Source organism: Rhizobium sp. NZLR1b, from assembly GCF_019685155.1.
Lineage (GTDB): Bacteria > Pseudomonadota > Alphaproteobacteria > Rhizobiales > Rhizobiaceae > Rhizobium.
On sequence record NZ_JABDWC010000008.1, the window covers coordinates 1 to 230,193 of the forward strand.

The window sequence follows — 230,193 nt, forward strand, 5'->3', positions numbered from 1 at the left end:
CGCCAGCCTCCTGCTCACGCAGCACACCGATGATCTGCTCTTCTGTAAATCTCTGCTTCTTCATTCGTCCGTCCTTCGTAAGGCCGGACTCTAATCAATTCTGGAAGAAATTCGCAGTGGCAGGTCAGTGGCGTTGAACGGCCACCTCCAGGTGACGCATTGAAACCGGGGCCGCGTCAGCGTCCGCATCCCGACGCTTTGAGCGGCTCACATATTAAAGCCCCCGGCTTTGCCGGGGGATACTTACGCTTCCACCTCGCCGTAGAGCTGGCCGCATATCGTCTCAGATCTCGGTCGCCAGCTCTTGCCGTCCATATCGTATTGCAGGGCAAAGCTGTAGAGCCGGCGGTCATCAACGTCCGTTGGTCACGAAACCAGCATCAGGACCATCACCAATGTTTTTTCTGCTGAAACTTAGAACATTCACAACAGGCTCCTCGGCTACACATGGTGCGGCTCCGGAAACCAGGCGCCGCTTTCCAAGGCCAAACCAAGTCGTCTGGATTTCGTTCCCTCTATTCGTTAAATGAGATTCGTGATCGGTACGACGCACTGCTGAAGGAGCGGCCGCTTTGCAAAATGGGTCTCGGTGGAATGACGGGAGCAGTTAACGACCCCAGAAGCGTCCTGGCGGACGATCAATCCCATGATAAGACCGTGACCGCAGAAATGAGCGAACCATTGGAGAGAACCGTGACCAAAACTCCACGCCGCCCCGTCAATGCGCTTGATGCCGCGGAAGCCTTGTTCAGGCCGGCCAAAAAGGTGGCCGCCGCACCGCCCGTCGAGCGGCCGGCGCTGCCGAACGTCAAGGAACAGGTCACTCTGAAACTCGACAGCGACGTGCTCGTTTATTTTCAGGAGGATGGCCCGGGCTGGCAGGACCGCATCAACGATGTGCTCCGCGCCGCGATGAGGAACGATGGCTAAGCGGTTATGCGGCCGCTGCTGACCCCCTTCGTTCAAAGGATTTCCAGTTCCATATACCGACCGCGGTACAATTGCGGCACTGCGACGTCCTCATTGCACATACACCGGGACGACTGCGGAGGTTTCGTCGCGGTAGGGCAGGCGGATTTGGAAGCGGTGTTCTCCGCTCTGAATGGGCCAGAAGACAGGCTTGTCGGGGTCGGTGACGGCGAAGGGCTGGCCGTCGACATACCAGACGATCTGCGGCACATGCGGTTGGACATCGGCCTTCAGAGGCAGCCGGTCGAATGCCGCCGGCTGTTCCGGATTGCGCCAGATCTGACTGTTGCGAGCCGGTGTCGAGATGGCGAGACGGATCTGCGGGTTGGAGCCATCGGCGTTGGCGAGTGAATTCTTGCTCCTCTCGGCTGTTGCACTGATCGACACAGGTTTGAGGGTGGCGTCCGGACCAGGCGATCGTGCAGCCACCTTCGGTATCTCGTCGGGCTTTAACCATTCGACCAGCGTCTGGCTGCAGCTGTTGTCATTCGTCTGTCCATTGACGACGCAGACCTCCATCGGCTTGCGGTCCGGTGGCGTCGGGAAACGCGCGTCGGCGATGTCTCCCGGCTTATTGCCGTGCACCCTGTCGAGGATCGCGTGCACGAGGCGGGCGGCACTGCCGGCGCCGGTCATCCGGCTCATCGTGCCGTCATCGCCCCGTCCGATCCAAACGCCGACGATGACCTTCTCCGAATAGGCGATCGCCCAGGCGTCCCGATAGCCTTGGGAGGTGCCGGTCTTGATGGCGACGGGGAATGGATATTCCAGCGTGCCATAGCGATGGAAGCTCGGCAGCCGGGCCTGCGGATCGGAGAGGAAGGAGGTAATCAACCGGGCCGTATCGAGCGAAATGACCCTAACGGATTGCGGCTGTGGCTGCTCGCGCGCCCAGCGCAAATCCTGCATCTGGCCATCATTGGCGAGCGCCCCATAGGCCCGCATCAGCCTATCCAGGCGGGTCGGCAGCGAGCCGATTGCCATCGACAGGCCGAAATAATCGGCTGGGGTTTCCAGGTCGTGCAGACCGAGATCGCGCAAAAAGCGGAACGTCGTCTCGAGACCGATGCTGCGCAGTAGATTGGTGGCGGGAACATTGCGCGAATTGGCCAGTGCCTGGCGCGGCAGCATAGGGCCGAGGAATTCGCGATCCGCATCGCCGATGCCCGACGCGCCTTCCGGCAGATCGAGCAACATGTCGGTTGGCTTCAGTAAGCCGCGCTCGAAGGCCAGCGCATAGACGAAAGGTTTGAGGGTCGAGCCCGGCGAGCGCTGTGTCCGGGTGTAGTCGAATGCGCCGGCATGCCTGCCGTAATAGTTGGTCGAACCCACTTGGGCGAGGACTTCGCCTGTTTGGCGCGACACCACCATGGCGCCGACTTGCTGCGCGCCCGCAGAACGCCAGTGATCGAGATATTGTCGTGCGAGACCAGTAATGTCGGCCTGCAGGGTGAGGTCGATCGTCGTGTGGATCAGCGGCGTGCTGGCGGACGCAGGGGCTATCTGGCCGTTCTCGATGAGGTCATGATAGCGCAATATCAGGTGCAGGGCATCCGGGCGGCGGGGTATGTCGGGCATCCGCATCTCATCGAGCTGATGATGGGCGCTCTCTGCCTCGTCAGCCCTGATGATTTTCTGTTTCGCCAGCGCGTCCAGCATTTGATGGCCGCGGTGAATGGCCCGGCGCAAGCCCTGCGGCCGCAGCGGGTTCATCCGGGTCGGCGACTGCGGGATCGCTGATAGCAGCGCGATTTCCGCCCAGGACAAGTCTGCGACCGGCTTGTCGAAATAGAGCCGCGCCGCATGGGCGATGCCGTGGCTGCCATTGCCGTAAGGCGCCAGCCGCAAATATTGCCCCAGCATCGCATCGCGGCCGTAACGCAGGGTCAGGAGGACGCCGGTGCCGGCCTCAAGCGCCTTGTGGATGAGCGTGCGCGATTCCGGCTGCTGCATCCGCGCCACTTGCATCGCAATGGTCGAGGCGCCCGAGCGGCGGCCGACGGCATCGAGATTTTGCCAGGCTGCGCGGCCGACAGCGTAGGGATCGATGCCGATATGGTCGTAGAACCGCCTGTCTTCGAGGGCAAGCGTTGCCTTGACGACGCGGTCGGGCAATTGCTCCAGCGGCCAATAGCCATAGTCGATACGCCCACTTGCGCCGTCGGCATGGCCGATCTGAGCGAGGAACGCGCCGCCGCGATCATAAAGTATCGAGGTCGGCGCAGGCGCGATCAACTGCGCGCGCTGATTGATGAGATAGCCATAGACCAGGACGCCGGCTGCGAGAACCAGCGAGGAGAAACGGACAAGCGTTGATCGGCGGCTTCTCAAGAGTGTCATTGCCCGGCTGGCTGGCTCCTCGTCTGATATCTGTCCCGATTGTGAAGGCTCACTTCGCCACCACGATTTGCATGGCAGCACTCATTCCCCGTAAGCCCTTTTGGTACATGGTTTCGGCAAGGGCCTGGGGCTGCGTGTAGGAACCGGGGATCAAGGCGCGCGTCCGGTAGGCAAAGGTGTAGTTGCCCTTCGGCAGCCTGTCGGAAGCACAAAATACCTGATCGTCGCCATAGGAGATCCAATCGGTCGGCAGGGTCGGCGCGACTGCCGGTGTCGCCTCAGCCGGCGCGGTGGCGATGTTGGGGTTGAGCGGATCAAGCCCGGCTGCAAGCGGCAGGGTAAGGGCGACATGGGTGCGATCTTCGGAGACGACCAGTTCGATCCTTTCCTCGAGCACATCGCCGACCTTGAGCTGGATCGCACCTTTAGCATCGGGAACCAGCTTCTCCAGCGGCGCGTTGCCCGCGGGGACACGGAAAAGCGTGCGGGTAAGGGCAAATCCCCGGCTTTCGGCCTGCGCGGTGTAGCCGGCTTCGGCAGATAGATAGGTGGTTTCCACCAGCGCCAGAGCGGTCGTCGTTCCGGTATTCTGGATGGTGACGGCGCCCGGATCCAGGCTGACTTGTCGCAGCACGGGAGCATTTGCGTCAAGCGTCAGGTTTTGAAACTTTCCGTTCTGCGCCAGCGTCAGCGGCAATGGCGTCGTCGGCCTTTGCCAGGCGGCGGCAAGCGCGCGGATCGCAGCCGAAGTGGCATTGGTCGAACCCCAGCCGTCGCCTCCGCCGAGTTGCAGCAAGGCATTTTTCAAAGCCGGATAGCGCGGATCCGTTTCCGAGGTCAAAGCCGCGGCGCGCACCATTTCGGCGAGACTGCGGGTTTCGGAAGGCAGGATGATCGGACTGCCCCCATCCTCGGCTTGGCCGTCATAAACCAGCTGGCCATTGCGGGAGAGGATGCGAACGCGCGACCACATCGTGTCGGCCAAACCGCCGACAAGGCGTGGGTCGGCATCGGGCGCACCCGCTGCCGCCGCGGTCATTCTGGCAACGCTGACATTCGGCATCAACGCGGCCGAGCGGGCAAGTTCGGCAGTATAGGCCGGGTCGAGCTTGCCGCCTTCGGCCAGAGCCGTCAGAGCCTCGACCCGCTCGCGAATCTCGTCGCCGCTGAGCAGATGCGGATAATCCGAGCGTAGCGACAGTTTCAGCACGCTCGCAAGGCGATCCGACAAAGCCTTGTCGGTGGGCACGCCCACCTTGTCGGCCGCAACCAGGAAAGAATAGGCCCAGGCCGTCAGCGAGACATTGCCCTTGCTGTGCGGCCAGAAGCCGACAAGGCCATCGGCGTCGACCGCCTGGCCGATTGCCAGCACGGTGTTGTGCACATCGCCATCGATGCGTTTGTCAAGGTTTGCTGCCGCCAGGATCGGGGCGAAACTTTTGAAGGCGATGCCGGAGGAGGCGAGCGATATGCGTTGTTCGGTGGAGCCATAGGGAGATTCCACCAAAGTGTTGAGGCCGGCAACCAGCTTCACCAGTGCCGGATCGGCGGTTAGCGTCATCGCACGCTGAAACGATCCGGGGCGCACGTCTTGCTGGGGTGCCGGCAATGTTTTCGAGCCGCCCGCCGGGATTTCGACGATTTCGTAGTGCTTGGTCGGGATACGGTCGGACTTCAAAGGCAGCGTGATTTCCACGGCGTCGCTGGCATGGTCGGCGACGCGCTCGACCCCGAAACGCAGCTGCACGTCCTCCTTGCCAGGCCTTGGCTCGGGCACCTCAGCGAGAACGCCGATGTGAGCGGGCTTGTTCTGCTCCCAGGCGAAGGAGAGGTCCTTGCTGCCCTCCAGCGTCAGTCCGTCGGAAGCAATGGAAGCAGCGCCGGCGCCGCCACCACCCTCGACGATGCGGGCAATGATGCCTGCCTCGAATTGGTCGCCATACCGCAGGAAGCGGGGCAGGGCGGGTTGGGCGACTATTTCCTGCCGGATCAGCATTTCGCCGGTGCCATAGCCGAAGCGGTCGGGACCGCTGACGGCCTTGGCGCGCAGCTTGAATACGGTCAGCGAGTCCGGCAGCTTCACCTTGATCTTGGCGATGCCATCCGGGCCGATCTTCACGTCGGGAAGATAGATCGGGACCGGCGTAAAATTCTTGCGAACGGAAATATTGTTGTCCGTGCCCCATTCCTCCCGCTCGTCACCGCCCGGCACCTCATCCAGCGGAATGACGCCGAAGGCCATGTTGCGGGTGTCGCGCAGTGCCATGGTGGATTGGCGCTTGACGATAAAATTCGGCAGCGGATCCAGCGGCTGTTCCGGTGCGAGCGACAGCACGGCCTGGTCGATCATCCAGAAAGTGGCATCGCCCGCGATCGGCTGACCGCTATCGTCGGCCAGATGCAGCGTGACCTCCACTTCGTCACCAGGGCGGGCCTTCTTCGGATAATCCAAGGTGAGATTTACGGTGTTCTTCACCGGCTTCACCGTCACCGCCTTCGTCGCGGCGATCGTTACAGGCTTGCCCTGGTCGAAGGGTGCGTTCGGCGAGGGGATGCTGGTCTCCAGCCGGCCGCGCAGGATGAGGAAGTGCACGGGAATTTGCGGTGTATATTCCTTGCGGACGGGCACGGCATAATGGCCGTATCCATCGGCGATATCGACCCAATCATAGCGGAATTTTCCCTCTGGCTCTTCGACGACGGCGAGCGCGCGGGCTGTCTGGAAGGGCGACTGGATCAGCAGGTTGGCGGTTTCGCCGGGAATGTAACTGTCCTTGTCCGTGGTCACGACCGCGGTGCGCGCGGGCGCCTGTGCCCAGGTAACCGGCGTGGTGCCGCCGACGAAGAAGTCGACGCTCACCTGCTGCTGGCGGCCGATCCGGTCGCTTGCCTCGAGTTGAATAACATAGACGCCTGCGTCCTTTGCCTCGAGCGCCAGGGTCTGGATATCCCGAGTGCTGGTAATCTTGCGCTCCAGCACGGTGTCGTCCATGACCTGCGTGACGTATTTTGCCGAACCCTGGCTGAAGTCGCTCGCCTGCAGGGTCGACGTCCAGTTGCGATGGATCAGGCGTGCCGTCATCTCCAGCCCGGCGACGGGTTCGCCATTGCCGTCGACCGCCAGGATCTCAGGCTCGATGGCGCCGGGATTTGGCACATAACGCGGCACCTTCAGGCCAAGCACGAAGGGCGGGACGGCAAAAACGTTAGTGATGCTGCGCACCTGCAGATCATCGTCGCCGGTAACGGTCGCCTCGATCATATAGCGGCGGGGTTGCGCCGTCGGCTCGATCGTCGTGTCGAAGCTGATGCGCGAGGCGCCGCCGGCGTCTGTGCTGCCGTCTCGTTCGAGCGCCGGCGAGGATTTGAATTCATCGCCGCCGGAGTAACGGGAATCCGTCGAAAAAAAGAAGCCCTCGTGGCCAGGTGGTGTCCAATTGTAGGGATACTGAACGGCTCGCCAGCGGATCGGCCGATCCGCCAGCAGTCCACCGGCGAAATAGCGGGCGATCAGATCGACGTTGAAGGAGGAATCGAGCGGTACGGTTTGCGGATTGTTGAGCACGACTTCGAAAGTCGGCAGGCGATAGGCCTCTTTCTTGAAGGAGATGCTGCCGCATTGGACCGTGTTGTCGGCCGGGCTCGCGGCGCTGCTGTCGCTATCGGCACTCTCAGCAGTATCGGCCTGGTTATCGTCTGCCTGCGCATCATCGGTCGCGTTATCACTCGCCTGGCCGTCGGCATTCCCGTCCTCACCGGATGTCTGCGCCGGTTGATCCTGGTCGGTAGCCCCCGCCGTGTCGCCCGGCTCGAAATGAACTTCGTAATCCCCGGTTGCCGGCGTCTCGGCGTCGAATTTGTGGTAAAAGCCGCCGAATGCGTCCAGCCGCACCGGTACGCGCCACTCCTGTTTGTCAGGGCCGGTAATCACGATCTGGCCGCCTTGCGTCGGCAGCGTCAAGTGGCCCCCGAGATAGCTGCGGACATAGCCCTTGATATGCACGGGCTCCTCCGGACGGTAGATCGGTCGCTCGGTGAAGACGTGGCAAAGGGTGCGGCTCTGCTCGGTGCGGCTGTCCGTCGGATTGGTCGTCCAATCCAGCCAGGCGGCCGACGGCTTGGTCCAGTTGTCCGCAGCATATTGGGCAGGCGCGTGATCGGGGTCGACGACCAGGGTATCCAGCCCCTTCGTCACGATGACGCGCCGGATCTTCGCGTCGGCGCGCTGCTGCAGCTCCCAGGAAAAGAAGCCCTGTGCATCTGTCGTCCCAGTCGCCAGCGTGACGAATTTGCCGTCGCGCAAACCATCGAGGCGGATTTGCGCCCCGCTGATCGGATTACCCTTGGCAAGCGAGGTGACGGCAAATCGCACCCGGTCCTGTTCCTCCACCGCGCTCAAGGTCAGGTCGGTGACCTGCACACGAAGCCAATGCCGGGTTTGATTGTCCACCGCACGCAGGCCGACGAGATAGGTGCCGGGCTGGTCAGGCCCAGCAATCCGGGCAAAAAAGGATTTCAGATCCAGGCCGAATTTGGTGTCGACGCCGCCCTTGTGAATCGGCAGGTCCACGAACTCGGATATCGCCGGCGAACCCAGGGCCTTGACGCGCGCCTGGATCGCATCGGCTGAAATCTCATCGCTGTCGGCCCATTTCTGCGGCTCCTTGCCGGGCAAGGGCGGTGCTTCGTCGTCGTCCGTATCGAGGCCGGATTGCGGGAAAGGCCAAAAATCGCGTGACAGCGGATCGATCGCATGGATGCGCACATCGGCCCTGTCGTAGCCGCGTCCGCGCAGCGGCACGAGTTGCGGGCCAAAGCGCTCGACCACGCCCTGCGACGCATCCCAGACGAGCGAGGACTGTTCCGGCGCGAAGGCGAATTTCTGGCCGAAGCCGGTCGCCAGCGGTCTGCCGCGGTCATCCGCCAAGGCGCCGGCGGTCACATCAAGCGTATAGACCTTGTCGGTGAGAAAGCGGCCATTGATATAAAGACGGCCGTCGCTGGCTTCCGCCGTCAAATCGTCGACCGGTGGAGAAATGCGCAAGGCGTCCCGGACCGAAAACTGTTTCCCGGCCAGCGGATTGCTCGAAAAGCGGAAGATCAGGCCACGACCCGATCGATCGGCCGGCGCTGCCTCGGCGTCGAGCGGGTTGCCGTCATCATCGACTGCGGCGCTGTCATCGCTGACAGTGGCATTGGATGTGCAGCGCATGATGTCATCGCTTGTGGCGGCGTCGAAGCCCCGTCCGCAATCCGAACTGATCATGGTGAAGGGCACGGCGGTGCGCACGCGCAACTCGAAGGTCTGATCGCTGAAGTCGGGCGTGTCGGCAAGCTTCAACCGCAGAAGGGCGACGCGGCCATCGGGCACGTTGGCATGCAGCTTCACCACATAGGATTGCTGGTCGCTGCGGCTGTTGCGTTCAAGCGGCTGGACATCGAAATCCTGCGCCCCCAGCATCAAACCGCCTTCGTCGCCAATGCCCGGCGCAGGACGCAGTTCGATCGACAGAAGTCGGCTCAGCGCCGCGACATCGACGGGTTCGGCAAAGGTCAATGTGATCTGGTCAAGCTCGCTGATGGGATCATCGGTTGCAGCCGGAGCCGTGGATACCGGTACTGGCAGCAGCGGTATCAGTTCCGTCTCGCCACCAGCGGCCTTGTCATGCGCCAGCATCGTTACCTTGACGCGCGACAGCGGCTGCCACTTGTCGGCCGGCCGGAATTGCAGGGCGCGCGGGCCGAGCCACTGCCAGGCGCCGGCAGCCGCCGGTTCCATGGTCACAAAACGCTCGGGCGAGTCTTCCGGGCCGCCGGCTGCAGGGCCGGTATCCGTAGGGAAGAAGATCGTGACCGGATCATAGGCACGCAGGAACCTCTCCGGCACGATTTTAACGCCATCGGCGCGTTGCAGAACATCCAGCGTCGGCGAGGCACCTTGCTGCGCGTGACCGCTTGAAAGCAGCGTTGAAGAGGCAAGAGCGAGGGCAATGAGAAATACGATCTTTTTCATTGGTTTCACTTCGATCCCGTGGGCTTCAAACCGGCGCGCTGCAGATAATCACTGAGAATTTCAGGCGGCGGACCTGCGGGCGGTGGTGACAATCCAACTACCGATGGCCTGACAATGAGCGTCGGTGCGTCCGCCGGTGCGCGCGCTTCCAGGAGATAAGAGCCTGCGGCAAGCTGCTTCAGCTGATTGACGCCGTCGCCAAGCACTTGGCCTTTGGCATCCAGCAGCCGGCCGATGGCAAGGTCCGGATCGGAACGCAGGCCGACACCGATATTGCCGCTATTCCTAACCTCGAAGCCGAACAAGGCTGTCGCGCCGGGTGCAAGCACGACCGGGGCTCCAATGCCGTCATTCACCGGGACGACCGCTGTTGCCGTCATATCCAGGCTGCCCGACAAGGGGCCCTCATGCGTGGAATAGAGCGTCAGGACTGCCTCGCCCGCCGCAAGATAGCGGTGGAATTCCGCTCCCGTCGGAAACAGCTGCAGGTCGCGGTGACCCTCTTGCTCCAGGCCGACAATGACCGGGGCGTCGGTGCTGACGTCAAGCACCATCGGTTGGGCCGGATCGAGGCGGAAGGCCATGGCCTCGCCCTCGAGCGTCACGCTCTGCGGCAGGGTCATCGATTTTGGTTCGGGTGTCGGCCAAGGCGACTTGCCGCCCCGTTCCAGCCACAGTGCTAAGAGACCGGCACCGTGATCGACAATCAGTTGCCCGGGTCCGGACACGGAAATCCTGTCACCACGCAAGACCCGGCCGTCGGCCCCGATAAAGGTCGCCGCGCCGCCGGAGACGTTCAGGACATCTCCTTTCATGGCATCAACCGCGATTTCTTCCGATCCGACCGTGCCGAAGAACCGGCGCTTGATCTGATCACTGCTGAGCGTAACGGCTTGTCCCGGCGACAGGCTGACGCGCGCCGAGCCGGCATCACCCGTCAGGTTGACGAGCCAGATCTCTTCGGCCGACGTCGCGATGCTGCGCGACAGGGGAGCCGCGCCGGACCAGACGTTCAACAATTGCGAGGCTGAAGGAGTGGAGACGACGGCGATCCCCGGCGCCAGGTCGAGGGTGAGCCGTTTCACCCCTGGTGCCAGCTTCACCGGCCGCGCGCTGAAGGCTGGAATGGTCGCCGTCAAGGTGCCATTCAGCTGCACCGCCTCGAGTTCGGCGGCATCGATTGGCTTAAGCCGCATCTGCAGGCTGTCATCGCTTGCGGCGTTCCAGATATGCAGATCCTGATTATCGGAGAGGGCGACCGCACTGTTGAGGCTGATGCCCATGCCGCGTCCGGCCGTCAGGCCCGGCTGTCCAAAAGCCGAATCCGCGCGCCACATTCTTACTTTGCCCGGCAAAGGCGGTGCGGCTGGGATAATTGCCTGATCTCCTGGCGCAAGCGTCAGCGCGATTTCTGCTTTGGGCTGTGCTGGGTTTACCTGCGCATGGCTCGTAGTGCGGGAGACCAGCCATAAACGATCCGATTGCGGAGCAAAAAGTCCCGGCATGGCCGCCGTGAGCGGACGGTCCGCAGTTGCGCCGACAAGCAGATCCGCAGCAGCGCCGAGGTCGACGAGACCGGCCGACGGGGCATGTGCGAGAGCAACGTTCAGGGAGAGATCAAGGCCATCGATGGCCACGGGCTCCAAGGCAATGTCGCCGGGCTCGCGCATATCGCGGGTAATGCTGCGCGCGGCGATTTTGATCGGTGCTGTTCCACCATCAAGGGTCCAAACCGATGCGCGCCATTGGATATCTCCCTCAGACGCCGGCCAGGCGATCAGCGGCGTGCGGCCACGGGCAAAGGCTTGCGGCTTCCAACTGCCGTCGGCGTCTCGTTTTTCGACCGAGAGAACCAGGTCACTGGTGGACTGGGCTACGACCAGCGCAAGTTGATCCTTCGTGTTGGCCGGCAAGGGAAACGTAAAGACGGAGGCGCCGTTGACCTCGGTGGTGCCGCTCTCGGTGAGTGCTGGCTGCGGCTGCTCCTGCGGCAGGGCAAACTGAACCTCGAGATCCCCAACATCGGCCTGATCGTCGCCTGGCTCCTGCTCACCGTCCCCGGAGTCTGTGTCTTGATCGTCGGAACTATCACCCGATTGGCTGCTGGCCGTACCCGACGCTGCCGCCTGATCAAGGGCCAGCGTATAGGATCCAGCCGGCAGAAGGGTGGAGAGCGCGATGTTCCAATCATCGCTGCGCCCCGTCAGGCGTTCGACGACGGTGCCATGCTCGTCTTTCAGCACGCCTTTGATTTCGCTGCGGCCGAACGTGCCGAGGCTGACGACACGGTCCTTGTCGACATTGAAGGAAAGCTCGGCGGGAAGGTTGACGAAGCGTGCTTCGCCCGGCTGCAAATCCTGGGTGTTCAGGGTAATCTGATAATCCAGTCGGTCATCATGGGCGAGGCTCATGAGATCAATGCGATAATGCCCGGCCTTCAACGTGCCCGTGAATTGGGGAGCGGCGACAAATCGGGCGATCTGGTCCTTGTCGTCGCGAAACAGAGCGCCGATCATGCCTTCGGTCAGGTCGATGCTGACATCGGCATCGGCAAGGAGATCAAACGTCCAGCTATCGGCAACGCGTGCATCACTTTTGCTCTGAGGCTCGCGCCACTGAAATGCTTGGGCTTGATTGAAGGCCAGCGGGTGTGGTCCGTGGCCCTGCAACTGCGGTGGGTCGATGACCGGTCTTAGCCGTGCGACAAACCGCGTGTCGACGTCGCGCGGCAGGATTACCAGGCGATAGTGCCCCGGGGTGAAATCCTGACTGAGCGTGGAAAGCGGGCCTGGCGCGGTGAGCGGCCATCCCTCCGCATCCTCGAGACGCGCGGTAAGGTCTTCGCCAAGGGAATAGAGATCGAGCTGATACGTTCCTGCAGTTGCGATCTCGATCGGCACGATGGCGCCGCGTCCGCCTGAGAGGGCCCCTCGGCTGGTGCCATCGGCGACCAGGCTTGCCGCGGTCAACAGCGAGGCCGGCGTAACGGAAACGCCAAGATGGCCGGAGGAATTCTGGGCGGAGACGTCGATCTGATAGGTCCCCGCGCGCAGATAGGTTTGCAGCAGCGCATTGTGGCCACCGCCATTGTCCGAAGCTTCCCCCAGTCCCGGCAGGAATGATGTGCCAAGGCTCAGTGATGTCTGCAAACGCCCAAGGGTTTCGATGCGGTAAAGCCCGCCCTCGGCAACCTCGAGCCGGTAGGATTTCTGTGCGTTTTCGGCGAGATCGAGAAACTGGCTTCGGCCGGCAATCAACGGGGATGCGGGGGTCTGCGGTGCGATTTTCTGCGCCGCAGCAGCATCCGGCTGCCAGCTGACGACGATGGACCGGGCAGCGGCAGGGGCGGGGAAGCGCAGGGTCAACGTCCGGCCTTTTGCGTCGACGCGCTGGTTGCTGGTCGCAAAAGCGACGGATGTATTGTGCATGTCGACGGCGGCGATCGTTCCGCCGAGCGGCACGTGGATATCGATCTGCAGATCCGCTGCCGACGCCGGCCGCGACAGGGCGTTCGCATCGTCATTCGCGGCGCCTTTGGCCCGCGGCACGGGCGCCGGAATATTGGACATCGGCTGATCCGGCAAGGACTCCCGCAACGCCGAAGCATCGGTGGGCTGCCAAAGCGCCAGTGGTCGCCCCTGCAGATCGGCGGGCAGTGCCACCGCACGAGGTCCCGTCAGCAAACCGGGCGCGGCATTGGTGATGATCTGGTAGCGTGTGGCCTTTTCGGCTTCGCGGATGCCAAAGGAAATAGTGGTGCGTGCCGGAGCGGCGGGTTGGACCGGTGGGACGAGGCCCGGCGTGCCGAAGGAAAGGTCGAGGATGCCGACGGCATTGTTGTCAGGCAGCAGTCGCAGCAGATAATAGCCGGCGTCAAGATCGAAACGATCGGCATTGCGGCCATCGGCGCGCGGGGCATTGCCGACCAGAACCGGGCTGATGTCGGCAAGCAGCGCAACGCCTGATGTGCGGATCGCGATCTGGCCTGCTTGCGTCATCTCGAACAGCAGCGATGTCGGCCCGCGCAAATTGAAGCGCCGCCGCCAAGCCTGGCCCGGGCCCAAATGAGGCAAGTCGGACGCGACGATGGTGGCTTTGCCACTGCTATCCTGGCGCACCAGCAAGGCCGTGGCCGGAATTTCATCGCCGCCTTCGCCGGCAACGTCGAGACTGATGAGATTGGGTACTGAGCCTTTAAATTGGGTCTCGGTGCTGAACCGAAGCCCCCGGAGCTGGAAATGCTGGCCTTCATAACCCGAGACTTCGACAATGCTCGGCTGGCTGTCTGACGAAAGCGAAAGCGTGGCTGTCGGTTCACGGCTAGCCTTGTCGATCGCGGCACTCTGAAAAGCTGTCGCCGTGCCGGAAATCCGACCGGCCCGGAGCACCGCCGCCGCCGATTGCGGCAGCTCCAGACGGAAAGTATCGAGATCTGCCGGCGCCTCAAAACGTATCGAGCCGAAAGGCCCGATGACATTTTCGGCAATCCCTCCGGCCAGCGAGATCTGCGTGCCGGCGCGAATGTGGAATGGCTCTGCGGCGTCCGAGTTGGTCCAGACAAGCTTCTGGCCGCCATAGGCCGTCACGAGGTAGCGGCCGGGCTCGACCGCTCCCGTCAGCGCGGCCCGGGTCATGGGGAGGCCCGGCTTCAGTTCGAAGATCGACATTTTCGGCGAGAGAGCGGCAATATCGGTGCCGTTTCGCCACAAGCGCAGATCCTGAAGCGAGCGTCCAACCGCCTCGATATCGACGCGTCCGGAATCGGGAATGTCGATCCAATAGGATCTTTGTTGCAGATCGCTTAGATCGGCATGGATGGGGGTCAGCGAGGTCAAAGCGGCGTCGGGCTGTTCAAGCTCCTGATAGGCTTGTGCGGTAAGCCTGACGTCGCCGGCAGCTCCTTTGGCTCCGAACACACGGATCTTGTAGGTGCCTTTGTCGAGCAGCGCATCGATCCGGCCGTCGCTGACGCCAGCTGCGCCCATACGGTCCCCCGGGCCTGCGATCATATCGACGAGCTGCAATGCCGCACCCGCGGCGCTCTGCGTGCGGATGGTAATATGGCCGGGCGTTTCGACCATCAGCAAGGTGCTGCCCTCTCGATCGGCAGGCAGTTGATCCAATGCCAAATGCGGCTGCGACACGAGCTGGGGCGGGGCTTTTACGGGCGCGGGTTGCGACACAGCTGCAGCCGACGGTGCTGGTGCATCTTGTGTCGCCGCCGCCTGTGTCTCCGACGCGGTTGATGGCGCAGGCTCGACGACAGATGCAGGCGGCTTCTGGCTCGGAGAAGCGCTCGCTGCCACAAGCGTCGCAAGACGCGTCTGATAGCGTGTTGTCAGGCATGCCGACAGCCGGACCGGATCGGTGTCTACACAGGATTTATTGCGGTCAGCCAACCAGAGGCGTTGCTTTTGGCGTAGATCGTCCAGCCTCGTCGGGTCGCCGTTGAGATCGGTCAATGCCTGCCGATAGGAGGCCGCCAAGGCGGTGTCCTCAGCAATCAAGGCAGGGGAGGCACAAATCGCCTTTTCAATGGCCGACTGCGCCTTGCCGCAATCAAAGGATTGCGCATGGGAGACCGCTGAGAAAAGACAGCCACTGAGGGCAACAAGCAAACGCAGGCGAAAGACGAAAGCCATGGATAACTCGTTTTTTTAAGTGGCCGGCGCCCTAAAGCGCTTGGCGATCTTTCAGATCGCTCCTCGCGCTTTAGGTCTTTGTTTTTACGCATGTCGTTAGCACAAAACCGCTGCACACTTTTGCGCGACATGCCTTAGTCAATATGAACTATCCTCGATCAAGACAAGAGCCGGTTGCAGCACGCCGAGAACCGCAATGCGCTAAATGTTTGGCGGCGGGACTGTGGAGCCTTTTCCGGCTTCCTCGAAGGCATTTCTTATGCCCGTTACGGCAGTTGATGTATCGTCACGTTCGAAACGACGTTCCGTGCGATCTCGCAGAGATGCCAGTGATGCGTGAGGTAGATGACCTGTCCGACCTTTGCCATTTCGCCGAGCAGGCGGAAGACTTCTTCGGAACGAGGATTGTCGAAGCTCTCCATAATGTCGTCGGCAACGAAGGGCACGGGCGGGCGAAGCGCTGCGAATTCCTCATAGCCTGCAAGCCGAAGCGCGAGATAGAGCTGGAACTGCGTGCCCGTCGACATCGCGTCCGCAAGCTTCGAGCCGGCATCGCGTGACACGCCGATCAGTATTTCCTTGTCGCGGTCGGGCTGGGTGGTCAGGCCGGAATAGTTGCCGCCGGTGATCAGGCGGAAGGCTTCCGATGCGCGTTTCATCATCGAGCTGCGATGTTTCTCGCGATAGATATGCAGCGCCTGCTCGGCCGCGAGCGCGCCGGCACGCAGCGTCAGATGCCGCACGGCCAGTTCCTCGATCTCAAGGAAGATGGTTCGCCGCTTGGCCTCGATCCGCGCCACCGCATCGTCTCCGCCGACGGCCTCAAGCTTCTGCCGTGCCAGCGACATGTCGGAGTAGAGAAGCTTCGCCCGCTCGGTAAGATCCTCGATCCGGGCGCCAAGCTCCATTGCATCGCGCTCGACGGCGCCGGCGTCGATATCGGCAAGGCGCCGTTCGGCCTCGGCGAAACTCGCAGCCCGCAATGCCTCGGTGATCTGGCCGCGCAAGGTGGCGGCCCGCTCCTCCAGCCGGTCCCGCTCCCGAGCCTGGTTCAAAAATGTTTCGACTGAGGCAAGCGAGTCCGTCCCGAAATAGCTGGTCAGTTCGTTCTTGCGGGCATTGTGAACGGCCAGTTCCTCCTCCAGCGCCCGTCGTTTCTCCCCTTGTTGTTCGAGATCCGCTTGCCGGTCTGCCCGAAGCTGCGCCGCGCGCCGCGCTGCCTCATGGCGTTCGACGAGCGTATTGGCAGAGGCGAGCGTATCCGCCGCCGACTGGCTGAGGCCGCATTCTGCGAGAAGACCAGAAATATCTCCGCGGAATTGCTCCTGGTCACGCTCCATCGCGGCAACGCGGCTTGCGAGGTCATGCCGCTCCTTCAGGATGGCTGGCAGCGTGCCCAGCACGTCCAGTATGGCGCGGACGGCGGCCATCGAGCCGGCCTTGTCGGCAAACCAGGTTCGCGACAGCGCCTCCGCCCATTCCCGGTCCCAGGCCGCTATGGTGGCTTCCGCCTCCTGCTGGTCGCGCTCGCGTTCCCTGACATCGCGGCTGAGGTCACCGATTGCCTTCTCATGCGCCTGCCGCGCCGCCAGCTCGGCTTTGCCGGCAGCGAGCATTTCATTCGCAGCCTGCATCAGGTCGGCGACCGGCAGATGGTCGGCGTCACCACGACCGGCATCCGCAAGGTCGGCCGCAAGTGTCGCGGCATGCCTGTTCAGTTCGAGGCGAAGCGCGGCCAATGCGTCTTCGGCTCGCTGCAGATCGTCCCAGGCGGCCAGCGCCGCGGACCGCTTGGTGCTCCATGCCGCGAGTGCTGCAATGCGCGCCGTGGCTTCAGCGTCGTATTCGATCGCGCCGGGCAGCAGACCACGGATGCGCTCGGCAAGCGCATCATGTTCGGCATGCGCCTCGGCGAGCAGTTCCCTTTGCCGTTCGATCGCTGCTGCCGTTGCCGCTTCCGTCTGGCGGAGTTGGCGAAGCTCGGCCAGTTCCTGCGCCCGCGACAGCCGGCCGGCGGACAACATGTCGTCCTGGCGCATCCGATCCTCGAATGTCCGGGCCGTGGCGGCATTCAGGCTGGCAAGATGCGCCTGCCAGGCGGCATCGCGTTCATCGCGTCGCCTCGTGGCCTCGCTATCGTCGATCGAACCGCCGGCGACGAAGGCCGCGATCCGGGCTTTGGTCAGCGCCTGTTCGGTGCCGAGATCGCGCAACCGGGCCTGGTGATCGGCGATCCGCTTGTCGATCGAGGTCGCCTGGCCACGCCAGGCCTCGATCTGGCGAGGCTCCGCCGCGGGCGTCCGTTGCAGCGCCGCGGCATCGCCGGTCCAGGGTGCGAGCTGTGCAAACTGGTTCTCCTGTATTCGCTTCACCTGGACAAGTGTACGTTCTTCCAAGGTGAGCCGCACTGCCAGATCAGACCCCGTGAGCCGGCTCAGGGCGGCCTCGATGCGGCCAAGACGCGCGGGATCTGGGACCGCAGCTGCAATTTTCCAGCCGCCTTCCTCGCCCAGCCTTTCGAGATTCTCGCGCGCTCGCACCCGTTCGCGACCCGCGGCAGCCAGTTTCGCCTCGACGCCGGAGCGTCGTTCGATGAGATCGCGGACGGTGCCGATCAGCGAGGCGGGCAGCAGCAGTGCTTCGGGCGTCGCATGGCCCGGCTGTTCGAGATCGGCCAGAAGCCGGACCAGCACACCGTCCTGTTCGGCCAGCGCCCGCCGGCGCTTCGGCAGGTCGCTGTCGGCCGCGAGATGGCGAACCCGCCCCTGGTCCAGCAGGTCCATATGCGCAGTTAGCGTCAGCGCCTTGTGATCGATGGCGATCGCCTCGATCTCGTCTGTAAGCTGGCGCAGCGTGCGGTCGGCGATTTCGACAAGCGCCTGCAGCCGCGTCTCATCGCGGGAAAGCTGCGGCAGGAGCGCGAACCATTCGGACGGCGGCCGCGGCAGATCGCCCATGTCGGCCGCATCTGTGTCCAGCCGCCGGAGCTCCAGCGCCGCGGGCAGGGCGCCGAGAAGGCGCGTCAGTTCCTGATGCCGGGCCTTGGCCTCGGCCAGTTCTCGCGTGGTCGCGATATAGGCGGCATCGGCCTGCTCATGGGTCGATTTCAGCGCCGAGTAGGCGGAGGCCAATGTGTCGATGGCATTGCGCTCGGCCTTCAACGCTTCGAGCGCGCGCTTGAGTTCGGCAAGCTTCGTGCTCGACGACCGCTTCCTATAGATCACATTGGCTTCGTCGGCGGCGGAAACCAGCGAACGGCTTAAGCCTGCGAGGCCGGAACTTGCCGAGAATAACAACTCGCCAAGCTCGCCCTTGCTCTGGATGATGGCGTTGCCGCCCTCTTTCAGCGACTGGTCGTCGAGTGAGAACATCGTGCGATAGGCCTCGCGGCCGATGCCGCCGAGTGCGCCGGCCAGGAGCGCCTCGTTCACAGCTTGCCCCCGATCGTCGACGAGGCTGCCGGTCCGGAGCTTGAGCCGCGCCAGCTCGTATTCCTCGCCATCGAATTCCAGTCGGGCGCCGACCTTCATCGTGTTGTATGGATGCAGGAAATTGTAGGTGCTGCGCTCACCTATGCCGAAGAGCAGATCGAGATAGGCGGCGAAGGTGGTCGACTTGCCCGCTTCGTTCAGGCCATAGACGATGTGCAAGTCGGGCGAACCCGGACGGACCGCGCCGAAATCGATCGAGTGGTCGGTGAACTTGCCATAGCGGGTGAGGTCCAGCCGTCGGAGGCGCATCAGCTTTCCGCCCGGTCCGCGGCCTTCATCCGGGCGGCAATGTCCTCGGCGCCGTCGGTGAGAAGGCTGTCGATGAAGCGTTCGAAGCCCGCCTCGTCAAGCCCGGCGAATGCTCGGCTCTCGGGCGGCAGGTCGGCGAGCAGGTCGCGAACCACCTCCCTGATATCGTCGCGAAACCCGCTGCGGGCGATGACCTCGTCCCGCATCAACGCACCGAGTTCGACGACGGGATCGGCGGCGGAAGCATCTGCGAGGGGCAAGGGTGCTTCGAAGGCGAGTTCCAGCTTCTCGATCCAGGTCCGGCCGATCCGGTCGCCGCGCTGCTCGGCTTCCGCTTGCATGAGGTCGATGTCACGCCGAAGCTGCCAGGCAAGCTGGGTGCGGCCGGAAAGCCTCAGGCGCGCGACGAGATGCGCCGAGGCCGTGCGGTCGCGCTGTGCTGTCAGTGCCGCTTCGATCGCCATAGCCGCATCACGCCAATCATCGACACCCGTCAGATCGACATCGACCCGCTCGAACTGCGCGACGCTGGTGAGCCGCTCCTCGACCGCCACGGTCCGGTCGTCCGCCACGGTCACCAGCGATACGGTCTTGACGCCCGACTCGTTGATGTCGCGGCCCTGCGGCATACCAGGCATGATGACCGTCGCCGTGCCGGGATGCTGGCTGCGCTGGTGAAGATGGCCGAGCGCCCAGTAGTCGAATCCCGAGGCGTGAAGGTCGAGCACGTTGCAGGGCGCATAGACGTCATGTCCGGCGGATCCGGCGAGACTCGTATGCATGATGCCGATATTGACCGCGCCCGTCACCGGCGGCTTGAACTTCGGCAGAAGCGAGTCTGGCGCTTGCGGCTTGGCGAAGCTCAGGCCGTGGATCGCGACCGACAGGTTACCCTTCGTGGCCTCCACGATCTCGGCGTGGCCGCCGAAGATCTTCAGCGTATCGGGCATCACCAGTTCCTTGGCGATCTTCGACATCGCATCGTGATTGCCGCGGATCTTGAAGACGTGAATCCCCGCTCGGTGCAACCGTTCCAGCTGGCTTGCCAGGAAGCGTGCCGTCTTCATCGACGTCTGATCGCCATCATAGAGATCGCCGGCGATGACGAGCGCATCGACCTGTTCCTCAAGGCACAGGTCGACGATCGCCACCAGCGCCTGCCGGCTGGCGTCGCTCACGAGATCGGCCAGTTCCGCATTGCGAAGAGCCAGGGAACGCAGGGGAGAGTCGAGATGGAGATCGGCAGTGTGGACGAAACGATAGGCCATGAATACAGAAATGGTGTTGCGATAGGACGGTGTAGCAGCTGCCGGCTGACAGATAAACGCGCGATTGTTGTCGCTTGGCAGTAAAAGGTGAGAATGTGCAGCGAGCGTCGATGGCCATGACGGCAGTGGTCTCGTCGCGATCGCAGCCTTTTGGTCGGGCGGCGGCAAAATGGGCCGGCATTGCCGGCCCATCCACAATCACTGCTGCTCGATCGGCGTCGGCACCGCAGCCGGTGAAGCCGGCCGTCCAAGCCGATCGGCGACCAGCATCGACAGCATCATTTCGACGAGACCATTGGTGGCGCCCTTTTCGCCGCCACCGCCGACCTGAATCTGCGGCACGAGCGGCAGCCTGCCGTTTTCGATTGCTTCGGCAAACCGCATGAGGACTTGCGAGTGGAGCTGATAGTCCGGTCCACCGAAGGCCGCGACCTTCTTCTCCGTCGCCTCGGCTTCCGCCAAGCCGATGGCGCGCACCTTTTGGGCATCGGCAAAACCGGTCGCCTTGATGCGTTCGGCATCGGCAAGCGCGATGGCCTTGATCCGGTCGGCTTCGCCGAGGCCGGCGAGGCGCACCTTCTCAGCTTCGGCCTTGGCTGTGACCTGAATGGTCTCTGCCTGCTGACGGGTGCGGGCGAGTTGCGCCTTGCCTTCGTTCTCGCTGATCTCGATGGTGAGTGCTGATGTCGTGATCTTGGCCTGCTGTTCGGCCAGCGCTTCCTTCTCGCGCAATGTGCGCTCCTGGACCGCCGCGGCTTCCTGCAACTTATAGGTCTCGACCTTTTCAACGGCGATCTGACGTTCGCGCAGCTGGATCAGGATCTGCTCGATGCTGTTCTGGCCATTGTTGGCCCGCGGCGTACCGATCAGCACTTCCTGCAGTTCGAGGCTGTAGGAGGTAAACTTCTCGCGCATTTCGTCGCCGGATTTGCGCTGGATTTCGCTGCGTTCCTGCAGCAGTTCGATCAATGTCTTGGTCTGGGCGATATTCTTGAAATAGGCCGAGACCATCGGATCGAGCGTCTGTTCGACCAGCCGTTTGATATCGCCGAAACGCTGCACGACGAGGGGCGCCTTCATATAATCGATATGCACGACGACCGAGAGCGGCAGCACGGGTTCGAACGCGTCCTTGGTGATCAGCGATACTTCGGAAAGATTCTCATCCAGCCTGTGCTCGCCGAACTGTTCCTTCGTCCACTTCAGCACGAAGTTGGTGGTTGGCACGATGATGATATTGCCGGCAAAGGTATTGAACGCATATTTGCCCGGCAGAAGCGGCGTCGACCAGACACCGCGTGCGCCTGTCTCGACCAATTCGCCATGACGATAGGATTGGCCGGAAATATCGGCGCTTCGCCGGCCGGTATAGGAGACGACGACACCCACCGTGCCAACGTCGATGATCGTCTTCTCCACAAGTTCGACGGTCGCGAAGATGCGGTTGAGGAAATAACTGCCATCGGCAAGCACCTGCAATTGCCGGCCGCGATAACCGCCGGCATTGAGAAACTTCTCCGGATCCTGAAAATTATTGTGGAAGTTCGGATCCTTTGGGTTGTTGGCAACAGTCGGCGCAATGATCTCGCCATCCGGCAGCGCCGGACCGTCATGGATGGTGACGATGCCGATCAGGTCCTCGGCGTCGTGAATGACGACGGGCTCGAAGCCATTCCGCTCGCTAATCAGCGTCGACATGTCGGCAAACAGTCTTTGTTCCGACGCGTTCAGGTTGACGGCGTAGTTCGATTGTGCGGTCAGCACGATGAACTGCACGAGATTAATGGCATAGGTGCCTTCGCGCAGGATCTTGCGTTGTGGCCCCTTCTGGCCGCCCTTTGTGAGAAAGCCGCGCACATCCTGAAAATCACCGGCTTCGATATTCGAAGCAAGCGTCTGGGTCGGCGGCAACGGCTCGCCGTCACGGGCGAAGACATAGCCGATCTGGCCCTGCGGAATGGTTACGAGATTGGCGCGATGCATCGAATATTGGAACGGCATGAAGAAATGCAGGCCGCCGCGCACGACTTCCGGCTGGAAGCCGGCCTCACCGTAGAGCGCAATGAAGCCATTCTCAACGGAGCCGCGAAAACTCCATAGCTTTTCGAGAATGCCGAGCCTGTCGTTGGGGATATAGCGGATCACGCCGCTCCACCGGAACAGGATTGCCACCACGATGATCGGGACGGCGATTTCGATCGCCTTCCACCCCATCGGACCAAGATATTGCAGGTTTTCCATCTTTTCTCTCGTATGGGCGCACGGGTTCGTCCACCCGATGGCCGCCCGGTTGGTGTTGGTTGATAAGACGGGGAGATGGCGCGCCTATTTGCTCGAGGCACTACAGCGCCGCGCGTCTTTTCCGACGCGCAAAGGACGTTGTAGCACTTTGAATTGCTGCATAATTTTGTCCTTGGATCGATTCCGATCTAAGGAATTATGCAGTAAAGGTGCATCGAACGCTTGGGCTGCTCATTGTCTGGGAAAAATGACCTCGCGTCCCAAGTCCCCAATGAGGGGCGGCGTGGTCGTGAATGCTCTCACATCGGTGTCGCCTTGATAGACATGACGATGGACGACGTAATGATTGCGCCTATAGGTTTAAAGACGTCCAATGCGGAAATCGGATAAGTACTTCCGACGATTTTGGTATTTCGAGCATTCAATTCTTCTAAATTATACCTGGCTCTCGAAATCCACATAAATAAAGGGGCTTTTGGTTTCTTCGATAACTCAAGAAATCGAAATTCGGTTCCGGCTTCTCGATCCCCCGATCAGCGGCATGCGTCGCGCTTGGTCGCGCTCCAGACAGAGACCGTGCTGCCCTTGCTTGATGCGCTATGACCGATCCGCATTTGTAAAGGCGTCGAAGATCGCGCGATGTCCGGCATCGTTCGGATGGACCATATCGGCGGAGGTCAGGTCGCCATCGCCGCGCGCCTTCATGTTTTCGTAGACAGGTGCATAGAAGAGCGAGAAGCGTCGCGCCAGCTTGCGCACGACTTCGACATACCCTTCGAAACCCATGCGCGTCTGGCTCGTGAAGCCGGTGCTGCCGACTAAGAACCCGGCATCCGGGAGGTAGGGTGGGCTGCCGATCGCCAGCCGTTCCGCGTGCCCCGCCGCGATCAACTTTTCCAGCATCGTCGCGTAGTCGCGGCTGAAGTTTCGGACGTTCATTGTGTCGGGAGCGGCGGTATAACGGGCGTCGTTATAGCCGTACAAAATGAGGATCGCATCACGGTGCGGCGCATCCAGAAGCACTTTTTCGAAACGGCCGATGCCGTTGTCCGGTCGCGGTTTTCCGTCCGCCAGCTGAGATCCTTGCAGCACGGTGCCGGGGATGGCGTGGTTGCGGATCGGGAGACAGTCGACTGCCTCGGCAAACAAAGCCGGCCAGGCAAGGTGCGGCTGGCTGGCGTTGAAGCCAGCGGTGATGCTGTCGCCAAACACGCGCATGCCGGAAATTCCAAGCGATCTCAAATGCTCTCCAAAACCCACCGATCTCCCCAAATTTTCGCGCTTGACAGCCGCCGTCCTCATCCTGTTAATACGTATTAGCTGCTAATACGTATTAACAGTCAAGAGTCGGTCGGGAGAACACTGCGTGGCAAGTCCTAAGCGCTTGACTCAGCATGATATTGCCAAGCTTGCGGGCGTCAGTCAGGCAACCGTTTCGCTTGTGCTGAACGGCGCGCCGACCGCTCTTGCGCGTATCCCGCTGGAAACCCGCGAGCGCGTCCAACAGGTCATTCGCACGACTGGTTACGTTGCGGACCCGATCGCCCGACGGATGGCCAAAGGCCTCAACCGTATCCTCGGCGTCTTCACCTATGAACCGGCTTTCCCGAGCGAACAGGCAGACTTCTTCACGCCTTTCCTGCTCGGCATTGAGGAAGAGGCGCAGGCGCAGAACTACGACCTGTTGCTTCTGACCGGCGCCGGAGTCGGCAACGACCGCAAGATTTTTGCCGACGGCAACCGGTTGAGAATTGCCGACGGCTGCCTCGTGCTCGGCCGCGAATTCGACCGCGCGGAACTCAAGCGCCTGGTTTCCGGCGACTATCCCTTCGTGGCGATCGGCCGACGCGAGGACGCTGGCGGACCCGTTCCTTATGTTGGCGGCGACTACGCGACCGGCACCCGTGCGCTGGTCGAAAAGGCGAGGGCGCTCGGACATGAGAAGCTGGCCTATGTCGGCCCTAACGGATCGGCCGAATCCGTTGTCGACCGCTGGCACGGCTTTGCCGCGGCGGTTGCCGAGGGCGCCGAGTTGGTCTTGCATGTCGATGATGTCGGCAGGTCGGCCGGCGAAATTCTCGATACCATCCTTACCTGTGGCGCAACCGCCGTCTTCTTCGTCGAACTGGCGGACGCGGTGCGGGTCGAGGCGGTGGCCCGCGAGCGAGGGTTGTCGGTACCGGATGATTTTTCCGCTGTCGTGCTCGGCCGCCACGTGCGGGCCGGACGCAGCCATGTGCAGTTCACCTCCTTCAATATTCCTCGCGAAGAGATGGGGCGGCAGGCGACCGCCATGCTGGTGCGTCGCATCGAGGGGGCGATCCCGATTGAGCAAGTTCTTCTGACGTGTGAACCGGTCGAGGGCGAAACCCTCGGACCCGCAAAGAAACGGAATTGAGAACGTGAAAGAAATGCAAGCGGATATCCTGATTGTCGGCGGTGGTCTCGGTGGCGTGGCGGCTGCGCTTGGCGCCTGCCGGGCTGGCCGCAGTGTCATCATGACCGAGGAATTCGACTGGATCGGTGGTCAGTCGACCAGCCAGGGCGTGCCGTCGGACGAGCATAGCTGGGTCGAGCAGTTTGGCATCACTCGCTCGTATCGCAAGCTGCGCAACGGCATCCGCCAATATTACCGCGACAACTATCCGCTTACCGAAGGCGCGCGCGCCTGGGGCGACCTCAATCCCGGCGCCGGCTGGGTCAGCCGCATCTGCGCTGAACCGCGGGTCAGCCTGGCGGTGATGGAAGCCATGTTGATGCCCTATCGGGGTGCCGGCCGCCTGAAGTTGCTGCAGCCCTACCGTCCGGTCGGGGCCGATGTCGATGGTGATATGGTTCGTTCCGTCACCGTCCGTCACCGCGACACGGATCTGGAGATCACCATTTCCGCAGCTTATATCCTCGACGCCACCGAACTCGGCGACCTCTTGCCGATGACCGAGACGGAGTATGTGAAGGGTTTCGAGGCGCAATCCGACACCCGCGAACCGAGCGCGCCGCCTGAAGCCCAGCCGGATAACGTTCAAGCCGTGTCGGTCTGTTTCGCGGTCGATTGCGTGGATGGCGACCAGACGATCGACAAGCCGGAAAACTACGACTATTGGCGCGAATACCAGCCGCATTTCTGGGGCGGGCCGCTGCTCGGCTTCACCGCGCCGCATCCGCGCACGCTGGAATTTACGACACGCTCCTTCACGCCTAATGTTGACGATGATCCGCTGGCCGTCGATGCCGACCAGCGCAAGGGCGGTGGTGACGAAAACCTCTGGCTCTTTCGTCGCATCGCAGCCCGGCGCAACTTCCAGCCCGGTTTCTACCAGTCGGACATCTGCTTTGTGAACTGGCCGATGATCGACTACATGGACGGCACGATTATCGACGTATCGGAAGAGGAAAAAGCACGGCACCTGAAGTCGGCAGCCGACCTTTCCTATTCGGTCTTCTACTGGCTGCAGACGGAAGCGCCTCGTTTCGACGGCGGCCAGGGCTACCGCGGTCTCCGACTTCGCGGCGACATTACCGGCACGGAACATGGTCTTGCCATGGCGCCCTATATCCGCGAAAGCCGCCGCATCAAGCCGGTCACTCGCATTGTAGAGCAGGACCTGTCTTATTCGGTGCGCGGCACAAAGGGCGCGGTCAACTACCGCGATAGCGTCGGCATCGGCATGTACCGCATCGACCTTCACCCCTCGACCGGCGGCGACAACTATATCGACGTGCCGTCCTGCCCGTTCGAGATCCCGCTTGGTTCACTCCTGCCGCAGCGAATGAAGAATCTCATTGCCGCCGGCAAGAACATCGGCACCACCCACATCACCAATGGCTGCTACCGCTTGCACCCTGTCGAATGGAACATCGGCGAAGCTGCCGGCATGCTGGCAGCCCATTGCCTGGAGAAGGGGCTTACGCCGCACCAGGTTCAGGAAAACGATGAGCAACTCCACGATTTCCAGCGGGAGCTTAGGCGCGAAGGCATCGAAATGCGCTGGCCGGACGTCTCGGCATACTGATTAACCCATCTTTGGAGGAGGAACGGGAATGAACTATCACAGGACCCTGAGATCGGCCGTCGCGGCATTGGCGCTCGCCGCGCCATTCGCATGGCATGGCATCGCCAATGCCGAAGATGCGATCAACCTGCGCATGACGATCTGGAGCGCCAACGAGGCGCATCTGAAGCTCTTCAACGAGATCGCCGCGGGCTTTTCCAAGGATCATCCGAATGTGAAGGTGACTTATGAGTCGCTGCCGTTCGACACCTACACGACCGCGCTGACCACCCAGATCGCCGGCGGCAATGCGCCTGATATGGCCTGGATTTTCGAGACCGCAGCCTACGACTTCGTCAACTCCGGCGCGCTTTACCCGCTTACCGATGTGTTGAAGGCGACCAAGGGCTACAATGCCGAAGAACTGATCCCCACGGCGGCCGAACGCTGGACCAAGGATGGCAAGCTTTACGCCTATCCATTTTCAACCTCGCCGTTTGCGATGTTCGTCAACAACGACGTCATCAAGGCGGCTGGCGCCAAGACGCCGGCCGAGATGATTGCCGCCGGGCAATGGACCTGGGATAACGTGATCGCCACGGCCTCGGCCGTCGGCCAAGGGGATAAGGTGCCGGGCAAGGGCGGCTTGATCGTGCGCGACTTCAATTACCAGATCTGGCAGAATCTCGCTTCGGTCTGGAACGGCTGGGGCGCTTCGCCCTGGAGCGCCGATGGCAAGACCTGCACGATCACCGAAAAACCCATGGTCGATGCGCTGACTTTCATCCACGACGCGATCTTCAAGAAGAAGGCGATCCCGGGTCCCGGCGAAAACGTCGATTTCTTTGCCGGCAATGCGGCGATGACCATCACTCAGATCAGCCGCGCCTCGCTCCTCCCGAAGGACAAGCCGTTCTCTTGGGATCTGGTGCCGCTGCCGAAGGGGCCGGCCGGCGAATATTCGCTGATCGGTCAGGCCGGCGTCGGCGTCATGCAGGCCGGCAAGAATGCCAACACCGCCGCCGAATTCGTCGCCTATATGACCAATCCGGAAAACTCGGCCAAACTCAGCCAGTTCTTCCCCTCGGCCCGCAAGTCGCTGCTGAACGCAGATGTGCTCAAGAAGACCAACCCGCTGCTCAGCCAGGAGCAGATCGACAAGGTTGTCATCTCCGGCATCGCCACCGGCAAGGTCATTCCCGGTCATACCGGCTTTGCACAAATCCAGCAGGCGGTGCGCTCCGGGCTTGATGCCGTCTGGCGTCCGGATGCCGATATTCCCGGCACGCTCCAGAAGATCTGCGGCCAGATCGGCCCACTGCTGAAGCGCTAAGAGGTAAGGTGATGGCTGTCGCACGGGATCATATACGCTCGGAAGGCCGTGCCTCATCGCCCTTCTGGACGATCGGACGGCGCGACAGCCTCGCCGGTTTCCTTTTCATCGCCCCGCAGCTGATCGGCATCATTGGGTTCGTGCTGATCCCGCTCGGGCTTGTCTTCTGGTATTCGCTCCACGAGTGGAACGTGCTCGCCAATACCTTCACCTATACCGGCACGCAGAACTATCAGATGCTGATCGAGGACACGAACCTCCTCGAAGTGCTGGGCGCGACCGCGATCTTTTCTGCCGGGCTGGTGATCCTCAACATGGCGCTGGCGTTGCTGCTCGCGGTGCTTCTCAACCAGAAGCTCGCCGGCATCACCATCTTCCGCACGCTGTTCTTCTCGCCGGTCGTGGTGTCGCTGGTCGCGTGGACGATCGTCTGGGGTTTCCTTTTGCAGAAGAACGGTGGCATCAACGGCATGTTGCAGCTCGTCGGTATCGAAGGGCCGAACTGGCTGCGTGAGGAAACGACCGCGATGATCTCAGTGATCGTCGTGCAGGTTTTCAAGAATGTCGGCCTCAACATGATCCTGTTCCTGGCGGCCCTGCAGGGCGTGCCGAACGAACTCTACGAGGCCGCCCGCATCGACGGTGCGCCGCGCTTCAAGCAGTTCCGTCGCATCACCCTGCCGTTGATCAGCCCGACCATCCTCTTGACCTCGATCATCACCATCGTCGGGTCGCTGCAGGTTTTCGCGCAGATTGCCGTTCTGACCCAGGGTGGACCGGGAATATCGACGACGGTGCTGGTCTATTACCTCTATCAGCAGGCCTTCCAGTTCCATCTCTTCGGCTACGGCTCGACGCTGTCGATCTTGCTCTTCGTCATCGTCGCCGCCCTGACCTTTGCCCAATGGCAGATGCGCAAGAGGATTGTCTTCTATGAAAGCTGATCTCTCTCCGCGACTGAAAACGTTTGTCTACGGGCTGATGTGCGTGCTGCTAATCCCCTTCGTCTTCCCGACCTGGTGGATGGTGACATCCTCGGTGAAGCCGATCAGCGATATCTTCGCTTTTCCGCCGCGTCTCATCCCGGAGAGCTACGACTGGACGACCTACAGCAAGGTGTTCGAATTGCAGCCCTTCGTGACGCAATATTGGAACTCGGCCTATATCGCCGGGGTTGTGACGGTTGGCACCATGGTCGTCTCCTCGATGGCGGGCTACGCTTTCGCGCGCATCAGATTTCCCTTCGCCAACGCGATCTTCATGATCGTATTGCTCGGCCTTCTCATTCCGTCGGAAGTGACGATTGTGCCGCTCTTCCAGATGTTCCTGAAGGCGGGCATGGTAAACACCCACTGGCCGTTGATCCTCGTGCCGATCTTCGGAGCGCCGAGCGTTTTCGCCACCTTCGTGATGCGGCAGTTTTTCGTGACACTGCCGGCGGAGCTGGAGGAAGCGGCGCGCGTCGATGGCCTCGGCCGCTTCAAGATTTTTCGGAAGATCGCACTGCCGCTGGCAAGACCGGCGCTTGCATCGGTCGCGATATTCACCTTCCTGCATTCCTGGAACCTGTTCCTCGAACCGATCGTGTTCCTCTCAAGTGCCGACAAGTTCACCCTGCCGCAGGCGCTTACCCAATACACCGACGCCTATGGCGGTCCCATGTGGAACATCCAGCTCGCCGCCGCGACGCTGACGGCGCTTCCCGTGCTCATCGTCTTCATCATCGCGCAGAAGCAATTCGTCGAAGGGCTCGCGCATACCGGCCTCAAGGGCTGAAGAACCCGGAAATCGAATGATGGCTGAAGTTACCCTTTCCCGCGTCCGAAAGAATTATGGTGCCTTGGGCATCATCCACGACGTCACCCTCGAAATCGAAGACGGCGAGTTCGTCGTGCTTGTCGGACCCTCCGGTTGCGGCAAGTCCACTTTGCTCCGGATGATCGCCGGGTTGGAGACGATCACCGCTGGCGACGTCCGCATCGGCCGGCGCGTGGTGAACGAGCTCGATCCAAAGGATCGCGACATCGCCATGGTCTTCCAGAATTATGCGCTCTATCCGCATATGACGGTCGCGACGAATATGGGGTTTTCGCTAGAGCATCGCGGCATCAAAAAGGCCGCGATCGAGGAGCGGGTGAATTGGGCGGCCGATATCCTTGGGCTGTCGCATCTGCTCGACCGTTATCCGCGCCAGCTTTCGGGCGGGCAACGGCAGCGCGTCGCCATGGGCCGAGCGATCGTCCGCGATCCGCAGGTGTTTCTGTTCGACGAGCCGCTGTCGAACCTCGATGCCAAGCTGCGCGTCGTGATGCGCGGCGAAATCAGGAGCCTGCACCAGAAACTCAAAACCACGACCATCTACGTCACCCACGACCAGGTGGAGGCGATGACCATGGCCGACAAGATCGTCGTGCTCAACGGCGGCCGGGTTGAGCAGATCGGCGCGCCGCTCGATCTCTACGACCGGCCGGCCAACCAGTTCGTCGCGGGTTTCATCGGGTCGCCGGCCATGAATTTCCTGACCGGCACAATCACCTCGGGCGGTTTCGCGGCACCGGGTATCCTGCTGCCGCTGCCGGAGGCGGCCCAGGAATTCAGGGGCCGCAACGCGGTTTACGGCATTCGTCCCGAACATTTCGCCCTCGACGAGCAGGGCGTGCCCGCGGAAATCATCCTGGTCGAGCCGATGGGTTCGGAAACGCATGTGACGGTGAAACTCGGCGATACGACGGTCACCTGCGTTTTCCGCGAGCGCGTGTCACTCTCGCCCGGCGCGATGATCCGCGTGCGGCCTGAACTTGCCACCGTCCATCTCTTTGCGGCCGATGATGGCCAGCGGCTGAATTGAGATCCAACATGGATGCCTATCCTGAAACCAAACTCACCAAGGCGCTGCGAGGTGGCGACTTTCCGGTCATCATCTCACTTGCGCGTCATGACCTCGATCTCGCCAGGGCGGCGTTGAGGGCAGGGGCCTTTGCGCTGAAAGTGCATCTCAATGCCTACCACCGCGCGACCGGCACCACCTTCGGCAGCTTCGCGCAAGAGCGGCCCTTCTTCGAGAAGCTCGCCACGTTGGGCGTGCCGCTCCTTGTCATGGCCGGGCAGACGAATGTGCCGAGCGCGCAGGAGATGGATGCGCTCGCCGATCTCGGCTTCGAGGGCTTCAACATCTATATCAGCGACATGCAGCCCCATCTCTGGCAATCGAAGCTTCGGCCGATGCCGGCGCTCGGCGAAAGGAGCACCGAGGAGGAATTTCGCAAAATCCTCAAGATTCCGGGCGCGATGATGGAAGCCTCTATTGCTGCCTTCGCGGACTACGGCAAGCCGCTCGATGAGACCGATCTTGCCCGCTACAGAGCGATTGTCGCCAAGGCCGGCATCCCGGTCATTGCGCCGAGCCAGAAGAAATTCACGGCCGAGGATATGCCAAAGTTGAAGGCGGCCGGCATCGCTGCGGCGCTGCTCGGCGTCATCGTCACCGGCACGACGCCGGAAAGCATGGAAGCCGCTGTTCGGCCGATCGTGGAGAGCGCAAGGCGCTTGGCCGGCAGTTAATCCTTGCCGACAAGCAACCCATGCGGATCAGATGGAAATTCAGGGGCCCGCAGCCCAATCGCCGGCCCTGCTCGAGGCTTGACCCTCAGAGCACGCCTTTCCTCAGGATGAAGTTCCCATAGGGGCGCGATTCAGCGGTCTGGATGATCGCAAACGATCGCATCGCAATGGGATAGTAAGCAAACCTCTCGATAGGTTGGCTCGCGATCGAGCGCCCTTCTGCCTCACCGCATACGGTGATGACGTCCCGGTGCACTTCCAGCAACTCACCCGGCGCGTCGACGGCCTCCATGTGCATCAGCGGCGTGTCGCCGAATCTGTCCAGGGGCATCATCTTGAGGATCCCGTCAACTGCAGTCGGTGCATCGACCCCCTCCAAGATGAGAAGCTTTCCGCTGGTGGTCTGGGTCGACACCCGAAAGCCCGAGAAGTTTCGATCGACGATGGCCAATTCGTCGCCATGACCCATAGAGGCCATAACCCACAACAAGTCGGCCGTAACGAACGGCGGAACGCCTTTGAGCACGTCATTTCCCTCCCAAGAGATGATCACGAATTGGACAATATCGAGAAAAAAACGATTGCGCAAACGTTTCGATGGCGCTAGCCTGATCTTATTCGCGGATCCTTGGAGAGCCTTTTTAAGGTTGGAATTCCGCCTGGGAGGAAAATTTGAGACGCTTTCTTGTTGTGCTGCCGGCGAACGCCGGAGCGCGCTCATGACGACGATTTCCGAAGTTGCAAAGGCGGCGGGGGTTTCGGTCTCCACGGTTTCCCATGTTCTCAACAAGACGCGCTACGTGTCGCCCGAGAAGGCGAAGCTCGTCATGGAGGCCGTGGACGAGATCGGATACATCCCGAACGCTGTTGCACGCTCTCTCAAATTATCGTCGACGGGCACGGTCGGACTGGCGATTTCGGCGATTTCGAACCCTTACTTCAGCGACATCATCTGCGCGATCGAAGCCGAGTGTTCCAAGCGAGGCTTGATCGTATTTCTGTGCGATACACAGGATGATCCGGATCGAGAACTGGAACTCGTCCGGCATCTGCACCACCGCCGTGTCGACGGGATTATCCTTGCCGCTTCGGGCGATCCTAAGAAATCGCTGGACTACCTCCTTGAATGCGATGTTCCCTGTGTGCTCGTCGACAGGCTCTCCGATGATCGTTTCGATCAGGTCGGGACCGACAACACGGCGGCAATTCGCATGCTGGTCGATCACCTCGTCGCGCTCCATCACCACCGGGTTGGGATCATCCTCGGCCAGCCTGGATTTGCGACGACCGTGGAGCGCACCAGGGCTTTCCGGGAAGCTATGACGGAGAGGGGGATAGAGGTCCCACATGCCTTCATCAGCAACGGCAACCGCAGCACGGCTGACGCCGCCGCTTCGACGCACCGCTTGCTGGAACTGAAGGAGCCACCGACAGCAATCCTTGCCTCAAACAATCTAGCGATGATCGGCGCTATGAGAGCCATTCGGGAACGGGGACTGCGCGTTCCCGAAGACATTTCGGTGCTCGGGATCGATGATTTCGAATGGGCAGACTACTTCGAGCCGCGCCTGACGCTGATGGCCCAGCCTTGCGATGAGATTGGCAGGAAGGCGGCCGACTTGCTGATTGCGCGGATCGGCAACATGCACCGCCCCCGCGAGACCGTTCGACTGTCGCCGGTTTTGCGGGTGCGTGAATCGTGTGGAGAAGCAGCATGAGCCAGGTTGTTCTTTCGGCGAAAGGGGTCACCAAGCATTTTGGCGGGGTTCAAGCGCTGCGTGGCGTGGACTTCGATCTTAAAGTGGGTGAAATCCATGCCCTGCTTGGAGAGAATGGCGCGGGCAAATCGACGTTGATGAACCTGATGTCCGGTGTGCACACGCCGGACCAGGGAGAGATCTTTATCGATGGCAAACCCGCCCGATTTCACAGCCCCCGGGATGCACAGGCGGCGGGAATTGCAACGATTTTCCAGGAATTGGATCTCGTTCCGAGTCTGAGCGTCGCGGCCAATCTCTTTCTTGGCCGCGAGCTTGTCCATCCCCATGGCATGCTCGACGGAAAGGCGATGCTGCGCGAAGCGCACAAAAGGCTGGAAGCAATCGACCGATCGATCGATCCCGCTCAGCTTGTCGGCGAGCTATCTATCGGCCAACGCCAGGTCGTCGCCATTGTCAAGGCGCTGTCCTATGCATCGCGCGCTCTGATTATGGATGAGCCGACAGCGGCGTTGACTGTCGGCGAAGTCGATCGATTGTTCGATATCATGCGCGGGCTCGCATCATCAGGCGTCGGTATCGTCTATATTTCGCATCGCCTTGAGGAAGTGCCGCAGATTGCCCATCGCGTGACGGTCATGCGCGACGGCAAGGTCGCCGGCATTACCGAACCGAACGCTCCGCAAGCCCAACTGGTGCAGCTTCTCGTCGGCCGTCCGTTGAACGAGCTTTACCCGCCTCGATCGCATCGTGTCGGCGACGTGTTACTGAGGATGCGGCAGGCCTCTTTCCGCCCGCACCGGGCGTCACCCGGCTGGCAAGCTCCATCGAAGATCGACCTGGATGTTCACCGCGGTGAAATTGTCGGTTTGGCTGGCGTGATGGGTGCAGGGCGAACGGAGCTTCTTAGCGCTCTTTACGGGACAGGTGTGCCGGGCCGATGGCAGGGTGAGGTTACCATTGGCGGCAAACCGGCAAGGCTTAGATCCATCGCAGCCGCGCGCCGGGCTGGCCTCGCCTTCGTAACCGACGATCGGCGCGGCGCCGGGCTGATGCTGCGTATGTCTGTCGGCCTCAATCTGGTCATGTCGATCATTCGCCGAATATCCCCAAACGGCTTGTTGTCTGCACGTCGACAGGACGATGCGATCAAGAGCTCGTTCGGGAATTTCGACATCCGTCCCAAGAATCCCGGGATCGCGGTGGGTGCTCTTTCTGGCGGCAACCAGCAGAAGGTCGTCCTTGCCAAGGAAGTGCTGGGCAATCCCAGCTTGTTGCTTCTCGACGAGCCGACCCGCGGTGTTGACGTCGGAGCAAAGGGAGAGATTTACGCCCGCTTGCGCGAATTTGCCTCGGACGGATTGGGCATCCTTGTCGCTTCAAGCGAAATGCCTGAGCTGATTGGCCTATGCGATCGAATAGTGGTTCTACGCAATGGCTGCAGCGTTGCCGAATTTTCTGGCGGGGTGGGCGAACACGACGTTCTGGCCGCCGCCAACGGGAGGGAGGGATGATGTCCGAACAGCAAATTACGTCGAGTTCTCCGATTCAACCGGCAAAGCGCATCGATCCGCTTGCGGTGATCGTCCGCTTCCAAAGCCTGATCGGCCTTGTGCTGGTGTTTGCCGGTGGCATCATATTCTCGCCGCGTAGGCATGGGGTCATCCTGTTCATTCAACCCGACAACATCGCCAACATCGTTCGCGCAGTGTCGGAAACCGGCATCATCGCCATCGGAATGACGTTTGTGATCATAACCGCCGGGATCGATCTTTCGGTTGGGGCCGCCCTTGGTCTTGCGAGCGTCGTCACAGCAACATTGATGGTCTCCGGCGGTTTTGGACTGATTACAACGGTGCTGGCAGTGCTGCTGATGGGCACTTGTTTCGGCTTGGTCCAGGGAGCGATCTCAAGCAAGTTTCGGCTTGAAGCCTTTATCGTCACTCTTGCCGGTTTACAGGCAGCTCGCGGGCTGGCACTCGTCGTGTCGGGCAATCAGTACATCAATATATCCTATGGTGATGGCCCTGGGCTGGCTCCACCCATCTTTGCGGTTCTCGGCGGGCGATTGTTCGGCAATGTCGTTCCGGTGGCCACGATCGTCTTTTTGATTTTTGCTTGCATCGCCACGCTGGTGCTGAACACGACTAGATTCGGCCGTTACGTCTATGCCGTCGGCGGAAACGAGCGCGCCGCTCGCATTTCAGGTGTTCCGGTCTCGGCAATCAAGATCGCCGTTTACGCCATTACCGGCTTTGCATCCGCGCTGGCCGGCATCGTCCATGCCGGGCAATTCAATTTCGGGAGCGCCAATGATGGCACCGGATATGAACTGACGGCCATCGCGGCTGTCGTCATTGGTGGGACAAGCCTGTTTGGCGGGTCGGGTTCCATGGTCGGAACGATCGCCGGTACGATCATGCTTGGCGCCTTGGCCAATATTCTTCAGCTCAACAACATCACGCCGGCCATGCAGCTGCTTTCTACAGCGGCAATTATCGTTCTGGCGGCAGTCCTTCAATCCCTCGTTCGTCGCCGCGAAGGATTGGGCAGGTAGTGTGGCGGCATCTTCCGGAGGGTGGATCCGGGACCAATGTGGAGGAGAAAGTAATGACACAGAATGCACTTCGATTTTCGAGTGCCCGGCGCATGGCACTTATGGCGGGCTCATGTCTTTGTATTGCGGGCGTGGCCCAAGCTGCCGATCCGCTTGTGAAGGCTTGCGCCAAGGATGGCGAATTCGTCATCGGCTTCTCGCAGGCAAACAATGCGGAGCCCTACCGCCAGCACGTCAACGATGAACTGGAAGCAGCCGCCAAGGCAGTCCCGCAGTTCACACTGCAGATTGCCGACGGGGCAGGCAACGTCAACACGCAGACGTCGCAAGTCGACAATTTCATCACCCAAAAGGTCGACCTTCTGTTGATCTCGCCTTTCGAGGCGGCCCCGCTGACACCCGCCGTCAAACGGGTTATGGACGCGGGTATCCCGGTCATCGAACTTGATCGCAAGACGAACGGTGAAGCTGGCAAGGACTACACAGCTTTCATCGGAGGCGATAACTACAAGATTGCGCTGGCGGCCGGCGAATATACCAGCAAGACGCTTCTTCCGGATGGCGGCGAGGCCGCCGTGCTGCAGGGGCTGCCCAGTTCGACACCGGCCGTCGAACGGCTCAATGGCTTCAAAGATGGCGTGAAAGCCAATTCCAAGATCCAGATCGTGGCAGAACAGGCGGCGGACTGGCTGCCGGATAAAGCGCAAACGGCGTTCGCCGCCATGCTGCAGGCCCATCCCGATATCAAGATGGTCTATGCCAGCAACGATATGATGGCGGCGGGTGCGCTGCTTGCTGCGAAAGGTGCCGGTAAGAGCGTGAAGATCATCGGCACTGACGGCTTGCCTGGGCCTGCCGGGGGAATTGAGGCGGTCGCAAAGGGCGATTGGTCCGCGACCTTTACCTATCCTACGGGAGGGAAGGAGGCGATCGACATGGCAAAGTCGATACTGCTGGACTGCGCGTCGTCTGTTGAGCCGACGGTAACGGTCGATACCACAGCCATCACGCCCGAAAACGCGAAGCAAATGATGGGCAAGTAAAGGCGCAGGCTCAACCCGGCTGGGCGTATCTGCCTAGCCGGGTCGAGCCAATCAATTGGCTGGAGCGCGTCGAGCCCTTGCTGATCTCGATGCCATCCCCTGGTGAGCCGGTTGTGGAACGCGCAAGCCTGGAGTGCTTGGGGAAGCAGGGCATGGCTATCAGCCTGCCGCTGTGAGTCCCTCGTCTTTCGCACGGCAAAATTCGATCAACTGCTCCGAGGTCATTGGTCGCGCCAGCGCGTAACCCTGCAGCAAATGGCAACCAAGATCTTTCAGGATCTTCGCATGCTCCATTGTCTCCACGCCCTCTGCGACGATGTCGATGTTCTGTGACCGGCCAATTTCTATGATCGAGGAGACCAGACGGCGTTGAGATGGAGAGGCGATAATCGGCTTGATAATTTCCCGATCGATCTTCAATCTTCGCGGCTCAAATCTCAGTAGACTGACGATACTGGCATGTTCGGTGCCGAAATCGTCGATCTCGATTTCAATGCCGAGCTCTTTGACAGCTGGAATGATGTCATTGAGAACAGGCTGAAGATGGTCGAAGGAGATTGTCTCCAGCAACTCGAAACACAGGCGGCCCCTCGCGACGGGAAGCTCGGACAGTTCCGCAAGCAGATTTGGCTGTGCCAGTCGACGCGCTGAAATGTTTACCGAGACACGCGGGATCTGCATTCCCAAGCTGTCCCATCTTGTAAGCTCGAAGAGAGCCTTTTGCAGGATCAGCCGGTCCATGTCCCCGCTACGCCCCAGCCTTTCGGCGACATCAAGAAATTTGTCTGGGCCGAGCAGACCTTTTTTCGGGTGAACCCACCGGGCAAGTGCCTCAACGCCGGCGATAGTCAATGTGTTCGCATCGAACTGCGGTTGGAAGAATGCAACGAGTTCATCGCAATCGAGGGCGTGATGAAATTCGTCCGCCAGTTCTTTCGAAAGGATCGCCGCGCTGCGAAGCTCTTCGGTGAAAACGGCGGCACGGCCGCGGCCCGTCTTCTTTGCCTCGTATAGAGCCAGGTCGGCATTCAAAAGCAATTGGCTGAGGTCTCGCCAGCCCGCCCGTGGGGTCTCCCAGGCGACACCGACGCTGGCGCCGACGACACACTCCACGCCATCAATAAAGATTGTCTGCTCGAGAGAATCGACAATCAGACTGGCTAATGCCTTTGCTTTAGGCTCGGGATTGGCATTCCAGCTGGCGAAGATGAACTCATCTCCGCCGATCCGAGCAGCGACCTCGTTTGGGCCGGCCAACCCCGCAAGGCGCGAAGCTGTTGCTTGCAAGACTGTGTCACCGCCAGCATGCCCTTTCGTGTCGTTAATCTCTTTAAATCGATCCAGGTCGATATGGATGAGTATCAGACAATCTTCTGGATCAGGTCGCGGCGGCTGCGAGATGATCTGGTCGACAAATCGTCGATTGGGAAGTCCCGTGAGGGCGTCATGCAACGACAGGTACTCCAGCCTTTGCCGTGCTCGAACGAGCTTTTTCTTGTGAAGGCGAAGCTTTTCAATCGTTCTTTGGCGTGATTTGGTCAGAAAACCGACCCAGATAATCGGCGCAACGACACATAACGACAACAAGCTCGCATAGAGCTCAAAAATGCCGATCCCGCTATTTTGGCCCCATCCGCCCTTAGGCGCCGCGACCAGGGTCCATCGTCCATAAGCCATATCGACGGACGCCTTAACCGGTTTCTTCGAAAAAGTTTGCAGGCTGCCGAGGAACACTTTTTTAGGTAAATCCGGCTCCGGCACGGTACTGATGGCAATCTCAAGGTCGGTCGATTCAAGGCCGCTTTCTCGGTAGAGCTTTGGTATATCTATCAGCCCAGACAGCAGACCCCAAAAGACCTGGCTCGTTCCGTCAGTGACATAAATTGGCCATCTGACAACGAAAGCGGTTCCACCTTGGACAAGGTCCACAGGGCCGGTCAGAACGATATTGTGGGTGTTGCGCGCCAGCATTGCGCTATCGCGTTGCTTCTCATTCGTTCGGTAATCGAGCCCGATGGCCTTTTCGTTGCCTTTTTCTGGATAAACCCATTTGACCACCATGCCGGGGGCCGCGGCGAAGCTGCGCAGTTGTGAATCGGGCTGCAGGATCTGCGCGGCAAGCTTGGAAAATTGGCTCTGGTCCATCGCCGGGTCGACCGCAATTCCAGCTGCCAGCCCTTGCAACAGCTTCACATTGCTATTGAGGTTCGTTTGAAGTCGAGATGATATGGTGGCGAGCTCACCGGCAACAATCGAGCGTTCATCGGCGAGCGATCGCTCGAGCCGCCAGTTCGTTGCAACAGAGACGACGATGATTGCAATAATTGCAGCAAATATTGCGGGAGCAAATGCGCCAGTTCGGTTTACAGCGCCCGCGAGGCTGCGCACCATGTTTGGATTTCTTCGAAACTTCATCAGGTTGCCGGTGTAGATGACAGGCCTCTACCCTTGCACAGTTTGTTTAAAGCAACGCTAAACCGCGCACACCTCGGAGCTATTGGTTTTCTTTGGCCATGATAATCTCCTGCTTCGACGCGATATCTCGGCAAGCCGAGCTCGATCCACACACAAAATCTATGGCCAACAAACCTTCGTCAGCGCCGGAGAGACTCTGGCGTGATGGGTCCACTTGATGCGGAATTCAAGCCAACGATCGGAAAAGCTCTGACAGCGACATGAAAGATGCGACCCACGTCACTTCGTGCGCAACACAACTACCCACGGTGTGAAGAGCAGCGGGTGCGTCGCATCTGCGACCCCGTTGCGTTAACGGTCAAACTGCTGCAAATGTCACCTCACTCAACGTAGGGTGGATTCATGCCGTTTCAGATTAAGCGTCTTATTCCAGAACATCTCAGCAGCGCCGCCGCCGTACTGGTAAGTGCCTATGCTCGACCTCCGTGGAACGAGGATTGGTCGCTTGAAGCGGCGGTTGAGAATGTGAAGACTGTGCTTGAAACGCCCAAATCGATTGCCCTTGCGGCCATCGAGGGAGGCAAGGTGCTAGGGGTAGCGTTGGGCATACGACAGCGGCGCCACTCCGGTCCGGTCATTTACCTGGACGAGCTTTCGGTACTGCCTGAAGCGCAGGGCGCGGGGATAGGGACAGCGCTGCTTTCGGCAATTTACGAAACAGCAATGGCCGAAGGTTGTAATAGCGTCTGGCTGGTCTCACAGCGAGAGGGTGCGTTGTCGAAATTTTATCAGCGCTGCGGGTTCGCCATTGGCGGCGATCTTGGGCTCTACTCGAAATCGGGAACTTAGCGTAGGGGGCGGTAAGGGTCTGCCACAGATGGCGCCATGCTGGCGCGGCCGAGGTCGCTGGCTTCGGGCGATCGCTCCGGTGTGCCTGTGGGAGGGAGGTTTCGGCGCAGGTCGTGATGGGACATGGATGGTCGTGGTCGCCCGCCACGGCAGGCAGATGGCCCGGACATGCCGCCGGCTATCCGGATTCCGGTGCCGCCAGCGCCTCGATACGTACGTTTTCGTACGCGAGGTTGAAAACGGAAATCCGTAGATTAGGATCGGCTGATGTAATTGGGGAGGAATACGGATGACCCAGCATTCGGGAATTACGAAGCCGGCGCTGCAGCCCGATGACGTGGCCATGCTGAAAGCTGTGCTCAGGCAATGGTGTCAGGAAAAATCATATGACATTGGCAGTCCGGCAGCGCAGCATGTTGCAAGGGAGCTTGTCTCCTGGTTCGAATGCGGCATTCGCGACCAGCAAAAGCTCAGCGGCCTGATGCGGCACATGTATCTGGAGTTGAAATTTTTTTCGATTTTCACGCATGCGCCTTGTGTAGGTTCGCGGCCAGCCATGCAATCCGGCCAGTTGGTGGCTGGATAAGAGCGGCGCAGTGCTTCGATTGGACTGGATTCCTTCGGCCTAAGCTTTCCAGATCGGCAGATCGCCCTCAGAGAGATCATCGATGACCTTCAGCCTCTGCGACAGCGCCCTAGGTGTTTGATCGTCCGCTTCCCAGGATCCGCGCTTCGATTGAATCCATCGCGAATGCCGATGACGATTGCTGGAAAACTATCACCAGCGGCGTTCGCATGAATAGAGTCCGTCTGACCGCCGGAACCAATCGGCACCGCGCGTGTTTAATTCTCGGTCGCGCGGCAATCATTCCCGCAAAGATTTGATGACCTGGCAGTCCGGTGGCGATCGCCGTTTCGTCCAACATTCAGGGGAATTCATATGGAAAACGCAGGTATCGGCTGGATTGCAGCAATCATCATTGGCGGTTTGGCAGGATGGCTCGCCGAAATGTTCATGAAGAGCAACATGGGCGTCCTGATGAACGTCTTGCTTGGCATCGTCGGCGCGATCGTCGCCAACTTCATTCTCTCGCTCTTCGGCGTCGTCCTCGGCGGATGGCTGGGATATCTCATCGCGGGCTTCGTTGGAGCCTGCATCCTCATCGCGATCGCGCGCATGGTTAGACGGACGGCCTGATCGGAGAGGCTCTCCGTCGATCTTGAGCGACGGGCGGTCCGGCCCATATCCATGGTCTATCGCCGGAAAAACGATTGCCATGCAGCGAGTGATCGCTCGCTTGGCTGCTTGGACGGCAGAGAGCGCTCCCCTAATGGGTCGAGCGCTCTCTGGCGCTTCTGTTCACGTGTCTTCTTACTTATCGATGCGCAGCATCCGGATCTTTCGACAGAACTTCGATCCGCTGCAGATCGCGCTCGCTCATCGCAATCAGTCCCATCCGCAATCTCCCAAGCGTCAATCAGACCCGGGGAGTGTGACATTCCAACTTTGCAGAAACAGGACACTTCAACTTTGCGGCTACAAAACAATGTGGCGTAATGCAGGTTATGGAACAAAAATAATTATTTTATTACAATTACATAGGCTCAAATATTCGTATTTTGCGGCCGCACGTTTGTGATGGAAGTTTCGTTTTCTGCGAGTTGGAATTCTACACTGCCTGCGTTGGATTCTGCGCCCGACGATCGACAATTTGATCGGGTGGTAGCCCGAATATGCGCTGGCGCTCGTTTTGTATCGACACGTCCGGAGACGTCTTGACGCGCGACCTTGGCGCCTGCGCCGTGTCCGAGTTCACAACATATCTCAACAATAAAGTGCAAACCGCAACTCCGAACCGCAGCATAATGCATCGGCCCCAGCCGACTTGCCGGTTTGCTGAGCTTTCTCCAATAATCGAATGACGAGGCACTTTAATGTATAAAAAGATAATCGCGTTGGCCGCCGTGACTTTATCGGCAGTGCCGGCTTTTGCCGCCGATCTCGTGGTTCAAGATCCCGCATATGTTCAACAGGAACAGACCCAGTCGGCCTTCGACTGGTCGGGGTTCTATCTTGGACTGCAAGGCGGATATACCGCGACACATGCAAGCTACCTCAGCGGTTCCGAGCAGGATCTCGATGGCGGGTCCACGGGTATTTATGGCGGATATAATTTCCAGCACGGCCCTTTCATCTTCGGTATCGAAAATGACTTCAACTACAACTGGAAGGATGGGAGTGACGTTTCCCTTAAATGGGACGGCTCGGCGCGTGGCCGCGTGGGATATGCTTTGGACCGTATGTTGATCTACGGAACCGGGGGTTTGGCCGCAGCCGGTGGAGAAGTCGACGTGCCGGGCGTTGGCAAGAAGGACGACATTCTGATTGGCTGGACCGCCGGCGCAGGTGTGGAGCGCGCCCTGACAGACAATATATTGATGCGCGCTGAATATCGTTATGACGATTTCGGGAGCAAGGATTTCGGTTCGGCGCTCGGCGATTTCGAGGTTAATCAGCAAAAGGTAACGTTCGGCACCAGCTTCAAATTCTGAGCGTAAAGTGATCGCGCCTCGACGTCGGTCGAGGCGTGATCATCTGCTTCAGGATTCCAGGGAGTCCTCCCCGATGTCTAAAGGCGCGTTGATATGCCAGCCTGCCGATCGGCGGCCGGAATGCGGCCGAACCGTATTTCGGGTGATGCTGTGGATTGGCATTGCAGGCAATCTCTGATCTAGTCTCCAACTCTCTCCGCCGAGCAGTTCAACTGCAGGCTCACAACATTCCAAACGAGCGAGAGCGTATTGTGATGACCACTCACCGCTTCATTCCGACGATCTTCCATAATGTCATCGGTTCATTTCCCCCGGCGCTCCATGTCGCCAGTGGCGACACGGTGATCACTGAGACGCTTGATGCCGCCGGACATGACAAGGACGGTGTCAAGCAGGCACCCGGCGGCAATCCGATGAACGGCCCAATCTTCGTGGAAGGTGCCGAGCCCGGAGATGCGCTTAAGGTCGAGATCATCAGCATGATCCCGACCAGGGACACGGGGTTTACCCGAAGCGTCGTCGCCGCCAACGTGGTCGATCCCGAGACGGTGCGTGACCTGCCGCCGCGCGATATCGCCATCTGGGCCATCGACCGCGATGCCTCGACCGTCCGGCTGTCCGAGCCGGTCGCAGGCCTCGAATATTTCGTTCTGCCGCTCGCCCCGATGATCGGCTGTTTCGGCGTGGCGCCCAGCCTCGGCCAAGCGATCTCGACCGCGACCAGCGGCGAATATGGCGGCAACATGGACTATCGACTGTTCGGTCCCGGCACCACGGTTCGCTTTCCGGTATCGGCTCCGGGCGCCTTGTTCTTTCTCGGCGATTGCCATGCCGTGCAAGGGGATGGCGAGATTGTCGGAACCGGCATCGAGACCACCTTCGAAGTCACGGTGAGGCTGACGGTGGAAAAAAAGGCCGGGCTGGTCTGGCCGCGCGGCGAAACCGCCGAGGACATCTTCACCATCGGCAACGCCCGACCCCTCGATCAGGCGCTCCAACATGCAACCAGCGAAATGTTGACCTGGCTGGCGTCGGATTATGGCTTGGACAGGACGGCGGCCAGCCATCTGCTCGGCCAGGTGGTGCGCTACGACGTCGGCAACGTCTTTGATCCGGCCTATACGATGGCTTGCCGCGTCGCCAAGAAATGGCTGGTTCGTCGATAGGTGATCGCCAGCTTATTGCGGGCGATCCAATGGGCCGGCAGCGCGTTCCTCAATCGTGCCGTGACAGGAAACCGGAAACGGTCGCCAGGCAAAGCTGTTTTTCCTCGACATGCGGCATGTGGCTGGAGTTTTCGAAGAGCACCCATTCGCAGCCCGGGACACGTTCGAGGTAGGGCCTGACCACCAGTGGCGTCGCCTCGTCGTATTTTCCCGAGATCAGCAGCGTCGGGGCTTCGATACGGTCAAGCCTGTTCTCGATCGTCCAGTCTTTCATTGTGCCGATGACGTGAAATTCGGTCGGGCCATTCATGTTGCGGTAGACGGTGTTGTCCTCGTCCATGATCGCGAAGGTCCGCGCCACTTCGGGCGGCCACGGCGACACGCGGCAGACATGGCGGTCATAAAAGACGCGCGAGGCGGCGATATAGTCCGGATCGGTGAGGCTTCCCGCCAGTTCATGCTTCAGCAGCGTGTCCTGCACCTCCTTCGGCAGTTCCTGCCTCAGCCGGTTCGCCTCCGAAACCCAGGTGTGCATGTTTGCAGGCGAGTTGGCGATGACCAGCGCCTTCAAGCCTTGCGGCCGGCGCACCGCATGTTCGGCGCCGAGCATGCCGCCCCAGGACTGGCCGAGGAAGGCATAACGATGCTGAATGCCGAGATGGGACAGCAGCGCGTCCAGCTCTTCGAGGAACAGGCCAACCGTCCAGAAATCCGGGCCTCTTTCTGGAAGTCGGGTGGAATTGCCATTGCCGAGCTGGTCGTAATGGATGACCGGGCGGCCGTCGAGGGCGGCGATATCCTTGAAGGAATCGACGTAATCATGCGTGCAGCCAGGCCCGCCATGGGCGACGACGAGGGGCAGTTTGCTGCTCTCCAGCGAGCCGGTGACGCGATACCAGGTGCGATAGTCGCGAAAGGGCAAATAGGCTTCGGTGGTCGTGACTTCGCCCATAGGCGTCTCCATCATTCAGCGGTGATGAAAAAGCATAACGCGGCGGCAACGGCGAAGGGAGCTATCACAAGTTATAGGGTGGCCAGGGTTGGGTCGGCCGGTCTTCGAGCAGGCGGTAATGGGTAGCGCGCACCACGGCCTGGGTGCGGTTGCGGGCGCCGAGTTTCTTGGTTGCGGCGTTCAGATGCATGACGACAGTCGGGACGGAACGGTCGATGATGCGGGAAATTTCCTTGGCTGAATAACCTTCCGCCGAATGGCGCAGGCATTCACGTTCGCGTTCGGTCAGGCGGATCGTGCCGACGCTCTTCGCCCGCGTGTCGAACAGCGAATAGGCGGTCTCATGGAAGACATGGGCCAGCAGATTGAAGTCGGCGATATAGCGCAGGGCGTGCCGTTCGAAATCGCTATTGCGGCCGAAGCGGATACCGGTGACCGTCGCATAGTCGCCGCGTGGCATGTGAACCGGGACGGTGACGCCGGTCGACATGTCGCGTTCACGCAAATAGCGCGTCACCGGCGCGGTGGCCTCGCTCATGAAACGCCTGATCAACGTATCGGCGTCGGCGTCATAGTTCCAGAAGAAGGGTGCGGAGGTGCGCAGCGCCACCTGCTGCACCGGATCGATACGGAAATAGCCGCGATCGAACCAGTAGTCGTGCATGTCGTCTGATATATTCCTGAGCTTCAGCAGCGAGGGTATCATGATGGCGCCGTCGAGATCGTAGGGCACCGGCGTATAGTCATAGATCAGCGCTTCGAAGCCGATCTGCTGCATCGCCTCGAAGGCCTGGTCGATCCGGCCGTCCAGCGTTTCATGCGCTGTAAACCGCCGTCTGATCGTTCCGATATCGTCAAGCATGATTTGCTCCCAGGTACGGCGTACTGCCCACCCTATCACTTCTTATAGCTGGCACGGAATGCGGTTTAAGGTAAAAATTTAGCCGTGCCCAATTATTGAGCAAGTGAAATCTTCTGGCGGAGCGATCAATGTGGCGTGAAATACGGCCGGACGAGCGATTCGAGATCGATGTCGATGGCTATCGCGTCGTTGCTTATAGTTTCGGGACCGGCAGCGAGACGGTTTTCTGCCTGAACGGCGGGCCGGGCCTGCCCTGCGACTACCTGCGCGAGGCGCATTCCTGTCTCATCGACAAGGGCTATCGCGTCGTTGCCTTCGACCAGCTCGGTACCGGCGCCTCCGACCGGCCGGCCGATCTCTCGCTCTGGACGATCGGCCGTTATGTCGAGGAGACGGAGACGGTGCGCAAGGCGCTGGGCCTCGGCAAGGTCCACATGCTCGGCCATTCCTGGGGCGGGTGGCTGGCGATCGAATATGCTCTGACCTATCCCGAAAACCTCAAGACGCTGATCCTCGAAGATACCGTAGCCGACATGCCGCATCTGATCTCGGAACTGGAACGGCTACGCGCCGCGCTTGGTCCAGAAACCGTGTCGATGATGCAGAAGCACGAGGCGCAAGGCACCTACAATCACCCCGAATATCTCGCTGCCGTCACCATTCTGAATTATCGGCATGTCTGCCGTCTGCCGGAATGGCCGGCGCCGGTGCGCCGCTCGCTCGACGATTGGAACATGGCGCCCTACGAGACGATGCAGGGGCCGAACGAGTTTCTCTACATCGGAAACCTCAAGGATTGGAACCGCATCCCAGATCTGCCGCGGCTGATGCTGCCGGTGCTCATCACGACGGGAGAGCATGATGAGCTGACCCCGGCCTGTGCGCTCAGGATGAAGCTTGCGCTGCCGAATGCCGAACTCAAGGTATTTGCCAACGCCAGCCACATGCCGTTTTATGAGAATCCGCAGGATTATTATCCGGCGCTTCTCGATTTTCTCGCCCGGCACAAGGCAGCCTGATGCAAAGTAAAGCGGCTCAAACCCGACGAAGAAAGAGGGGCGATCGCCTTCATGCATCGCTATAGATTCGTTCTGACCCGACCGCTGCAGTTCCTGCCGGTCATTTTTGGCATCAGCGTCATCACTTTTATTCTGGTCCGGTTGATCCCAGGCGATCCGGCGCGCAACATCCTCGGCACGCGCGCGACACCGGCAGCTCTTGCCAGCATCCGCGCCCAGTACGGCCTCGATCAGCCGATGTGGCTGCAATATGTTTATTTCCTCAAGAACCTTGCCAATGGCGAGATGGGCAAGTCGATCCTTTACAAGATCGACGTGCTGAAGCTGATCGTCACCCGCATCGAGCCGACGCTTGCGCTGGTCGTTTCCAGCGTCGTGCTTTCGGTCCTGATTGCGGTGCCGATGTCGGCGATCGCCGCCCGCAATGCCGGCCGGGCGCCCGATCATGCGGTGCGCATCGTCTCGACATTCGGCATCGGCTTTCCGCCCTTCTGGCTGGGGCTGATGCTGATTATCCTGTTTAGCGTCGAACTCGGCGTGCTGCCGGTTTCCGGTTATGGCGCGACGATCGGTGAGAAGCTGTCGCATCTCGTGCTGCCGAGCCTGACGGTCGCCCTGTCGCTCTCGACCGTGCTGACGCGCAGCCTGCGGGCGGCGATGATCGAGCAGCTGAAATCGGATGTGGCGACGGCAGCGCGCGCCCGTGGCATGCCGGAGGGGATCGTCTTCTGGCGGCATGTGCTGCCGAACTCGCTGGTGCCGACGATCAGCCTGCTTGCCGTCAACATCGGCTGGCTGATCGGCGGCACGGTGGTGGTCGAGACCGTCTTTGCGCTGCCCGGCATGGGGCAGCTGCTCGTCAGGGCGATCTTTTCACGCGATTACATGGTGGTCCAGGGCGTCGCCATGGTCTTTGCCTGCGCCACCGTGCTCATCAACTTCATCGCCGACATCGTTACCGTCACCGTCGATCCGAGGGTGAGGCTATGAGCATCGAAGCAATCGCCCCAGCATCCCTCGGTTGGCACCGGTTCTTCAGACGGCGGCTGATGCTTGCCGTCGGTGCGGGCATATTGCTGTTCTTCGTCCTGCTGGCGATCGGCGCGCCTGTTATCGCGCCCTACGACCCGATCATGCAGAACGCCGAGGTGCGCCTGCAGGCGCCTTCCCTGTTACATCCGTTCGGCATCGACAATTTCGGCCGCGATATCCTCTCGCGCGTCCTCTGGGGCGCCCGCCTCGATCTGCAGATGGCGCTGATCGGCGTCATCTTCCCCTTCCTGATCGGCACGACGGTCGGCACGATCGCCGGCTTCTTCGGCGGCATCGTCGATGCGCTGTTCATGCGCCTCGTCGATATCATTCTCGCCTTCCCTTTCCTCGTGCTGATGCTGTCGATCATCGCAATCCTCGGCCCTGGCCTCGGCAGCTTCTATATCGCCATGGCACTGGTCGGCTGGGTTTCCTACGCGAGGCTGATCCGGGCGCAGATGCTGGTGCTGAAAAGCAGCGACTACGCCGTTGCCGCCGTCAGCCTCGGCTTCAGCCGCTCGCGCATCATGTTCCGCCACCTGCTGCCGAACGCGATCGCCGGTTCGATCGTCTTTTCGATGTCCGATGCGACGCTCGTACTGCTCAGCGGCGCTGCCGTCAGTTATCTCGGCCTCGGCGTCCAGCCGCCGGTGGCCGAATGGGGTGTCATGGTCGCGGAAGGACAGAGCTTCATCACCACCGCCTGGTGGATCACGCTGTTTCCCGGCCTCTCCATCGTCTGCCTTGCTTTCGGCTTCAGCATGCTGGGCGACGCTCTCGGCGAACTGCTGGGAGTGCACGAATGAGCGGCTCCGTGCTGTCCGTCCGCGATCTCACAGTACGCGCCCATCTCGATTCCGGCCCGCGCACGCTGCTCGATGCGGTCTCGCTCGATCTCGGCAAAGGTGAGATCCTCGGACTCGTCGGCGAGAGCGGCTCGGGCAAGAGCCTGTTCTGCCGTTCGCTGGTGCGGCTGCTGCCCTCCTCGCTGCTGAAGATCGAAAGCGGCTCGGTGCTGCTTGAAGGGCGCGACCTCATGCGGGTCGACGGCGGCGAGATGCTGAAGGTGCGCGGCGGCGAGATCGGCATGATCTTCCAGAACCCGACCAGCCATCTCGACCCGGTGATGCGGATCGGCGACCAGATCGCCGAGGGCATCCGCTACCATCAAAGCCTCGGCGTCCGCGAAGCCCGCGCTGCTGCGACGGAAATCCTGGCGCAGGTCGGCTTCCCCGATCCGGTGCGCCAGTATGACAGCTATCCGCATGAATTTTCCGGCGGCATGCGGCAGCGGGCGATGATCGGCGTGGCTCTGTCCTGCAACCCGAAGATCCTGATCGCTGACGAGCCGACGACGGCGCTCGACGTGACCATCCAGGCGCAGATCCTGCGACTGTTGATGGAGATACGCGACCGGCGCGGGCTGTCGATCATTCTGATTACACACGATCTCGGCATCGTTGCCCAAAGCTGCGACCGCATCGCCGTGCTGCGCGACGGCAAGCTCCTCGAAGAGGGGCCGAAGCGGACGATCCTGGCGCGGCCGCAGCATCCCTATACGATCAACCTGATCAACAGCCACCCTTCCCTGCCCGGCGCGACGCCTGCGCCGCTGTTGGGCATTGCCGCGGCCAGCCCACCGGCGCGGCCACTGCTCGAAATCGACGATCTGCATGTGCGGTTCAGAGCCGGCGGCAGCCTGTTCAAGGGCGGGGGCAAGACGGTCAGCGCCGTTGCCGGCGTCAGCCTGCAGATCATGCCGGGCGAGACGGTCGGCATCGTCGGCGAATCCGGCAGCGGCAAGAGCACGCTTGCCCGCGCCGTGCTCGGCCTCACACCGCTTTCCTCCGGCCACGTCACCTTCGACGGCGTCGATCTGGCCCTGCAGAAAAGCGCCGGCCTGGCAAAACTCCGGCGCGAGACGGCGATGGTCTTCCAGGATCCCTACAATGCGCTCAATCCGCGGCTGACGATCGGGCAGATGCTGTCCGAGGTGCTGAAGGTGCAGGGCAAGGTCGCCAGGGCCGATATCCCGGCGCGGATCGACGCGCTGCTCGATCTGGTTGGCCTCGAACGCGAATTCGCCGGCCGCAAACCGCGCAGCATGAGCGGCGGCCAATGCCAGCGCGCCGGTATCGCCCGGGCGCTCGCCGTCAACCCGAAGCTGATCATCGCCGATGAATGCGTCGCCGCGCTCGACGTCACCATCCAGGCGCAGATCATCGAGCTGTTCCGCGAACTCACCGCGAGGATGAACCTCACGCTGATCTTCATCGCCCATGATCTTGCGATCGTCCGCAATCTCTGCGAACGCGTCGTCGTGATGTATCGCGGCGAGATCGTCGAGGAAGGCCGCTCCGAAGAGGTCTTCGCGCGGCCTAAGCACGCCTATACCGCGGCGCTGATCGCCGCCATTCCCGATATCGATCCTGACAAGCCGCTGCTTCAAGGCGCCGGTAGCAAGGACGATCTGCAGTCGATGCCGATCCAGCCGATCAAACGCATGCCATAACAACGAGGGGAACGAATTCATGACAAACAGGTGGAAATCAATCGGGCTCGCGGCTTTGCTCGCCGGCCTGACGCTCAGCGCAAGCTATGCCGAGGCCGCCGGGGTGCTGACCATCGGCCGCCGCGAGGATTCGACGACCTTCGATCCGATCAAGACCGCGCAAAACATCGACAACTGGGTGTTCTCCAACGTCTACGACGTGCTGATCCGTGTCGACAAGACAGGCACCAAGCTGGAGCCTGGTCTTGCCGAAAGCTGGACTGCCTCGGACGACGGACTGACCTATACGTTCAAGATACGCGACGCGAAATTCTCCGACGGTTCGCCGCTGACGGCGGAAGACGCCGCCTTCAGCCTGTTGCGCATCCGCGACGATGCTGCCTCGCTCTGGAGCGATTCCTACAAGGTGATCGACACGGCGGTCGCGACCGACGCGCATACGCTGACGATCAAGCTCAAGAACCCGTCCGCACCGTTCCTTTCGACGCTGGCGCTGCCAAATGCTTCGGTCATCTCCAAGAAGGGCATGGAATCGCTTGGTGCCGACGCCTATGCCGAAAAGCCGATCGCATCCGGCGCGTTCACCGTCGAGGAATGGCGCCGCGGCGACCGCATCATCTTGAAGAAGAACCCGAACTTCTGGCAGGCCGACCGCGTCAAGCTCGACGGCGTCGAATGGATCTCGGTGCCCGACGACAACACGCGCATGCTGAACGTCCAGGCCGGTGAGCTGGATGCGGCGATCTTCGTTCCCTTCTCCCGTGTCGAGGAGCTGAAGAAGGATCCAAACCTCAACGTCGATATCGACGCCTCGACCCGTGAGGATCATCTGCTGATCAACCATGCGCATGGAGCGCTCGGCAAGAAGGAAGTCCGCCAGGCGCTGGATCTGGCGATCGACAAGAAGGCGATCGTCGATACCGTCACCTTCGGCCAGGGCACGGTCGCCAATTCCTACATTCCGAAGGGGGCTCTCTATTATTTCGCCGACAATCTGCAGCGGCCTTATGATCCGGCAAAGGCTAAGGAGATGCTGGCGGCCGCCGGCGCCTCCGACCTGACGCTGAATTACTTGGTCCGCGCCGGCGACGAAGTCGATGAACAGACGGCCGTGCTGGTCCAGCAGCAGCTGCAGAAGGCCGGCATCACCGCCAATCTGCAGAAGGTCGATCCGAGCCAGGAATGGGATATGACCGTTGCCGGCGACTACGACGTCTCGGTCAACTACTGGACCAACGACATTCTCGATCCGGACCAGAAGACCACCTTCGTGCTCGGCCACGATTCCAACAACAATTATTCGACCAACTACAAGAACGAGGCGGTGAAGGAACTGGTCGCCAAGGCGCGTCTCGAGCTTGACCCGAAGAAGCGCCAGGAGATGTATGTCGATCTGCAGAAGATGGCCAAGGACGACGTCAACTGGATCGACCTCTATTACAGCCCCTATATCAACGTCACGCGCAAGAATATCGAGAACTTCTACCAGAACCCGCTCGGCCGATTCTTCCTGGAGGATACCGTCAAGAACTGAGTTTTGGCCCACGCTCCGTCGCCTCTGGGCGGCGGAGCATCATCCATTTCAGAGGAAGCGAAAGTCGCGGCGGTTGCTTAACTGGCGACCGCGAGTTTGTCCTGCGTCCTCGTCTCGAAATCGCTGGCGTCGTGACGCTCATGCAACTGGCTCGACGGCTCGCCGGAGGTCCGGTTGACCATTCGCCCGCGTTTTACGGCCGGGCGGTCGCCGATAGCGTCGGCCCAGCGCTGGACGTTCTTATAGTCCTCGACCTGCAGGAATTCGGCGGCTCCATAGGTCAAGCCCTTCACTAGGCCGCCATACCAAGGCCAGACGGCAATATCGGCGATCGTATATTGGCTGCCGGCCAGATACTCGCTTTCAGCGAGGCGACGATCGAGCACGTCGAGCTGGCGCTTCACTTCCATGGCGAAACGGTCGATGGCATATTCGATCTTCGTCGGCGCATAGGCGTAGAAATGGCCGAAACCGCCGCCGAGATAGGGTGCGCTTCCCATCTGCCAAAACAGCCATGACAGGCATTCGGCGCGCTCGCCCGGTGCGGTCGGCAGGAAAGCCCCGAACTTTTCGGCGAGATAGGTCAGGATGGCGCCGGATTCGAAGACGCGGATCGGCGTTTCGCCGCTGCGATCCATCAGCGCCGGGATCTTCGAGTTGGGATTGACGGCGACGAAGCCGCTGCCGAACTGGTCGCCATCGCCGATCCGGATCAGCCAGGCGTCGTACTCCGCACCGCTATGGCCAAGCGCCAGCAACTCCTCGAGCATGATCGTGACCTTCTGGCCGTTCGGCGTTCCGAGCGAATAAAGCTGCAGCGGATGGCGACCGATCGGAAGCTCCTTGTCATGCGTCGGGCCTGCTATCGGGCGGTTGATGCTGGCGAACTGGCCGCCATTCGCCTTATTCCAGGTCCAGACCTTCGGGGGGGTATACTCGGAAGAACCGCTCATCTTTCAAACTCCTGGCATTGGTCGGATAGGTTGCGACGTCCGTTTGGCCGACGCATTTTTCCTGACATAGCAGAGGCAATGAGGTTTGTCAGAGGTGTCGGAACGGCTTCACATAATCGTCAGAGCGTTGGCTAAGAGATGCTGCCGCCCCCGATATTCGGCGCAGCGACGATTGCTTGACCGCCGTGCTCAGCCGCCGGTTTCCGCGGTCGCGAGGATCTCATCCAACTGTCCGACGAGGAGACGGCTACCCTCAACATCGCCAGCCATCCTGGCAAAGACGTCCGCCATGCCCCGAAAAATCCCCGCCGCCGGATCATCCTCTCCAAGGAAATCGGCGATCTCCTGCATTTCGGCAACCCATCGATAGGCTTTCGGATACATATCCGGAATGGATTTCGACAGCTTGCGGTCGACGTCCGGAAGGCTTTCGGCGAGTTCGGCCTTCAGGCTTTCGGCAGCACCCGAGCGCGATGCGGCAAGCAGCATCGCCGCGCCGAGGCCGACAAAGCCCTTGTTGATGCCGGCATAACACATCTTCAGCGCCGAGGCCGCGCCGAGCGGTCCATCGAGCCTGCGGATTTTGAGGCCGCATTCTTCGAGCAGCCTGGTTCGCGCCGCTGTATCGCCGCTGATATAGAGGGTCGGACCTGATTTGCCGGGAACCGGCGGCCCGCCGATGATCGCGCCATCCAACACTTCCACGCCGCTGCCGCCGAACCGTGCCGCCACTGCCTGCATTGTTTTCGGCGCAATTGCATTGAGGTCGATGAAAGGCGGCGGCGCCTGCACCCCCGGCAATATCTCCGCGACGAGCCCGGCAACCCCGATCGCTTCCGCCGGCGGAACGATCGACAGGATGATCTCTGCCTTCGCCAGCTCCTGGCGGCCGACCGGCACCATGCCGGCCGCCTTAGCCCGCGCGATCGTCTGCTCGCTGCGGCCTTCGAGACAGGTCAGCACGGTGGCGCCGTGATCGACCAGCCGTTTGGCGACCGCGCTTCCCATTGCGCCCGCTCCGATGATTGCAAAAGTCTGCATGTGAACCTCGATCAGTAACGACGTCACGATAGAGCTATTGCCGATGGCCATGCCGTCAATCGTGACGACCCCCAAAATTCTATTTTGAAGCGAACGGCCGCTTCCTGGACGCGATCATTGCGCTATTTCGGCGTTTCTGTTTGATATCGGTCAAAACAGAAACGGTCGATGCCGGTATAATCGGTGCGACCATTTGCGTGCGAGGATTTAATGTATCGAACGATCATCTGCGGCATCGGCATGGGCTCCCGGCAAACGGCAATCCGTCTCCTGCGCCGGGCGGCAGAGCTCCTGGACGAAGGCGGAAACGTCGTCGTCATGCATGCCATCGAGAACATCCCCCACCGTCACCTGTCGGGTATTCCCGAGGAATTCGAGACGACCGCTATCGTCGATGCCGAGAGGAAACTTGTGTCGCTCTGCAAGGAGCTCGCCATTCCGGCGACAGTCGAGATCCGCATCGGCGTTGCCGCCTCCGTGCTCGTGTCGGCCGCCAGGGAGAGATCAGCCGATCTCATCCTGCTTTCATCCCATGTGGCGGATATCACCGACTACGTCTTCTCCTCGATCGTCGAGAAGGTCGTGCGCCACGCCGGATGCTCGGTTCTCATCGATCGGCGTCCCGATCAAGCGCATGACGGCTCGGCCCCTCAGGAAGAAGACGCGCTGGCGCTCTAACCTTCTGTGGCTTCCCCTCCCCGGCGGCGGTCTGAGAACCTATATTTCCCCCAAGCCAATCGGCAGTATTAACTGCCCTGACGGAGATATGCATGAGCCAGGATCCATACGAGCTTCTGGGTGTGAAGCGGGATGCGTCGCAAAAGGACATTCAAAGCGCCTTTCGCAAGCTTGCCAAGAAACTTCACCCCGACCTTAATCCCGGCGACAGACACGCCGAGGAGCGGTTCAAGGAAATTTCGACCGCCTACGAGATATTGGGCGACGAGGGAAAACGCGGGCGCTTCGATCGCGGCGAGATCGACATGACGGGCGCCGAGCGGGCGCAACGCAGTTATTACCGCGACTATGCCTCGGCGAGCGGTCCCGAAAATCCCTACCACAACAGTGCCGGCTTTGCCGATTTCGGCGATGCCGACAATTCCTTTGCCAATTTCTTTTCGCGCCGCGCCGGCGGCGGCAGGATGCGCAGTCATGGCCAGGATCGGCGGTTCTCCATGCAGGTCAACTTTCTTGAGGCCATCAACGGCACCAGGACCGAGGTCAAGCTGCCGGACGGGCCACCGCTCGATGTGCAGATCCCGCCCGGAACCCGCGACGGCCAGACCTTGCGGCTGCGCGGCAAGGGCGAGCCGGGTATTGGAGGCGGGCCGCCGGGTGATGCCCTCATCGAGATCCGCGTGAGCCCTCACCGCTTCTTCACGCGGGATGGCGACGACATCCGCCTGGAACTGCCGATCTCACTTGGCGAGGCGGTGCTCGGCGGCAAGGTCCGTGTGCCGACACCGTCGGGACCCGTCAACCTGACGCTGCCCCCGCACTCGAATACGGGCAAGGTCCTGCGTCTCAAGGGCAAAGGCGTTGCCAATCGCGGCGGCGGGCACGGCGACGTCTATGTCTCCCTGAAGATCGTGCTGCCCGCCAATCCCGACGAACGGCTGACGTCCCTGATCAAGGAATGGGAGACGTCACATCCATACGATCCGAGGAAGAACATGGAGGCTTGATCATGGATGATCTCGAATTCCGTCTTTACTTGAAAATCGATGTCGTCCAGCTCGATTTCTGGATCGAACAGGGCTGGTTGATTCCCGAGACGTCCGGCGAAAGGCGATGGTTTCGCGACGCCGACGTTGCCCGCGCCAGGCTCATTCAGGATCTGATGGGCGACATGGGGATCAACGAAGCCGGCGTCGATGTCGTCATTGACCTGATCGACCAGTTGTATGATCTGCGGGGAACGATGGACAAGCTGATGACGGCTATCGGCAGGCAGGAGCGCGAGGTCCAGCTCCGGCTGTTCGAGAGCCTCGAAGACATCGACCGGGTTGAATGATCGGCCGCATGCTTTCGGATATCCGCCTCAGCTGGTGAACCAATAGCGGACGATGTGGAAGAACAGCGGTGCGGCGAAAGTTATGGAGTCCAGGCGGTCGAGCACGCCGCCATGGCCTTCAATCACATAGCCCCAGTCCTTGGCGTTGAGGTCGCGCTTGATCGCCGAGAGCACGAAGCCGCCGAAGAAGCCGGCGACGACGATGACCGTGCTGACGGCCGCCGCCTGCAGCGGCGAAAACGGTGTCAGGCGATAGAGCAGTGTTCCCAGAAGGATGGCCGAGGCGCCGCCTCCAATCAGGCCTTCGAGTGTCTTCGATGGGCTGATGTTCGGCGAGAAGCGATGCTTTCCCAAGAGCTTGCCCCAGACATACTGGAAGACGTCGCTGAGCTGCACGACGATGACCAGATAGACCAGCAGAAGCGCCGACGGCGTGCCGGTCTGCAGCATGAGTAGTGCGGGGGCATGGCTGATCGAATAGACCGTCAACATCAATCCCCATTGCACCCTGGCGCTGCGCGCCAGGAATTCGTTGACGTCACCGGTCAAGGTCGCCACTGCCGGTAGGATCAGGAAGGCATAGACCGGGATGAAGATGGCAAAGAGACCGTACCACTCGGTCCCGAGCAGCACGTAATGCACCGGCAGAACCACGAAAAAGGACAGGAACAGCGCCAGGTGATCGCCGCGCCGCGACGGTGTCAGCGTCCAGAATTCGCGGAGCGCCATGAAGGACAGAAATGCGAACAGGATGACCGTGGCCGTCTCGCCAAGCAGGATCGCACCGCCGAACACTGCGACCATGATCCACCAGGAGCGGATGCGGGCGTTGAGGTTCTGGACGGTGGCGACGGAACCGGGCTCGGTTGCGCGTCGCTGCAGAATGAAGCCGATCGCGGAAGCGACGGCAAGCAGGCCGAGGATCGCGGCAAGCACGATCGAGAAAAGGCTGGTCATGCGATGTGTCCCCCGTCCGCGAGCTCGATGACCGCGGCACGGGCGCGGGCCAGGAAGGCGTCTTTTCCCTCGCCCGGTTCGACGCGCAACGGCTTGCCGAAACGCGCCGTGCAGGTGATCGGGACGATCAGCATGCTTCCTTTGGGCAGGATGCGCTGGAGATTGTCGAGATGGACCGGGACCAGATCGACATCGGGGAAACGGCAGGCGAGGCGATAGATGCCGCTGCGGAATGGGGCGATTTCTTCGGTGGCGCTTCTCGTCCCCTCCGGAAAGATCAGCACCGAGCGCCCCTCCTCGAGCAGGCGCTCGATCGGCGCCAGCGGATTGCTGTCCGGCAGCGGCTTGCGGTCTATCAGGACGGCGCGCAGGCCTTTTTCAGCGATGAAGCGCCGAAAGGCGCTCTTTCCCCAATAGTCGCGCGCCGCAACCGGATGGGTCAGCCGCCGCACCTGATACGGCAGGGCTGCCATGACGGCGACCGTATCGACATGGCTGTTGTGATTGGCGAAATAGATACGGCGGCGAGTGTCGGGCGCACAGCCCCGCCATTCGCTTCGGGCGCCGACCAGGATTCGGACGAACAGCACGAGAAGGCGACGAATGAGAGCGATCATAATCTCTCCAGCGAGCGGGCAAGCGTTTTCGTGCGCGTGATGCAGGTGACCAGGCTGCCGGCTGCGATGATGGCCGAGGCCAGGATCAGCGACCAATGGCTGGCGGATATCAGCGTCTCGATGCTTTGGGCAACGAGCCCCGCCGTCAGCACCGCCATGCGGCGCTGCTTGGCCATGATGCCGCTGAAGTCTTGAGGAAGGCCGACCGCTCCGCCGAAGACCCGGATATAGGCGGTGAATGCTGCGAGCAGCGCACCAAGCCAGCCAAGCCAGGCAAAGGCGCAGGCATAGCCGGCGGCAACAAGAAGCAGGCTGTCGGCAATCCGGTCGGGGAATTCGTTGTAGATCGGTCCACTCTTGGTTTTCTTGCCACCTTCGATCGCGACCATCCCATCGAGCAGATTGCAGACGAGCCGCAGTTGCACCGAGATCGCAGCACAGATCATGGCGATCGGATGTGCCGTAAGCAGGATCAGCGCCGCGCCGATGCCGGCAAACAGGATCGACAGCAACGAAATGCGGTTCGGCGTGACGCCGGTGCGCGCCAGCCGTGCGCTCATGCCGATCGCCCAAGACGACGACCGGCTCGCGATCGGCCGCCGCGAGGCGTCCTCTTCTTGCCCCATTTTCATTTCCCCAACCCGATCCCCTTGCATATCCTGCCGATGTCGTCGCGCCAAGCCGTCACGCCCGGTATATTCGGCCCAGTGTCACTCTCGCTGACGCTGAAAGAGCGCGCTTTTCACCATCGAGCCTTGACCGCTTAAGAAGCCGGCGGCTGAGCACGCCATGCCGCGTCCTTTCGGCCAAACCGCGACACCACACGAGTTCGGAAAAATCGGCTGAAGAACACGGGCAATGGATCGAACAGCCTGATTTTTAAGCCCATTCGACGCTTGACACATTTTTGGGCGCTACCTATGATTTTTGAACCAAACGGTAAAAAAGGGGAGCAGTCAATGACCAAAGACATCCTGATTTCACGCCGGGCAGTGATCGCGTCGGGCATTGCGCTCGGCGTCAGCGGCTTTGCCCCGCTGGCGAGAGCTGCCGCGCCGCTGAAGGTTGCCGGCATTCATGCGTCGCCGGTCGAAAATGCCTGGAACTCCTGCCTGCATAAGGCCCTGCAGGACGCAGCCAAGGAAGGTGCCATCGAATACGTCTTCTCCGAAGGTGTCTCCGGCACCGATTATCCGCGCGCCATGCGAGAATATGCCGAGCAGGGCAACAAGCTAATCATCGGCGAAGCCTACGCGGTGGAGAAAGAGGCCAGGCAGGTCGCAGCCGATTATCCCGACACCGCTTTCGTGCTGGGTTCGAGCGGCGAGCAGGCAGGCGACAATTTCGGCGTCTTCGGCACCTGGAACCATGACGGCGCCTATCTTGCCGGCATGCTGGCCGGCAAAATGACTAAGTCGAATGTTGTTGGTTCGGTCGGCGCCATTCCGATCCCCGAAGTCAACATGCTGATCAATGCGTTCGCGGCGGGCGTCAAGGCCGTCAATCCCGACGCCAAGCACCTCGTCTCGTTCATCGGCACCTTCTTCGACCCGCCGAAGGCGCGGGAAGCCGGTCTTGCCCAGATCGATGCCGGCGCCGACATCCTATTCGGCGAGCGTATCGGCACGGCCGATGCTGCCAAGGAGCGCGGCATCAAGTCTGTCGGTTCGCTGATCGACTATACGCCGCGCTACCCGGATACGGTGTTCGCCAACGCCATGTGGTACTTCCGCCCGATCCTGAACGCTGCGATCGCCGATGTCGCTGCCGGAAAGCCGGTCGGCAGGAACTACACGTCTTACGGCCTGATGAAGGAAGGCGGCAGTGATATCGTCTTCGTCAAGGGTGTGGCGCCCGCTGAAGCCGAGGCTGCGATGGAAGCCAAGCGGGCGGAGATCAAGGCCGGCACCTTCGAAGTTCCGAAGATGATGGATGAGCCGAAGTAATCCGGCTCATGCAGGGCGATGCAACCGACCTGGCGGCAGCGATCAGGCATGGCAGCCTGAGCGCTGCCGAGGCGATGCTGGCTTCTCTTGAGGCAGCCGGACGGCAGGAGCCGCTCGGCGCGATCGCCTATGTCGATGCCGCTATGGGCCGAGCCTCGGCAGACGCCCGCGACGGGGAACGGCGGAGTGAGCCCGAACACTTTTCCATCAGGCCCTTTGCCGGCGTACCGACCTTGGCGAAGGATCTTGGCGGGCCTTTCGCCGGCCTGCCGGTAGCGGCCGGGTCCCGCCTCTTCGAAAGAAAAGGCGGCGAAGCAGATTCCGATCTCGCGTCCCGTTTCCGCGACGCCGGCTTCTGCCTGTTCGGCCTGACGACGAGCCCGGAATTCGGCCTGTCGCTTGCCAGCGAACCGGCGATCGGACCGCTCTGCCGCAATCCGCTCGATCCGGCACGAACCGCAGGCGGCTCTTCCGGTGGTGCGGCGGCGGCGGTTGCCGCCGGTATCGTCGCCATTGCGCATGCCACCGATGCCGGCGGCTCGATCCGCGTGCCCGCAGCCTGCTGCGGCCTTGTCGGAATGAAGCCGACACGCGGCGCCATGCCGGGCGGACCATCCTTCGGCAATCACCTCGGCGGCATCGCCAGCGAACTCGCGGTTTGCCGCTCGGTGCGGGATACCGCGCGAATATTCGATAGGCTGAGCGGCAGTTCACGAGGGCCATTTCCGGATCCTTCTCCTGTCGATATCGGCAACGGCCGTTTGCGGATCGGCCTGCTGGCCGATACCGGATCGGTCTATCCGACCGAGGGCAATCGGCTCGCAGCCGTTGAGGATGCGGCTCGTGCTCTTGAGAGCGACGGACACGAGCTCGTTCCGCTGAGCTGGGCTGAGTTCGAACGGAGCGTCACTTCAAGCGGCCGCGCCTTCGCCGATATCGTCTCCGTCAACCTTGCGGCGCTGATCAAGGCGGCGGCTCTTGATGAAAGCAGGGCCGAGCCTCTGACGCAGGCTTTCGCGGCGCGCGGACGGTCGCTTCCCGCCACCATGCTCTGGAGCGCGCTGAACGACGCCGTCTTGGTCAGCCATAACCTCTGGGCGCTGTTCGACAGGGTCGATTGCATCTTGATGCCGATGCTCTCGTCTGCACCTCTTGCGATCGGCTCCTTTCCGTCCGATCATGGCGACACGGATCTGCATCTCGAGCGGATGACGGCATTCGCGCCGCTTGCCTGCCTCGCCAATATTTCGGGTTTTCCTGCTTTGACGCTGCCTTTCGGACAGGATGAGCATGCGATACCGCTGCCGGTGCAGATCATGGCGCCGATGGGTCACGAGCCACGCCTGCTGTCGCTTGCCGCACGCCTGGAGGCCCAGGCGCGATGGCAGCACCGTTTTCCGGTCGCGGGATTGCCGTCATGACCGGACCTGTGCTGGAAATTATCGGCGTCAGCAGGCGCTTCGGCGGCAATCTTGCCAATGACGATATCTCCATGACGCTTGCCAAGGGTGAGGTCGTCGCTCTGCTCGGCGAAAACGGCGCCGGCAAGACCACGCTGATGAGCATCCTTTTCGGCCATTACATGCCCGATGCCGGCCGGATTCTGATCGAGGGTCTGGAGGTGCCGCAGGGCAAGCCGCGGGCGGCGATCCGCGCCGGCGTCGGCATGGTGCATCAGCACTTCTCGCTCGCACCCAATCTGACCGTTCTCGAAAATGTCATGACCGGCACCGAAAGCCTGTGGGTCTGGCGCTCGGGAACATCAGCGGCGCGAAAGAAGCTCCTGGCGATTTCCGAGCGCTTCGGCCTCAAGGTCGATCCGGATGCCCGTATTGGCGACTTGTCGGTCGGCGAGCAGCAACGCGTCGAGATCCTCAAGGCGCTCTATAACGATGCCCGCATCCTGATCCTCGACGAGCCGACGGCGGTACTGACCAATATCGAGGCCGAACGGCTGTTTACGACCTTGAAGGAGATGGCCCGCCAGGGCCTGTCGCTGATCTTCATCTCCCACAAGCTCGACGAGGTGATGGCGGCAGCCGACCGCATCGTCGTGCTGCGCGGCGGCAAGATGGTCGCCGAACGCAAGGCGTCGGAAACCAGCAAGGCCGAACTTGCCGAACTGATGGTCGGCCGCCGCGTGACGCGGCCGGTGCGCGAGCCGCCGACGCCCGGCGCGGTTGCGCTTGAAGCCGCCGATGTCACGGTGCGCATCGACGGCATCGATCGGTTGAAATCGATCAGCTTTCGGCTGCACCAGGGCGAGATCCTCGGCATCATCGGCGTTTCGGGCAATGGCCAGGCGGCGTTGGCGCACCTTCTTTCCGGCACGCTGGCGCGTAGCGGCGGCGACCTTCTTCTGTTCGGGGAGGCCGTCGGTGATCTCGGCGTCGCCGATGTCGTCGATGCCGGTATCGGCCGCATTCCTGAAGACCGCAATGAGGAGGGCGTGATCGGCGAGATGGCGATCTGGGAAAATGCCGTGCTGGAGCGCCTCGCCTCACCGGCCTTCTCGCGCCTCGGTTTTGTCAACCGCAAGGCCGGCATGGCCTTCGCCAGGGAGATCATCGACGGGTTCGATGTCCGTGGCGGCGGGCCAGCCGTCCGTACCCGGGTGCTCTCCGGCGGCAATATGCAGAAGCTCATTCTCGGCCGCAACCTGCATCGGCGGCCGCGTATCCTGATCGCCGCGCAGCCCGCACGTGGACTCGACGAAGGGGCCGTGGCCGCCGTGCACGCGCGCCTGCTCGAAGCCCGCCGGCAGGGCGCCGCCGTCCTGCTGATCTCCGAAGACCTCGACGAGGTGATCGCGCTCGCCGACCGTATACAGGCGATCGTCGGTGGCCGCCTATCATCGCCCGTCGAGGCCGAAGACGCCGATGCCCGCAGGCTGGGGCTGATGATGACCGGCGAATGGCAAGAGACCCACGAGACCAGCCATGCGATTTGAGCGCCGCGAACACCGTCCGCTGTACCTGCTGATCGTCACGCCCGTCATCGCGGTGATCGCAGCGCTTGCGCTGGCGGGCATCTTGATCGCCATTGCCGGCGCGCCGGTGCTCGATGCCTATTGGCGTATCTTGATCGGTGCTTTCGGCTCGCGGCTGTCGGCGACCGAAACACTGACGCGAGCAACGCCGCTGATGCTGACGGGGCTTGCCGCCGCCGTCGCTTTTCGGGCGCGGCTCTGGAATATCGGCGCCGAGGGCCAATTTTATCTCGGCGCCATCGCCGTTGCCGCGGCGAGTTCGAAACTGTTGGGCGATCTTCCGGCACCCATTCTCATTCCGCTCCTGCTGCTGATCGGCGCCATTGCCGGCATGGTGCTCATTCTCATTCCCCTCTGGCTCAGGCTGCGCTTCTCGGTCGATGAGGTCGTCACCAGCCTGCTGCTGAACTTCATCGCCGTGCTCTTCGTCTCGATGCTGATCGACGGCGTTCTCAAGGACCCGCTCGCCTTCGGCTGGCCGCAGTCGCAATCCGTCAGCGATCATGCCATGCTGCCGAAATTGATCGCCCGCTCACGCCTGCATATCGGCTTTGCGATCGCGATCGGGCTGGCTGTCGTCGTTCATTTTGTTCAGTCCCGAACCGTGTTCGGCATGCAGTCGCGCGCCGCCGGCCTCAATCCCACCGGTGCGATCTTCGCCGGCGTGCCGCTCGGCAGAACGTTGGTGAAAGTCGCCTGCCTGTCCGGCGGGCTTGCGGGGCTCGCGGGAGCGATCGAGGTGATGGGGGTCAAGGGCTACGTGACGACCGATCTATCGCCGGGTTTCGGCTATTCCGGCATTGTTGTCGCGATGCTCGCCAACCTCAATCCGCTCGGTGTCGTCTTCGCCGCCATTTTCACGGCAACCATGTTTGTGGGCGCGGACGGCATGAGCCGAGGCCTTGGCATCCCCACCTATATCGCCGATGTCACGGTGGCGTTGTCGCTGCTGACGATGCTGATCGCATTGTTCTTCACCCAATACAGGATCCGGCGATGATGCAACTGTTCGACATCATCGCTTCATCAGGGCTCTGGGCGGCAATCCTGCGCATCGCCACGCCGCTGATTTTCGGCACGCTTGGCGCCTTGCTCTGCGAACGGGCCGGCGTGCTCAATCTCGGCATCGAAGGCATCATGACCTTCGGCGCGATGATCGGCTGGCTTTCCGTTTATCACGGCGCCGATCTCTGGACCGGCCTTCTGATAGCTGGCATAGCCGGCGGCGTCTTCGGCCTGCTGCACGCGTCGCTAACGGTGACGCTCGGCCTCTCCCAGCATGTCTCCGGTCTCGGCGTCACGCTGTTTGCCTCCAGCTTCAGCTATTATGTCTTCCGGCTGATCGTGCCGCTTGCCAATACGCCACCCACCATCGTGCCGTTCCAACCGATCGCCATTCCTGGGCTTTCGACCCTGCCTTTCATCGGGCCGGCCTTCTTCACGCAGACGGCGCCGACCTATCTCGCGATCATTATCGCCTTGCTGATGGCCTACATCATCTTCCGCACACCGGTGGGGCTTGCGATCCGCATGACCGGCGAAAATCCGCATGCGGCGGAAGCCCAGGGCGTCAATCCAATGAAGGTGCGCTATGGCGCGGTGATTGCCGGAAGCGCGCTGATGGGAATGGGCGGGGCCTTCCTGACATTGTCGGCATTCAACAGTTTCTTCCCGACGATGGTGCAGGGACGCGGCTGGATCTGCATCGCCCTCGTCGTGTTCGCCTCCTGGCGCCCCGGTCGCGCGCTTTTCGGCGCCCTGCTCTTCGCCTTCTTCGACGCTTTTCAGCTTCGGCTGCAAACCGCGCTGAGTGGGCTCATGCCCTATCAGCTTTTCCTGATGACCCCCTATATCCTTTCCATTGCCGCTCTTGCCGTCATGGCCCGCCGCGCCCGCGTGCCGCAGGCGCTGATGCAGCCCTATCGACGCGGCGAACGCTGAAACCGCCCACATCCAATGAGGTTCCGATGTTCGATTTGATCGTCAGAAATGCAAATCTCCCCGATGGCTCAAAGAATATCGATATCGGCATCCAGGGCGGCAAGATCGTCGTTGTCGAGCGCAATCTCCAGGCGCAGGCGGGGGAAGAGATCGACGCGACAGGTCGGCTGGTCAGCCCGCCCTTCGTCGACCCGCATTTCCATATGGACGCCACCCTGTCGCTTGGCCTGCCGCGCATGAATGTATCCGGCACGCTGCTTGAAGGAATCGCGCTCTGGGGAGAGTTGCGCCCGATCGTGACAAAAGAAGAGCTGGTCGATCGTGCGTTGCGCTATTGCGACCTGGCGGTCACGCAGGGGCTGCTCTTCATTCGCAGCCACGTCGACACCAGCGATCCCAGACTGGTGACCGTCGAGGCGATGATCGAGGTTCGCGAAAAGGTCGCGCCCTATATCGATCTGCAATTGGTCGCTTTTCCTCAGAATGGCTACTACCGCTCACCCGGCGCGATCGACACTCTCAACCGCGCCCTCGACATGGGCGTCGACCTCGTCGGCGGCATTCCCCACTTCGAACGGACGATGGGCGAAGGTACGGCCTCGGTCGAGGCGCTCTGCCGCATCGCTGCCGACCGCGGCCTGCCAGTCGATATGCATTGCGACGAAACCGACGATCCGCTCTCGCGCCATATCGAGACGTTGGCTGCGGAAACCATCCGCTTCGGGCTCAAAGGGCGCGTCGCCGGCTCGCATCTGACCTCGATGCACTCGATGGACAATTATTATGTCTCCAAGCTCATCCCGCTGATGGCGGAGGCCGAGATCAACGTCATCCCCAATCCGCTGATCAACATCATGCTGCAGGGCCGCCACGACACCTATCCGAAACGCCGCGGCATGACCCGCGTTAGGGAATTGATGGATGCGGGGCTCAACGTCTCCTTCGGGCACGATTGCGTCATGGATCCCTGGTATTCGATGGGGTCGGGCGACATGCTGGAGGTCGGCCATATGGCGATCCATGTCGCGCAGATGGCCGGCATCGACGACAAGAAGAGGATTTTCGACGCATTGACGGTCAATTCGGCAAAGACGATGGGGCTTGCAGGTTACGGCCTGGAAAAGGGATGTAACGCCGACCTCGTCATCCTCCAGGCGAGCGACACGCTGGAAGCGCTGCGGCTGAAGCCGAACCGGCTGGCGGTGATCCGTCGCGGCAAGGTCATCGCCCGCTCGGCGCCGCGCATCGGCGAGCTTTTCCTGGACGGGCGCCCGGCACGGATCGACGGCGGTTTGGATTACGCGCCGCGTTATTGAAGTGCGGGGGCGGCTTACCGGAGCAGACTTCTGTCTGCGCCAAAACAAAAAAGGGGTCGCGAGGCAGCGACCCCTTTCCATTCGCACTGGCTTGGAGATTATTTCTTCGAAGCCTCGTAGAGCGCCTTGGTTTCGGCGTTCATCGGATAGAGGCCGGGCAGCGGCACGCCGTCATCGATCCTGGTCATGATCCAGGCTTCCATGCGCTCCTGTTCCAGGGCTTCCGCCAGCACAGCCTCGAGCAAATCGGCCGGGATCAGCACCGCGCCGTCCTGGTCGACGACGATGATGTCATCGGGAAAGACCGCGACGCCGCCGCAACCGATCGGTTGCTGCCAGGCGACGAAGGTGAGGCCGGCAACCGAGGGAGGTGCCGCGACGCCGCGGCACCAGACCGGCAGGTCGGTGTCGAGCACGCCGGCAAGATCGCGCACCACGCCGTCGGTGACAAGTGCGGCAACACCCCGCTTCTGCATGCGGGCGCAGAGGATATCGCCGAAGATGCCGGCATCGGTCACGCCCATCGCGTCGACGACGGCGACGCAGCCTTCCGGCATCGCCTCGATCGCGGCGCGCGTCGAGATCGGCGAGGCCCAGGATGCCGGCGTCGCCAGATCCTCGCGGGCCGGAACGAAGCGGAGCGTGAAGGCCGGGCCGACGATGCGCGGCTGGCCGGACTTTAACGGAACGGCGCCGCGGATCCAGACATTGCGCAAGCCTTTCTTTAGAAGAACGGTCGTCAATGTCGCCGTCGAGACGGCCTTGAGTGTTGCAATCGCTTCAGTGCTAAGGGCCATCGGTTCTCGTGTCCAATCCGGTTTCTGTCAGATGCTCTGGATCATGCCGCCATCGACGAGGATCACCGATCCGGTCAGATAGGAGGCAGGCTCGCTCGCCAGGAAGGCGACGAAATTGCCATATTCTTCCGGCCGGCCATAACGGCCGAGCGGAATGCTGCCAGTGCTTTCGGCGACGACGTCATCGATGGAGCGGTTTTCGCGCTTGGCCTGCTGCTCGTCGAGGAAGGTGATGCGGCGGGTGGCGCTCCGGCCCAACTGCGCGATGATAGATGGAAGACGTCGCCTCATACATGCCGGCTCTGATGCCGGCATGTATGTAAAAGCGTCAGGCGATCTTCTGGCGGACCGGCAGCTTCCAGCCTGGCCGGACGAAATGGCAGGTGTAGCCGTTTGGTATCCGCTCCAGATAATCCTGATGCTCGGGCTCGGCCTCCCAGAAATCGCTCACCGGCACGACCTCGGTGACGACCTTGCCGGGCCAGAGGCCGGATGCGTCGACATCGGCGATCGTATCCTTGGCAACACGCTCCTGCTCGGGGCTGGCGTAGAAGATCGCCGAGCGGTAGCTCGCGCCGACGTCATTACCCTGGCGGTTGCGCGTGCTCGGGTCATGGATCTGGAAGAAAAATTCGAGGATTTCGCGATAGCTGATCCTTGCGGGATCGAAGATGATCTCGATCGCCTCGGCGTGGTTTCCGTGGTTGCGATAGGTGGCATTCGGCACGTCGCCGCCGGAATAGCCGACCCGGGTCGAAATCACGCCCTTGTACCGGCGGATGAGGTCCTGCATGCCCCAGAAGCAGCCACCGGCGAGCACTGCACGTTCTTCGGTCATTGGATGTCTCCTTGTTTGCCAAGAGATAGTATCTCCGGCCCGCGATTTCCACACAGCGGAAATAAGCACAGCTGTGCAATTTCCTTTCGAACAGCCTGGTCCTGTCATGTCGATGTTACGCGCCGGCGCTAGCAAGGCCTCCGACAATCCGCCGAGGCAGAGCCTCGACACCTGATGGAGACGGTTATGAATAGGCGTGAATTTCTGATCACATCGTCGGCTGCGGCGGGTCTTCTGGCTCTCCCGCGCTTCGCATCGGCGGCAGTCGGCACGATCGACCTCTATAGCGGTTCGGATGCCAATATCGTCGACCTCTGGAACAACATCATCCGCCCTGCCTTCGAAAAGGCGCATCCCGAACTCCCGCTGAAGGTGACCGATGCCGGCGATAATAACGGCCTGCGCGCCATCGCCGACCGCGCGCTCGCAGCGCTGAAGACGAAGACCGATCCGCAGGCTGACCTTTTCGAGCAGTTCGATCCGCGTTTGCCGGCGGGTGGTATCGATGCCGGCCTCTGGGTGAAATTGTCAGCCGAAAACATCGAAGGCTACGACCACATCAATCCACTGGCCTTCGATACCCCCTACTCGCTTCCCTATCGCGGCTCGCAGGTGCTGCTCGCCTACGACACGGCCAAGCTCGACCCGAAGGATGCCCCAAAAAGCTGGGATCAGCTCACGACCTGGATCAAGGCCCACCCGGGCCAGTTCATCTACAACAGACCCGACAAGGGGGGTTCGGGCAGCAACTTCGTTCGCCGCGCAATTCATGAGGTGAACGGCCGCGATCCGAAGAAATTCAAGGTCGACAATTTCACCGTGGACTACGGCACCAAGGCGCTGACGCCGGCCTGGAAGCTGCTCAACGATCTCGCCCCTTCGCTCTACGACAAGGGCGCCTATACATCAGGCAATACCCAGTCGATCCAGCTGCTTGCCCAGGGTGTCGTCACCATGGTGCCGGTCTGGTCGGACCAGGTGCTGCAGGCGATCTCGCAGGGCGTACTGCCCGAGACGACCGGCCTGGTGCAGCTTGGCGATCTCGCCCTTTGCGGCGGCTTCTCCAGCATCACGGTGTTCTCGAACGGCGCCAACAAGGATGCGGCGCTGAAGCTTGCCGCGTTCATGCTGACAAAGGAAATGCAGGAAGCGATCATCACCCAGATCGGCGGCTTCCCTGCCATCTCCTGGGACCATATCTCCGACGATCTGCGCAAGAAATATGCTGACGTCATTCCGTCGACCATCCCCACCTTCCCGAGCGGCGATTGGGAAAAGGCGATCAACGACGGCTGGTATCGCAACGTCGCGCCGGGCATCAGCCGCACCTGATGTCCGCCGATACCGCGCTGGCGGCACCGCGCCGTCACCAATCTATCGACAGGAGGAGCTTCCTCGGGCTCCTCCTCGTTGCGCTGCCGGTCTTCCTGGTTGGATGGCTGATCATCTTCCCGATCTTTTCGGCGGTCGTCGGCACGATTTTGGTTCGAGGCCCTGAGGGCGCGACGGAGTTCTCGCTCGCCTCCTACCGCTTCTTCTTTTCCGATGGCTACAGCCTCGGCAATCTATGGCTGACGCTGTGGACCACCGCCGTCTGTGGCATTCTGCTTCTGGCGATCGGCCTTCCGATCGCGCTTTACCTTCGCTTCTCGCAAGGTCGCCTTGCTGCCTACGTGCAGGCTCTTGCGATCTTCCCGATGTTCGTGCCGTCAATCATTCTTGCTTATGCGCTGATCAGGACCATCGGGCCGAACGGCACCGTCGACCTGTTGCTGAACGCCGTCGGCCTGCCCAAGCTGCGCACGCCCTATCTGACGCCGTGGGGACCGGTGATCGGCCTCGTTTGGGACAATCTTCCGTTGACGGTGCTGATGCTGACGGCCGGCCTCTCCTCGGTTTCGAACAGCGCCATCGAGGCCGCCCGCGACGTCGGCGCAGGGCCGCTTCGGGTCTTCGTCTCGATCATTCTGCCGCGCATGGGCAATTCCCTGCTGGTCACTGCTTCCTTTGCGGTGCTCGGCATCTTTTCCGCCTTCACCCTTCCCTATGTGCTCGGCCCGGCATCGCCGGAGATGATGGGGCCGTTCATGCAGCGCACCTTCGCCGACATGAACGACCCGCTGAACGCCATGACCCAGGCCGTCATCACATTCGCCTTCTGCCTGGTCTTCGGCATCTTCTATATCCGGTCGATTGCCCGCAACCGGGAGGTCCGGCCATGAGAACAACTAGACCGGGCATCGGCCTTCGCTTCGACTGGATCGGCATGCTCTTCGCATGCCTGCTGACGCTGTTCATCGCGCTGCCGCTGATCGTCGTCGGCACATGGGCCTTCACCCAGGTCTGGCGTTACCCGTCGGTGATCCCGCAGCAATTCGGCCTGCGCTTCTGGGGCCAGACGCTGGCGCGCTCGGATGTCTGGGATGCTCTCTTGCTCAGTCTGCGGCTGACCGCGACGGTGACCGCCCTTTCCGCCGTCATCTGCCTTCCCGCCGCCTATGCTTTCGCGCGCATGCGCTTTCCCGGCAGAAATATCCTGTTCCTGTCGTTTCTCGCATCGCATGCCTTCCCGAAATTCGGCCTGCTCGTCGCCATTGCCGGCATCTTCCTGCAGCTCGGCCTGATCAGCACCTTCTGGGGCGTTGTGCTGATCCAGCTTGTCGGCACGCTGATGCTGATGATCTGGATTCCGGTCGCAGCCTTCCAGAATGTCGACCGACGCATGGAAGAGGCAGCACGCGATGCCGGCGCCACGCCGCTGCGCGTCTTCTGGTCGATCACGCTGCCGCAGGCCGCACCGACGATCACCGCCGCCCTGCTTCTGACCTTCGTCGGCACCTTCTACGAAACCGAAGGCGCCTGGCTGATTGGCGCGCCTGGGATCCGCACCATGCCGGTGCTGATGATCGGCTTCATCAACAATCAGATCGTCGTGCAATATGGCGCCGTGCTCTCCGTCATGCTGTGGCTGCCGTCCTTCATCGCGCTGATGTTTGCGCGCCGCGTCATCGGCACTGGCGCGTTCGCGAGAGGTTTTGGTGCGTGAGAGGCGCCAATTGAGGAAAGGTTTGAGAATGGCACATCTAATGATCGAGGGCGTTTCGAAGCTGTTCGGAAGCACCTTTGCCGTTCGCGAGTTTTCGCTCGAAGTCGGCGACGGCGAACTCGTCTGCCTGCTTGGCCCCTCAGGCTCCGGCAAGTCGACGCTTCTCAGAATGATCGGTGGCTTCGAGCGTCCGAGCGGCGGAACGATCCGCATCGACGGCAGGGATGTGACGAGCCTGCCGCCCGAGCGGCGCCCGACCGGCATGGTGTTCCAGAGCCACGCGCTCTGGACGCATATGGATGTCTTCAACAACATCGCCTTCGGTCTGAAGGTTCGCCGGCTGCCGAAATCCGAAATTCGTCAGCGTGTCGAGGATGCGCTCGATCTGGTCGGCCTTGGCGATTACGGGCGGCGGATGACGACGCAACTGTCGGGCGGACAACAGCAGCGCGTCGCCCTTGCCCGCTCGCTGGTGCTTGAGCCGAAGATCCTGCTGCTCGACGAACCCTTCGCCAGCCTTGACCAGCACCTGCGCGAAAGGCTGCGGGAAGAAGTGCGCGATATCCAGCAGCGCCTCGGCATCACCACGCTCTTCGTTACCCACGGCCAGGACGAAGCCTTGGCGCTCGCCGACCGCATCGTGGTCATGCGCGACGGACGCACAGAGCAGATCGCGCCGCCGAGCACTATCTACCGGCAGCCGCAGACAGCCTTCGTCGCCGGCTTCATCGGCTCGATGAATTTCGTCGAGAGCCACACCAGAAACGGCGCCTGCGAGCATCCGCTCTTCCCGCTTGCGATCCCCATCGAGGACGGACCCGTGACGCTGGCCACCCGTCCTGAAGCGCTGATGATCCGGTCCTCGGACCGGCCGGATGCCGCGACGGTCCATCGCGTCGTCGATTTCGGCACGCATAAGATGGTCGATGTCGATCTGGCCGACGGCAGTCGCTTGAAGGCAATGGTGGCGCCGGACGATCGGATTCGGACCGGAATGAAGGTCGAGCCGAGCTGCACCAGTTTTTTCGTCTACCGCAACAATGAACTCGTCCATCAATCGATGACGGCAAGGGGCGATGCGGAGCTTGGGCGGCTGTTGCCGGTCTAAATTACGCCTTCGTCGCGAAGCCTTCCTTGAGCCAGGGATACAATGCCTTGCTGGCGGCGAGGATATCGCCCGGCCCGTCGACGGCGGCACCGGAAAAACGCGTAACAATGCCGCCTGCCTCCTCGACCATCAGCGCCGAGGCGCCGAAATCATGGATCGAGAGCCCGTCCTCGAAGAATCCGTCCAGCCGGCCGCAGGCGACATAGGCGATCGACAGCGCCGCCGAGCCAAGGCGGCGTACGCCTGCCGTGTTGGCCATCAGCCGTTTGATGGCGTCGAAATAGGCCGCTTCGGCGACCGCCTTGACCTGGCCCGGGATTGGCAGGCCTGCACCGACAAGCACGTTTTCGATGTCGCCGACCTCGGCGCAGCGGATGCGCTCGCCGTCGAGATAGGCACCGCCGCCGAGCTCGGCGCTGAACAGCTCGTCCTGCATCGCGTCATAAACGACGCCGGCGACGAGCCTTCCGCCTTCGGCGATTGCGATCGTCATGCCGAAATGCGGAAGGCCCCAGGCATAATTGGTGGTGCCGTCGATCGGATCGATATAGATGATGGGTGTTTCCGGCCCGGCCGTGCGGTTGCCGACGGCTTCCTCGCCTTGAATGGCATAATCCGGAAAAGCCTTCGTCATCTCGTCGACGATGATCCGCTCGACGGCGACATCGATCTCGGTCTGATAGTCGCGCGGCGCCTTGGCCAGCATTTCGGCCGATGTTCGTCGCCGCAGCGAGCCGCGGGCGGTTTCGCCCGCCTTTATGACCGTTTCGGCAAGCACGGCGAGGCGGGACGATGCGGTCGGGGAAAGACGCGCGGAAATCGGAGAGGATGCCATGAGAAGAGTCCGGATTGCTGCTGATATGACGGGGTGAGCTACGAGGCGCCCATCCCTTCGCAGAGGCTGATGATGGTTTGATGAAGCTGTCCGCTGCCATTGCCGTCAAACGCCATCCAACAGTCGACGAGAACGCAGAGTTTGTTTGTCAGCGTCAACATAATGGCGTCAAGCCGGTTATTTCAAGATCGTTTCAAGCTCGGAAACCGTAGGAAACGCCTTTCTGGTCCCGTGCCGAGAGACGGTGATAGCGGCGGCGGCGGCGGCATGCTCGATGGCCTGCCTGTCCAGCCGTCCCCCTCGCAGCCCACAGGATGCCAGCGCCACGGCCATAAACGTATCGCCCGCACCCGTCGTATCGACCACATCGCAGGCTCGGGCGGGCACTTCAATGCTATCGCGCCGATTGACAAGCGTCGCGCCGTCGCTGCCGAGGGTCAGAACGATTTCGCGCAGGCCCCGGCTCAAAAGATATTCGGCAGCATCGCGGCCTGTCGTTCCTGTCAGGGCCTGGGCCTCACCCTTGTTGAGGAACGCTATATCGATCAACCCCCAAAGATCGGAGAAATAGGAACGCACCGGCGAGGGATTGAAGGCGGTGATCATGCCGATCGCTCTTGCCTGCTCCAGGATGTCGCGGGTCGCCTGATCGGACAGATTTCCCTGCAGCATCATCAGATCGCCTTGACCGGCGGTCGACAGGCTTCGTGCGACATGGGACAGGGACAGGCTCTGCGCTGATTCCGTCGTCGTGACGATGGCATTTTCACCGCCCGGCAGCCGGAAGATGATCGAGACGTCGCTCGATGTACCTTGCATTTCGATCAGGTCGCTCTGAAGCGGTTCCTCCGCGAGGTAGTGGCGGATCGTCTCGGCCCTCGCATCCCAACCGACAGGCGCCACCAACGTTGTCGGAACGCCGCAGCGAGCCATGACGACCGCCTGGTTGGTGCCCTTGCCGCCGAGATCGCTGCCACCGGCAGTGCCGAGGATGGAGGCACCAATGACCGGAAGTTCGGAAACGGCGATGGTTTCGTCGATGGCGACATTGCCGACTATGTAGGCGCGCATGCATCCGCTTTCGCAAGGCTGAAGCTAAAGATAAGGCGCATTGTGAAAATCGATCTCGAGCTGCATCGCCTGGCCGAAGATCGCGCTCAATCGCGCCATTTCATCCTCTTCCAGGGTTTCTCCTGTCATGTCGAGTTCATTTTTCAGCCATTGCGCCTGGGCGGCGAAATTAGGATCGACATGCAGGTCGACCCATTCCTTCAGCAGCGGATCGCTGATCGAGCGGGTAGCCGCTTCCTTCGACCATGTCCAATACATCCACTCGGCCGCAAACATCGCCGCGACCGTATCGAGGAAGCCGCCCTGGCGAGCGATCTCCAACATGCCGGCACGAAAGGCCTCGACCTCGGCGATGCCGGTGTCGAAGGAAGAAGGATCAATGCCGCGGCTGGCGAAGGTGCGTTCGAAATAGCTGATCTGCTCGGTTGCCAGCGCGTCGAGAACCGCGATCAGCCAGCGCTTCTGCGTCATCGTCTTGGCGGTCGCCGCCGCATAAGCAAAGATCGAGATGGCGCTGTCGACGAAGGCGCCTTCGTAGACGAGATAACGCTCGAAAGCCTCCTTGCTCAAGGTGTCGTTCTTCACGTCCTCGACGAAGCGGTGGCCAAGCATCGTCCGGAAGACGGCGTCGTTCTCACGTAGAATGCGGTCTGAAAGGCTCTCCTCGGCCATGCTCAGCCCTCCAGTCCCGGTTCGGCAACCGCCCGGAAGGCGCGCACCCGCTCGATATCGACAGGATTCCACCAGACACCGCCATGTTTTAGCGATGAGGCGACGATGACGCCGTTGGTGCGGCTCAGAATATCGACGATATTGTCCTTGTTGACGCCGGAGCCGACGAGCAGTGGCAGATGCGTCGCTGCGCCGATCTCCTCGATTTCCTCCATCGTCGCCGAATTGCCGGTTCGCTGGCCGGTGGCGATGACGCCGTCGGCATCGAAGAAGGCGAGGTCACGCGTCAGTTCCTGGATCGAGCGGTCGGCGACGATGGCGTGGCTGCCGTGTTTGACGTGGCTGTCGGCAAAAACCTTGATGTGCTCGGCCCTGAGCAGCGAGCGGTAGCGCATGGCTTCGGCGGCCCTGCCCTCGATGAAACCTTCATTGGCAACATAGGCATTGGCCCATTGATTGACGCGGATGAATTTGGCGCCGCCGGCCATGGCGATGGCGAAGGCTGGAATCGGCGCATTGGCAAGGACGTTGACGCCGAGCGGAATGCCGGCCGCGCGCGCGATCCGGTCGGTGACGACGGACATGAAACCCGTCGTCTCGGGGCCGATATCCTCGGGCTTCGAGAATGGCACGTCGCCGTGATTTTCGATGATCAACCCATGCAGGCCGCCTTCCATGCAGGCTTCGGCGTCGCGCATGCACGCGTCGTAGATCGCGTCCATCGCAGCAGCCCTGTAGCGGGGTGCACCCGGGAAGGCCGGGCAGTGGATCATGCCGATCAGAACCTTGTCCCTGCCGAAGATGTCCCTGACGGCGTTGGATGATCTGTCCGAAATTTCCTGCATGTCATTCCCTTTCCAATTCCTGCCGCGTGCTGAAATCACGCCTGGTTCTCGGTGAGCCAGCCAAGGATATTCTTCCACAGCCGGCCGTAGCCGTCCCATTCGCAGAAGGCAGGCGAGAGCCAGTGCGGGCCGATATCCGACGTCCAGGCCGCCGTCCGCCCAGTGCCGTGCGTCCCGACGACAAGCAGCGGATGACCACCCTGATCTTCGGGCAGGCGCGCGATGACTTCGACGTCCGCACGGTCGCGCACTTCGACCTCGTTGACGCCGAGCAGCACCGGCCAGGCGCCTTCGAGGCCCTGCATCGTGGGGTGTTCAGGCTTCACCACCTCGGCAACTGTTCCCTCGGGGATCTCGACGCGGTCGTCATAGGGCAAGCAGGTGACGGGCAGCGTGTCTTCGACGGGGGTGCGCCGCCAGCGCGCCTTGCCGTCGATGCCCTGGAAGGAGAAATAGCCGCCGACCATCAGCAGGCCGCCTCCTTTCCCCACCCACGCCTTCAGCAGCTTCAGCCGGTTCGGCACCGTGCGCGAATGCAGCCACACATCTGGCGGCAGCAGCAGCGAATTGGCGCCGATATCGGAGAGGATGATGGCATCGTAAGCGTCGAGCCCGGATATATCGAAGGGGAACTTCTCCACCGCCTCATGCGCCGGCATATAGGTGAGTTCGAAGGCGCTGCCGGCGAGCGCCTTGACCAGCGGTTCGGCGCCGAGATGGAAGGTGACGCTGCCGAACTGGTCGAAGCCTTTGTAATGCGTGGCGGAGCTAACCCAGCTCTCGCCGACAAGGAGGATTTTCTTTGTCATGGTCTTCCGGTTACCTGTGATCGATTGCATTGATGGAGCTAGGCTCCGGCATGAAAGACGCGGCGCGGATTGCCGCGCATCATCTCGTTTAGGACCGTCCCGTCGAGGCCGTGCCGCTGAAGACGCGGAAGGAAGTGGCGAAGGATGTAGGCGTAGCCGTTGCCGCCGTAGTGCGTCAGCATCATCTTCAGAAAGACGTCGTGCGACAGAAGAATCCGGTCGAGATAACCGGCCTCGACGAGACGCACGACCGCGCGCGCAGCCTCTTCGTCGCTCGGGCACTGCACCTGCTGGTCGGCATAGAAGAAATCCATTCCGATCATGTCGTATTCGATGAAGGCGCCGCGCTCCGCCAGTTCGCTCTGATAGGCAATATCGTCATGCGACGGGTTCATGTGGCAAAGGACGGTGTGGCTGAGATTCGCACCCTCTTCTGCCACCACGTCGAGCACGCGATGGCCGAGACGGAACCAGCCCGGCAGATGCACCATCATGGGAAGTCCGGTCAGCACCTGCGCCTGGGCAGCACCGCGCAGCGATTTCTCTTCCTCGGCGGTGAAATCCGAGGAGACGCCGATCTCGCCGATCAGGCCGATCCTGACGCCGGTGCCGTCGACGCCTTCCCTCGCCTCACGGACGATTTCGCGCGCGATGTCCTCGACGCTCATTGCCGCGACGCTCTCCGGATGCGAGGAGCCGAGATAATAACCTGCCCCCATCACGATGTTGAGGCCGGATGCTTTCGAAATACGCTGGAGCGCCAGTGGATCGCGGCCGATGCCCTTGCAGGTCGGTTCCACCACCGTGCGGCCGCCGGCGCCGGCGAAATCCTTGAGTTCGGCCACCGCCAGATGTTCGTCGTCGAGGGTGATGTTGTGCTTGTTGACGAAGGGATCCTGCCGGAGTTCGCCGAGGATCTCCATGCAGACGAAGCTTTCGGCCAGATGTTGCCGGTCCGGCGTCTTCGGCGCGTGCCACCAGCAGCGGCAGTCGTTGAGGATGTGTTCGTGCATCAGCGTCACGCCGAGCGCATCCGCCGAAATCGGACCGGTGACGGTCATCACTTTGCCGGAGCGGACATGCGCTTCGGACAAGCTATCTGCTGCCTGTTCACTCATCGCCTCATCCTTTCCTGCCCATTCCGAAACGGAAATTGGCGGTGAAGATGCGGGTGTTCAGCCAGATGGCGACGAGAATGATGGCGCCGGTGATGATCTGGGTGAAGAACGGCGATATGTGCATCAGGATCAGGCCGTTACCAATGACGGCGATGGTCAGCGTGCCGAGCACCGTGCCGAGGATGGTGCCGCGCCCGCCCATCAGCGACGTTCCGCCGAGAACGACGGCCGCAATCACCTGCAACTCGAAACCGACGGCGGCATTGGACGAGCCGGAGCCGAGCCGGGCGGCAATCAGCAGGCCGGCGACCGCGCAGGCGATGCCGGAGATGATATAGACCGAGGCGATGATCCATTTGGCGGGCATGCCGACACGCCGCGCCGCTTCCATGTTGGAGCCAACCGCCACGACCTGCCGGCCGTATTTCGTCGCTGTGATGATCACATAGCCGAGGATGGCGATAATGAGGGCGATGACTGCGGGGATCGGGAAGCTCAGGATTTCGCCCCGGCCGAGCGCGAAGAAGCCCGGCGCATCCTTGATCGGGATGGAATAGCCCTGGGTCAGATAGAGCGCCAGGCCGCGCAGGATCGAGAGGCCGGCGAGCGTGACGATGAAGGCCGGAATGCCCTGATAGGCGACAAACCAGCCCTGAACCAGACCCATAAACGCGCCGAGCACCAGCATGCCGATGACCACGGACGGCCAGGGAATTTCCATCGCCATGACGATTGCCGCAACCGCATTGACAAGGGCGACCTGCGAGCCGACCGACAGATCAATACCGCCAGTAATGATGACGAAGGTCATGGCGATGGCGACGATCAGGATGGGGGCGGCCTGCCGGACGATGTTCAGGATGTTGCCGAGCGTGAAGAAGGTCTCGCTGCCGATCGAGAAGAAGATCATGCAGGCCAGGAAGAAGATGGCGATCGACAGCACCTGCGCATGTTCGCCGAAGAAATCGGCGGCCCGAGATCCGTGGCCGCGTTCCGTGTAAGCCGTCATTGCCTGGCTCCTTCACCGACGATCAAATGGACGAGATCCTCGAGGTTGGTGCGGCCGATCTGCCGCTCGGCCACCTTCGTGCCCTCATACATCACCGCAATGCGGTCGCAGACCCGGAAGAGATCCTGCAGCCGGTGGGTGATAAGGATCACCGAGACCCCGTTCGCCTTGACGCGGTTGATCAATGCGAGAACCGCTTCGACTTCGGCAACGGCAAGTGCCGATGTCGGCTCGTCCATGATCAGCACCTTCGGCTTGAAGGAGGCCGCTCGCGCAATGGCGATCGCCTGACGCTGTCCGCCGGATAGCTGGGCGACTTTGCCGGTCAGTCTCGGGATGCGGATTTCCAGCGAATCCAGCATCTTGCGAGCTTCGGACAGCATCGTCCTGGTATCGAGAAACGGGCCGCGGCTGAGTTCGCGGCCGAGGAAGAGATTGCCGACGACATCGATGTGGTCGCAGAGGCTGAGATCCTGGAACACCATTTCGATGTTTCTGCCGCGCGCATCCGCGGGGCCGGAGAAGCGGACCTCCTCGCCTTCCATGGTGATCGTGCCGGCATCGGGAATGTAGGTCCCCGAGATGATTTTCGTCAGTGTCGACTTGCCGGCAGCGTTATCGCCGACGAGGCCCAGGCATTCGCCGGGGAAGATGTCGAGATCGACGCCGCGCAGCGCCTGGTGCGAGCCGAAGGACTTGCGGATACCGCGCAGCGAGATGCGCGGATCGGATCGGGTGCCGCCGGATGTTCCGGTTCCGGAGGGTGCGAACCCTCCGGAACCGGCGGCAGCGAGATGATGCTGTCCGCTTTCGATCATTTGAAGACGGCCCGGTACGGCTCGACATTCTCCTTGGTCACGATGGTGATCGGTACCGAAATCGTCTTGGTGACGGCCTCGCCGGCCGAGGCCTTTAAGAGCGCGTCGACGGCGGCACCGCCCATCGCGGCCGGATCCTGCTGGACGACGGCGACGACGAAGCCGGCATCGATGCCGGCAATGGCTTCGGCAGTCAGATCCCAGCCGAATACCTTGATCTTATCCTGCTTTCCCTGGCTCTGGACAGCGGCGATCGCCCCCATCAGCGCCGGCTCGCCGGTGGCGTAGATCGCCGTCAGGTCGGGATTGGCGGTGATCAGGTTCTCGGCCGCCGCGAGGGCGTTGTCCTGGATGTTCTGGCCGTCGACGACGCCGGCCATTTCGATGCCGTCGACGCCTTTCAAGGTCTTCTCGAAGCCGTCCTGGCGGATGTTCTGGATGAACGAGTTCAGTGCGCCGACGACGCCGAGCTTGGCCTTGCCGCCCATGTTCGCCTTGACGTAGTCGAGAAAGTACTTGCCCATGTCGGCGCCGGCTGCGGCGTTGTCGACGCCGATCTGCGCCTTCTGCGGACCATCAGGCAGGATGGCGTCGATGGCAACGACAGGAATGCCGGCGTCGGCCGCCTGCTTGACCGCCGGCATGATGCCGTTGACGTCGATCGCCACGACGGCAAGACCGGAGACCTTTTCCTGGACGTAGGTTTCGATCGCGCTGTTTTGCGCGGTCGTCTCATTGTTGGCGTTGAAGATCACCAGCTTGACGCCGGCGGCGTCGGCTGCCTTCTGGGCACCCTCATTCATCTGATTGAAGAAAAGCGCCTGCTGGTTGATCTGTACGAGTGCGACGGTCTTCTTTTCCTGGGCCTGGGCGCCGGACAGGCCGATGAAGGTCAATGCGGTGAAGCCGGCGGCTGCGATCATCGTTCGTCTAGTCAAATTCAGTGTCATGTTCTCATCCTCTTTTGGTTTTTTGACGTTGCTGTTTTTTATTTCGCGGGCGGCGCAACGGAGTTCCGCACCACGATTTCGACAGGCACCAGTTCCTCGGAAGCGGATGGTTTCCACTCGTGCCAATTGGTTTCCAGAAGCAGCTCCAGTGACCGTCGGCCGATCTGGCGGACCGGCTGGCGGATCGCTGTCAGCGGCGGTGCAAAAAGATGAAGTGGGCCGACATCGTCGAAGCCGATGATCGAGATGTCAGCCGGGATCGAGACGCCCCGGCTTCCGAAGACCTCGACCAGCCCGATGGCGATCTCGTCGGAGCTGGCGAAGATCGCCGTCGCCTTTCGGTCACCCGAGAGATATTCAAGCGCAGCTGCACGGCCGTATTCGATCGTATATTCGCCGGCATAGCGATCGGCCTGGGCCTCGCTGCCATGCCGCTCCCTGAGCGCCTTCAACAGACCGTCATAACGTCTGCGGGCGCTGATCATGCGCTCGTCACCGCCGATGAACAGGACATGGCGGTGACCCTGTGCGGCCAAGTGCTGACCAGCGAGATAACCGCCTTGCTCATTGTCGCAGAACAGCTTCGGCGCTTTCGAATCGGGAACGTCCTCATCGACGATGATGACCTTGCCGGTGCCGTTGATGAGGGCGGCAAGCGCGCCGTCGTCGGGGTGGTTGGTGACGAAGATCAGGCCGTCGACGTGATTGCGCTCGATCAGCTGCAGATATTCAATCTCGCGGCCCGGCCGGTTGAGCGTGGCATGCAGCGAGACGGCGAGCTTCTTTTCGTCGGCCGCCTGCTCGACGGCGGCGACGAGGGTCGCGAAGAAGGGGTTGGCGATATCGGGCACGACGAGGCCGATCGTGTCAGAGCGACCCCTGCTCAGGCGGCGCGCATGCGGGTTCGGCCGGTAGTTCAGCGTCTTGATCGCGTCCTCAATGCGCTTCTTGGTCTGAAACGGTAGGTCGAGGCTGCCGTTGACGAAACGGGACACGGTGGTGACCGAGACGCCGGCTGCGGCCGCAACATCCTTCAAGCTCGGTGTCGTTCCCTTGGCCATTGATTGGACCTATTGTAAAGCGGTTTAGTAAAGCGCTTTACAAGACAATATCGATTGGTCGTCATTGTCAACAGCGATGAATCTGCGGGATGTATTTTTCTATAGGCGATCGAAGCTCGATCGGACGGCTCGGGCGCTCGTCGGGACGCACTTTTGGCGCAGCCAGCCTCGGGTGGTGTGTCCGAGACTTGGCTCGACGCCGTCGCCCAGGTTCGATTTATGACAAATCCGAACCGGCAGGCTGCTTGGCTGCCTTATATGACGTGGTCCGTCGATGCATCGAAGAGATGGATCTGGGTCGGATCAATCGAAAGTCCGATCGTGTCTCCCGGTTTCACCCTGTCGCGCCGCGTCTCGACGATCGTCAGTTCCGGCTGGGTCTCCGCAACGATGAAGGTCGACGAGCCGGTCGATTCGACGAAGGCGATCGGCACATCGAAACTGCCATTCCCGGGCTCGACGACGCCGATATGTTCGGGCCGGATGCCGGCGACGAGTTTGCGCCCCGGCTCGATGGCGCGGCTTAGCGCAAGCGTCTGCTTTGCTGCGCCGAAATCCAGGATCAGGTTCTTGCCGTCTTCCGCGCCGATCGCCGGAATGAAATTCATCGCCGGCGAACCGATGAAACCGGCGACGAACCGGTTCACAGGCCGGTCGTAGAGGTCCAGCGGCGCGCCCTGCTGTTCGATGATGCCGTCGCGCATCACCACCACATGATCGGCCATCGTCATCGCTTCGACCTGATCGTGCGTGACGTAGACGAAGGTTGCGTTCAGCCGGTCGTGCAGCGCCCGGATTTCCTTGCGCATGTGGACGCGCAGCGCCGCATCGAGATTGGACAGCGGCTCGTCGAACAGGAAGGCCTTCGGATGGCGGATGATGGCGCGGCTCATGGCGACGCGCTGGCGCTGGCCGCCGGAAAGTTCGCGGGGATAGCGCTTCAGCAGATGCGACAGACCTGTCGTCGCCGCCACGTCCTCGGCGGCCTTCTTGGCCTCGGCCTTGGCAATGCCGCGGATGCGCAGGCTATAGGTCAGGTTCTCTTCAACCGTCATATGCGGATAGAGCGCATAGGACTGGAACACCATGGCGACGTCTCGCTTGCGCGGCGGCACGCCGTTCATCAGCTCGCCGGCGATCCTCAAATCGCCGGTCGAGATGCTTTCGAGGCCGGCGAGCGAGCGCAGCAGCGTGGACTTGCCGCAGCCCGAAGGGCCGACGAGCGCGACGAAAGTTCCCTTGGCAATCGACAGGTCGATGTTCTTCAGGGCGTGGAAGGCGCCGTAATATTTATTGACGCCTCTGAGCTCGATCTGCGTGGTCATTTGAGGGCTCCAGAGGTGAGGCCGGATACGATGCGGCGCTGCAAGAGAACGAAGATGGCAAGGATCGGCGTCACATACATCGTGGCGTAGGCCATGATGTTGTTCCATTCGTTGGTATTCGGCCCCATGAAGGAATTGAGGCCGACGCTGGCCGGCTGAAGTTCGGCCGCCTGGATCATCGACTTCGAGTAGACGAATTCGCCGAAGGCCTGCATGAAGATCAGGATGGCGCTGACGAGAATGCCGTTGCGGGCGAGCGGCAGCACGATGTTGAAGAAGGCGCCGACGCGCGAATTGCCATCGACGAGGGCTGCCTCCTCCAGTTCCTGGGGAACGCTCATGAAGGTGGCGCGAACCAGGATTACGAAGAAGGGCATGCTCTTTGCGGCGACGGCAATAATGACGGCGAGCCGCGGATAGGACAGCATGCCGATCTGCGAGAAACCGACGAAGATCGGCGTGATCATCAGCGATGCTGGCAGGACCTGCAGCATCAGGATCAGAAACAGGCCGATATCCACCCAGACATTGCGGTACCTGGCGAGCACATAGGCGCAACCGACGCCAAGCAGCGCGATGAGCGCCATGGAGCCGAGAGCGATGACCAGCGAGTTCCAGAGATAGCGGCCCATGTCGCGGCTTTCCCAGACTGTGGCGTAGGTCCCCCATTGGGGTGCTGCCGGCCAGAAGCTGGGCGGCGTCGCAAACATCTCCGAGCCGCTTTTCAGCGCAGTGATGTACATCCAGTAAAGCGGGAAGAGATAGATTGCCGCCATGACGATCGATATCGCCAGCATCAGGCGGCCACGGTTTGTCGTCATCATCCGCGCACCTCGTGGCGTGTGGACCGGACATAAACGACGGACGCGAACATGACGAAGACGATCATGATGACGGAGATCGTCGCGCCCTTGGCGAAGTCGTATTGCCGGAAGGAGAGATCCCAGGCCCAGTATTGCGTGACGTTCGACGAATTGTTCGGCCCGCCGGAGGTGATCGCGGCGAAGAGATCGAACTGCTGCAGAGTGAAGATCAGACCGAGCGAGACGATGGCGCCGATGGTCGAGCGCATCATCGGCAGCGTGATCGTCCAGAAGCGCTGCCAGACATTGGCGCCGTCGAGTTCGGCCGCTTCGAAGAGATCGGCGGGAATGCCGGCAAGACCGACGGACAGAAGGATCATGTTGAACGAGGTGCCGAGCCAGATATTGGCGATGATCACCGCATAGAGCGAATAATGCGGGTCCGAGCGCCAGAAGATGTTGCCGGAGATGATGCCGCTTTCCCTGAGGATGAAATTCAGCACGCCGAAATCACCAGAGAGAATCCAGTTCCAGATGGCGCCGACGACGAGGCCGGGCATCACCCAGGAGACGAGGAACAGGCCGCGCATCCATGAGGCGCCGGGGAAGTTGACCCAGAAGAACAGCGCCAGGCCAAAGCCGATCAGGAACTGGCCGGCGATCGAGCCGGTGACGAAGATGACGGTGTTATAGAGGATCGGCAGCGTTTCCGGCTGCGCGAAGAGCTCGGTATAATTCTTGAAGCCGACGAAAGGACGCGAGAAGGTCCCGAGGCTGAACATGTCGACCTCCTGGAAGCTCATCACCACATTGTAGATCAGCGGCAGGCCCGCCATCAGGAACAGAAAGCCGAGCGGGAAAGCGACCAGCACGATATCGAAACCGCGGCCGTCCCTGACGCTCATCAGGATCCTCTTCATGCGTCCTCCGATGCTCCGATCGGGGCCGCCTGGCGCATGACGCGGAAGACGGCCCCTGCCGGGAGGAAAGAGTTGGATGGCATATGCCATCGGTGGATGATTTTGGTTTCCTCTTCTCCCCAGCGGAGAGAAGAGGGAGCAAGGAGCCAATCCAGCTCTTCGCTTTCGCCTCGGCTACGCCGAACCGCTCCTTAGCCCAGCACAGCCTTGATCTTGTCCGCTGCCTGGTCGAGTGCGTCCTTCGGGCTCATCTGGCCGGTCAACGCCGCCTGGATGGCGTCCTGGATCGCCTTGGAGATCTTCGGCCATTGCGGATGCGGACCGCGCGGCTTGGCATATTTCAGCTGTTCGAGGAACACCTTGAGGGCGGCATCCTTCAGCGGCTGACCGGTCTCGGGGATGGAGATGTCGGAACGGGCCGGAAGCTGGCCGAAATTCTTGAACATCTTGTCGTCCTGCGAGGCGAAATATTCGAGCGCCTTGAAGGCTTCGGCCGGATGTTTGCTGGTAGCAAAGATCGCCCAGTTGAAGTCGCCCATGGCCGACGAACGTTCAGCCCCTTCCTTTGGAACCGGAAGCAGGGTGACGCCCCAGTCGAATTTCGCTTCCTGCGTCATGCGGTCGAGTTCCCAGGGACCCGAGATCGCCATTGCCGCATTGCCGGAGTTGAAGGTGCCGGTCGAATCCCACTGGCCGCGTGTCAGCGTATCGGGAGACGCGAGCTTCTCGTCCATGATCGTCTTCCAGATCCCGAGCGCCTTCACCGCGCCGTCGGCATTGATGTGCTGATAGCTGCCGCCGCCCATCTGGGCCCAGGGAAGGAACTGAAAGGTGCCCTCCTCGTTGGCCTTGGCCGAAAAAGCCAGACCGTAAACGTTCTTGGCGGGGTCGGTCAGCTTGCGCGCATCCTCGACCAGTTCGTCCCAGGTCTGCGGCGGCTTGTTCGGATCGAGGCCCTTGGCCTTGAACATGTCCTTGTTGTAGTAGAGCGCGATCGTGTTCGTCGCCTTCGGCACGCCAAAATACTTCCCATCCCATTCCACTGACTTCAGCGGTCCAGGGAAATAATTATCCGGCTTGATGACGGTCGACTTGGCGATCATGTCGGTCAGGTCGAGGAAGGCGCCGCGCGACGAGAACAGCGCATGCTCCGGATTGTCGACGGCGATGATATCGGGTGCCTGGCCGGTGGCGTAGGCGCGCATCGCCTCGGTGACGACGTCGTCGAACTGGATCAGCCGATACTCGATCTTGATGCCGTTGTTCTGGGCGTTGAACTCCTTGACGAGGTTCGGCGCCGGCTGGGTGTCCTTATCCAGCGACCAGAGCGTCAGCGTGACATCCTCGGCCTTGGCCGAAAGGCCAAACAGCGAGACGCCTGCAAGCGCCAGAGCGCCGAGAATTGCATATTTACGGATAGCCATGGTTCTCCTCCTTTGTGGTTATCCCCGTTTCCGGCAATTCCTCCTTGCCGGAAACGATATTATCAGACCGGGTCGACGACGAATTCGCCGCCCCGGGCATGCTTGAGGTGGTTCAGCGCATAGACCTGGCCGGTCATTTCAAGCGCGTCGCGATAGACCGGGTCGTGCCAGCCTTCGATATCGATCGAGCCGGACCAGCCGGCCAGGCGCAGCTCGGAAATGATGTCGGTCCAGTTGCTGTCGCCGAAGCCCGGCGTGCGCATGAAGACAAATTTCTCCTTGCCGAAAATGCCGTGTTCCTTGATGACCTCCCAGCGGATGGTCGCGTCCTTGCCATGGACGTGGAAGAACTTGTGCGCCCATTTGCGGATCTGCGGCAACGGGTCGATCAGATAGACCATTTGATGGCACGGCTCCCATTCCAGCCCGATATTGTCGTCCGGCGTCTCGTTGAACATCAATTCCCAGGCATCGGGATTGTGAGCGATGTTCCAGTCGCCGCTTGCCCAGTTGCCGTCCATGGCGCAATTCTCGAAGGCGATCTTGATCCCCTTGTCGGCCGCCCGTTTGGCGAGCTCGCTCCAGATCTGCTTGTAGCGAGCCAGGCTGTCGGTCAGCGGTTTGCCGCGGATGCGGCCGGTGAAGCCGGCAACGCAAGACGCGCCGAAATGATGGGCATTGTCGATGCAGTCTTTCCAGCCCTGCAGCGTCTCCAGGTCGATTGCGGTCTCTTCCAGCGGATTGCCGAACATGCCGAGCGTCGAGATGGTGATGTCGCGGTCGCCGATGGCGTCGAGGCAGCGCTTGCCGAGCTCGGAAAGGTCCTGGCCCTTGGTCGTCTGCCAGAAGAAGGGTTCGAAGCTTTCGAAGCCCATGTCGGCGATTTCGCCGATGCGCTGGGCAGTATCGCCCTTGTTGCCGCTGACCATGGTGCCGATGCGAATGGATTTTGCAGGGTTGCTCACGTCACTTGATCCTATGCTGAAATTTCGATGCGCTTGCCCGTCTTGGCGCTTTCGATCGCACCGAAGACCATGGCGAGGCTTCTGATATTGTCGGAGTTGACCGTTTCGGGCTGTTTGCCGGTGCGGATCGCCGCGATGAAGTCGGCGATGACGCTGGCGTGGCCGTGGGTTTCTTCGTCATGCTCCGGACCGGGAACGTTTACGGAAGTAGAACCACGCAACAGGCCGGGCTCCTCGCCCGCAACCGTCGCCTTGAAGCTCTCCTCGCCGTCCCAGGTGAGCATGCCCTTCGAGCCGACGAGACGCCACTGGCTTTCCCAGCTGGTGCGCTCACCCTCGGCGCACCAGGAGCCACGATAGGTAAAGACGATATCGTCTGAAAATTCGAAGATGGCATTGGCCGAGGCGCCGTGCCGGTACCACGACCCCTTCGGATTGCGCTCGACGCAATAGACGGCGAGCGGCTTCCTGTCGGCGACGTAACGGGCGGCATCGAAGGTGTGGATCGCCATGTCGAGAAGCAGGACATTATCCATCTCTTCGCGGAAGCCGCCGAAATGCGGTGCGAGGAAGAAGTCGCAATGGATGCCGGTGAGCTCGCCGATCACGCCGCTGTCGACGAAGCGGCGCAGGCGCCTGATGCCCGAGATGAAACGGCGGTTTTGGATGACCGCATGGATGCGGCCGGTTTCTGCGGCGAGATCGATCAGCGCAGCGCCCTCGGCAAGCGAGGCGGCCATCGGCTTTTCGCTGAGCACGTGGCAGCCGGCCTTGAGCGCCGCCGAAACGACATCGTACCGGGCGGACGGAATGACGATGTCGAAGACCAGATCGGCCTTGGTCGCAGCGATAACTTCGGACAGGTCCGAACCGATCACAGCGCCCTTAAGACCGAACTCGGCAGCGAGCTTTTCCGCCGTCTCCCGGTTGAGGTCGACGAGACCGACGATGGTGATGGATTCGGCCAGTTGAGGGTTGGAAGCGATGGCGCGCAACCAACCTTTGGACATAGCTCCGCACCCGCACAGAATGGCACTGAATTTCACGATTTCCTCCAGGGAATGGCGCCAACTCTCCTCGTGACACGCACTCCGTAAACGTTTACGAATGTTGGCGGAAACACTTTGCGATGTCAATAGACGCCAAATGCGAAATTTCGGACCGAGATCCGAATGGATCTAAATCAGAGAAGGAAAGCAGGATGTCATCTGGAAACCGCGCGCAGTTTTCGGCATCATGCTCCAGGGAAAATCAACAACGATGAAGGGCATTCGCCAGCTTGCCGAACACTTGGATATTTCGATCGGCACGGTCTCCCGGGCGCTGAATGGCAAGCCTGATGTCAACGAGGAAACGCGCCGCCGCGTGCTGGCAGCCGCGGAGGAACTCGGCTACGTCGCCAACCAGTCGGGGCGGAGCCTGAGACAGGGAGAGACGAAGGTCATCGGGTTGATGATCGAATCCAGCACGGAGGCGGTCGAGAATGCCGACAACTTCTTCCTCGGCGTCACCAGCGGCCTGCAAAGCGTCTTTGCCCGCCACAGCCTCGACCTCATCATGCTGCCCAGCCCGAGCGATGAGGATCCGCACGAATATCTGAAGCGCATGGTGGCGCGGGGCATCGTCGATGCGATGATCATCTCGAATATGCAGCGTATCGACCGGCGCATCGATCTTCTGTCGCGGGCAAAGATCCCCTTCGTTTCGGTCGGCCGCAGCCTTTCGGCCAGCAATTCGCCCTGGATCGATCTCGATTTCGAAGGCGTGGCCGAACATGCGGTCCAGCGGCTGGTCGCACGCGGCCACCGTCGGATCGCGATCACCGCGCCGTCGAGCGAGGTCAACCTCGGCTACGTCTTTCTCGAGAGCTATCGCCGCGCGCTCGAACGCCACGATATAGCGTTCGACCGGTCGCTCGTCATCCGCGTCAAGTCGAGCGAACAAGGCGGCTATCAGGCGGCCCACGAGCTGCTGCTTCTTGAAGAGCGGCCGACGGCGGTGATCCTGATCTACGAGCTGATGGCGATCGGCCTTTACCGCCGCCTGACGGAGGCAGGCGTCATGCCCGGCCGCGACATTGCCGTGATCGGCTTCCGTGACGCGCCTCGAGCGCGGTTCCTGCAGCCCTCGCTCAGCTGCTTCCGCATGTCACTCTACGATCTCGGCATCGCGCTGGGCCAGATGCTTCTCGCCAACATGCCGGCCTATCGCAAGTTCTATCCCGATGCCGGCCGCAACGTCGTCTGGCCGCTCGAATTGGTGCCGGGAGAAAGCGATGCGTTTCAGGCGGTGGCCATGGTCTGAGCGCCGCTGGATGACTCCTCCAGGAAAGCGGGGGCTCCCTCCCCGCCGATCTTGTAAAAGTGAGTTAAATGTAGCATACTTTCTGATGAATGTAGTATGGACGATGTCGATGAAAATGTCCTTCATGACCAGCGCTTCCTTCAACCAGAATCCGAGTAAGGCAAAGAAGGAGGCGAATGAACGGCCGCTCGTGATCACCGATCGCGGCAAGGCGGCTTATGTGCTTGTCAGTTATGCGGAATTTCAGGCGAACTGGAAGGCGCCGAAGACACTCTTTGCGGCCTTGCGCGATCCGACAGCCGATGAAAGGGAGTTCGAGCCCGAGCGGCTCGGCTTTGACGACAGGACCGTCGAGTTCTGATGGTGTTCCTGCTTGACACGAATGTCGTCTCTGCTGCGCGAAGAGCCGAGCGGCAGTCGCGGGAATTCCAAGACTTCATGAAGGAGTTTTCCGTTGCCGAAGCCTATCTCTCAGCGGTTACGATCATGGAAATCCAGTTCGGCATCCAGCGCGAGCGCGGAAGGGACCCCGGCTTCGCCGAGGATCTGCGCCGCTGGATGGATGAGAGCGTGCTGACGGAATTCGCCGAGCGCATCCTGCCATTCGATGCAGCGACGGCAAGCCGGGCCGGACTGCTTCCAACCGCGGACAAGCGTCCATCCGCCGATGCAATGATCGCCGCCACTGCGTTGGAACACGGGCTGAACCTCGTGACCCGCAATGTCGCGCATTTCATCCCGCTAGGCATCGAATGCATCGACCCCTGGCGTTTTGCTGGCACACGGAGCTGAGCGGCTGGCAGCAGCGCCTCATGCGCCCGATACGAAGAACCGGTTCTCCGGCCGCGGCAAGCCGAGATGCTCGCGCAGCGTTGCGCCTTCATATTCGCTGCGGAACAGGCCGCGGCGCTGAAGCTCCGGAACCAGTCGTTCAGTGACGTCAAGGAGACCCTGCGGCAGATAGGGGAAGACGATATTGAAGCCGTCCGAGCCTTCCTCCTCCAGCCAGCATTCCATTTCGTCGGCAATGCTTGCCGGTGTACCGACGAAGGCAAGGCCGGCATAGCCACCATAGCGTTGCGCCAGCTGCCGCACGGTCAGGTTTTCTTCCGCCGCAAGCTTCAGGACCTGGGCGCGGCCGGTCTTGCTGGCATTGGTGTCGGGAATATCGGCCGGTAGCGGCGCGTCGGGATCGAAGCCGGAAGCGTCATGGCCGAGCGCGATCGAAAGCGAGGCAATTGCGCTGTCGTAATGCACCAGGCCGTCGAGGGTGGCACGTTTGGCGCGGGCCTCCTCGATGCTGTCGCCGACGATGACGAAGGCGGCGGGCAGGATCTTCAGATGGTCGCGGTTGCGGCCGATGGCTTCCATGCGACCCTTGATATCGGCAAAAAGCACCTTGCCGGCGGCAAGATCGCGCGGCGAACAGAAGACCATTTCGGCGGTCTCCGCGGCAAGCTGGCGGCCGGGATCCGACTGGCCGGCCTGGACGATGACAGGCCATCCCTGCGGCGGGCGGGCGATATTGAGCGGCCCGCGGACGCTGAGTTCCTCGCCCTTATGGTTCAGCGCATGCATTTTTTCCGGATCGAAGAACAGGCCGCTCTCCCGGTCGCGAATGAAGGCGTCGTCGGCGAAGCTGTCCCAGAGCCCGGTGACGACATCATAAAACTCCCGAGCGCGATGATAACGCTCGCCATGCTCCATATGTTCGTCGAGGCCAAAATTGAGAGCGGCGTCGGGGTTCGACGTCGTGACGATGTTCCAGCCGGCGCGGCCACCGCTGATATGGTCGAGCGAGGCGAAACGTCGGGCTATGTGATAGGGCTCGTCGAATGTGGTGGAAGCGGTAGCGACGAGACCGATACGCTCCGTCACTGCCGCCAGCGCTGAGAGCAGCGTGAAGGGCTCGAAAGAGGTCACGGTGTGGCTGCGCCTGAGTGCCTCGACCGGCATGTTGAGCAGGGCAAGATGATCGGCCATGAAGAAGGCGTCGAATTTCGCCCGTTCCAGCGCCTGTGCAAAGAACTTTAGATGCGCGAAATTGAAGTTTGCGTCAGGATAGGAACCGGGATAACGCCACGCGCCGGTATGCAAGCTGACGGGACGCATGAAGGCGCCGAGGCGCAACTGCCGTGAACGGGTCATGATTTTCCTCATGGATCGGGCAAGGCGGCCGCCTGCCCCGCATTGGGCGTTCTTTCCGGAGCCGCTGCGGCGACGCATCGGATATCGGTTACGTAGGAGGTCGACGAATTCAAATCGAGGCCGGCTGCAGTAATTTCCGCCAGGAATTTCATTCCTTCTCCGGCCGCGTTTTCACGGAAACGCCGAACCGAGACACTAATCCCGGCGGCCGGAGGCCGATAAGCAAACACTTTCCATTTTACATGACATCTATAGAATTTGTGCTCTTATCTCGATGCTCGATTTCTTTCACCGATAGGATCGGTAGAATTGGAGACATCGATGAATACCGTCCTGAGGCAAGCAGACCAGATCCGGCCGGTGGCCGCCCGTATCGGCAGCGACGAGGAAGTGATCGCAACCGCCCGCAGGCTGGCGGCGCAATTTGCCGCACGCGCCGCCGAGCGCGATAGCGACCGGCTCCTGCCGTTCGCCGAACTCGATCTTCTCGCCCAATCCGGCCTTCTGGCGATCACCGTGCCCGCGCAATATGGCGGGCTCGACGTCTCGAACGCCGTGCTTGCCGAGATCACCGCGATCCTGTCGGAGGCGGACAGTTCGATCGGCCAGATCCCGCAGAACCATTTCTATATTCTCGAGGCGCTCAGAACCGACGGCGGCGAGGAGCAGCAGCGTTATTTCTTCGGCCGGGTGCTGGCCGGCGACCGTTTCGGCAATGCACTTTCCGAGCGCGGCACGAAGACGGTCGGCCACTATAACACGCGCATCACCCGCGACGGTCCGGGTTACCGGATCAACGGCCGCAAATTCTATTCGACCGGCGTCCTCTTTGCCGACTGGATCACCGTCTTTGCGCTCGATGCGGAGGAGCGGCTGACCATGGCCTTCGTGCCGAAAGGCACCGAAGGCATCGAGATCGTCGACGACTGGGACGGTTTTGGCCAGCGCACCACCGGCAGCGGCACGACGATCCTCGACAATGTCTATGTCAGCGCCGATTCCGTCGTCTTCCATCACAAGGGCTTCGAGCGGCCGACGACGATCGGCTCGGTCGGCCAGATCATCCATGCCGGTATCGATCTCGGTATCGCGCGGGCGGCCTTTGCCGAAACGCTGGAGTTCGTCAGGACGAAATCGCGCCCCTGGATGGATAGCGGCCTCGACCGTGCCTCCGACGATCCGCTGACGATCGCCAAGGTCGGCCAGATCGCCATCCGGCTGGAAGCCGCAACGGCGCTCGTCGAGCGTGCCGGCCACAAGGTCGATGCCGCGCAGATCGAGACGACGGAGAAAAACGTTGTCGAGGCGACGCTTGCGGTTGCCGCCGCCAAGGTGCTGACGACCGAGGTGGCGATCGAGGCGGCGAATACGCTCTTCGAACTTGCCGGAACCTCGTCGGTACAGGCAGGCCTCAATCTCGACCGCCACTGGCGCAATGCCCGCACTCATACGCTGCACGATCCGGTGCGCTGGAAATATCACGTTGTCGGCAACTACCATCTGAACGGCGTGACGCCGCCGAAAAACGGCGCGCTCTGAAATTTCCGTCGCTTGCAAACGAAAGTCCCACCGCCAGCGTTGGCGGTGGGGCTTTTGCGTTCGAGGGAAGACGGCCGCCTCAGCTATAGAGGCTGACCTCCGGTATCTTGTCGTTCAGCACGAATTCACCAACTTCCTTGGCCTTGTAGAAGACCGGGTCGTGCAGCGTGTGGGTGCGGACATTGCGCCAGAACCGGTCGAAGCGATATTTGTTCGCTGTCGAGCGCGCGCCCGTCAGTTCGAAGACGCGTGAGGTGATGTCGAGCGAGACATGGGTGGCATGGACCTTGGCGGCATAGGCTTCCGCCGCCGCCTCGCCGCGCTCGCGTGCCGTCACATCTCGGCCGTGGGCTAGACCCGCCTGCACGGCGGTTGCCGCGCTGTCGGCAAGGGCTGCCGAGGCCTTCAGCGCGGCGGTGAATTCGCCGACACGTTCGAGGATATAGGGATCGTCCGCTGCCCGCTCGACGCCTGATGTGATCCACGGCCGGGTCGTGGTTCTGACGTAGTCGACGGCCGCCTGCAACGCGCCTTCGGCGGTGCCGAGATAAAAGTTGACGAAGACCAGCTGGATGAACGGCGTATTGAAGGTCGAGAGCACGGGCGGCGCCACATCGGCTGCAGCGGGCGCACCGACGAAATCCTCCTCGTAGACGGGGAAATCGTGGAATTCGACACTGCCGCTGTCGGAGAGGCGCTGGCCGATATTGTCCCAGTCGTCGCTGGCGACGTAGCCTGGGCGATTGGTCGGCACGGCGAAACCGGCGATCTTGTCATCGAGCGTGGCGTTGGCGTTGATATAGTCGGAGACCCGCGCTGCCGTGGAGAAGGACTTGCGGCCGTTCAGCACATAGCCGTTGCCGCGGCGGGTCAGCACCAGCCCGGGGTCGCGCGGGTTGACGGCCGCGCCCCAATAGAGGTTCTTCGCCACCGTCTCGCCGCCGAGCGCTTGGGCGCGCGCCGCATCGAGCGCCCAGTAGATGTACTGGCTATTGACATAATGGTAGCCGAGCAACTGGCCGATCGAGCTCTCGCCACGGGCGAGAATGCGTACCAGCCTCAGCCCGTCGACCCAATCGAGGCCGCCGCCGCCGATCTCTGACGGATGCAGCGCGTTGAGCAGGCCGGCATTCTTCAGCTTGACGATCTCGGCAAGTGGCGGACGGCCGTCGCGGTCGAGTTCGGCCGCGCGCTGGGAAAGGTCGGCCGAGATAGCCTCGGCACGGGCAAAGAGGTCTTCTCGCGTCGGGTTGCGGGGGGCCGCGAAGACGACATTGGACTGGCTCATGGGCGGAACTCCAATTCTCCAAGGGGATGTTCCGGCGGGAGCCGCACGCTCCCCGCTGGAAAGGATCAAGCCAAAAGCCTCAGAACAGTTTGTCCGGGATCCAGCTGGCGGTCGCCGCATCGCTGATGCTGAAGGCGGGGACCTTTTCGGCCAGCTCTTCGATCGTCTTGACGCCGGCGGCGCGCAGGCTCTCCTGCGTCAGAAGCGTCGGCTTCACGGTAATCTGATGGGGTACCGTCTGGCCGGCGATTTCGAGAGCGGCGGCGCGGATCGAGACGGCGCCGACCACGGCCGGATTGGTGGCGACGGTCGCGACCCAGGGACTGCCTTCCTCGGTAATTTCCTGGATATCGGCCGTGGAGACATCGGCAGAATAGATCTTGAGCTTGTTTGCAATGCCGAGATCGTTGGCAGCGAGTTTTACGCCGCGGGCGAATTCGTCATAGGGGGCGAAGACCACCGATATATCGGGATTGGCTGTGAGTACGGCCTTGGCCTGGTCGGCGGTCGAGGTTGCCGTCGTGTCGCTGACATTGCCGAAGCGGGCCTTTTCGACCACGCCTTTGTTGTCCGACTTGAACTTGTCCCAGACTTCGTTGCGGCGGTCGAGCGGCGCAAAGCCCGCGACATAGACATAACCGGCGTTGAAGCTGTTGCCGTTATCCTTCACCACCTGCGCGAGCGCCAGCGAGGCAAGCTCGTGGTCGCTCTGCTCCACCTGTGGGATTTTGGGGTTGTTGAGGTTGACGTCGAAAGCCACGACTTTGATGCCCTTGTCGAGCGCCTGCTGCACGACGTCGCCGAGCGATTCCGGCAGGCCGTGGTCGATGACGATGCCGGAGACGCCGAGGTTGATCGCCTGCAGGATCTGCTCGCGCTGCTCGGCGGCATCCTGCCGCCCGGGGAAGATGCGCAGGTCGATATCCAGTGCCTTGGCCTGGGCCTCGGCGCCCGCCTGGTAGGCCTGGAAGAAATCGCCGGCCGAGATGTAGCTGATCAACGCCACCTTGACGCCACCCTTGTCGAAGGGAGCCGGAGCACCGGACAGGCCGTCGGCCTTTGCGCCTTGAATGAAAATGAACGGAATGACGGCGGCAGACAGTGCGAGCCGTGCGAGGGATTTCATCGTCGCGTTCCTTTTGGCAAAAAGAGGCGTCGTCTGACAGGCAGCACCCCGCGACGCGTCAAGTTATTAGATATAATCTCTATGTTTTTAGTAGATTAAATGATCCGATTTTGCGGGCTGCGGGAGATTCTTTGTTCCCCCGGCACTGTCCGCCGGGGAAATGCGTGCCTGGAATTCGACCGCCCAAAAGAGGCACACTCCTGATACAAATGCAGTCCCGGATCTTGTCGATGCCGCTTCTTCACATAGAAAATATCAGCCGCAGCTTCGGGTCGACGCGGGCGCTTGCCGGCGCCGATCTTTCGATCGAGCGCGGCGAGATCGTAGCGCTCATGGGCGCAAACGGCGCGGGAAAATCGACGCTGGTCAAAATCCTTTCCGGCGTGCTTCCGGCCGACGGCGGTACGATCCGTTTCGATGGCCGTCCCTTCGCGCCGCGCAGCCCGGCGGAAGCGGCAAGGGCCGGTATCGTCACCGTGCATCAGGCGACGGATCTGGTCGGTGCAGCCGGCCTGACCGTCGCCGACGCCCTGCTTCTCAACCGTTTCGCCGATCGCAGCATGCCCTTCTTCGTCACGCGCGCCGGCATTCGCCGAGCGGCGCAGGCGATGCTCGATGCTGCCGGCCTCACCTTGCCGCTCGACCGTGATTTCGGCGAACTCGCCAGCGCCGACCGGCAACTGGTGGCGATTGCACGGGCGCTAGCCAACCGCGCCGATCTCCTCATTCTCGATGAGCCGACGGCGAGCCTTTCCGGAGAGGAAAGCCGCCGTCTCTTTGACATTCTGCTGAGGCTTCGCCAGAGGGGACTGGCAATCCTTTATATATCGCATCGCACAGCCGATCTCGAAGCGATTGCCGACCGCGCGCTCGTCATGCGCGGCGGCCGCGTCGTCGGCACCTTCTCGCGGCCGATCGATTTTTCGAGCGCCATCGAGACGATGATCGGCCGCAGATTGGATGCGGCCCGGCCGGATGCGCGGCCCGCGACCGGCCCGGTGATTTTCGAGATGCGCGATGCCTGCCTGCTGCCCACAGGCGCGTCCTTCGATCTGTCGCTCCATGAGGGCGAAGTGGTGGCGGTGACCGGCGTGCTCGGCGCCGGCAAGAGCCGGCTGCTCCAGGCGATCTTCGGCGCGACGGCGCTTGAGGGTGGCACGATGTTTCTCGAGGGCCGGCCTTACCGACCGAAAAGCCCGGCCGAAGCGATTGCGTCAGGCGTTGCGATGGCGGCCGAAGACCGTCATCGTTCCTCGCTGATGCCGCCGGCATGGCCGGGCCATTCGCTCTCGGCGACGATCAGCCTGCCGCATCTTTCCAAATGGTATCCGCGCGGGTTCCTCCTCGGCAGGCGCGAACGACATGAGGCCGAGCAGGCGATCGCCCATTTCGGCATCAAGGCAGCCGGTCCGCTCGCCTCCGTCTGGTCGCTGTCCGGCGGCAACCAGCAGAAGGCGGTGATCGCCCGCTGGGAAGCGGAGCCAAGCCGCCTCCTGTTGCTCGACGAGCCCTTTCAGGGCGTCGACGTCGGCGCCCGCCGCGATATCATACAGGCAATCCGTGCCCGCACCGACCGGGCGACGCTGATCGTGACCTCCGATCCCGAGGAGGCCTATGAAGTGGCCGACCGCATCCTGGTCATCGACCGCCACGTGTTGGAACCCGCCGCGGACGGAAATGCCGCTCCTTTTGCCATTCAGGAAATATCGGCATGACGACGTTCGACGACGACACTCGGGCAGGCACTCTGCAAACGGTATCGCACGCCGAAAGCGGCCGCCTTGCAGCCTTAGGGGCGTTTCTCCGCGCAGGCGCGGTGTTTATCCTGCTTGCGCTGCTGATCGTCGGTTTTTCGATCGCCGAGCCCGCTTTCATCAACATCGCCAATCTCATGAGCATCCTGCAGGCGGTGTCGGTCGTCGCCATCCTCGGTGCCGGCGTCACTGTCACGCTTGCTGTCGGCGGTTTCGACCTGTCGATCGGCGCGGTCGCCGCATCGAGCGTGATGGCGGCGAGTTATGCGATGATCGTCTGGGGTCTCGACGCCTACGCGACGGTGCCGCTGGTGCTCGCCTTCGGCGCCCTGGTCGGCCTCGTCAACGCCTTGCTGATCGTCCGCCTGAAGGTGCCGGATCTGCTGGCGACACTGGCGATGATGTTCCTGCTCTCCGGCCTGCAGCTGATACCCACTGCCGGCCGGTCGATTTCATCAGGCCTCACCTTGCCCGACGGTTCGAAGGCGACCGGCGCCTACGACCCGGCCTTCCTGCTGATCGGCCGCTACAGCATCTTCGGCACCCTCCCCGTCTCAGTGGTGTTAATGGCGGCGGTCGCCGTCGTACTCTTCATCCTCACCGAACGCACCCGCATCGGCCGGCTGCTGTTTGCGACCGGCGGCAACGAGGTCGCCACCCGGCTCGCTGGGGCTTCGACCGTCAGGCTGAAGACGCTCGCCTATGTCCTGTCGGGCACGCTGGCCTCGCTCGGCGGCATCATCATTGCCGCCCGCGTTGGGCGTGGCGACATCTCTTCCGGCGGCTCGCTGCTGATGGATTCGGTTGCCGCCGCGCTGATCGGTTTTGCCGTTTTCAACCTGCGGCGCCCAAACGTGCTCGGCACCATCGCCGGCGCCGTCTTCGTCGGCGTGCTGCTGAACGGTCTGACCATGCTGAACGCCCCCTATTACACCCAGGATTTTGTCAAGGGCGCCGTGCTCGTCGGCGCGCTGGCGCTGACCTACGGCCTCGGCCGCAGCAATTCCTAAATTCCAAGGAAGAAAGACATGACCCGCCAAATCAGGCTGAACGCCTTCGACATGAATTGCGTCGGACACCAGTCGCCGGGGCTCTGGCGCCATCCACGCGACAAGTCGTGGACCTATAAGGATCTCGACTACTGGGTGCATCTGGCAAAGACGCTGGAGCGCGGCGGGTTCGACGGCCTGTTCATCGCCGACGTGCTCGGCGTCTACGATGTGCTGAACGGCAATGTCGATGCCGCCCTTCGACATTCGGCGCAGGTGCCGGTCAACGATCCGCTGCAGCTCATCCCGACCATGGCCTACGCCACCGAGCACCTCGGCTTCGGCCTGACGGCCTCGCTCTCTTTCGAGCATCCCTACACCTTCGCCCGCCGCATCTCGACGCTCGATCATCTGACGAAAGGCCGCGTCGGTTGGAATATCGTCACCTCCTATCTCAACAGCGGCGCGCTCAACATCGGTCAGCCGGCGCAGACGGGACACGACGATCGCTACGACCTCGCCGAAGAATATCTCGAAGTCTGCTACAAGCTCTGGGAGGGAAGCTGGGAGGACGGCGCCGTGGTCCGAGACCGCGAAACCGGCATCTTCACCCATCCAGAAAAAGTCCACCCGATCCGCCATTCCGGCCGGCATTTCAACGTGCCCGGCATTCATTTGAGCGAACCCTCGCCGCAGCGCACGCCGGTGCTCTACCAGGCCGGCGCCTCCAGCCGCGGCAAGGATTTCGCCGGCGCCCATGCCGAATGCATCTTCGTGGCGTCGCCATCGAAGGCGGTGCTGAAACGCTATGTCGCCAATGTCCGCGAGGCGGCCGAGCGTATCGGCCGCAACCCGCGCGACATTCTCGCCTTCAACCTCCAGACAGTAGTCCTCGGCGAGACCGATGCCGAGGCGCAGCGCAAATTCAACGAATACCGCAAATATGCCTCCTTCGAAGGCGCGCTGACGCTGATCTCCGGCTGGACCGGCATCGATTTCGGCCAATTCGGGCCGGACGAAGTGCTGCGCCACCGTCATACCAATGCGGTGCAATCGGCCGTCGAGACCTTCACCACCATCGATCCCACCAAGGAATGGACGGTGCGCGAAATGGCCGACTGGGTCGGCGTCGGCGGTTTTGGTCCTGTTTTCGTCGGCTCGCCGCAGACGGTTGCCGATCTGATGCAGGAATGGATCGAGGACACCGATGTCGACGGTTTCAACCTCGCCTATGCCGTGACGCCCGAGAGTTTCGAGGATGCTGTGGATTTGCTGGTGCCGGAATTGCAGAAGCGCGGCGTCTACAAGACCGAATATGCCAAGGGCACGCTGCGGGAAAAGCTTGGGGGAGCAGGACCGCGACTTGTCGCGCCGCATCCGGGTGCCGCCTACCGCGATCTCTTTAGCGAGCCAACACGCCTCGCCGCCAGCGGCTAGAGCATGATGCCGAAAAGTGTGAGCGGTTTTCGAGGAATATCCTGCTCCAAGCAAATAATGGCTGGGTGACAAAAAATGTCTCGCCCGGCCCGACCATTCGAATTTAATTATCTATGATAGTTGGCATTTCGCCCTGAATATGGGCACTTGAAATTTTATCGATCAGGAGGGGTCATGACCGTACCATCTATCTCGCGGCGCACGCTGATGAAGGGCGCCGCCCTGCTCCTCGCTTCGACGGCGCTTAGCCGCCACGCGCTGGCGCAGACGGCGCCCGCCGGTGGCCGGCTGATCGTTGCTGCGGATTCCGAGCCGAAGAACCTCAATCCTGCCATCGTTGCCTCGAACGGCGTCTTTTTCGTCGCAAGCAAGGTGATCGAACCACTGGCCGAAGCCTCGTTCGACGGCAAGGACGGGCTTTCGCCGCGCCTCGCCACGTCCTGGGAGGGCTCGGCCGACGGCCTCTCCGTCACCTTCAAGCTGCGCGACGGCGTCACCTGGCACGACGGCAAGCCGTTCACCTCGCTCGATGTCGCCTTTTCCGCGCTCAATATCTGGAAGCCGCTGCAGAATCTCGGCCGCCTGGTCTTCGCCGATCTCGAAGCCGTCGATACCCCTGATGATTACACCGCCGTCTTCCGCTTCTCCAAGCCGACGCCGTTCCAGCTGATCCGCAATGCCCTGCCCGTCGTCACCAGCGTCGTTGCCAAGCACATCTTCGACGGCAGCGATATCGCCACCAATCCGGCCAACAACGCGCTCGTCGGCACTGGTCCGTTCAAGTTCGCCGAATACAAGCCCGGCGAATATTACCGGCTGACGCGCAATGAGAATTACTGGGGCAAGGACCAGCCGAAACTCGATGAGATCGTCTTCCGCGTGCTGCCGGATCGCGCGTCGGCGGGGGCGGCGCTCGAAGCCGACGAAATCCAGCTTGCCGCCTTTTCGGCAGTGCCGCTTGCCGATCTCGGCCGCATCTCCAAGGTCGACGGTATCAAGGTGATTTCGAAGGGCTATGAGGCTTTGACCTATCAGCTGGTCGTCGAGATCAATCACCGCCGCAAGGAGTTGGCCGACCTCCGGGTCCGCCAGGCGATCGCCCAGGCGATCGACAAGAAATTTGTGGTCGACACGATCTTCCTCGGTTACGCCGCTGCCTCCACAGGCCCGGTGCCGAGGAATGCGCCGGAGTTCTACACATCAGATGTCGCGGCCTATGCATTCGACCCCGCCGCCGCCAACGATATTCTTGACAAGGCGGGTTACGCCAAAGGGGCGGACGGTAACCGCTTCAAGCTGAAGCTTCGCCCGGCGCCCTATTTCAACGAGACCCGCCAGTTCGGCGATTACCTTCGCCAAGCGCTCGCCGTGATCGGCATCGATGCCGAGATCGTCAATGCCGATGCGGCCGCCCACCAGAAAGCTGTTTATACCGACCACGATTTCGATCTTGCCGTCGGTCCGCCGGTGTTCCGCGGCGATCCGGCGATCTCCACCACCATTCTCGTCCAGTCCGGCACACCTGATGGTGTGCCCTTTTCCAACCAGGGCGGCTACGTCAATCCGGAGCTCGACAAGATCATCCATCAGGCCTCCGAAACCGTCGACACGACGGCGCGCACCGATCTCTACCGCAAGTTCCAGCAGCTCGTCGTCGCCGATCTGCCGCTGATCAACGTCGCGGAATGGGGCTTCATAACCGTTGCGCGCGATACCGTGCTCAACGTCTCGGACAATCCGCGCTGGGCCGTTTCGAACTGGGGCGATACCGCGCTGCAATCATGATAAGATTGGCGGCAATTCTCTTCCGGGGGCCCAGTCCGGCGTGAAACGTGCAATCATCCTCCTGAGGCGCAGGGCGATCAGCAGTATTCCGGTGCTGCTGATCGTGGTGATCTTCACCTTTTTGCTGCTCGAATCCGCTTCGGGCGATGCCGTCGATGCCTATCTTGGCTCGATCGGGGGCGGCGATGCGGCACTCAGGCAGTCGCTGCGCGAAAGCTATGGCCTCGACCGGTCCGTGCTCGCGCGCCTGTGGCTCTATCTTTCCTCGCTTGCCCGGCTCGATCTCGGCTGGTCGGTGGCCTTCGGGCGGCCGGTCGGCGCACTAATTGCCGAACGCCTGCCCAACACGCTGCTGTTGATGGGCAGCGCCACCGCGCTGTCTTTCGGCTTGGGCTCGGCGCTCGGTATCCTTGCCGGCGCCCGGCCGGGCACCCTTCGCGACCGATTGCTGTCGATCGGTTCGCTGATTGTCTACGCCATTCCGAGCTTCTGGCTCGGCCTGGTTCTGAGCATCGCCTTTTCGGTGACGCTGCGCTGGTTTCCGATCGCCGGCATCGAGACGATCGCTTCCGGCAAGACAGGATTGTCGCGCGCGCTCGACATTGCCGATCATCTGGTCCTGCCGGTCGGCGCGCTCGCCTTGATCTATCTCGCCCTGTTCCTGCGGGTGATGCGCGCCGGCATGGCGGAGGCCTGGAAGCTGGATTTCGTGCTCTTTGCCCGCGCCAAAGGTCTGTCGCGCAGTCGCATCGTGCTACGCCACGTGGCGCGCAATGCGCTGCTGCCGCTCGTCACCATGCTCGGGCTACAATCGGCGGCCATGCTCGGCGGCAGCGTGGTGATCGAGAGCGTCTTTGCTATTCCCGGGTTCGGGCGGCTGGCGCAGGAGGCGGTCAACGGCCGCGACGCGCCGCTGTTGATGGGTATTATCGTTACCAGTGCCGTCCTCGTTATTTCGGTCAACTTTCTCGTCGATCTCGTCTATGCCGCGCTCGATCCGCGCATCGGCGCTTCGGAGGGCAATGCATGAGCCGTCTCCGCCGCCTCCTCAGCACGCCGGAAGGCGCGGTCGGGCTTGTGATCCTTCTCGTCCTGCTTGCGGTTGGGCTGCTTGCTCCGATCATTTCGCCGGGCGATCCGCTGAGAATTGCCGGCCGGGCGCTGCTTCAGCCATTCACCGATCCAGGTTTTCCGCTTGGCACCGACCGGCTTGGCCGCGACGTGGTGGCGGGCTTACTCTATGGTGCGCGAACCTCGCTTGCCGTCGGCCTTGCGGCAGCGTTTTCGGCCATGCTGCTTGGCCTCTGCGTCGGCATGGCGGCCGGTTTTGCCGGCGGGATCGTCGACGAGGCGCTGATGCGCGTGGTCGACGCTTTCCAGATCGTGCCGGGCTTTCTGCTCGCCCTTGCCTTCGTCAGTACCATCGGGGTCTCGATGCCTGTCGTCGTCCTTGCCATCGCGCTTGGCACATGGGCCGATCCGGCGCGGCTGACGAGAGCGCAGGTGCTGGCGATCCGCGAGCAGGATTACGTCGCCTCTGCAAGGGTGATCGGCATGCATCCGGCCGAGATCGCCTTCCGGGAGATCCTGCCGAACGCTTTGCCGCCGGTGCTGGCGCTGTCGGCCACCATTGTCGCCGGCGCAATTCTCACCGAGGCAGCACTTTCCTTTCTTGGTCTTGGCAATCCCAATATCGCCACCTGGGGCTCGATGATCGCCGAGGGCCGCAGTGTGCTGCGTTCGGCCTCCTATCTCTCGGTCCTACCGGGGGCGGCACTCGCCGTCACCGTGCTCGGCGTCCATCTCTTCAGCGAAGGTATTAGCAAGGCGCTTGGCGATGACGGCGTGAGGGCGGCATGAACGGCGTTTTCTGCAGCCTGCGGCAGCTTTCGGTCACCTACGGGCGCGGCAGGAACAGTGCTGCCGCGCTCGACCATATCGATCTCGATATCGCTACAGGCGAAAGGCTTGCGATCATCGGCGAAAGCGGCTCCGGCAAGAGCACCGTCGCCCGCGCGCTCGCCGGCCTGCTGCCGGAGGGAACGAGAGTTGGCGGCGAGGTGTTTTGGCCTGGGCTTGGCCATCCGCCCCGCCCTGGTCGCGATTTCGGCTTCGTCTTCCAGGATCCGGGCGCGAGCCTCAATCCCGTGCTGACGGTCGGCGAACAGGTCGCCGAAGGCGCGAGGCGCCATCTCGGCGTCAGCTGGAAACAGGCCTATATCAGGGCCGAAGAGCTGCTTGGGCGGGTGCGGATACCGCAGCCTGACAAGGTGATGCGGGCTTTTCCGCATCAGCTTTCCGGCGGTCAGCGCCAGCGCGTGGCGATCGCCGCAGCCATTGCCGCGAAACCAGCGCTGCTGATCGCCGACGAAGCGACCAGCGCGCTCGATGTCGTCGTCCAGGCCGAGATCGTCCGCCTGCTCGACGGGCTGGTTCGCGAGGACGGCATGACGCTGCTTTTCATCACGCACGACATCGCCCTTGCCTCCGGCTTCGTCGATCGCATCGCGGTTTTCTGCGACGCGAGGCTGGTCGAGGCGGGACCGGTCGGTTCAGTGCTTTCGGCGCCGAAAAGCGTTTATACCGCCGCGCTCATCGCCAGCCACCGCGACCTCGCGACACCGCCGCTGATCGCGGAGGTGCCGTCATGAATGATACCCTGCTGTCCGTCGAAAACCTGGCGAAAGGGTTTTCTTCCGCAGGGCGTCGGGTTGCCGCCCTCGACAACGTGTCGCTGACGATTGCGGCCGGCGAAACACTCGGGCTCGTCGGCGCTTCCGGCAGCGGGAAATCGACGCTGTCGCGCATCCTGCTGCGGCTTCTTGCGGCCGATGCCGGCTCGATCCGCTTCGAGGGAGAGGATTGGCTAACGCTGAATGGCGCGACTTTGCGCCGCAAGCGGGCGCGCATGCAGATAGTGTTCCAGGATCCGCTGGCGGCCTTCAATCCGCTGGCGACTGTCGGCACTGTCCTCGATGATCCGTTGCGCATCCATGGCGTCGTCCCGAAAGACCAGCGCCCCGGCGAGATCGCCATGCTTCTCGAGCGTGTCGGTCTGGCTGCAGATTATGCCACTCGTCCCGTTCGTGCGCTCTCCGGCGGCCAGCGACAGCGTGTGGCGATCGCGCGGGCGATTGCGACACGGCCCTCGTTGCTTGTGCTCGACGAAGCGGTCTCGGCACTCGACGTCACCGTGCGCGGCAGGATCCTCGAACTTCTGGTCGATCTGCAGAAGGAACAGGGCATTGCCTGTTTGTTCATTTCGCACGATCTTGCCGTGGTCCGCGCCGTCTCCCACCGCATCGCCGTCATGGAAGGCGGGCGGATCGTCGAGATCGGCCCGGCAGCGGCGGTCGTTGCCGCGCCGCAATCCGATGCCGCCCGCGCGCTTGTTGCCGCTGTCCCCCGTCTCGTCACGGATCCATCTTGAAGGAAGTATCCATGTCCGATCTTGGTTGGAATCCCCTGCATGGCGCGCCCTCCTATCCACCAGAGCGCTATGCCGTTCTTGCCGACAGAATTGGCAGCATCTTGAGCAGCGGCAACGACATATTGCTGGTGCAGGCAGAGGCGATGGTGGCGCTGGAGGCGGCGGCGGTCAGCCTTGCCCGTCCGGGCCTTACGGCGCTCAACATCGTCACCAGCCCCTATGGCGGCTGGTTCGGGCAATGGCTGCGGCGAGGTGGTGCTGCGGTCAAGGATATCATCGCCGAACCAGGGCGGCCGACGGAGATCGAGGCGATCGCCGAGGCGCTGGACGCCGGCCCGTCTATCGATGTGCTCGCCCTGGTTCATGCGGAATCGGCAAGCGGCATTCTCAACCCCCTCCCTGAGATACTGGCGCTTGCGCGTGCCCGCGGCATCGTCACCGTCGTCGATGCGGTCGCCTCGATCGGCGGCCATCGGCTCGACGTCGACGATCTCGGCATCGACATCGCGGTGATCGGTGCGCAGAAGGCGCTTGGCGGTCCAGCGGGCGTCTCGGCGCTCTCGATCAGCCGGCGCGCCTGGGGCCTCATTCTGAGCGATGGCGCGCCGCGCGATTCGATCCTGTCGTTGGCCGATCTGAAGACCTGGGTCGACAGCGGACGGCGCGGCCTGCCGGGAACGCCGGCGCCGTTGGAATTCTTCGCGCTCGAAACCGCACTCGACCGCATCGAGGCCGAAGGCCTGGAGAATGTCGTCGCCCGCCATGCACTGGCAGCATCGGCAACACGGGCGGGGCTTGCAGCGCTCGGCGTGGGGGTCTGGGTGCCGGCAGCCAAAGCTTCGAACCTGGTGACGGCGGTGCCGATGCCGAAGGCACTGGCGCCTGATGCGCTGATCGCCGCCGCGGGGCGGCTGGGAGTGGAGCTGACCGAAGGTGTGGGAACCGCGCCGGCCCGCCTCGTCCGGCTGAACCATACAGGTCCGCGCGCCGCATTCCAGGCGGTGCTGTCGAACGTCGTGGCCTATGGCGCCGCCCTCAGGCAGGCCGGTTATCCCACGGATGTCGCCGCCGCTGCGGAGGCGATATGCGAGGCCTACTGCCGCTGAAAGCCGTATCCGGCCCTTGATAATCACGGCGCGTCAAGGCAGGAGAGTAGCATCGCGGAGATTTGTGCAGATGACGAGATTGCTGGATGCGCAGGGCCTGGAGATTTCACATGAGGGACATCGCACCCGTCTGAAATGGCACCGGCTGCGCAAACGCTTTGCCGATCCGCTGTTTTCCGCCGAGGTCATGGCGGAGGGATTTGCAGCAGGTGCCTCGATGGAACTCGATTTGCGGGTGCGCGCCGATGGCGGTTTCGTCGTGCTGCACGACGAAGATCTCGAAGGCGAAACGACAGGATATGGGCCGATCGTTGAGAAGAGCCTCGCCGACCTCCGGGATATCAGGATGCAGGAGGGCGGCCGGCCGCTCATCCTGAGCGAGGATCTCGCCGCCATGATGCAATCGACGCATCCGGCCGCACTGCTGCAATTCGACATGAAGGACGATTTCGAAGCGATCGGCGCCGGCGGCATCGAGCATCTTGCCGAGCATTTCCGGGATATCGCCGCCTCGGTGATCGTCAGCGGCGGCAGTCTCGACCTGATCGTCGCGGTCAAGGAGAAGCTTCCGCATCTCTTGCGCGGCATCGATCCGACCGACAAGCTCTACGATATCGGGAACGCCAGCGGCTGGAAGGCTGTCGAGACGGCATTGCGCGCCGATCTGCGCGGCCCGACCGAACCGGACACGGTCTATCTCCACTGGCCGCTGATCCTTGCCGCCGCCAATGGAGGTCTCGATATGATCGCGCTCTGCCAGGACGAAGGCAAACGGGTCGATGCCTGGACCTTTACCTTGAAGGATCCGGCGGCCGGTTTCAGCGAAGAGGAATGGCGGAACTTCCAGGCGCTGATGGCCCTGAAGCCGGACCAGATCACCACCGACGAGGCACCGGCGACCGAACGCGCCTGGCGCCGACGCATGGCGGATTAACCGTTGGGCGTGAGCCCCTCGATGTCGAGGATGAAGGCGAATTCGCCGGCCAGCCCCGGTGAGTGGGCGATGACCGGTCCGCCATCCGCAAGCAGCCTGTAGACCGGCGGCATCGCCACCGTGGCGCCGGCCTCTTCGGCGATCAGCGCGCCGGCGAGCATGTCCCAGGCATTGAGATGGCGTTCGTAATAGAGATCGGCAGCACCCTCGGCGACGCGAACGAGATCGATGGCGGCCGCGCCTGTGCGGCGATAGTCCATGCCGCGTTCGTGGAGCCGCTTGGAGAGCGCAAGATGGTCGTCAAAACTCGTCTTGCGGGAATGGCCGAGAATGACGAGCGCATTGGCGGGATCGGCGGTCGCCGCTGCATGGACAGGAATTCCGTCCTTGAAGGCGCCGCCGCCGCGGACGGCGTGAAAGACCTTGTCCTCGGTGGCATCGTAGACCACGCCGATTTCGACCTTGCCGGCGACGACGAAGGCGATCGAGACGCCCCAATGCTGGAAGCCCCTGATATAGTTGGTCGTGCCGTCGATCGGATCGACGACCCAGGTGCCGGCCTCGCTCGATCGCCCGCCACTCTCTTCGCCCATGAACGTATCGCCCGGAAAGCGTAAGAGCAGCCCATCGCGGATCGCCTGTTCGGCCTTCCTGTCGGCGATGGTGACGAAGTCCTGCAATCCCTTGTTCTCGACGGCCAGCGTGCCGGAGTTCGAGTCGCGCCGAAACCGGGCCGCTTCCCGTCCGACCTCGAGGGCGATGGCGATCGCGACCTCAGCACGGGCGTGGATGGCAGCGGCGTCGAATGCGGAATTCATCAGGCGGTCCTTCTTTTTATCAGTGTCACCGGCGTGAATTCGACACGCGCCGTCAAATCCGGCTCGGCCATCCGGCTGATCAGCAGGTCGACCGTCTGTGCGGCCTGAATGTCGCAGGGTTGGCGGATGGTCGTGAGGTCGTAGGCGGCCCAGCTTGCCTGTGGAATGTCGTCGTGACCGATGATGGAGAGCGGCGGTGCATCATCGCGGCCGCGGCCCTGCATGACACGGTCGAGCACGCCGCAGGCCATGTAGTCATTGGCGCAGAACAAACCGTCGATGCCGGATGCGGCGAGTTCGGCTGCGGCATCATAGCCGCTCTTGTAGTCGTTGACCCTGAGCTGCAGGAACTGCGCCTCGGTGCCGAGCTGCTTGCAGCGCGCAAGGAACGCCTCGCTGCGCCGCCGCGCCGTATAGGATATGGCAGGAGCCGCCATGACGGCGGGCCTCTGCACACCGCAGCCGATCAGATGGCTGGCGGCGAGATGGCCGGCCATGCGATCGTCGGAGATGATGCGGTCGACGAACGGGATGTCGTTGCCCTTGTTGATGAGCACGATCGGCACGCCTTCGGCCGCACATTGCTCGCAGATTTCGGTTGGCGGGGCATCCGAGGTGACGATGACGCCTGAGACGGCGTAGTGCAGCAGTTGGCCAATGACCGTCGACGTATCCGCCTCCTGCGAGGTCGGCAGCAGGATGGGGCGGAAATTGCGGGCGATCAGCACCCTTGCCAGGTTCTCGATCTGCAGCGTGCGGAACGGATTGTCGAGGCCGGCGGCGACGAGGCCGACGAGATCGGAGCGTTTGTTGGTCAGGCTCCGAGCAAGATAGTTCACCCGATAGCCGAGTTCCTTGGCGGCTTCAAACACCTTCTCGCGTGTCTTTGGCGAGACGCTGGCATCGGGCGTGAAGGCGCGCGACACCGCGGCGCGCGAGACACCGGCCACACGCGCCACGTCGAAGGAGGTTACCTTGCGCGGTCCCTTATCCCTGTCTGCCAACTGTTTTTTCCTCAACCGCCGACGGCCGCATCAGATCGGGCAGATCCGTGCAGATGCCGAGAACCGGAAGTTTCATGATGTCATTAAGAATGGTCCGCCGCTCCTCGTGCCAGAGCACGATCTCGCGGCCCGCCTCGAAAGCGCGGTGCATCAGCGCTTCGGTCACCAGATCCTGCGGCCGCTCACCTGCCCTCTCCCAGCAGAGATGCAGGATATCGGCGCCGGCCTCGTCGCCGAGCCCATGTGGATCGTGGCCGACGCGGATCAGTACCGAAAGCGGGAAGTCGCAGGCCGCGTCGCGGAGTTCGCGCACCTGCGCCGTATCGAAGGAGCCGAGGCAGGCAAAACGCTGGTTCATCTCGGCAAGATGCCGCCAGCAGAGCATGCCGGTCCTGGGCGCCTTAAGCTCGACATAGAGACCGGTTCCAGTCTCGCGGCCGAGTGCAGCCACCTCCGAAAAACTCGGCACGTCGACGCCGTCGAGGGCTGCGAGTTCGGCCGCCGTCATTTCGGAAATGCGGCGGTCGATGCCGAAGACACGCTCCAGATGGTCGTCATGCGAGACGACGACGACGCCGTCCCGGGTCAGCTGCGTGTCCAGCTCCCACATCTCAGCGCCGAGTTCGGCGGCGCGGCGGAAGGCAGCGATCGTGTTCTCGCGTTCATGGCCGCTGGCGCCGCGATGGCCAATGCAGAAGGGAAGATGGCCCTTGGCCGTCGGCCAGCCGTGACGGGTGAAAAATGCCTGGAAATCGCGGGTCATCAGAGCCTCCTGCCATGTTCGTCGAAGACGAAGACGCCGCGGCTGTCGATCGCCCAGCGGACATCGTCGCCGACATGGATGTCGCTGCGCACCGGCTGGATCGAGCGCAGCAGCGGCCCGCCGGCAAGCGCCACGTCGTAGAGGTTCTCGCGACCCTGCGTTTCGGCGAAGGTGACCTTGCCGGAGACGGGGACGTCGCCCGCCGGGGTGAAGTGCTCCGGCCGGACGCCGAGCATCAGCTTCGTGCCCTCGGCGGCACCGACGGAGCCGGGCAATGGCACCCGGATCTCGCTTTCCGGGATAGCGAAGACGCCCTTGTCCACGACGCCGCGCAGGAAGGTGATCGGCGGATTGCCGAGGAAGCCGGCGACGAAGGCGGTTTTCGGATCATTGTACATCTCGGCCGGCGTGGCGATCTGAACGATCTCGCCTTCCCGCATGATGGCGATGCGGTCGCACATACTCATCGCCTCAACCTGATCGTGGGTGACCAGAATGGCGGTAATGCCGGTCTCGCGCTGCAGCCGGCGGATCTCCGAGCGCATTTCGAGACGCAGCTTGGCGTCGAGATTGGCAAGTGGCTCGTCGAGCAGCAGCACGTCGGGCTTGCGGATCAGCGCCCGCGCCAGTGCCACGCGCTGCTGCTGGCCGCCGGAAAGCTGCGCTGGACGGCGTTCCATGAGATTGCTGATATGAACAAGCTCGGAAATGCGCTCGACCTCCCTGCGGATTTCGGCGGCGTTGACGCCCTTCACCTTCAGCGGAAAGCCGATGTTCTCGGCAACCGTCATGTGCGGATAGAGTGCATAGGACTGGAAGACGACGCCGACATTGCGGGCCTGGCTCGGCAGGTCCGTAACGTCGCGGTCGCCGAAGAGAATGCGTCCGCTGGTCGGCCGGTGAATGCCGCAGACCGAAAAAAGCGTCGTCGATTTGCCGCAGCCGGAAGGGCCAAGCAGCGCCAGCATCTCGCCGTTGCCGACTTCGAGCTGCATGTTCTCGATGACCTTGGTGGAGCCGAAGCTCTTCGAAAAATTGTCGAGAAGGATGCGCATCAGCCTTTGCTCCCGCCGCCATAGATGTTCATGAGATATTTGTTGAAGAGTGCGTAAGCGATCAGCACCGGAATGAGATAGAAGAGGCCGACCGCCTTGAACATATTGAAATCGTAATTGTTGTCGTCGGCGAGGAAGCCCGCGAGATAGACCGACAGCACCTGCACCTGATTGCCCGGCGCCAGCACCTGCGGCAGGATGAACTCGCCCCAGCCGGAGAGGAAAGAGAACAGGCCGAGCGCCATGATGCCGGGTTTGACCTGCGGCAGGACGAGGCTGCGCCAGACCCGAAAACGCGAAGCGCCGTCGACGACGCCGGCCATTTCGATTTCCCACGGCACGGTGTCGTAAAAGCCCTTCATCAGCCAGATGCCGAGTGGCAGGTCGATCGCCGCCTTCACCAGGATGACGCCGATCAGTGAGTTGTAGAGGCCGATCATCTGCAGCACGATGAAGATGGCGATGATCAGCGTCACCGACGGGAAGGCGTGCAGCACCATGACACCGGCGAGGAAGAAGCCGCGCGCCGGCACATTCAGCCGTGACAGCACATAACCGGCCATCGACGAGATGATGAGCACCAGGCTGGTGGTGCAGGCTGAAAACAGCAGCGTATTCAGCGTCACCTGCCAGATGTTCGCCTTGCCCGCCGTCGTCTGCCACAGGAAGCGCCAGTGATTAAGTGTCAAACCGGAGGGCAGCAAGGCATCCGGCTGTTTCACCGTCACGGTGTCGAGAAACAGATAGACATACATCAGCAGCAGCGGCAGGCTGACGATGGTCAGCGCCGTTATGACAGGCCAACTGCGATAGTTTGCCGAGGGCTGCGAGCGTTCGGCCATGGTCAATCCTCGATCAGGGGCTTGGCGACAAGCGTGCCGTAGTTGAAGACGCGCAGATAGAGGAGCGACAGCGTCACGCCGATGACGACGAGCACCAGCGCCATGGCCGCGCCCAGCCCGTATTCGAGATTGCCGGCATAATTCCGGAGCGCGGTGTGATAGGCCGCAAGCGCCCATACCTCGGTGGCGTTGCCCGGCCCGCCATTGGTGGCAAGCAGGATTTCATTGAACGACGCGAGCAGCGACAGCGTCTGGTAGCAGGTGACGAAGAGGATCGGCCAGCGCATCTGCGGCAGGATGATGTAGCGGATCTGCTGCCAGCGCGAGGCGCCGTCGACCTCGCTCGCGTGGAACTGGCTCTTCGGAATGGCTTTCATTGCCGAGGAAAACACCAGCATTCCCATCGAAGCGCCGATGAAGCCGTTGATCAGCACGACGAAGAACCAGGCATTATAGGCGGTGTCGAGCAGGTAGTTCTTCGGGAGGTAGCCGAACTTGCCCATCAAAATAGAGATGAAGCCGCTGTCCCAGGCGAGCCACTTCCACAGCAGCACGTAGATGACGACGGGCGTGATGCGCGGCAGGAGCCAGATGCCGCGAAAGATCGAGGCAGGCGTCGGCGGCATATAATGTGTCCAGATGGCAAGCAGCAGGGCATAACCGACATTGAAGAGCGTCAGCACCAGCGCGACATAGAGCACGGTATTGAAAAGCACACGCGCCATGTCGGGCGAACTGGCCATGCGTGAGAAATTCTCGGTCGTCCAAGTCCAGCCGGTATAGGTGGTCTTGGCGACGATTTCCTTCTGCTCCGGCGTCAGCTTGAAACCCAGATTGTCCAGCGCTGAAAAGAGCTGCTCCTTGCTGTCGAAGCGGGTGTTGAGGACGGAACGGTTGAACTGTTCGGAGGTCTGCTTGACCTCACGTGTCGAAGGTCGCTCGGCGAGATCCTTGATCATGCGCTCGACATCGCGGCGTGCCGGGAAGACCTCGCCGATATGTTTGGCGCGCAGTTCCGCGACAATTCCCGGCGCCATCCCGAGGCCCTCGACGGCCGCGAGGCCCGCCTCGTCGATCGTGTAGCGCGGTTCGGCCATCTCGGCAGCGATCTCGGGCATCGCCGATTTCAGCGCGATCAGGGAGTTGGGCGCGATCTGGTAGACGCCGCCGGAAATGCCGGTCGCCGTCGTCATGTTGGTCATCGAGAAGACTGCCGTCAGAACCACCGGCATCAGGAAGAACAGGATGATCATGACCGCCGCAGGCGCGATCATCACCAGTCCGAGCGTTCTGGACGATTTCATGGAAGGCCTCCTCGCGGAACCGACCGGGCGGCGGGGTTGCCGTCACCCGGAGGCTGTTTCAGCGAATGACGATCTTGTCGCCGAGCGTGCTTTTCAGCTCGCTCTCGGCATCGCCGACGGCGGCGTCGACGGTCTTGGCGCCGGTCCAGGACGCTTCGAGGTTCTTCCACATGATGTTCCAGTATTTGCCGAAATCGGAATTGTTCGGCATCGCATTGGCATGCGGGAGCAGGCGCTCGGTGGCTTCGCGGGTCCAGCGGTCGGCCGAGTAGAAGTCGACGGTGGATTCCGACTTTGAGATGCCGAGATGGGCCGATTTGACCGCATGAAGCGCGTTGGTGCGTGGCTCGGAGGCGATCTTGACCAGCTGGGCGGCGATCTCGGTGTCTTCCTGGTCGTGACCTGCGGTCAGCAGGTAGACCAGTGGGTGGGTCAGCGTGTTGGCCTTGCCGCCTTCGCCGGCGGGGATCAGCGTGAAGATCACATTGCCGAAGAAGTCCTTGAGGCCTTCCTGGTTGACGAGGCGGGCATAGTGCCAGGTGCCGCCGTCCCAGATGCCAGCCTTGCCGGTGGCGACTTCCTTCCACCACTGGTCGCCCGGCATGCCGATATGGTTCTTCTTGGTGACACCTGATTTCACAGCATCGGCGAAGAACTGATAGGTGCGGGTCATCGCGGCCTTGTCGAAAACGAGCTTGCCGCCTTCTTCCATCGTGCCGCCGAAGCTGGTGTAGAACTGCCAGTAGTCAGGTCCGTTGCTGGTGCGGGGATAGAAACCGTAGCCGGGCTGGACGAGGCCCTTGTCCTGCATCTTCTTGGCGTCTTCGAGCAGGTTCTTCATGGTATACTTGCCGTCCTGCACACTCTGCGGCAACGCATCCAGATCGGCGTCGCTGTAGCCGATCGCCTTCATGTAGGGCTTCCAGAAGAACATCGGACGGGACTCGGCATCCTGCGGAATGCCGTAGACGGTGCCGTTGTAAGAGGCGATCTTCAACAGGTTTTCATAGATGTCGCTGAGCGGCCAGGAGTCGAGATCGACGTAATCCTCGATTGGAACGATGAGGCCTGCCTGCGACCAGGGCGCGATGTCTTCATGGCCGCTGACGACGATGTTCGGCGCGGTCTTGGCTTCCGCGGCAAGGGTCAGCGCCTGCTTGAAGTCCTCCCAGGCGGAATAGGGCTTCTTCTCGACGGTGATCTTCAGGTCTTCGCCCTTGAGGGCGGCTTCGCGCTGCAGCTGCTGGGCTGCGATCTCGATGGCGTCCAGGCGATAGACGTCGTTAGGGCCGGTGCCGCCAGCCCAGACGCTAATGTGAACGTCCTTGGCGAGCGCAATTGCAGAGCTCGAGGCCAGGATGGCGGCCGCGACGGCAAGGGATTTCAGTGTCGGCAAGATGGTCATTTTCTTCGTCTCCCTAGAAGAGCAGTGTGAAGCCTCTTGGCGGGTCAGCACTGCTGATGATGGCCGCTCCGAAACCCCACGAAAACGTGACGATGTCCGCTCTAAGGCTTCGATGTAACGGCCGAATGACAAAATTGAGCACGTGTGCAAAATTATTATGACGATGTCTGGGCGACTTGCAAGCGGCGGTTTTCGGCCTGTGCCTTTTGCGCTGCAAATTGCGCTTTTCCTCCTGCAGCGCCGCGCTCTTCGAGACGCGCAGGGGACGCTGCAGCACTTTCGATCCGCGCATCGTGCTTTCCGAAAATCGGTTCCGATTTCCGGGCCGATGCGCTAGCATCCGGCCATGAGCATTGAATCCGTCCGCGCTTTCCTGCGTGCGCATGCACCCGATATCGACATCATCGAAACCGCCGAGAGCTCCTCGACGGTAGCGCTTGCCGCTGAAGCCCATGGCGTCGAGCCCGCCCAGATCGCCAAGACGATCTGCCTGCGCGTCGGCGAGCAGATGATGCTGGTCGTTGCCGGCGGCACGGCAAGGCTCGACAATCGCAAATTCAAGGACACGTTCGGAGCCAAGGGACGCATGCTCGACGCCTTAGAGGTGGTGGCGGTCACCAGCCATCCGGTCGGCGGCGTCTGCCCCTTCGGCCTGCCCTCGCCGCTGCCCATCTATTGCGATATCTCGCTGAAACGCTTCGATGAAGTGGTGCCCGCGGCCGGCTCGACGAATTCGGCCGTGCGCATCGAGACCGGGCGGCTGGCCGAGCTGACCGGCGCCAGCTGGGTCGATGTCTGCCAGTAAGGCGGTGAAAAAACTTCAAACCTGCGAAAGAGTACCTATATTCTATCCTGACATGCCGTGACTGCGCATGACAGGAGATCAGGAATGCCGAGTGCCATTTCGCGTTTTGCCAAGTTCGCGGCAATTGCCGCTCTGACGAGCGCAACCGTTTTTGCTTCCCTTGACGATGCAGAAGCGCGCCGGGCCGGCAGCGGCGGTTTCGGAAGCCGCGGTACCCGCACCTTCCAGGCTCCACCTGTCACCCAAACCGCGCCCGCCCCCGTCGCGCCGATCGAACGATCGATGACGCCGCGTCCGCAGACGACGGCACCTGCGACCGCGCAGCAGCCCTTCGGCGCCCAACGCCCCGGTCTCTTCGGCGGCTTTGGCCGTTCGATGATCGGCGGCCTGATTGCCGGCGGCCTCCTCGGCATGCTGCTCGGTCACGGTTTCGGCGGCGGCTTCGGCTTCCTCGGCATGCTTCTGCAGATCGCGCTGATCGGCGGCGCCATCGTGCTCGCCATGCGTTATTTCGGTAACCGCCGCCAGCCTTCCTACGGTGCCGGTGGCCAAAGCGGCTCCTTTAGCCAGTCCTATGGCATGTCGCCAGCACGCAACTCGTCCTTCCAGGTCCCGACGATTGGCTCGGCTGCCGGTTCAGGTTCGTCCTCGCGCGGCAACCGCCCGAGCGACGAGATCGGGCTCGCGCAGGCCGATCTCGACCAGTTCGAGGAATTGCTGACCGACGTTCAGACCGCTTACGGTGCCGAAGACTACGGTACGTTGCGCAAGCTGACGACGCCTGAGGCAATGTCCTATCTTGCCGAGGAGCTCGGCGAAAACGCCACCAACGGCGTGCGTAACCGGGTCTCCGACGTCAAGCTGCTGCAGGGTGATATCGCCGAGGCCTGGCGCGAAGATGGCGGGGAATATGCGACTCTCGCCATGCGTTACTCCTCGATCGATGCCATGGTCGAACGCGACAGCGGCCGCGTCGTTTCCGGCGACGATCGCCGCCCGAGCGAAAGCACTGAGGTCTGGACCTTCGTGCGCAAGCCCGGCGCAGACTGGAAGCTCGCCGCGATCCAGGGAAGTGAGCAGCGCGCCGCCTGAGGTGGCGCCTCTCCTGGCTTAATTCACCGCGACCGGTTTAGAACGCATGCGCGAAACCGTTTCGCGTTCCGCCCGCTTGCAGCGCATCGGCGGTAGGCCGCGATCCATCAGGTCCATGTCTTCGAGTACCATGTCGCCCATCTTCTTGAAGGCGCTGTCGAGCGCTCCGGCCCGGTGCGCCGAGCGGATGAAGCCTTTCAGGCTCCGCACCGGATGATCGGGCGGCAGCGGCTCTTGCGGATAGACGTCGCTTGCCGCGACGATTTGGCCTGACGAGACGGCCGCCATCAACGCTTCGAAATCGACGACGTCGGCGCGGCTGAGCAGGATGAAGGCCGCGCCCCTGCGCATGCTGGCGAAGGCCTCGGTGCCGAGAAATCCCTTGTTTTCGCTGGTGACGGCGGCGACGACGAAGACGAAATCGCTCTTTGTCAGAACATCGTCCAGGCTTGCCGGCTCGACTCCGTTTTCCTCGAGGATCGAGCGGGGCAGCCAGGGATCGAACACCCTGACGCGCGTCCTGAAGCCGGACAGCAGCCGGCGCAGCGCCTTGCCGAGATCGCCGAAGCCGACGATGCCGATCTCGGAACCGGCGATCAGCCGGGCGCTCGCATTGCCCTCCCCTCCCCAGAGTTCGAAGCCCTGGCGGAAAGCGACATCCGCATCGACGATGCCGCGCGCTAAGGCCAGCGCGAAGCCGAGACCGATTTCGGCGACCGGCTCGGCAAAAACCTGGCCTGTCGTCACGACATGAATGCCGCGCTCAAAAAGCACCTCATAGGGCATGTTGTTGAGAAGATTGCTTTCGACGTTGAGGATCGAGCGCAGGGCCGGCATTCTGGCCAGCGTTTCCGCCGAAAGCGGCGGCTGGCCGATGATATAACGTGTCCTGGCGAGGATCTCGTCACCGAGCCCGGCGATATTCTCGGGATCGGCCTCGACGATTTCGTATTTCGCATGCAGTTCGGCGCGCGCCTTGTCGTTGAAGATCAGATCGAGCGTGCGTGGCTCGGGCGCGCTGATCGCCAGCGGCCGTTCGATATTCGTCATGGGCGTCTCCTCCGTTGCGGGCCATTTGCGCCGTCTCCGCCGATGATTGATAGCCCCTGTGCGGGGCGGTTTCCAGGTGGATCTTGGGTTAACGGGAGAAGCTATCGAAAACGGCATTTGCCTATCAGATAAGCAATTGAATTGCCTTGCTATTTCATGGCATTTTCGTTGACGGCACGAATTCTTTGAACTAGCGTGATGCGCGCGACATGGAGCCGTGCCTGTGTTTGGCGTGGCAGGATATTCGAAAACTCACGAGGGAATGAGCCATGAAATCAGCACTCAAGAGCGGCCTGCTTGCCTTGGCTGCCGCCGCGCTTCCAGCCGTCGCCTATGCACATACCGGTGTTGGTCAGACGTCCGGTTTTATCCATGGCTTCAGTCATCCGGTTTCCGGTCTCGATCATATCCTTGCCATGGTGATGGTCGGCGTTTTCGCATTTCAGCTCGGTGGTCGCGCCATCTGGCTGGTGCCGACGACCTTCGTTCTGGTGATGGCGTTCGGCGGTGCCCTCGGCGTTGCCGGCGTCAATGTTCCCTTCGTTGAGACCGGCATCGCGCTTTCCGTCGTCGTCCTCGGCGCCATCGTTGCCCTCAACGTCAAGGCTCCGACTGCGGTTGCGATGGGTGTCGTCGGTCTCTTCGCGATCTTCCACGGCCACGCCCACGGCGCGGAAATGCCGGAGAATGCCGCCGGTGCCGCTTATGCCGCCGGTTTCATGATGGCGACCGCATTGCTGCATGTCGGCGGCCTCGCCCTTGGTTACGTCATCGGCCGCGCCGGCGAACGTCAGGGCGTCTTCGTCACGCATGCGGCTGGTGGTATTGCAGCGATATCCGGCGTCGGCATTCTGGCCGGCTTGATCTGAGCCTGACGGCACTCCAGCCGCCTCCACACGTCACCGTCCAATGAGAACGCCCGGCATGCGCAACGCAATGCCGGGCGTTTCTGCATTATTGCTGCAAAGTGCGGCGGACTTGACCCAAATCAAATCCAGCCACGCCGCGTCAGGCTATATCTGACGCACGATCAACGAACGGACGTCCAAATTGACGCAGGGCCGCCTTGCCGGTTGTCGGCGAGGTGCGAAAGTCAGTATAGTGATTTCAGATATTTCTGAAATCACAGACGCAACGGAAACAACGATGAACCTGCCGCCTCTTGTCCAGTCCTTCGTTCTCCACTTCGGCGAAATGGGCTCCCGCTGGGGAATCAACCGCACAGTCGGCCAGATCTACGCGCTGCTCTTCGTTTCCCCCGCATCGCTCTGCGCCGAGGAGATCGCCGACTCACTCGGCATTTCGCGCTCCAACGTGTCGATGAGCCTCCGCGAACTGCAGGCCTGGAACCTCGTTATCCTCAAACACAAGCCAGACGATCGCCGCGATTTCTTCACCACGCCCGACGATGTCTGGCTCATATTGCGGACGCTCGCCGAGGAGCGAAAGAAACGCGAAGTCGATCCGACGCTGTCGGTTCTGCGGGAGATCCTGATGCAGCGGCCGGCCAGCGAGGCCGAACGGCATGCGCAGTCGCGGATGAGCGAGATGCACACGCTGATCGAGCAGCTGACGCATTGGTATGAAGATGTAAAACAACTTGAAACCGAAAGGCTCGCAACGCTACTCTCGCTGGGCGCGAAAGTGACAAAGTTTCTGGAGGCCAAGGACCGGGTCGTTTCGCTCGGCCGCAGCCGCCGGCCGAATCCTGCGAACAAGAGTTAGCGCCATGAGCACCGCTTTCTTCGACGCGACGGACAGGGGAGAGACCGAACCGGTGCCGAACGGCGATACCGTCTCGTCCATCACCGGCCCGAATGACGCGAAAAACGGGCTGCGCAGAGCAGCGATGCTGCAGGCATTGGCGGCCGCGATCTGGATTCCTCAGGCCGGGCTGCTGGCAGTCTCGGTCGGGCGCATCGCCGATGGCGGCGCATTGCAGGACGTCCTCTGGCCAGCCTTGGGTATCCTCTTGCTCGGATTTGCAAGGAGCTGCCTCGACGCGGCTGGCGGCCGCCTAGCCTTTCATGTCGCGCGCGCTGAGCTCAGCCGCAGGCGGCGGGCCGCCGCTGCGGCACTCTCGATATCATCGCCGATCGATCGCGGCAGGCCGGCGTCCGGCAAAGCCGCAAGCGTGCTTGGCGAGCAGGCCGAACTCATCGTGCCCTATCTCGCCCGGTTCCAGCCGGCGCGTATAAAGGCGAGCCTTGTGCCGCTCATAATTCTTGCCGTCCTCTTTCCGGTCTCCTGGATCGCCGCGCTGGTTTTGCTGTTTGCCGCGCCGCTGATCCCGATCTTCATGGCATTGATCGGCTGGCGCGCCCAGGCGGCCAGCGAAAGACAACTCGTTGCGACCGGTGGCCTCAACGGTTTCCTGCTCGATCGGCTGCGTGGATTGGCGACGATCCGTGGGCTCGATGCGGTTGAGGCAACGGCGCTGCGGCTGCGCCGGGAGGCGCAATCGCTGCGCGTGCGCACCATGGCGGTGCTGAAGATCGCCTTCCTCTCCTCGGCCGTGCTCGAACTTTTCGCCGCGCTCGGCGTGGCGATGATTGCCGTCTATGTCGGCTTCAGCCTGCTCGGCGAAATCCGCTTCGGCACTTGGGTCGGCCGGCTCGACCTGACCGAGGGCCTGTTCATCCTGCTGTTGGCGCCGGCCTTCTTCGAGCCGCTGCGTGAACTCTCGGCAGTGTGGCACGATCGGGCGGCCGGCGAAGCAGCGCTGAAGGCGCTGGACGGTCTGACTGCCGGCGGCCCGTCTATTCGAGGAGCAGCCGAAATCGCGTCAGCGGTACCTGTCGTCGCCGAAGCATCGGCCATTCGACTTGAAAATCTCGCCTTTCGCTATGGCGCCGACGAACCGTTGATCCTCGGCGATTTCAACCTCGATATCGCCGCCGGCGAACATCTGGCGCTTCTCGGGGCCAGCGGTTCCGGCAAATCGACGCTGCTTTCGCTGATGGCGGGGCTGGCGCCCTGCACCGGCGGCCGCATCGTCATCGGCCGCCTCGAGCTTGCGGATGATACCGCCGCGCTCTTGCGCGGCGGCATGGCGTGGATCGGCCAGAAGCCGCATATCTTTGCCGGCACCATTGCGGGGAATATCGCGCTTGGCAGACCCGGCGTGCTGCGCGGCGATGTTGCCGATGCACTTGACGCCGCGAGACTCGGGAAAGTGGCCGAAGCCTATGGCAGCCGGCCGCTCGGCGAGGGCGGGATCGGGCTTTCCGGCGGCGAGGCACTGCGGCTTGCGATCGCGCGTGCGGCCTGCAATCCGCATCTGAGGATCATCCTTGCCGACGAGCCGACCGCGCATCTCGATGCCGCGACCGCCGCGGAGATCACCGAGAGCCTGCTTTCGCTCGCTAACGGTCGCACTTTGATCGTTGCCACCCATGATCCGCTGCTTGCCGCACGCATGCATCGCATCATGCGCATCGACGCCGATATCATGATGAGGGAGGCCGCCGAATGAGCACATCTGCTGCAGACCTCAAACCGGTCCTGCGTCTGTTTTTTGCCGAGCGCCGGCGCGCGCTCCTGCTCGGCGCCGCACTTTCGGCGACGACGGTCACAGCCGGCATCGGCCTGCTCGGCCTATCCGGCTGGTTCATCACCGCCACGTCGCTTGCCGGCCTTTCCGCCGCCGCCATCACCTTCGACGTCTTTGCGCCGTCGGCGGGAATCCGGCTTCTTGCCATTGTCCGCACGGCAGCACGTTACGGTGAAAGGCTTGCGACCCATGACGCGACGCTCGGCGTGCTCGCCGCTCTTCGCGAAAGGCTGTTTCGTGGCTTCGCCGAACCGGGTGCGGCGCGCTCTCTTTTGCATCGTCCTGCAAGGCTGCTCTTCCGGCTGACGGCCGATATCGATGCGCTCGACTCCCTGTATCTCCGCATTCTCGTGCCGGCCGCGGTGGCGATCGGCGCTACCCTTGCGGCAAGCCTCGTGCTGGGGCTGATGCATCCATTGTTCGGCCTGTGCTTCGGCCTTTTTCTCGCAGGTGCCGGCCTCGGCCTGCCTTTGATCGCCGGCCGCGCGGCGCGCAAACATGCCCGCCGGCGTGCCCATGGCATCGAGGCGCTGCGGTCGCGGACAATCGATCTCGTCGCCGGTCAGACCGATATCCTGATGGCCGGCCGGCTTGGCGCGCAGAGAGAGGCAATCGCTGCCGCCGACCATCACTCCGCCTGCGCCGACGACCGACTGAACCGCATCGAGACCGGCCTGACATTTGGCTTCGGCCTTGTCTCCACCCTTCTGTTGACGGGATCGCTGCTCGCCGTCGCCGCACTTGCGGAAACGAAGGTGATTACCGCGCCTGTCGCCGCACTTGGGCTGCTCGTCGCCTTCGCGGCAGTCGAACCCTTTACGGCGTTGCGCCGCGGTGCTCTGGAACTTGGGCGGACGTTGCTGGCGGCAAGGCGCATTGTGCCGCGGCTGACCGCCACGGCGGCTCCCGAACCATTGGCGCCGCCACTGCCGGGATACGCCTTTTCGCTGGCTGACGTGTCCGCCTTCCATGAAAACTCCGCCGTACCGGTTCTCGAGGGTATAGGACTTGTGCTTCGACAGGGCGAACACCTTGCCGTCGTCGGCAGCAGCGGCGCCGGCAAGTCGAGCCTGCTCGCTCTGCTCTCCGGTGAATTGCCGGCGAAGACGGGAAGCGTCGCCGCGATGACGACGACGCTGCTGACCCAACGGACGGAACTCTTCGAGGACAGCCTGCGCGGCAATCTCACCCTTGCGAACCCGGAAGCAGGCGAGGCCCGTCTTCTGGATGTGCTCGCCGCGGCCGGTCTGCTTGCCGATGTTGAGGCCATGCCGCGAGGGATCGATACGTCACTTGGCGAAGGCGGTCTCGGCCTTTCCGGCGGCCAGTCGCGTCGCTTGGCGCTTGCCCGGCTCTTCCTGCGCGACACGCCGCTGTGGCTGCTCGACGAGCCGACTGAAGGCCTCGACGGCGCCACCGCCCGAGATGTCCTCCAACGTCTCTCGGCAATGGCGGCAGGCCGCTCGCTAGTGATCGCCACGCATATCCGCCGTGAGGCTGTTATCGCGGACCGCATCGCCGTCATCGAAGGCGGCCGCATCCTAGAGGTTTCGCGCCGTGGAGAGGCGGCGTTCGAAAAGGCGCTCGACCGGCTTCGGCCGGACTGAGCAAATCGCATGCCCTCAGGCGCCGACCGGCGCTGAGGAACGCTCCGTACCCCGTGGGACCGTGGGAGAAAGACAAATGGAACTAGATATCGTTGCGCTATCGCGCTTTCAATTCGCACTGACGGCGCTTTACCACTTCCTGTTCGTGCCGCTGACGCTCGGCCTGTCCGTACTCTTGGCGATCATGGAAACCGTCTATGTCATGACCGGCCGCCAGATCTGGCGGCAGATGACGAAATTCTGGGGCACGCTGTTTGGCATCAATTTCGTGATCGGCGTCGCCACCGGCATCGTCATGGAATTCCAGTTCGGCATGAACTGGAGCTATTACAGCTATTATGTCGGCGACATCTTTGGCGCGCCGCTGGCAATCGAAGGCCTGATGGCCTTCTTTCTCGAGGCGACTTTCGTCGGCCTGTTCTTCTTCGGCTGGGACAAGCTGTCGAAGGTCGGCCATCTCGTCGCCACCTGGGCGGTGGCGCTCGGCTCGAACTTCTCGGCCCTCTGGATCCTCATTGCCAATGGCTGGATGCAGAATCCAGTGGGATCGGCGCTCAATCCGCAGACGATGCGCATGGAAATCACAAGCTTCTTCGACGTGGTCTTCAATCCGGTCGCCCAGGCGAAATTCGTCCATACGGTATCGGCAGGTTATGTCTGCGCCTCGATCTTCGTACTCGGCGTCTCGGCCTGGTATGTGCTCAAGGGCCGGCATATCGAACTTGCCAAGCGCTCGATGACGGTCGCCGCCTCCTTCGGCCTCGCCTCGGCGCTCTCCGTCGTCGTGCTCGGCGACGAGAGCGGTTATCTTGCCACCGAAAACCAGAAGATGAAGCTTGCCGCGATCGAGGGCATGTGGAAGACGGAGCCCGCTCCGGCTGCCTTCACCGCCTTCGGCTTCCCGGATCAGGAAGCGCGCGAGACGCATTTCGCCGTGCACATCCCCTGGGTCATGGGGCTGATCGGCACACGGTCGTTGACAACAGAGATCCCGGGCATCGACAAGCTCGAACAGCAGGCCGAAACTCGCATCCGCGATGGCATCAAAGCTTACGATGCACTGACGCAGATCCGTGCCGCGCCAGCGCAGGATCAGGTGGCGCAGGAGGTGCGTAGTTCCTTCGAGGATCTCGGCCATGATCTCGGTTACGGGCTTCTTTTGAAGCGCTATGTCGACGATCCGCGCCAGGCGACCGACGAGCAGATCGCTCAGGCCGCGCGGGACACGATCCCGCACGTGCCGACGCTCTTCTGGTCCTTCCGTATCATGGTCGGCCTCGGCATGTTCTTCATCCTCTTGACCGCCACCTTCTTCTGGCTGTCGGCGCGCCGCCATCTCGACAAATATCCACTGCTTCTGCGGATTGCCGTGCTGGCGATCCCCCTGCCCTTTGTCGCTATCGAACTCGGCTGGGTCGTCGCCGAATTCGGCCGTCAGCCATGGGTGATCGAAGGCGTGCTGCCGACGGCTGCCGCCGTCTCCAGCCTTGGTGCCGGCACCGTGCTTCTGACCATTATCGGTTTTGGCGCACTTTATACGGTGCTGATCGTCATCGAGATGAGCCTGATGATCAAGGCGATCAAGCAAGGGCCGGAGCCGGACGACGAGCCGGAAGCCGTGCTGATTTCCGAAACCCTCGTCCCGGCCGCGGAGTGACCGCCATGATCCTTCACGAACTCCTCGATTACGACACCCTGCGTCTCATCTGGTGGGTGCTGCTCGGCGTGCTGCTGATCGCCTTTGCGACGACGGGCGGCTTCGATCTCGGCGTCGGCACGCTTCTGCCTTTCGTCGCCCGGACCGATACGGAACGGCGCGTGGCGATCAACACCATCGGCGCCACCTGGGAAGGCAATCAGGTCTGGCTGATCCTCGCCGGCGGCGCCATCTTCGCCGCCTGGCCGCCGCTTTATGCGGTTTCCTTCTCGGGCTTTTATCTGGCGATGTTCGCGATCCTCTTCGCGCTCATCCTACGCCCCGTCGGATTCAAATACCGGTCGAAGCGCGAAAGCGCCAATTGGCGCACCGGCTGGGACTGGGCGCTCTTCATCGGAGGCTTCGTGCCGTCGCTGATCTTCGGCGTTGCTGTCGGCAATGTGCTGCAGGGCGTGCCCTTCCGCTTTGCCGACGACATGCGGATCTTCTACGAAGGCTCGTTCTTTGCTCTGCTCAACCCCTATGCGCTGCTCTGCGGCCTGCTTTCCCTAGCCATGCTGACGATGCATGGCGCAGCTTGGCTGGTACTGAAGGCAAGTGGCCCGGTTGCCGAGCGTGCCAGAGGTTATGGCAGCATCGCCGCCCTTGCCGCCATCGTGCTTTTCGCGCTTGGCGGCCTCTTCCTGTGGATCGGCGTTGGCGGTTACCGCATCACCAGCGATATCAGCACCATCGGGCCTTCCAATCCGCTCTTGAAGACCGTGTCGCTGGAGAAAGGCGCGTGGCTTGCCAATTACAGCGCCCATTCGTGGATGATCGCGGCACCCGTCCTCGGCTTTGCGGGCGCGGCTCTGGCCTTCATTGCCATGCGGGCAAGGCGCGAGGTAATGACGCTGCTCTTCAGCAAGGTGGCGATCTTCGGCATCATCTCGACGGTTGGCCTCTCGATGTTCCCGTTCATCCTGCCCTCCTCGCTCGATCCGCGATCGAGCCTGACGGTCTGGGATGCATCCTCCAGCCATATGACGCTGTTCATAATGCTGGTGGTGTCGGCGATCTTCCTGCCGATCATTTTTGCCTACACGGCCTGGGTCTACAAAGTTCTATGGGGCAAGGTCGACGAGAAATCCGTCACCGACAAAAACAGCCACGCTTACTAAGGGAGACGAAACGATGTGGTATTTTGCATGGATCCTCGGCCTGCCGCTGGCAGCCGCTTTCGCCGTCCTCAACGCCATGTGGTATGAGCTGATGGACGACGCAGCCAGAAAGAGGGCGTCCGAGACGCTGAAGTAGATATGGAAAGGGCGCGGCTTGAACCGCGCCCTTTTCTCTTCATCAGCCTTCCAGCCACTTCACCTCTTCGGGCGTCAGCCGGATGTCGAGCGCGGAAAGACTGTCTTCCAATTCGGCGACGGTGCGCGGCCCGATCAGCGGTATGACGGGGAAGGGCTGGGCGATCACATAGGCAAGCGCGACGTGGATCGGATTGCGGCCGAGCTTGTTGGCCAGTTCGATGGCACGGTCGCGGCGACCGAAATTCCGCTCGGAATACCAGACCCGCACGATCTCTTCATCGTCTCGCTTGTCGCGGCCGGCACGATCGGTAAAGAAGCCGCGGCCCTGGCTCGACCAGGCAAAGTTCGGGATCTGCTTCTCGTTCAGCCATTTCTTCCAATCGTCATCGGACGCGGCGACGCAGCCGGCCCAGATCGGATCGAGCATCTCGGCGAGCGAGAAGTTGTTGGAAAGCGACGCCGGCGCCGCCTTGCCGGTCTTTTCGGCATAGGCGATCGCTTCATCGAAACGCGCCCGCGTCCAGTTCGAACCGCCGAAAATACCGCGAATGCGGCCACGCTTGACCTCGGCATCCATGGCATCGACGAATTCGCCGACCGGCACGTCGGTATTGTCGCGATGCATGAAGTAGATATCGACATAGTTGGTCTTCAGTCGGGCGAGCGACTGGTCGAGCTGTTTTGCGATCATATCGGGATAGCAGAGCGGCGAATGCGCGCCTTTGCCAATCAGCACCATCTCTTCGCGCGGCACCTTGCGGCTGGTATGCCAGTCGCCGAAGATCGCTTCCGTCTTGCCGGCCCCGTAGACATAGGCGGTATCGAAGACATTGCCGCCGGCCTCATAGAAGGCGTCGAGCGTCAGCGAGGCGGCGGCGAAGTTCGGGAAGAACTCGAAGCCGAGGGTCACGACCGAGGCCGGCTTGGAAATGCCGGGTATCTGGCGCTGCGGAATGCTGTTGCCCCGCGTCACCGCGCCGCCGGCAATGTTGGCCGTGCGTTTCTCCGCTTTTTCGACGCCATATTCGAGGCCGACAGAGGCGCGCCACTGGTCGAGCACGCGCAGGTTTCCGATCGAATCCGCCCAGCTCATGCCGGGTGAACTGAATTCGGTTCTGCCGGCCCGGATGGCATCACCCGCCGCATCCGCCTCGAAGGAATAGAGCCAATGGTCTTCCCTGACCTCAATTGTCTCCTGCTTGCCGCCTTTGAAGATCTCGATCTTGCCGACGCCACCCTTGTGGCCGGAGGCGAACCAGAAGTCGGCGACTTCGATCCGGCCCTCGGAGCCGATGATGCGCAAGACGTTATCCTGCTGCGCCATGATCGAGCAGGAGACTTCGGCAATGATCTCGTTCGGGAATTTGAGCACGGCGGACGCCCATTCATCGACGCCGCTCTGTCCCAGATGGGCAACGCCCGAAACCTTCTCCGGTTCGAGGAAGGCCCTGCCCTCTGCGGCGCCGGCGATCAGCCGCGCCATCGAGACTGGATAACCGCCGACATCGAGAATGCCGCCGCCGGCGGTATCGTTGGCGAAAAGCCGGTGTTCCGGCTTATAGCTGCCCATGTTGAAGCCGAAGCTCGAGCGGATGATGCGGACAGTGCCGATGACGCCGCTCTTGATGAGTTCGATCAGCTTTTCCGTCTGCGGATGCACGCGGTACATGAAGGCCTCGCCGGCAAAGACGCCGGCCTTCTTGGCTTCGTAATAGACGGCTTCGGCATCATAGGCCGAAAGTGCGATCGGCTTCTCGACGAGGATATGTTTGTCGGCGCGCGCGGCCTTGATCGCCCATTCCGCATGGCCGGTATGGGGCACGGAGATATAGACCGCATCGACCTCCGGGTCGGAAAGCAGCGCCTCATAACCATTGACGATGCGGGCGCCGGGGAAGTTTTCTGCAAGTCCCGGCTTGGACGGATTACGGGTGGCGATTGCCACCAGTTTGCCGGTACGCGAATGGGCGACGCCGTCGGCAAAGGTGCGGGCGATGGTGCCGGGGCCGATGATGCCCCAGCGGATCGGTTGATCGGAAGTCATAGAAACCTCTTTCGTCTTTCTGCCTTGGGATTGTGGTTTAGCGAAGCCGTTTGCCGGCCCTGTCGAAAAGGAACGTGCGGCTGGCGGGAAGGCCGACCATCAGCGTCTCGCGATTGCCGGCGACGCGTGATTCCGGCCGCTCGATGATCAACTGCTCGGACTCGATCGCGGCATAGATATAGCTGGTGTTACCGAGATGTTCGGCGACGTCGATCGCGACGGTGAGATCGGCATCGCCCATACCCGCATCGACGAAATGTTCGGGACGGATGCCAAGCGTCACCTTCGCACCGGCGTCGATCGGATCGGCGACGGGCAGCGGCAGGCGCATGTTGGTGTCGCTTTCCAGCGCGATCACCGCCCTGCCCGGCTGCGTCTCGACCACCACGGCCTTCAGGAAATTCATCTTCGGCGATCCGACGAAGCCGGCGACGAACTGGTTGGCGGGATCGTCGTAGAGATCGAGCGGTGCGCCGATCTGCTCGATATTGCCCGCGCGCAACACGACGATCCGGTCGGCGAGTGTCATCGCCTCCGTCTGGTCGTGGGTGACGTAGATCATCGTCGTGCCGAGTTTCTTGTGCAGCCTGGAAATCTCGACACGCATTTGCACGCGCAGTTCGGCATCGAGGTTTGACAAGGGCTCGTCGAACAGGAACACCTCCGGTTCGCGGACGATGGCGCGGCCGATCGCAACTCGCTGGCGCTGACCGCCGGAAAGCTGCTTCGGCCGCCGCTTCATCAGCTCGGTGATTTGCAGGATCTCGGCGACATGGCTCACGCGCCGCTCGGTATCGGCCTTCGGATTGCCGTTCATCCGCAGGCCGAAGCTCAGGTTTTCTTCGACGGTCAGGTGCGGATAGAGCGCATAGGACTGAAAAACCATGGCGATGCCGCGATCGGCGGGCTCGACGTCATTAACGATCCTGCCACCGATCTGAAGCTCGCCGGAGGTGATGTCCTCGAGACCGGCGATCATCCGCAGCAGCGTGGATTTGCCGCAGCCGGACGGGCCGACGAAGACGACGAATTCGCCGTCCTTCACCTCCAGATTGGCGCCATGGATGATCTCAAAGCCGCCGAAGCGCTTGACGATATTGCTGAGTGAAAGCTCTGCCATGCAGCTCCCCGTTTACTTGATTGCGCCGGCCGCGATGCCGGCGATGAAATGGCGCTGGAGAGCCACGAAGATGACGAGGATCGGCGCCGTTAGCAGCACTGCTCCAGCCATGATGCCGCCCCAGGAGACCTTGGTGAGGCCGATCAGCGTTCCCAATGCCACCGGCGCCGTCATCATTCCCGGTCTGGAATTGATGAGGAGCGGCCAGAGGTAGTTGTTCCACGAGGCGAGGAAGAGGATGATCGCCAAGGCCGCCATGGTCGGGCGCGCCAGCGGCAGGGCGATGCGCAGGAAGATCTGCCATTCCTTGACGCCCTCGACGCGGGCCGCATCGAAAAGCTCACCCGGCATCATCGAGAAGGATTGGCGCATGAACAGCACGCCGAGCGAGTTGAACAGTGGCGGCACGATCAGCGCCACCCAGGTGTTGGCGAGGCGGAATTCGCGCGCCACCATGATGAATTGCGGGATGACCACCACGGAGAAAGGCAGCGTGATCGTACCGATGATGATGGCGATGACGATGGAGCGGCCGACGAAACGGTATCGCGCCAACGCCCAACCTGCCATCGAGGTCAGCATCACCGACAGGAAAGTATAGATGATCGCGACGCCGACGGAAATCACCATGGCGCCGACGAAATCGGTATCGGCCTGCAGGTTCTTGAAATTCTCGATGAAGTTGGTGGATGGCCAGAGCACGATGTCGGGACTGAAGATGCCGTTGTCGGGCATGGTCGAGAAGACGAACATCATCCAAAGTGGAAACAGCCAGATTACCGCAAGCGGCGCCAGTGCGGCGTGCAGCGCGATCCGGCGCATGAGAAGGGATTGCGACCTGGATTTCATTTCGGATCCCTCCCGACCCAGAGATTGAGAAGCGAGATGACCACGGCCAGGGCCGCCATCGTATAGGCGATCGCCGAGGCATAGCCGAAGTTCAACGAGGTAAAGCCCTGGCGGTAGAGCAACAGGCCAAGGGTCTCCGTGCCGCCGCCCGGACCACCGCGATTGGTAATCAGGAAAGGCTCGGTAAAGAGCTGCATGGTGCCGATCACCGAGAGCACCACACAGAAGAGGATGATCGGTTTCAGAAGCGGCAGGGTGATATGAAAGAACTGCTGTACCTTGCTCACCCGGTCGAGCGTCGCTGCCTCGTAGACATCGTCCGGAATCGACTGCAGGCCGGCAAGGATGATGATGGCGTTATAGCCGGCCCAGCGCCATGTGACGGCGAGGATGATCAGCGCCATGGCGGCATTGGCATTGTCGAACCAGGACACCGGGCTGAGGCCGACGGCGGAGATCAGCTTGTTGATGATGCCGAAATCGAGGCTGAACATCAGCCGGAATACCGCTGCATAGGCGACCTCGCCGACGACGACGGGCGCAAAGAAAGCAAAGCGGAAGAGCGGGCGCGCTTTCAAGAGCGGCGAATTGAGCATCACGGCCATGACGGTCGCAAGGCCGATCATGACCGGCACCTGGATCACCAGGATGATCAGCGTGTTATAAAGGGCATTGTAAAAGGCCGGGTCGTAGAACAGCCGCCCCCAATTGGCCTGGAAACTGTATTTCCACGGGTTGATGCGGGTGTTCTGAAAAGAAATAAGGAACGAATTGATGATCGGCCAGACCCAGAAGGTGGCAAAGACCAGCAGATAGGGTGCAAGGAACGCATAGGCGCTCCGGGTTCTGAACGGCATCAAGCCTCCTCCTCACGAACGAATGACCGGGAAACGCCGGGCGCCTGAAACGCCCGGCATCGTCATTCATTGTGCCACTGGAAGCCCGGTCGCCGAAGCGATCTGCTTGGCGGCATCGTCGAGGGCTGCCTTCGCATCGGGATAACCGCCGGCGAAGAATTTCGTCTGCGTTGCCTTGAAGATGGCTTCGGCGTCACTCTGGAAAGCGGTGCCGCGGCTCGGCACGATCTTCGGCAGCGTCGCCAGGATATCGGCCCAGACTTTCTGACCGCCCCAATAGGGCTGCGGTTCGCTGATAAAGGGGTCCTTTTCAGCCGAAAGCAGCGATGGCACCAGGCCGAATTCCTTCAGCATGGTGATCTGGCCCTCATTCGTGCCGAGGGCGTAGTTGACGAATTTCCAGGCTGCTTCCTTGTTTGCCGAGGTTGCCGAAATGGCGAGCGACGAACCGCCGAGATTGGCCGCATGCGGGCCGTCGGCCGTCAGGCTCGGCATCTTGTAGACGCCCCACTTGCCCTTGAGATCGGGAGAGGTCGAGCGCACTGTGCCCTCATACCAGCCGCCATACAACTGGCTTGCGGCCTTGCCGGCGGTATTGGCCTGGATCTTTTCGTCCCAGTTGGCCGCCGTCAGCGTGCCGGCGTCCTTCATTTCCTTCACCTTCTGAAGCGAGGCGACGCAGGCTGGCTGGTTGATGGTGATATTCTGGCCATCGGTCGAATAATAGCCGCAGCCCTGTTCGTTGGCGAGCATGCGGAACCATTCGCTGTCGCCGTTGAAATCCGCCTGCGCCATGACGACGCCGGGATTGGCGGCGGAAATCTTCTTGCCGGCGTCGATGAAATCGTCCCAGGTGTTGATCGTGCTCGGATCGACGCCCGCCTTTTCGTAGAGATCGCGGCGGTAGAAGACGGCGACAGGACCGGAATCCCAGGGCATGGCATAGGCGACGTCGCCGACCTCAAGCTCGGTACGCTTGAAATCGGGGAATTTCGCCTGGATCTCGGGCGTGTAGCCGAGTTCCTTCAGATTGGCGAAGCAATCCGGGAAACGGCTCCAGAAGATTTCAGCCTCGAAATTTTCGATGCTGACGATGTCAGGCAGGCCGTCGCCGCCGGCTGCACAGGCAGCGAGCGTCTTGTCGAAAACCTGGCTGTTTCCAAGGTCCTCGACGGTGATCTTGATATCGGGGAACTGTTTGTTGAAGCCTGGAAGCGTGGACTTCAATGCCGACGCAGCGACATTCCAGCTCCAGATGGTCAGATTGGCCGACTGCGCGAATGCGGAGCCGGAAGCAAGCAGTGCGACAGCTGCGGTGGCAGCCAGAAGTTTGAAGCGCATTGAAAATCCTCCCTTTTCAATTGCCGTCCTTTCACGAACCCGGTTAAACTAACTGTCAGGGAGCGGCTGTCTCCTAAAAAGGGAATATGAATTTGGCGGAAAGTAAGGTTGGCGTGCGGGCAATCTATCAGCCCGGAGCGAGCAGCATCGAGGGGTCGCCGACGGCGCTGCAAATGTTTCATGCCCACCCGCCTGTGATGGCGATGCCGCACTGGCACGCGCAGGTCGAGGTCAACTACGTGATTCGCGGAAGCGTCCACTATCGCATGAGCGACCACGAATTCCGGCTGAACGCCGGTGAAATGTGTCTCTTCTGGGGTGGGCAGCCGCATCAGATGGACGAATCCTCCGATGATTCGCTCTATGCCGGCGCGCATCTGCCGCTCGTCTATTTCTTCCGGCTGCGCCTGCCGATCAGCATTTCCAGTCGGCTGATGAAGGGCGAGACACTGCTGACTTCGGCAACGGATGCCGCCGACGTCGACAATTTCGCCCGCTGGTTCCGTTATGCCAACTCAGGCAATCCCGCCAAGGCCCAGCATGCCGTCGACGAACTGCTGCTGCGCATCGAGCGTATCGCGCTCGAACCCTATTCGATGACGTCGCAAGCCATCAATCTCGACGGTGATCATCCGCATTCGCATTCTTCGCGCAGCGTCGCCCGCATGTGCGATTTCATCGCCGCCAATTTCCTGCACGACATCGATTCGGTCGATATCGCCCGCGCTGCCGACCTGCATCCGAAATATGCGATGAACCTGTTCAAGCGATCGACGGGTATGACGCTCAGCAAATATGTGACGCTGCTGCGGCTGTCGCGCGCCCAGGCGATGCTGATGAGCGAGGGCGCCAACGTGCTGCAGGTGGCAATGGACAGCGGCTTCGGCTCGATCAGCGCCTTCAATAAATCCTTCCGCCACATCGCCGGCATGTCGCCATCGGACTTCCGCCGCGACATCCGACTGGTGACGACGGTTCCCGCCGGCGCCTTCCGAAACTAGCAGCGCCTAAGGCGGCGGCAGAATGCGCACATTTTCTGTGCAAGTGCATGCACTATGCATTTTCTGTGAGAGATGATGCCAGCGCACTCTCAATAAAATCAATGATTTATGGTTTGGCACGCACTTTGCTTCGATAGTTGCAGAGTTGGTGGCTAGGGTTCCGGCGTCGCAAGGCGCGGCTGGTCCGAGAGCTGCCACCGGCGGGGGAGACATCCCGTCGGGTGCACGGCGGGATAAAAGCCCGGGAGACCTCGTAAGCCAAGGGATTGGCGGCACGATGGTCATTGCCGATCCCTTTTGAAGAAAAGCAAAGGGGAATTTCAATGCAGACCTTTTCGAAGATCCTATCGATGGCCGCGCTGACGGCCTCCCTGACGCTCGGGCTCAGCTCCATCGCGAAGGCCGAACAGAAGACCGATTTCAAGGTCGCCTGGTCGATCTATGTAGGCTGGATGCCGTGGGGTTACGCGGCCGATCACGGCATCGTCAAGAAATGGGCCGACAAATACGGCATCAAGATCGAGGTCACCCAGTTCAACGACTACGTCGAATCGATGAACCAGTACACCGCCGGCGCCTTCGATGCCGTGACCCTCACCAATATGGACGGCCTGTCGATCCCCGCTGCCGGTGGCGTCGATACGACAGCCGTGATCGTCGGCGACTTCTCGAACGGCAATGATGCCGTCATCCTCAAGGACAAGGCGAGCCTTGCCGACATCAAAGGCCAGAACGTCAATCTCGTAGAATTCTCCGTCTCGCACTATCTGCTGGCCCGCGCGCTCGAAAGCATCAAGATGACCGAGCGCGACGTCAAGGTGGTCAACACCTCCGATGCCGATATGGTCGCTGCCTACAAGACGGCTGACGTAACCGCGGTCGTCACCTGGAACCCGCTGGTCTCGACCATACTCGAGGACCCCACGGCCAAGAAAGTCTTCGACAGCTCGCAGGTGCCAGGCGAGATCATCGATCTGATGGTCGCCAACACCGGCGTGCTGAAGGACAATCCGAATTTCGGCAAGGCGCTCGCCGGCATCTGGTATGAGACCGCAGCGCTCCTGACCGCCGACAGTGCCGACGGCAAGGCTGCGCGCGAGGCGATGGGCCAGGCATCGGGCACCGATCTCAAGGGCTTCGAATCCCAGCTTGCAGCCACCAAGCTGTTTGCCAAGCCGACCGATGCCGTTGCTTTCACCGCCTCGGGCAGCCTGCCGAAGACCATGGATCTCGTCCGCAACTTCCTGTTCGAGAAGGGCCTGCTCGGCAATGGCGCGCCGTCGGCAGACGTCATCGGCATCGAGATGCCTGACGGCAAGGTTCTCGGCGACAGCGGCAACGTCAAGCTGCGCTTCACCGAGACCTACATGAAGGCGGCCGCCGACAGTTCGCTCTGAGCGATGTCCAAGCAGCGGCGCGGCCCTGCCCGCGCCGCCCAACCTTTCATCAGCGGAGCTTTCCCCATGCGCTGGATCAACACGAGGCCGAGCCGGGGCGCACAGCTTGCCTTGACGCTGCTGCCCTTCGTGCTGCTGATCGTTGCCTACACTTTCGGCTCGGCGGCACGGCTGGCGGAAAACACCAACGACAAGCTGCTGCCCGGTCTTGCCGGTTTTGCCGACGCGATCGACCGCCTGGCCTTCATCGCCGATCCGCGCACCGGCCAATACTTGCTGTGGTCCGATACCGGCGCGAGCCTGATCCGGCTGTTTGCCGGCCTCGGCATCTCCACGATCACTGCCCTTGTCATCGGCATGCTGATTGGCATGCTGCCTTATCTCAGGGCGCTGCTCTCCCCTTTTGTCGCCGTCATCTCGATGGTGCCGCCGCTGGCGCTGCTGCCGATCCTCTTTATCGCCATGGGGCTCGGCGAAGCCTCCAAGATCGCGCTGATCGTGATCGGCGTCGCGCCAACGATGATCCGCGACCTTGCGCTGAAGGCGCTGGAACTGCCGCGCGAACAGATCGTCAAGGCGGAAACGCTCGGCGGCTCCTCCTGGCAGATCGGCCTTCGCGTCGTGCTGCCGCAGATCCTGCCCCGGCTGATCACCTGTCTCAGGCTTCAGCTCGGTCCCGCCTGGCTGTTCCTGATCGCGGCCGAGGCGATCTCGTCGGATTCCGGCCTCGGTTACCGCATCTTCCTCGTGCGCCGTTATCTCTCGATGGACATTATCTTTCCCTATGTCGTCTGGATCACGCTGCTCGCCGTGATCATAAATTATGTCCTCGATCGCATCCGCATCGCCGTCTTCCCCTGGTCTGAGCTGGAGAAGCAGGCATGAGCGAACTGGTGATCGAAAAGGTCTGGAAGGAGTATGGCGACCAGATCGTGCTCGAAGACGTGTCGCTGACCGTCGCCTCGCGTTCCTTCGTCGCCCTTGTCGGTCCGTCCGGCTGCGGCAAGACGACGTTTCTGCGCATGCTGCTCGGCCAGGAGCGGCCGACACGGGGCACAATCCGGCTCGACGGTGAAGCGCTGCCGCAGGAGCCGGGGCCGGACCGCGGCGTCGTCTTCCAGCGCTATTCCGTCTTCCCGCATCTGACCGTGCTCGGCAATGTCCTGCTCGGGCGGGAATTCTCCGCTTCCCGTTACAAGGCCAAGGTTTTCGGCGCCGCCCGGCGCAGCGCCGTCGACGAGGCGCGGCGGCTGATTGCCGAAGTCGGCCTTTCCGGCGCCGAGGACAAATATCCGGCGCAGCTTTCCGGCGGCATGCAGCAGCGCCTGGCGCTGGCGCAGGCGCTGATCATGAAGCCGAAAGTGCTGCTGCTCGATGAGCCCTTCGGCGCACTCGATCCCGGCATCCGCGCCGAGATTCACACATTGATGAAGCGCCTCTGGCACGAAACGCAGATGACCGTCGTCATGGTGACGCACGATATGCGCGAGGCCTTCACGCTGGCGACGCGCGTCGTCGCCTTCGAGCGCCGGCGTGACCGCCCGGAGGAGAAGGAGCGCTACGGCGCGACGATCACCAAGGACATTTCGATCTGGCCGCCGAGGCTTGCCGGCACGCCCTCCATCTTCAGCCCCGACCGGGACGGCCCGGTCATTTCTCTGGGCCTTCGCCGGGACGACCCGGCTTCCAGTCCGTCAGGAGAAAAACCATGATGCATGTAAGGCGTTCGCCCGAAGAGATCGCCGCCAACCGGCAGCGTTACGAGGAACATCAGAAGAAGGGGCTGGAATTTGCGCCGAAGGCCCTGCCGGCGCCGAGCCCCCTGCCCGTGTCCACAATCGATGCGGCCGCGATCATCCACCAGGAAACCATCCCCGGCGGCTGGTACTGGTCGACAGCGCTGAAGCGCGGCGAGGCCATCCGCATCGATCAGGGCGAAGGCGGCTCGACCGTGGCGCTCGTTGCCTGGAATGCCGCCGACACCAGCGAAAGACTCAACCTCGTCGATACGGTCAAGGTGCAGTGGACGACGGCGCTCGGCAAGGGTCGCGTCATCTTCTCGGATATGGGCCGGGTGATGTTTTCGCTGATCGAGGACAGTTCCGGCGCCCATGACTGCCTGATGGGCGGATCGACGGCTGCCTCCAACGCCGCCAGATACCCCGGCGTCAAGACCCGCAATACCCGCGACAATCTCGTGCTCATCACCGGAAAACTCGGCCTTGCCAGGCGCGACATTCCGGCGATTCTCAATCTCTTCGCCCCCGTCCGCGTCGACGATGACGGCGGCTTCCACTGGCGCGGCAAGCTTTCCAACAGCGGCGATTATGCCGAGCTGCGCGCCGAGATGGACATGATCGTCGGCTTCTCCAATTGCCCGCATCCGCTCGATCCCGACCCGGTCTATCAGCCGAAGCCGGTGATCGTCACGCGCTTTCGGTCACCTGTGCCCGCAGCCGACGACCTCTCGCGCACGGCGACCGCCGAAGCCTTTCGCGGCTTCGAGAACAACGCATCGATGCTGGCCTGAGGAGGGATGCCGATGACCGATTTCATCAAGACCGCCGCATCGCGCCGCCTCGAAAATGCCGTGCAGGATCATTTCATTCCGGCCGAAGCGCCATGGTCCGGCATCGTGCGCAAAGGTCAGACGATCCGCATCGAGGACAGCTACGGCCAGCAGGCGATCGACACGTTGTTTTATCGCGCCAATGACTTTGCCGAGCGTTACTCCAACCAGGATACGATGCGGGCGCAGGGTGGCGCCTATATCGGCACCGGCACGAAGATCATATCGAATGAAGGCAACGTCATGCTTGTCATGACGGCCGACAGCTGCGGCCGGCACGACACATCAGCCGGCGCCTGCTCCTGCGAGAGCAACACCGTGCGTTTCGGCCACGGCACGAAATACCTGCATGCCTGCCGCGACAATTTCGTGCTCGAAGTGACCAGGCACGGCATGAGCAAGCGCGACATCGTGCCGAACATCAACTTCTTCATGAATGTGCCTATCAAGCCGAACGGCGAGATGACCATCGTCGACGGCATTTCCGCACCGGGTGACTATGTGGAACTGGTGGCGGAGATGGATGTGCTCTGCGTCATCTCCAACTGCCCGCAGATCAACAATCCCTGCAACGGCTTCGATCCGACGCCGATCCGGGTGCTGATCTGGGATGGCGAGGACTGATCGATGTTCACCAAGGTCCTTATCGCCAATCGCGGCGAAATCGCTGTCCGGGTCATCCGCACATTGAAGAGGATGGGCATTGCCTCGGTCGCCGTCTATTCCGATGCCGATCGCTTCTCGAAGCCGGCGCTGACTGCCGACGAAGCCGTACGCCTGGGTCCAGCGCCAGCTGCCGAAAGCTATTTGAACGTCGATGCCGTCATCGCGGCCTGCAAGGCGACGGGAGCGCAAGCCGTGCATCCGGGTTACGGTTTCCTCTCGGAGAATATCGGCTTTGCCGAGCGGCTCGCCGCCGAAGGTATCGCCTTCATCGGCCCGCGGCCGGAGCAGCTGTCGGCCTTCGGCCTGAAGCATACGGCGCGCCAACTGGCGAAAGCGAGCGGCGTGCCGCTGCTGCCCGGCACCGATCTGTTGCAGAGCGTTGAGGCGGCGCTTTCGGCGGCCGAGACTGTCGGTTACCCCGTCATGCTGAAGAGCACGGCCGGCGGCGGCGGCATTGGCATGCAGCTCTGCGCCGATGCGGCGGCCCTGAAGGCCTCCTTCGAAAGCGTGCAGAGGACCGCGCGGGCCAGCTTCGGCGATGCCCGAGTCTATATCGAGCGTTTCGTTGCCGAAGCGCGCCATGTCGAGGTGCAGATCTTCGGCGACGGCAAGGGCAGGGTGATCGCGCTCGGCGAACGCGACTGCTCGCTGCAACGGCGGAACCAGAAGGTGGTCGAGGAGACCCCTGCCCCCCGCCTCTCCGCCGAAACCAGAGTGCGGCTGCACAAGGCGGCGGTCGATCTGGGAAGCTCGGTCTCGTATGAATCCGCCGGCACGGTCGAATTCATCTACGATCCCCAGCGCGAGGAATTCTATTTTCTCGAGGTCAATACCCGCCTGCAGGTCGAGCATCCGGTGACGGAAGCCGTCTTCGGCATCGATCTCGTCGAATGGATGATCCGGCAGGCGGCGGGCGAGGATGTGCTCTCGGGCGCCGAGGCGCTGTCGCCGAAGGGTGCGGCGATCGAGATGCGGATCTATGCCGAGATGCCGCATGCCGATTTCCGCCCGAGCGCCGGCCTGCTGACTGAGGTCATCTTCCCGGAAAGTGCCCGCGTCGACGGCTGGATCGAGACGGGAACCGAGGTGACGCCCTTCTATGATCCGATGCTCGCCAAGCTGATCGTGGCGGCGGAGGACCGGCCTGCGGCGATCGAAAAGCTGAAGGTAGCACTTGCGGCGACATCGATATCAGGCATCGAGACCAATCTCGATTATCTCAGAACCATCGCCGCTTCCGAACTGCTTGCCGGCGCCAAGGTGGCGACGACGGCGCTGCGCGACTTCGCCTTCGTTCCCGATGTCGTCGAGGTTCTCACGCCTGGCGCGCAATCGAGCATCCAGGAACTGCCGGGCCGGCTCGGCCTCTGGCATGTCGGTGTGCCGCCGAGCGGTCCGATGGACGAGCGCTCCTTCCGTCATGCCAATCGCCTGGTCGGCAATGCCGATGTGACGGCCGCACTGGAGTTGACGGTCTCCGGCCCGACGCTCAGGTTTTATGCCGAGCAGACCATCGCGCTGGCCGGTGCCCGGATGCCAATGGCATGCGATGGCGTAAAAGTACCGCATGACGAGCCGGTGACGATCCGGGCTGGCCAAGTTCTGTCGATCGGCACGATCGAAGGGCCGGGGCAGCGCGCCTATCTCGCAGTCGCCGGCGGTTTTGCCGCGCCTGTTGTGCTCGGCTCCCGGGCGACTTTCGGCCTCGGTCAGTTCGGCGGCAACGCCACCGGCACGCTGAAGACGGGCCATGTGCTGCATTTCGACCGGCAGGCGCCGGCCGAACCGGCGACGCCAGCGACGGAGCCAGCCACATTGACACGCGAATGGGATGTCGGCGTCGTCTATGGCCCGCATGGCGCACCTGACTTCTTCGAGGATGGCGATATCGAGACGCTGTTCTCGACAGCCTACGAGGTGCATTTCAACAGCGCCCGCACCGGTGTGCGCCTCATCGGTCCCGCCCCGCGATGGGCGCGCCGCGATGGCGGCGAGGCCGGACTGCACCCGTCCAACCTGCATGACAATGCCTATGCGATCGGGGCGATCGATTTCACCGGCGACATGCCGATCATTCTTGGCCCCGATGGCCCGAGCCTTGGCGGCTTCGTCTGCCCGGCGGTGATCGCTCGCGACGAACAGTGGAAAATGGGCCAGTTCAAGCCCGGCGACCGTATCCGTTTCCACGCCGTGGCGCGGCCGGAAGACCCGATCGCCGGCCCGGCAGTGCGGCGGGTCGCGGAAGAGACGGGTTCGCCGATCGTCGGTATCAGGGAGGACGGCCCGGTTTCCGTCGTCTATCGCCGCCAGGGCGACGACAATCTGCTCGTCGAATATGGGCCGATGACGCTCGATATTGCGCTCCGGCTGCGGGCGCATCTGCTGATGCAGGCGATCGTCGAGGCCCGTCTTCCCGGCGTCGTCGATCTGACGCCCGGCATCCGTTCGTTGCAGATCCATTATGACGGCACGACACTGACGCGAAAGCGGCTGCTCGGGCTGCTCTCCGAGATCGAAGCGACGCTGCCGGCGGCGCAGGATGTCAAGGTGCCGAGCCGCATCGTGCATCTGCCGCTCTCTTGGAACGATCCGGATGCGGAGCTTGCGATGCGGAAGTATCAGGAGCTTGTGCGCCCGAACGCGCCGTGGTGTCCGTCGAATATCGAGTTCATCCGCCGTATCAACGGTCTTCCCGACGAGCAGGCGGTGCGCGACATCGTCTTCGATGCGAGTTACCTCGTGCTCGGTCTCGGCGATGTCTATCTCGGGGCGCCGGTTGCGACCCCGACCGATCCGCGCCACCGCCTCGTCACAACGAAGTACAATCCGGCCCGTACCTGGACGCCTGAGAACGCCGTCGGCATCGGCGGCGCCTATATGTGCATCTACGGCATGGAGGGGCCGGGCGGCTACCAGCTCTTCGGCCGCACCATCCAGGTCTGGAACACCTGGCGGGAGACGCCGGCCTTTGCAAGGGGCAAGCCCTGGCTGCTGAACTTCTTCGACCAGATCCGTTTCTTCCCGGTCAGTAACCAGGAACTGACGGAGGCGCGCGCCGCCTTCCCGCACGGCGGCTATCCCATCAGGATCGAGGAGACCGAATTCTCCTATGCCGCCTATGAGAAGGAATTGCAGGCGAATTCGGTGTCGATCGGCCGCTTCAAGACGATGCAGCAGGCAGCCTTCGATGCCGAACGCCAGCGCTGGAAGGAAGCAGGCCTCGATAGCTTCGTCACCGACGAAGGCGCCGGCGAAAGCCCGGATGGAGATATTCCGGACGGCTGCTTCGGCGTCGCCAGCGCAGTGCCCGGCAATATCTGGAAACTGCTGGTCGAGCCGGGCACCCCGGTTGCGGCCGGCGATACACTTGCGATCATCGAATCGATGAAAATGGAAATCAACGTCACCGCCCATGCGCCAGGCCGCGTCCGCGATCTGCGCGCCGGGCCGGGAAGAAACGTCAAAGCCGGCGATATTATCGTCGTCCTGGAGGAATGCTGACATGCTGCCGACCATTCTCGATCTCTCAAGCCTTCGCGCCGCCTATCAATCCGGCCTGACGCCGCTCGATGCCATCGAAGAGGTGATAACGCGCCGCGCCGCCTCGAAGGATGCGGCGATCTTCATCACGCCGGTGCCCGACGAAGAGCTGCGCGCTGCCGCGAAAGCCTTGATGACGCGCGCGCCTGAGGCAAACAGCCTGCCGCTCTGGGGCGTGCCCTTTGCGGTGAAGGACAATATCGATGCCGCCGGCCTGCCGACGACCGCCGCCTGCCCGGCTTATGAGTATCGGCCGGAAGCGGACTCCACCGTCGTTGCGCGGCTGAAGGCGGCCGGCGCCATCATCATCGGCAAGACCAACCTCGACCAGTTCGCGACCGGCCTCAACGGGACACGCTCGCCCTATGGCGCACCGCGTTCGGTCTTCGATGCGGCCTATATTTCAGGCGGTTCGAGCTCCGGATCTGCGGTCACGGTCGCCTCCGGCCTGGCTGCCTTCGCGCTCGGCACGGATACGGCGGGCTCCGGCCGCGTGCCTGCCGCCTTCAACAATCTGGTCGGCATCAAGCCGACCCCAGGCCTTCTGCCGAACACCGGCGTCGTTCCGGCCTGCAAGAGCATGGACTGCATTACGATCTTTGCCGCGACCGTCGGTGACGGCGTTGCGATCCGCACTGTCGCCGAAGGCCTCGATGCCGCCGATCCTTTCTCCCGTCGCGCCAAGCCGGCAAACCTGCCGGTGTCGAGGTTGCGCATCGGCGTCCTCACCGACGCCGAGCGTGAGTTCTTCGGCGACAAGGAGGTGGAGGCGCTCTACGACCAGGCGATCGAGCGGGCCAGAGTGCTCGGCGCGACCATCGTGCCTTTCGATTACGCGCCGTTCCGCGAGGCCGCCGCTCTCCTTTATGACGGGCCGTGGGTCGCCGAGCGCCTTGCGGCGGTCGAGACCTTCCTCGCCACGAATGCGGCCGATTTTGATCCGACGGTGCGGGGGATTATCGAGGGCGCCAGGGGCAAGACCGCGGTCGAGGCCTTCAATGGCCGCTACCGGCTGGAAGAACTGCGCCGCAAGACCGAAGCCGAATGGGAAAAGGCGGACGTTCTTCTGTTGCCGACCGCACCGACCACCTACACGGTCGCTGACATGCTCGCCAATCCTGTGTTGCTGAACGGCCGTCTCGGTCGTTACACCAATTTCGTCAACCTGCTCGATTGCGCGGCGATCGCCGTTCCGGCTGGCTTCGGAAAAGACGGTTTGCCGGGCGGCGTTACCGTGATCGCGTCTGCTTTTACCGACGATGCGCTGGCGCCGCTCGCCGATGCGCTGCATCGCGCGGCACGCTCCGGACTGGGCATCGACCGGCAGGCGGCCATCCCCGAAGCCAGCCGTGTTGCGGCTGTCGATGACGGCTTCGTCGAGATCGTCGTGGTCGGCGCGCATCTGACCGGCATGCCGCTCAATCATGAGCTGACCGGCGCCGGCGGTCGGCTGATCAAGACTTGCAACACGACTGGCGAATACCGTCTCTTCGTGCTGCCGGACACGGTGCCGCCGAAGCCAGGCCTCATCCGTGAACCTGGCCACAAGGGCCGCGGTCTGGAGGTTGAGATCTGGGCACTGCCGGCCGATGCCTTCGGCCGCTTCGTCCAGAAGATCCCGGCGCCGCTCGGCATCGGAAAGGTGGCGCTCGACGATGGCACGAGCGTTTCCGGTTTTCTTTGCGAGGCACATGCGGTGAACGGCGCCGAAGACATCACCTCGCTCGGCGGCTGGCGGAGCTATATTCGCGTCAAGTTGGCGAGCTGAGCGTGAGGAGCGAAGAATGGCGACGGATGTTCAAGCGGCTGGTTGCGCATCTCCTGACGGGGCTGACCGCGCGAACCAGGGCGATCGGCAGACCCGGCTTGCGCTGACGGCTTACCGTTTCTCGGCAAGTTCGATCTGAATGCCGTCGGGATCGCGCAGGAAGGCAACCTTGTGAAGCACCTCGGCATTGATTGCCAGGCGCGGCCGCTCCTTGATGTCGACGCCGGCCATTTCCAGCCGGGCGAAGGTCTGGTCGACATTTTCGAACAGGAAGGTCAGATGACGCAGGCCGGCGGTAGCCTCCGGCACATCCACTGCCCTTGCCGCACCGCCCGCCGGTGCGAAGATTTCGAGCATGCCGCCGCCGGCATCGAGGAAGGCGATCTCAGAGCCGTCGGCCATGACCTTGCGCAGATGCAGGCGCAGGCCGAGCAGGCCGCAGTAAAAAACCACAGTGCGGTCCATGTCGCTCACCGTCATGCCGACATGTTCGAAGGATTTCAGCATGAGAGCGCCCTTCCCTGCTCAGAGCATGATGCCGAAAAGTGTGAGCGGTTTTCGGACAACATCATGCTCTAACTATTTAATTTAGAAGAGGATTCAGATTTCAGGCCGATTCGGCCTGAAATCATCCTGTTCTAGCCGGCAGCCGCGCGCCGCTCTTCTTCCGGAAGCCAGGATCGATAGAGCGGATGATCGGCGGCAATCGGCATCGGCGTTGGCTGACCGGTGCGCTGCGAGAAATAGGCGGCCGTCACCAGCTCCAGCGAATTGCGGGCATCCTGTAGCGTCACCGGCGGCGCAGTATCCTCGACGATCGCCTTATGGAAGAGCTCGAACTGACGGGTATAGCCGTCCTCGCCGGGCACGTATGCGGCGAGCGCCGCGTCGATCCGCGCCTGATGGTCCTCCGTTCCTGCGGTGAAGACCCAGGGATCGCGGCCCATCGTATAGGGTTCGAGGATGCTATCGGCGACGAGATCGCTGAAGCAGAAGCGCAACCGCGAGATCTCCTTGCGCGAGCCGAGCGTCATCGACAGCGTCGCCAGCGAGCCATTCTGCATCTTGACCGAAAGCGCTGCCGTATCTTCGACCTGGATCGGGTTGACCAGTGTCGCGCCATAGGAAAACACTTCAGCGCAGGGACCATGCACATAGTTCAGCATGTCATGGGCGTGGATCGCATGGCCGAGAAGGCCGCCGCCGAGTTCAGTCGCCCATTTGCCGCGCCACGGCACGGCGTAATAATCCGGGCCGCGCCACCAATGGGTCTCGATCGTCGTCAGGAACGGCTTGCCGGCGAGGCCGCTTTCGATCAGCAGCTTCAGCTTCTGCAGGCCAGACCCATAACGATACTGGAAGATCGGCATCAGCTTCCTGCCGGGGAAACGGGCGAGGATGCGGCCCATCTCGTCGACCTCGGCGATCGAGCCGAACAGCGGTTTCTCGCAGATGACGTGCTTGCCGGATTCGATGCCCTTGCGGCAGAGTTCGAAATGCGAGCTCGGCGGCGTCGAAATGTCGATGATATCGAGATCATCACGGGCAAACAGCGAATCTGCGTCCTGCGTATACTCGCCGATGCCGTACTCCTCGCACAGAGCCCTGCCGCGTTCCTCGTCGAGCGAGCAGAGCACGGGAACCTCGAAAAGCTCCTCGTTCCAGCCGAAGCCGGCCAGATGCCGCGCAGCGATGCCTGCGCCGATGACACCGACGCGCAATTTCCTGGTCATGATATTCTCCTCAGCGAGCGCCGATCCGCGCGGCTTTCGTCTGGGCTTCAAGCGAAAGGCGGCAGACTTCGAAAACGTGATCCTGCGTCATCGCCGTCTGCGTGCGATTGCCGACATCGGCGGTGAAAGCATCGAAATAGTCGAGCTTTTCATCGCTGCAATCGATGTGGGTCATCTCCTTGCCGTTGACCAGGAACAGGTGATCCTTGCCCGGCCGGCCGGCAATATCGATATATTTGCGTAGTTCGATATAGCCTTCGGTGCCGAGGATGGTGAGGCGGCCGTCGCCCCAGGTCGGCAACGCCTCCGGGGTGAACCAGTCGACGCGAACATAACCCGCCGCTCGGTCGGAGCGCAGCAGCACCTCGCCGAAATCCTGGAAATCAGGCTTGTCGGGCATGCCGAAATTGCCGATCGAGCTTGCGATGACCTCGCCTGTGATCGAGCCGGTATAGAACAGGAACTGGTCGACCTGATGCGAGGCGATATCGACGATGATGCCGCCGAAGGCTTCGGGATCGAAGAACCAGTGCGGTCGGGTCGGGAGCTGCAGCCGGTGCGGGCCGACGCCGAGCGTCTGGATCACCTTGCCGATCGCGCCTTCGGCGACAAGCTTGCCGGCCTTGACAGCGGAGCGCACGCAATGACGCTCGGAAAAGCAGATCGAGAAGATCTTGCCGGTCTCGGCGACGGTCCGCCTGACCTCTTCCAGTTGGGCGAAGGTCGTCACGCCGGGCTTGTCGGTCATCACATCCTTGCCCGACCTCATCGCGCGGACGGCAAGCCCGGCGCGGTCACGTGGGATCGCGGCAATGCAGATGACATCGATCGACGGATCCTCGAACAGCTTTTCCCGGTCGATCTGCGGCACGTCGGGATAGGTCTTCTCGAAGGCCTCGCGCAATGCCGGCACCGAAGTCTGCGGGCAATAGCCGACGAACTCGCCGCCTGAGGCAAGCAATCCCTTCACGTGATCGAACGTGTGCCCATGGTCGATTCCGACGACGGCAAATCTCAACATCGCTGCAATATCCTCCTTGGATGTTCATCCGGCCGCCGAGGCCAGCCTCCTCCATGTCGGGCAAAACAGATAACGAAAGCTGACGTCTGTCAAGACAAGACAAGAGGCGAAAACGGCCATGTCATGAATTAAGTATATGAAGTATAATGATCATTTTGTATCTAAATAGTTATTTTGCGTGCTTTCGGCGATTGAATCCGCCAGAAGGTCGCCGTTCGATCCGCTCACGTGAAAGTCTTTTTCCTAGCCGTATCTTGCTCGATCTCCATGAATGTGATCGATTTCGGCCGCCGCTGGGCTGGAGAGCGGCAACGACTCCGAAAAATTTTAAAGAGCGCTCCCCGCTCGCCTGTGATGGAAGTTGCCATGTCTCATCCCCTTTTCGATGCTGCCGCTTCGGCCGGTCTTTTTGTCGGCCGCATCTGGAATCCCGAGGTTGGCGGGCCGAGCTTCGTGACACTTCGCGACGGAGTGCTGGTCGACATCACGTCGCGCGAAGCGCCGACGCTGAGCGCCCTGCTCGAGAGACAGGATGCCGCCGCCTTTGTCCGCGCTGCAGGCGGCAAGGCGGTCGGCTCCGTGGAGGAGATCGCCGCCAACAGCTCCGGAGCACCGGATGAAGCGCGTCCCTATCTGCTTGCGCCTGTTGACCTGCAGGCAGTCAAGGCCTGCGGCGTCACCTTCGCTCAGTCGATGATCGAGCGCGTCATCGAAGAAAAGGCCGCCGGCAATCCGGAACGCGCCGCCTCGATCCGTGAGCGCGTCAGCACGCTGATCGGCGGCAGCCTCACCAATCTGAAGGCTGGTTCACAGGAAGCCGCCAAGGTCAAGCAGGCCCTGATCGACGAGGGCATGTGGTCGCAATATCTCGAGGTCGGCATCGGTCCCGATGCCGAAGTCTTTACCAAGGCGCCCGTGCTGTCTTCCGTCGGTTGGGGCGCTGATGTCGGCCTGCATCCGATCTCGACCTGGAACAATCCCGAGCCGGAAATCGTGCTCGCCGTCAACAGCCGCGGCGAAATCAAGGGGGCGACGCTCGGCAACGACGTCAACCTGCGCGATGTCGAGGGGCGTTCGGCACTGCTGCTCGGCAAGGCCAAGGACAACAACGCCTCCTGCTCGATCGGTCCTTTCATCCGGCTATTCGATGCCGGTTACGGCCTCGATGATGTGCGCAAAGCCGAACTCGACCTGAAGGTGTCAGGCAAGGACGGTTTCGTGCTGCACGGCAAGAGTTCGATGTCGCAGATCAGCCGCGACCCGACCGATCTCGTCAAGCAGACGCTTGGCCCCCATCATCAATATCCGGATGGTTTCATGCTTTTCCTCGGCACACTGTTTGCGCCGACGCAGGACCGCGACGCGCAGAAGCAGGGCTTCACTCACAAGATCGGCGATGTCGTCGAGATCTCCTCGGCAGGGCTCGGCGCCCTCGTCAACACTGTGCGTCTCTCCACCGAATGCCCACCCTGGACCTTCGGCATTTCGGCGCTGATGCGCAATCTGGCGAAGCGCGGATTGCTATAAGTTATTGAGCGCACAGCTTGTCGCGAAATGTATCGGCTGCTCTGATCAACAGGTTTGCTATGACAGATAGCTCTTTACAAAGCGGTATCCCGAAACGCTCAGATGAAGAAAAAGTGCGGTTTTGTGCCGCTAACAATGCCGACTTGTACCGGGCAATATTCCGTGCCCATGGATTGCCTGATCAGCGAACCAGTGCGTTTTGGTCAAGTGATGCAATCGCACCTCCATACTATTCCAACATGACGACACTCGACAGGGATGCAACACAGGAGCAGCTGATTGAAATCGATCGGCTGACAGATCGGCTAGGACGGCGACCTGGTATCAAAGACGGCTTTTCCAAGCTAGATCTCAACAACAACGGGTTCCGGTTGTTGTTTTCCGCATCATGGATTTGGGTTGAACCTCATAAAAGCTCATCGAGTGCGCCTCAAGGTTGGGTACGCGTTCGCGAGGCGGCAGCGCTGGATCGCTGGGAACGTTCCTGGAAAGAGTCTGGTAGCCCGACCGATGCCAACGTCTTCACACCTGCCCTGCTTTCCGATCCCGACATGCACATCTACGGTCGATTGGCCGGCGACGGCTTTGATGCGGGATGCATCGCAAATCGATCGCCGCAGGTTGTAGGCATCTCCAATATTTTTAGTTTGGCTGGTACGCCTCAGGCCTTCCAGGATGCAATTTCATTGGCTACTATCGCTTTTGCAGCCGATTTGCCCCTTGTCGGATATGATCGCGGTGAAGTGCTAGACGAAATGAAAAAGCTGGGTTTCAAGCCCGTCGGCCAATTGCGGATCTGGCTCTCTGATGAGGGCGCATAAACGCTTTCCCCCTTTGTTCTCCATTAGTCTAGCGTTTAGCGGGAGAACAACGCTACGCCCTCTTACTGGTTCCGCCGCCTGCCCTGCAGCAGGTCGAGGACGGAGTTTGCCGCTTCGAGGACGTTGGTGCCCGGACCGAACACGGCCGCAACGCCGTGTTCGTGCAGGAATTCATAATCCTGCCGCGGGATGACGCCGCCGCAAACGACGATGATATCGTCACCGCCCTGCGCTCTCAGTCTGTCGATCAACTGCGGCAGCAACGTTCTGTGACCGGCCGCCAACGACGAGACGCCGACGACATTGACCTTTTCGCCGAGCGCCATCTCGACGGCCTCGTCAGGCGTTTGGAACAGCGGGCCGGCGAGCACGTCGAAACCGATATCGCCGAAGGCTGAAGCGATCACCTTGGCGCCCCGGTCGTGCCCGTCCTGGCCGAGCTTGGCGACCATGATCTTCGGCCGGTGCCCCATCGCTTCCGTCACCTCCGTCATGCGGGCCTTCAGCACGGCGAGTTCCGGCTCGTCGCTATAGGCCTCGCCATAGACGCCGGTGATGACCTCCGGCGTGGCGGCATGATCGCCGAAGGCCTCGCGCATGGCATCCGATATCTCACCGACCGTAGCGCGGGCTCGCGCCGCTTCGATCGCGGCTTCGAGCAGGTTGCCGTTGCCGCTGCGTGCGGTGTTCATCAGCCTCGCCAGCGTCTCGCGCACGGCGTTGCTATCACGCCGCCGCTTCGTTTCCTCGATGCGTTTGATTTGGGCTGTGCGCACCGCACTGTTATCGATCTCCAGAATGTCGATCGGCTGTTCGTTGTCGAGCCTGTAGCGGTTGACGCCGACGATGACCTCCTCGCCCTTGTCGACGGCCGCCTGGCGCCGCGCGGCTGCTTCCTCGATCAGCCGTTTCGGCAGACCCTCGTTGACGGCCTTCGTCATGCCGCCGAGCGCCTCCACCTCCTCGATCAGCGCCCAGGCTTTTTCCGCGAGCTCCTTCGTCAGGCTCTCGACGTAATAAGAGCCAGCCAGCGGATCGACCACCCTAGTGACGCCGGTTTCATGCTGCAGGATCAGCTGAGTGTTGCGGGCGATGCGGGCCGAAAATTCGGTCGGCAGCGCGATCGCTTCGTCGAAGGAATTGGTATGCAACGACTGCGTGCCGCCGAGCACGGCCGACATCGCCTCGAAGGCGGTGCGAATGATGTTGTTATAGGGATCCTGTTCCTGCAGCGAGACGCCGGAGGTCTGGCAATGGGTGCGCAACATCAGCGAGGAAGCCTTCTTTGGCTGGAACTCCTCCATGATCCGGGTCCAAAGCAGGCGGGCGGCACGAAGCTTGGCCGCCTCCATGAAGAAGTTCATGCCGATGGCGAAGAAGAAGGAGAGCCTTCCGGCGAAATCGTCGACACTCAGCCCCTTGGCGATCGCCGCCCTGACATATTCCCGACCATCGGCAAGCGTGAAGGCGAGTTCCTGGACGAGCGTCGCGCCAGCCTCCTGCATGTGATAGCCGGAGATCGAGATCGAGTTGAATTTCGGCATCTCCCTTGCCGTATATTCGATGATGTCGGCAACGATCCGCATCGACGGTTCCGGCGGGTAGATATAGGTGTTGCGGACCATGAACTCCTTGAGGATGTCGTTCTGAATGGTGCCCGACAGATCGGCCTTCGAAACGCCCTGCTCCTCGCTGGCGACAATGTAGGAGGCGAGGATCGGGATGACGGCGCCGTTCATGGTCATCGAGACGGACATGTCGGCAAGCGGAATGCCGTCGAACAGGATCTTCATGTCCTCGACACTGTCGATCGCGACGCCCGCCTTGCCGACATCGCCTTCGACGCGCGGATGGTCGCTGTCATAACCGCGGTGGGTGGCGAGATCGAAGGCGACGGAGAGGCCCTTCTGACCGGCGGCCAGATTCTTCCGGTAAAAAGCGTTCGATGCCTCTGCCGTCGAGAAGCCGGCATATTGGCGGATCGTCCAGGGCCGGCCGGCATACATCGTCGCGCGCGGGCCGCGGGTGAAGGGCGAAAAGCCGGGAAGCGAGCCAAGGTGATCGGCGCCCTCGAGATCCTCGGCCGTATAGAGCGGCTTGACGGCGATACCCTCCGGCGTCTGCCAGGTCAGGGTTTCTGGCGAGGCGCGCGATTCCTTCTGCGCGAGCTCCGTCCAATCCGACAGCGTCTTCTTCGTCATGCGTTTTCTCCGGCTTTTTCTTCCGCACCCTACCATTCCACAGGATCGCCGTGCGATACAAATCCTTGATTGTTATTCCCTCGTCAGGACTCGTCTCATGAAGACAATGCAGATCTATGCCTTCGACATGAATTGCGTCGGGCATATCAACCATGGCCTGTGGACACATCCGCGGGACCGGTCGGTGGACTATACCGATCTCGATTACTGGACGGAGTTCGCCAGGACCGCCGAACGCGGCAAGCTGGACGGCATCTTCCTCGCCGATATCGTCGGCGTTTATGACGTCTACAAGGGCAGTCCGGCGCCGGTGATCGAGACGGCGGCGCAGGTCCCCGTCAATGACCCGTTGATCCCGATTTCAGCGATGGCCTATGTCACCAAACATCTGGGTTTCGGCGTAACGGTCAACACCACCTACGAGCCGCCTTTTTTGCTGGCGCGGCGCATGTCGACGCTCGATCACCTGACCAAGGGGCGGATCGGCTGGAATATCGTCACCGGATATCTCGACAGCGCTGCCCGCAGCATGGGTTTCGACAAGCTCCCGGAACATGATGCGCGCTACGACGCCGCCGAGGAATATCTCGAGATCGTCTACAAGCTCTGGGAGGGCAGCTGGGATGACGATGCGGTTCTGCGCGACAAGGCGGGCGGCATCTATGCCGATCCCTCCAAAGTGCGAGCTGTCAGTCACAACGGCAAATATTACCGGATGGAGGGCATCCATCTCTGCCAGCCGTCTCCGCAGCGCACGCCCCTGCTCTTCCAGGCCGGCGCTTCGGCCCGCGGGCAGGATTTTGCCGCACGACACGCCGAATGTGTCTTCATCGCCAGTCCGATTCCCAGGGCTGCGAGATCGACCGTTGATGCGCTGCGGGCGAAGGCAGCGGCGTTCGGCCGCGGCGCCGACGCGTTGAAGATCCTGAACCTGATCAGCGTCGTCGTTGGGCGGACTGAGAAGGAAGCACACGACAAGCTTGAGGATTATCGCCGGCATTCGAGCGTCGAGGCCTCGCTTGCGCATTACTCTGCCTCTATCGGCATCGACTTGTCGAAATATGGATTGGATGAGGTCATCGATCAGAGGTCGACGAACGCCAATCAATCGGCACTTGCTTCAATCACCAAACAGGCGGCAAAGTCGGTGACACCACGTGACATCATCGACCAGATGGTCCTCGGTAGCCGGATGAAGCCGATGGTTGGCTCGCCGCAGCAGGTCGCCGATCACCTCGAGACATGGATCGAGGAAGGCGGTATCGACGGCTTCAACCTAGCACGGACAGTGGCGCCGGAGAGCCTGCGCGATTTCGTTGATCTGGTGGTGCCGGTGCTGCAGGAGCGCGGCGTCTTCAAGGCCGATTATACCGAAGGGCCATTGCGGCAGAAGCTCTTCGGCGGCGGGAACGGCAGGTTGCCCGCCGCTCATCCCGCTGCCGGATACCGGCGCTGATCTATCGATGATCCAGCTTGGCGACCAGCCGGTCGCCGAGCCACTGGATGCCGCAGACGAGGACGATGAGTACTACCACCACCGCGATCATCACATTGGTTTCGAAACGTTGATAGCCATAGCGGATGGCGAGATCGCCGAGGCCGCCGGCGCCGATCGCGCCGGCCATCGCCGAGGCGCCGATCAGCGTTACCAGCGTGACGGTGAAACCGGCGACGATGCCCGGCAGCGCTTCGGGCACCAGCACCTCTCGAATGATCGTCCAGCGATCGCCGCCCATGGCGCGCACGGCATCGATCAGCCCACGGTCGACCTCGCGCAGCGACACTTCGGCGATACGGGCGTAATAGGGCGTCGCGGCGATGGCGAGCGGCACGATGGCTGCCCATGTGCCGAGTGCGGTGCCGACGATCAGCCGCGTCAGCGGGATCAGCGCCACCAGCAGGATGATGAAGGGCACCGAGCGGAAGCCGTTGATGATGCCGCCGAGCACGCGATTGATCCAGAGGTTTTCGGCGATGCCGCCGCGTGCCGTTGCCACCAGCGCAAGGCCGAGCGGCAGGCCGGCGGCGAGTGATATCACGCCCGAGGCGACAGTCATCAGGATCGTCTCCCATAGGGAGCGAACAAGCAGTTCAAGCATGATCGGTGTCATAACCAAGCACCTCCACCCGGGCGGACCGGGCCGTCAGGAATTGTTCGACCTTTCCGGCAAGCGCAGGGTCGCGCATGGGAATGGCGATGAAGAACCGCGCCACCGGCTGGTTCTGAATATGATCGATGCCGCCATGCACGAGCCGGAAGGAATGCGGCAGCGCCGCCGAGAGTTCGGCAAACAGCGCACCCTGCGCTTCAGGTCCGGCGAGATCGACGCTGAGGATTGCGTCGCTGCCTGTTGTTGCCGACAGCCGGCTGGCGATGTGATCCGGAAGCTGCGGACGGATGCCGCCGAGCAGGCTTGCGGTGATATCAGCGTTAGGGTTGGCAAAGACCGACCATACCTGCCCTTCCTCGACGATCCGCCCGGCATCGATGACCGCCACGCGATCGGCAATGCCGCGCACCACTTCCATCTCATGGGTGATCAGCAGAATGGTCAGTTCAAGCTTACGGTTGATGTCCTTCAGCAGCGCCAGGATCGACCGGGTCGTTTCCGGATCGAGCGCCGACGTCGCCTCGTCGGACAGCAGCAGTGCTGGGCGTGCCGCAAGCGCCCGGGCAATACCGACGCGTTGTTTCTGACCGCCGGACAGCGATGAGGGATAGGCTTTCGCCTTGTCGGCAAGACCGACCAAATCGAGCAACTCGTACGCCCGTTTTAAGCGCTCGTTCTTTGCAATGCCCTCGATTTTCAGCGGCAACGCGACGTTTTCCTCGACGGTCTTGGCCGAAAGCAGGTTGAAGTGCTGGAAGATCATGCCGATGCGGCGGCGCAGCGGCTGCAGTTCCTGTTCTGCAAGTCCGGTGATGTCGCGGCCTTCGATCAGGATCTCGCCGCTATCGGCGCGCTCCAGGCCGTTCAGGCAGCGGATCAGCGTCGATTTGCCGGCACCGCTACGGCCGATGATACCGAGGATCTCGCCTTTTCTGACCGTCAGTGAAATACCGTCAAGGGCGGCCGTGGCTCCGAACCGCCGCTTGACGTCGTTAAGCCTCACCACTTCTTCGACCGCCGCTTGCGGCTGTGCCTCGATCACCGTGGTGGAAACAAAGGAATTCATGTGTTTTTCCTTGCAAACACGGAAGGCGGCCCGGGCAAGAACCCCCGGACCGCCTCTCGGCAGGCCTTAACCCCGGCCTAATTTCGGGTCAATAGGCGCTGAGACCCGTTCCCTTGTAGACCTTGTCGAACTCGGCCTTGACGGTATCGTTCTGATAGGAAGAGACAAGCGTCTTGACCCACTCGGCGTCCTTATTCTCGTCTTTGACGGCAATGAAGTTGCGGTAGGGATTATCGGCGATCGGCTCCTGGGCAATGCGCTCGGCCGGCGAAAGACCGCTCTTCAGCGCCCAGTCGGTGTTGACGACCCCGGCGTCCAGATCATCGATCGAACGGCCAACGATGCCGGCATCGAGTTCCTTGATCTCGATCTTCTTCGGGTTGTCGCTGACATCGGCGACCGTTGCCAGAATGCCTGTGCCGTCGTTGAGTTTAATCAACCCTTCGCTCTGGAGAACGCGCAGCGCCCGGCCTTCGTTCGAGGGATCGTTAGGCACGCCGATGACCGCGCCTTCAGGGATCTCGCCGACGGATTTGTACTTCTTGGTGTAGAGGCCGATCGGCCAGACCCCGGTATATCCGACGCGAACGATATGATAACCGTGTTGTTTGATCTGGTTGTCGAGATAGGGCTGATGCTGGAAGGCGTTGGCGTCAAGTTCGCCACGCTCCAGCGCTTCATTCGGCTGCGTATAGTCGTTGAAGGTGATGGTCTCGATCTTGAGGCCATTCTTGGCAGCCTCGCTCGTGACCACGCGCCAGATGTCTTCCTCTTCGCCGGCCATGATGCCGACCTTGATCGACTTATCCTCGGCAAAGGAGGGAGCGGGCACTGCAAAGGCAAAGAGCGCGGCGGCGGAAACGGCGGCAAGAGTTGCGCGGCGCGAAAGGTGGAGGCCGTGATTTTTATTCTTGGTCATTTTATATCCCGTCTGACTGAATGAGGCCAAGCGCCCCGAGCTGGCCGATCATGGCAAATGCGCCTATCGGGCGCGAAGCACGAATGTCTGATGTGGAGGAAGGGTCGGAAAACCTCTTGCCCTGCCATCGATATCGGCAGGATAAATTTCCATCAAATTTGTGAACCATGACGGCTTCCGAATGGGTCCTAAAAACGAAAACGGCGCCTCAGCGGGCGCCGTTTTAAAGTTCCGACACTCTTCATTCGGCAGCGATAAGAGCGTGACCCCGGCTGGGAAAGAAGGCCGCGAGCTCACCGACAACCTCGGTGATGCGGTTGGAAAGCGGTTCGGATGCGACACGGTAATCGGTGAAGTCGCGGTCGGACGCGTAGACGGCCGTCGGCAGCGTATGCGACATGAAGAAGCCAAAGAGCGGGCGCAACTGATGCTCGACCATCAGCGCATGGCGCTCGCCGCCGCCGGTCGCGGTGATGATGATTGGTTTGGCGCGCAACTCATGCGGGTCGATCAGGTCGATCAGATGCTTGAAGAGGCCGGGATAGCTGCCCTTGTAGGTCGGCGCTCCGATGACCAGCAGATCGGCATTGACGATGTCGTCGATGACTTCCTTTGCGCGAATGTCGAGATCGTCACGGCGCAGCGCCTGGCCAAGCGAGGGGCCGACATCGGTGAGGTCGTAGAGGGTGTTGTCGAAGCCGTATGTCGCACCGGCGAGGCCGGCAATGTTTTCGACAAGCGCTAAGGTCTTCGAGGGGCGGTTGAAGCTACCCGCAAGGCCAACCAGTTTGTAAGCAGACATGCCGTTTCCTTCCAATATCATGCCGAGACCGGCGGTATCATCGGACGAATATTATCTATAAAAATAGTGGATTAAAGGAATGGTGATCCCTCCCGCCCTGTGGGAAGAGAAAAATACGTTCATCCCGTGAGTGATCATAGCGTCTGAAATCGCCTGATGCTTCGGGCTCGATACCGTCCGGGGCGATATCGCCTCAGGCAGGTTTCTGCTTGGGAATGCGCGGCAGGAAGACCGTCAGGAGGCCGAGCAGCGGCAGGTAGGAGCAGACGCGGTAGACGAAGTCGATGCCGTGAGTATCGGCGAAACTGCCGAGCAATGCTGCGCCAAGCCCCCCTGCCCCGAATGCAAAGCCGAAAAAGACGCCGGCAATCAGGCCGACGCGCCCAGGCACCAGTTCCTGGGCGAAGACCACGATCGCCGAGAAGGCCGAAGCGAAGATCAGGCCGATGACGACGCTGAGGATGCCGGTCCAGAAAAGGTTCGCATAGGGCAGGAGAAGCGCGAAAGGAATGACGCCGAGGATTGAGAACCAGATGACGAAACGGGCGCCGAAGCGATCGCCGATCGGTCCACCGAGGAACGTGCCGACGGCGACCGAGCCAAGGAACAGAAAGAGCATCAGCTGTGCCTGCTGTATGCTCAGCGCAAACTTGTCGATGACATAAAAGGTGAAATAGCTCGACACGCTCGCCATGTAGACATTCTTTGTTGCCGTCAGCAGGACGAGAATCAGCAGCGCCCAGACAACCCTGTTCTGCGGCAGCGGCAGGGTCCGGCTTGCCGCCGGCTTGCTGGCGTTCTGGCGCCTGTGGCTCATGTACCAGTTGCCGACCCAGCTCAGCACGACCATGCCGACCATGGCGATGGCGGCGAACCAGGAGACGCTGTGCTGGCCGAGCGGCAGCACTATAAAGGCAGCGAGCAGCGGGCCGAGCGCCTGGCCGGCATTACCACCGACCTGGAAGAACGACTGCGCAAAACCGTGGCGACCGCCGGAGGCAAGACGGGCGACGCGCGAGGATTCCGGATGGAAGACCGCCGAACCGAAGCCGATCAGGCTGGCGGCGACGAGCAGCAATACGAAGCTGCCGGCGTTGCCAAGCAGGATGAGGCCGCAGAAGGTGCTCGCCATGCCGACTGGCAGGGAATAGGGCATCGGCCAGCGGTCGGTGAAGACGCCGACCAGTGGCTGCAGCAGTGAAGCGGTGACCTGGAAGGTCATCGTCAGGAGGCCGATTTGAACAAAATCGAGATCGTAGTTCGCCTTGAACAGCGGGTAGAGCGAGGCGAGCAGCGACTGCATTATGTCATTCAGCATATGGCAGAAGCTGACCGCCACCAGGATGGACATCGTTGTTTTTTGGAAACGGGGCGCGGTCTCGGCAACGGTTGCCATGGACATTCCTCCTGAACGGCCCGGTTGGTTGCCGTGCCGCGTCGCTTTTGTTCGATGGATGTCGGGCGATCGGGGCTGGGAGAGATGATCAAGCGACGGTCGATGAAGTGCATTTAGCGTAAGCCAGGGGGTAATCACAGTCCCATTTCATCAGGATCGGTACGGCTTTTGTTCGATTTGCCCTTTTGCCGCCTAAGGCTGCGTCGCTTCACCTCTGACTTGAGGGGCTTTCATACCACAATCGATCTCCATCGCGGCGTATATAGCCTACGATGTAAAAACAACCATGGAAAACTGGGGCGCGAGATACTACAGCTGCGGTGATGGAAAATGCGATTGAGGCTGAAAACACACGATGAATGTCAAGACACCGAATGCGATAGACGGCTATGTCGGAGCGCGCATAAGAATGCGCCGGCAGTTGCTCGGAATGAGCCAGGAACGGCTTGCCGACCAAATCGGCGTGACCTTCCAGCAGGTTCAGAAATACGAGAAGGGCATCAACCGCATCGGCGCGAGCCGTCTGCAGCGCATAGCCGAGGTGCTTCATACGTCGCCGAGCTTCTTCTTTGAACAGGAAAATTCCGAGCCGTTGACGTTGCAAGGGTTGGAACTGCCCGCAAACACCGATCCCGTCGTCGAATTCCTCAGAACGAAAGAGGGATTGGTGCTCAATCGTGCTTTTCTGAAGATTGCCGACCGGAAAATCCGTGAATCAGTCATTGCACTGGTGAAGGCAATGGCGCAGACGGAAAGCCGCAGTGTAACATTGGGCGCCTCCGCAGCGGATATCAGCCTTCCGCTTGGAGAATAGTCAGGCATATTCGCATGAAACTCCGGCTCGAGTCATTTGGTGAGTTGCGGTTGATCGACCCGGCCGGGAAACCAGCGGCTTTTCCGGAAAAGGGCCTGTTGGCGATTTGTTATTTGCTGGACCGTGATCTGCGCGAAGGGGCTGGGAGCGAATTTCCGCGCTCGGCGCTGGCGCGGTTCTTGTGGGACAGCCATGACAATTCTGACATCATGGCCAACCTGCGCAAGACCATATCGCGTGTCCAGGCGCGTCAGACCCAGCTCGGTACCGAACTTCTGATCTTCACGGCGACCGGTGTGCGGGTCAGGCCGGACGCATTTGCTGGTGATCTCTCCGAACTCGTCAATCACGACAGCGACGACGCCCTTGGCAAGCTGCGGCGACTGGTTACTATCCTTCGCCAGGATTTCCTGGCGGGGCTCGCCGACCAAAGCGTCGGTACGCGGCAATGGATCGCCGGCCAGCGCGACAGGCATATGGCAATCTTGGTGGATGCGCTGAAGACGGCGCTGCCGGCGGCCCGGTCGCGAGAGGATGTGAGCCTGATCAAGGAGGCGGCGCTTAGGATTTTTCGCGAGGCCCCGGATGACGAGAACATTCGTCGTATCCTTCTCGATGCCTACGAGTCCGAAGGACAGTTGGAGAAAGCGCGCCGCCTTTTCGAGACCAGCAAACATCAGCTGGAAAGCAAATTCGATATCGGCCTTGATGTCCAGGCGCTGGCAGAGGTCCGCAAAATCTTTGCAGGTGGTCAACCTGCGCAGAGCGTTGCGATGCCGCTCAGCGACGGCGACGTTCGAGTTCCTGGTCCCCTGCCCCGTCTGGTGCTGCTGCCGCCGGGCGAGACCGATGTGGGTGCCTTGCCGATGCTCTCCGAAGCGCTGATCGAGGACGTGACCATCGGCCTTTGCGCGCTGAACACGGTTTCGGTGGTGGCGCCCCACACGGCCGCTCGGATTGCACGCAATGCCGACAGAACTGAGCTGATCCTGCGTCATTCGATTACTTATGTTCTCGACACGAGGCTGACCGATCGTGCGGGCAATCGTGCGCTCTTTGTCCAGCTGATCCATGCCGGCAGCGATGAAGTCATCTGGGCCGAACGTTTCAGCCTCGAGAAGTACGAATTGATAAGTCACCGGCGCGACATCGCCCGGCAGATCGCTCGAGAGCTTGCCGGGCAGGTCCGCCGGCATGAAACCATGCGCGATTCCTTCGAGGGCAACTCGGCTGCCTATCACAGCTACCTTCTCGGTCTCCGGGATATCAAGCGGCTCGCCCTCCCCGATGTTCGCCGCTCCCGAAAGGCTTTCCGCGAGGCGCTTCAGCACAGCGCACATTTCGCCCCTGCGCTCAGCGGATTGTCGCGCACCTTTCTCGTCGAATGGTTGCTGACGGCACGCGGCGACAGCGAGTTGCTCGGACTTGCGGAGGACTATGCGAACCGGGCAATCGTCGCTGATCCGTCGCTTGCAGCGGGCTTTCGTGAGCTCGGCGTTGCCAAACTTTATCTCGGGGATCTTGACGAAAGCGTCGTGGCGTTGAAGCTCGCGGAAGAGCTGAGCCCGCACTATGCCGACGGCATTGCAAGTTATGCCGATACGCTCGTCCACGCGTCGCGCCCTGCCGATGCATTGGCCAAGATCGAGCGGGCCATCTCCCTCAACCCGCTGACCCCGACCGACTATCTATGGACGGCGGCGGGCGCGAATTTCGCCCTCGGCCACTATGCCGAGGCGCTGGAGCAAATCTCGGCAATGGACGACCGCACCCCGGCGGACCGGCTTTCGGCTGCCTGCTGGGCGATGCTCGGCGATATGAAAAACGCGCGTATCTATATGCGCAAAGTGCGGGAGATCTATCCGGATTTCGATGTCGACAAATGGCTTTCCGTCGTTCCTTTCAAAGAGCAATGGCAGAAGGAACAGTATCGCGTGGCTCTACGCAAGGCCGGCTTCTGAGGCCTGACGCCGGAAAGCGGTGCCGAAAAATCCTGTCACGCCCGTGTCACGCGCCTCTTTCGTTCAAGGGGATTAAGCTGCCTTTGCTTTGTCGGCAGGCGCTGGCAAGGCAAGCCGGAGAATTCTCAAATGCATGATGCAACCGAAGCAATGATGGCGCCGAAAAGTGACGACGAACTCAAGGAGCTGGTATCGCTCGCCAGGCTCGTTGCCTATGCCCGAGAGAACGCCAGAGACCTGAATGCCGAATTTTCCGCCTATTGCCTGGACCTTGCGCTCGGCGCCCTCATGCAGGATCTCGACAGAAGCGGCGTGTCCCTTTCCCACGAAAGCGGCCAGGATGGCGGCGGCCTGCTCGGTACGCGGCACTAAATGCCCTTCCCCTGCCACATGCCTCGCCGTTGCCGGCTTGCTTCGGGGAGCCGCACGTATCGATAATTCGATTCTCAGTTTTTCTGATCGGCTATGATGCCGATGTGGCCATTATTCTTGCGATTCGGTCTGCAACGACGCGATTTGCTGCACCGGTAGCGCCACCGGCCGCATGTCCAAGCCTCTGAAAAAGATTGGACAACCCAGCGATAGGGTCTTGTTAACCCTATTTGCCTTGCCACTCTGCTAGAATCGGGACTAAATGCGCTTTCTAGGCTCGCAGGGCTTTTAAATCGCATTTCCGAGATTTCCATGAATATGGCACCGCAGATAGAAAAAGCAATTTCCGATGTCGACCAGCTGATTATTGGTCAGGCGCAGGAGCTATCCGACAAGCTAAAGCAGCATCGGCTCGAAATGTTTCCGCCGCGCGCGCTGAAGGGGTTGCGCGAGTTTCAGCTTGCTGAAACGGCGCGCTTCCTCGGCGTCACCAGCGGCTACCTTCGCAATCTGTCGCTGGAGGGCAAGGGCCCTCTTCCCCAGGTCACGCCGTCCGGCCGTCGCTCTTATACGGCGGCGCAGATGGAAGAGATGCGCAGCTTCCTCGAACACAATACGCGTGCCGGAACCCATTACCTAAGTCATCGTCGAGGCAACGAACATCTGCAGGTCGTAGCGGTCGTCAACTTCAAGGGCGGCAGTGGAAAGACGACGAGTGCCGCGCATCTTGCCCAGCATCTTGCCCTGACTGGTCATCGGGTGCTTGCCGTCGACCTCGATCCGCAGGCGTCTCTCTCCGCCATTCATGGTTTTCAGCCTGAGTTCGATGTTAACGAAAACGAGACGCTCTACGCCGCCATTCGCTATGACGATCAGCGGCGACCGCTGAGGGAGATCATCCGGCCGACGAATTTTCCGAACCTTCATCTGGTGCCGGGCAATCTCGAATTGATGGAATTCGAGCATGATACGCCGCGGGTGCTTGCACAGGGCAAGGCCGGCGACTATGGACGCGTCTTCTTTGCACGGCTTGACGAGGCGCTGTCCTCGGTCGCCGACGATTACGATGTCGTCATCATCGACTGCCCTCCGCAGCTCGGCTTTTTGACGATGAGCGCGATTTGCGGCGCAACAGCGGTTCTGATCACCGTCCATCCTCAGATGCTCGACGTCATGTCGATGTGCCAGTTTCTGCAGATGCTCGGCGAGGTGCTGAACACGCTGAAGGGCGCTGGGGGCAACATGAATCTCGATTGGCTGCGTTATCTTGTTACCCGCTATGACCCGCAGGACGGGCCGCAGACGCAGATGGTCGCCTTCATGCGTTCGATGTTCAAGAACCATGTGTTGACCAATCCGATGTTGCGCAGTGTCGCGATCTCCGATGCGGCGATGACCAACCAGACGCTTTATGAGGTGGAGCGGAGCCAGTTTACCCGCGCGACCTACGACCGCGCCATGGAGGCGATGGATGCCGTCAATAATGAGATCGTCGATCTCGTTCACAAGGCCTGGGGGCGGAAATGACCGAGAAGTTTACTGCGGTAAACCGGGGCGGGGAGCTGGCTGATGGCGCGTAAAAACTTACTCTCGGGCCTGATGGACGATTCCAAGAAGTTTACTGCGGTAAACAATGAAGATGAGCCGCCCCACAGGGACGAGAAACAGCATATCGCCTATAAGGGGATCGGCGCTCTTGGTGCGGTGACGCGCAGCATCGATGCGCTAGCTGCCAAGGCGGATGCGGCCAAAGCCATCGAGGAGAAGCTGGCGACCGGCGAGACGGTGATTGATCTCGACCCTGCCCTGATCGAAGATTCGTTCGTCATGGACCGGCTGGCGCATACCGACGAACAGTTTCGCGAATTGGTCGAGGCTATCCGCCAGCGGGGTCAGGATTCACCGATCCTCGTTCGCCCGCATCCGGAAAAGGACGGCCGGTATCAGATCGCCTTCGGCCACCGTCGCGCCCGGGCCGCCAAAGAGCTGGGTAGACCTGTCCGCGCCGTCGTCAAAAAGCTTGACGATCGCGATCATGTCATCGCGCAGGGCCAGGAGAATTCGGCGCGCGCCGATCTTTCGTTCATCGAGAGGACGATGTTCGCCGACAAGCTCGACACGTTGGGTTTCGATAGGGATACAATCATGTCGGCGCTCAGCGCCGAAAAAACGACGGTTTCTAAGATGCTGTCTGTCACCAAACGGATCCCAGCCGAAGTCTTGACCGCAATCGGTGCGGCAAAGACCATCGGCCGTGACCGCTGGCACGATCTGTCGGTAAAATTCGAGACCGATAACATCTCTGCTCGGGCGATAGAGTTCAGCACGTCGGCAGAATTCGAGACGGCGGAGCCGGATGCCCGCTTCGATATGCTGGTTGCCTTCATCAGCAGAAGGCAACAGCCGATATCATCCATAGCGGCGCTTCAGCCTGCAGCTCGCGCTTGGCAGCGCAAGGACGGCGCGGTCAAGGCGAAGATCAAGGATGACGGGAAGCAGTTCACCATCGCGCTGAAGGCGGAGAAGGCGTCAGCCTTTGGAGCCTATATCGCCAGCAATCTGGATCGTCTTTACGAGGCGTTCGAGAAGACACAGGATTTGACGAAAAACGGAGATCAATAAGCAAAAGAAAAGGCCCCCGAACGTTGCCGCCGCGGAAGCCCTCTCTGATCTAGACACCCAGAGAATCACATTTCCGCGAATCATAGTCAAGAGTCTTTGGCACCGAATTTGGTGAGCTGTGATCTTTTGCCTTGAAGAAGGCGAAGAAAATGGAAAGCGGAAGTGTGACGACGCCCTTCGGGCGGCGGTCGATGACGCTTGGCATGTTAGCAAGCCAGGCGGCTGCTCGAAAAATCGAGCCCGGCCAATCAATTGATAAGTGGAAACTCTATCGCGCGCTGTGCGAGGCCAGGCCGTTGCTCGGCATCACCGACCGGGCGCTCGCCATTCTGAACGCCTTGCTGAGCTTTTATCCCAAGGGAGAGCTCTCCGAAGACAACGGGCTCGTCGTGTTTCCTTCCAATGCACAGCTCTCGCTGCGCGCGCATGGAATGGCGGAACAGACGATCCGTCGGCATCTGGCGACCTTGATCGAGGCCGGGCTGTTGATCCGCAAGGATAGCCCAAACGGTAAGCGTTACGCCCGCAAGGAGCAGGGTGGAGAACTGCGCGAAGCATTCGGCTTTTCGCTGGCGCCGCTGCTCGTGCGTGCTGAGGAGATCGAGCGGCTGGCGGCGGAGGTGGTGGCGGAGCGATTGCACCTGCAGCGGCTGAGAGAACGTCTGACGCTTTGCCGGCGCGACGTCGCCAAGCTGATCGAGATGGCCTTGGAGGAGGGTGCTGCTGGCGATTGGAGCGCTATTCATCTGCATTTTCGCAATGTCGTCGAGCAACTGCCACGGTCGCCGTCCGCCGAACAAATCGCCACTACGCTCGACGAAATGGAGATGCTGCGCGAAGAGATCGTCAATCAGTTGGAAATGCAGGTTAAAACCCATAATCAAAGCGGCAATGCCCAACAGACTGAGCGGCACATACAGAATTCAAATCCACAATCCATTACTGAACTTGAACCAGCTTTCGAAACGAAGCAGGGCGAGACGGCGGATGACCGATCGAAAGGTCGGGTCGGGCCGACAGAACAAATACAGAAGGTTGAGCGGAAAAGCGAACCTGTCTCGGGCGCAAACGCCGCCTCCTCGGCCAACGCTGCGCTCAAATCCTTCCCGCTGGGACTGGTGCTGCAGGCCTGTCCGGAAATCACAGCATACGGACCCCAGGGCGCGATTGGCACGTGGCGCGATCTGATGGCCGCGGCCGTGGTCGTCCGGTCGATGCTCGGCGTCAGTCCGTCGGCCTATGAGCAGGCCTGCGAGATCATGGGAGCTGAAAACGCTGCCACCGTCATGGCCTGCGTCCTCGAAAGGGCAGGGCATATCACCTCCGCCGGCGGTTATCTGCGCGATCTGACACGCCGCGCCGAAAAGGGGGAATTTGCCATCGGACCGATGTTGATGGCGCTCGCCCGTATCAATTCGCCGGTGAGAGGTAAAGCGGGATGAAATTCGCTCTTCCTCTGTGTGGTGACTATTATGGTTAATGAAATGTGACGGAAATGAAGGGCGAGATAGCTTCTTATTGGACGCTTCTAGGTTTGTGATCAAAGAGTTACAGGATGCTCGGTTCTTCGGAACCAGGGAAATGAATGAGTCCGATGATCAACCACGCCGGTCCACAGAGGGTACGATTTCGCGCAGTTGACGCGAAATGCTTTTTGACGATACGGCAATCGATAGCGCAAATGGCGGGAACCGCCGGTGGTAGGGAAGAGAGCTGGGGAACATGGGTTTGAAGAGGGCGGTGGATTTTTTCCTGGCTTTGATTGCTTCGATCATCCTGCTCGTTCCGATCCTTATCATCGCTCTTGGTGTTCGCCTCACCTCGCCGGGACCAATCCTCTATTGGTCAAAACGTGTCGGCCGCTTCAATCAGATCTTCCTGATGCCGAAGTTCCGCAGCATGCGCGTCGACACACCAACGGTTGCCACGCATCTGCTCGAAAATCCGGATCGGTTTTTGACACCCATCGGCTCTTTTTTGCGCAAATCCAGCGTCGACGAACTGCCGCAACTCTGGTGCATTCTCAAGGGTGAAATGAGTTTCGTCGGACCCAGGCCGGCGCTCTACAATCAGGATGATCTGATCGAATTGCGGACGGCGCACGGCGTCGACAAGTTACTGCCCGGATTGACGGGTTGGGCACAGATCAACGGCCGCGACGAGTTGCCGATTCCAGAGAAGGTGAAATTCGACGTCGAATATCTCGAGCGACGTTCATTCGGCTTCGATATGCGCGTCCTGTTTATGACCGCAGGGAAGGTTATCCGCCGAAAGGGAATACGGCATTAAACCACCTACTTCTGATAGATGAACGGTGCGGAAGACTGTGCTTTCCGATTATTTCAGTTGCGCTCGTTGCAGAAAATGACAAGAAGGTGCTTGTCCGATTGATCCACGAGACGCTGGTTAGCAATGCCTGACAATACGCCCACTGAGACGTCGCGCTCGGCATGGTTCCTAACGCCGATGCAAGCGCTCGTCACTCCTCTGCTGGCGATGCCGCGGGTTGCCAAACGCGCTCTGGCTTTGCTGGTGGATTCCAGCTTTTGCGTTCTGACGATCTGGCTGGCCTATTGCTTCCGCCTGAACGAGTGGACGGTTTTGACCGGCGTACAGTGGCTGCCGGTCTTAGTTTCCTTGTGCATGGCACTGCCGATCTTCATCGTCATGGGCATGTATCGGGCGATCTTCCGCTATGCGAATTTGGCCGCTTTCATCGCCGTGCTGAAGGCCATTGCGATCTACGGCCTCGCCTTCATGACGATATTTACGGCGCTCAGCGTGCCTGGCGTTCCGAGAACCGTCGGTATTCTTCAGCCTTTCCTGCTGCTAATCGCGATCGGCCTGTCGAGGCTGGGTATTCGTTATTGGCTTGGGGACGCCTACCAGCGTATCCTCAACAAGAATACGGTCGCGAAGGTGCTGATTTACGGAGCGGGGAATGCCGGGCGGCAATTGGCCGCCGCCTTAAGCAACAATGCCGAGCTCAATGTCGTCGGCTATCTCGATGACGATCCGCGCCTCAAGGGCGGCATCATGGGCGGATTGCCGATCTACGATCCTTCGGATCTTCCGATGCTCGCCGAAGCTCTTGGCGTGCACAATGTGCTTCTTGCTCTTCCCTCCGCGTCACGGCAGCGTCGCAACGAAATCCTGGAGCATATTCGCAAAGCCAGGGTAAATGTCCGCACGTTGCCGGATCTCACGGCGCTGGCTCAAGGACGTGTCGCCGTCTCGGATATCCGTGAGCTGGAGATCGAAGATCTTCTGGGGAGGGAAGCGGTCGCACCGCGCCAAGAGTTGCTCGACAAGGCAATGCGCAACAAGGTGGTGATGGTCACCGGCGCTGGTGGCTCGATCGGCGGCGAGTTATGCCGTCAGATTCTCCGCAACGGACCGTCCAGCCTGATCCTCATCGATCAGAACGAATTCGCGCTATATAATATTCATGCCGAATTGCAGAAGCTGGCCGAGCTCTTCGAACATAAAAATCTGCAGATCGTTCCAATCCTCTGTTCCGTCCGCGATCAGGATCGCATGGAGCATATCATCCAGAGCTGGCGACCTCAGACGCTCTATCATGCCGCGGCTTACAAGCATGTGCCCCTTGTCGAACATAATGCCGTGGAAGGCATCAAGAATAACGTCCTGGGTACGCTGGCCACGGCACGCGCAGCGCGTAAATGCGGCGTGGCTAATTTCGTGCTGATCAGTACGGACAAGGCCGTGCGCCCGACAAATGTAATGGGCGCCAGCAAGAGGCTGGCGGAGATGGTTCTGCAGGCGCTCTCAGCAGAATCGATGGCCGACAGAATGCGAACAAATTTTTGCATGGTCCGCTTCGGAAACGTCCTTGGCTCCTCTGGATCCGTCGTGCCGCTTTTCAGGCAGCAGATCAAGGAAGGCGGACCTGTTACGCTGACACATCCTGATATAACCCGCTATTTCATGACCATCTCGGAAGCCTCGCAGCTCGTCATCCAGGCAGGCGCCATGGGTGAGGGTGGCGATGTTTTCCTCCTCGATATGGGCGAGCCCGTTCGCATTGCCGATCTCGCCCGCAAGATGGTGGAGTTGTCCGGGTTGACCGTTCGCGACGAGATCAATCCCGAAGGGGATATCAAGCTTTCCGTTACCGGCCTCAGGCCCGGCGAGAAGCTCTATGAAGAACTTCTGATCGGGGATAATCCGGAAAGAACCCAGCATCCCCGGATTATGAAGGCGCGTGAGGATTTCCTGTCCTGGCCGGAGCTTTTGAAAAAGCTCAACTCGCTCAATGCGGCATTGGATCGGAATGATATGATCGCTGCCCGAGCGACATTGGCTGAGCTTGTTTCCGGCTATTCGTCAACGGGCGAGGTCTCGGATCTCGCTTTCACCGGCGCCGAAACCAATACGGCCGCCTTAGCCGTCAATCATCCTGCTCTAAATTAAATAGAGCGGGATCTCGTCGGAAAACCGGTCACACTTTTCGGCATCATACTCTAGGTGCCAGACGTCAGTTGCGAACGACGGGCGCAAAGCCTGTGCTGCCGCGATCCACGCAAATAAGAGCGACCAGATAGGCGAAGATCGGATCCAAGGCCTTCTGATTGAACATGATGCCAAAGCTGCCTGTTATGACGTAGCTGCTGACGAGCAGCAGAGCGAGCGCAATGGCCAGATCCCGGCCCGGCCCAGCTTCCTTTCTCCACGCGCCAATTACGGGCGTCGCGAGCATCAGCGAAAGCGCTGCGATGCCGAAAATACCGGCGTCGATTCCCGCCGTGAGAAAACCGTTGTGAACATGCGAATAGGTCAGCTGCGGCCTTAAGCTGTCGGGCAGCTCCGCCAACACCGAAGCCATCCGATTTTGCGGGCCATAGCCGGTCAGCGGGTCCTTACTGATTGCTGATACTGCCCCCTTATAAAGAGCGAACCGTGCACTGAGCGACGTGACCTCGCCGTCGCTGCGGTCGAGCGATGCCATATTCTCCTGCAGCGCCTCGATGCGATGGAGGATTTGGCCACTGCCCAAAGCGATAAGTCCCGCAAACAGCACAGAGCCGGTGATGGCGAGACTGCGCAAGCTCAGATGGAAACTGTGTTTGCGGAAATACCAGAGAAAAATGACGATATGAACGGGAATGACGAGCCAGGCCGAGCGCGTTCCCGAAAGCAGTACGCAGCCTAGACCGGCGGCATACCCCAAGATCGCAATTCTTTGCTCCACGCTTTTCGGGGATTGAACGTTAAGAAGCGCTATGCCGCCGAAAAGAATGCCTATGATGCCCAGCAGTGCAGCATTCGATGTCCCAGCCTCCGCCCTCTCCATCAGAAACATGATCTGCAGCAGACTGAAGAGAAAGGTAACGATCATGCCGATACCTGCGCTGAGAATAAACAGCGGCACGAGGCGGCCATCGGGAGACTGGCGCATTCGCGGCAATAACAGCCAGACCGAAAAGAAAGGCAGCAGCCGGAATATCCAGTCCAGTTCTTCGGAGTAAGGTGGATTGATGAATATGCTCGCGATCATCACCAGCGGGTAGATCGACATGCCAATGGCAACCAGCCGGTCGGATTTCGACAGGTTCAAGGCCAGGCTGCCCGTCGCCAGACAGCAGAGGCCCCACACCATTGATGCGAGAAGGATGAACAAGTTAAAGTTCGGCGAAAGTCCGGGAAGGATTGCAAAGAAAAAGACCGCAATGCGGTTGTTCCGATCACGTGCGCTTCCCGCCCCATTTTCTGGATAGAGCACTGCTATCTTCAGTTGTCTGAGGTATTTCACTTGCCGATCCTGACCATGCTGATGCCGTTTCGCTAAGGATCGTGATCACGCCTGTCAAGCGGGGCGATTAGATGCAATCTAAGGCTTTAAGCCTCGTGGTATTCCAGCAACAGCATCTGTGGACGAACGTGGGCGTACGAAATGACGGGATGCGACATAAGGTCGGCTTCAGCAGTAGACACGTGAGGTGCAGGTTCGGTTCGAAGTTTGATCGTCGACCGGTATTTTTCGCAAATGGGATCGCCGAGGGCGACGTCACGCCCGGGCGGGCTGCGAAGCATTAACGCAGATGACGCGACAGGTCGCTTCGAAACGACCCAGCTGACGGGACTTCGCCGCCGATCGTGCAAGGGTGCCGAAAGTCAGCGGTCTTCGGGCGACATCCTATTCTAGCATCATGTCCGACGGGCAAAAGATGTGGCTGGTGGGCGACCGGGCGCTCCGGATCTTCCATCCCGCGAGCCGCTTCATTGAACGTCTCCGCTATCGCCAATATCGACGTGTCATACTTTCGGTCGATGATCGACCGAAGAGGTAGCCGAGGCCGAAGGCCAGAATGCCGGTGCCGAGCAATAATGCGCTTGCGGTGTGCGGGTGATCCCTAACGCCGGAGGCGACGGCGTAGACCTCTCGTGTCACCCCATTGGCCGCCGACCTCGCAACTTTGGTCAATCCCTCCGGTTGCTCGGCGGGTATTCCGGTGAATCCGGCGTTCAAGTTTTGTTTGTCGGCCATGTCGGCACCTTCCTAAGATTGGCTATAGGCTGAAGTTCAACTCTGCTCACGCGTGCCGGGGGAGGCTTCGCGCTGATCGGCATCTTCGAGATCGGTTCTGACGAGGAATGTATCGGTATGTTGGCGCGAGGCCTCTCGCAGTGCCGCGAGATTTGGAGGATTGTTGATTTCGCCCGGTGCGTCGAGTTCATGCTCAGCCAAGGTCCAGTGATGCCGGTGCTGGCCTTCTGGCCTACCGTCCTTTTCCCAGAGCGAATATGCCCTTTTGCGGATCTCCTCTTCGCGGCTGGCTGCCGGCGACCCGCCGGTCTGCCTACCGATGTCGTTTACGGCTCGCCGAGCCGTCTTCTTTCCGCGGCTGTCCGCGGCGGATGGAAATTCCGGCCGGCCGTCGGCCGGGGCTTCGCTTGTCTTGCGTCGTGCCGGGTTTTTCATGAGCGTCTCCTTGAGTATCTCAACCAGCTCGCCCGATCTAAGTTCCAAACAATGGGTACCTTGGTACGGAGGTCCGGCATCCTGCACGGCTGCCGGCCATCCTCCGGATGGACGTCATGCCGTCCCGCATGGCAACACGAGTTGGCAAGGTGAGATAATTGATATACTAGTATGCCAAAATCTCTCCGTTTTGGTATCGTTATGCGGCAGGCATCAGCAATTGAAGTTTTGGTCGCCCCGCCGCAGATTGTCGGCAGGCTGCGGCGGATCACCACCGCCGGCGCCATTTATGAGCGCCTGCATGCCAATATCGTGTCGCTGCGGATGCCGCCTGGCATGTTGCTGCAGGAAAAGCGCATCGCCGACGATTTCGGCGTCAGCCGCACGCCGGTGCGTGAGGCGCTACTCAGGCTTTCCGAAGGCGGGCTGGTCGACATTTACCCACAGTCGGGCACCGTCGTGTCGCGCGTGCCGGTTTCTGCGATTCCCGAGGCGGTCGTCGTGCGCAAGGCGCTCGAAGGCACGACCGTCGAGACTGCTGCTCTCCTCGCCACCGCTGCCGACATTGGCCGTCTCGATGCCATCATCGCCCGGCAGCGGTCGCATGCCGCAACAGGCAATGCCTCGAGTTTCCATGAGGAAGACGAGACCTTTCACGAGGCGATCGCACAGACAGCGGGTTATCCCGGAATCTGGGCGATCCTGAAAACGGTCAAGGTGCAGATCGACCGGGCTCGGCGGCTGACGCTGCCGGTGCTCGGGCGGATGGACACTGTGGTGCACGAACATATGATCATTCGCGATGCGCTCGCCGCCCATGATGCGACGGCTGCACGGCACGCGATGATCCATCACCTGAGCGCCGTCATTCCCGACGTCGACGAGCTGCGCTCGCGTTACCCCGATTATTTCTGCTGATGGCAGACTAAGACACGAAATGAAAAGGCAAGGGAAGGAACAAGGATGCGGCAGGGTTGGAGATGGTTCGGGCCGGAAGCGCCGGTGACGCTGGATGATGTCCGCCAGACGGGTGCGACCAACATCGTCTCTTCGCTCCATCAGGTGCCGATTGGCAGAGCGTGGACGGAAAAGGAAGTGCGCGAGCGCCAGTCTCTGATCGAGACCACGCCTGGCGACCGTTCGCCGCTCGCCTGGTCGGTGGTCGAGAGCATTCCGATTCCCGACGCCGTCAAGCGCAAGGGCGGGGAGGCGACGGCCGAAATCGAGGCGTGGATCGCCAGCCTCGAAGCGGTCGCCGCCTGTGGCATTCCGATCGTCTGCTACAATTTCATGCCGGTGGTCGACTGGACCCGCACCGAGCTCGATTTCGTGACGCCGACGGGCGCCACCGCCATGCGGTTCGATCACGAACGTTTCGCAGCCTTCGATCTCTTCATTCTCGAACGGCCGGATGCGGCGCAGCACTATTCCGGCGATGACCGCGAACGGGCGCGTATCGTCTTCGAAGCCATGTCGGAGGACGAGATCGCCGACATCACCCGCATCATCACCTCGGCTCTGCCGGGTTCGACCACCGAGCCTCTGACCATTCCGGCATTCCGGGAAAAGCTGGTCGCCTATAGCGGTATCGATGCCGCACGGCTGCGCCGGCATCTGATCGAATTCCTGGAGGCGGTGACGCCGGCGGCCGAGGCGCGCGGCGTCAAGCTGACGCTGCACCCCGATGATCCGCCGCGTTCGCTGTTCGGCCTGCCGCGCATCGCCTCGACGGCCGATGACTATGCCGCGCTCTTTGATGCGGTGCCGTCGCCAGCCAACGGCATGTGTTATTGCACCGGCAGCCTCGGCGTGCGCGCCGAAAACGACCTGCCTGCGATCGCCCGGCGTTTCGCGTCGCGCATTCACTTTGCCCATCTGCGCGCCACGAGCCGCGAAGGCGACGGCCGGACCTTCCATGAAAGCGCCCATTTGGAAGGCGACGTCGACATGGTCGCCGTGCTCAGGGAACTGGTTGCGGAAGATCGGCGCCGCAGCGCGCAGGACACGATCGTCTTTCGCTCAGACCATGGTCACCGCATGCTCGACGATCTCGACAAGATCGTCACACCTGGCTACCCCGCCATCGGCCGCATGCGCGGCCTTGCAGAACTTCGCGGCATCCTGCATGCGCTCGACGCGCCGCCGAACTGAGGGCGTTCCGCGGTTTGCAGTGCTGCGCCTTTCAGCAGAAATCATCGCGCTCTGAAGCTTGAGCAACGCTTCAGAGCGCGCAACCCTTCAAAAAAAGATCGGCGCACATCTTCGCCCGAGCCTCAATCGCCTCGATTTTCGGCGGTGGTTCCTGGCGCAGCATTGCGGCGCGCTGCGGCTCCATGATCATCATGCCGCGCAGCATGCCGCAGGCGGCGTGCGGCTCGTCAAGCGCAATCAGGCCGCGGTCGATCTGCTTACGCAGCCAGTCCTCCATCAGCGTATTGGTCCTGACGATGGCTTTCTCATAGAAGGTATTGGCGATCTCGGGAAAACGGTCGGACTCGCTGATGACGAGCCGGGTGACGGTGATCGTATCCAGCGAGAGCGTCAGCATGCCATAGGCCATCAGCATGCGTTCAAGTCCCTGTCTGAGATCGGCCACGGCGAGGGTGCCCGGGTCAAGCGACATGAGAAAGCGCCCCGTGCGCTCCGTGACCATCTCGGAAAAGAGGTCTGCCTTCGTCGGAAACAGGCGATAGAGCGTCTTGGTCGAAACCCCCGCCTCTTGTGCGATCGCAGCGATGCTTGCGGCCGCATAGCCGCTCTCGTGGAACTGCCTGTTGGCTGCCTCGATGATGACGCTTCTCGTATCGTCGTCACAACGCACTTGCGGCCGGCCTCGCGACCTCTTCTCGATTTCGTGATTTTGGACCATCACAATTTTCCAAATTATCGTTGACATCCGTTTTCTAATACATATTTTGGAAAACATCAAGTTTCCAAAACGTATGCCACCGGAATTCAAAGGCCGCGGCCTATAGCGACAGCGACCACTCCCAGGAGAGAGACATGTCCATCAAAACGCTGCAGGCCCTTAACAACAACGCACCTGTGCCAGAAACCACTGCGGAAGCCGCACCCGCAACCCTTGATGCCGGCAATTCGCCGCGCATCGTCGAACCTGCCCTCGTTTCGGAGCCTCCCGTTCGCAAACGCGGCGGTCGCGGATTGTTGCTCGGTGCAACGGCGCTCGTGCTGATTGCCGCTGCCAGCTATTACGGCCACAACTACTGGACCATCGGCCGTTTCGAAGTCTCGACCGACGATGCCTATGTGAAGGCTGACAATACCACCGTCGCCCCGAAAGTGTCGGGCTATATCGCAGAAGTGCTGGTCAGCGATAACCAGATGGTCGAGGCCGGCCAGCCGCTTGCCCGCATCGACGATCGCGATTTCCGCGCCGCCCTCGATCAGGCCGAGGCCGATGTCGCTGCGGCTGAGGCGGTGCTCGACGCCAAACAGGCGTCGCTTGATATTCAGCGCTCTACGATTGCCGCCGCCCGCGCCACGGTCGAAGTCGACAAGGCCAATGAGACCTTTGCCGAACAAAACAACAAGCGCTATGCCAATCTCGCGACCAACGGTTATGCTCCGGTCCAGACGGCGCAGCAGGCGGCCTCTGCCATCGCTGCAGCCCAGGCAACCAACGTTCGCGACAACGCCACGCTCGATGCCGCCGTCAAGCAGGTCGATCTCCTGAATGCCGAACTCGCCCAGGCGAGGGCGACGATTGCCCATGACCGGGCAATCCAGCATCAGGCTGAGCTGAACCTCTCCTATGCAACCATTGCCGCACCTGTCGACGGCACCGTCGGCAACCGCACACTGCGTGTTGGCCAGTATGTCCAGGCCGGCACCCAGCTGATGTCGGTCGTGCCGACGAGCGAGGTCTATGTGATTGCCAACTATAAGGAGACGCAGCTCACCGATGTTCGGGCTGGCCAGCCGGTCAATATCGAGGTCGATACCTTTCCAGGCCGCATCTATCACGGCCACGTCGACAGCCTTGCTCCGGCAAGCGGCCAGGAATTTGCCCTGCTGCCTCCCGACAATGCAACGGGAAATTTCACCAAGGTCGTTCAGCGCATTCCGGTCAAGATCGTGCTTGATGACGAAGCCGCCGATGGCGACCTGCGTCCGGGCATGTCGGTTCAACCGAGCATCGACACCATCGCCGATGCCGACCGCAAATAGGCGCCGGGATCAGGAGATCGTGTCATGTCCACCATCGCAGCAACAGCCGTCGCCACATCGCAGCCCCGGGCCAGCACCCGGGAATGGATCGCCGTTCTCGCCGGGATGATCGGCGCTTTCATGGCGATCCTCAACATCCAGATCACCAACGCCTCCCTCCTCGATATCGAGGGCGGTATCGGAACGGGCGTCGACAACGGTGCCTGGATCTCAACCTCATATCTGATCGGCGAAATCGTCGTCATTCCGCTGACGGCCTATTTCAGCAGCGTCTTTTCATTCCGCCGCTATATCCTCGTTAATTCTATCCTGTTTCCGCTGTTTTCGATCGCCTGCGCCTTCGCCCATGATCTCGGGACGATGATCCTGCTGCGCGGCCTGCAGGGTTTTGCCGGTGGTGTGCTGATCCCGATGGCCTTCACCATGGTGCTGACCAAGCTGCCAAAACCGCAGCAGCCGCTCGGCCTTGCGATCTTTGCGCTCTCGGTCACCTTCGCGCCGGCGATCGGTCCGACCATCGGCGGTTACCTCACCGAAAACTATGGCTGGCAGACCATCTTCTTCATCAACGCCATCCCGAGCGCCATCATGGCCGTAGCGCTCGCTCTGACGCTCGACAAGCAGCCGATGCAGCTCCGCCTGCTCAGGGAAGGCGACTGGGCGGGAATTTTCACCATGGCGATCGGTTTGTCAGCGCTGCAGACGGTTCTCGAGGAAGGCAACAAGGAGGACTGGTTTTCCTCGCCCTTCATCGTCAAGCTCAGCATCCTCGCCTTCGTCTTTCTCGCCGGCTTCATCTGGATCGAGCTCACCGTGAAGAAGCCGCTGGTCAAGCTCAGCCTGCTGACGCAGCGAAATTTCGGCATCGGTGTTGCCGTCAACGTGCTGGTTGGCGTCGCCCTCTTCGGCACCGTCTATATCCTGCCGCAATATCTCGGCCAGGTTCAGCACTACAATGCCGAGCAGATCGGCATGGTGCTGGCTTGGACCGGTTTGCCGCAACTGCTGCTGATCCCGCTTGTTCCGATGATGATGAAGCGCTTCGATGCGCGTTACATCGGCTTCCTCGGCATCTCGATCTTCGCGATCAGCTGCTTCATGAACATCACGCTTTCGGCAAATACCGCCGGCGACCAGTTCTGGATCCCGAACATCGTCCGCGCCATCGGCCAGGCGCTGGTGCTGACGCCGATCACCGCCATTACTACCGCCGGCATCGCAGCCACCGACGCGGCCGCTGCTTCGGGCCTGACCAACATGCTGCGCAATCTCGGGGGCGCCGTCGGCACGGCAACGCTCGGCACGGTGCTGACCAAACGCGAGCAGTTCCACTCGAATATCATCGGCCAGTCGGTCACGCTCTCCCGTGATGAAGTACGCGACCGGCTTGCGCAAACGACCGGCTATTTCATGCAGCACGGCATTTCCGACCCAGCTATCGCCGGGCAGAAGGCCGTTGTCGTTCTCGGGCAGATCGTCAGGCGTCAGGCCCTCATCCTGGGCTTCGCCGATACTTTCGCTGTCATCGGCGTGGTTCTTGCAATTGCTGCCGTCGCCCTGCTGCTCACCCAAAAGCCGCGGGCTGGCGGTGGCGCGGGCGCTCACTGACAACGCGCCTGCGACGGCTGTAAAAGCCTCCTTCGTGCGCGCCCGTCGGGCGCGCGGCTTTCTATTGTAAAATCTCGACGGTAAAGGCGAAGCGAGCGACCGCGCCCGGTGCCAGGATAGTCGTGTAGGGCCGCTTCGAAAGCTCGCTCGAACGTCCAGCCTCCGCGGCCGTTCCGTGCCAGGGCTCGATGCAGAGGAAGGGAGCGCCCGGTTTGGTCCACAGGGCAAGATTGGGCAGATTTTCGAACCGGAATTGCATGGTCGGCCCATTTTCGGCGCCATAAGTTAAGCCTTCGCCTGCCCCTTGCGGAAAGATCATCGCATCCTGGTCGAACATGGCGTGATCGAGCACCAACCGACCGGTATCGAACGGCGAGGGCAGCGTCGCAGGATTGATGAGGCCACCCTGCAGCCGCACAAGCGGCGGCTCGCCCTTATTGTCGAGCGTAACGACATGGGCGTGCCCGGCGGCACCCGGCAGCGGCCAGGCAAAGGCCGAATGGAATCCGAGCCCGAACGGCATCGCCTTCTGATCGCGGTTGGTGACTTCTGCCGCCACCGTCAGCGCGCGGCCCTCAACCGCATGCTCCACCGCCAGCTGAAAATCGAATGGATAAGCCGCCCGGGTGGCCGCCGAGGCGACCAGTTCGTATCGGCACATCGTCGCGGTGGATGCCGCAAGCGCGAATTCGCTGCGGCGGGCAAAACCATGCTGGGCCATCGGATAGATCGTGCCGTCGATTGCTATCTTGTCCTCCGGCGCCTTGCCGACGATCGGAAAAAGGATCGGCGACCGCCCGGTCCAGAAGGCTGGGTCGCCCGTCCACAGCCATGAGCGTCCGTTTCTGGTGGTGAGCGCCTGCATCTCGGCGCCGAGGGAGGAGACGTCGACGGTGAGATGCTGGTTTCCAATCCGGATCGAGCTTGGCATCACAATTCCCTTTCGCCATGGTTCGGCATCAAGCCATATCTTTCTGGGCCGCTGATTTCCACTCAATAGGTAAGGGAGCCGCTCCCACCGTCGCTACGTGTTATTTTGGCACGGCGCCCAATCTGGCGATCACTTCGTTCGGGATGCCATAACGCTGAATGGCGTCGCGGTTGTTCCGCAGCCCGCAGATCTCACGCTGGATGAAGAAGGCCCAGACGGCGTCGGACGCTGCATTAAGAAATCTCTCGCGTTCCTCGCCACTCTTGCGGTCGGCGGTCCAGGCCTTCAGCGCGGCAAGTGCTGCCTCCACCTTCAGCCCGTGGCGCCCGAGCGTATCGGCGCGTTCCGACGTCAGCTCGAATTCGAGGACGTTGAAGCCGTTTGTATTCTGCTGCGATTGTCTGAGGGACTGCGGCGGGCGGACGCTCATTGGCACGGCTTCTCCTTGGCGCGAGCCACGATACTATCCAATCCCGTTCTAAATTAAAGCAGCGAGCACGATGTCGTCCGAAAACCGCTCACGGGTTTCGGCATCCTCAGGAGATCGAGAGGGGTGGAAACGGGCCTATCCTGTCATTTCCATGCGTGGCATAAGGGCGCCAAAATCTTTTCTTAGGCCCCGCGCAAATCATGATTCGTATCGAGAATATCAGCAAACAACTCAGCCACCGGATTCTCTTCATCGAGGCGTCTGCAGCTCTCAACAGAGGCGAGAAGATCGGTCTCGTCGGCCCGAACGGCGCCGGCAAGACGACGATCTTCCGGATGATCAACGGTGAGGAGCAGCCAGACGAAGGGCAGGTCTCCTGTGAAAAGGGCGTCACCATCGGCTACTTCAACCAGGACGTCGGCGAGATGGCGGGCCACAGTGCCGTCGCCGAGGTGATGAACGGCGCCGGCCCGGTCAGCCTCGTTGCCGGCGAATTGCGTGAGCTTGAGGCGGCCATGGCCGATCCCGAGCAGGCCGACGACATGGACAAGATCATCGAGCGCTACGGCGAGGTGCAGGCGCGCTACGAGGAACTGGACGGTTATGCGCTCGAAGGACGCGCCCGCGAAGTGCTCGCCGGCCTGAGCTTCAGCCAGGAGATGATGGACGGCGATGTCGGCGCCCTGTCGGGCGGTTGGAAGATGCGCGTGGCGCTCGCTCGCATCCTGCTCATGCGTCCCGATGTCATGCTGCTCGACGAGCCGAGCAACCATCTGGATCTCGAAAGCCTGATCTGGCTGGAGGAGTTCCTGAAAGGCTACGAGGGCGCTCTGCTGATGACCTCGCATGACCGCGAGTTCATGAACCGGATCATCACTAAGATCATCGAGATCGATGGCGGCACGCTGACGACCTATTCGGGTGATTACGAATTCTACGAGCAGCAGCGGGCGCAGAACGAAAAGCAGCAGCAGGCCCAATTCGAACGCCAGCAGGCGATGCTCGCCAAGGAAATCAAGTTCATCGAGCGGTTCAAGGCGCGCGCCTCGCATGCCTCGCAGGTGCAGAGCCGCGTCAAGAAGCTGGAAAAGATCGACCGGGTGGAGCCGCCCAAGCGCCGTCAGGTGGTCTCCTTCGAGTTTCAGCCGGCGCCGCGATCCGGCGAAGATGTGATCAACCTCAAGAACGTGCACAAGAAATACGGCAGTCGAAGCATCTATGAAGGACTGGATTTCATGGTGCGGCGCCGGGAACGCTGGTGCATCATGGGCATCAACGGCGCCGGCAAGTCGACACTGCTGAAGCTGGTGACGGGGACCGCCGAGCCCGATGAAGGCAGCGTCGCTCTCGGCGCCAGCGTCAAGATGGGATATTTCGCCCAGCACGCCATGGATATTCTCGACGGCGAGCACACCGTCTTCCAGTCGCTGGAAGACCGGTTCCCACAGGCGGGGCAGGGGCCTTTGCGGGCGCTCGCCGGATGTTTCGGCTTCTCCGGCGACGATGTCGAGAAGCGCTGCCGTGTATTGTCCGGCGGCGAGAAGGCGCGGCTGGTCATGGCCATTATGCTGTTCGACCCGCCGAATCTGCTCGTGCTTGACGAGCCGACGAACCATCTCGACCTCGACACCAAGGAGATGCTGATCAAGGCGCTGTCGCAATATGAGGGCACCATGCTGTTCGTCTCGCACGACCGGCATTTCCTGGCGGCACTCTCCAACCGGGTGCTGGAGCTGACGCCGGACGGCGTGCATCAATATGGCGGCGGCTACACGGAATATGTGGCGCACACCGGCCACGAGGCGCCGGGTCTGCGGAGCTGACGATTATTTTTTCCGGCATGTCGAAACCGGCAGGCTCGAAGCGACCAGCAGAAAGCCGGCCATCGATATCGGTGGACGATCGAAGCAACGGAGGAGAAATGCCCATGAGGTTGGATAGGATCGAGGTCATCACCCTGTTCGTCGACGATATTGACGCGGCGAGGGCATTCTACCAAAAGGTCTTTGCCGCCGATGTCGTCTATCAGGACGCTGTCTGCTCGGTGCTGAAATTTTCGGGGACGATGGTCAACCTTCTCAAGGGTACGGAAGCGCCGCAGCTGGTCGATCCGTCACCGGTGGCGGCATCCGGTTCGGGCAGTCGCGTCTTGCTGACGATCAAGGTCGATGATGTCGACGGGGTCTGCGCGGAACTGCGCAAACTCGGGATCATGCTGCTCAATGGTCCGATCGATCGTCCATGGGGCCGCCGTACGGCGGCCTTTGCCGATCCGTCCGGCCATGTCTGGGAGGTCGCGCAGGAACTGCGCTAACGTTGCAACTAAAGCCTTGGCAGGCCGCTTCCTTCACGCGACGGGCGTGATTCGGCAGGTATTGCCACGATGATGACCAAATTCCGTGGTGTTCGGAGCCCTCTTCATGCAATCGGGGACGAGCATTGGCATGGACTGGATCAATCGCTATATCGATCAGCCGCTACTGCACGGCGCGGCGGGCTTGCTGCGCACTTGGCATCTCCGCACGCGGCAACCGCCGGAGCTGTTGGAGCCGACATGGAATCTCGTCGTGCTCTCCTTTCTCCTGATCGCCAGCGGGCAGGTCATGACTGGCAAACCTTTCGCGCTCAGTGTCGCCGCGCTGCTCATGCTGGCGCTGCCATCAGCACGAAAACTGCTTTCGGCGCTGAAAGCGACGGGAGGAGGTTATGGCGCCCGGCAATACAAGTCGCTGCGAGCGCGCGCCATCGCCAAACGTGAGGCGGAGTGGTCGGTGCGGATCATCGTCCTGTTCGCCTCCGCCTGCCTTCCCTTCATCGCCCGCATCGACGATCCGGTGGGAGCCTATTTCATGCTGGGAGCAAGCATCTGGTTCGTGCTGACCGGGCCGCTCAAGGCCTATCTCGATGCGGCCGAGCCTCCCGAGCCGAATGAAGGCGACCGGATGGTCAGCGGCGCTTTTCATTTCGGCTGAACAAATCCGATGCGACGTCGCATGTGCCGGCCGTGAGACGGGCAGGGAACCAAATGGGGCGGCCTCCGTTATCTCCGCAGCAACGTAAAAGGAGATTGCGATGCTTTATTACGCTCTGGTGTTTCTCGTTGTGGCCTTGATTGCCGGCGTCCTCGGATTTGGCGGTATAGCAGGAGCTTCAGCTTCCATTGCCCAGGTTCTGTTCTTCATTTTCCTGGTGTTGTTCGTCGTGTCGCTCGTCATGCGCTTTATGCGAAGAGTATAGCGCGAATAGAACAAGTATAAAAACTCGGCGAACACATCGCCGGGTTTTTCTGTATCGACCCATCCGTTTTGACGTTTCGCTTCGGCCGATCCGGTCGTCGTGGTTCGGGTCGGCCAAAATGAATCGATACCGTCCGCAGAAAGTCGACGGCGATCAGGATCGTGCCTTTCCGGCAACCATTCCTGACAACATCATGAAATAACCGGATGGCGCGAATTAGTGCCTTCGAAATGTCCCAATGGGGGCTGAACCGTAAGCGTGTTTGTCGCTTGCGCATCTTCTGCGCTCTGACAGGTGACGTGAAGATGGTACCGGATCGGGATCGTTTTGCAGTTCCGTCCGTTATCTATTGCCGAATCTGGTGGCGAGTAGCCGGGTATGCTCGTCACGATTTGAGAAGGAGAGACTTATGAACAAAATTCTTGCGAAGGCACTTGCCGCGGTATCGTTGACGTTGGTTGGCGCTGGGGCGGTCAATGCCGCCGACCTCGTAACCAGGACGTATGAAGAGCCGGACCTGCGCAATGGTGTCAAGATCGGTTACCTCACCTGCGATATCGGTGGCGGTACAGGTTATGTGCTCGGTTCATCCAAGGAAGCCGATTGCATCTTCCAGTCAACCGTCGGCAACGAGCTGTCGGATCGTTATACTGGCGAGATGAGAAAGCTCGGCATCGACCTCGGCTTTACCACCCGCAGCCGCCTGATCTGGGCCGTGTTCGCGCCGACCGCCGGTTATCACCGCGGATCGCTCGCCGGCCTCTATGTCGGCGCTACCGCCGAAGCGACGCTCGGGGCCGGTGTCGGCGCCAATCTCCTGATTGGCGGAACCTCTGGCTCGATCCATCTGCAGACGGTCAGCCTGACCGGCCAGCTTGGCCTCAACGTTGCGGCCGGCAGTGCGTCGATGACGCTGACAGCCGCGAACTGATATGCCTTTGGGCGCCCCGCGATGAGGCAGGGCGCCACCCCTTTGAAGGGCGATTTTACGCGCCGATATGCCCCCGGCCGGATCACGACATGATGGATATTCGAACGGCAACGCCCGACGAGGACGAGATCCTGGTGGGGCACCATCTGAAGATCTGGGACAGCTATGGCACGCCGCCGGAACACTACAGGCCCGATGCGGCGGCGCGGATCTTGTCTTTCATCAGAAGCGGACGCGAGGAGCGGCGTCTGACTTCGTTCCTTGCTATCGTCGACGGTGAAATCGCCGGTTCCGCGTCGTGCCAGATGCACCAATCACCATTTCCGGAGATCATCCAGCCGGAACAGCGACTGCATGGCTACATCTGGTCTGTCTATGTCGCCGACGCCTTCCGCCGGCGCGGCATCGCGTTGGCGCTGACCAACAAGGCTATTGATTATCTGAAGTCTATCGGCTGCACGACGGCCGTCATCCACGCCTCGGATGCCGGTGAGCCGGTTTACCGGGCCGCCGGGTTTGAACTGGCGAAGGAAATGCGCCTGCAGTTTCCGGCGGAGTAACGGCCTGGCGGCTACTACAGTGCGGCGAGGAAGCCGATGACGCGGCTCCATGTCAGTTCGGCCGCAGCTGCGTCGTGATCCGGCAGCGTCGGATCGGTGTAGAGATGACCGGCGCCGGAATATTTGAAGATCTCCGCGGCGATGCTCGACCGGGCCGCTACCGCTTGCCAGGCTTCGACCTCTTCCCTGGGCGCGAATCGATCCGGATCGGCAAGATGGATCTGGACGGGAAGGCCCCGGCGCGCGTTGTCCGGAATTTCAGCGAGGCCTTGAAGCAGCAGCAAGCCTACCATCTGCGGCCGCTTCGGCCAAAGATGTGCGGAGACGCCAGCACCCATCGAAAATCCGCCGAGCACGGCGGAGCCAGGCAGCGGGGCGACCGCCTTTTCCGCGCGTTGGCAAAGAGTGGACCACCCGATCGCCTCCTTCAGTTCAATGCCCTCATCGATCGATCGCGCGACCTTGCCCGCATAGAGAGATCCGGCGTAAACACCTGATGCCCAGCCGCCCGCAGACGCTCTGCTGCATCGCGCTCGAGTGACCGGAGTCCATAAACCGAATGAAACAGCACCACCGTTGCCATTACTAATCTCCTCAATCGGTGCAGCGAACGTCGCCACCGACCTTCCGCCTACGCTTTCGCCCGGCCGGGTGCGATAAAAGCGGCGATCGTCGCCTCGTCATGGCCTGCCTCGCGTAGGAAGCGACTGGCGAATTCGATGGCGGGGCTTCTGAGCGCATCGTCCGGTCGAATAAGGTGGAAGGCCACATGATTGTCGAGCGTCCGCTCCGACACGGCGACGACGCGCCCGGCCGCAAGCGCGGCATCCGACTGCGGCGGCCGGGCGAGAGCGATGCCGAGCCCTTGTACACAGGCATCGACGACGAGATTGTAATCCTCGAAGCGACGGTCGTGGCCGCGTGGCGTGTAGTCGACGCCCTCGCGCGCAAGCCAGCGACGCCAGCCTTCGATATTGGAGTCGTGCAGGATCGGCAGGTCGAGCAGCGAAACAGCATCGGAGCGCTGGCCGAGCCGGTCTGCCAGGGCCGGGGCGGCGATCGGATACGACTTCTCCTGCCAGAGCGACAGGGCGCGCACGCCGGCCCACGGCCCTTTGCCGCAGCGGATGGCAAGGTCCGTGCCTTCGCCGAAATCCGCCAGCCGGTGTTCGAGCGTCAACTCGACATGCAGCTCGTTTCCTTCGAGCTTCGGCAGACGCTGAAACAGCCACAACGAGGCGACCGAGGGCGTCACCGAAAGGCGCACCACCGCCCTATTGCGGCGAGGCAGCCAGCGTTCGCCGCTATTGCCGAGCAGTGCAAGCGCTTCCTCCGCCCGCGCGAAAAACCGCATGCCCTCCGGCGTCAGCCGCACGCCTCTGGCTTCGCGGGCAAACAGCCGCACCCCCATCCAGCGCTCGAGGCGCGAGACCTGCCGCGACACCGCGCCATGCGTGATGCCGCTTTCCTCGGCCGCGGCCGAAAACGATCCAAGCCGGGCGGCGCGGACAAAGGTCTCGAGCGTATCGAGCGGCGGAAGCACGGGCGAGCTGTGAACCATAGACAAATTTGATCATCGATTGCGATGCTTTTCAAGCACGCATCGAAGGCCTAATCCATTGTCGAAGAACAAATGGAGGCGAAAATGAGCATGGCGGCAAGCACACCGATTTCGACGAAACAGCAGGGCGGGTTCGATCTGGTCGCCTTCGGCGCGATCCTCGTCACAATCCTCTTCTGGGCGTCCTCTTTCGTGGTGATCCGCATCTGTCTCGGACCACTGACGCCGATCGAACTGGCGACCGCGCGGTATGTGGCAGCCGGCGCCATCGCTCTGGTCTACCTCGTGATCTACCGGCCGTTGCCGGAAAAACGCGATTTCGTCCGCCTTTCCATCGCTGCGGTGCTCTTCATCGCCGCTTATGCGGTTCTGTTGAACACCGGTGAGCAGACGGTTGCGGCAGGGCCGGCGAGCTTCATCATCAACACCATGCCCGTCTTCACCGCCCTCATCGCCACGTTCGCGCTCGGCGAGCGCTTCGGCCGCTGGGGCTGGGCCGGCACTGCCATATCCTTCGGCGGTGTGGCGCTGATTGCGGTTGCCTCCGACGGCGGCTTCAAGCTTGATCCGAATGCCGTCCTCATCCTCGGCGCAGCACTTTGCTCGGCGATCGCCAGCGTGCTGCAGAAGCCGCTGCTCGGCCGGATGCCGGCGCTTGCCGTCACCGCCTGGATCCTGCTGATCGGTTCCGTGCCGCTGTTTCCGGCCGCACCGGCGACGATTCAGGCGCTGGCCGCCGCCCCGGCGGAGGTGAACTGGGGCGTTGCCTATCTCGTCATCTTCCCGACTGCGATCGGCTACCTCACCTGGGCGATCGCGCTGAAGCGGCTGACGGCCGCCCGCGCTTCGAACTTTCTCTATGGCGTTCCGCCCGTCGCCACGCTGATCGGTTTCCTCTGGCTGGGTGAGACGCCGACGGCGCTTGGCGCGGTCGGTGGCGTCATGGCGATCCTCGGTGTGCTCGTCGTCAATGTGATGCGGAAACGATAGCAGCAAATTCGCCCCGGAAGGTGATCAGGTGACAGATAGGCATTGCGCAGGCGTTCGCTTTCTTTAAAACGAAAGTAGATCGAAAGGTGCGTGCTCATGTTCTTGACCGACCGGCAAACTGAAATCGTGGCGATAGCGAAATCCAGCGGCAGGGTCCTGGTCGAGGAGCTCGCTTCCCGCTTTTCAGTGACACCGCAGACGATCCGCAAGGACCTGAACGATCTCTGCGATGCGCAGGTGCTGACGCGTATCCACGGCGGCGCGACATTCCCGAGCGGGACCGAGAACGTCAAATACGAGGCGCGGCGGCAGATCGCCGCGTCCGAGAAACAGGCGATCGGCATGGCCGCGGTCGAGCTGATCCCGAGCGGGGCCTCGCTCTTCATCAATATCGGAACGACGACCGAGGCGGTGGGCGAGGCGCTCGCCGAGCATCACGAGCTGATGGTGATTACAAATAATATCAATGTTGCCAATAGGTTACGTCTGCTGCCCGCAATCGAGGTGGTGATCGCCGGCGGTGTGGTGCGCGGTTCGGATGGCGGGATCGTCGGCGAGGCGGCAGTCGATTTCATCCGCCAGTTCAAGGTCGACTATGCCGTGATCGGGGCTTCGGCGATCGACGTGGATGGCGCGCTTCTCGACTATGATTTTCGCGAAGTCAAGGTCGCACAGGCGATCATCGCCAACGCCCGGCATGTCATTCTGGTTGCGGATTCGACGAAGTTCGAACGCACCGCTCCAGTCAGGATCGGCCAACTTTCCCAAGTTCATACCTTCATCACCGACCATTGTCCGGTGCCGTCGATCCGCAATCTCTGCCTCGAAAACAATGTAAAGCTGATCGAAACGAACGGCAGGTTTCGCTAAAGCATGATGCCGGCACTGTTCTGAATTTCCGCCGCGAAACATTCGTTTGACATTCGTATCTCTTTCGTTTTAACTGACTTCACTTTCGCAATTGCGTGAGTTTTGTGCGATGCGAAATCCGCAGCAGGCTCGGAGGGGATATTGGGCCGGGAGATACACGACATATTCGTCATCGGGGGCGGCATCAACGGCTGCGGCATTGCGCGCGATGCTGTTGGGCGCGGTTATTCCGTGGCGCTGGCGGAGATGAACGACTTCGCCTCGGGCACCTCGTCTGGCGCCACCAAGCTCATTCATGGCGGCCTGCGTTATCTCGAGCATTACGAGTTCCGCCTAGTGCGGGAATCGCTGATGGAGCGCGAGATCCTCTGGGCGATGGCGCCGCACATCATCTGGCCGCTGCGTTTCGTGCTGCCCTACCATAAGGGCGGCATCCGGCCGGCCTGGCTGATCCGGCTCGGCCTCTTCCTTTACGACCATCTCGGCGGCCGTAAGCTGTTGCCGGCGACATCGGTGCTCGACATGCGCCGCGATCCGGCCGGCAAGCCGCTGAAGGCGCTATTTGCCAAGGCCTTCGAATATTCCGACGGCTGGGTCGATGATGCCCGCATGGTGGTGCTGAACGCCCGCGACGCCGCCGACAAGGGGGCGACCATCATGCCGCGCACCAAAGTGGTGTCGGCAAGGCGCGAGAACGACCTCTGGCACATCGAGACCACCGATACGGTGACCGGCCGCAATGACAACCATCAGGCCCGCATGCTGGTCAATGCTGCCGGTCCGTGGGTCGACCATGTCATCCGTTCCGCCTTCGGCCAGAACGAGGCTCACCATGTCCGCCTTGTCCAGGGCAGCCATATCGTGGTGAAGAAAAAGTTTGACGGTCCACGCGCCTATTTCTTTCAGAATCCCGACAACCGCATCATCTTTGCCATTCCTTACGAGGGCGACTTTACGCTGATCGGCACCACCGACCGCGATTACACCGCCGATCCCAAGGATGTTCGGATCTCCGAGGAAGAGACCATCTATCTGTGCAATGCGGCGTCGGAATATTTCAAGGAGCCGGTCAGGCCGGAGGATATCGTCTGGGCCTATTCCGCAGTCAGGCCGCTTTATGACGACGGTGCCTCGAAGGCGCAGGAGGCGACGCGTGACTATGTGTTGAAGCTGGACGGCGAGGGGAGTAGCGCACCGCTACTCAACGTCTTCGGCGGCAAGCTCACCACCTATCGCCGGCTTTCCGAACACGCGCTGGAGAAGATCGGCGCTGCGATCGGCGTCAAGGGTGCCCCGTGGACGGCCAAGAGCCATCTGCCAGGCGGCGACTTCCCGGTCCGGGGTTACGAGGGGCAGGTCGCCGATCTGAAGCGGCTTTATCCGTTCCTCGCCGATCAACATGCCCGCCGGCTGGTTCGCCGTTACGGGACGAGGGTCAAGGCGCTGCTCGGCGAAGCCCGCGGCGTCGACGATTTGGGACGGCTGTTCGGCGGCGACCTCTACGAGGCCGAGGTCACCTATCTCGTCAAACAGGAATGGGCCCGGCACGCCGAAGACGTGCTGTGGAGGAGAACAAAGGATGGTCTGCGCCTTTCGAGGGAGCAGGCTCAGTCACTGGAGGAGTACATGGCTGCCATGCCGGCGATGGCCGGATAAGGGCAACATGTGGTCCCCGATGCGTGGAGGCACGGGAATCGGAATGCTGGAACTGCGGAAGGCCGCAAAGATGGTGGGAGGGGACTATCATATCCACCCGACCGATCTTGTTTTTGAAAGAGGAACGCTAAACGTTCTGCTTGGGCCGACATTGTCGGGCAAGACCTCGTTGATGCGTCTGATGGCCGGCCTTGATCGGCCGACAACCGGCACGATCCATTTTGATGGTGCTGACGTGACAGCTATGCCTGTCCAGAAGCGCAACATCGCCATGGTCTATCAGCAGTTCATCAATTATCCGGCATTGACGGTCTACGAGAATATTGCCTCGCCGCTGCGGATTGCCGGCAAGGATGCCAAGATCATCGATCTGGAGGTGCGCAAGGCTGCCGAACTTCTGAAACTCGGGCCTTATCTCGATCGCACGCCGCTCAACCTCTCCGGCGGCCAGCAGCAGCGCACCGCACTTGCCCGGGCACTCGTGAAGAATGCGAGCCTTGTTTTGATGGACGAGCCGCTTGCCAACCTCGACTACAAGCTGCGTGAGGAGCTGCGGCAGGAATTGCCGCGCATCTTCGCGCAGTCCGGCGCGATCTTCGTCTATGCCACGACGGAACCGTCCGAAGCCTTGTTGCTGGGCGGCAATACGGCAGCGCTCAGCGAGGGCCGGATCACGCAGTTCGGCCCGACGATCGAGGTCTATCGCAATCCGCTCGATCTGACGACGGCGAAAACCTTTGCCGATCCGCCGCTGAATTTTATTGATCTGGTCAAATCGGAAGGCAATTTCCTGCGCGATGGCGCGGTGATTTTTGCCGTGCCGCCGCATCTTCAGAACGTGCCGGACGGGCCGGCAACCATAGCGTTTCACCCGCATCATCTTGCACCAACCGCCCAGACGGCTGGTTCGGCGCGGATGACGGCGCGAACACAGGTTTCGGAGATCACCGGCTCGGAAAGTTTTGTTCATCTGCAATTTGCCGGCACCCGCTGGGTGATGCTTGCGCACGGCATCCACAATATCGACCCGGACACGGACATCTCCGTTTTCATCGATACGCGCCACCTGATGGCGTTCGGCGCGGACGGCCGGGCGATCACCACCGCCAGGCAAGGGGGCTAGGAGAAGATCATGGCACGTATCACCCTCGATCATATTCGCCATGCCTATGGGCCGAACCCGAAGAGCGAGAAGGACTACGCTCTCAAGGAAGTGCACCATGAGTGGAACGATGGCGGCGCTTATGCACTGCTCGGGCCTTCGGGCTGCGGAAAGACCTCGCTGCTCAATATCATTTCGGGCCTCATTCAGCCGTCCGAAGGGCGGATTCTCTTCGACGGGCAGGATGTTACGAACCTGCCGACACAGCAGCGAAATATCGCGCAAGTATTCCAGTTCCCGGTCATCTACGACACGATGACGGTCTACGACAACCTCGCCTTTCCTCTGCGCAACCGCGGCGTGGCCGAGGCGGATGTCGACCGGCGCGTCCGCGAAATCCTCGAGATGATCGATCTTGCCGGCTGGGCCAAGCGGCGCGCGCGCGGCTTGACGGCGGACCAGAAGCAGAAGATTTCGCTCGGCCGCGGCCTCGTGCGCTCGGATGTGAACGCGATTCTCTTTGACGAGCCGCTCACTGTTATCGATCCGCATATGAAATGGGTGCTGCGATCGCAGCTGAAGCGGCTGCACAAGCAGTTCGGTTTTACCATGGTCTATGTCACGCATGACCAGACGGAGGCGCTGACCTTCGCCGACAAAGTCGTGGTGATGTATGATGGCGAGATCGTGCAGATCGGCACGCCGGCCGAACTCTTCGAGCGTCCGAGCCATACCTTCGTCGGCTACTTCATCGGTTCGCCGGGCATGAACTTCATGCCGGCCAAGGTAGAGGGCAGTACGGTTCGGGTCGGCGAGCACGCGCTAACGCTCGGCTATGCGCCAAAGACTTCGGCAGCGGCCAAGGTAGAGCTTGGAATCCGGCCCGAGTTTATCCGGGTCGGCCGTGAGGGTATGCCTGTGACGGTCAGCAAGGTGGAAGATATCGGCCGGCAGAAGATCGTCCGCGCGCAGTTCGCCGGCCAGCCGATCGCGATCGTCATTCCCGAGGACGAGGAAATTCCGGCCGATCCCCGGGTGACCTTCGAGCCATCAGCTATCAGTATCTATGCCGACTCTTGGCGCGCCGGACCGGAGGCTTGATCATGGAAAAAACCTGGAACAACAAAGCCTGGTTTCTGGTTCTGCCGGTCCTCGTGCTGGTGGCTTTCTCGGCTGTCATTCCCTTGATGACGGTTGTGAACTATTCCGTTCAGGACACTTTCGGAAACAACCAGTTCTTCTGGAACGGAACGGACTGGTTTACCGAAATCCTGCATTCCGACCGATTCTGGGCCGCCCTGCAGCGAAACCTGATTTTTTCGTTGATCATTCTCGCGCTGGAGATTCCGCTCGGTATCTTCATTGCGCTCAACATGCCGAAATCAGGCATCGGCGTGCCGGTATGCCTGGTTCTGATGGCACTGCCGCTGTTGATCCCATGGAACGTGGTCGGCACGATCTGGCAGGTGTTCGGCCGCAACGACATTGGTTTGTTCGGTTATTACGTCAACGCCATCGGCATCGATTACAACTATGTGCAGGATCCGCTCGACGCCTGGGTGACGATCATCATCATGGATGTCTGGCACTGGACGAGCCTGGTCGTCTTGCTCTGCTATGCCGGCCTCGTTTCCATTCCAGATGCTTTCTATCAGGCAGCCAAGATCGACGGTGCGTCCCGTTGGGCAGTGTTCCGCTATATCCAGCTGCCCAAGATGAAGCGCGTTCTTCTGATCGCCGTGCTGCTGCGTTTCATGGATAGTTTCATGATCTACACCGAGCCTTTTGTCGTCACGGGTGGCGGTCCGGGCAACTCGACCACTTTCCTGTCGATCGATCTGGTCAAGACCGCCCTCGGACAGTTTGATCTCGGTCCGGCAGCTGCCATGTCGCTGGTTTATTTCCTGATCATCCTGCTGCTTTCGTGGGTGTTCTACACCGTCATGACCAGCCACGACGCGGAGAATTGAAATGAGCGTCTCCAACGAAACGACATCGAGCCGAAACATCCCAGGCGTTACCAGTGTCGCAAGCGGGCTCTCCGCCGATGAAGTCGGCCGTCTGATGCGCCGGCGCGGCGAGGAATCGCGCTGGTGGTGGCTGGTTCCGACGATCTATATCATCGTGCTCCTGCTGCCGATCTATTGGCTCGTCAACATGAGCTTCAAGACCAATGCGGAAATCGTCAATTCTCTGACGCTTTATCCTCATAACCCGACGATCGCCAATTACGTGACGATCTTCACGGAGAAGGCGTGGTATTCCGGCTATATCAATTCAATCAGCTATGTCGTCATGAACATGGTGATCTCGGTGGCAGCTGCGCTGCCGGCGGCCTATGCCTTCTCCCGATATCGGTTCCTCGGCGACAAGCATCTGTTCTTCTGGTTGCTGACCAACCGGATGGCGCCGCCGGCAGTCTTTGCCCTGCCGTTCTTCCAGCTCTACTCGGCCTTTGGACTCATCGATACGCACATCGCCGTGGCCTTGGCGCATTGCCTCTTCAACGTACCGCTGGCGGTCTGGATCCTTGAAGGCTTCATGTCCGGCGTGCCGAAGGAAATCGACGAGACGGCCTATATCGATGGCTACTCGTTCCCGCGGTTCTTCCTGAAGATCTTCACGCCGCTGATTGCGAGCGGCATAGGTGTCGCCTGTTTCTTCTGCTTCATGTTCTCTTGGGTCGAGTTGCTGATCGCACGAACCCTGACGACAACCGACGCGAAGCCGATCGCCGCCACCATGACCCGCACCGTCTCCGCATCCGGCATGGATTGGGGCCTGCTGGCCGCCGCGGGCGTTCTGACCCTTATCCCGGGGGCGCTGGTGATCTGGTTTGTGCGCAATTACATCGCAAAGGGCTTCGCCCTGGGGAGAGTTTGATGAGCTTTTCGCTTCCCGATTTTTCATGGATGGCGTGGACATGGCCGACGGCCGCTTTCTTCATCGTCATCGCATTGCTGCTGATCGGCATGGGGATATGGGAATATGCGGTGCCGGGCGGCAATCCGCGGATCGGAATCCTGCGCTTCGAGACGACGCGCGGTGACCGGCTTTTCCTTTCGCTGCTCGGCGCAGCGTTCATTCATCTTGCATGGCTTGGGCTCGGTGGGCCCAACCTGTGGTGGGCTCTTGCCATCTCCGTGGTCTACGCCATCGGCGTGTTCCGCTACGTGTGACGGCAAAGTGAAGACAGATGGCCGGGGGTCCTTGGCCGCCTGAGACGTGACTGCAATCGCAAACCCTGGGAGGATATTATGCGACGGCACTTATTGACGACGACAGCAGGCTTGCTGCTGGCGATGACCGCGTCGGCCTATGCCGGCATGGACGAGGCTAAGACTTTTCTGGACAAAGAGATCGGCGACGTGTCGACGCTCTCTCGCGCCGACCAGGAAAAGGAAATGCAGTGGTTCATCGATGCTGCGAAGCCTTTGCAGGGTATGGACATCAAGGTTGTCTCGGAAACCTTGACCACCCACCAGTATGAGTCCCAGGTTCTGGCTCCGGCCTTTACTGCGATTACCGGGATCAAGGTCACCCACGACGTCATTCAAGAGGGCGACGTTGTCGAGAAGATCCAGACACAGATGCAGACCGGACAGAACCTTTATGACGGCTGGGTCAACGACTCCGACTTGATCGGTACGCATTGGCGCTATCAGCAGGTGCGCAACCTGACCGACTGGATGGCCGGCGAAGGCAAGGACGTTACAAACCCCGGCCTCGATATCAACGACTTCATCGGTACCAAGTTCACGACGGCACCGGACAAGAAGCTCTACCAGCTTCCCGACCAGCAATTCGCCAACCTCTATTGGTTCCGCTACGACTGGTTCAACGACGAGAAGAACAAGGCCGATTTCAAGGCGAAATATGGCTACGATCTCGGCGTTCCGGTCAACTGGTCGGCCTATGAGGACATTGCCGAATTCTTTACCGGCCGTGACGTGAACGGCAAGAAGGTCTTCGGCCACATGGACTACGGCAAGAAGGACCCGTCGCTCGGCTGGCGCTTCACCGACGCCTGGCTTTCGATGGCCGGCAATGGTGACAAGGGTCTGCCGAACGGTCTTCCGGTCGACGAATGGGGTATCAAGGTCGACGAGAAGTCGCGTCCTGTCGGCTCGTGCGTCGCGCGCGGCGGTGACACCAATGGCCCGGCTTCCGTCTACTCGATCCAGAAGTATCTCGATTGGTTGAAGGCCTACGCACCGCCGGAAGCTCAGGGCATGACCTTCTCGGAATCCGGTCCGGTTCCGGCACAGGGTAACGTCGCGCAGCAGATCTTCTGGTACACGGCCTTTACAGCAGACATGGTCAAGCCTGGCCTGCCTGTTATGAACGAGGACGGTACGCCGAAATGGCGCATGGCACCGAGCCCGCATGGCGTTTACTGGAAAGACGGCATGAAGCTTGGTTATCAGGACGTCGGTTCTTGGACGCTGATGAAATCGACGCCTACGGACCGTGCGAAAGCCGCCTGGCTCTATGCACAGTTCGTTACCTCGAAGACGGTTGACGTGAAGAAGAGCCAGCTCGGTCTCACCTTCATCCGCGAATCCACCATTCGCGACAAGAGCTTTACGGAGCGTGCTCCGAAGCTCGGCGGTCTGATCGAGTTCTATCGTTCGCCTGCGCGTGTTCAGTGGTCGCCAACCGGCACCAACGTTCCCGACTATCCGAAGCTGGCTCAGCTTTGGTGGCAGGCTATCGGTGACGCCGCCGCCGGCGCCAAGACGCCGCAGGAAGCCATGGATTCTCTTTGCGGCGAGCAGGAGAAGGTCATGGGCCGTATCGAGAAATCGGGCGTCCAGGGTGATATCGGCCCGAAGCTCGCCAAAGAGCATGATCTCGCTTATTGGAACGCGGATGCGGTGAAGAAGGGCAACCTTGCGCCGCAGCTGAAGATCGAGAACGAGAAGGAAAAGCCGGTCACCGTCAACTACGACGAACTCGTCAAGAGCTGGCAGTCGAAGTAAGGCAGACCTCGGCCGGAGGCGACGAGGCTTCCGGCCATCACTTCCTGCCATCGGCTACGGCCGGTGGCACCCACAATCTTTCTCTCATGACGTCCGCCCGCGCCCTGCCATCTCTGGCAGGCGGAGCGATCTCGTGCGAGCCGGAGACGAGATGAGCGGCTATATTCTTTCAATCGACCAGGGCACGACATCTTCGCGCGCGATTATCTTTGATGGCGACATGAAAATGGCCGGCTCGGCGCAGGCGGAAATCACCCAATATTATCCGCAGCCCGGATGGGTGGAGCACGATGCCGCCGAAATCTGGCAGTCCGTCGTCGATACCGTGCGCAAGGCGATTGTTGATGCCGGCACGAACGCCGCCGCCATTGCCGCGATCGGCATCACCAATCAGCGCGAGACGGCGGTCGTCTGGGACCGCCGGTCCGGAACCCCACTTCACCGTGCGATCGTCTGGCAGGACAGGCGCACAGCCGAAATGTGCGAGAGCCTGAAGGCCGATGGATATGAGAAACTCTTCAGCGCCAAGACCGGCCTGCTGCTCGACCCCTATTTCTCCGGAACCAAGCTTCGCTGGCTGCTCGACAATGTCGACGGCCTGCGTGAGAAGGCGGAGGCGGGCGAGGTTTGCTTCGGCACGATCGACAGCTGGCTGATCTACAATCTGACGGGCGGCCGCGTGCACGCCACCGACGCGACCAATGCGTCGCGAACGCTGCTCTACAACATCGATGACGGCGTTTGGGACGAAGAGCTTCTCGGTATTCTCGGCATTCCGGTCGCCATGCTTCCCGAGGTCAGGGAATGCGCCGATGATTTCGGCCGCGTCGACAAGGCGCTGTTCGGCGCGGATCTTCCGATCCTGGGCGTCGCCGGCGACCAGCAGGCGGCGGCCGTGGGCAATGCCTGCTTCGAGCCCGGCATGATGAAATCCACTTACGGAACCGGCTGCTTTGCGCTGCTGAACACCGGCAGGGATCGTGTTTCCTCTTCCAACCGGATGCTGACGACCATCGCCTGCCGCCTCGACGGCGAGACGACCTATGCGCTTGAGGGTTCGATCTTCATCGCCGGTGCCGCCGTTCAATGGCTGCGCGACGGCCTCGGCATCATCGACCAGGCTTCGGAGGCAGGGGTGCTGGCGGCCAAGGCCGATCCCGGACAGCAGGTCTATATCGTTCCGGCCTTCACCGGCCTCGGTGCGCCCTATTGGGATCCGGCAGCGCGCGGCGCGATCTTCGGCCTGACGCGAAATAGCGGGCCGGCGGAATTTGCCCGCGCCGTGCTCGAATCCGTCGCCTATCAGACGCTCGACCTGCTGGTGGCGATGAAGAAGGACTGGGGCGTCAACCAGCTGGAAACCGTGCTGCGCGTCGATGGCGGCATGGCGGCTTCGGATTGGACGATGCAGTGCCTGGCTGACATGACGGGGAATCCGGTCGACCGGTCGGCGATCCGCGAGACCACAGCGCTCGGCGCTGCCTGGCTTGCCGGCTCGAAAGCCGGCATCTGGCCCGGCAAGCGGGATTTTGCGCAGTCGTGGGCCTGCGACCGCCGCTTCAACCCCTCGATGGAGGAGAGCGAGCGGCAGGCCAAGATCATCGGCTGGAAGAATGCCGTCTCGCGGATGATTTCGGACGTCTCGGCGGGGTAACAGCTTCCCCGAACTTGACGGCACTGGCTGCTTTTCTCACGTGCCGCTTGCGGCCTTTCTGCTGACAAAGCTCAGGGCGAGTACGGCGAAGATCAGCGTTCCCGTGCCGACCTGCTGCCAATAGAAGTTCAGATCGGTCAGCAGCAGGCCGTTGGCGACGATGCTGAGCAGCAGCGCGCCGAGAACGGTGCCGCCGACATTCGGCCGGCCAAGCGGGCTGAGCGTCGTGCCGATGAAGGTCGCGCCGATGGCATTCAGCAGGAAGGCGTTGCCCGAGGAGGGGATGTAGGTGGTGACCGTTGCGGTCAGGATCAGGCCGGCGATTGCCGCGATCAGCCCGACCAGGATGAAAGTCACCGCGACATGGGCCGGCGCTGCAATGCCGGAATAGCGCACGACGCCCGGCTGAATGCCGATCGACAGAATGACGCGGCCAAAACGCGTGCGGGCAAAAACGACCGTAGCGGCCGCGATGACGACAATGGCAATTGCCAGCGGCACCGGAAAGCCGGCGATCGCGCCATGGCCGAGGAAACGGAAGGCTTCCGGCACGCCGTTCGGCGGCAGATAGACCGGATTGCCGCCATTGGTCAGCAACTGCTGGACGCTACGGCCGATGAACAGTGTGCCGAGCGTGGCGAGGAACGGCGACACGCCGATCCCGGAAATCAAGAGCGCGTTGAAGGCGCCGACGAACGCCCCGGCCGCCAGTCCCGCGAGCGCGGCGAGTGCCACCGGCTGCCCGGCGAGAACGAGCGAAACGAAGGCGAAGCTGGCAAAATCCATCGCCGCTCCCACAGAAAGTTCGATGCCGCCCGACGCGACGGCGAAGGTCATGGCAATCGAGACGATGGCGAGCAGCGTGAAATTATTGACCAGGATGCTCTGCAAGTTTGCAACCGTCAAGAATGTCGGCGTTGCCGCGGAAAAGGCGGCAAAGACCGCGATCAGGGCGAGGAGCAGCCCATAGCGCACCAGGCCGCCGGCGATAAGACGCGGCAAGCCTGTCATGGCGGGGGTAGGGGTCTGGAGCGACATGGTCAGGCCTCCTGCCGGCGCAGCAGCGTGGTCGCGGAAACGACGATGAGAATGAGCACGCCTTGGACGCCGCTGACCAATGTGCTCGAAATGTTCAGCAGCTGGAAACCGTTGATGAGGAAGCCGACCAGCAGTGCTGAAAGCAGCGTCCCGGTGATTGTCGGAACCAGCCGGCGCGAGAAGACCGCGCCCAGCAGGGCTGTCACGACGACGGGCAACAGCATCTCCCCGGAACCCGTCGTGCTGCCGCTGAGATAGGAAACCGAGAGGATGCCGGCGATGCCGCCGGAGAGGCCGCTGGCGACGAAGGCGCCGGCGAGCAGGCGGCGAAGCGGCAGGCCGGCCGCACGCGCTGCGTCCGGAAACTCGCCGACGGCATAAAGGCGCAGGCCGAGCGGGGTATATTGCACGATCGCTGCGGCGATCACCGTGAAACCGAGGAGCACATCGGCAAGGACCGGTATGCCGAAGGGATCCGAAGCCGAAAGCGCCGATAAGAAGGGGCTCGAGGCTGGGAGGACGGTATTCCCGGTCAGCACCAGTTCCAGGCCGGCAACGACATTCATGACGGCAAGCGTCGCGAGCAGCGGCACGATGCCGGCATAGACGACGGCAATGGCATTGACCGTGCCGATCAGCGCGCCGGTCAAGATCGCCGCTGCAATCGCTGTCGTGTCGCCGTAGCCAAGTTGCGTCAGGCTCGCATAGACGGCGGCGCTAAGGCCCATATTGGCAGCCAGCGACAGGTCGATGCCGCCGGTGACGACATTGGAGCCGCCGGCAATCAGCACGACCGTCAGTCCGATGGCAAGCACGCCCGAGATGGCCGATTGGCCAAGCACGTTGCCGATATTGCCGATGCTGAGAAAATACGGAGCGCTCAGCGAGAAGATGAGCAGGATAGCGGCAAAAACGATCAACGATCCGAAGCGCAAGGCCGCAGCCGCAATATTGCCGGCCGGCCGCGGAGGCAGTTCCGCAGCGGAGAAGCCGGAAGGCGCAAATTCCGCTTCAGCCGACATGGCGCTGTTCCTTGGATGATCCGGTCGATTGCGCCAGCACGGCATCCGCGCTGGTCTCCGATGAGATGAATTCCCGCACTACGCGCCCGCGGAAGAGCACCAGGATGCGATCGGTGATGCCGATCAGTTCCGGCAGGTCCGAAGACAGCACGATGACGCCGGCGCCGCGCGACGCGAGTTCGCCGATCAGCGTATAGATCTCGACCTTGGAGCCGATATCGACTCCAACAGTCGGTTCGTCGAGGAGATAGACCTCGGAGCGGCGGCTCAGCCACTTGGCGATGGCGATCTTCTGCTGGTTGCCGCCCGAAAGCGTACGCAGCAGGGCATCGCGCCCATTGGTCTTCACCTGCAGACGCGCAATCAGAGCGTCCACTTCTTGCTGTTCGCGTCTGCGATCGAGAAAGCCGAAACGGGTGAAGCGGCCAAGGCTCGAAAGGCTGATATTTTCCGCGACGCTGAGGTCGAGCGCGACGCCGTGGCGACGCCGGTCTTCCGGCACCAGGGCGATCTCGCGACCGGCCGCCTGCGTCGGATTGGTGAAACGGGCAGCCTTGCCGCTGATCTCGATATGGCCGGAAGCCGGGGTCTCCAGACCGAAGAGAGCGCGGACCAGCTCCTTTGCGCCGGAGCCGAGCAGGCCGGTAAGGCCGAGCACCTCGCCGCGGCGAAGCGTGAAACTGATGTCGCTATATTTCCCCGGCGCCGACAGCTGCTCGACCTTGAGGATGTCTTCGCCGGGCGTCACCTGCGGCTTCGGAAACATCTCCTTGATGTCGCGTTCGACCATCAGCCGCGCGATCGCGCCAGCCGAAGTGTCCCCAATCGGCAGGGAGGCGACGTCCAGCCCGTTGCGCAACACGGTGACGTGGTCGCAGAGCTCTTCGATTTCGTTCAGGTAATGCGAGATATAGATGATGGTGACGCCTTCGTCGCGCAGACGGCGGATCAACCGGAAGAGGATATCGGCCTCCCGGCGCACCAAGGCTGCCGTCGGCTCGTCGAAGACGAGCACCTTCGGCTGATTGAGGAGCGCGCGGGTGATTTGCACGATCTGCTTTTCGGCCGTCGACAATTCGCCGATCAAGGCTGCGTTCGGCAACCGGATACCGAAATAGTCATTGAGAATGTCAGACGCACGGCGCTGCATCAGTCGCCGGTCGAGGAACGGTGTGCCCGCGATGCGTGGTTCCCGGCCGAGGAACAGTGCTTCGCCGACGGTGAAGGTCGGCACCAGCAGTCGATCCTGGTGAATGAAGTGGATGCCGAGCTCTTCGGCAAGATGCGGTGTCAGCCTGTCGAATGTTTGCCCTTCGATCTCGATCCGGCCGCCATCGGGCTGGTGAAGACCGGCCAGCAGCTTAATCAGCGTCGACTTGCCGGCGCCGTTCTGGCCGACGAGACCGTGGATGGTGCCGCGCCTGACGATCAGCGACGCACCGGCAAGCGCCTGCGCACCGCCGAAATGCTTGACGATGCCTTCAAAGCGGATGATGTCGTCGCGTGCCGTCACCGGCTGTTTCAACGAAATGGCCGTCATGTCGATCTCTCCGGGCGGGAAGATTGCGAGCGATCCGGCGATGACCGGACCGCTCGTGTTCAGTGTCAGCCGATGCCGAGCTTCTTGGTGATTTCGCCGACATTGGTCTTGTTGGCGAGTAGTGCCGGAACATAGGTCTCGCGCGGCAGGGTCTGGCCGGCGAGCAGCTTGGCGACGTTGTGGATGGCGGTGCGGCCAATTTCCGCCGGCTGCTGGGCGACATCGGCGCCGGCCGGCGAATTCGGATCGGCGATGAGCTGGAGCACTTCCGGGCTGCCATCGACGCCGTAGGTGCGGATCTCGGTCCGCCCGGCGGCCGCTAGGGCCTGGGTCGCGCCAAGCTGCGGAATGTCCCAGGCCGACCAGATCGCCTTGATCGAACCCTTTTCCGGATATTTGTTGAGGATCGCCGTGATCTGCGTGAAGGCGTCCTGCACGGTATTCGGGATGACGTCGCGCAGTTCCGGCTGGAGGATTTTGACCTTCGGGAAATATTTGACGACATTGACCAGCTGGTCGTAGCGGATCGCGCAGGGGGTTACGCCGTAGAAGCCGTTGAAAACGACGATATTGCCTTCGCCGCCGATATCGGAGACGAGCTGCAGCGCCAGGTCCTTGCCGATGCCCCAGTTGTCGGAGGTAGTGTTGTTGATCGAATTGGTCGAGCCGACGTCGACGGTCAGAACAGGAATCCCGGCGTCGCGCGCCTTCTTCAGCCACGGGTCGATGACGCTGAGCGTGCCGAGGATTTGAACGATCGCATCCGGCTTCTGGGCAATCAGCGTCTGCAATTGCGACACCAGTTTGCCGTCGTTGCGCCCGGCATCGACGGCGATCGGCTCGCCGCCGAGGCGTTTTACCTCTTCGATCTGGGCATTATAGGCCTGCAGGTCGAAGAAATGATCGGTGCCGGTCGCGCTGATGGCGATGCGCTTGCCTTTCAGCGACGGTTCTTCGTCGGCTGCCAAAACCGTCTTCTGCCCGACCAGCGAAGCGCCGGCGACGGCGACCCCGGCCGCTGCGGACAGTTTCAACAGGTCTCGTCTTCCGAAGCGGCTTCCGGACTTTTCGATGCTCATTACCACTCTCTCCAATTAATTATGTCTATAGATTAACTAGATTAATGCGAATGAGGAGGAACGAATTTCCAAAAGAACGATCTTCGGGGAAAAGAGTGGAGGGAGCGAGAGCGCATCCCTGGCTGCGGTTTCCCGCGACCGGTCCGTCGACGGAATGCGGCAATCCGCTGTTCTCGAAGATAAGCGGAATGGCGCTATTGAACATCGTCTCACATGAGACTAAATATAACCTCATGTGAAAAGGATCCACGATCATGATGGGATTTGCTGCCGTTGCCGATGTTCTCGGGCTACCCTCCAGGGAGCCGGCGTCGCGCTCGGCCTTCGGCTTGCTTTCCAGCATTGAGGCGGGACTGCCGGTCAAGGCGCTTGACCGCATGGCGCTGCTTCTGGCGCCTGATGATCTCCAGTTCAAATACCGGCTCGTTCCCAAAGCCACCTATGAGCGGCGCAAGTCCAAGCATCGGCTCTCCTCCGACGAGGGCATAAGGCTCGCCCGCCTCGCGCGGGTCTGGGGGCTGGCGCTCGATGTCTGGCAGACCGAGGCCGAGGCGCGTGATTTCCTGTTTCGCCCGCATGCGATGTTGGAGGACAGGCGGCCGATCGACGTCGTCATCCAGAGCGAGATCGGCGGCGAACTCGTGCTCGATATCCTTGGAAGCCTGAAATACGGCAGCGCTGCGTGAGCGCACAGCTTCTTGACCGCACGCTGACATCCGTCCGCATCGGCGATCCCAATGGAACCTACCCGATCTTCGATGCCACAGGCTCGACCATCGCGCCGGGGCGGTGGAACGCGTCGGGCAGCCCGATCATCTATACGAGCGAGCACTATTCGACCGCGCTGCTCGAAAAGCTCGTCCATGGCAGCGGCAGGCTGCCGCCCAACCAGCACTATGTCACGATCACCATGCCGCGCGGGCTCAGCTACGAGGTCTTCTCCGAACCGGCGCTGCCGGGCTGGGACAGCATGCCGGCTGTTGTCAGCAAGGCGTTCGGCGAAAACTGGTGCCAGGAAAAGCGCAGCGCCATCCTGCTGGTGCCGAGCGTCGTCGCCCGCGTCGACCGCAACGTGCTGATCAATCCGGCCCACCCGGAATTCTCATCGCTCACGGTCAGCCTCCACCAACCCGTCTTCTGGGATCGCCGTCTGTTCGGGATGTGATGGGGCGGTCGGTCGCAATCGCGTCCTTCCGCGCCGTTACCCTTTCCAATGTCGGGGTGACGCCGTCTGCCGCCGTCGAACGCGCCAATCGAAGGCGCCGTTATAGGCGTGAGCAAAAGCGGCGACCTGCTGCCTTCGCTGCCAAGCACAACGACCTTGTCATGCTTCCGGAGCGCGCAAGGTCCGAACCTCGTCATCATTATTTACGTTAAAAGTAAGGCAAGTTTGGTGCGTAGCTATGACGCACGATAGTCCAATTGACTTCTAAACTTGGGCATGTAATTGCTGGTCGAATTTTGAAAATGCAAGTAGAATATATGTATCATCTCGGCGAAGTTGCAATACGGCGACTGCAAGAAAAGTTGATTAAATCGGTAAGGAAATTTGTTAGTAGAGGACAACCTTACATTATAATGGATTTTCCATCCAATAAAGATCCCGGCCACCACGCAAGTTGGTTGGGATTGGCAAAAGTATTGCAGGATGTGACAGGGCGCCTGCCGGTGCTTACCGGCGGATCACTTCAAAGTATTAATGAAATAAAAGACACTCCCGGCGACGCGCCAATATTCATTTGCGGGTGGGCCGACTTCGGAGATGCTCGGACCGGCAGAGATGATATTCGCTATCGCCTGGCGTGCAAATATCCGGATCGAACCATCATTCAGATGCCTCAGACAATCGATTTCGCTAACGAGGCACTGATGGAGTACGCGAAGCGTACGATTGGGAGGCATCGCAATTTTTTCTTTATGACGCGCGATGAGCAAAGTTTCGATCTGGCAAAGGCGAACTTCGATTGCGATGTCGAAGCTGGGCCGGACACGGCATTCGGTATCGGGCTGCTTAAACCATTCGAAGCTGATCCTCTCAGGGTATTATACGTCATGCAGCCTTTTGGAGAGGACGACGTTGATCTAGCTGAAGCCCGAGCGATCGTTGACGGACCCCTTACCAATTGGATCAGCGGTCCGGATAGTTTGTCGCGCTTGCGCAAGTCGAGTGTCGTCAAGGCCGCAATGCGGCGTGGCTTCAGCCGTTCCGAGATGGTGGCCCAACATCATGAGGATGTCGCTGCTCGGTATGTCGATTATGGCGTGAAGATGCTGTCCGGCGCGCAACGGATAATCACCAACCGTTTACATGGTCATGCTCTCTGTCTTTTGATCAATAAGCCGCATGTCGCGGTTGCGAGAAACGGAAGCAAACTGCACGACTTCATCAGTAGCTGGACTGGCGACACTCTCCTGGTGGAAAAGGCGGCAAATGCCAGTGAGCTTTTGGCGGCAATGTCCCGCCTTCCGTATGAGATGAACGGTGCTTGGTACAAGTCAAGTCGACCGATAGATCTGCGTCCCGGTCTTCCCGCCCCGGATCTCGTCCCTCAACCCTCTATAGTTTGATTGCCCGTAGGAGCTCAGTTTTGTCGCTTGCACGAGACGATGATATTCTATTCAGCCATGTCAGTAAGAACCGATCCGCCGCAGCCGTAACGGGTGCCTTCTGGTCGGCGATGAGTACGCTTATTCCGACAGTCCTCACCTTCGCGGTTTTCGTGGTGACGTCTCGCGTTCTCCAACCGCAGGATTTCGGTCTTGTCGCCTTGGCATTCAGTATCGTGTCGTTTGCAGGCAGTTTTGGACCGACTGCGTTTGGTGAAGCAATCATACAGAGAGCCGAAATAAGGCGTAGCCATCTCGATACCATATTCCTACTTTCCCTCGTCTTTTCATTTTTGGTCTACGGAGTTTTGTGTTTAGCCGCGTCGCCAATCGCGGCATACGTGGGGCATAAGGAAGTCACGTACCTTATTTACATCATAGGGCTGAAGGTCTTCTTCGATTTCACGGCCATCGTTCCGAATGCGATTGTCAATAGAAAGATGTCATTCCATCTGGTGGCCGTCCGTACCGTCATCGCCACGATCACGTCTGCTTGCATTTGCCTTATATTGGTTCTCGCGGGCTTCGGCTTGTGGGCGCTGGCGATTGCACAGATCGCGGCCACGGCGGCATCATGCGGCGCTGCCTTCTGGGGTGCGGGGTGGTCGCCTGGACTGCACTTGAAGAGAGCAAGCCTGAACGACCTTCTTCACTATGGCTTTTTTGCTTCTGGCACTCGGTTCTTACAGACCATGAGCTTGGACAACTTGATCATCGGCGTGCTCTTGAGCCCATCGGCACTCGGTATCTATAACTTTTCGAAGCGTTTGTTTGATATGATCAACAACGTTATCGCCGGGGGCTTAACATCCGTCACGCACGTGTTGCTTTCCTCATTGCGAAGCGATCCGAAGAAAGTTCGAGAAGCATTCCTGATGGCAACCTTCGGCTGCTCTCTGGTGTCGTACCCGGTGTTCATTGGCCTTGCCGCAGTTGCCGGTGATGCGATCACCACTATTTTCGGCGCACATTGGATCGAGGCCGTTTGGCCAGTCCGGTTCTACTGCGTCATCGGGTTGATGGCTGGGATCGGCTACGTGCAGGCATCCTTGATAAAGAGCCAAGGGGAGATGGATTGGTGGTTTTACTACCAGCTGGCGCGAAATCTCCTCACGCTCCTGACCATCGCAATTCTTTATCCCTATGGCGTCACAACAATTGTTTTCGCCATTATGGTCGAAGTTCTGTTGTTTTGGCCGATCACCAGTTGGAAGGTTTCGCGGCATATAGAGCTGAGCGTCGGGGCCTATCTGATGCAATTCCTTCGGCCAAGCCTGGCTTGTGCGGGAATGGTTGCCGTCGTTTTGCTCCTGCACGAATCGCTGATTCATTGGTCGCCTTATCCACGGTTGGCCGTGGAAATCGTTGCAGGCGGGATTGCGTACTGCTGCCTGATATTTGCCCTTTGCAGGGCTCGTTTGAATGTCTTGATCGGCAGTATAAAGCAGGTACGGCAGCGCAAGACCAATAGGGACGCAATTGTCGACCCTATCGCCCATCAATCGTGATATCTCGGCTCCTCCGCAGCGACCGTACTGCGGAGGAGCCGACCGCTGTGCACGCCCCTCAGATAAAGTGTCATAGGATATCGATAAGATGACCAGTCTCGACCGCGGTTATGCGCCACCGGTGATTGACAACGGAGGAGTCTCGATTACCGACCGCAGCCGTTACTATTCTCTCGATGCAATGCGCGGGTTTGCCGCAATTTGCGTTGTGGCTACACATTTCCAAGAGAGATATGCCCCCTCCGCTTATCTGGCAGTCGACTTTTTCTTCGTTCTCAGCGGATTTATTATCGCGGACATTTACGGAAAAAGGCTTTCGCGCGGTCTGCCATTCCAGGCGTTTATGACGGCACGAATCAAACGTCTTTATCCGCTCTATCTGATCGGAATTTTAGTCGGTCTCGTACAGATCATTCTGCTGACAAGCTGGGGGCTGAGAGGCCAAAGTGTCGTTGACCTGCTGGTGTCGACAGTTGCTAACGGGGCTTTTCTGCCCAGCCCGATGTATTTCCTTCAAGCCAACCCAATGCAGGGGATGTTTCCAATCAATGGCCCGGCATGGTCGATGTTCTGGGAACTGTTGGTGAACATACTCTTTGCATGTTGGCTTTTTCGGCTCTCTATCCGCGCCCTTTGTCTCGTTGCCTTGGTCTCGGCTGCATTATTGGTTTGTGTCGGTCTTAAGTACGGTATGTTGAATATCGGCTGGGAGTGGCCTTCCGCGATAGGTGGACTCCCACGAGTAATGTTTTCATTTACTGCAGGGGTCGTGATCAGCCGTCTATTCGGTGGTATGCCCGCCTGGAGGAAGGGTTGGACCGCCTTAGTGCCATGCCTGCTTCTGATGATCTGCATCGCAGCGCCGGTTCCGTCCGTGCTGCGGCCTTATTACGATTTGATGTTCGCGATGGCTTTGGCGCCGCTCATCGTGATGCTTGGCCTCTTTTTGGAGATGCCTGCAAAATTAGAGGCGTTGGCGACGTGGATCGGGTATATCTCCTACCCCGTCTACATCTTGCACCGAGGTGTGATCGGTGTTTTCAAGCCAGTTGCCGGGTCGATCGGGGTGAATGGCCCTCTCGCCTTCTTCGTGCTTCTCAGCGCAGTCGTATGTTTTGCTTATGTAACCGCTCGTTTCCTAGACAAAACTATGGCTGTACGGACCCGCCGAGCTCAATAACATCCCGCCGCGGCGAGCGCGCCATCAGCCGGGCATAGGCGATGGCCGAGAGCATGTTGACGTGGTTGGCCTTGCCGGTGCCGGCAATGTCGAAGGCGGTGCCGTGGTCGACCGAGACGCGGTCGATCGGCAGGCCGAGCGAGACGTTGACCGCCGTCTCGAAGGCGACGAGCTTGATCGGGATGTGGCCCTGGTCGTGATATTGGGCGATGACCAGATCGAAGGCGCCGTTATAGGCGCGGGCGAACACCGTGTCGGCGGAGATCGGGCCGACGACGTCGATGCCCTTCGCCTGCGCCTGCTCGACGGCGGGCGCCAGGAATTCCGTGTCCTCAGTGCCGAACAGGCCATTTTCGCCGCAATGCGGATTGAGGCCGGCAACGGCGATGCGCGCCTTCTTGCCAAGCCTCAGGAAATGCTTATGGCCTGCTTCGATAGTGGCGAGCACCCGCTCGGTCTTGGCGCGTTCGATCGCGCCTTTCAGCGAGATGTGGGTGGAGACGTGGATGGTGTTCAGCCGCTCGGAGGCAAGCAGCATGAAGGAACTCTTCGAGCCCGTGAGGTGGGCGAGAAGCCCGGTATGGCCGTCATGGTGATGGCCGGCAAGGTTCATCGCTTCCTTGTTGATCGGCGCGGTGACGATGACATCGGCTTCACCAGACATCGCAAGATCGACCGCGCGGGTGATATAGCGCACCGAGGCATCGCCGGCGACCGGGCTGACCTTGCCGATCTCGGGCAGGGCCGCGCCGAGCGCAACCTCATCTACGGCGATCCTGTCGTCACCGGGGCGATCGGCGGGCCCGAACCGCAGACCGGTGCCGGTGACGCGGTCGGCGCGCTCCAGCGCTTCGACATTGCCGACGATGACGAAATCGCGGCGCTCTTCGCTCGGAAGGGCCGCCAAGGCCTTGACGATCACCTCAGGGCCGACACCGGCCGGATCGCCGAGCGTCACGGCGACTTTCGCATTCCTGTCCATCATAAAAGTCCCTTCTACAACGCGGCTGCGTAAATCGAGCGGATGTCGGCACGTGTGAGATCGCGCGGATTATTGTCGAGCAGACGGCGAATGGCAAAGGCATCGTCGGCCATGGCGTCGAGATCGCTTTCCGGCACGCCGAGGCCGGAGAGCTTCATCTCGATACCGAGTTCGGCGCAGAAAGCGTAAGCCGCATCGAAGACGGATGCGATGGTTTCCGAGGTTTGACGTCCGAGAGCCGCCATCACCGTCTTGGTCTTTTCCGGGGCGGCCAGCGTGTTGAAGGCAAGCACATGCGGAAAGATCAGCGCGTTCGCCGCGCCATGGGCAACATGCCAGCGCGTGCCGAGGGGATAGGCAAGCGCATGGCCGCCGGCAGTGTTGACCGGGCCAAGGCAGAAACCGCCGTACAGCGAGGCGAGCGACAGGCCGGCGCGCGCCTCGCCGTCGTTACCATCCTTGACGGCACGGGCGAGATATTTGCCGACCAGCCGCGTTCCCTCGATCGCATAGATATCGACCATCGGATGGGCCTTGCGATTGGTGAAAGCCTCGACGCAATGGGCCATCGCGTCGATGCCGGTAGCGGCTGTCGTGCGGGCCGGCACGCTGAAGGTCAGGGCCGGATCGATGACGGCGATGTCGGCCAGCATATGCAGGCTTTCGACGGCAAGCTTCGCCATAGTGGCCGGATCGGTGACCAGCGCGCGGATGCCGGCCTCGCTGCCGGTGCCCGAGGTGGTCGGTACCTGGGCGAGTGCTGCCTTACGCGGCCCATGCACCTTGTTGGGGCCGACGACGTCATGCAGCGTCTGCGCGGAGCCGGCAAGAACGGCGGCAAGTTTTGCCAGGTCCATGGCGCTGCCGCCACCGAAGCCGACGATCAGTTCGGCGTTGGCGCCGTTGGCCGCGGCCAGGACTTTTTCGAGATTGGCCGTGTCCGGCTCGGGCGTCACTTCAGCAAAGACCGTCACTTCGCCCTTCAGCTCCAGCACGTCGATGCGCGAGGCATTGAAGGCATCGGAGATGACAAGCATGCGCCGATAGCCCTTTTCGGCAGCCCATTTGCCGAGCTTTCCCGCCGTGCCGATGCCGAATTCGATCAGGTGCGGCCGAACGATCGTGATTGGCGAATCCAAGCTGGCCATGAACCAGTCCTCCCTGCAAAGACCTTGCGGCGATGTCGTCTGTCTTTAATGTAAAGTTGTAAGATTAATGTCAAGCCAGCATTCCCAGGTGAGTAAATTTTTATCGCCGAACATGGCGTCAAATGCGGTTCAAACTGACGTCGGCGCGTCAATATCTTATTGAATATCAGATTGTTACGGTAAATTGTTCGATGAACTGGCATTCGAACATGAAGGATGGGCCGCCATTTGCGTCGGTGCCGAACAGCGCGGAGATGTTGTCACATTCTCTCGCGATGCCGATCAACGCCAGTTCCAGCCTGCATGCTTTCGCGCTCGACCGGACACAGATTTACAATTTTCGGCCGCCGGCTCGCTTACGGCAGGGATTGCGGGGCAAGCCGCACATATTTGATGGCGCGCCGGTAGTAGGTGTAGGCCACATGGAGCGTGCCGTCGCTGCCCTGGATGATCGAGGGGTAGGAGAATTCGCGGTTCAGCGAGTCCTTCGAATTGTTGCTGAGGCAGAAGCCGTCGCCGGTATCGAGATCGATGCGATGCGGAAAACTTCTGCCGCCATCCCTCGATATCGCGAAGCTGAGCGGCGCACGCGGAACACCCCAGACCGCCTTGCGGCCGATATCGGCGGCGACCATAGTGGCCTCTTTGGGCTCGTCGCCTTCGATTTCGTCATAGAGGGACTGACGCCGCGCGTCCGACATGCCGGCATTCGAATGGTTGTAAACCATTGCGATCGCTCCATCATTCAGCATGGTAGCCTGGATCGAGGAGTTGTTGTTCGGCAGTTCGGTGGGCTCGGGCACGCTCCAGGTTTCGCCGCCGTCGGTCGATCTGCTGGAAAGAACGCTCTCGGCGAAGCGGTTGCGGTAGAAGGCGACCATCTCGTCGCCGCCGAGCGGCAGGATGTTCATGTGCACGGCGCCGATACTGTCTGGAATATCGCGCATCTGCCAGCTGGCGCCGCCGTCTCGTGAGATCAGCACCGCCGCCGTATCGGCGTCGCCACTCCAGCGCTGGCCGTTGAGGCCGACGCAGCGGAAAACCGGAAGCAGCCAGTCGCCCCGGTCGTTGACGACGATCTGCTGGCGAACGAAGGTGCCGGGACTGTCGCAGAGGATGCGAACCGGGCCGAAGCTTTTACCGCCATCCCCCGATATCCGGCATTTGACAACAGAGCCATCCTGATTGCCGGAGGTCTGTGAGGTGTAGAGCAGCCATGTTTTCCCGTCCGGAGCGTTGAAAATCAACGGATTTTGCTCGGATTTCTCTGGGTCGTCGCTCATCTTCTCCGGCTTGGACCAGCGCTGGGAGCCCGGTGCCAGCCGCGACATGTAAATCGAAATATCACCCATGCCCTCCATCGTGCCGCCGAACCAGACGCAGGTCAGCGTGCCGTCCGGCAGAAAGGCGAGATTGGCCGCATGGTTCTGGATGCAAGGGGAGGGCAGATAGGCATCAGCCCGGCCCTGAATGGAGGGGTGCGGGGTGATAAGCCCAGTCATCAGGGCGGGCACGGCTTCCGAAGGCAGGCCGGTAAAACTCATAGCGGATCTCCTCAAGGCAGCTTGGCGTAGCTTTCGGCGAGCGCGGCATAATCCGCCTCGCTCAGCGGCATCAACGGCGCGCGTGTGCGCTTCCAAGCGGGATTGCCGGTCTTTAACCCCACCATTGCCTTGATGGTCGGGATCTGAACGTAGGAATTGGAAAGCGTGCGATAGGCGTTGATGCGCGCCTGCGCTGCCTCGACATCGTCGGCGCGGGCTTCGTCATGAACATGGTCGTAGACGGTGCGCAGCGAATCCGCCACGAGATTGGAGGTTGCGGTGATGCAGCCCGCACCGCCAGCCTTCAGCAGCGGCAGCAGCAGCGGATCGGCGCCGGCCAGCACCGAAAAGCCGGGATGGGCGGCAATTATCGCCTGCATGTTGTTGAAATCACCGGCAGATTCCTTGATGCCGACAATCGTTTCCGGGAAGGCCGCAATCAGCCGGCCGATCAGCGGAATGGAGAGCGGAACGCCAGAAACCTGCGGAATGTGATAGAGGATCACCCGCAGACGCGTATCGGCGACCTTTTCCAGCACCTGCGAATAGGCGGCGAAGAGGCCGTCGTCGGAGACGCCCTTGTAATAGAAGGGCGGCAGCATCACCACCTTGGTGACGCCGAGCGAAAGCGCGTGCCGGGTCAGTTCGACGGTCTCCGGAATGGCGACGACGCCGGTGCCCGGCAAAAGCCTGTCGGCCGGAATGCCGGCCTTTAGCGCCGCTTCCAGAATGGCGCGGCGCTCGGCTGCGGAGAAGGAATTGGCCTCGCCTGTCGTGCCGAGCAGGGCCACGCCATGACATCCCTCGGCCAGCAGCTGCCGGCAATGGTCGGTGAAAAGCGCGAGGTCCGGCGTATTGTCCGCAGTCAGCGGCGTTGCGGCGGCGCTGAAAACGCCTGTAATCCTGTGATGGCTCATTTCGCCCTCCTCGGTGCGTCCCGTCCTGCCGGTGCGTGTTCGAACCGGCCGGCTGCACATTCCATTGTCATTCGTCTGTCGCGATGGATTGCGGAAAACTTTTCCATTGCGGCCCTTTTGTCAAGCAGACAAAATGCATTCCTTCGAGACGTAAAATTTAACTAATTGTTATTGCATGGGTATTTGTCATTGGAAATTTTGTTGGAATGGAAAATGCGATTTTTTGTTGACATATTTACAATAACGAGAGAACGATACGGGACGGATTGTGCTGCGCCTGGCAAGGGGCAGGGAGAGCGCTGCCGAATTCACCTGGGAGGAATGCCATGTCTTTAGATCAATCGGATAAAACCAATATATCGCGTCGCAACGCGCTGAAGCTCGGTCTTGCGGCCGGCGTCGGCCTCACCGTGTTCGGGATGAATGCCCGCATCGTAACGGCCGACGAGGGCCAGGTCCTCAAGGTCGCACATCCGGCCTTCGATCAGGATTGGTCGCCGCTGCGCGGCGGCGGCAGGACGTTCCGCTGGAATTCGATCTGGTGGGCCTCGCCGATGTATTTCGACAGCCAAGGCAAAATCAAGCCTTACGTCTTCACCAGTTGGGAATCGGCCGACAACGCCGTCTGGACTTTCAAGATCGACCCCAAGGCCGTTTTCTCCGACGGCAGCAAGATCACCTCGGCCGACGTCAAGGGATCGTGGGAAGTCGCCTCGATGCCGAACACCAAGAGCCAGCGCGCCGACCAGGTGCTGAGCAAGGTCAAGGGTTACGCCGAGATCGCTGCCGGCTCCGGCAAAGAGCTGACGGGTGTCGCGACACCCGACGAGGGGACGGTCGTCGTGACGCTGACGGCAGCCGATCCGATCTTCTTCATGCGCCTGGCAAACCACATCGCGCCGATCACCAAGGCCTCGCAGTCGCGCGGCAGCGACGGCGAGGAGATCATCGACTGGTACAAGCCTGACAGCAAGCCGGCCTTCTCCGGCCCCTTCAAGCTGACGAGCATCGATATCGACGCCGGCAAGCTCACCTTCGAGCCGAACGAGAACTTCTTCGGCCCGAAGCCGAAGCTCGCGCGCATCGAGGTCACCTCGATCGAGGACAATGTGACGGCGACATCGCTGATCAAATCCGGCGAGTTCAACGCACATACGGAACTCGTCACTTCAACGATCATCCAGGATCTCGGCCCCGAATTCTCCGCCGGCCCGCTGATCCCGACCAGCCAGCACTTCTGGTTCAATATCTCCCGCGCGCCGATGGACGATCCGAAGGTCCGCCAGGCGCTGATCATGGCGATCGATCGCGACGGCCTGTTCAAGGCGTCCTATCCGGACGGGCCGCACAAGAAGGCCGACCAGATCCTCAACTCGGTTCCGGGCGCCGAAGATTCCGGCTTCGAGCCCTTTCCCTTTGATCCGGCAGCCGCAAAGAAGCTGCTCGCCGAATCGAGCTATGGCGGACCTGAGCGCCTGCCGAAGATCATGTTCGTCGGCATCTCGGCGCCGGCCATTCAGGCCGCCGCCCAGTTCATCGCCGAGCAATGGCGCCAGAACCTCGGCATCACCGCCGTCGACATGAAGCCGCAGCAGGATGCTTATGCCGGCCCGGACCAGAACTCGGTCCAAATCTTCCGCGACGATGTCGGCACCCGCGTTCCCGATGCCGTTTCCTATTTGGCAGGCTGCATCGCCTCGACCTCGTCGAATGCGCAGAACAAGCTCGGCGGATACAAGAACGACAAGGTCGACAGCGCCCTTACTGAGGCGACGACCAAGGCTGCGGACGATCCGCAGCGCATCGCTCTTGCCCAGGAAGCCCAGAAGGCGTTCCGCGACGATTGGGCCTTCATTCCGTGGTATTCTCAGGCGATGTCGCGCTGGGCCACCAAGGAGGTCAAGGGCCTGGACAAGAACCTCGACTGGCAGATCGTCGAACCCTGGAACATTTCCATCGGTTGATCCGGAACAATCGTTCCTGGCGATAAACGCGCGAAGGCCGCAAGGTCTTCGCGCAAATTTCAAGAAGAGATGCGATCTGTCGGGCTTCTGCGAAGGACAAGAACGCATCGAACAACTGACGGGAGGTGGCCATGCTGCGCTACGTGCTAACCCGGTTTGCCATCTGGATTCCCTCCGTTCTGGTGGTGATGCTGGCCGTCTACGCGCTGGCCTTCTACGGCGCCGGCGATCCGATCAAGCTGATCTTCCTGCGCGCACCGGGCGACGTCGCTTATAATCCGCAGCGCATCGAAGCCATCCGCGAAAGTGCTGGCCTTAACAGACCCTTCATCGAGCAGTTCGGCCTTTACATCTGGAACCTGCTGCACGGCCAATTCGGCAACTCGCTGACGTCGGGCCGCGCCGTCTGGGCAATGGTCTCAGCCGCCGCTCCCGTCTCCTTCCAGCTCGCCCTCTGTTCCGTCATCCTGACGACCGTCGTTGCGATCCCGCTCGGCATGATCGCGGCGCTGAACCAGAATTCGCGCCTCGACTATACCATTCTTGGCTCCGCGCTCTTCCTCTGGGCGATCCCGGCCTATGTCGCCGGGCCGCTGCTGATGGTCGGCCTCATCGTGCTGCTGCCGGGCGCGAGCGTGCCCTATGGCTGGGGCGGCATTTTCGATGTCCGTATCCTACTGCCGCTGCTCGTGCTTTCCTTCCAGCCGATCGCGCTCATCGTGCGCCAGACCCGGGCTGCCGTCATCGAGGTGCTGTCGGAGGATTTCGTCCGGACCGCGCGGGCCAAGGGCGTGCCCGAGATCATCGTGGCGCTGCGCCATATCCTGCGGCCGGTACTGACGCCTGTGGTGACGCAGCTCGGCCTGATCATGATCACCATCGTCAACGGCGCGATCTTCGTCGAACTGGTCTTCGGCCTGCCGGGGCTCGGACGCCTGACGGTGCAGGCGCTGATCAATTCCGACTATCCGGTGATCCTGGCGATCACGCTGATCGGATCGTTCCTGGTGATGGTGTCGAACCTCTTGGTGGATGTGCTCTATCCGCTGCTTGACCCGCGCGCCAATGATGCAAGAAGGAGCCGCTGACCATGTCCGCAATCCCTCTATCCACCACCGAAACCGTCGAGGAACAGCCGGTCAGCCTGTGGCGCGACGCCTGGTATCGGCTGAAGCGCAACAAGCTCGCCGTCTTCGGCCTGGTTATCGTCCTGATCCTCGCCTTCACAGCGATCTTCGGGCCTTACCTGACGCCCTATGACTATCTGAGCCAGGATCTCAACGCACGTAACGCGCTGCCGTCGATGAGCCATCTTTTTGGAACCGACGATCTCGGCCGCGATGTCTTCAGCCGGGTGGTCTTCGGCACGCGGACCGCTTTCCTCGTTGCCGTCATCGTCACCTTCTTTGCGGTGCTGATCGGCCTCACGCTCGGCGCGGTGGCCGGTTTCTTCGGCAATCCCTTCGACCGCGCCATCATGTGGCTGACCGACGTGACAATGTCGGTTCCCAACCTGCTGCTCGTCGTCGTCATCAACGCATCGCTGAAATCGCCGATCACCCGATGGATGGAGGCGCGTTACCTCGAGACCTTCAATCCCTTCTATCGCCAGACGATATGGGTGGATTTCATCCTCGTCTTCGGCTCGATGGCGTTGATCTCCTGGCCGCCCTATGCCCGTCTGGTGCGCGCCCAGGTTCTGTCGATTCGCAGCCGACCCTATATCACCGCAGCCCAGGCACTCGGCCTTTCGAACTGGGTCATCATCAAGCGTTACGTCGTGCCGAATGCGCTTGGACCGCTGATCGTCTCGGTCAGCGCCGGCCTCGGCACGGCGATGGTGCTGGAAAGCGCCTTCAGCTTCCTCGGTGTCGGCGTCAATCCGCCGACGCCGAGCTGGGGCAACATGATCTCGGACGGCCTTCGCGTCTGGCAGCATTATCCGCATCTCCTTGCCGCTCCGGCGGCCGTGCTCGGCCTTGCCTCGGTTGCTTTCAGCTTCCTCGGCGACGGTCTCAACGACGCGCTCAATCCGCGGGGCAGCAAATGATCGACACCAAAAACACCGAACGCCTGCTCGATGTCAGGAACCTCACCGTCGAGATCGACGGCCGCAATGGCCCGGCCGTCGTCGTCGACGGCATCGATCTCCATGTCGACAAGGGCGAGACGCTCGGCGTTGTCGGCGAATCCGGTTGCGGCAAGAGCCTCACCATGCTGAGCCTGATGCGGCTCCTGCCGAACAAGATCAAGGTCACCAAGGGAACGGCCACCTTCGACGGCCGCGATCTGCAGACGATGTCGAATCGCGAGCTGCGCAAGGTGCGCGGCGGCGATATCGGCTTTGTCTTCCAGGATCCGATGACGTCGCTTAATCCCGTCATGCGCGTCGGCGACCAGATTTGCGAGCCGCTGATGTATCACCGCGGGATGAAAAAGGCTGCGGCCCGCGCCCGCGCCGTCGAGCTTCTGCGCCTCGTCGGCATTCCCGGCCCGGAAGAGCGCCTGCAGGCCTTTCCGCACGAGCTTTCCGGTGGCATGCGCCAGCGCGTGATGATCGCGATCGGCCTTGCCTGCAATCCCAAGCTTCTGATCGCCGATGAGCCGACGACGGCGCTCGACGTCACCATCCAGGCTCAGATCGTCGATCTGGTGAAGGACCTGCGCGCCAAGCTCGGCATGTCGGTCGTCTGGATCACCCATGATCTGGCGCTGATCGCCGGCTTGGTCGACCGCGTCGCCGTGCTCTATGCAGGCACGGTCGTCGAGGATGCGCCGGTCGACGAGCTCTATGCCCGCCCGAGCCATCCCTATACCCGCGGCCTGCTCTCCTCGATCCCGAAACTGTCCGACCCGCCGGCAAGCCGGCTGAGTTCGATCGGCGGCACGCCGCCGGAGCCCGGCCGCCGGCCGAAGGGCTGCCCGTTTGCGCCGCGCTGTCCGCTCGCCGAGACGATCTGCCACGAAAAGGTGCCGCAGCTTGAACGCTTAAGCGGCAGCAGCAATCATCGCGCCGCCTGTTTCGTCGTCCAGAGAATGCAGGAGGCCGCGTAATGGATGCTCAACCACTGCTCAAGGTCGAAAACCTGGTCAAGCATTTCCACGTCAAGCTCGGCGCCTTCGGCGAACGCTCGGCGACGGTCTATGCGCTCGACAACGTCAATCTCGATATCATGGAAGGCGAGACGCTGAGCCTCGTCGGCGAATCCGGCTGCGGCAAGTCGACGACCGGATTCACCATCCTCAACCTCTACAAGGCGACCAGCGGCAAGGTCGTTTACAAGGGCCAGGACCTCGCGACGCTCGATGAAAAGCAGATGCGGCCCTTCCGCCGCGACCTGCAGATCGTCTTCCAGGATCCCTATTCGACGCTCAATCCGCGTATGACGGTGGGCGAGGCGATCGGCGAGCCGATCCTCTTCCACAAACTCTGCACCAAGGCCGAGCTGAAAGAGAAAGTGGTGACGCTGCTCACCGATGTCGGCCTGCCCACGCGGTTTGCCCAGCGTTACCCGCATGAGCTTTCCGGCGGCCAGCGTCAGCGTGTCGTCATTGCCCGCGCGCTTGCCTGCCAGCCGAAATTCATCGTCTGCGACGAGGCGATCTCGGCGCTCGACGTGTCGATCCAGGCGCAGATCATCAACCTGCTGCTCGATCTGCAGGAGAAATACCGGCTGACCTATCTGTTCATTGCCCACGATCTGGCGGTGGTGCGCCATATCAGCACCCGCGTCGGCGTCATGTATCTGGGGCGGCTCGCCGAGCTTGCCAGCCGCGAGGAACTGTTCGACAATCCGCTGCATCCCTATACCAGGGCGCTGCTGTCGGCCGTTCCGGAGACCGATCCGGAGCATGAGCGCACCCGCCAGCGCCAGATCCTGCAGGGCGACGTGCCGAGCCCGCTGAACCCGCCTTCCGGCTGCCGTTTCCACACGCGCTGCCCGATCGCGATGGATGTCTGCAGCAAAGTTATTCCCGCCTGGAAGGAGGCCAAGCCCGGCCATCTCGTTGCCTGCCACGCCGTCAATACCGAGCAAATCGCATGACGCTGCAGGCTGCGATCATTGCCGACGATCTGACGGGTGCGCTCGATACCGGCACGCCCTTCGTCGCGGCCGGCCTTTCGGTTGCGGTCGCCATCGATGTCGAGGCGGCACAGGCTGCGATCGCCACCGGCTGCGATGTCCTGGTCATCAACACCGCCTCTCGCGCTCTTAGCGAGCGTGAAGCTGCCGAAAGGGTCCGATCGGCCGCCGAGGTCATTCGTGACATCAAACCTTCCGTTGTTATGAAGAAGATCGACTCCCGGCTGAAGGGCAATGTCGCTGCGGAAAGCCTGGCGCTGAAAAAGGCGCTCGGCCTGAAGACCATCCTCGTGGCGCCCGCCATCCCCGATCAGGAGCGCGTGACTTACCGCGGATGTGTCGTCGGCCGCGGCGTCAACACGCCGCTGCCGATCGCCATGCTTTTTGCGGGCAGTGCGGGCGATGTTGTCGTTGCCGATGCCGAGGATGAGAGCGATCTCGATCAGATCGTCGAGGGTCATGACTGGCTGACGACGCTCGGCGTCGGTGCGCGTGGTCTCGGTGCGGCATTTGCCCGCCGGCTCGGCGAAACGGGGCGGCGGCCGATGACGGAATTTACGGCAACCCCGCGCACGCTGTTTGCCTTTGGCTCGCGCGATCCGATCACCTCAGTCCAGATGAACCGGCTCGAAGCTTCGGGCGCCTTGCGCGTGCTGGCGGATGCGCCGATGGGCAAGATCGAATGCGGCGAGGGCCTGGCGCTGCCGGCGCTGCTGCGCTGCACCGGCGAGATGGAGGCCGATGCAGCACTCGTCGCCCGCCGCTTTGCGGCAGGCGTCAGATTGGCCATCGACGACACCAGGCCTGAGATGCTGATGGTCGGCGGCGGCGATACGGCGCTTGCCGTTTTCCAGGCACTTGGGGTGAGAGTCTTGGCGCCAAAGGGCGAGATCGAGGCTGGGATCCCTTGGTTTGATATCACGGCCGCTGACGGGCGGCAATTTCGGTGCGCCGTGAAGTCGGGGGGCTTCGGCAATCCGGATAGTTTGTTAAAACTGGTTCTTTGGAATCAGGCGGCATAAGATACCGCCGGGGAGAATGACGTGGCTGAAGTGAATGGCGAATCTTTGAACGCGGAAGCCGGCCCGCCGGGCAAGCCCGAACGCGGCAAGGCCGTCAAGCTGGTCGATCGCGTCTTCGACCAGCTGCTCGAGCGTATCCGCGGCGGAAACTATCCACCGGATTCACGCCTTCCCGGCGAACATGAGCTTGCCTCGATGCTCGGTGTTTCCAGGCCGATCGTCCGCGATGCGCTGGCCCGCCTGCGCGATCAGGGCATGGTCTATGCCCGGCAGGGCGCTGGCACCTTCGTCAGCGCCCATGGGTCGCCGACGACGCAGCTTGCCTATTCGCCGGTCAAGACGATCGCCGATATTCAGCGCTGCTACGAATTCCGCCTGACCATCGAGCCGGCCGCCGCCTATTTCGCCGCCAAGCGCCGCAATGAATCGGCGATCCAGAAAATCGCCGGCGCCCTTGCGGATCTGCGCGAGGCGACCAGCCATCAGTTGCACCGCACCGATGCCGATTTCATCTTCCATCGCGCGGTAACTGAGGCTGCAAACAATCATTATTATACCGCTTCGATCGACGCGCTGAAGGCGCATATCGCCGTCGGCATGCATCTCCACGGCCTCTCCCTGCTTGGCCCTCGCCAAGGGCTGGAACAGGTCTATGAAGAGCATAACGCCATCTACAAAGCGATCGCCGATGGCCGGGCTGACGATGCGCAAAGGCTGATGAAGGCGCATCTCGAAGGCTCCCGCGACCGTCTGTTCGAGGGCAGGGCGCTCGACCTGTCCTTCTGAGGATCTAGCAGATGGGCGATTTCCACCTTGGTCTTTGCCGTTGCCGGGATGATTTCCTCGAGCAATGCCCCAGGGTGGGAGGGGCAGTGCGTCGTCGGCCTCGTCGTTTCTACGGCATTTGATCATTCCCCATCCAGGTGTGCTTGCGGCCCATGCCTTCAGCTTGGGATTGTCCCCTTCGTCGCATTAGCGCTTGAAGAGATCGGCGGCGTCTTCGTGGGCGGCGGCTTCCTTGTCCGAGTGATATTGCTTGTTGAAATCGTCCCGAGGGCCGCCTGTTCCAAGTAAAGCAGCAAGCAGATCACCAGAAGAAGCGTGAACACGATCCACGAAATACGTTGAACTGCCCAGAATCGTTGCTGGAACTCGGTATGGTCGAGCATGCCTTCGGGTAGCGCCGGCGATTTGCTTATCTCTCCCATGCCCTCTCCCTGTGCGTTTCGCAGAGAACCGGGGCCGGACGCAAGAGTTCCCGGCGATACCGGGACCGTCGCCGTGTACCTCGGATGTGCAGCAGTCCAGGCGTCTTCGCCGATCAGGGGAACGAAGACCACCCCGCCGAGATCTTCCTCCTCGAACTGGGCGGCCCCGGTGCGCATGATGCGTCTCAAGCGCTGCTCTTCGCTGCGGCCGACCGGGATGATAAGCCGCCCTCCGAGGTCCAACTGCTCCTTCAAGGCGGACGGCACCTCGGGTGCTGCCGCAGAAACGATAATGGCATCGAATGGGGCGGCTTCCGGCCAGCCCTTGCTGCCATCACCGACGCGAACGTCAATATTGTGGTATCCGAGCTGATCGAACCGTTCCCTGGCCAGAAGCGCCAGCCTTTCATGGCGCTCGATGGAATAGACCTGCCTTGCTATTCGGCTCATGAGGGCTGAAGCGTAGCCGGAGCCCGTTCCGACCTCGAGCACCTTGTCGCCGGCATCCAGACTGGCCTTTTCGAGCATCAGTGCCACGATGAAGGGCTGCGAAATCGTCTGGCCCTCGCCGATCGACAGCGGCGCATCCTCATAGGCGAATTCCTCGAAACCTGGAGCAACGAATTTTTCGCGCGGCACCGTGCGCATCGCCTCGGTGACGCTTCGATCGCGAATGCCGCGACGCGTCAGCTGGTGCTCCACCATGCGGTCTCGGATTTGCGTCATATCCATGGATCAGCTCCACTGTCGGCGTTGTGGCTAGGGGCAAGCTTCTCGGCCGGGCAGAAGAATGGAAACAACGGGAGAGCCTCGTCATTCCGATGCGCTGCTCGGTCCATGTGGGGAACTTAGTGTGAAGAGCGAAGTTCGACAGGCCTATGCAAACTAGGAAATTCCGTTCCGATGAGGCGTCAGTGTCCACGAACCCACTCATCAACGAACCGGTCGACGACCTTGCCTCCCGCCTTGAGGTGATGACCGACGACGAGGTGTTTATGACCATGAGCGAGCTGGAAAGCGCCAGCGAAGCTGCCGGGGACGATGCGGCGCAAGAGATCCTTCCCCGGATTGTTTTGACCGAAAGCGAGATCGAGCGGCGCTATCCCGGCGAACTGCTCGCGCCATATCGCGACTGGAAGCAAAGGCAACCGCTGCTGTGACGACCCGACGATCATATGCCGAATACAAAACAACAGATGGAGGCAGCAATGAGCAGTTCCGAGACGACGACGGACCACAAGGCGATCCAGAAATGGGCGGAGAAAAGGGACGGTAAGCCGGCGGTTATCCGCGCCGGCGGTAAAGGCGGCGTGCTGCGCATCGATTTCGGAGAAAAAGAAGAGGAATTCGACGGGATCGGTTGGGATGAATTCTTCAAGATCTTCGACCAGAACAAGCTGGCTTTTCTCTACCAGGACAAGACCAAGGACGGGATGATCAGCCGATTCAACAAATTCGTCGAGCGCGACTAAATTGCTGGACGGATGGCGACGCGGGACCGGATCGCAGCGCCGCCCCAGAAACTTGCTCTTATTTCGTGCCCGAACCGAATGCTGATGGGACAGAATGCTTGCCGCGCGACGTTGGCATCCGCGCATCGTCATCCGCGTCATCCTTCTTCGCCTGGCCGATCGCAGTACCCATGAGATCGGCCCGCTTGAAGAACTCGGTCTCCGTCGCGCCCGGCATGAGGCAGCTGACGGTCGCGCCGGATCCCTTCAGTTCTTCGCGCAAGGCAAAAGAGAAACTGTTGATGAAGGCCTTGGTGCCGTTATAGACGGCGGAGCCGGGCATGAGACCGGCGATCGAGCCCGTCGGCAAGATGCGGCCTTCGCCGCGGCTGCGCATCTGGTTGCCGATCGCATGGCCCTGCGACGAACGCAGCGTTGATCGACGAGGTGCCGGCGCGGCCCGACACCCATCCCTCGCGATAATGGTTATTGGAAACCGGAGTTCCAACCCGAACGATCTTCGCGTCCTGTGGCGCCACCGTCGATCGCGATGTTGGGAATGGCGCTTTGGGGTCGATTTGGAACAGGTCGATAACCCAAACGTTTTCGCCTGCAGCAGAACATGACGTTAGGAGGCAAGCGGCATGAATACGGCTTTCAACAAGCCCGCGCGGGTGGCCCTGGTCGTTGAGGACGACTACGTCCTTGCGAGCGACCTCGCGTCCAAGCTGTCAGAAGCCGGAATGAAGATCATCGGGCCTGCACCCAACGTCCAGCAAGCCCTGAATTATATTGACGACGGTTCCCAAATTGACGTTGCGGTCTTGGACATCAATCTTAGTGGAACGATGGTGTTCCCTGTCGCCGATGAGCTATCGAAGCGCAATATCCCCTTTTTCTTTGCAACCGGCTACAGCCGGGACGTCGTTCCTCCGCGATTTGCGGATCGGATCTTCGTGGAAAAGCCGCTGGACAAGAGCGCGATTTTCGAAGCCCTTTCCAACTGCCGAGGCCCGGCGGAGAAGGCATCGGGCGACCACAAAAATCTCATTCTTTCCGCGCTTTCGTCCCGTGAAAGTGATGTCATCCAGCCGCATCTGAAATCGATTCGGCTGGTTCAAGGCGAGATCCTTGAACGGCAGTTTGGAGAGATAACGGCAGTCTCCTTCGTCGAAGCCGGGATTGTATCGCTGATCGCCTTGTCCCTCGATGGCGCACAAGTAGAGGCCGGTCTGATCGGGCGTGAAGGCGTTACCGGTACCGGATTGTTGGAAGGCGATTGGCGCACGCCTTACGCTATGATGGTGCAGATCGAGGGAACTGCCCAGCGCATCGATGTCGACAGCTTTCTTCGTCTCACGCAGAAGGCGCCGCAGTTGCGATCTCTTTCATCGTCATTTTCGCGGTCGCTCGGAATCCAGATCAGCTATACGGCCTTGGCTAATGGCCGATATTCCATAGAGCAGAGGCTGGCGCGCTGGCTGCTCATGCTCAATGATCGCGCCGACAGCCAAGTGCTGAATCTGACCCATCAATATATGTCTTTCATGCTCGGCGTCCGGCGTTCCGGAGTGACGGGCGCGCTCCACGTTCTGGAAGGCGAAAAGCTCATCAGATCCGTACGAGGAAAGGTCATCGTCGTCGATCGGGACGGGCTTGTTCTGAAGGCCCATGGTTCTTACGGCATCCCCGAGGCGGAATACGAGCGCCTGATGGGTTTCTCATTGCGCGGCGCCGAGAACATTTCGATGAACTCGGCCAATCATATCCCCGCTTTTCAATCCCGAAAACTTTAAGGACGAAAATAAAGCCTATATTCCTATGAGCGGTGAGCACCTCGTCGCAGCGTTTAAACCTGCCGTGGGGCGCAACTTTTGCCTCAAGTTATAGTTTGACAGGCGAAGGAGCCAGATCATGAACCAATTCCTTGTGTTCGCAGGACGCATCTATCTGCTCTTCGAATCCCGCCTCGTTGGAAAGGTGCCCGGTGGAAAATAGCAATCAAACGAGACTCTTTTCGGGAAAGCGCATCCTGATCGTTGAAGACGAATATTTTCTGGCTGACGAGACTCGCCGGACGCTGGAGGATCTTGGGGCAATCGTGGTAGGTCCGACGTCAAACGTTGGCCGCGCCCTCGACCTTATCGACCGGGAACACATCGACGCAGCGATCCTCGACGTCTACCTTGGTGACGAGCTTGTATTTGCCGTCGCCGATGAATTGGAGGCGCGTGACATCAACTTCGTCTTTGCTACCGGCTACGACCCCTCCCACATCCCAGTAAAGTACAAGGGGTTTGCGCTCTGCGAAAAACCAACTGAACTCGAGCAGATCGCCGTCGCACTCTTTGGTCCACCCGGCGGGTTCGAAAAGCTTAACTGATCGTCTCGCCGTATGGAGCTGTCTTGAATCTGCTGAGACGCGCGGTCGACCCATCTACCGACAGCCCGGCCGCAGGTGCAGGGTTCCGCGGTTGAGCTGCTATGTGGAAGAACAATTAGGACTGTCTGCGTACGACGCGGAACCATGAGGCCTCGCCGACTGTTGAGCATGATCTTGAAAGGTCAAAGGTCATGTCATCAAGCGCGACCAAGGATATCATTGCTATCGGCGGTTCGACGGGGAGTGGAGCTGTGCTCAAGACCCTGGTCGCTGATCTACCTGCTGACCTTCCGGCAACTGTCTTCGTCAGTACCCACATTCCTTCAAACTCACCCGGTTTTTTGCCGGAGATGCTAGCGGCGAGATCCAAGCTTCCGGTGACGCAGGCGGTTGACGGCCAGCCGATCGAGCGCGGACACGTCTATCTCGCTGCACCCGACCGCCACCTGCTGCTCATGGGCGAAACGATCATGTTCGGAGCCGGCCCACGGGAAAACATGGCCCGGCCCTCGATTGATCCGATGTTTCGCTCTGCTGCCCTGTCATTCGGACCACGCGTGGTGGGGCTCGTCCTGACCGGGATGCTCAATGACGGCGCGGCAGGGCTTCATGCGATCAAATCCAATGGCGGCACGGCCGTGGTGCAGCACCCGCTCGATGCGGTGGCGGATCAGATGCCGCTTGCGGCGCTTGAAGCCGTAGAGGTCGATCATGTGGCCGCGGCGGCTGATCTCGGCAGGTTTCTTACCGACCTCGCGGGAAGCGAAGCGGGGCCGAGTCTTGATTTGCCGTCCGACGAGTTGCGGCTCGAAGTCGAAATCGCGGCGGGTGGACAAACTGGCAGCGCCGAACTTCGCAAGATCGCGTCACCAATTGCTATGACTTGCCCGGATTGCCATGGCGTGCTTTCGGAGGTTCGCGGTTCCCGGCCGTTGCGGTTTCGGTGTCAGATCGGCCACGCCTATACCGCTGACGCGCTGGCGGGGCACATCGATGAGCTGGACGAGGCGATCAGGATTGCGATGCGGGTCATGGAGGAGCGGGTGACCCTCGTTGAGCGCATGGCTCGGGACGCGCGTGATACCGGCCGGACCACCGTCGCTGAACTCTATGAGGCAAGAGCTGCAGAATATCGGCGCTATTCCGCGACCCTGCGCGACGCTGCCTTGACGTCTTCGCGCCTCGGCCGCGCGGCACGTTTTCAAGACTTCTGATAAAGGTGTATCTTTGTGCCGAGCCGAACGTTTTAAGTCGGTGGAACAGAGACATGGATCGATGATGGCGTACGACGAACAGGAAGATATGGTGCAACAGGCAAGCGCACCTGAACGGGTTCAGCACGAACAACCGCTCGTGATCGTCGGTATCGCGGTTTCAGCGCAGTCGCTTCGCTCGCTCGAGCAGATATTCTCCGAGATTGGCGTGGGCCTCGGCGCATCCTACCTTGTGGCAGTTTACCAGCAGGAGGGTCTTAGCGCCGCGACCGTGCTCGAAACGCTGGGGAGGCAGGAGCGACTGGCGGTGACGGTCGCAGCCGATGGAGAGCGGATCCTTCATGACCATATCTATATCGGTGGCTCCGACGACATGATGACCCTCGAAGACGGTCATATCCGCGTCCGGCCGGCCTCTGAACCCGTCGGACATCGTGGCACGGTCGATACCATGCTGATCTCGCTGGCAGAACATGCCCACGAGCGCGCGATTGCTGTGATCCTGAGCGGGCTTGACAATGACGGCACGGCTGGGGTCGCGGCAACCAAGAAGTTTGGCGGCCTCTCGATCGTGGAGATAAGCGATGGAGAAAGTGGATCTCTCGAGGAAGGCAGAGGAGCAGTGGCGATCGCGGACCTGCGTCTGCCGGCCCAGAGCATCGCAACGCAGATCGCGCTTTATGCGAGCAATGTTATCGAGGAAGAAGAGGCTGGTCTGGACGAGGAAGCGTCCGGCGCCATCGAGGCGCAGATTACCCAGATTGCCACCGTTCTTCGCAATGTCACCAGCCATGACTTCCACGGATACAAGCGCGGGACATTCACGCGGCGCGTCCAACGGCGCATGCAGGTGCTGCAGATCGTCAGCATCGACACCTACATCGAGCGATTGCGCGCTAGCCGTGAGGAGGTACAGAACCTCTTTCAGGACCTGCTGATCGGCGTCACGCAGTTTTTTAGGGATCCGAGCGAGTTCGATGCCCTTGAGCGCGAGATTCCGAGGCTGTTCGAGGGCAAGGAGCCGACCGACCAGGTGCGCGTCTGGGTGCTGGGTTGCGCCACCGGCGAAGAAGCCTACTCAATCGCAATGCTGCTGCGCGAACATGTGGCCACCATGGATTATCCCCCGGAAGTGCAGATATTCGCGACGGATCTCGACGCCCGCGCACTGGGAATTGCGCGCGCCGGGCGCTATTCCGCTGCGATAACATCCCAGGTCCAGCCAGAGCGGCTCGCTCGCTGGTTCGTGCGAGAAGGCGATACCTATTGTGTCGTCAAGGAATTGCGGGAGATGTGCATCTTCTCTCCTCACAACATCGTCAAGGATGCACCATTTTCCCGCATCGACATCCTGTCTTGTAGAAACCTGCTGATCTATCTCGACAACGAATTACAAAACAGGGTCATGCCGATATTCCACTTTGCGCTTAGGCCGAGCGGCATTCTGTTTTTGGGTTCCTCGGAGAATGTTACACGCCACGCCAAGCTTTTTGCACCCGTCGACCGCAAAAACCGCCTGTTTCGAAGGCTGGAAACGGCAACCCGGATCATTCCGGACTTCCCGCTCAGTCCACGTCCGCGCAGCCCCGACCATCCGTTCTCGGCACCAGCTCCCATGCTGCAGACCGGCCGGCTGTCGGTAACCATCAGCCGGCAAGCAGAGGTCGTAGCAGAGCGCTTCGCCCCAGCCTATGTGGTCGTCGATTCGCACTATGATGTTCTCCACTTCTCAGGACGCACAGGCCGCTATCTCGAACCGGCATCGGGAATGGCGACACTCAACCTCCTGAGCCTTGCTCATCGCGATCTTCGGCTCGATATGCGCTCCGCCTTGCAGCGTGCCACGACGGAAGCCGTCAAGGTCGAAGTTCCGAGGGTGCTGTTGCGCCAGGACGATCGCACCTACGCCGTCAATATAATCGTCGAACCTCTCGGCAGCGGCGACGTCACCTCGCTGATGGTGCTGTTTCAAGACGCAGGGCAGGTGGCTGAGGGGACGGCGCCCGACGGAGGACGGCTGACGAGCGAAGAGCATGTCCAGCGTCTCGAGACTGATTTGCGCCTTACGCGCGACCGGCTTCAGGCGACCATCGAGGAACTCGAATCCACAAACGAAGAGCTCAAATCGTCCAACGAAGAATATCAGTCGATCAACGAAGAACTGCAGTCTGCCAACGAGGAGATGGAAACCTCGAAGGAAGAACTGCAATCTGTCAACGAGGAACTGCAGACCGTCAACGGCGAACTGGCCCATCGTGTCACCGAACTTGACCGCGCGAATTCGGACTTGAAGAACCTGCTCGAGGCGACCCAGATCGCTACTGTTTTCCTCGACAACGATCTGCGCGTCAGAAGCTTCACGCCGGCGGCAACCGAAATATTCCATCTGCTTGACACGGATGTCGGGCGACCGCTGGATCATGTCGTATCGCGCGTGGCTTATCCGGAACTGCTGGACGATGTTCGACTTGTCCTCAGAACGCTGATGCCCGTGGACCGGAAGGTCAGCGACCCCACGGACAACCGGCATTACGCCGCGCGCGCGCTGCCGTATCGCAGCGTCGATAATTATATCAGCGGAGCTGTCGTCACCTTCACAGATCTGACGGGGACCTACGAGGCGGAGATGGCGCTTCGACGCAGCGAGGAACGCCTGCAGCGCGTTCTGGAGACAGATGCGGTCGGCGTGGTTTTTCTAAATGAGGACGGTGTCATCTTCGACGCGAATGAAGTGTTCTTGAAGATGTCCGGGTACAGTCGGTCACAAATGGAGCGCGCAGAGCTGCACTGGCGCCGGCTGACCCCGGAGGAGCACATTGCCGAGACCGAAGCCCAGATGGCAGCTTTGAAAGAGACTGGCCGCATGGGGCCATATGAAAAGGAGTATTTCTTAGCCGATGGTGCGCGTCGCTGGATGTTGTTTGCCGGGCGCGATCTTGGCGACGGCACGATCGCTGAGTTCTGCATCGACATCTCGGCACGGAAACAAGCACAGGCAGCTTTGTGGCAGGAGGAGGAGCAGTTCCGCCTGTTTGGCGAAGCCTCTTCCGACGTGTTGTGGATCCGCGACGCGGAGACGCTGCAATGGAACTACCTCGCGCCGGCTTTCGAGACCATCTATGGTGTCGAGCGCCAGCAGGCCGTGACGGACAACAATTTCCGCAGCTGGGCGGAGTTGATCATCCCTGAAGACCGGGAACAGGCGCTCTCCGAGATTCGTCGCGTGCGAAACGGCGAGCGTGCGGAATACGAGTACCGCATCAGGCGCGCCTCTGACCACGAAATCCGATGGTTGCGTAACGCCGAGTTCCCGCTTTTCGGAGAGGAAGGAAATTTCACGCAGATCGGTGGTATCGGCCGCGATATCACCGATGAAAAGGCCTCTGCCGACCGTATGAAAGTCCTCGTCGCCGAGCTTCAGCACCGCACGCGCAACCTCATGGCCGTCGTCCGGTCGATAGCCGACAAGACCATGCGTACCAGCACCGATCTGGCGGATTTCCACAAGAAGTTCCGCGACCGGCTGGATGTGCTGGCGCGGGTGCAGGGCTTCTTGTCGCGGCTACAGGAGGGGGATCGTATCACCTTCGATCAGCTCATCCGCTCCGAACTGGCAGCCCACGGTGTGCCGGGAGGCGAGACGAGCCGGGTTACCTTGCAAGGTCCGGAAGGTGTCAGGCTTCGCTCGACGACTGTCCAGACGATGGCATTGGCGATGCACGAGCTTGGCACCAATGCCGCCAAATACGGAGCGCTTAGCCAACCGCAGGCGCATCTGGCGATCGTTTGGCGTGTCGAGCAACAAGGCGAAAGCGGCAAGCCATGGCTGCATGTCGATTGGCGGGAGAGCCGGGTGAAGATGTCGCCCGCCGATTCCGGACCGCAAGGGGGCGGCCAAGGTCGTGAACTGATCGAACGCGCGCTGCCCTACCAGCTCGATGCGAAGACGTCCTATGTTCTTGGTAAGGATGGAGTCCATTGCACGATCGCAATCCCTGTTTACCTCAGCAACCTGGTCGAGGATGATGGTCATGGCTGAACGGATGCTCGTCGGATACCGCGTGCTTGTGGTCGAGGACGAATTCATGCTGGCGGAAGACCTATCCCTGGAGCTGGCTGACGCAGGGGCCATCGTCATTGGCCCGGCGCAATCTCTGGAACATGCGATTGAGCTGCTGGCCGTATCGGATGTTCTTGACGCAGCGGTCTTGGACGTCAACCTGCATGGTGAGCCGGTATACCCGGTTGCCGACAGGCTTCTGGAACTCCATGTTCCCTTCGTGTTCACGACCGGCTACGACGCCTCTGTTTTGCCGGCGCGGTTCAAATTAATTGGCTGCTGTGCCAAACCCATCGATATGACGCGGCTGTTGGAAGCGTTGCAAATTGCTATCGATACCTCACGACAGGCGTAGCCGCGTGGTCCGCTATGGACCGAAATCCTCTGCTGATCCGTCGACAATTACCGCAACGGTTCGACCCAGCTTATACCGGGGCCCATGCTTTTCATCGCAGGGCAAGCAACTCGGCCTTAAGCCTATCAAGGTGAGCAACATGCATGACCTGCGACTCTTCAAAAATCACCAGGAGTCGTTGCGCTTCTTTCGCGTCGGAGCCGCGGTCGGTCATCTCAGCCACGATCTCGCGCTGCCGAGCGATGTGCTGTCCTCCTAGCGCCACATGCTCTCGTGCCTGCTGCAGATGTTTCTCCACCATACCTCTGTCCATCTCAATGTCCTTCTCTCCCAGCGATGATCATGCGCTTATTAACGAGCTTAGGAAACGGCCAATCACTGCTCGCGGCATCGAGATAGGCCGCGAGGTCACGCGCTTCCTTCTCGGATATTCCGGTGGCCGGCATCGCTGTCTTGGGAGAATAGATCTGGGGCGCGACGATCCAGCCGACGATGTTGTCGGCGGAATTGTTGCCGGCGCAAAGACGATCAGTCGATGAGGTTGTTTCCGAGCATCGAGAGCAAGGACCCGCGTGCCCGGCTTACACGGCTTTTCAACGTGCCGATCCGGCAACCGCACAGCCTTGCAGCGTCCTCGTAACTCGTTCCGGTCGCCACCAATATCAGTGCCCGGCGCCTGTCGTCTGGAAGTTGCACGAGTGCTCGTTGCAGCTCCCGCTCCCGCAGCGCCCATTCCTGGCTGGGCGCAATCGCGACTTGTTCCATGGCCGCGTCCATTGCGGTCGGCTCGCGTTTCTGTCGGCGGTAGTTGGTGCAAAATGTGTTTCGCAGGATTGTGAACAGCCAGGATTTGAGAGAGGTGTCGGGCTTATAGAGGTGTCGCGAGTTCAATGCCTTCAGCAGCGTTTCCTGCACGAGATCATCGATGTCGTCCTCGCTGCGCAGGAACCTCCGGGCAAATGCACGTAACGCCGGCGTCAACTGGACGATCTCCGACTCAATGGCGGACGTTGTTTTGCAATGCGACGCTGAGCTTGTTGGGAACGAGCGCTTCATTTTTTCCTCCCGTAATAAGAAGGAAAGCGGTGTGCGCGCTCTTCGTTGCTGTACGATACCGGACAAACCGCATCGTTGTGATCGATCGACCGATTTTCCACGAGATTGACGCTTTCAGCCGGCCGAAGGGCTGGAGACAGACGAATATCTTCGTTGATCATGATCGGAGATGCCGAAGCACCTCGGGGCTTTAAACTTCCACCTCGCCGTAAAGTTGGCCGCACATCGTCAGCGATCGGCGCATCGCGGCCACGCGCTCTTCGGCATCTTGAGAGGAATAGGCCCATATTTCAGTCGCCCAGCTTTTGCCGTCCATATCGTATTGCAGAGCGAACCTGTAGAGCTTCCGATTATCACCGTCCGTGGTCACGAAAGGGGCATCGGGACCGTCGTGACTGTTTCTCACTCTGTTGAACATCAGGACATTCACAACATCCTCCTCGGCTACATCTCCTCGCGCGGCTCCCGGGACGAGGCGCCGCTCCAGGGCTTAACCATGGCGTCTGGATTTCGTTCCCGCTGATAAGGCCATCCCAGCGATCGCGACCGGCAATTGCGCAGTTCTCATTGGTCGCCGTCCCCTTCGGTAGAGGCGCAAGCATCTGCGGTCGGGATCCGGCAATTCGGAAAGCTGAGACCATGGCTGATCATCGGAAAACCTACAGATATTACGTGATGCTACAGGTGTCGGCATGGTCAGCCTGCTAGTGTTTGGGCTCGGAAAGCTTCCTCCTGAGCGATCGCAGGATGCGTGGATGCGTGCATGGCAAAATGTGGTGTGGCTCTTTTTCTTCTTCTGACGAGTTGCGGGCATCCGGGCGGCGTGATGACACCGGTTTCAACGTCATCGTCGATGCCCCCGACAGCTAGGGTCGACATGCTGGTCGCGACCACGCGCGAGCCTTCGGGAAGCCCCGCCACGCTCTTCAACGGCGAGCGCAGTCCCAAACCGCATCTGACCCAGATCTCGATTTCTATCCCGGCAAAGCGCGAAGTCGGCACCGTGCAGTGGCCAAAGCGCCTTCCTCCGAATCCTGCCACCGACTTTGCCGTGACCAGTGTTCAGCAGATCGACACGGTGGCACAAGGCCGCGTCTGGTTCCGGCAGCATGTGAACGGCGGACATGCGCTCGTCTTCGTTCACGGCTTCAACAACACCTATGAGGATTCGGTTTTCCGGCTGGCGCAGATCGTCCACGATAGCAAGATGCAGGCGACGCCGGTCTTGTTCACCTGGCCGTCGCGAGCGGAGATCACCGCCTACGAATACGACAAGGAAAGTACGAACTATTCGCGTACGGCGCTGGAGCAGGCACTGCGCACGCTGGCAGCTGATCCCAACGTCAAGGACATCACCATCATGGCCCATTCGATGGGGACTTGGCTTGCCATGGAATCTCTGCGGCAGATGGGGATACGCGACGGCCACGTCAATTCGAAGATCCACAATGTCATACTGGCCTCGCCTGACATCGACATCCAGGTCTTCGCCAAACAATATGTGGAGATGGGCGAGCCACGTCCAAAATTCACGATCTTCGTCTCTCAGGATGACAAGGCGCTTGCGATCTCCAGCTTCATCACGGGACGCGTCTCCCGTCTCGGCGCGATCAATCCGGCCGAAGAGCCCTACCGCTCGAAGCTGGAAAAAGCCGGCATCACCGCCATCGACCTGACGAAGGTGAAGAGCAACGACAGTCTAAACCATGGCAAATTCGCCGAAAGTCCCGAGATTGTCCAACTCATCGGTCAGCGCCTCATGACCGGCCAGACCCTTACCGATTCCAAGGTCACATTGGGCCAAGGCATTACGGCCGTCGTCGGCGGAACGGTGACCAATATCGGCACCGTTGCCGCTACCGCGGTCGCGGCACCGATTGAGATCATCGAGCAGCCCGTCATACAGAAGAGACCCCCACTATCCGCTAAGGAGACACTCGACGGCGACCTGAAGCAACAAACGCTGACGCAGTGAGGAGTTCCAGGTTGAGATGGCTTCTTTCCTTCATCGCCGTTTTTCTCTTCGCGTTAAATGCATGGGCGCAGACTCCACTGGCGGAACCGCAGCAGAAAATCGACGAACTCGTTCGCCTGCTGCAGGATCCGGACGTAAAGGCCTGGCTCGATAGCCGCAAGCAGAGCGAGCTTGCGACACCCGTTTCACCGGCGGGCAATTCGGCCTTGGCCAAGTGGGAGGCTGGGGCGCGGCTGCGGGTGAACCAGATCCTTTCGGCGATACCTGCGATACCGGCGGAAGTGACGGCGGCGGCGACGAGAGCAAGGCGCGAAGCCGCCAGCAGGGGCTATGCGCCGGTATTCGTGATATTCGGCGGCTTGGTCGCTTTCGGTCTCGCCGCCGAGGCGGTGTATCGCAGGTTTGCCGCGCGCCGCGAGGCATTGCTTGGCCGGCTTATCCCGATCGGCATCTTCGCCGGAGCGATGGGTATCGTATTTTTCGCGATCGACTGGCCGCCACTCGCACGTGTGACGCTTCTTGCTTATCTCTCGGCGTTTATCCTGTTTCGATTGGCCGCCGCGCTCCTGTCCGTGGCGGCAATGCGTTCCGCCCTGCGCAGGAGGCTGTTGGTCCTGTCCGGGCTCATTTGTTTTGCGCTCGCCACCGCGGCCGTCGGCGAGCCACTCGGCGTTTCCCCTGAGATCAGCTATGCTATCAGCTACTGCTTCTCGGTGGTTGGACTGCTGCTTGCGATCGAGGCAGCATGGTCGATCTGGGAGGGAGGCCGCGCCTGGAAAGTGGCGATAACGGCCTACCTCGTCGTCCTGTGGCTCGTCTGGTGTCTCAATATGAGAGGCCTCTTCTGGATCGGCATCTACGCGCTGGTGTTGCCGGGAATCCTGAACGCCGTCGGTCGCCTGGCGCTATCCTTCACCAGCGATCCCGGTAGCCTGCACGGCATCTTGGTCGCGCGAGGGGCACGCGCCGCGGTTCTCGTCCTCGCCGTGGGATGGCTGGCGCTTGTCTGGCATCTCAATCCGGACACGCTGGGTCAGCGCGACCCGATGATCGCCGCGTTTTTTTACGGCGGCCTGAAAAGCGTTCTCATCCTCGTGGTTGCCGACCTTCTCTGGCAGATGGCACGGGGCTGGATCGACCGAACGTTGCGCGTATCGACCGGCACGACATCGCTCGCGCCGGCGGACGCGGCCCGACGTGCGCGGTTCCGTACGCTTCTTCCGATTTTTCGCAACGCACTGGCCGTCGCTGTTGCGGTCATGGCGGGACTGATCGTGCTGGCGCAATTGGGTGTACAGATCGGTCCGTTGATCGCGGGAGCGGGCATCTTCGGTGTGGCCATCGGTTTTGGCTCACAGACTTTGGTTAAGGACATCATTAACGGTGTGTTCTACATGCTCGACGACGCTTTCCGTGTGGGCGAATACATCCAGGCCAAGGATTACAAGGGAACGGTGGAGAGCTTCAGCCTCCGCTCGGTTCGTCTGCGCCATCATCGCGGCCCAGTGTTCACGGTGCCGTTCAGCGAACTGGGTGCTGTCGAAAACATGAGCCGGGACTGGGTGATCGACAAGTTCAGGATCACCGTCGGGTTCGATACCGATATAGACAAGGCGCGCAAGCTGACCAAGAAGATCGGAGCAGAACTGGTGGAAGATCCGGAACTCGGGCCGAACTTCCTCGAGCCGCTGAAAATGAAGGGCGTCGAGCAGTTCGGCGACTACGGCATCGTGTTGAGCTTCGCCATGACTACGGTTCCGGGTATGCAGACGTATATCCGTCGCAAGGCCTATGCCAAAATTCGCGAGGTGTTCCTGGCCAACGGGATCGCATTCGCGCAGCCGACGGTGCAGGTCGGAGGAGACGAAAAGGGCGCCGCGGCAGCCGCTCAAGCAATCCGTGCGCAGCAGGCAAACGCGGCGACGCCGGCTAAGTGAGCGTGCCGGCAAAGCCGATGAGACGCGCTGGAACAGGATGACTTCAAGCCGGTCAGCCCATAGTCTGAATCCTGTTCTAAATTAATCGGTTAGAGCATGATTTCGTCCGAAAACCGCTCACACGTTCGGCATCTCTAAGGTTTCAAATCATAAGCTTGTTGCGATGCGCGAAGCTCCACCAATGTCTTGCCGACACAGCTGCCGCCTCCCGCCCCACCGATCGCCTTAGCCTTTCCATCAAGCGTGATCGTGCCGGCGATCCGATCAGATGCCACATAAGTCGCCACACCGTCATGGGAGACCCGCGATATGTAAAACGCATGGTAGGTCTCATTGTACTTGCAATGGATGACCAACGGAAACTGGGAGAAGGGATCGTCCTCGGCGCGGGCGACGGTCACTTGAGAAACCGCCCCCAACGCTGCCGCGCCGATCAAGCCTGCAACAAATCCCTTGGTCGGTCTTTTGCGGGACGCATCTGTCATGGTTCAATCCCCTTTGTTGCGGTCCAAAGCGCGTCGCATCAAACTTTATTCATCCGACGCGCCTTAGGCCTTTGTTTTTGTGCATGTCGTTATCCCGGAACCGCTGCACACTTCCGGGCGACATGCTTTAGGCGATGGCCGCTTTCGCTAAATCGTTAAGGCGATGAGTGCATCGCGGTCGAGAAGCCGGACAATTCGTTGCGATTTGCCGTTGAGACGAAGGATGTGTTTTTCCCGCAGCTTCGTGAAAGAGCGGGCAACCGTTTCAACCGTCAGGCCAAGATAGTCGGCAATGTCGCTGCGACACATCATGATATCGAATTCCGGATCCTCGGGATGACGGTCAACCATCTCCTGAACAAAGGCCGCAAGGCGCTTCAGCGCGCTTTGCTCGCTGATGATGAGTTGTTTTTGCTGTGCCTTCGCAAGGCCCGTCAGGGCAATCTGCAAAAGATCGATGGGAACGACTGCGTCCTGATTGGTACGAAACGGTCTTATGCGAGTTTCGCAGATGGCTTCTGCAAAATCGGTTCGCACATTTCCGATCTCGAGCCCGAACCATTCGCCCTTGCCGCAGAACGATAAGATGTGCCGCTGGCCGTTCGATGTCAGGCGGTATATCCGGACTGCGCCTGCTTCGACCTGGTAGATCGCAATAACGTGTTCGCCTTCGCTATAGA

The 230,193-nt window shown here is 61.2% G+C and carries 197 protein-coding genes, 8 pseudogenes and 1 riboswitch (1 of these 206 only partly in view); of the genes and pseudogenes, 118 read left to right on the top strand and 87 right to left on the bottom strand.

Translation table 11 applies throughout. The annotated features are described in order from the left end of the window. Positions 1-693: 693 nt before the first annotated feature. Entirely contained in the window at positions 694-930 is a 237-nt protein-coding gene (locus tag HJB84_RS13620) for a BrnA antitoxin family protein (protein ID WP_207585745.1), read from the top strand. A 90-nt stretch (positions 931-1,020) separates the two neighbouring features. Here the strand turns inward: HJB84_RS13620 and HJB84_RS13625 are convergent, their stop codons facing one another. From HJB84_RS13625 to HJB84_RS13655, 8 genes and pseudogenes are all read right to left on the bottom strand, one after another. Then, a complete protein-coding gene (locus tag HJB84_RS13625) occupies positions 1,021-3,309 on the bottom strand; it encodes a transglycosylase domain-containing protein (RefSeq protein WP_259671086.1) in 2,289 nt (762 codons plus the stop codon). A gap of 49 nt (positions 3,310-3,358) precedes the next feature. After that, on the bottom strand, positions 3,359-9,322 hold the full coding sequence (locus HJB84_RS13630) for an MG2 domain-containing protein (RefSeq protein WP_221116149.1): 5,964 nt from the start codon (positions 9,320-9,322) through the stop codon (positions 3,359-3,361). A gap of 5 nt (positions 9,323-9,327) precedes the next feature. After that, on the bottom strand, positions 9,328-14,451 hold the full coding sequence (locus tag HJB84_RS13635) for a hypothetical protein (RefSeq protein ID WP_259671087.1): 5,124 nt from the start codon (positions 14,449-14,451) through the stop codon (positions 9,328-9,330). A gap of 189 nt (positions 14,452-14,640) precedes the next feature. Next, positions 14,641-14,964: pseudogene (locus HJB84_RS34085) on the bottom strand (lysozyme inhibitor LprI family protein); the annotation flags it as partial. Positions 14,965-15,230: 266 nt separating this feature from the next. Continuing rightward, positions 15,231-18,704, bottom strand: coding sequence for an AAA family ATPase (locus tag HJB84_RS13640; RefSeq protein ID WP_221116151.1), 3,474 nt, complete (start codon positions 18,702-18,704; stop codon positions 15,231-15,233). Next, positions 18,704-19,972: a DNA repair exonuclease gene (locus HJB84_RS13645; RefSeq protein WP_207585741.1), complete on the bottom strand. Its 1,269-nt coding sequence runs from the start codon at positions 19,970-19,972 to the stop codon at positions 18,704-18,706. Before HJB84_RS13645 ends, HJB84_RS13640 begins: the two co-directional genes overlap by 1 nt. 198 nt (positions 19,973-20,170) lie before the next feature. Further along, entirely contained in the window at positions 20,171-22,213 is a 2,043-nt protein-coding gene (locus HJB84_RS13650; RefSeq protein ID WP_207585740.1) for an SPFH domain-containing protein, read from the bottom strand. A 597-nt stretch (positions 22,214-22,810) separates the two neighbouring features. Further along, the gene (locus HJB84_RS13655; RefSeq protein ID WP_259671088.1) at positions 22,811-23,455 is read right to left on the bottom strand and encodes an SGNH/GDSL hydrolase family protein; all 645 of its coding nucleotides are present in this window, start codon (positions 23,453-23,455) and stop codon (positions 22,811-22,813) included. Between the two features lie 124 nt (positions 23,456-23,579). Between HJB84_RS13655 and HJB84_RS13660 the strand changes: the two genes are divergently transcribed. Genes HJB84_RS13660 through HJB84_RS13690 form a run of 7 tightly spaced genes read left to right on the top strand, consistent with a single transcriptional unit; the run spans position 23,580 to position 31,099 of the window. Then, a complete protein-coding gene (locus tag HJB84_RS13660; RefSeq protein ID WP_221116153.1) occupies positions 23,580-24,611 on the top strand; it encodes a LacI family DNA-binding transcriptional regulator in 1,032 nt (343 codons plus the stop codon). Positions 24,612-24,624: 13 nt separating this feature from the next. Continuing rightward, positions 24,625-26,226, top strand: coding sequence for an FAD-dependent oxidoreductase (locus HJB84_RS13665; RefSeq protein ID WP_207585928.1), 1,602 nt, complete (start codon positions 24,625-24,627; stop codon positions 26,224-26,226). 28 nt (positions 26,227-26,254) lie between these two features. Continuing rightward, the gene (locus HJB84_RS13670; RefSeq protein WP_221116154.1) at positions 26,255-27,538 is read left to right on the top strand and encodes a sugar ABC transporter substrate-binding protein; all 1,284 of its coding nucleotides are present in this window, start codon (positions 26,255-26,257) and stop codon (positions 27,536-27,538) included. Positions 27,539-27,549: 11 nt separating this feature from the next. Next, the gene (locus tag HJB84_RS13675; protein WP_207585736.1) at positions 27,550-28,482 is read left to right on the top strand and encodes a carbohydrate ABC transporter permease; all 933 of its coding nucleotides are present in this window, start codon (positions 27,550-27,552) and stop codon (positions 28,480-28,482) included. After that, positions 28,472-29,314 carry a carbohydrate ABC transporter permease gene (locus tag HJB84_RS13680; protein WP_207585735.1) on the top strand — a complete coding sequence of 281 codons (843 nt, stop codon included), beginning with the start codon at positions 28,472-28,474 and terminating at the stop codon, positions 29,312-29,314. The genes HJB84_RS13675 and HJB84_RS13680 overlap by 11 nt, the downstream gene beginning before the upstream one ends. Before the next feature lie 19 nt (positions 29,315-29,333). Beyond that, a complete protein-coding gene (locus HJB84_RS13685; protein WP_221116155.1) occupies positions 29,334-30,386 on the top strand; it encodes an ABC transporter ATP-binding protein in 1,053 nt (350 codons plus the stop codon). 8 nt (positions 30,387-30,394) lie between these two features. After that, on the top strand, positions 30,395-31,099 hold the full coding sequence (locus HJB84_RS13690) for a hypothetical protein (protein ID WP_221116156.1): 705 nt from the start codon (positions 30,395-30,397) through the stop codon (positions 31,097-31,099). Positions 31,100-31,184: 85 nt separating this feature from the next. Here HJB84_RS13690 and HJB84_RS13695 read toward each other — a convergent pair whose 3' ends face one another. Then, positions 31,185-31,625, bottom strand: coding sequence for an RbsD/FucU family protein (locus HJB84_RS13695; protein ID WP_207585927.1), 441 nt, complete (start codon positions 31,623-31,625; stop codon positions 31,185-31,187). Positions 31,626-31,818: 193 nt separating this feature from the next. On the opposite strand from HJB84_RS13695, the gene HJB84_RS13700 reads away from it, so the two are divergent. From HJB84_RS13700 to HJB84_RS13715, 4 genes are read left to right on the top strand one after another with little or no spacing between them, the layout of a single operon-like run. Next, positions 31,819-32,817 carry a LacI family DNA-binding transcriptional regulator gene (locus HJB84_RS13700; protein ID WP_221116157.1) on the top strand — a complete coding sequence of 333 codons (999 nt, stop codon included), beginning with the start codon at positions 31,819-31,821 and terminating at the stop codon, positions 32,815-32,817. Next, positions 32,814-34,331, top strand: a complete 1,518-nt coding sequence (locus HJB84_RS13705; protein ID WP_221116158.1) for a sugar ABC transporter ATP-binding protein — start codon at positions 32,814-32,816, stop codon at positions 34,329-34,331. The genes HJB84_RS13700 and HJB84_RS13705 overlap by 4 nt, the downstream gene beginning before the upstream one ends. Continuing rightward, on the top strand, positions 34,331-35,374 hold the full coding sequence (locus HJB84_RS13710; protein ID WP_207585730.1) for an ABC transporter permease: 1,044 nt from the start codon (positions 34,331-34,333) through the stop codon (positions 35,372-35,374). The genes HJB84_RS13705 and HJB84_RS13710 overlap by 1 nt, the downstream gene beginning before the upstream one ends. Positions 35,375-35,427: 53 nt before the next feature. Then, on the top strand, positions 35,428-36,417 hold the full coding sequence (locus HJB84_RS13715) for a substrate-binding domain-containing protein (protein WP_207585926.1): 990 nt from the start codon (positions 35,428-35,430) through the stop codon (positions 36,415-36,417). A gap of 159 nt (positions 36,418-36,576) precedes the next feature. Here the strand turns inward: HJB84_RS13715 and HJB84_RS13720 are convergent, their stop codons facing one another. Then, positions 36,577-38,832 (bottom strand): EAL domain-containing protein, encoded by a 2,256-nt coding sequence (locus tag HJB84_RS13720; protein WP_221116159.1) that lies wholly within the window; start codon positions 38,830-38,832, stop codon positions 36,577-36,579. 402 nt (positions 38,833-39,234) lie between these two features. Here HJB84_RS13720 and HJB84_RS13725 point away from each other — a divergent pair, with 402 nt between their 5' ends. From HJB84_RS13725 to HJB84_RS13745, 5 genes are all read left to right on the top strand, one after another. Beyond that, a complete protein-coding gene (locus tag HJB84_RS13725) occupies positions 39,235-39,681 on the top strand; it encodes a GNAT family N-acetyltransferase (RefSeq protein WP_207585728.1) in 447 nt (148 codons plus the stop codon). Positions 39,682-39,970: 289 nt separating this feature from the next. Then, positions 39,971-40,267: a hypothetical protein gene (locus tag HJB84_RS13730; RefSeq protein ID WP_207585727.1), complete on the top strand. Its 297-nt coding sequence runs from the start codon at positions 39,971-39,973 to the stop codon at positions 40,265-40,267. Positions 40,268-40,621: 354 nt separating this feature from the next. Next, complete coding sequence (locus HJB84_RS13735; protein ID WP_007637043.1) at positions 40,622-40,879, top strand: GlsB/YeaQ/YmgE family stress response membrane protein; 258 nt, start codon at positions 40,622-40,624, stop codon at positions 40,877-40,879. Positions 40,880-41,616: 737 nt separating this feature from the next. Further along, positions 41,617-42,234, top strand: a complete 618-nt coding sequence (locus HJB84_RS13740; protein ID WP_207585726.1) for an outer membrane protein — start codon at positions 41,617-41,619, stop codon at positions 42,232-42,234. Between the two features lie 254 nt (positions 42,235-42,488). After that, a complete protein-coding gene (locus HJB84_RS13745; RefSeq protein WP_207585725.1) occupies positions 42,489-43,400 on the top strand; it encodes an acetamidase/formamidase family protein in 912 nt (303 codons plus the stop codon). Between the two features lie 49 nt (positions 43,401-43,449). On the opposite strand, the gene HJB84_RS13750 is transcribed toward HJB84_RS13745, so the two are convergent. Next, positions 43,450-44,352 carry a proline iminopeptidase-family hydrolase gene (locus HJB84_RS13750; protein WP_221116160.1) on the bottom strand — a complete coding sequence of 301 codons (903 nt, stop codon included), beginning with the start codon at positions 44,350-44,352 and terminating at the stop codon, positions 43,450-43,452. A gap of 64 nt (positions 44,353-44,416) precedes the next feature. After that, on the bottom strand, positions 44,417-45,214 hold the full coding sequence (locus HJB84_RS13755; RefSeq protein WP_207585723.1) for a LuxR family transcriptional regulator: 798 nt from the start codon (positions 45,212-45,214) through the stop codon (positions 44,417-44,419). A 128-nt stretch (positions 45,215-45,342) separates the two neighbouring features. Here HJB84_RS13755 and HJB84_RS13760 point away from each other — a divergent pair, with 128 nt between their 5' ends. From HJB84_RS13760 to HJB84_RS13780, 5 genes are read left to right on the top strand one after another with little or no spacing between them, the layout of a single operon-like run. After that, positions 45,343-46,233 carry a proline iminopeptidase-family hydrolase gene (locus HJB84_RS13760; protein WP_207585722.1) on the top strand — a complete coding sequence of 297 codons (891 nt, stop codon included), beginning with the start codon at positions 45,343-45,345 and terminating at the stop codon, positions 46,231-46,233. A 51-nt stretch (positions 46,234-46,284) separates the two neighbouring features. After that, positions 46,285-47,223, top strand: a complete 939-nt coding sequence (locus HJB84_RS13765; protein ID WP_221116161.1) for an ABC transporter permease — start codon at positions 46,285-46,287, stop codon at positions 47,221-47,223. Next, positions 47,220-48,071 carry an ABC transporter permease gene (locus HJB84_RS13770; protein ID WP_221116162.1) on the top strand — a complete coding sequence of 284 codons (852 nt, stop codon included), beginning with the start codon at positions 47,220-47,222 and terminating at the stop codon, positions 48,069-48,071. Before HJB84_RS13765 ends, HJB84_RS13770 begins: the two co-directional genes overlap by 4 nt. After that, positions 48,068-49,777, top strand: coding sequence for an ABC transporter ATP-binding protein (locus tag HJB84_RS13775; RefSeq protein ID WP_221116163.1), 1,710 nt, complete (start codon positions 48,068-48,070; stop codon positions 49,775-49,777). The genes HJB84_RS13770 and HJB84_RS13775 overlap by 4 nt, the downstream gene beginning before the upstream one ends. A gap of 19 nt (positions 49,778-49,796) precedes the next feature. Continuing rightward, positions 49,797-51,311, top strand: coding sequence for an ABC transporter substrate-binding protein (locus HJB84_RS13780; RefSeq protein ID WP_221116164.1), 1,515 nt, complete (start codon positions 49,797-49,799; stop codon positions 51,309-51,311). 77 nt (positions 51,312-51,388) lie between these two features. Here HJB84_RS13780 and yghU read toward each other — a convergent pair whose 3' ends face one another. Further along, entirely contained in the window at positions 51,389-52,264 is an 876-nt protein-coding gene (gene yghU / locus HJB84_RS13785) for a glutathione-dependent disulfide-bond oxidoreductase (RefSeq protein ID WP_221116165.1), read from the bottom strand. Positions 52,265-52,453: 189 nt separating this feature from the next. Then, positions 52,454-53,356: an NAD(P)-dependent oxidoreductase gene (locus HJB84_RS13790; RefSeq protein ID WP_207585717.1), complete on the bottom strand. Its 903-nt coding sequence runs from the start codon at positions 53,354-53,356 to the stop codon at positions 52,454-52,456. Between the two features lie 159 nt (positions 53,357-53,515). Here HJB84_RS13790 and HJB84_RS13795 point away from each other — a divergent pair, with 159 nt between their 5' ends. The 3 genes from HJB84_RS13795 to HJB84_RS13805 all read left to right on the top strand — a co-directional run bounded on the left by HJB84_RS13795 (position 53,516) and on the right by HJB84_RS13805 (position 55,319). Next, positions 53,516-53,983, top strand: coding sequence for a universal stress protein (locus HJB84_RS13795; protein WP_221116166.1), 468 nt, complete (start codon positions 53,516-53,518; stop codon positions 53,981-53,983). A gap of 92 nt (positions 53,984-54,075) precedes the next feature. After that, positions 54,076-54,990: a DnaJ C-terminal domain-containing protein gene (locus tag HJB84_RS13800; protein WP_207585715.1), complete on the top strand. Its 915-nt coding sequence runs from the start codon at positions 54,076-54,078 to the stop codon at positions 54,988-54,990. 2 nt (positions 54,991-54,992) lie between these two features. Beyond that, positions 54,993-55,319 (top strand): chaperone modulator CbpM, encoded by a 327-nt coding sequence (locus HJB84_RS13805; RefSeq protein ID WP_207585714.1) that lies wholly within the window; start codon positions 54,993-54,995, stop codon positions 55,317-55,319. 27 nt (positions 55,320-55,346) lie between these two features. Here the strand turns inward: HJB84_RS13805 and HJB84_RS13810 are convergent, their stop codons facing one another. The 3 genes from HJB84_RS13810 to HJB84_RS13820 are packed head-to-tail and all read right to left on the bottom strand — an operon-like array spanning position 55,347 to position 57,519. After that, positions 55,347-56,276: a phosphatidate cytidylyltransferase gene (locus HJB84_RS13810; protein ID WP_221116167.1), complete on the bottom strand. Its 930-nt coding sequence runs from the start codon at positions 56,274-56,276 to the stop codon at positions 55,347-55,349. Beyond that, the gene (locus HJB84_RS13815) at positions 56,273-56,893 is read right to left on the bottom strand and encodes a 1-acyl-sn-glycerol-3-phosphate acyltransferase (RefSeq protein ID WP_221116168.1); all 621 of its coding nucleotides are present in this window, start codon (positions 56,891-56,893) and stop codon (positions 56,273-56,275) included. Before HJB84_RS13815 ends, HJB84_RS13810 begins: the two co-directional genes overlap by 4 nt. After that, complete coding sequence (locus HJB84_RS13820) at positions 56,890-57,519, bottom strand: CDP-alcohol phosphatidyltransferase family protein (protein ID WP_221116169.1); 630 nt, start codon at positions 57,517-57,519, stop codon at positions 56,890-56,892. The genes HJB84_RS13815 and HJB84_RS13820 overlap by 4 nt, the downstream gene beginning before the upstream one ends. A 333-nt stretch (positions 57,520-57,852) precedes the next feature. Here HJB84_RS13820 and HJB84_RS13825 point away from each other — a divergent pair, with 333 nt between their 5' ends. From HJB84_RS13825 to HJB84_RS13850, 6 genes are read left to right on the top strand one after another with little or no spacing between them, the layout of a single operon-like run. After that, entirely contained in the window at positions 57,853-58,839 is a 987-nt protein-coding gene (locus tag HJB84_RS13825) for a BMP family protein (protein ID WP_164010930.1), read from the top strand. 8 nt (positions 58,840-58,847) lie between these two features. Then, a complete protein-coding gene (locus HJB84_RS13830) occupies positions 58,848-60,260 on the top strand; it encodes an amidase (RefSeq protein WP_221116170.1) in 1,413 nt (470 codons plus the stop codon). Next, positions 60,257-61,789, top strand: coding sequence for an ABC transporter ATP-binding protein (locus tag HJB84_RS13835; protein ID WP_221116260.1), 1,533 nt, complete (start codon positions 60,257-60,259; stop codon positions 61,787-61,789). Before HJB84_RS13830 ends, HJB84_RS13835 begins: the two co-directional genes overlap by 4 nt. Continuing rightward, positions 61,779-62,828: an ABC transporter permease gene (locus tag HJB84_RS13840; protein ID WP_207585709.1), complete on the top strand. Its 1,050-nt coding sequence runs from the start codon at positions 61,779-61,781 to the stop codon at positions 62,826-62,828. Before HJB84_RS13835 ends, HJB84_RS13840 begins: the two co-directional genes overlap by 11 nt. Next, complete coding sequence (locus HJB84_RS13845; RefSeq protein ID WP_207585708.1) at positions 62,825-63,769, top strand: ABC transporter permease; 945 nt, start codon at positions 62,825-62,827, stop codon at positions 63,767-63,769. Before HJB84_RS13840 ends, HJB84_RS13845 begins: the two co-directional genes overlap by 4 nt. Positions 63,770-63,795: 26 nt before the next feature. Further along, a complete protein-coding gene (locus tag HJB84_RS13850; RefSeq protein WP_221116171.1) occupies positions 63,796-65,085 on the top strand; it encodes an amidohydrolase family protein in 1,290 nt (429 codons plus the stop codon). 98 nt (positions 65,086-65,183) lie between these two features. Here HJB84_RS13850 and HJB84_RS13855 read toward each other — a convergent pair whose 3' ends face one another. The 3 genes and pseudogenes from HJB84_RS13855 to msrA all read right to left on the bottom strand — a co-directional run bounded on the left by HJB84_RS13855 (position 65,184) and on the right by msrA (position 66,720). Then, positions 65,184-65,882 (bottom strand): ribonuclease activity regulator RraA, encoded by a 699-nt coding sequence (locus HJB84_RS13855; RefSeq protein WP_221116172.1) that lies wholly within the window; start codon positions 65,880-65,882, stop codon positions 65,184-65,186. Between the two features lie 27 nt (positions 65,883-65,909). Beyond that, positions 65,910-66,137 (bottom strand): annotated as a pseudogene (locus HJB84_RS13860) (SDR family oxidoreductase); the annotation flags it as partial. Between the two features lie 73 nt (positions 66,138-66,210). After that, positions 66,211-66,720, bottom strand: a complete 510-nt coding sequence (gene msrA / locus HJB84_RS13865; protein ID WP_221116173.1) for a peptide-methionine (S)-S-oxide reductase MsrA — start codon at positions 66,718-66,720, stop codon at positions 66,211-66,213. 186 nt (positions 66,721-66,906) lie between these two features. Here msrA and HJB84_RS13870 point away from each other — a divergent pair, with 186 nt between their 5' ends. From HJB84_RS13870 to HJB84_RS13885, 4 genes are read left to right on the top strand one after another with little or no spacing between them, the layout of a single operon-like run. Continuing rightward, positions 66,907-68,052: an extracellular solute-binding protein gene (locus HJB84_RS13870; protein WP_221116174.1), complete on the top strand. Its 1,146-nt coding sequence runs from the start codon at positions 66,907-66,909 to the stop codon at positions 68,050-68,052. Beyond that, positions 68,052-68,942, top strand: a complete 891-nt coding sequence (locus HJB84_RS13875) for an ABC transporter permease (protein ID WP_221116175.1) — start codon at positions 68,052-68,054, stop codon at positions 68,940-68,942. The genes HJB84_RS13870 and HJB84_RS13875 overlap by 1 nt, the downstream gene beginning before the upstream one ends. Further along, positions 68,939-69,766 (top strand): ABC transporter permease, encoded by an 828-nt coding sequence (locus HJB84_RS13880; protein WP_221116176.1) that lies wholly within the window; start codon positions 68,939-68,941, stop codon positions 69,764-69,766. The genes HJB84_RS13875 and HJB84_RS13880 overlap by 4 nt, the downstream gene beginning before the upstream one ends. 28 nt (positions 69,767-69,794) lie before the next feature. Beyond that, positions 69,795-70,874 carry an ABC transporter ATP-binding protein gene (locus tag HJB84_RS13885; protein WP_221116177.1) on the top strand — a complete coding sequence of 360 codons (1,080 nt, stop codon included), beginning with the start codon at positions 69,795-69,797 and terminating at the stop codon, positions 70,872-70,874. A 1-nt stretch (position 70,875) separates the two neighbouring features. Here the strand turns inward: HJB84_RS13885 and HJB84_RS13890 are convergent, their stop codons facing one another. The 16 genes from HJB84_RS13890 to HJB84_RS13965 form a co-directional block, all read right to left on the bottom strand. After that, complete coding sequence (locus tag HJB84_RS13890; RefSeq protein ID WP_221116178.1) at positions 70,876-71,709, bottom strand: inositol monophosphatase family protein; 834 nt, start codon at positions 71,707-71,709, stop codon at positions 70,876-70,878. Positions 71,710-71,886: 177 nt separating this feature from the next. Next, positions 71,887-72,780 (bottom strand): ribokinase, encoded by an 894-nt coding sequence (locus tag HJB84_RS13895; RefSeq protein ID WP_221116179.1) that lies wholly within the window; start codon positions 72,778-72,780, stop codon positions 71,887-71,889. Between the two features lie 24 nt (positions 72,781-72,804). Further along, positions 72,805-73,452: a TenA family protein gene (locus HJB84_RS13900; RefSeq protein WP_221116180.1), complete on the bottom strand. Its 648-nt coding sequence runs from the start codon at positions 73,450-73,452 to the stop codon at positions 72,805-72,807. Positions 73,453-73,454: 2 nt separating this feature from the next. Continuing rightward, positions 73,455-74,297, bottom strand: coding sequence for a BtpA/SgcQ family protein (locus tag HJB84_RS13905; protein ID WP_221116181.1), 843 nt, complete (start codon positions 74,295-74,297; stop codon positions 73,455-73,457). Positions 74,298-74,332: 35 nt separating this feature from the next. After that, positions 74,333-75,106 (bottom strand): glutamine amidotransferase, encoded by a 774-nt coding sequence (locus HJB84_RS13910; protein ID WP_221116182.1) that lies wholly within the window; start codon positions 75,104-75,106, stop codon positions 74,333-74,335. Positions 75,107-75,144: 38 nt separating this feature from the next. After that, positions 75,145-76,224 (bottom strand): phosphotriesterase, encoded by a 1,080-nt coding sequence (locus tag HJB84_RS13915; protein ID WP_221116183.1) that lies wholly within the window; start codon positions 76,222-76,224, stop codon positions 75,145-75,147. A 4-nt stretch (positions 76,225-76,228) separates the two neighbouring features. After that, complete coding sequence (locus tag HJB84_RS13920; protein WP_221116184.1) at positions 76,229-77,233, bottom strand: ABC transporter permease; 1,005 nt, start codon at positions 77,231-77,233, stop codon at positions 76,229-76,231. Continuing rightward, positions 77,230-78,051 carry an ATP-binding cassette domain-containing protein gene (locus tag HJB84_RS13925; protein ID WP_221116185.1) on the bottom strand — a complete coding sequence of 274 codons (822 nt, stop codon included), beginning with the start codon at positions 78,049-78,051 and terminating at the stop codon, positions 77,230-77,232. Before HJB84_RS13925 ends, HJB84_RS13920 begins: the two co-directional genes overlap by 4 nt. Continuing rightward, positions 78,048-79,001, bottom strand: a complete 954-nt coding sequence (locus tag HJB84_RS13930; RefSeq protein ID WP_221116186.1) for a substrate-binding domain-containing protein — start codon at positions 78,999-79,001, stop codon at positions 78,048-78,050. Before HJB84_RS13930 ends, HJB84_RS13925 begins: the two co-directional genes overlap by 4 nt. A 38-nt stretch (positions 79,002-79,039) precedes the next feature. Continuing rightward, positions 79,040-80,062 (bottom strand): LacI family DNA-binding transcriptional regulator, encoded by a 1,023-nt coding sequence (locus tag HJB84_RS13935; RefSeq protein WP_221116187.1) that lies wholly within the window; start codon positions 80,060-80,062, stop codon positions 79,040-79,042. A 254-nt stretch (positions 80,063-80,316) separates the two neighbouring features. After that, positions 80,317-81,387, bottom strand: coding sequence for an ABC transporter ATP-binding protein (locus HJB84_RS13940; RefSeq protein WP_221116188.1), 1,071 nt, complete (start codon positions 81,385-81,387; stop codon positions 80,317-80,319). Then, positions 81,384-82,211, bottom strand: a complete 828-nt coding sequence (locus HJB84_RS13945; RefSeq protein ID WP_221116189.1) for a carbohydrate ABC transporter permease — start codon at positions 82,209-82,211, stop codon at positions 81,384-81,386. The genes HJB84_RS13940 and HJB84_RS13945 overlap by 4 nt, the downstream gene beginning before the upstream one ends. Next, a complete protein-coding gene (locus HJB84_RS13950; RefSeq protein WP_221116190.1) occupies positions 82,208-83,110 on the bottom strand; it encodes a carbohydrate ABC transporter permease in 903 nt (300 codons plus the stop codon). The genes HJB84_RS13945 and HJB84_RS13950 overlap by 4 nt, the downstream gene beginning before the upstream one ends. A gap of 191 nt (positions 83,111-83,301) precedes the next feature. Continuing rightward, on the bottom strand, positions 83,302-84,534 hold the full coding sequence (locus HJB84_RS13955) for a sugar ABC transporter substrate-binding protein (RefSeq protein ID WP_221116191.1): 1,233 nt from the start codon (positions 84,532-84,534) through the stop codon (positions 83,302-83,304). 62 nt (positions 84,535-84,596) lie between these two features. Next, entirely contained in the window at positions 84,597-85,499 is a 903-nt protein-coding gene (locus tag HJB84_RS13960; RefSeq protein WP_221116192.1) for a sugar phosphate isomerase/epimerase, read from the bottom strand. 11 nt (positions 85,500-85,510) lie between these two features. Then, positions 85,511-86,545 (bottom strand): Gfo/Idh/MocA family protein, encoded by a 1,035-nt coding sequence (locus tag HJB84_RS13965; RefSeq protein ID WP_207585907.1) that lies wholly within the window; start codon positions 86,543-86,545, stop codon positions 85,511-85,513. A gap of 214 nt (positions 86,546-86,759) precedes the next feature. On the opposite strand from HJB84_RS13965, the gene HJB84_RS13970 reads away from it, so the two are divergent. The 3 genes from HJB84_RS13970 to HJB84_RS13980 all read left to right on the top strand — a co-directional run bounded on the left by HJB84_RS13970 (position 86,760) and on the right by HJB84_RS13980 (position 88,595). Continuing rightward, complete coding sequence (locus HJB84_RS13970) at positions 86,760-87,803, top strand: LacI family DNA-binding transcriptional regulator (protein WP_207585906.1); 1,044 nt, start codon at positions 86,760-86,762, stop codon at positions 87,801-87,803. An 85-nt stretch (positions 87,804-87,888) separates the two neighbouring features. Then, positions 87,889-88,164 carry a type II toxin-antitoxin system Phd/YefM family antitoxin gene (locus tag HJB84_RS13975; protein WP_207585905.1) on the top strand — a complete coding sequence of 92 codons (276 nt, stop codon included), beginning with the start codon at positions 87,889-87,891 and terminating at the stop codon, positions 88,162-88,164. Further along, positions 88,164-88,595, top strand: a complete 432-nt coding sequence (locus HJB84_RS13980) for a type II toxin-antitoxin system VapC family toxin (protein WP_207585904.1) — start codon at positions 88,164-88,166, stop codon at positions 88,593-88,595. The genes HJB84_RS13975 and HJB84_RS13980 overlap by 1 nt, the downstream gene beginning before the upstream one ends. An 18-nt stretch (positions 88,596-88,613) precedes the next feature. Here the strand turns inward: HJB84_RS13980 and HJB84_RS13985 are convergent, their stop codons facing one another. Next, positions 88,614-89,951: an LLM class flavin-dependent oxidoreductase gene (locus HJB84_RS13985; RefSeq protein ID WP_221116193.1), complete on the bottom strand. Its 1,338-nt coding sequence runs from the start codon at positions 89,949-89,951 to the stop codon at positions 88,614-88,616. 8 nt (positions 89,952-89,959) lie between these two features. Continuing rightward, a complete protein-coding gene (locus HJB84_RS13990; RefSeq protein WP_221116194.1) occupies positions 89,960-90,103 on the bottom strand; it encodes a hypothetical protein in 144 nt (47 codons plus the stop codon). A 169-nt stretch (positions 90,104-90,272) separates the two neighbouring features. Between HJB84_RS13990 and HJB84_RS13995 the strand changes: the two genes are divergently transcribed. After that, positions 90,273-91,490, top strand: coding sequence for an SfnB family sulfur acquisition oxidoreductase (locus tag HJB84_RS13995; RefSeq protein WP_207585902.1), 1,218 nt, complete (start codon positions 90,273-90,275; stop codon positions 91,488-91,490). Positions 91,491-91,569: 79 nt separating this feature from the next. Here HJB84_RS13995 and HJB84_RS14000 read toward each other — a convergent pair whose 3' ends face one another. Together HJB84_RS14000 and HJB84_RS14005 are read right to left on the bottom strand one after the other, a co-directional pair. Then, positions 91,570-92,778: an acyl-CoA dehydrogenase family protein gene (locus HJB84_RS14000; protein WP_207585901.1), complete on the bottom strand. Its 1,209-nt coding sequence runs from the start codon at positions 92,776-92,778 to the stop codon at positions 91,570-91,572. 79 nt (positions 92,779-92,857) lie between these two features. Continuing rightward, positions 92,858-93,904: a substrate-binding domain-containing protein gene (locus tag HJB84_RS14005; protein WP_207585900.1), complete on the bottom strand. Its 1,047-nt coding sequence runs from the start codon at positions 93,902-93,904 to the stop codon at positions 92,858-92,860. 230 nt (positions 93,905-94,134) lie between these two features. Between HJB84_RS14005 and HJB84_RS14010 the strand changes: the two genes are divergently transcribed. The 10 genes from HJB84_RS14010 (at position 94,135) to HJB84_RS14055 (ending at position 105,339) form a co-directional block, all read left to right on the top strand. Continuing rightward, positions 94,135-95,619, top strand: coding sequence for a sugar ABC transporter ATP-binding protein (locus HJB84_RS14010; RefSeq protein WP_221116195.1), 1,485 nt, complete (start codon positions 94,135-94,137; stop codon positions 95,617-95,619). Then, entirely contained in the window at positions 95,616-96,668 is a 1,053-nt protein-coding gene (locus HJB84_RS14015) for an ABC transporter permease (protein WP_207585898.1), read from the top strand. Before HJB84_RS14010 ends, HJB84_RS14015 begins: the two co-directional genes overlap by 4 nt. An 18-nt stretch (positions 96,669-96,686) precedes the next feature. Next, a complete protein-coding gene (locus HJB84_RS14020) occupies positions 96,687-98,084 on the top strand; it encodes an LLM class flavin-dependent oxidoreductase (protein ID WP_207585897.1) in 1,398 nt (465 codons plus the stop codon). Between the two features lie 174 nt (positions 98,085-98,258). Further along, complete coding sequence (locus HJB84_RS14025) at positions 98,259-99,869, top strand: ABC transporter substrate-binding protein (RefSeq protein ID WP_207585896.1); 1,611 nt, start codon at positions 98,259-98,261, stop codon at positions 99,867-99,869. Positions 99,870-99,909: 40 nt separating this feature from the next. Continuing rightward, complete coding sequence (locus tag HJB84_RS14030) at positions 99,910-100,899, top strand: ABC transporter permease (protein WP_207585895.1); 990 nt, start codon at positions 99,910-99,912, stop codon at positions 100,897-100,899. Beyond that, positions 100,896-101,729: an ABC transporter permease gene (locus HJB84_RS14035; protein ID WP_207585894.1), complete on the top strand. Its 834-nt coding sequence runs from the start codon at positions 100,896-100,898 to the stop codon at positions 101,727-101,729. Before HJB84_RS14030 ends, HJB84_RS14035 begins: the two co-directional genes overlap by 4 nt. Then, on the top strand, positions 101,726-102,520 hold the full coding sequence (locus tag HJB84_RS14040) for an ABC transporter ATP-binding protein (protein WP_221116196.1): 795 nt from the start codon (positions 101,726-101,728) through the stop codon (positions 102,518-102,520). Before HJB84_RS14035 ends, HJB84_RS14040 begins: the two co-directional genes overlap by 4 nt. Further along, complete coding sequence (locus HJB84_RS14045) at positions 102,517-103,299, top strand: ABC transporter ATP-binding protein (protein ID WP_207585892.1); 783 nt, start codon at positions 102,517-102,519, stop codon at positions 103,297-103,299. Before HJB84_RS14040 ends, HJB84_RS14045 begins: the two co-directional genes overlap by 4 nt. An 11-nt stretch (positions 103,300-103,310) precedes the next feature. Next, positions 103,311-104,405: an alanine--glyoxylate aminotransferase family protein gene (locus HJB84_RS14050; RefSeq protein WP_221116197.1), complete on the top strand. Its 1,095-nt coding sequence runs from the start codon at positions 103,311-103,313 to the stop codon at positions 104,403-104,405. Positions 104,406-104,475: 70 nt separating this feature from the next. Continuing rightward, complete coding sequence (locus HJB84_RS14055) at positions 104,476-105,339, top strand: glycerophosphodiester phosphodiesterase family protein (RefSeq protein WP_207585890.1); 864 nt, start codon at positions 104,476-104,478, stop codon at positions 105,337-105,339. Here the strand turns inward: HJB84_RS14055 and HJB84_RS14060 are convergent. Genes HJB84_RS14060 through HJB84_RS14090 form a run of 7 tightly spaced genes read right to left on the bottom strand, consistent with a single transcriptional unit; the run spans position 105,336 to position 112,530 of the window. Continuing rightward, positions 105,336-106,157, bottom strand: coding sequence for an inositol monophosphatase family protein (locus HJB84_RS14060; protein WP_221116198.1), 822 nt, complete (start codon positions 106,155-106,157; stop codon positions 105,336-105,338). The genes HJB84_RS14055 and HJB84_RS14060 overlap by 4 nt on opposite strands. After that, positions 106,157-107,161 carry a LacI family DNA-binding transcriptional regulator gene (locus tag HJB84_RS14065; RefSeq protein WP_221116199.1) on the bottom strand — a complete coding sequence of 335 codons (1,005 nt, stop codon included), beginning with the start codon at positions 107,159-107,161 and terminating at the stop codon, positions 106,157-106,159. Before HJB84_RS14065 ends, HJB84_RS14060 begins: the two co-directional genes overlap by 1 nt. Continuing rightward, positions 107,145-107,924: a glycerophosphodiester phosphodiesterase gene (locus HJB84_RS14070; protein WP_221116200.1), complete on the bottom strand. Its 780-nt coding sequence runs from the start codon at positions 107,922-107,924 to the stop codon at positions 107,145-107,147. The genes HJB84_RS14065 and HJB84_RS14070 overlap by 17 nt, the downstream gene beginning before the upstream one ends. Next, the gene (locus tag HJB84_RS14075; protein WP_221116201.1) at positions 107,924-108,979 is read right to left on the bottom strand and encodes an ABC transporter ATP-binding protein; all 1,056 of its coding nucleotides are present in this window, start codon (positions 108,977-108,979) and stop codon (positions 107,924-107,926) included. The genes HJB84_RS14070 and HJB84_RS14075 overlap by 1 nt, the downstream gene beginning before the upstream one ends. Continuing rightward, positions 108,979-109,821, bottom strand: coding sequence for a carbohydrate ABC transporter permease (locus HJB84_RS14080; RefSeq protein ID WP_221116202.1), 843 nt, complete (start codon positions 109,819-109,821; stop codon positions 108,979-108,981). Before HJB84_RS14080 ends, HJB84_RS14075 begins: the two co-directional genes overlap by 1 nt. A 2-nt stretch (positions 109,822-109,823) precedes the next feature. Then, positions 109,824-111,125: a carbohydrate ABC transporter permease gene (locus tag HJB84_RS14085; protein WP_221116203.1), complete on the bottom strand. Its 1,302-nt coding sequence runs from the start codon at positions 111,123-111,125 to the stop codon at positions 109,824-109,826. A 58-nt stretch (positions 111,126-111,183) separates the two neighbouring features. Continuing rightward, on the bottom strand, positions 111,184-112,530 hold the full coding sequence (locus tag HJB84_RS14090; RefSeq protein ID WP_221116204.1) for an extracellular solute-binding protein: 1,347 nt from the start codon (positions 112,528-112,530) through the stop codon (positions 111,184-111,186). Between the two features lie 346 nt (positions 112,531-112,876). Between HJB84_RS14090 and HJB84_RS14095 the strand changes: the two genes are divergently transcribed. Both HJB84_RS14095 and HJB84_RS14100 read left to right on the top strand, forming a co-directional pair. Continuing rightward, positions 112,877-113,335 (top strand): YbaK/EbsC family protein, encoded by a 459-nt coding sequence (locus tag HJB84_RS14095; RefSeq protein WP_221116205.1) that lies wholly within the window; start codon positions 112,877-112,879, stop codon positions 113,333-113,335. An 84-nt stretch (positions 113,336-113,419) separates the two neighbouring features. Continuing rightward, positions 113,420-114,427 (top strand): Tim44 domain-containing protein, encoded by a 1,008-nt coding sequence (locus tag HJB84_RS14100; protein ID WP_221116206.1) that lies wholly within the window; start codon positions 113,420-113,422, stop codon positions 114,425-114,427. Between the two features lie 18 nt (positions 114,428-114,445). Here HJB84_RS14100 and HJB84_RS14105 read toward each other — a convergent pair whose 3' ends face one another. Continuing rightward, positions 114,446-115,477, bottom strand: a complete 1,032-nt coding sequence (locus HJB84_RS14105; protein WP_221116207.1) for a hydroxyacid dehydrogenase — start codon at positions 115,475-115,477, stop codon at positions 114,446-114,448. 269 nt (positions 115,478-115,746) lie between these two features. Here HJB84_RS14105 and HJB84_RS14110 point away from each other — a divergent pair, with 269 nt between their 5' ends. The 7 genes from HJB84_RS14110 to cydX all read left to right on the top strand — a co-directional run bounded on the left by HJB84_RS14110 (position 115,747) and on the right by cydX (position 123,590). Continuing rightward, the gene (locus HJB84_RS14110) at positions 115,747-116,346 is read left to right on the top strand and encodes a HupE/UreJ family protein (RefSeq protein WP_221116208.1); all 600 of its coding nucleotides are present in this window, start codon (positions 115,747-115,749) and stop codon (positions 116,344-116,346) included. A gap of 277 nt (positions 116,347-116,623) precedes the next feature. Then, positions 116,624-117,202, top strand: a complete 579-nt coding sequence (locus HJB84_RS14115; RefSeq protein ID WP_207585878.1) for a GbsR/MarR family transcriptional regulator — start codon at positions 116,624-116,626, stop codon at positions 117,200-117,202. Between the two features lie 4 nt (positions 117,203-117,206). After that, positions 117,207-118,952: a thiol reductant ABC exporter subunit CydD gene (gene cydD / locus HJB84_RS14120; RefSeq protein WP_221116209.1), complete on the top strand. Its 1,746-nt coding sequence runs from the start codon at positions 117,207-117,209 to the stop codon at positions 118,950-118,952. Further along, on the top strand, positions 118,949-120,637 hold the full coding sequence (locus tag HJB84_RS14125; protein WP_221116210.1) for an amino acid ABC transporter ATP-binding/permease protein: 1,689 nt from the start codon (positions 118,949-118,951) through the stop codon (positions 120,635-120,637). Before cydD ends, HJB84_RS14125 begins: the two co-directional genes overlap by 4 nt. Before the next feature lie 76 nt (positions 120,638-120,713). Then, positions 120,714-122,294 carry a cytochrome ubiquinol oxidase subunit I gene (locus HJB84_RS14130; protein ID WP_207585875.1) on the top strand — a complete coding sequence of 527 codons (1,581 nt, stop codon included), beginning with the start codon at positions 120,714-120,716 and terminating at the stop codon, positions 122,292-122,294. A 5-nt stretch (positions 122,295-122,299) separates the two neighbouring features. Continuing rightward, positions 122,300-123,454 carry a cytochrome d ubiquinol oxidase subunit II gene (gene cydB / locus HJB84_RS14135; RefSeq protein ID WP_207585874.1) on the top strand — a complete coding sequence of 385 codons (1,155 nt, stop codon included), beginning with the start codon at positions 122,300-122,302 and terminating at the stop codon, positions 123,452-123,454. A gap of 13 nt (positions 123,455-123,467) precedes the next feature. After that, a complete protein-coding gene (gene cydX / locus HJB84_RS14140) occupies positions 123,468-123,590 on the top strand; it encodes a cytochrome bd-I oxidase subunit CydX (protein WP_207585873.1) in 123 nt (40 codons plus the stop codon). A 42-nt stretch (positions 123,591-123,632) separates the two neighbouring features. Here cydX and HJB84_RS14145 read toward each other — a convergent pair whose 3' ends face one another. The 5 genes from HJB84_RS14145 to HJB84_RS14165 form a co-directional block, all read right to left on the bottom strand. Then, positions 123,633-125,636, bottom strand: coding sequence for an aldo/keto reductase (locus tag HJB84_RS14145; RefSeq protein ID WP_221116211.1), 2,004 nt, complete (start codon positions 125,634-125,636; stop codon positions 123,633-123,635). Between the two features lie 37 nt (positions 125,637-125,673). Further along, positions 125,674-126,756, bottom strand: coding sequence for an ABC transporter ATP-binding protein (locus HJB84_RS14150; protein ID WP_221116212.1), 1,083 nt, complete (start codon positions 126,754-126,756; stop codon positions 125,674-125,676). Between the two features lie 12 nt (positions 126,757-126,768). After that, positions 126,769-127,605, bottom strand: a complete 837-nt coding sequence (locus HJB84_RS14155) for a carbohydrate ABC transporter permease (RefSeq protein ID WP_207585870.1) — start codon at positions 127,603-127,605, stop codon at positions 126,769-126,771. Beyond that, positions 127,602-128,462 (bottom strand): carbohydrate ABC transporter permease, encoded by an 861-nt coding sequence (locus HJB84_RS14160; RefSeq protein WP_007637285.1) that lies wholly within the window; start codon positions 128,460-128,462, stop codon positions 127,602-127,604. Before HJB84_RS14160 ends, HJB84_RS14155 begins: the two co-directional genes overlap by 4 nt. Before the next feature lie 66 nt (positions 128,463-128,528). Beyond that, the gene (locus HJB84_RS14165; protein WP_221116213.1) at positions 128,529-129,803 is read right to left on the bottom strand and encodes an extracellular solute-binding protein; all 1,275 of its coding nucleotides are present in this window, start codon (positions 129,801-129,803) and stop codon (positions 128,529-128,531) included. An 86-nt stretch (positions 129,804-129,889) separates the two neighbouring features. Between HJB84_RS14165 and HJB84_RS14170 the strand changes: the two genes are divergently transcribed. From HJB84_RS14170 to atzF, 8 genes are all read left to right on the top strand, one after another. Next, entirely contained in the window at positions 129,890-130,804 is a 915-nt protein-coding gene (locus tag HJB84_RS14170) for a helix-turn-helix domain-containing protein (RefSeq protein WP_207585868.1), read from the top strand. A 141-nt stretch (positions 130,805-130,945) separates the two neighbouring features. Further along, a riboswitch (guanidine-I (ykkC/yxkD leader) is annotated at positions 130,946-131,054 on the top strand. A 73-nt stretch (positions 131,055-131,127) separates the two neighbouring features. Then, on the top strand, positions 131,128-132,201 hold the full coding sequence (locus HJB84_RS14175) for a putative urea ABC transporter substrate-binding protein (RefSeq protein ID WP_207585867.1): 1,074 nt from the start codon (positions 131,128-131,130) through the stop codon (positions 132,199-132,201). Between the two features lie 66 nt (positions 132,202-132,267). Then, complete coding sequence (locus HJB84_RS14180; protein WP_207585866.1) at positions 132,268-133,086, top strand: ABC transporter permease; 819 nt, start codon at positions 132,268-132,270, stop codon at positions 133,084-133,086. Continuing rightward, on the top strand, positions 133,083-133,913 hold the full coding sequence (locus HJB84_RS14185) for an ABC transporter ATP-binding protein (protein WP_207585865.1): 831 nt from the start codon (positions 133,083-133,085) through the stop codon (positions 133,911-133,913). The genes HJB84_RS14180 and HJB84_RS14185 overlap by 4 nt, the downstream gene beginning before the upstream one ends. Beyond that, positions 133,910-134,731 (top strand): urea amidolyase associated protein UAAP1, encoded by an 822-nt coding sequence (locus HJB84_RS14190; protein WP_221116214.1) that lies wholly within the window; start codon positions 133,910-133,912, stop codon positions 134,729-134,731. Before HJB84_RS14185 ends, HJB84_RS14190 begins: the two co-directional genes overlap by 4 nt. A gap of 12 nt (positions 134,732-134,743) precedes the next feature. Next, on the top strand, positions 134,744-135,394 hold the full coding sequence (locus HJB84_RS14195; RefSeq protein WP_207585863.1) for an urea amidolyase associated protein UAAP2: 651 nt from the start codon (positions 134,744-134,746) through the stop codon (positions 135,392-135,394). A 3-nt stretch (positions 135,395-135,397) separates the two neighbouring features. Further along, entirely contained in the window at positions 135,398-138,937 is a 3,540-nt protein-coding gene (uca, locus tag HJB84_RS14200; RefSeq protein WP_221116215.1) for an urea carboxylase, read from the top strand. 1 nt (position 138,938) lies between these two features. Continuing rightward, complete coding sequence (gene atzF / locus HJB84_RS14205; protein WP_221116216.1) at positions 138,939-140,744, top strand: allophanate hydrolase; 1,806 nt, start codon at positions 138,939-138,941, stop codon at positions 140,742-140,744. 111 nt (positions 140,745-140,855) lie between these two features. Here the strand turns inward: atzF and HJB84_RS14210 are convergent, their stop codons facing one another. From HJB84_RS14210 to HJB84_RS14220, 3 genes are all read right to left on the bottom strand, one after another. Continuing rightward, on the bottom strand, positions 140,856-141,251 hold the full coding sequence (locus HJB84_RS14210; protein WP_221116217.1) for a VOC family protein: 396 nt from the start codon (positions 141,249-141,251) through the stop codon (positions 140,856-140,858). 131 nt (positions 141,252-141,382) lie between these two features. After that, entirely contained in the window at positions 141,383-142,477 is a 1,095-nt protein-coding gene (locus HJB84_RS14215; RefSeq protein ID WP_207585859.1) for a Gfo/Idh/MocA family protein, read from the bottom strand. Positions 142,478-142,487: 10 nt separating this feature from the next. After that, positions 142,488-143,498, bottom strand: a complete 1,011-nt coding sequence (locus HJB84_RS14220; protein WP_221116218.1) for a Gfo/Idh/MocA family protein — start codon at positions 143,496-143,498, stop codon at positions 142,488-142,490. 366 nt (positions 143,499-143,864) lie between these two features. On the opposite strand from HJB84_RS14220, the gene HJB84_RS14225 reads away from it, so the two are divergent. After that, a complete protein-coding gene (locus HJB84_RS14225) occupies positions 143,865-145,025 on the top strand; it encodes a fumarylacetoacetate hydrolase family protein (protein WP_221116219.1) in 1,161 nt (386 codons plus the stop codon). A 59-nt stretch (positions 145,026-145,084) separates the two neighbouring features. Further along, on the top strand, positions 145,085-145,846 hold the full coding sequence (locus tag HJB84_RS14230) for a hypothetical protein (RefSeq protein WP_207585856.1): 762 nt from the start codon (positions 145,085-145,087) through the stop codon (positions 145,844-145,846). Positions 145,847-145,908: 62 nt separating this feature from the next. On the opposite strand, the gene scpA is transcribed toward HJB84_RS14230, so the two are convergent. Continuing rightward, on the bottom strand, positions 145,909-148,047 hold the full coding sequence (gene scpA / locus HJB84_RS14235) for a methylmalonyl-CoA mutase (protein WP_207585855.1): 2,139 nt from the start codon (positions 148,045-148,047) through the stop codon (positions 145,909-145,911). Between the two features lie 97 nt (positions 148,048-148,144). Here scpA and HJB84_RS14240 point away from each other — a divergent pair, with 97 nt between their 5' ends. Further along, entirely contained in the window at positions 148,145-149,503 is a 1,359-nt protein-coding gene (locus HJB84_RS14240) for an LLM class flavin-dependent oxidoreductase (RefSeq protein WP_221116220.1), read from the top strand. 1 nt (position 149,504) lies between these two features. Here the strand turns inward: HJB84_RS14240 and HJB84_RS14245 are convergent, their stop codons facing one another. The 5 genes from HJB84_RS14245 to HJB84_RS14265 all read right to left on the bottom strand — a co-directional run bounded on the left by HJB84_RS14245 (position 149,505) and on the right by HJB84_RS14265 (position 154,341). After that, positions 149,505-150,158: a methionine ABC transporter permease gene (locus HJB84_RS14245; RefSeq protein WP_207585853.1), complete on the bottom strand. Its 654-nt coding sequence runs from the start codon at positions 150,156-150,158 to the stop codon at positions 149,505-149,507. Then, positions 150,139-151,224 (bottom strand): methionine ABC transporter ATP-binding protein, encoded by a 1,086-nt coding sequence (locus tag HJB84_RS14250; protein WP_207585852.1) that lies wholly within the window; start codon positions 151,222-151,224, stop codon positions 150,139-150,141. Before HJB84_RS14250 ends, HJB84_RS14245 begins: the two co-directional genes overlap by 20 nt. 88 nt (positions 151,225-151,312) lie before the next feature. Then, positions 151,313-152,143: a MetQ/NlpA family lipoprotein gene (locus tag HJB84_RS14255; RefSeq protein ID WP_207585851.1), complete on the bottom strand. Its 831-nt coding sequence runs from the start codon at positions 152,141-152,143 to the stop codon at positions 151,313-151,315. Positions 152,144-152,384: 241 nt separating this feature from the next. Beyond that, positions 152,385-152,945, bottom strand: a complete 561-nt coding sequence (gene msuE / locus HJB84_RS14260) for an FMN reductase (RefSeq protein ID WP_207585850.1) — start codon at positions 152,943-152,945, stop codon at positions 152,385-152,387. A gap of 193 nt (positions 152,946-153,138) precedes the next feature. Further along, positions 153,139-154,341, bottom strand: coding sequence for an MFS transporter (locus HJB84_RS14265; protein ID WP_221116221.1), 1,203 nt, complete (start codon positions 154,339-154,341; stop codon positions 153,139-153,141). 355 nt (positions 154,342-154,696) lie between these two features. Between HJB84_RS14265 and HJB84_RS14270 the strand changes: the two genes are divergently transcribed. The 8 genes from HJB84_RS14270 to HJB84_RS14305 all read left to right on the top strand — a co-directional run bounded on the left by HJB84_RS14270 (position 154,697) and on the right by HJB84_RS14305 (position 164,544). Next, positions 154,697-155,155 (top strand): helix-turn-helix domain-containing protein, encoded by a 459-nt coding sequence (locus tag HJB84_RS14270; RefSeq protein WP_207585848.1) that lies wholly within the window; start codon positions 154,697-154,699, stop codon positions 155,153-155,155. Positions 155,156-155,169: 14 nt separating this feature from the next. Then, a complete protein-coding gene (locus HJB84_RS14275) occupies positions 155,170-157,116 on the top strand; it encodes an SARP family transcriptional regulator (RefSeq protein WP_207585847.1) in 1,947 nt (648 codons plus the stop codon). Positions 157,117-157,245: 129 nt separating this feature from the next. After that, entirely contained in the window at positions 157,246-157,488 is a 243-nt protein-coding gene (locus HJB84_RS14280; RefSeq protein WP_207585846.1) for a hypothetical protein, read from the top strand. A 312-nt stretch (positions 157,489-157,800) separates the two neighbouring features. Beyond that, positions 157,801-159,015: a plasmid partitioning protein RepA gene (repA, locus tag HJB84_RS14285; protein ID WP_207585845.1), complete on the top strand. Its 1,215-nt coding sequence runs from the start codon at positions 157,801-157,803 to the stop codon at positions 159,013-159,015. A 42-nt stretch (positions 159,016-159,057) separates the two neighbouring features. Continuing rightward, the gene (gene repB, locus HJB84_RS14290; RefSeq protein ID WP_221116222.1) at positions 159,058-160,110 is read left to right on the top strand and encodes a plasmid partitioning protein RepB; all 1,053 of its coding nucleotides are present in this window, start codon (positions 159,058-159,060) and stop codon (positions 160,108-160,110) included. A 149-nt stretch (positions 160,111-160,259) separates the two neighbouring features. Then, positions 160,260-161,552: a plasmid replication protein RepC gene (gene repC / locus HJB84_RS14295; RefSeq protein ID WP_221116223.1), complete on the top strand. Its 1,293-nt coding sequence runs from the start codon at positions 160,260-160,262 to the stop codon at positions 161,550-161,552. 280 nt (positions 161,553-161,832) lie between these two features. Continuing rightward, complete coding sequence (locus HJB84_RS14300) at positions 161,833-162,399, top strand: sugar transferase (protein ID WP_221116224.1); 567 nt, start codon at positions 161,833-161,835, stop codon at positions 162,397-162,399. A gap of 123 nt (positions 162,400-162,522) precedes the next feature. After that, entirely contained in the window at positions 162,523-164,544 is a 2,022-nt protein-coding gene (locus HJB84_RS14305; protein ID WP_221116225.1) for a nucleoside-diphosphate sugar epimerase/dehydratase, read from the top strand. A gap of 64 nt (positions 164,545-164,608) precedes the next feature. Here the strand turns inward: HJB84_RS14305 and HJB84_RS14310 are convergent, their stop codons facing one another. The 3 genes from HJB84_RS14310 to HJB84_RS14320 form a co-directional block, all read right to left on the bottom strand. Beyond that, positions 164,609-165,883 carry an O-antigen ligase gene (locus tag HJB84_RS14310; RefSeq protein ID WP_221116226.1) on the bottom strand — a complete coding sequence of 425 codons (1,275 nt, stop codon included), beginning with the start codon at positions 165,881-165,883 and terminating at the stop codon, positions 164,609-164,611. A 483-nt stretch (positions 165,884-166,366) separates the two neighbouring features. Then, the gene (locus HJB84_RS14315) at positions 166,367-166,618 is read right to left on the bottom strand and encodes a hypothetical protein (protein ID WP_207585839.1); all 252 of its coding nucleotides are present in this window, start codon (positions 166,616-166,618) and stop codon (positions 166,367-166,369) included. A 36-nt stretch (positions 166,619-166,654) separates the two neighbouring features. Beyond that, entirely contained in the window at positions 166,655-167,053 is a 399-nt protein-coding gene (locus HJB84_RS14320; RefSeq protein WP_221116227.1) for a DUF2934 domain-containing protein, read from the bottom strand. A 201-nt stretch (positions 167,054-167,254) separates the two neighbouring features. On the opposite strand from HJB84_RS14320, the gene HJB84_RS14325 reads away from it, so the two are divergent. Next, a complete protein-coding gene (locus HJB84_RS14325) occupies positions 167,255-167,971 on the top strand; it encodes a GntR family transcriptional regulator (RefSeq protein WP_221116228.1) in 717 nt (238 codons plus the stop codon). Between the two features lie 45 nt (positions 167,972-168,016). Continuing rightward, positions 168,017-169,204 carry a mannonate dehydratase gene (uxuA, locus tag HJB84_RS14330; protein WP_221116229.1) on the top strand — a complete coding sequence of 396 codons (1,188 nt, stop codon included), beginning with the start codon at positions 168,017-168,019 and terminating at the stop codon, positions 169,202-169,204. 70 nt (positions 169,205-169,274) lie between these two features. Here uxuA and HJB84_RS14335 read toward each other — a convergent pair whose 3' ends face one another. Then, positions 169,275-169,922, bottom strand: coding sequence for a TetR/AcrR family transcriptional regulator (locus HJB84_RS14335; protein WP_221116230.1), 648 nt, complete (start codon positions 169,920-169,922; stop codon positions 169,275-169,277). Positions 169,923-170,056: 134 nt separating this feature from the next. Here HJB84_RS14335 and HJB84_RS14340 point away from each other — a divergent pair, with 134 nt between their 5' ends. Both HJB84_RS14340 and HJB84_RS14345 read left to right on the top strand, forming a co-directional pair. Further along, complete coding sequence (locus HJB84_RS14340; protein ID WP_221116231.1) at positions 170,057-171,241, top strand: HlyD family secretion protein; 1,185 nt, start codon at positions 170,057-170,059, stop codon at positions 171,239-171,241. 24 nt (positions 171,242-171,265) lie between these two features. Continuing rightward, the gene (locus HJB84_RS14345) at positions 171,266-172,849 is read left to right on the top strand and encodes a DHA2 family efflux MFS transporter permease subunit (RefSeq protein WP_207585834.1); all 1,584 of its coding nucleotides are present in this window, start codon (positions 171,266-171,268) and stop codon (positions 172,847-172,849) included. 61 nt (positions 172,850-172,910) lie between these two features. Here the strand turns inward: HJB84_RS14345 and HJB84_RS14350 are convergent, their stop codons facing one another. Further along, on the bottom strand, positions 172,911-173,780 hold the full coding sequence (locus HJB84_RS14350; RefSeq protein WP_207585833.1) for an aldose 1-epimerase family protein: 870 nt from the start codon (positions 173,778-173,780) through the stop codon (positions 172,911-172,913). A 100-nt stretch (positions 173,781-173,880) separates the two neighbouring features. Continuing rightward, on the bottom strand, positions 173,881-174,210 hold the full coding sequence (locus HJB84_RS14355; protein WP_207585832.1) for a DUF6665 family protein: 330 nt from the start codon (positions 174,208-174,210) through the stop codon (positions 173,881-173,883). Positions 174,211-174,410: 200 nt separating this feature from the next. Between HJB84_RS14355 and HJB84_RS14360 the strand changes: the two genes are divergently transcribed. The 6 genes and pseudogenes from HJB84_RS14360 (at position 174,411) to HJB84_RS14385 (ending at position 178,938) form a co-directional block, all read left to right on the top strand. Then, positions 174,411-176,033, top strand: a complete 1,623-nt coding sequence (locus HJB84_RS14360) for an ABC-F family ATP-binding cassette domain-containing protein (protein ID WP_221116232.1) — start codon at positions 174,411-174,413, stop codon at positions 176,031-176,033. Between the two features lie 98 nt (positions 176,034-176,131). Further along, positions 176,132-176,524, top strand: coding sequence for a VOC family protein (locus HJB84_RS14365; RefSeq protein ID WP_207585830.1), 393 nt, complete (start codon positions 176,132-176,134; stop codon positions 176,522-176,524). 69 nt (positions 176,525-176,593) lie between these two features. Continuing rightward, positions 176,594-177,182: pseudogene (locus tag HJB84_RS14370) on the top strand (hypothetical protein). 100 nt (positions 177,183-177,282) lie between these two features. Next, entirely contained in the window at positions 177,283-177,447 is a 165-nt protein-coding gene (locus HJB84_RS14375) for a DUF1328 domain-containing protein (RefSeq protein ID WP_003571841.1), read from the top strand. A 409-nt stretch (positions 177,448-177,856) separates the two neighbouring features. Next, complete coding sequence (locus tag HJB84_RS14380) at positions 177,857-178,378, top strand: DUF992 domain-containing protein (RefSeq protein ID WP_207585829.1); 522 nt, start codon at positions 177,857-177,859, stop codon at positions 178,376-178,378. Positions 178,379-178,470: 92 nt separating this feature from the next. Beyond that, positions 178,471-178,938, top strand: a complete 468-nt coding sequence (locus HJB84_RS14385; RefSeq protein WP_207585920.1) for a GNAT family N-acetyltransferase — start codon at positions 178,471-178,473, stop codon at positions 178,936-178,938. Positions 178,939-178,952: 14 nt separating this feature from the next. On the opposite strand, the pseudogene HJB84_RS14390 reads toward HJB84_RS14385, so the two are convergent. Then, positions 178,953-179,521: pseudogene (locus tag HJB84_RS14390) on the bottom strand (dienelactone hydrolase family protein). 48 nt (positions 179,522-179,569) lie between these two features. Next, complete coding sequence (locus HJB84_RS14395) at positions 179,570-180,499, bottom strand: LysR family transcriptional regulator (RefSeq protein WP_221116233.1); 930 nt, start codon at positions 180,497-180,499, stop codon at positions 179,570-179,572. 72 nt (positions 180,500-180,571) lie between these two features. Between HJB84_RS14395 and HJB84_RS14400 the strand changes: the two genes are divergently transcribed. The 10 genes from HJB84_RS14400 to glpK all read left to right on the top strand — a co-directional run bounded on the left by HJB84_RS14400 (position 180,572) and on the right by glpK (position 191,753). Next, positions 180,572-181,489 (top strand): DMT family transporter, encoded by a 918-nt coding sequence (locus HJB84_RS14400; protein WP_221116234.1) that lies wholly within the window; start codon positions 180,572-180,574, stop codon positions 181,487-181,489. A gap of 96 nt (positions 181,490-181,585) precedes the next feature. Beyond that, positions 181,586-182,359, top strand: a complete 774-nt coding sequence (locus HJB84_RS14405) for a DeoR/GlpR family DNA-binding transcription regulator (protein WP_207585826.1) — start codon at positions 181,586-181,588, stop codon at positions 182,357-182,359. Positions 182,360-182,500: 141 nt separating this feature from the next. Next, positions 182,501-184,015: a glycerol-3-phosphate dehydrogenase gene (glpD, locus tag HJB84_RS14410; RefSeq protein ID WP_221116235.1), complete on the top strand. Its 1,515-nt coding sequence runs from the start codon at positions 182,501-182,503 to the stop codon at positions 184,013-184,015. Positions 184,016-184,058: 43 nt separating this feature from the next. Continuing rightward, positions 184,059-185,138, top strand: a complete 1,080-nt coding sequence (locus HJB84_RS14415; protein ID WP_207585825.1) for an ABC transporter ATP-binding protein — start codon at positions 184,059-184,061, stop codon at positions 185,136-185,138. 9 nt (positions 185,139-185,147) lie between these two features. After that, positions 185,148-186,218 (top strand): ABC transporter ATP-binding protein, encoded by a 1,071-nt coding sequence (locus HJB84_RS14420; RefSeq protein ID WP_207585824.1) that lies wholly within the window; start codon positions 185,148-185,150, stop codon positions 186,216-186,218. Between the two features lie 2 nt (positions 186,219-186,220). Beyond that, on the top strand, positions 186,221-187,087 hold the full coding sequence (locus HJB84_RS14425) for a carbohydrate ABC transporter permease (protein WP_007637179.1): 867 nt from the start codon (positions 186,221-186,223) through the stop codon (positions 187,085-187,087). 1 nt (position 187,088) lies between these two features. Next, on the top strand, positions 187,089-188,000 hold the full coding sequence (locus HJB84_RS14430; protein WP_207585823.1) for a carbohydrate ABC transporter permease: 912 nt from the start codon (positions 187,089-187,091) through the stop codon (positions 187,998-188,000). Further along, the gene (locus tag HJB84_RS14435; protein WP_164011166.1) at positions 188,000-188,296 is read left to right on the top strand and encodes a DUF2160 domain-containing protein; all 297 of its coding nucleotides are present in this window, start codon (positions 188,000-188,002) and stop codon (positions 188,294-188,296) included. The genes HJB84_RS14430 and HJB84_RS14435 overlap by 1 nt, the downstream gene beginning before the upstream one ends. A 78-nt stretch (positions 188,297-188,374) precedes the next feature. Then, positions 188,375-190,099 carry an ABC transporter substrate-binding protein gene (locus HJB84_RS14440; RefSeq protein ID WP_207585822.1) on the top strand — a complete coding sequence of 575 codons (1,725 nt, stop codon included), beginning with the start codon at positions 188,375-188,377 and terminating at the stop codon, positions 190,097-190,099. Positions 190,100-190,250: 151 nt separating this feature from the next. Continuing rightward, on the top strand, positions 190,251-191,753 hold the full coding sequence (gene glpK / locus HJB84_RS14445) for a glycerol kinase GlpK (protein WP_221116236.1): 1,503 nt from the start codon (positions 190,251-190,253) through the stop codon (positions 191,751-191,753). Between the two features lie 36 nt (positions 191,754-191,789). Here glpK and HJB84_RS14450 read toward each other — a convergent pair whose 3' ends face one another. The 4 genes from HJB84_RS14450 to HJB84_RS14465 all read right to left on the bottom strand — a co-directional run bounded on the left by HJB84_RS14450 (position 191,790) and on the right by HJB84_RS14465 (position 196,432). Beyond that, the gene (locus HJB84_RS14450) at positions 191,790-192,791 is read right to left on the bottom strand and encodes an ABC transporter permease (protein ID WP_221116237.1); all 1,002 of its coding nucleotides are present in this window, start codon (positions 192,789-192,791) and stop codon (positions 191,790-191,792) included. 2 nt (positions 192,792-192,793) lie between these two features. Further along, a complete protein-coding gene (locus HJB84_RS14455; protein ID WP_221116238.1) occupies positions 192,794-193,813 on the bottom strand; it encodes an ABC transporter permease in 1,020 nt (339 codons plus the stop codon). Then, the gene (locus HJB84_RS14460; protein WP_221116239.1) at positions 193,803-195,353 is read right to left on the bottom strand and encodes a sugar ABC transporter ATP-binding protein; all 1,551 of its coding nucleotides are present in this window, start codon (positions 195,351-195,353) and stop codon (positions 193,803-193,805) included. Before HJB84_RS14460 ends, HJB84_RS14455 begins: the two co-directional genes overlap by 11 nt. Before the next feature lie 65 nt (positions 195,354-195,418). Continuing rightward, positions 195,419-196,432 carry a sugar ABC transporter substrate-binding protein gene (locus HJB84_RS14465; RefSeq protein WP_207585817.1) on the bottom strand — a complete coding sequence of 338 codons (1,014 nt, stop codon included), beginning with the start codon at positions 196,430-196,432 and terminating at the stop codon, positions 195,419-195,421. A 254-nt stretch (positions 196,433-196,686) separates the two neighbouring features. Between HJB84_RS14465 and HJB84_RS14470 the strand changes: the two genes are divergently transcribed. The 5 genes from HJB84_RS14470 to HJB84_RS14490 all read left to right on the top strand — a co-directional run bounded on the left by HJB84_RS14470 (position 196,687) and on the right by HJB84_RS14490 (position 201,727). Continuing rightward, on the top strand, positions 196,687-197,118 hold the full coding sequence (locus HJB84_RS14470; RefSeq protein WP_207585816.1) for an antitoxin Xre-like helix-turn-helix domain-containing protein: 432 nt from the start codon (positions 196,687-196,689) through the stop codon (positions 197,116-197,118). After that, the gene (locus tag HJB84_RS14475) at positions 197,115-197,597 is read left to right on the top strand and encodes an RES family NAD+ phosphorylase (protein ID WP_221116240.1); all 483 of its coding nucleotides are present in this window, start codon (positions 197,115-197,117) and stop codon (positions 197,595-197,597) included. Before HJB84_RS14470 ends, HJB84_RS14475 begins: the two co-directional genes overlap by 4 nt. Positions 197,598-197,914: 317 nt before the next feature. Continuing rightward, positions 197,915-199,000: a polysaccharide pyruvyl transferase family protein gene (locus HJB84_RS14480; protein ID WP_207585919.1), complete on the top strand. Its 1,086-nt coding sequence runs from the start codon at positions 197,915-197,917 to the stop codon at positions 198,998-199,000. Positions 199,001-199,020: 20 nt separating this feature from the next. Further along, complete coding sequence (locus HJB84_RS14485; RefSeq protein WP_207585814.1) at positions 199,021-200,547, top strand: lipopolysaccharide biosynthesis protein; 1,527 nt, start codon at positions 199,021-199,023, stop codon at positions 200,545-200,547. 88 nt (positions 200,548-200,635) lie between these two features. Further along, positions 200,636-201,727: an acyltransferase gene (locus HJB84_RS14490; RefSeq protein WP_207585813.1), complete on the top strand. Its 1,092-nt coding sequence runs from the start codon at positions 200,636-200,638 to the stop codon at positions 201,725-201,727. Here the strand turns inward: HJB84_RS14490 and pdxA are convergent. From pdxA to HJB84_RS14510, 4 genes are all read right to left on the bottom strand, one after another. Beyond that, positions 201,696-202,709, bottom strand: a complete 1,014-nt coding sequence (gene pdxA / locus HJB84_RS14495; RefSeq protein ID WP_207585918.1) for a 4-hydroxythreonine-4-phosphate dehydrogenase PdxA — start codon at positions 202,707-202,709, stop codon at positions 201,696-201,698. The genes HJB84_RS14490 and pdxA overlap by 32 nt on opposite strands. A 14-nt stretch (positions 202,710-202,723) precedes the next feature. Further along, positions 202,724-203,857: an iron-containing alcohol dehydrogenase gene (locus HJB84_RS14500; RefSeq protein WP_207585812.1), complete on the bottom strand. Its 1,134-nt coding sequence runs from the start codon at positions 203,855-203,857 to the stop codon at positions 202,724-202,726. A 356-nt stretch (positions 203,858-204,213) separates the two neighbouring features. Next, positions 204,214-205,401: an exo-alpha-sialidase gene (locus tag HJB84_RS14505; RefSeq protein ID WP_221116241.1), complete on the bottom strand. Its 1,188-nt coding sequence runs from the start codon at positions 205,399-205,401 to the stop codon at positions 204,214-204,216. A gap of 11 nt (positions 205,402-205,412) precedes the next feature. Beyond that, a complete protein-coding gene (locus HJB84_RS14510; protein ID WP_221116242.1) occupies positions 205,413-206,318 on the bottom strand; it encodes a dihydrodipicolinate synthase family protein in 906 nt (301 codons plus the stop codon). Between the two features lie 326 nt (positions 206,319-206,644). On the opposite strand from HJB84_RS14510, the gene HJB84_RS14515 reads away from it, so the two are divergent. The 7 genes from HJB84_RS14515 (at position 206,645) to HJB84_RS14545 (ending at position 214,175) form a co-directional block, all read left to right on the top strand. Further along, the gene (locus HJB84_RS14515) at positions 206,645-208,282 is read left to right on the top strand and encodes an ABC transporter substrate-binding protein (RefSeq protein ID WP_207585809.1); all 1,638 of its coding nucleotides are present in this window, start codon (positions 206,645-206,647) and stop codon (positions 208,280-208,282) included. 131 nt (positions 208,283-208,413) lie between these two features. After that, positions 208,414-209,370: an ABC transporter permease gene (locus HJB84_RS14520; RefSeq protein WP_207585808.1), complete on the top strand. Its 957-nt coding sequence runs from the start codon at positions 208,414-208,416 to the stop codon at positions 209,368-209,370. Between the two features lie 2 nt (positions 209,371-209,372). After that, positions 209,373-210,332 (top strand): ABC transporter permease, encoded by a 960-nt coding sequence (locus HJB84_RS14525; protein WP_207585807.1) that lies wholly within the window; start codon positions 209,373-209,375, stop codon positions 210,330-210,332. Continuing rightward, positions 210,329-211,336, top strand: a complete 1,008-nt coding sequence (locus tag HJB84_RS14530; protein WP_207585806.1) for an ABC transporter ATP-binding protein — start codon at positions 210,329-210,331, stop codon at positions 211,334-211,336. Before HJB84_RS14525 ends, HJB84_RS14530 begins: the two co-directional genes overlap by 4 nt. Then, positions 211,336-212,328 carry an ABC transporter ATP-binding protein gene (locus HJB84_RS14535; RefSeq protein ID WP_221116243.1) on the top strand — a complete coding sequence of 331 codons (993 nt, stop codon included), beginning with the start codon at positions 211,336-211,338 and terminating at the stop codon, positions 212,326-212,328. The genes HJB84_RS14530 and HJB84_RS14535 overlap by 1 nt, the downstream gene beginning before the upstream one ends. Continuing rightward, the gene (locus HJB84_RS14540; RefSeq protein WP_207585804.1) at positions 212,325-213,389 is read left to right on the top strand and encodes a four-carbon acid sugar kinase family protein; all 1,065 of its coding nucleotides are present in this window, start codon (positions 212,325-212,327) and stop codon (positions 213,387-213,389) included. The genes HJB84_RS14535 and HJB84_RS14540 overlap by 4 nt, the downstream gene beginning before the upstream one ends. Before the next feature lie 21 nt (positions 213,390-213,410). Further along, entirely contained in the window at positions 213,411-214,175 is a 765-nt protein-coding gene (locus HJB84_RS14545; protein ID WP_221116244.1) for a FadR/GntR family transcriptional regulator, read from the top strand. A gap of 189 nt (positions 214,176-214,364) precedes the next feature. On the opposite strand, the pseudogene HJB84_RS33990 reads toward HJB84_RS14545, so the two are convergent. Both HJB84_RS33990 and HJB84_RS14550 read right to left on the bottom strand, forming a co-directional pair. Beyond that, a pseudogene (locus HJB84_RS33990) lies at positions 214,365-214,439 on the bottom strand (DUF305 domain-containing protein); the annotation flags it as partial. A gap of 3 nt (positions 214,440-214,442) precedes the next feature. Next, a pseudogene (locus HJB84_RS14550) lies at positions 214,443-215,329 on the bottom strand (protein-L-isoaspartate(D-aspartate) O-methyltransferase); the annotation flags it as partial. 182 nt (positions 215,330-215,511) lie between these two features. Between HJB84_RS14550 and HJB84_RS14555 the strand changes: the two are divergent. Together HJB84_RS14555 and HJB84_RS14560 are read left to right on the top strand one after the other, a co-directional pair. Beyond that, positions 215,512-215,757, top strand: a complete 246-nt coding sequence (locus HJB84_RS14555) for a hypothetical protein (protein WP_221116245.1) — start codon at positions 215,512-215,514, stop codon at positions 215,755-215,757. Between the two features lie 48 nt (positions 215,758-215,805). After that, entirely contained in the window at positions 215,806-216,069 is a 264-nt protein-coding gene (locus HJB84_RS14560; protein ID WP_207585801.1) for a hypothetical protein, read from the top strand. 115 nt (positions 216,070-216,184) lie between these two features. Here HJB84_RS14560 and HJB84_RS14565 read toward each other — a convergent pair. Continuing rightward, positions 216,185-216,463: pseudogene (locus HJB84_RS14565) on the bottom strand (SDR family NAD(P)-dependent oxidoreductase); the annotation flags it as partial. A gap of 229 nt (positions 216,464-216,692) precedes the next feature. Here HJB84_RS14565 and HJB84_RS14570 point away from each other — a divergent pair. The 5 genes from HJB84_RS14570 (at position 216,693) to HJB84_RS14590 (ending at position 224,060) form a co-directional block, all read left to right on the top strand. Next, the gene (locus tag HJB84_RS14570; RefSeq protein WP_207585800.1) at positions 216,693-217,844 is read left to right on the top strand and encodes a helix-turn-helix domain-containing protein; all 1,152 of its coding nucleotides are present in this window, start codon (positions 216,693-216,695) and stop codon (positions 217,842-217,844) included. A gap of 191 nt (positions 217,845-218,035) precedes the next feature. Beyond that, on the top strand, positions 218,036-218,431 hold the full coding sequence (locus HJB84_RS14575) for a response regulator (RefSeq protein WP_207585799.1): 396 nt from the start codon (positions 218,036-218,038) through the stop codon (positions 218,429-218,431). A gap of 191 nt (positions 218,432-218,622) precedes the next feature. Continuing rightward, a complete protein-coding gene (locus tag HJB84_RS14580; RefSeq protein WP_221116246.1) occupies positions 218,623-219,645 on the top strand; it encodes a chemotaxis protein CheB in 1,023 nt (340 codons plus the stop codon). A gap of 64 nt (positions 219,646-219,709) precedes the next feature. Further along, positions 219,710-223,684 (top strand): CheR family methyltransferase, encoded by a 3,975-nt coding sequence (locus HJB84_RS14585; RefSeq protein WP_221116247.1) that lies wholly within the window; start codon positions 219,710-219,712, stop codon positions 223,682-223,684. After that, complete coding sequence (locus HJB84_RS14590; RefSeq protein ID WP_207585796.1) at positions 223,677-224,060, top strand: response regulator; 384 nt, start codon at positions 223,677-223,679, stop codon at positions 224,058-224,060. Before HJB84_RS14585 ends, HJB84_RS14590 begins: the two co-directional genes overlap by 8 nt. Before the next feature lie 91 nt (positions 224,061-224,151). Here HJB84_RS14590 and HJB84_RS14595 read toward each other — a convergent pair whose 3' ends face one another. From HJB84_RS14595 to HJB84_RS14605, 4 genes and pseudogenes are all read right to left on the bottom strand, one after another. Further along, positions 224,152-224,373 (bottom strand): hypothetical protein, encoded by a 222-nt coding sequence (locus HJB84_RS14595; protein WP_221116248.1) that lies wholly within the window; start codon positions 224,371-224,373, stop codon positions 224,152-224,154. 73 nt (positions 224,374-224,446) lie between these two features. Beyond that, positions 224,447-224,572, bottom strand: a pseudogene (locus tag HJB84_RS34090) (cytochrome C); the annotation flags it as partial. A gap of 16 nt (positions 224,573-224,588) precedes the next feature. After that, on the bottom strand, positions 224,589-225,116 hold the full coding sequence (locus HJB84_RS14600; RefSeq protein ID WP_207585794.1) for a sigma-70 family RNA polymerase sigma factor: 528 nt from the start codon (positions 225,114-225,116) through the stop codon (positions 224,589-224,591). 190 nt (positions 225,117-225,306) lie between these two features. After that, positions 225,307-225,546 (bottom strand): hypothetical protein, encoded by a 240-nt coding sequence (locus tag HJB84_RS14605; protein WP_311044112.1) that lies wholly within the window; start codon positions 225,544-225,546, stop codon positions 225,307-225,309. Positions 225,547-225,879: 333 nt separating this feature from the next. On the opposite strand from HJB84_RS14605, the gene HJB84_RS14610 reads away from it, so the two are divergent. Together HJB84_RS14610 and HJB84_RS14615 are read left to right on the top strand one after the other, a co-directional pair. Beyond that, complete coding sequence (locus tag HJB84_RS14610; protein ID WP_221116249.1) at positions 225,880-227,091, top strand: alpha/beta hydrolase; 1,212 nt, start codon at positions 225,880-225,882, stop codon at positions 227,089-227,091. An 11-nt stretch (positions 227,092-227,102) separates the two neighbouring features. Next, positions 227,103-229,028, top strand: coding sequence for a mechanosensitive ion channel family protein (locus HJB84_RS14615; protein ID WP_221116250.1), 1,926 nt, complete (start codon positions 227,103-227,105; stop codon positions 229,026-229,028). Between the two features lie 134 nt (positions 229,029-229,162). Here HJB84_RS14615 and HJB84_RS14620 read toward each other — a convergent pair whose 3' ends face one another. Next, complete coding sequence (locus HJB84_RS14620) at positions 229,163-229,513, bottom strand: hypothetical protein (RefSeq protein ID WP_207585791.1); 351 nt, start codon at positions 229,511-229,513, stop codon at positions 229,163-229,165. A gap of 147 nt (positions 229,514-229,660) precedes the next feature. Continuing rightward, a protein-coding gene (locus HJB84_RS14625; protein WP_207585790.1) for a helix-turn-helix domain-containing protein crosses the window boundary here: on the bottom strand, positions 229,661-230,193 show its 3' portion. The gene runs 112 nt beyond the window's last position; the window shows 533 of its 645 coding nt (coding positions 113-645); the start codon falls outside the window, past its right edge; it ends in the stop codon at positions 229,661-229,663.

Coding starts and splice junctions, on each gene's coding strand:
- HJB84_RS14365 (WP_207585830.1), top strand. CDS start 176,132: ATGCCCATGAGGTTGGATAGGATCGAGGTCATCACCCTGTTCGTCGAC.
- HJB84_RS13800 (WP_207585715.1), top strand. CDS start 54,076: ATGAGCCAGGATCCATACGAGCTTCTGGGTGTGAAGCGGGATGCGTCG.
- HJB84_RS14490 (WP_207585813.1), top strand. CDS start 200,636: ATGACCAGTCTCGACCGCGGTTATGCGCCACCGGTGATTGACAACGGA.
- HJB84_RS13840 (WP_207585709.1), top strand. CDS start 61,779: ATGCGATTTGAGCGCCGCGAACACCGTCCGCTGTACCTGCTGATCGTC.
- HJB84_RS14125 (WP_221116210.1), top strand. CDS start 118,949: ATGAGCACATCTGCTGCAGACCTCAAACCGGTCCTGCGTCTGTTTTTT.
- HJB84_RS13685 (WP_221116155.1), top strand. CDS start 29,334: ATGGCTGAAGTTACCCTTTCCCGCGTCCGAAAGAATTATGGTGCCTTG.
- HJB84_RS14305 (WP_221116225.1), top strand. CDS start 162,523: ATGCCTGACAATACGCCCACTGAGACGTCGCGCTCGGCATGGTTCCTA.
- HJB84_RS14095 (WP_221116205.1), top strand. CDS start 112,877: ATGAGCATTGAATCCGTCCGCGCTTTCCTGCGTGCGCATGCACCCGAT.
- HJB84_RS13765 (WP_221116161.1), top strand. CDS start 46,285: ATGCATCGCTATAGATTCGTTCTGACCCGACCGCTGCAGTTCCTGCCG.
- HJB84_RS13890 (WP_221116178.1), bottom strand. CDS start 71,709: ATGGCATCCTCTCCGATTTCCGCGCGTCTTTCCCCGACCGCATCGTCC.
- HJB84_RS13795 (WP_221116166.1), top strand. CDS start 53,516: ATGTATCGAACGATCATCTGCGGCATCGGCATGGGCTCCCGGCAAACG.
- HJB84_RS13915 (WP_221116183.1), bottom strand. CDS start 76,224: ATGAGTGAACAGGCAGCAGATAGCTTGTCCGAAGCGCATGTCCGCTCC.
- HJB84_RS14510 (WP_221116242.1), bottom strand. CDS start 206,318: ATGAGCCATCACAGGATTACAGGCGTTTTCAGCGCCGCCGCAACGCCG.
- scpA (WP_207585855.1), bottom strand. CDS start 148,047: ATGACGAAGAAGACGCTGTCGGATTGGACGGAGCTCGCGCAGAAGGAA.
- HJB84_RS13750 (WP_221116160.1), bottom strand. CDS start 44,352: ATGGGCGAAGTCACGACCACCGAAGCCTATTTGCCCTTTCGCGACTAT.
- HJB84_RS14535 (WP_221116243.1), top strand. CDS start 211,336: ATGGATGCTCAACCACTGCTCAAGGTCGAAAACCTGGTCAAGCATTTC.
- HJB84_RS13880 (WP_221116176.1), top strand. CDS start 68,939: ATGAGAACAACTAGACCGGGCATCGGCCTTCGCTTCGACTGGATCGGC.
- HJB84_RS13735 (WP_007637043.1), top strand. CDS start 40,622: ATGGAAAACGCAGGTATCGGCTGGATTGCAGCAATCATCATTGGCGGT.
- HJB84_RS14440 (WP_207585822.1), top strand. CDS start 188,375: ATGCGACGGCACTTATTGACGACGACAGCAGGCTTGCTGCTGGCGATG.
- HJB84_RS14225 (WP_221116219.1), top strand. CDS start 143,865: ATGTCTCATCCCCTTTTCGATGCTGCCGCTTCGGCCGGTCTTTTTGTC.
- HJB84_RS13820 (WP_221116169.1), bottom strand. CDS start 57,519: ATGGGGCAAGAAGAGGACGCCTCGCGGCGGCCGATCGCGAGCCGGTCG.
- HJB84_RS14045 (WP_207585892.1), top strand. CDS start 102,517: ATGAATGATACCCTGCTGTCCGTCGAAAACCTGGCGAAAGGGTTTTCT.
- HJB84_RS13630 (WP_221116149.1), bottom strand. CDS start 9,322: ATGAAAAAGATCGTATTTCTCATTGCCCTCGCTCTTGCCTCTTCAACG.
- HJB84_RS13705 (WP_221116158.1), top strand. CDS start 32,814: ATGAGCCAGGTTGTTCTTTCGGCGAAAGGGGTCACCAAGCATTTTGGC.
- HJB84_RS13680 (WP_207585735.1), top strand. CDS start 28,472: ATGAAAGCTGATCTCTCTCCGCGACTGAAAACGTTTGTCTACGGGCTG.
- HJB84_RS14185 (WP_207585865.1), top strand. CDS start 133,083: ATGAGCGAACTGGTGATCGAAAAGGTCTGGAAGGAGTATGGCGACCAG.
- HJB84_RS14075 (WP_221116201.1), bottom strand. CDS start 108,979: ATGCGCATCCTTCTCGACAATTTTTCGAAGAGCTTCGGCTCCACCAAG.
- HJB84_RS13940 (WP_221116188.1), bottom strand. CDS start 81,387: ATGACCACGCAGATCGAGCTCAGAGGCGTCAATAAATATTACGGCGCC.
- cydD (WP_221116209.1), top strand. CDS start 117,207: ATGAGCACCGCTTTCTTCGACGCGACGGACAGGGGAGAGACCGAACCG.
- HJB84_RS14245 (WP_207585853.1), bottom strand. CDS start 150,158: ATGACACCGATCATGCTTGAACTGCTTGTTCGCTCCCTATGGGAGACG.
- HJB84_RS14010 (WP_221116195.1), top strand. CDS start 94,135: ATGCCGCTTCTTCACATAGAAAATATCAGCCGCAGCTTCGGGTCGACG.
- HJB84_RS14325 (WP_221116228.1), top strand. CDS start 167,255: ATGCGGCAGGCATCAGCAATTGAAGTTTTGGTCGCCCCGCCGCAGATT.
- HJB84_RS13935 (WP_221116187.1), bottom strand. CDS start 80,062: ATGGCCAAGGGAACGACACCGAGCTTGAAGGATGTTGCGGCCGCAGCC.
- HJB84_RS13885 (WP_221116177.1), top strand. CDS start 69,795: ATGGCACATCTAATGATCGAGGGCGTTTCGAAGCTGTTCGGAAGCACC.
- HJB84_RS14090 (WP_221116204.1), bottom strand. CDS start 112,530: ATGACCATCTTGCCGACACTGAAATCCCTTGCCGTCGCGGCCGCCATC.
- HJB84_RS13950 (WP_221116190.1), bottom strand. CDS start 83,110: ATGAAGAGGATCCTGATGAGCGTCAGGGACGGCCGCGGTTTCGATATC.
- HJB84_RS13985 (WP_221116193.1), bottom strand. CDS start 89,951: ATGACCCGTTCACGGCAGTTGCGCCTCGGCGCCTTCATGCGTCCCGTC.
- HJB84_RS14055 (WP_207585890.1), top strand. CDS start 104,476: ATGACGAGATTGCTGGATGCGCAGGGCCTGGAGATTTCACATGAGGGA.
- HJB84_RS14100 (WP_221116206.1), top strand. CDS start 113,420: ATGCCGAGTGCCATTTCGCGTTTTGCCAAGTTCGCGGCAATTGCCGCT.
- HJB84_RS14230 (WP_207585856.1), top strand. CDS start 145,085: ATGACAGATAGCTCTTTACAAAGCGGTATCCCGAAACGCTCAGATGAA.
- HJB84_RS13830 (WP_221116170.1), top strand. CDS start 58,848: ATGCAGGGCGATGCAACCGACCTGGCGGCAGCGATCAGGCATGGCAGC.
- HJB84_RS14025 (WP_207585896.1), top strand. CDS start 98,259: ATGACCGTACCATCTATCTCGCGGCGCACGCTGATGAAGGGCGCCGCC.
- HJB84_RS13845 (WP_207585708.1), top strand. CDS start 62,825: ATGATGCAACTGTTCGACATCATCGCTTCATCAGGGCTCTGGGCGGCA.
- HJB84_RS14275 (WP_207585847.1), top strand. CDS start 155,170: ATGAAACTCCGGCTCGAGTCATTTGGTGAGTTGCGGTTGATCGACCCG.
- HJB84_RS14610 (WP_221116249.1), top strand. CDS start 225,880: ATGGCAAAATGTGGTGTGGCTCTTTTTCTTCTTCTGACGAGTTGCGGG.
- HJB84_RS14155 (WP_207585870.1), bottom strand. CDS start 127,605: ATGAAATCCAGGTCGCAATCCCTTCTCATGCGCCGGATCGCGCTGCAC.
- HJB84_RS14070 (WP_221116200.1), bottom strand. CDS start 107,924: ATGACCCGCGATTTCCAGGCATTTTTCACCCGTCACGGCTGGCCGACG.
- HJB84_RS14175 (WP_207585867.1), top strand. CDS start 131,128: ATGCAGACCTTTTCGAAGATCCTATCGATGGCCGCGCTGACGGCCTCC.
- HJB84_RS13710 (WP_207585730.1), top strand. CDS start 34,331: ATGTCCGAACAGCAAATTACGTCGAGTTCTCCGATTCAACCGGCAAAG.
- HJB84_RS13720 (WP_221116159.1), bottom strand. CDS start 38,832: ATGAAGTTTCGAAGAAATCCAAACATGGTGCGCAGCCTCGCGGGCGCT.
- HJB84_RS14150 (WP_221116212.1), bottom strand. CDS start 126,756: ATGGCAGAGCTTTCACTCAGCAATATCGTCAAGCGCTTCGGCGGCTTT.
- HJB84_RS14400 (WP_221116234.1), top strand. CDS start 180,572: ATGGAGGCGAAAATGAGCATGGCGGCAAGCACACCGATTTCGACGAAA.
- HJB84_RS14450 (WP_221116237.1), bottom strand. CDS start 192,791: ATGTCGCTCCAGACCCCTACCCCCGCCATGACAGGCTTGCCGCGTCTT.
- HJB84_RS14350 (WP_207585833.1), bottom strand. CDS start 173,780: ATGCCAAGCTCGATCCGGATTGGAAACCAGCATCTCACCGTCGACGTC.
- HJB84_RS14455 (WP_221116238.1), bottom strand. CDS start 193,813: ATGTCGGCTGAAGCGGAATTTGCGCCTTCCGGCTTCTCCGCTGCGGAA.
- HJB84_RS14255 (WP_207585851.1), bottom strand. CDS start 152,143: ATGACCAAGAATAAAAATCACGGCCTCCACCTTTCGCGCCGCGCAACT.
- HJB84_RS14345 (WP_207585834.1), top strand. CDS start 171,266: ATGTCCACCATCGCAGCAACAGCCGTCGCCACATCGCAGCCCCGGGCC.
- HJB84_RS14035 (WP_207585894.1), top strand. CDS start 100,896: ATGAGCCGTCTCCGCCGCCTCCTCAGCACGCCGGAAGGCGCGGTCGGG.
- HJB84_RS13700 (WP_221116157.1), top strand. CDS start 31,819: ATGACGACGATTTCCGAAGTTGCAAAGGCGGCGGGGGTTTCGGTCTCC.
- HJB84_RS13640 (WP_221116151.1), bottom strand. CDS start 18,704: ATGCGCCTCCGACGGCTGGACCTCACCCGCTATGGCAAGTTCACCGAC.
- HJB84_RS14195 (WP_207585863.1), top strand. CDS start 134,744: ATGACCGATTTCATCAAGACCGCCGCATCGCGCCGCCTCGAAAATGCC.
- cydB (WP_207585874.1), top strand. CDS start 122,300: ATGATCCTTCACGAACTCCTCGATTACGACACCCTGCGTCTCATCTGG.
- HJB84_RS14460 (WP_221116239.1), bottom strand. CDS start 195,353: ATGACGGCCATTTCGTTGAAACAGCCGGTGACGGCACGCGACGACATC.
- HJB84_RS14590 (WP_207585796.1), top strand. CDS start 223,677: ATGGCTGAACGGATGCTCGTCGGATACCGCGTGCTTGTGGTCGAGGAC.
- HJB84_RS13850 (WP_221116171.1), top strand. CDS start 63,796: ATGTTCGATTTGATCGTCAGAAATGCAAATCTCCCCGATGGCTCAAAG.
- HJB84_RS13980 (WP_207585904.1), top strand. CDS start 88,164: ATGGTGTTCCTGCTTGACACGAATGTCGTCTCTGCTGCGCGAAGAGCC.
- HJB84_RS14540 (WP_207585804.1), top strand. CDS start 212,325: ATGACGCTGCAGGCTGCGATCATTGCCGACGATCTGACGGGTGCGCTC.
- HJB84_RS14530 (WP_207585806.1), top strand. CDS start 210,329: ATGATCGACACCAAAAACACCGAACGCCTGCTCGATGTCAGGAACCTC.
- HJB84_RS14480 (WP_207585919.1), top strand. CDS start 197,915: ATGTATCATCTCGGCGAAGTTGCAATACGGCGACTGCAAGAAAAGTTG.
- HJB84_RS14425 (WP_007637179.1), top strand. CDS start 186,221: ATGGAAAAAACCTGGAACAACAAAGCCTGGTTTCTGGTTCTGCCGGTC.
- HJB84_RS13790 (WP_207585717.1), bottom strand. CDS start 53,356: ATGGCCATCGGCAATAGCTCTATCGTGACGTCGTTACTGATCGAGGTT.
- HJB84_RS13725 (WP_207585728.1), top strand. CDS start 39,235: ATGCCGTTTCAGATTAAGCGTCTTATTCCAGAACATCTCAGCAGCGCC.
- HJB84_RS13910 (WP_221116182.1), bottom strand. CDS start 75,106: ATGACAAAGAAAATCCTCCTTGTCGGCGAGAGCTGGGTTAGCTCCGCC.
- HJB84_RS13870 (WP_221116174.1), top strand. CDS start 66,907: ATGAATAGGCGTGAATTTCTGATCACATCGTCGGCTGCGGCGGGTCTT.
- HJB84_RS13755 (WP_207585723.1), bottom strand. CDS start 45,214: ATGCTTGACGATATCGGAACGATCAGACGGCGGTTTACAGCGCATGAA.
- HJB84_RS14080 (WP_221116202.1), bottom strand. CDS start 109,821: ATGGCCGAACGCTCGCAGCCCTCGGCAAACTATCGCAGTTGGCCTGTC.
- HJB84_RS14180 (WP_207585866.1), top strand. CDS start 132,268: ATGCGCTGGATCAACACGAGGCCGAGCCGGGGCGCACAGCTTGCCTTG.
- HJB84_RS13690 (WP_221116156.1), top strand. CDS start 30,395: ATGGATGCCTATCCTGAAACCAAACTCACCAAGGCGCTGCGAGGTGGC.
- HJB84_RS13945 (WP_221116189.1), bottom strand. CDS start 82,211: ATGATGACGACAAACCGTGGCCGCCTGATGCTGGCGATATCGATCGTC.
- HJB84_RS14515 (WP_207585809.1), top strand. CDS start 206,645: ATGTCTTTAGATCAATCGGATAAAACCAATATATCGCGTCGCAACGCG.
- HJB84_RS14300 (WP_221116224.1), top strand. CDS start 161,833: ATGGGTTTGAAGAGGGCGGTGGATTTTTTCCTGGCTTTGATTGCTTCG.
- HJB84_RS14420 (WP_207585824.1), top strand. CDS start 185,148: ATGGCACGTATCACCCTCGATCATATTCGCCATGCCTATGGGCCGAAC.
- HJB84_RS14270 (WP_207585848.1), top strand. CDS start 154,697: ATGAATGTCAAGACACCGAATGCGATAGACGGCTATGTCGGAGCGCGC.
- HJB84_RS13975 (WP_207585905.1), top strand. CDS start 87,889: ATGAATGTAGTATGGACGATGTCGATGAAAATGTCCTTCATGACCAGC.
- HJB84_RS14215 (WP_207585859.1), bottom strand. CDS start 142,477: ATGACCAGGAAATTGCGCGTCGGTGTCATCGGCGCAGGCATCGCTGCG.
- HJB84_RS13955 (WP_221116191.1), bottom strand. CDS start 84,534: ATGGCTATCCGTAAATATGCAATTCTCGGCGCTCTGGCGCTTGCAGGC.
- HJB84_RS14355 (WP_207585832.1), bottom strand. CDS start 174,210: ATGAGCGTCCGCCCGCCGCAGTCCCTCAGACAATCGCAGCAGAATACA.
- HJB84_RS14560 (WP_207585801.1), top strand. CDS start 215,806: ATGAGCAGTTCCGAGACGACGACGGACCACAAGGCGATCCAGAAATGG.
- HJB84_RS14040 (WP_221116196.1), top strand. CDS start 101,726: ATGAACGGCGTTTTCTGCAGCCTGCGGCAGCTTTCGGTCACCTACGGG.
- HJB84_RS14190 (WP_221116214.1), top strand. CDS start 133,910: ATGATGCATGTAAGGCGTTCGCCCGAAGAGATCGCCGCCAACCGGCAG.
- HJB84_RS14160 (WP_007637285.1), bottom strand. CDS start 128,462: ATGCCGTTCAGAACCCGGAGCGCCTATGCGTTCCTTGCACCCTATCTG.
- repB (WP_221116222.1), top strand. CDS start 159,058: ATGGCGCGTAAAAACTTACTCTCGGGCCTGATGGACGATTCCAAGAAG.
- HJB84_RS14520 (WP_207585808.1), top strand. CDS start 208,414: ATGCTGCGCTACGTGCTAACCCGGTTTGCCATCTGGATTCCCTCCGTT.
- HJB84_RS14000 (WP_207585901.1), bottom strand. CDS start 92,778: ATGAGCCAGTCCAATGTCGTCTTCGCGGCCCCCCGCAACCCGACGCGA.
- HJB84_RS14060 (WP_221116198.1), bottom strand. CDS start 106,157: ATGAATTCCGCATTCGACGCCGCTGCCATCCACGCCCGTGCTGAGGTC.
- HJB84_RS13895 (WP_221116179.1), bottom strand. CDS start 72,780: ATGCGCGCCTACATAGTCGGCAATGTCGCCATCGACGAAACCATCGCC.
- HJB84_RS14465 (WP_207585817.1), bottom strand. CDS start 196,432: ATGAGCATCGAAAAGTCCGGAAGCCGCTTCGGAAGACGAGACCTGTTG.
- HJB84_RS14240 (WP_221116220.1), top strand. CDS start 148,145: ATGAAGACAATGCAGATCTATGCCTTCGACATGAATTGCGTCGGGCAT.
- HJB84_RS13675 (WP_207585736.1), top strand. CDS start 27,550: ATGGCTGTCGCACGGGATCATATACGCTCGGAAGGCCGTGCCTCATCG.
- HJB84_RS14020 (WP_207585897.1), top strand. CDS start 96,687: ATGACCCGCCAAATCAGGCTGAACGCCTTCGACATGAATTGCGTCGGA.
- HJB84_RS13715 (WP_207585926.1), top strand. CDS start 35,428: ATGACACAGAATGCACTTCGATTTTCGAGTGCCCGGCGCATGGCACTT.
- HJB84_RS14580 (WP_221116246.1), top strand. CDS start 218,623: ATGTCATCAAGCGCGACCAAGGATATCATTGCTATCGGCGGTTCGACG.
- repA (WP_207585845.1), top strand. CDS start 157,801: ATGAATATGGCACCGCAGATAGAAAAAGCAATTTCCGATGTCGACCAG.
- HJB84_RS14085 (WP_221116203.1), bottom strand. CDS start 111,125: ATGAAATCGTCCAGAACGCTCGGACTGGTGATGATCGCGCCTGCGGCG.
- HJB84_RS14145 (WP_221116211.1), bottom strand. CDS start 125,636: ATGACTTCCGATCAACCGATCCGCTGGGGCATCATCGGCCCCGGCACC.
- HJB84_RS14015 (WP_207585898.1), top strand. CDS start 95,616: ATGACGACGTTCGACGACGACACTCGGGCAGGCACTCTGCAAACGGTA.
- HJB84_RS13990 (WP_221116194.1), bottom strand. CDS start 90,103: ATGAAATTCCTGGCGGAAATTACTGCAGCCGGCCTCGATTTGAATTCG.
- msrA (WP_221116173.1), bottom strand. CDS start 66,720: ATGACCGAAGAACGTGCAGTGCTCGCCGGTGGCTGCTTCTGGGGCATG.
- HJB84_RS13815 (WP_221116168.1), bottom strand. CDS start 56,893: ATGATCGCTCTCATTCGTCGCCTTCTCGTGCTGTTCGTCCGAATCCTG.
- HJB84_RS14320 (WP_221116227.1), bottom strand. CDS start 167,053: ATGAAAAACCCGGCACGACGCAAGACAAGCGAAGCCCCGGCCGACGGC.
- HJB84_RS13625 (WP_259671086.1), bottom strand. CDS start 3,309: ATGACACTCTTGAGAAGCCGCCGATCAACGCTTGTCCGTTTCTCCTCG.
- HJB84_RS14395 (WP_221116233.1), bottom strand. CDS start 180,499: ATGGTTCACAGCTCGCCCGTGCTTCCGCCGCTCGATACGCTCGAGACC.
- HJB84_RS14335 (WP_221116230.1), bottom strand. CDS start 169,922: ATGGTCCAAAATCACGAAATCGAGAAGAGGTCGCGAGGCCGGCCGCAA.
- HJB84_RS13745 (WP_207585725.1), top strand. CDS start 42,489: ATGACCACTCACCGCTTCATTCCGACGATCTTCCATAATGTCATCGGT.
- HJB84_RS14265 (WP_221116221.1), bottom strand. CDS start 154,341: ATGGCAACCGTTGCCGAGACCGCGCCCCGTTTCCAAAAAACAACGATG.
- HJB84_RS14220 (WP_221116218.1), bottom strand. CDS start 143,498: ATGTTGAGATTTGCCGTCGTCGGAATCGACCATGGGCACACGTTCGAT.
- HJB84_RS14170 (WP_207585868.1), top strand. CDS start 129,890: ATGAATTTGGCGGAAAGTAAGGTTGGCGTGCGGGCAATCTATCAGCCC.
- HJB84_RS14380 (WP_207585829.1), top strand. CDS start 177,857: ATGAACAAAATTCTTGCGAAGGCACTTGCCGCGGTATCGTTGACGTTG.
- atzF (WP_221116216.1), top strand. CDS start 138,939: ATGCTGCCGACCATTCTCGATCTCTCAAGCCTTCGCGCCGCCTATCAA.
- HJB84_RS14595 (WP_221116248.1), bottom strand. CDS start 224,373: ATGGACAGAGGTATGGTGGAGAAACATCTGCAGCAGGCACGAGAGCAT.
- HJB84_RS14600 (WP_207585794.1), bottom strand. CDS start 225,116: ATGAAGCGCTCGTTCCCAACAAGCTCAGCGTCGCATTGCAAAACAACG.
- HJB84_RS13825 (WP_164010930.1), top strand. CDS start 57,853: ATGACCAAAGACATCCTGATTTCACGCCGGGCAGTGATCGCGTCGGGC.
- repC (WP_221116223.1), top strand. CDS start 160,260: ATGGAAAGCGGAAGTGTGACGACGCCCTTCGGGCGGCGGTCGATGACG.
- HJB84_RS14315 (WP_207585839.1), bottom strand. CDS start 166,618: ATGGCCGACAAACAAAACTTGAACGCCGGATTCACCGGAATACCCGCC.
- HJB84_RS14505 (WP_221116241.1), bottom strand. CDS start 205,401: ATGAGTTTTACCGGCCTGCCTTCGGAAGCCGTGCCCGCCCTGATGACT.
- HJB84_RS14280 (WP_207585846.1), top strand. CDS start 157,246: ATGCATGATGCAACCGAAGCAATGATGGCGCCGAAAAGTGACGACGAA.
- HJB84_RS14570 (WP_207585800.1), top strand. CDS start 216,693: ATGAATACGGCTTTCAACAAGCCCGCGCGGGTGGCCCTGGTCGTTGAG.
- HJB84_RS13780 (WP_221116164.1), top strand. CDS start 49,797: ATGACAAACAGGTGGAAATCAATCGGGCTCGCGGCTTTGCTCGCCGGC.
- HJB84_RS14385 (WP_207585920.1), top strand. CDS start 178,471: ATGGATATTCGAACGGCAACGCCCGACGAGGACGAGATCCTGGTGGGG.
- HJB84_RS14360 (WP_221116232.1), top strand. CDS start 174,411: ATGATTCGTATCGAGAATATCAGCAAACAACTCAGCCACCGGATTCTC.
- HJB84_RS13920 (WP_221116184.1), bottom strand. CDS start 77,233: ATGACGGCTTACACGGAACGCGGCCACGGATCTCGGGCCGCCGATTTC.
- msuE (WP_207585850.1), bottom strand. CDS start 152,945: ATGTCTGCTTACAAACTGGTTGGCCTTGCGGGTAGCTTCAACCGCCCC.
- HJB84_RS13730 (WP_207585727.1), top strand. CDS start 39,971: ATGACCCAGCATTCGGGAATTACGAAGCCGGCGCTGCAGCCCGATGAC.
- cydX (WP_207585873.1), top strand. CDS start 123,468: ATGTGGTATTTTGCATGGATCCTCGGCCTGCCGCTGGCAGCCGCTTTC.
- HJB84_RS14500 (WP_207585812.1), bottom strand. CDS start 203,857: ATGGCCAGCTTGGATTCGCCAATCACGATCGTTCGGCCGCACCTGATC.
- uca (WP_221116215.1), top strand. CDS start 135,398: ATGTTCACCAAGGTCCTTATCGCCAATCGCGGCGAAATCGCTGTCCGG.
- HJB84_RS14470 (WP_207585816.1), top strand. CDS start 196,687: ATGATGGGATTTGCTGCCGTTGCCGATGTTCTCGGGCTACCCTCCAGG.
- HJB84_RS14165 (WP_221116213.1), bottom strand. CDS start 129,803: ATGCGCTTCAAACTTCTGGCTGCCACCGCAGCTGTCGCACTGCTTGCT.
- HJB84_RS14110 (WP_221116208.1), top strand. CDS start 115,747: ATGAAATCAGCACTCAAGAGCGGCCTGCTTGCCTTGGCTGCCGCCGCG.
- HJB84_RS13900 (WP_221116180.1), bottom strand. CDS start 73,452: ATGGCCGAGGAGAGCCTTTCAGACCGCATTCTACGTGAGAACGACGCC.
- HJB84_RS14525 (WP_207585807.1), top strand. CDS start 209,373: ATGTCCGCAATCCCTCTATCCACCACCGAAACCGTCGAGGAACAGCCG.
- HJB84_RS13665 (WP_207585928.1), top strand. CDS start 24,625: ATGCAAGCGGATATCCTGATTGTCGGCGGTGGTCTCGGTGGCGTGGCG.
- HJB84_RS13645 (WP_207585741.1), bottom strand. CDS start 19,972: ATGGCCTATCGTTTCGTCCACACTGCCGATCTCCATCTCGACTCTCCC.
- HJB84_RS13650 (WP_207585740.1), bottom strand. CDS start 22,213: ATGGAAAACCTGCAATATCTTGGTCCGATGGGGTGGAAGGCGATCGAA.
- HJB84_RS14210 (WP_221116217.1), bottom strand. CDS start 141,251: ATGCTGAAATCCTTCGAACATGTCGGCATGACGGTGAGCGACATGGAC.
- HJB84_RS13930 (WP_221116186.1), bottom strand. CDS start 79,001: ATGACACTGAATTTGACTAGACGAACGATGATCGCAGCCGCCGGCTTC.
- HJB84_RS13770 (WP_221116162.1), top strand. CDS start 47,220: ATGAGCATCGAAGCAATCGCCCCAGCATCCCTCGGTTGGCACCGGTTC.
- yghU (WP_221116165.1), bottom strand. CDS start 52,264: ATGAGCGGTTCTTCCGAGTATACCCCCCCGAAGGTCTGGACCTGGAAT.
- HJB84_RS14340 (WP_221116231.1), top strand. CDS start 170,057: ATGTCCATCAAAACGCTGCAGGCCCTTAACAACAACGCACCTGTGCCA.
- uxuA (WP_221116229.1), top strand. CDS start 168,017: ATGCGGCAGGGTTGGAGATGGTTCGGGCCGGAAGCGCCGGTGACGCTG.
- HJB84_RS14005 (WP_207585900.1), bottom strand. CDS start 93,904: ATGAAATCCCTCGCACGGCTCGCACTGTCTGCCGCCGTCATTCCGTTC.
- HJB84_RS14250 (WP_207585852.1), bottom strand. CDS start 151,224: ATGAATTCCTTTGTTTCCACCACGGTGATCGAGGCACAGCCGCAAGCG.
- HJB84_RS13775 (WP_221116163.1), top strand. CDS start 48,068: ATGAGCGGCTCCGTGCTGTCCGTCCGCGATCTCACAGTACGCGCCCAT.
- HJB84_RS14375 (WP_003571841.1), top strand. CDS start 177,283: ATGCTTTATTACGCTCTGGTGTTTCTCGTTGTGGCCTTGATTGCCGGC.
- HJB84_RS13760 (WP_207585722.1), top strand. CDS start 45,343: ATGTGGCGTGAAATACGGCCGGACGAGCGATTCGAGATCGATGTCGAT.
- HJB84_RS14430 (WP_207585823.1), top strand. CDS start 187,089: ATGAGCGTCTCCAACGAAACGACATCGAGCCGAAACATCCCAGGCGTT.
- HJB84_RS14415 (WP_207585825.1), top strand. CDS start 184,059: ATGCTGGAACTGCGGAAGGCCGCAAAGATGGTGGGAGGGGACTATCAT.
- HJB84_RS13810 (WP_221116167.1), bottom strand. CDS start 56,276: ATGACCAGCCTTTTCTCGATCGTGCTTGCCGCGATCCTCGGCCTGCTT.
- HJB84_RS13855 (WP_221116172.1), bottom strand. CDS start 65,882: ATGGCCCTTAGCACTGAAGCGATTGCAACACTCAAGGCCGTCTCGACG.
- HJB84_RS13740 (WP_207585726.1), top strand. CDS start 41,617: ATGTATAAAAAGATAATCGCGTTGGCCGCCGTGACTTTATCGGCAGTG.
- glpK (WP_221116236.1), top strand. CDS start 190,251: ATGAGCGGCTATATTCTTTCAATCGACCAGGGCACGACATCTTCGCGC.
- HJB84_RS13670 (WP_221116154.1), top strand. CDS start 26,255: ATGAACTATCACAGGACCCTGAGATCGGCCGTCGCGGCATTGGCGCTC.
- HJB84_RS14105 (WP_221116207.1), bottom strand. CDS start 115,477: ATGACGAATATCGAACGGCCGCTGGCGATCAGCGCGCCCGAGCCACGC.
- pdxA (WP_207585918.1), bottom strand. CDS start 202,709: ATGGACAGGAATGCGAAAGTCGCCGTGACGCTCGGCGATCCGGCCGGT.
- HJB84_RS13995 (WP_207585902.1), top strand. CDS start 90,273: ATGAATACCGTCCTGAGGCAAGCAGACCAGATCCGGCCGGTGGCCGCC.
- HJB84_RS13835 (WP_221116260.1), top strand. CDS start 60,257: ATGACCGGACCTGTGCTGGAAATTATCGGCGTCAGCAGGCGCTTCGGC.
- HJB84_RS14130 (WP_207585875.1), top strand. CDS start 120,714: ATGGAACTAGATATCGTTGCGCTATCGCGCTTTCAATTCGCACTGACG.
- HJB84_RS14435 (WP_164011166.1), top strand. CDS start 188,000: ATGAGCTTTTCGCTTCCCGATTTTTCATGGATGGCGTGGACATGGCCG.
- HJB84_RS14620 (WP_207585791.1), bottom strand. CDS start 229,513: ATGACAGATGCGTCCCGCAAAAGACCGACCAAGGGATTTGTTGCAGGC.
- HJB84_RS14405 (WP_207585826.1), top strand. CDS start 181,586: ATGTTCTTGACCGACCGGCAAACTGAAATCGTGGCGATAGCGAAATCC.
- HJB84_RS14585 (WP_221116247.1), top strand. CDS start 219,710: ATGGCGTACGACGAACAGGAAGATATGGTGCAACAGGCAAGCGCACCT.
- HJB84_RS13925 (WP_221116185.1), bottom strand. CDS start 78,051: ATGATCGAAAGCGGACAGCATCATCTCGCTGCCGCCGGTTCCGGAGGG.
- HJB84_RS13805 (WP_207585714.1), top strand. CDS start 54,993: ATGGATGATCTCGAATTCCGTCTTTACTTGAAAATCGATGTCGTCCAG.
- HJB84_RS13905 (WP_221116181.1), bottom strand. CDS start 74,297: ATGCAGGAAATTTCGGACAGATCATCCAACGCCGTCAGGGACATCTTC.
- HJB84_RS14050 (WP_221116197.1), top strand. CDS start 103,311: ATGTCCGATCTTGGTTGGAATCCCCTGCATGGCGCGCCCTCCTATCCA.
- HJB84_RS13875 (WP_221116175.1), top strand. CDS start 68,052: ATGTCCGCCGATACCGCGCTGGCGGCACCGCGCCGTCACCAATCTATC.
- HJB84_RS13970 (WP_207585906.1), top strand. CDS start 86,760: ATGAAGGGCATTCGCCAGCTTGCCGAACACTTGGATATTTCGATCGGC.
- HJB84_RS14115 (WP_207585878.1), top strand. CDS start 116,624: ATGAACCTGCCGCCTCTTGTCCAGTCCTTCGTTCTCCACTTCGGCGAA.